Raw genomic sequence first — 225,899 nt, forward strand, 5'->3', positions numbered from 1 at the left:
AGTCAGTCGATCCAATCGCTCGAAGACGCGCTCGAGCTGAAGCTGTTCGACCGCTCGAGCAAGCTGCCGCGGCTGACGGAGTCCGGCGAGGCGATCGTGCAAGACGCGCGCCGCATCATCAGCAGCACCGACGCGCTGCGTGCGCGGGCGAAGAACATGGCGACCGTGGCCGAGCCGGAGATCAGTCTCTCCATCGAGCAGGTGTTTCCGAGTACGGTACTGATCGAAAGCCTGCGCGCGTTTCGCGAACGCTTTCCTCTCGTCTCGGTGAACCTGCTAGCCGAAGGGCTTGGCGCGCCCGAGCAATCGCTTTTTGAAGGCAACGCGCGGCTGGCGATCTATTCGACCGCGCTCGACGGAATGCCGGGATTCCAGATGGAGTTTCTCGGCGACGTTCCGATCTCCCTTGTTGCATCCGCCCGACATCCGTTGGCGAAAATCGAGGGGCTGATCCCGCAATCCGCGCTGGAAGAGCATGTTCAGTTGACAATGGTCGACCGTACCAAGCGCTACCGCGGCGTCGTGATGGGAACGCGCACCTGGAGTTTCATCGACCAGTTCAGCCGTCTGGACTTCGTGCGTAACGGGTTCGGCTGGTGCGCCATGCCGACCCATCTTGCCAAGGAGTATCTCGCCTCCGGCGAGCTCGCGGAGCTGAAGCTCGCCGCGCACAATGGCGAGCCGCTCCGCTTCCCGCTCTACGCCGTCCACAAGATCGAGCAGCCGCCCGGACCGGCTGCGCAATGGCTCTTGAGTGAAATTCGGCGCCGCTTCTCAGAATGGATCGACGCGACGATTGATCATCGGTCGTTGCGACGGGGTATCCAGATCCGGGTGACCACGGTTTGAATCGGCATGCATAGGGAGCGGAGTTGGTAATGGGTTGCACGGCTGAAGGGAGCTCGTCCATGAGATCGCCCATCGAGAGCGGAAGCCCTCGCGTTGAGACGGACGGCTTTCGTCGCAGCCTTGCCGAATTCGCGACCGGGGTCACCGTCATCACCACTTCGGTTGATGGCGAACGCTTCGGCCTCACGTCGAACTCCTTCGCCTCGGTCTCGCTCGACCCTCCGCTGGTGTTGTGGTCGATCCGCCGCGAGAGCAAGAGTTTCGCGGCGTTCACGGCCTGCTCCCATTTCGCCGTGAACATCCTAGCCGAAGACCAGATCGAGCTGTCACAGCGCTTTGCGCGCTCCGGTCCGGATAAGTTCAGGGAGCTCGATTGTCTCGCAGGAGAGGGCGATGCACCGCTGTTTGCAACTGCGGCCGCTTCGTTCGAGTGTGTCTGTCGCCAGACCTATGATGGCGGTGATCATCTCATTCTCATCGGCGAGGTCCTGCGCTACTCCCGCTACGAACGACGGCCGTTGCTGTTCGTGAAGGGCGGCTATGCCGTCTCCGCCGAGCATCCCGATATGCGCACCTTCGTTGCGGGTAGGAACGCGGAATGCTCGGATAATGGCGAGGAGCGCGTCCTGTCCAACCTGATGATCCGCGCCTACAGCGCCATTGCCTCGCGGCTGGAGCGCGGGCGGCAGATGGAGGGGCTCGGGCTCACACTGATGCAGGCGCGGCTCCTGCGCGCTGCCGCGACATCGCCCGACCGCACGCTCGACGATCTGATGCCGGAGCTGTTCCTCGACTTCAACGCCAGCCGTAATCTCTTGGAATCGCTCATGTCGTTGGGGCTCGTCGCTGTCGATGATCGGGGTCAGGTGCGGCTCACGGCTGAGGGCGAAGGACGTCTTCAGGCAATCGTGGCGCATGCGCGCGCCAACGAGGACATCTTGTTCAAGGGCATTCCCGATACCGATCTCGCGACGGTTCGGCGCGTCCTCAACATGATGGTCTCAAAGCAGCTCGGCGCGCCGGCGTCGGCCCTCCAATAATCCGGAAAGGACATCACAGTGCAATCCGTCGTCTACAAGCGAATTCCCCGTCTCGATCCGGTCCTCATTGAGCGCGCGCGAGGCATCAACGTCGCTGACCTGCATGAAGGCTTGGGCCCGGTCATAGGACGGCAATGCCTGATGCAGCCGCAAATGTGTGCGCTGTTCCCGACTGCGCGGGTCTGCGGCCAAGCCGTCACATCCTTCAATTTTCCAGGCGATAATCTCATGCTCCATGCGGCCTTCCGGGTCGCAGAGCCGGGGGATATTCTCGTTCTGACCAATGGCGGCTCTCCGCAGGGCGCGCTGTGGGGAGAAATCGCGAGCTACTACAGCCGGATCAGGAAGCTCGGCGGCGCCGTGATCGACGGTGCGACCCGCGATACGGTGCAGATCACCGAGATGGGCTTTCCGGTGTTCGCCTCCCATGTCTCGGTGTCCTATCCCGGCAAGCGCGGACCCGGCGCGGTCAATGTCCCCGTGGTCATGGCGGGGGTGACCGTCAATCCTGGCGATCTCATTGTCGGGGACGCCGACGGCGTCATGGCGATCCCGCCCTCGCATGTCGAGGCGGCAGTCCGCAATGCCGAGGCGCGAATGGCCAAGGAAGCGGAGATCAAGCGGCGGCTCGACGGGGGAGAGACGTTGTACGACGTTGGTGGCATGAAGGGGCTGTTCGAGGCCGCCGGCATCGTGGAGATCGATGCTGCCTGGACCGATCGGCCCTGATGCTCGCTAGATGTGGACGCAGCCCATTTGAACCTTGGTCCAATGGGGGCGGGCTGCTTACGCTCTGGTGATGTGTTGGACGATCTGTGCTGCCGAGGGATGAGGTTTCCTCAAACCGCAGGATTTGTGATCGGTATTGCGCTCTCTTGGCTTGTCCCGCGATCCGTTCCCACCAATTCCGATGCCGATAGCGGTGCCACGCCGATGGCTGCGAACGACACGAAGTGCAGTACGGAAACTGGTGGCGGGCCCCCAGCCAGCAACAATGCCGGCCGTACGTCCTCGACCCATAGGGAGCACTCGCACAGCCGTCCTACAGTGGAAGTGATTTCACGTCGACGCAGAGCGGCTTTGCGGGGTCTATCCGGGATCCAGATTTTCCTTCGGGCTCGACGCAGCTTATCCCAATCCGGAAGCACTCTCGCCGACACGCCCAGAGCGTTCGGCGGCGTCTACCATCCGCTCTGTGGTCTGTCCATGAACAAATAACAGGCCGCTTGCCAACGCAACCAAGTCCAGTGCCGCCTCGCGCGTTTGAGCTTCAAGATAGGATCGAACTGTTCGGCCGACAATCGCCATTGAAATGAAACCCCGAAAGTTGCTGCGCCTCGCCCCCGGATGCCCGCCTTTCTAATGTCCGGCGCTCTGTCCGCCGTCGACATGCAGGATCTCGCCGGTCGTGAAGTTGGCACCCTCGAGATACAGCACCGCATCGACAACATTGCGTACCTCTCCCATCCGTCCGATCGGATGCAGTTTGGCCAGGAAGTCGTACGATTCGGGTGCATGCATCGGCGTCTTGACAGCGCCGGGAGCCACAGCGTTCACGCGGATACCCTTGCTCGCATATTCGATCGCGAGCGACTTCGTAGCTGCATTCAAGCCGCCCTTCGTGAGAGCCGCCAGAACCGATGGCACGCGGCTGACCGCATGTTCGTCGAGGCTGGTCGTGATCTGAACGATGTGCCCGGATCCTCGCTTCAGCATGTGATTGGCTGCGCGCCGAGTAATATGGAAGAAGCCGTCGAGATTGATCCCAAGCAGATTGGCATAGTCTTCGTCCGTATATTCGGTGAATGGCTTGGCGACGAAAATGCCGGCGTTGTTGACGAGTGTGTCGATGCGGCCGAAGCGATGCATCGCCTGCGATACGATGCGTTCCGCGGTGTTCGGATCGGCGATGTCCCCGGCTACTGCCAGGATATCCGGATCAGACGGCTGTCTGATCGAGCGGGAATTGGCGACGACGCAAAAATTGCGATCTCGATAGGCCCTTACCAGGGCCTCTCCAATACCCTGCGATGCCCCGGTGACGATAGCGACTTTCTGTTCTTTATCCATGATAGACTCCACATTCCGGTTTGAAGGGGGGGCTGGCCGTTTGGCTACTGTGCAGTCCAGCCGCCATCGACGGAGATCGTTGTGCCCGTGATTTGGTCAGCCGCGGCCGAGCACAGGAAGGCCACGGTGCCTCCAAGCTGCTCCGGTGAGACGAATTCCGAGGACGGCTGCTTCTCGCCTAAGAGCGCCTTGGCAGCGTCTTGTTGGCTGACGTTCTTTTGCGCGGCCATGTCGCTGATTTGCTTTTCGACCAGGGGTGTCCGCACCCAGCCAGGGCAGACTGCATTGCAGGTCACGCCGCTGCCGGCTGTCTCCAGGCCAACCACCTTGGTCAGGCCAACGAGCCCGTGCTTGGCTGCAACATAAGCTGCCTTGTGTGCGGAGGCGACGAGACCGTGCGTCGATGCAATGTTGACGATCCGGCCCCAGCGCTGCTTCTTCATCTGGGGGATCGCGGCGGCGATGCCGTGGAATGCGGCGGACAGATTGATGTCCAGGATTGCGTGCCATTTGGCAGACGGAAATTCATCTACCGGTGCGGTGAACTGGATGCCGGCATTGTTCACGAGAATGTCGAGACGCCCGAAAGTCTCGATCGTGGCCGCTATAAGTCGGCGCACGGAATCGCCCTTCGACATATCGGCGTCGTCGTACACGACACGCACGTCGTGCTCGCGCTCGAGCCCGCTGCGGATAGCTTCGATCTCGACGAGGTCGCCGAATCCGTTCAACACGACGTTGGCGCGGAGCCTGGCCAATTCCCTGGCGATGCCGAGCCCAATGCCGCTGGTGGAGCCGGTGACGATAGCTACTTTATTCTTCAACATGGGAGCTCCTTTTGTGCTTCGTGGTGGTTTCGTTGACGGCGAATGAAGTTAATGCCCGCCCCCGGCTTCGATACGTTCTGGCCTCGTGAGCATCAGCGCCGCGAGGAGCGCAACGATCTGCGAGACGCCAAGCAGATAGAAAGTGTCGCTGAAACCGAGGATGAAGGCCTGCTTCTGGATGATCTTGCCGATCGCGACATAGGCATGGTGGGTGGCATCCATGCGGTCGATCACGCCATGGCTCATGAAATATTGCGTGAGTTGGTCGAGGCGAGTACGGGTGGCTTGCTCGAACATCGAGACCGATTGCGTCAGGACGTTGGAATGATATTGCTCGCGTTTGGTCAGCAACGTCTGAAGGGCGGCAATGCCGATCGCGCCGCCGAGGTTACGCATCATGTTGAACAAGGCGGACGCGGACCCGGCATTCTCGGGCTCGATTCCAGCGGTGGCCACCGCCGAGAGCGGCGCAAAGACGAGGGCCTGACCAAACGCGCGGACGACATTCGGCCAGAAAAGCTGATCAGCCGCGTAGTCGTTGGTCATGTAGATGTTCAGGAAGTTGGAGCCGCCGAAGAGCACAAAGCCGACTCCGATCACGAGGCGCGGATCGAGCCGCTGCATTAGGCGAGGTACCAGCGGGATAAGCACGAGCTGCGGCAGGCCGGTCCATGCCAGCACCATGCCAATCTGCTCGGAGTTGTAGCCCTGGATGCGCGACAGGTAGACCGGCAGGACATAGACGGAGCCATACAGCGATACGCCCAGTAGAAAATTCGCCAGGACGCCGAAGCCGAAATTGCGCCGGAACAGGATGCGCAGGTTCAGCAGTGGCTTATTCACGGTCAGCTCGATCGCGAGGAATAGCGCCAGCGCAACCGCCGCGACTATCGCGAGCCGAACGATGAAAGGCGAGCCGAACCAGTCGTCCTTGTTGCCTTCTTCCAGCACCGTCTGAAGCGCCGCGAGCCCGATCGCCATCGTGGCGATGCCGGCCCAATCGCCTTCACGCAGCAGGCGCAGCCGCATGGGTGTCGCTTCGAGCGAGGCGTAGAGCATGGTGATCATGATCGCGCCCGGGACGACGTTGACGTAGAAGACGTACTCCCAGCCGAAGTTTTCAGTGAGATAGCCCCCGATGGTCGGCCCAATGGCCGGAGCGAAGGTCGCGGAAATCGCGAACATCGCCAGGCCGATCGGCTGCTTCGCCTTCGGCAGCAGCGTAATGATGAGGGTAAACGCCATGGGAATGAGCACGCCGCCGGTAAAGCCCTGTACGGCGCGGAGCACGATCATCTGCGGCAGGTTCTGGGCGAGCGCGCAGGCTGCCGAGAACGCCAGGAAGAGGAAAGCGTTGGTGAGGAGGTAGGTGCGGACCGAGAACACCTGGGCAAGCCACCCGCTCAGGGGGATCACGACGATCTCGGCGATCAGATAGGAGGTCGAGATCCACCCCCCATCATCGATGCCTGCGCCGATCCCGCCCTGAATGTTGGCAAGGGATGCATTGACGATCTGGATGTTGAGCACCGCCATGAAAGCGCCCAGCGTCGCTCCGCTCACCGCGAGCCAGGTTCTCGCCGAGACGGTGGGAGCCGCGGCTGGCGGCCCCGCTTCGCCAGCGGGGACGGCGTTGATGGTCGTTTGCAGTGTCGTCATGGCTGTCTGCCTACATTTCGTCAGCTGCGGGGCTTGCCCCCGCGTGACGCGAGCCGTTTCTCGGCCTCGCGCTCGGCGAGAACGGCCGACTTGGTGTTGACGGTCGGCTCCGCCGACATTCCGGGGCGCAGGAGGCCGTTCAGGCTCTGGTCGTCGAGCGCGATCTTCACCGGTACGCGCTGCACGATCTTGGTGAAGTTGCCGGTCGCGTTGTCAGGAGGCAGCAGGGCGAACTCCAGGCCGCTCGCTGGCGATAGGCTGTCGACATGGCCCTTCAGCTTCGTCGCATGGAAACTGTCGACGCGCAGCTCGACCGGCTGCCCATTGCGCACGTGCGTGAGTTGGGTCTCCTTGAAATTTGCGACCACATAGACCGCATTGAGCGGAACCACTGCCATGAGCTGCGTGCCCGCCTGGACATATTGGCCGACCCGCAATGTGCGCGCGCCGACGGTGCCGTCGACCGGCGCCGTGATCCGCGTATAGGATACATTGAGGGTCGCCTGCTGCTCCAGCGCGCGAGCATGATCGAGCTGTGCGAGAGCCTGGGCGCGTTGAGTCGAGAGCACCTCAATCCTCTTGTTGGCGGCGATCAATCCCGCCTTGCCTTGCTGCAATTGTGCGATCAGCGAGCGCAACGCTGCGTCGGTCTGTTGGGCCCGTTGAATGGTGCCCGCACCCGATTTCATGAGATCGTCATAGCGGGCGCGCTCTTGCTGGGCGAATTTCAGGTTGGCCTCGGTCGCGTCGACCTCGGCTGCCTGCTGTTGAATGAGCGGCTCCTGCAATTCGATCTGTGCGTTCAGATTTTTGACCGCGGCCTCGGATGCTGAGACATCCGCCTTGGCTTGCTTCAACGCGGTCTTGAAATCGCGGTCGTCGATCCGCGCCAACACCTGGCCGGACTGCACCGGCTCGTTGTCCGCGACGAGAACCTCCGCGATGTAGCCGGAGACTTTGGGCGCGATGATCGTGGAGTCCGCCTTCACATAGGCGTCGTCGGTCGTCTCCAGATAGCGGCCGGCCGTGACATAATAGTGGCCGTAGACCGTAGCCCCGGCTACGCCGAGCGCGGCGGCGAGCGCGAGCGCGGCGCGCCGGATCGCCTGACGAGAAGGAGAATATTGGGCTTTGGTCTTTGGTTCGGAGGCGTAAGAAAGGGTCGACATGGCTCTCTCCGGAAGCTGCGGGCGGCGCTGAGTCTCAATCACGACGATGGACGTCGTGGGTCACGATGCCGAGATCGGGAGATGGCGGGTCCAGGCGGCGTGGATCGGCCAGCGTGCGGCGAATGTCGTCGAGCCCGCTCTGCCAATGCGCGCGCATCGCGCTCAGCCCAAACTCGTAATCCCTCGAATGTCCCTCATGGATCTTGGTCTGATAGATCAGGTGAACGATATTGTAGGCGCGCTCGCGCGCCATCTCGGCGATGTCGCGGATCTCCGGATCTCGTTTCTCGGCTTCCGGCAGCTTCTCGATCGTCCGCTGCAGGGCCCGACGCATCTTCTGCATCCGCAGGACCTGATCGGTCACGTTGCGGGTTCGGCTGGAATACTGGATGTCCTTTTGGCGGCTCGAAACCTCCATCATGTCGTAGGGAACGCGGCCCCTGGCCGACCAGAGATCGATCTGGAACGTCAGCGTGTCACGAGGCTCGCCAGACAGGACGCGGGAAAGAGGCGTGTTCGACACCACACCGCCGTCCCAATAGTGCTCTCCTTCGATTTCGACGGCGGGGAATCCGGGCGGCAGCGCGCCGGACGCCATGAAATGCTTCGGCCCCAGCCGACGTTCGTCGGTGTCGAAATAGATCAAATTGCCGGTGCGGACGTTGACTGCGCCGACGCTGACGCGCATCTCGCCCGAGTTCAGCCGGTCGAAGTCGACGAACCGTTCCAGCGTCTGTTGCAGTGGTGCCGTATCGTAAAAGCTGGTCGCGGCGTTACCCGAGAAGGGCGACCAGAGCGGCGAGGGGAAACGCGGCTTGAAGAAGCCGGGCTGGCCCTGGACCAACGCCCTCGCTGCCGCCAGCGCGTTGCGGATCGAGGTGATGTCGAACGCAAAAGGTAAGGCGTTGGCCAGTCCTTCGCCTGCGGGCCATTCGATCGAAAACGCGCAGATGGTCTCCCAGAACTCTCGCAGCCGCCGCACGCGCTCGCCTTCAGGCGAGCCTGCGATGATGGCGGTGTTTAGGGCTCCGATCGAAATTCCGGCCAACCAGTTTGGCCGGATGCCGGCCTCGTGCAAGCCTTCGTAGACCCCGGCCTGATAGGCGCCGAGAGCTCCGCCGCCTTGTAGGACCAGGGCAACCACGTCATAGGGCAGCGGCCTCGATTGTTGCGACACAGGCATGTTTGGCTCGCGCGTGACCTTAAGCATTTCGAATCTCCCGACGTTGCGGCTGATCTGATCAGCCGGCGTTTGCCTCAATGAGGATTTCGGATCTGGATCTGGGTTGCCGTGCGGTCGCCTCGGGCGACAGGTAGTCGTGGACCACGGTGCCGAGACCGAGCGTCAGGTCGGCCACGAGGTGTTTGGCCGACAGCACCTGCAGAACCGGAAGTTCGGCGACGGGCGCCAGGGCATGCGAATGCAGGTCCAGCGCCGCCGGCCCGGTCCAGGCGCCTTTCACGGTGATGTCTTCGAGGTGGTAACGGACCAGTTCGCAGATGCGCGCTGAGCCATCGACATGCGGCAGGATCTTGAGCAGGAAATTGGGCGCAGTGAGCCTCCTGGCCTCGGCGTCGATGTCGAGGGCGCGGTGTTTGTAACCCATGGTGCCGGTTGCGATGCGCACCGAGCCGTAGTTCAAGGTGCCGACCAGCGTATCGATCTCGACCGCAAGCTTTGGCTGCGCCAGCTTCTTTGGAAATCCCCACAGCTCCCGCCCGCCGGCGATGGGCGGATGATCATTGAGGAACATCTGATGGGTAAAGCTGCCAACCTGCCCCTGATAAGACACCGGGATGACCTGGCCGCTTTCGGTGTAGTCGCCGAACCCTGTTGAGTCAGGCATGCGGATGAATTCGTAGTTCACCACCGGCTCGGTCACCTCGAGCGGCGCCGGTACGATCCGACGCAACGCCTCGGGATCCGTCCGGTACTGGATGATGAAGTATTCGCGGTTGACGAAGCGGTAGGGACCCGGCGGAAAAGCTGGATTGGTCAGCGGCATGGCGAACGCCGTCGTGCGCACGGTCTCGGGTTTCATCGGGGGTGGCTCCAGTTTGGTCGATGGCGAGGGAGCCGCGCTTCCAGGTCGGAAGCGCGGCCGTATCTCTCGACGGTCTCAGACCTCGGTGACGTGCTCGGGATCGGCAGACGCGAGTGCGGCGGCACGCTCGGCCCGCGGCGGGTAGATCCACACAGTGTTGATCTCGTGCTTGGTCTTCTTGGCGACGTCGCCGATCATCTCGACCTTCCGTTCCCAGCCGCGCGTGAAGACCGCGCCAGCCTCGCCAAGGTCGAGGCATGTGACGTAGGCTTTCTGGTGGTACGGCTTGGTCGGGACGCCAAGGAGCTCGGCAGCGGCATTGTTGCCGGCGAAGGCGCCCATTCGGGTGGCGTGTTGGCAGGACATCAAGGCAAAGTTGCCGGCGTCGTCGCACGCAGCCTTCGCGGCATCGCCGGTTGCAAAGACGCCGGGCACCGATGTCACACGCAGATCCTGATCGACCAGGAGTCGGCCAGAATTGTCGCGCTCGGCCGGGATCTGCTGGGTCAACGGCGCTGCGCGAATGCCCGCCGCCCAGACCACGGTCTCCGCTTCGATGCGCTCACCGTTCGAAAGCGTGACGCCGGTTTCATTGAGCGAACTGACGCCGGCGCCGACCCGGGTCTCCACGCCGAGCTTGCGGAGGGCGTCCTCGATGACGGGACGGGGGCCTGCGCCCATGTCGGGAGCGATCGCGCCGTTGCGCTCGACGATGATCACCCGCGGCCTCGTTTCCTTGCCGAGGATGGCACGAAGTCGCCCGGGCATCTCGGTGGCGGCTTCGATGCCGGTGAAGCCGCCGCCGGCAACGACGATGGTGTCGCGTCCGTTTCTGGCCGGCCTGTCGGCCAGGCTGTGCAGATGCCTGTCGAGGGCGATCGCATCATCGAGCGAGTCGACACTGAAACCATGCTCGGCAAGGCCTGGAATATTCGGGCGGAAAAGCCGGCTGCCGGTGGCGACGACCAGTCGGTCATAGGAGAGCGTCTTTCGGGTGCCCGCTGCGGTCGAAACCTGCACCATGCGGGACTTGGTATCGATCGTTTCCGCGCTGCCTTGCACGTAGACGACGTCGATGGACTTGAGTACGTCCAGCAAGGGCGCGGTCAGCGTTTCCGGCTTCGCTTCGTAGAGCCGCGGGCGAACCACCAGTGTGGGTTCCGGTGCGATCAGGGCGATCTCGAGTTCGTCGGGCGAGGCGCCCTGGATGTCGCGCAGGCGGGCAGCTGAAAGTGCGGCGTACATGCCGGCGAAGCCGGCTCCGATGATGACTAGTCGCATGTGGTCTTCTCCTCTGGTTGATCTTCGCGCATAGGCGCGTCGCCGCCGCCGCTGTGCTTGCGGTTTGGTGTGGTCGTCGACGCGAAGACGTGAAACGAAATCGTTAGGTTTTAAGGGGAGGGGCAACTCGACATCGATGTGGCCCATCGCCGGCGAAAGAAGAGCGGCTCGGTAGCATTTGGGCCGCCCCAGTTGGCATAGGGAAGGCGTGTGTCATCGGTGGTCATGACGGACAGCACTGGGGTCGTCGTTTGCAGGGACCGCGGTGGGATTTCCACTTCCTCGCCGGTTGCAGAAGTGAAGCGAACCGCCAAGGAGAGTCCATACATGATTGTCGTTGCAGCGAGCCTCCGCCGCGGAGGGATTACGAGGAGGCTGACGAAGGTCTTCGAGGTCATCGCTTGTCTCCGTCTGTTGGGAGCGTTAGGGACCTTGACTGTCTAGCGGATCGAATCTGCTGCTGCGCCAGCGCGATTGCGGTGCCTGTAGAGCAATTGCTGCTACCGCATGCGCCGTCGCCAATCACTTGGCGTTTCGCCGGTCAATTTCTTGAACGCCGCAGCGAACGCAGTCTGCGAAGCGTAGCCAAGCTGTCCGGCGATCGCCGCGATCGATGCGTCCGTATCGCGCAGCATGTTCATGGCTTGGTCGAGCCGTTGTTGGCGCAGCCAGGCATGAGGCGAAAGCCCGGTACTTTCCTTAAACGCACGACAGAAGTGGAATCGCGAGAGCCCTGCATCCGATGCCAGCACCGCGAGAGACACGTCAGTGTCGCTGTCCGAGCGCAGACGTTCGATCGCCCGTCGCAGAGCATGTGGCGACAGCCCGCCCATGACCAGCTTGAACGTGGATGGCTCGCCGGTGTGCTCAGCAAGGATGCGTGTGGCCAGAACATCCGTCAGTTGCTGCCTGAACAGGTGATCCAAGGCCGCGTTGCCCTCCAGCACGTCCGCCGCACTCATCAGCAACCCCGATACGACCGGGTCTGGATGCCCCGTTCGTTCGAGAAGATCGCCAGGAGTAGGCGTGTTGGCCTCGTGAGCAATGCGTGCGAGCGCGGCCTGCGGAAGATAGAGTTGGATCACATCGACAAAGCCAGGAATATCCCATCTGGCGCTTGAACCGGCCGGTATGATCGTCACAACTCCGGACCGCGCCGTCCCAATCGCGACCGATTTCCCATTGCGCCTCTCGAGCCGTTGAACGCCTGTCGGGTAAGTCATGATCACGTGGTCGGTCATGGGCTCGACCACGTCATGCAGAGCCCCATGCTTCCAGTGCGCGATGGCGCCGTTGGAAGGGTCCGAAGCCATTTGAAGCGGTGCGGTCTTGAGGACGCGCGCCATCTCCACGTCGGCGCGGCGCCGCTCGACGCTCGAAGAGGCATCGTGGCCCGCGCCGGGAGCGACGAGCAAAGCCTCCAAAGGATCCTGCGGGATTGGTCTGGTCATGGAGCTGTCTCGCCTTCCGAGGCAGGTCATCAACAGCGGGAGGGGTTTCGCTAACGCACGCGTCGTCGCCAATCGCTCGGCGTCTCCCCGGTCAGTCGCCTGAACGCCGCCGCGAAGGCCGTCTGGGACGCGTAGCCAAGCTCCATCGCCACCGATACGACGGATGCATCCGTGTCGCGCAACAGGTTCATGGACTGCTCGAGCCGGTGTTGCCGCAACCAGGCAAGTGGCGAAAGTCCGGTGCTTTCCTTGAACGCGCGGCAGAAGTGAAAGCGCGACAGCCCGGCGTCGGAAGCTAGGGCATCGAGGGAGACGTCCGCCTCGCTGTCAGAGCGCAAACGCTCGATGGCACGGAACAGGACTTTCGGCGAGAGCCCACCTATGGTCGGCTGGAGTGTCGTTGGTGAGCTGGTGTGCGCGGCCAGGAGGCGCGTCGCCAGGAGGTCAGTCAATTGATGCCTGAACAATGCGTCCAGTGTCCGATTGCCTTCCAGCACGCTGGCCGCGCTCAGGAGCAATCGGGATGTAATGGGGTCGGGATGCGCCGTTCGCTCTAGGAGGTCGGTGGATGTGCCAGCCGCGGCTTCGTCGGCAACGCGCTTCAGCGTTGCGTGGGGAAGATAGAGCTGGACGACGTCGACAGGTTTCGGGATATCCCAGCGGGAACTCGATCCCTCTGGAATGATGATCAGCACCCCGGGGCGAAATGTCCCGTTCGCGACCGATCTTCCGGTCCGCCGCTCCATGTGCTGGGTCACGCCGTTGTATGCCATGATGACGTGGTGGCTCATGGGTTCGACGACGTCGTGTAAGGGTTCATGCTTCCAGTGGGCGATCCCGGCGCCGCTGGCATCCAAAGCCATTCGAAACGGTGCGGTCCCGAGAACGCGTGCCATCTCCACATCGGCGTGACGTCGGTCAGAGGCCGGCACGTCAGCGCCGGATGTCGTGGGTACGATTGGAAGGGTCTCGTGGGGATCGACGCTCGGATGGCTCATGAATTGTGCTCGTACTGGAAGGTCTTGCGCTCACCTCTCACCGGCCGTTTAGCGGGCCGATGGGCGGAGCGGTCGCCTCAGCCTTGTTCGCGATGGTGATGGAAAGCAGCGGACTGCGGTATCGTTCGGTGGGTCTGATTTCGCAGGTTTCGCGGCTAGATTTACCTGTACCTTGGGATAGGCTCGACCGGAGCTTGGGTGATGGGCCACAATGAAGCGAAAGATCACCGAACGGTGAGATAAGCAGGGCTATGACGTTGCTCGCCCTGGATCGGAGCCGCTAAGTGCCGGCACAGGAACCGTGAAGTGGAAATGCGCGCCGCCTTTAGGACGGTTAGAGCCCGCGATCCGACCGCCATGCGCGGTGATGATCGACTGGCAGATGGTGAGGCCGATTCCGAGCCCCGCATCCTTGGTGCTGAAGAAGCTGTCGAAGACGCGCGACAAGTCCGCGACAGGTACGCCCGGCCCGTTGTCGATCACGGAGAGGGCGACCGAGCCTTCGTCCTCGATCGACGTCTTGATATCGATCCGTCGTACTGGTTGGCCCGACTGCACAATCGCCTGGATGCTGTTGACCAACAGATTGATGGTCACCTGCTGCAACTGAATCCGGTCACCCAGGACCTTGGGAAGATCGGCGCCGAAGCTCGCAGACAGGATGATCGACTTTGAGTCGATGTCGTGGCGGATGAACAAGAGCGCCTCTTCGACCACCTCGTTCAAATCGATGAGGCGCTTCTCCGGCTCGTGCTTCGCGGCCATACCGCGTATGCGATGAATGATGTCACTGGCGCGACGCGCGTTCGATACGATTCGCGAGGTGAGCTGCGTGACCTTTTCCGTGTTTTGATCGGCGCGCGCGAGCCATCTCAGGCTGGTCTCGCCGTTGGTCACAATGGCCGCGAGCGGCTGGTTGATCTCATGTGCGATCGACGTCGCGAGCTCTCCGAGTGTCGCGATCCGCCCGGCATGCGATAAGTCGGCTTGCAGTTTCCGCAGCTGCTGTTCGGCGTTCAAGCGCTCGCTGATGTCCTGCATGGTGATGAAGGTGTTGTCGAGCTGCTCGGGAGGCACCGGATAGGTCACCGTGAACAGGACGTCGATGATCGAGCCATCGAAGGCACGAATCCGGGTCTCCTCGATAAGGTTCCGCCGGCCTTCGAAATGCGCGACCATGACCCGTTCGGCCAGTCCGGGGGCGGCGGCGAAAATATACCTGACTGGCTTGATGAGATCCGCAGGGTTGTGGGCGCGGAACAGCGATACGGCGTCCCGATTGACGTCGGTGACGCGAACGACGTCTTTGGCGTGTTCGACGAGGTCCGGGTTTCGCTCGAGGTGACCTGCGATGTCGCGCACACCATCCGCCTTCAATTGGTCGAAGGCCTCGCCGGCGCGACGGGAATCGACCTGCCACAGTGCGGTCGGCAGGTATTGAACGAGCTGACGGTATCTCTCCTCGCTGGCCTGCAGTTCCCAGGTCGTCCGGTCGTTATTCGACACGCCATTGATGGTCACGAACACGGTACCGGCAGGCTTTGGTTCTGCGGAATGCCAGGCCTTGACGGCGGGATTGCGCAAGCTTCCGCTTAAGACCATTTTGCTCGTCGCAAGGCGCGTGCGATCACTCGCGACGTTCTCGAGCAGTGAAGCCAGCAGTGAGCGGCTCTCGGCCGGCCAGAAGTCGCCGATGGGTTTGCCGATCATCTGCTCGTAGCCGGCATGGGCGCCGAACATGCGGACCGCGCGATCGTTGACGGCTAGGATGCGGGTTGCGGTCAGCATCGTGTCGACCCAATTGGGATGCAGGTCGAAGTCGATTGTGACGCCGCTGCTCCGGTGTTCGGCGATCGCATCGAGCAGCGGGCGCGCGAGCGACGTATCGAGTTCCCAGGAAGCGGCGAGGGAGGATTGCAGCTCGGCATCCATACGCAGGTACGCCGCCTCAGTAAGGGAGCCTGCGTTTCGGCCAAATTCGACAATATCGAGAAGCGCGCCGGTCGTGTCCCGACGGACGATTTGCTTCACCGCAGCCACAATTTCCATTCCGGTCAGACCACGACGGCGGACTACTCCCTCCCATCGCCCTTCGCGCAGCAATGCGCCGAAATGGTCGGTGCCGCTGTGTGTCAGGGAGCCGATCGACTGGATATGTTGTCCCACCATCGCCATGGCGGGCCATCCGTAGAGGTCCTCGGAGGCAGCATTCCAGTAGCGGATGACGCCATGTGCGTCACTGACGATGATGCTTTCGGATGCAAGATCTGCCAGCTCCATAGCGTGAGGGTAAGTGCGACCTGCAGCCGTAGCCCGTTGGAATAGGTTAGTCATCTGACGGCGTGTCCCGTCGGTCGTCGTCGCGTGGGCCGTCCGCGCGATTCAGCGCGGACTGTAGATAGTGAAAGAGGACGTCATCGTTGACCGGCTTGGTCAAACAGGCGAGGGCGCCCCCACTGAGCGCACGTGCTCGCGTGGCTGTGCTTGCATCTGCGGTGATGACGATGACCGGCATTGACGAGCCCAATTCCCGCAATCCTTCCTGGAGTTCGAGGCCACTCCGGCCTGGCATGCTCACATCGGTAATCAGGCAGTCGAAACGATCCGGAACGTATTCGGCCATGAAAGCTTCCGCTCGATCGAATGTCTGGCATGCGAGTTCCAGCACCAGGAGGAGATCGGAAAGCGCCTCTCGCACGGCTTCGTCGTCGTCTACGACCGCAACGATGGGCATCTCTGGCGAACGGAGCATTTTCGCTGGCATGGCCCGACGACCATCCGCCCATTGCCGGCCGGGGTGTACCTATCCTTTGGTGTAGGCCGATTGCTGTCCTCGAAGTGCGGCGGGCAGTGATTCCCATATCCGGATCAATTGGCCGACAGATCCGGCCTGTAGTTTCCGCATCGCGTTACCGCGGTGCAGCTTGACCGTGATCTCGGTGATACCCAGATCGAATGCGATCTGCTTGTTGAGGCGGCCCTTGACCACTTCGCGCAGCACTTCACTCTCGCGAGGCGTCAATCTCGCGTAGCGTTCGGCGTATTGCCTGACCTGACGGGCGGCCGCCCGTTGCGCGACGTCCTTCTCGATGGCAGCAGTGACCGCGTCGAGCAGCGCCTGATCCCTGACAGGCTTGGTCAGGAAGTCGATAGCTCCCGCTTTCATGGCCTGCACGGTCATTGCAATGTCGCCATGACCTGTCAGGAAAATGATCGGCCGCGTGTTGCCGTTCGCGACAAGACGCTGCTGGAGATCGAGGCCGCTCGTTCCGGGCATACGAACGTCGAGGACCAGGCAGCCCGGCCGCTCCGGGAGATCGGCGTGCAACAACTCCTGCGTTGAACCGAAGCAGCACGTGTCCAGTCCAACCGACAGGAGCAGTTCGCGAAGCGCAAAGCGGATCTCTTCGTCGTCGTCCACGATCAGGACAAGCGGACGGTTTGTGGAATCGGTTTCCACGTTCATGGGATAGCGGGATAAAACATGAGCACCGGCGGTCGTTTCAAGCATGAGTGGCCTCCTGATCGCTTCCAGCTCCGCGTTTTTACGGGTCTTACTGGTGTACCGTCTGGCCGTCTTTCCCAAAGCGAGCGTGTTTTGTCTAATTCTGCGCGGCACCACGCAGGCCCACGCTGATGTGACTAATCTGACAACGAACGGCCGCGCCTGGCGACCGGCCTATTCCCCCTAGACCAGCAGACTAGGAACACGAGCCCTGCGTACGGTAGTCCACCTGGTGTTACACGGCCCATCTTAATCGTCGTTTCGTCAAAAGACGGAGAGGGCGATGTCCATGACTGAGGGGCGGCAACAAGCGGGCACTGCAAAGTCGCATCGATCTCGGTCGAGGACATCCTCATCGGGCGGCGCACGGACCCGACCGGCTGTCAACCCTCCCAACGTCAGCAGTAGGCCGAAGCCGCTGCATGGCCCCTCCAGCATATTGGGCGACGACGCGCTGGCTTTTGCCGTCCGCCTGACGGCGGAGTCAGGATCGGTTCTCCCACGCGCCTCGCGCGAGCGGAAAACGGATCATCGCTTTGCGCAGGAAGATGTCAGCGACGAGATGCTGCTCAAGAACGTTGCGGAAGGCGACAAGGCCGCTATGCACATCATTTTTGCCCGTCACCGCAAAAGGGTGTTCCGATTTATCCAGCGTCTGGTTCGCAATCCGGCGGTTGTCGATGATCTCGTCAATCAAGTCTTTCTCGATGTGTGGCGCTCTGCAAACAGGTTCGAAAACCGCGCACGGGTGGCCACATGGCTGTTTTCGATCGCCCGATTCAAGGCCATCAGCTCGTGGCGGGAGCGAACGCACGAAGATATCGATCAAGACGATGCGCTCCGAGTTGTCGACACTCTGGATACGCCTGATGTAGCTCTGGACCACAAGCAAACGCAGGGCATCCTGCGCGGGTGCATCGATAAGCTCTCGCCGGCGCACCGGGAAATCATCGACAAGTTCTATTATCACGAAAATTCCGTCGCTGAAGTCAGCGGAATGATCGGCATTCCTGAAGCCACCGTGAAGAGCAGGATCTTTTACGCGCGCAAGCGGCTTGCCAGATTGCTCGTGGATGCGGGCTTCGATGCAGCTGCTGCCCGAACGAGTCTTGGACTTTCGCTCGCTCACGCAACAGACGAACCGCCAGCGGCAAGGTGAGACCTTCGCGATGTCGATTTGAGCGCGTTCGCGGTGACCCGCTTGATTCGTCTCAGGGGCGCCTTGGCGGCAGAAGTTTCGGCGCGCGCCGGCAAGACGGCAATCGGATTTTCACAAACGCACGATGGAACCGAGCCTGGGTTTGTTCCCGCGCATGACCTCAGGGCCCAATCACCTTGGAATTGCTCCGAAAAATCTCTGATTGAGACTTATCGGGAGCAACCCGGTGCAACGTCCTATGCCGGCGCAGGTCTGGACGGTTGTTTGCCGATTTCCGATAATGCGGTCACGGGCGGATGACCGCCCCGTTCAACTTCAGGGATAGGTCGACTGATATGTCACGCGCGGGCGCCTTCGGAGAGAGGGTCAGGCAGCAGCTGCGCTTGAAGGATGCGCCGCCCTCGCTGGTCACGCGTTCATTGCGCGGCATCGACCTTTCGGTCACCGAAACCCAGGATGACAATCCCGCGGAAGGTCGTTCAGGCTCGATGGCCGATGAGGCCTATCTCGTCAGCCTGAAACTTCACAACTACCCGGATTGCGAGCTTTGGGACCACGGCAAGTGCGTCATGAAGGCGGATGTCAGAGCCGGTACAACGTATCTGTACGACCTCAGGAGCGACCCGGGCTTCATTATCGACAAGCCATTCCATTCCATGCAGTTTTACCTGCCGCGGTCAGCCCTTGACGGCATCGTCAGGGAATCTCGTTTACCCCCTGTTGGGGACCTCGCCTGTCAGTTTGGTTTCGGTCATGACGACAAGGTCATGCGCCATATCGGCGCATGTCTGTTGGAGGCGCTCACCCGTCCAGGCGAGGCCAATCAGCTTTTCATCGATCACATGATGCTCGCCTTCGCTGCGCACATCGCCCAGACTTATGGTGGGCTACAAAGCGCTGCCGCATCGGTTCGCGGCGGTCTCGCCCCTTGGCAGGTAAAACGAGCCTGCGAAAGGCTCGACGCGAATCTCGGCGGGACTCTTGCGTTGCAACAGATCGCGGCGGAATTTGATCTCTCTGTTAGCCATTTCTCGCGCGCGTTTCGCGTTTCCACTGGCCTGCCGCCGCACCAATGGCTGCTGCGTCAGCGCGTCAAGGTGGCCCAGCAGTTGATGACTGTACGCGACTTGCCGCTGTCCGAAATCGCGATCTCGGTCGGGTTCGCCAACCAAAGCCACTTTACGAAGGTGTTTTCAGCGCAAGTCGGCGTCAGTCCGGCTACATGGCGTCGGGGATCACTGAGCATTTCCGAAGGCGATATGTAATCCTGCGCGCTTGCCTTGGAGGGCCGCTTCAAGAGTCCCAGTGATCACAACCGTTGGTCGATGAAGAACGCTCAATCCGTCCAATACCACACGAGGGGCGGCGAACATGAAGTCGATGGGTTTCTACGGTCGGACTGTCAGGCGGTTCTTGCACCTCGAGCGCGAACCGGTCTCGTTGATCACGCGTTCACTACGCAACGCCGAAATCGCTGTTACCGAGACCCGGGATGATGATCCAATACCACGCTCCTCCGGCGAGATGGGCCTTCAGGATGCCTATGTTGTCAGTCTGAAACTCAACGACTACCCGAATTGCGAGATCTGGGAGCGCGGCCATGCCATCAAGACCGATATCCGGGCTGGTGCAACATACTTGTATGACATGAAGAAAGATCCGCGCTTCTTTATCAACAAGCCGTTCCACTCTCTCCATTTCTATCTTCCGCGGTCGGCGCTCGATGGCATCGCTGATCAGTCGGCCGCGCCGCGCGTTGGCGAACTCCCCTCTCAGCTCGGCGTCGGCCATGACGACCCGGTCATTCGTCATATCGGCGGAGCTCTCCTGCAAGCGCTGCGTCGGCCCACCGAGACCAACCAGCTCTTCATCGACCACATGATGCTCGCATTTACGACGCACGCCGCACAGACCTATGGCAAGCTGAGGTGGGGCGTCAAAGTGCCCAGGAGTGGTCTCGCTCCATGGCAATTGAAGCGAGCTTACGAGAAACTTGACGCCGATCTTGGTGGGACACTTTCGTTGCCGCAGTTGGCGGCCGAGTTCGGTCTCTCGGTCAGTTATTTTTCGCGCGCGTTTCGGATCTCGGCCGGCTTGCCGCCGCATCAATGGCTGCTGCGCCAGCGAGTGAAGGCGGCCATGCAGTTGATGACCGTGGGGGACCTGCCGCTGTCCGAAATCGCGATCGCCGTAGGATTTGCCAACCAAAGCCACTTTACGAAGGTGTTTTCGGCGCAAGTCGGCGTTAGTCCGGCTACATGGCGCCGCGAATCGCTGGGGGTCAGCGAAAGAGAAGACTGATCAGAGGATGCCGGACGCATCCCCGGTCAGCGACGTTTCGCCAGCGAGATGGCATAGGCTGCGCTGCGAGCCGCGAAGATCTCGTCCGGCGGATGGGCAACGCCGTCGGCGAGATTTGCCGGATCGAAGACCGAGACGTCGCACGTTTCGTCCGACTCAAGGCCGGTGATCACGATCGTTCCCAGCCGAACCTCCTCGCGATTGTCCTCATTGGGCCATCTGATGGTCACGTCCGTGGTGGGATCGCCGGGACGATCGAGCAGCGCCATCACGCTGAAGCGGACGTCGCCGCTAGTGACCCGGTGTTCGAGATCGTCGTACAGGACGTTGGCGAAGTTTGCCGTAACGTCGCTTTTCGTTGGCGCGATCTCCGTGCCGACGGGGGCGATCTTGAATTTGATGAACCGTGTTTCGCCGGCCGAATTCGTGGCCGGATAAGAATGCACGCCCCAATAGGTGGTGCCGGCTAAATTCCGGGGTAGTGGATGCGTGGCGATGTAGTTGGCCTGATGCAGCGTTTCGGGATTGGCAGCGGAGAACGCCCTGATATTCTCGAGATCCGGACTGCCGTCCGGTCCTGGACTGCGCGCTTGGAGGAAGGCGAGCATTTGGTCGAGCGTCTTCGCAAAATGCACCGGAGCGCTTTGCGCGAGAATGTCGGAGCGGTGGTGAATGTCCCCAAGTCGGAAGCCAAAGCCGCGCAGCTCGAGCTTGTCGGCATCCATGCCATTGGGATCGTTGCTGCCGACCGAGAAGCGCGCCAGCACGCGCGATGGCCTTGTGAAGCTCCGGGATCTCGTAACTTCCTCGGCCCGATCCGATGGGACGTAGGTTCCGCGGACGCATCTGCCCTTGGCAAAGCTCGCGCGTACCTTCGACGAATCGCCGGCTACCGCTTTCAGCGCATCGACGATCGCCGCAATCGTGGCGGCGGGAAATTGGGGCGTTGGGAGCTCTGGGATTGACACCGCAATGATCTAGCGGATCTGCCACCTCGCGACTCCAGAGCGATTGCTACGATTGTAGTGCGATTGCTGGCAACGCGGATTCTGCGATCGGTCGCCGTCGCCGCCGGCGGCTCAGGGTACGTAACGAGTCGTTTGCGCTCCTAGCCAAGAAGCGGCCACAATCAAGTTTGCAGTCATTCGGTCTCCCCCGAGCGCTACGTCGAAGCGAACCTGTCCGGCTCCGCTTCCGCATCGGCTTTGCGAGACGGCATCGCCAAGCCTGTCGTCTACGCCACAAAGAGGCTTGCGCCGCGATCTGCAGAGCTGACGCGCTCGCGGAAGACGCCGAAGAGTTCGCGGCCGATCCCGACGTGCGCCGCGGACAGATCGGCTTGCGCGCAGGTTCGCGCGGCCCACTCGCTCGGCGCGACGAGCACATCAAGCCGACCGGTTTCGGCGTCGAGCCGGATGACGTCACCGTCGCGAATCCGGGCAATCTCACCGCCGTCAGCCGCTTCGGGCGTGACGTGAATGGCTGCGGGAACCTTACCGGAGGCGCCTGAAAGCCGTCCATCCGTGACGAGCGCAACTCTCAGCCCGCGATCTTGAAGGACGCCAAGGAGCGGCATCAGCTTGTGCAGCTCCGGCATTCCGTTTGCCTTCGGCCCCTGGAAGCGCACCACCGCAACCACATCACCCGTGAGCTCGCCCGCCGCGAAGCTCCGTTGAAGATCCTCCTGGGAATGGAAGACGCGAGCCGGCGCTTCGATCACATGGCGCTGCGGCGCGACCGCAGATGTCTTGACGACGGCGCGCCCGAGATTGCCGTCCAGAACCCGAAGGCCGCCCGTTGCCTGGAACGGGTCAGCGATCCGCCGAAGCACGGTCGAATCGCCACTCGCGGCCGGCCCATCGTGCCACGTCAGCGTTCCCTCGGCATCGAGCCGCGGCTCTTGCAGGTACGCATCGAGTCCGGCGCCGCGAACGGTGAGGACGTCGCGGTGCAATAATCCGGCAGCGAGCAATTCCCGGATCAGGAAGCTCATCCCGCCAGCAGCATGAAAATGGTTCACATCTGCGGAGCCGTTGGGATAGATGCGCGCGATCAGCGGCGTCACCTGCGCGAGGTCGGTAAAATCGTTCCAGGTCAGGGTGAGGCCGGCCGCCGCAGCCATGGCAACCAGATGCAGCGTCAGATTGGTCGAGCCGCCGGTGGCGTGCAGCCCCACGATGCCGTTGACAAAGGCGCGCTCGTCGAGCACGCGTCCGATCGGACTGTATTGATTGCCGGCCGATGTGATGTCCAATGCGCGTTCGGTCGCGGCACAGGTGAGCGCATCGCGCAAGGGCGTGTTCGGGTTCACGAAGGATGCGCCCGGCAGTTGCAGGCCCATGATCTCCATCAGCATCTGGTTGGTATTGGCGGTCCCGTAAAACGTGCACGTCCCCGCGCCGTGATAGGCCTGCGCCTCGGCTTCCAGCAAAGCGTCGCGACCGAGCTTTCCTTCCGCGTAAGCCTGCCGGATTTTCGCTTTTTCATCGTTGGCCAGGCCTGAGGTCATCGGGCCGGACGGAATGAAGACCGCGGGCAAATGCCCGAACGACAGCGCGCCGATCACGAGACCGGGCACGATCTTGTCGCAAATGCCGAGAAACACGGCGGCGTCGAAAGTCTGATGTGACAGCGCGACCGCGGTGGACAAGGCGATAACCTCGCGCGAGAACAGCGAGAGTTCCATTCCCGCCTCGCCCTGGGTGATGCCGTCGCACATCGCCGGCACGCCGCCAGCGACCTGGGCAACACCACCTGCTGCGCGTGCGCTCCGTCGGATGAGTTCAGGGAAACGTTCGTAGGGCTGATGCGCCGACAACATATCGTTGTATGCCGTGACAATTCCGAGACTGGGGACGCGGCCGTCCTGCATCAGAGTTTTGTCGTGCGCGCCGCAAGCCGCGAAGGCGTGGGCCTGGTTGGCGCATCCCAGTCTCCGGCGCACTGGTGCGCTCGCCGCGTTCGCAATGCGGTCAAGATAGCGTGCTCGGCTGTCGTGACTGCGCCGAGCGATGCGATCCGTTACTTCGACGACCCGCGCATTGACCTTTGCTTCGATCGTCATAGTGGGCTCCTGTTTGCGGCTGTGGCATCAGCGATGCGCTGCTCCGTGGTCATGGACCGTCCTCCATCCATGTTCGACCGTCGCGTTCAATCAGTGCGACGGCGGCGGAGGGGCCCCAGCTGCCGGCAACATAAGGGCGCGGAATTTCATTCGTCCGGCTCCACGCCTGACGGATCGGGTCGATCCAGCGCCATGCCGCCTCGACTTCGTCCCGGCGCATGAACAAGGTCGCGTCTCCGCGGACCACGTCCATCAACAGCCGTTCGTAAGCGTCCGGTACCGAGACGTTGAACGCTTCCGCAAAGCTCATGTCGAGGGGGACATATTGCAACCGCATGCCGCCTGGTCCGGGCTCCTTGATCATGAGCCAGAGCTTGATTCCCTCGTCGGGCTGCAGGCGGATCACGAGCCGCGTCTGCACAGCCTTTCCAGAATCCGAATTGAAGATCGAATGCGGAACTTTCCTGAAGGTCACGACGATCTCGGAGCTGCGTTGCTGCAGTCGCTTTCCGGTGCGCAGATAGAAGGGAACGCCGGTCCAGCGCCAACTCGCAACGGCCGCCTTTAGCGCAACGAAAGTCTCGGTCGAGCTTGGGCGATCGGCAATCTCTTCCGCATAGCCCGGAACCGCGACGCCGTTGCATGCGCCGGCGCGGTATTGACCCGGCACGGTCAGGAATGCCGCGTTTGTTTCGTCGATCCGCTCGAGCGATTTCAGGATCTTGAGCTTCTCATCGCGTACCGCATCGGCCTCGAGCGAATGTGGCGGCTCCATCGCCACCAGACACAGCAGTTGCAGAAGATGGTTCTGAACCATGTCGCGCAGGGCGCCGGACTTGTCGTAATAGGGGCCGCGTTCCTCCACGCCGATGGACTCGGCGACCGTGATCTGCACATGGTCGATGTGAGCGGCATTCCACAGCGGTTCGAACAATGCGTTGGCGAACCGTAGTGCCATTAGATTTTGAACCGTCTCCTTGCCGAGATAGTGATCAATCCGGTAGACGCGTTCCTCCGGAAAGATCATGCCGACGGTTTGATTGAGGCGGATTGCGGACTCAAGATCCCTGCCGATCGGCTTCTCGATAACGATGCGGGAATCGCCTGTAGAAAGACCGTAGTGACCTAGCCTTTCGCAGATCGGTCCGAACAGATGCGGTGCCGTAGCCAGATAGTGGACCTGAATACGTTCGGCGTAGGCCGATAGGGCGGCAGCAAGTTCGGTCCACCCATTTTCACCTTCTGCATCGGCAGCCATGTAGGAGATGCGGGCCAGGAAGCGATCGAGTTCGGGTCCCGTGGTTTCCGATTCCGGCACATGTTTCATGACCGCCGCGCGTACCATGGCGAGGAAATCATCCCGCGACATCGCGCCGCGCGCGACGCCGATAATAGTCGCTTCATCTGGTAACTGGCCGGCAAAATCGCGACGAAACAGCGCCGGCAACAGCTTGCGGCACGCCAGATCGCCCGTCGCTCCGAATACGGTCAGGACGAAGGGAGCCACGGGAATCACGCGGCTTGTCATACGCGAGCCTTTCTCAACTCGTTCCCTGCTGGTGTGCCGTGTTGCATCCGTCACTCTGTCAAGCATGGCATGACTCCGTACTCGCATCGATCTCGGTGGTAGTCGGCAGGTCGGCACCATCGCGTGAAACCGTGATGGCGGCGGCGGCCGTTGCGTAAGCGAGCAACTCGCGGATTGCAGACAGGTCGAGCGCCGCGATGGCCTCGGGATGGAGCCTGCCGGTCTTCGCCAGCTGCGCAAGCAGCGCGGCGTGGAATGTGTCACCGGCGCCCACAGTGTCGCGCACGACCACGGAACGACCGGGCACCGAGACGCTGCCGGCGGCGGAAAAGGCGGTTGCCCCCTTCGCTCCCTCGGTCACCACCACGAGGCCTGCGCCACACTTGAGCCAGTAGGCGGCGGCGTCGGCAATTGAGAGGCGACCGCCCCACGCAACGCGAACGTCCTCGTCACTCGCCTTGATCATTGTCGCCGTCCGGTAAAAGCGTTCCGCGGCGACAGCCCAGCCTTGCATATCGCTGACAACGGTTGGACGGACGTTCGCATCGACGCTAATCACGCAGCGTCCATGCATGCGCCGGGCGAGCGCGGCAAATGTGGTACCGACCGGCTCGACAGCCATGGAATAGGAGCCGAAGGTCAAAGCCTGAATATCGTCCGGGAGCGTGTTGGGCAGGTGGGCCAGCTGGAGCGAGCGGTCTGCCGCACCGTCGCCATGGAACGCATAGTTCGGTTCACCGTTGTCGGTCGTGGCCACGATCGAAATCGTTGATGGTCGGTCGGTCCGTACGAGAAACCCGTCACCCACGCCTTCGCAAGCGAGCCTGTCCGCGAGGAATGCGCCGAAGTGATCGCGCGAGATGCCGCTCAGGAAGGCCGTTCGAACGCCGAGCCGGGCGAGACCAATAGCGACATTAAAGGGAGAGCCACCGGCAACGGCACGGGTCGACATTTCCGATCGGCCGCGCCTCGTCACAAATAGATCGATCACGGCCTCGCCACAGACGAGAATCATGGTGCGTCACCCCTGTTCATCGCGACAAGCTTCGAGGCTGTCAGGCACTTGCGGGAAAAGGGACTCGCGCCAGGCACGATAAGACGCTCGGAGCGGAGAGCCATGTCGTCGACCATGCTCAATCCTTGAACAGCACGTCGTGATCGCGAGCGAAGGCCGCGAGCAACGGTAAGGCCGCGCCACCGATCGCGCGTGCATCACGTCCGATCGAGCCTTCCACCACCACGGCGTCGGTGAGGCCCTGCCGGTCCATGCGGGCCCAATGTTCGTTTGTGCGCTCGACGAGGCGACGGCGCACATCGAGCGGAAAGGCTCCGTCGATGATGACGGCTTCAAAGTCGATCACGGCCAGCAACGCGGCGACGGCCTGTGCGAGGGCCTCGGCTGCTTCCGTAACCCACGCGTCGAGCGGGTCCTCGAAGCTCGACCAGTCGTCGGGCGAGAGCCAGATATCAGTGCCACGTCGACCAGCGGCGATCAGTCGGCGCTCCAACTGATAGATGGACGCGGTGCGGATCAATTGCTGAAGGCTTGTCTCTCCGTTGTCCTCCCGTCGCATGATCGGCATGGAGCCGAGAGCGCCGGCATTGCCGCTGCGGCCCGGGAAGAGGCTGCCGTTCAGAACAATGCCGCCGCCGATGAACGCGCCAATGTAGAAATACGCGAAATCCCGGTACGCCGCCCCGGCACCGAAGGTGAGTTCAGCCGCGCATGCTGCAGTCGCGTCGTTGCAGACGCGGACCGGCCAAGGGGCGAAGCGGCGCGACAGTTCAGCGGCAACGTTGAAGTCTCGCCACTTGCCGAGCGCGCCGGGCGGCGTCTGCAGATCAGCTTCCCAGTTCCACAACTCAAACGGCATCGCGACGCCAATGCCGCTGATCCTGCGGTGCTGGGCCTCGGGCAATTCGGTGAGAAGACCCGACATCTCGCGTTCCGCAAATGCCATGATCTCCTCGGGTGCCGGGAAGGAATAGATCATACGTCGTCTGGCGCGGATGCCGGCGGTGAAGTCCATTAACACCAGATCCGAGCTGCGCCGACCGATCATTAGACCGAGACCGAAAGCGCCAGCCGGGTTGAGCGAATAGGGGACGGAAGGTTGGCCGATGCGGCCTCGCTGCGGTTCGCCTGCGAGCACCAAGCCATCAGCTTCCAACCGATTGATGATCACCGTCGTCGTTTGGGTTGAAAGACCAGTCAGGCGCGCGATCTCGACCTTGGCGAGACTGCGGTGGCGCCGGATAAGGGAGAGGACCAGGCGCTCGTTATACAGTCTCATGCCTGTCTGGGTGCTGCCGCGACTCTCGGCCGGCAGGGCCACCGACGGGCTATTTGCTTCGGCGGGTGCTGTTTCTTCCATCCTCGGCTCCGCAAGCACCTTGGGCTATTTGCTTAGCAAGTTGAGTTCCCAAGGCGGGTCGGTCACTACAATGAACGCAGTCGAAGGCGGGTGTCAATTAATAAGTCGGGATGATTTATTTATTGACAGATCCGTTTCAGTCCTCTTAGGATCATCCAACACGCGGCCGGACCGCGCAGGCAAAAATGCTCCAGGAGGGAATACATGCGTCAGTCATTCGGACTATTCGCAGCACTCGCGCTTACTTTGGGCGCCAACAGCGCTTTCGCTGCCGACAAGCCGATCGTTGGCCTCATCACCAAGACCAACACCAATCCGTTCTTCGTGAAGATGAAGGCTGGCGCCGACGAGGCGGCCAAGGCCAATGATGTCGAGCTTCGATCCTTCGCCGGAAAGGTCGACGGTGACAATGAGAGTCAGGTAGCGGCCATTGAAAACCTGATCGCCGCCGGTGCGAAAGGCATTCTGATCACGCCGAACGACTCTCGCGCCATCGTTCCGGCCGTAGAGAAGGCACGCGCCGCGGGCATGTTGGTCATTGCCCTCGACACCCCGCTCGATCCGGCGAATGCGGCGGATGCGACATTTGCCACCGACAATTTCCTTGCGGGTCAATTGATCGGACAGTGGGCCGCCAAGACGCTGGGTGCCAAGGCGGCCTCAGCGAAGATCGCGCTACTGGATCTGAACGTGAACCAGATCTCGGTCGACGTCGCCCGCGATCAGGGTTTCCTGAAAGGGTTTGGCATTGATCTCGGCAACCCCGCCAAAATCGGCGACGAGAAAGATGCGCGCATCGTCGGTCACGATGTGACGCTCGGCAGCGAGGAGGGCGGCCGCAAGGCGATGGAGAACTTGCTGCAGAAGGATCCCGGCATCTCGCTCGTCTATACCATCAACGAGCCTGCGGCCGCGGGAGCCTACGAGGCATTGCGCTCGGTCGGCCGCGACAAGGACGTGCTGATCGTTTCGGTCGACGGCGGTTGCCCAGGCGTGCGCAACGTGAAGGACGGCGTCATCGGAGCCACTTCCATGCAGTTCCCGCTGCTGATGGCGGCGAAAGGCGTCGAGGCCGTGAAGGCGTTCGCTTCTGGCGGCGGCAAGCCGAAGGCGTCGCCGGGCCTGGACTTCGTCAACACCGGCGTCGAACTCGTCACCGACAAGCCGGCCGGCGAGATGCCAGCGATCGACAGTGCCGCCGCTTTGAAGAAGTGCTGGGGCTGATCGCCCCCTGACTTGTAGCCGCTGGCAAGGACTGGCGCCCGCGACCCGGGCGCCAGAAATGGCCGGGAACGCCTGCCCGAGATTGGATGGGCAGGTCTCCGCATGCAACGAGGAAAACGGCAATGACCGATATCGGCGGTAGTCCCCCCGCTGCCCAGGCCTTCGAGCTTGTGCTCGACAAGCGCGAGAGCCGCGTGGCCGAATTCGACGTTCGTGCGAGATCGCCGCTGCAGAAGCTTCAGCACTTCCTGCACGCCAATCCGACGGCGGTGCCGGCAATTGTGCTCCTGCTCAGCGTTGCCGTGTTCGGCATCACCGTCGGCCCGCGCTTTCTCTCGATGTTCAACCTGTCGCTGATCATTCAGCAGGTCACGATCATCGGCGTGATCGGGGCGGCGCAGACGTTGATCGTGATCGCAGCTGGAATTGATTTGTCGGTTGGGGCCATCATGGTGCTGTGCTCCGTCATCATGGGCAAGCTTGCGGTCACCATGGGACTTCCAGCTCCCATCGCGCTCGTTGTCGGCGTTGCCGCAGGTGCCGGCGGCGGCGTACTCAACGGTACGCTCGTGACCCGACTCAAGCTGCCTCCTTTCATCGTGACCCTTGGGACGTGGTCGATCTTTTTCGCGCTCAATCTTTGGTATTCGGCGTCCGAGACCATCCGTTCGCAGGAGGTCGCGAAAATCGCCCCGCTGCTGCAGGCGTTGGGGACGCCGGTGAACATCCTTGGCGCACGTTTCACTTACGGCTCATTCTTCATGCTCGGACTCGTGGCATTTATCTGGTTCGTGCTGAATCGTACGGCCTTCGGGCGCCATCTCTATGCGGTGGGCGACGATCCGGACGCAGCGAGGCTTGCCGGCATCCGAACCGACCGCATCCTCTTCAGCGTCTATGTCATCGCCGGCGTAATTTGCTCGCTCGGTGCGTGGGCCTTGATCGGGCGCATCGGGTCGATTAGTCCGCAGGCCGGCCAGACGGCCAATTTGGACAGCATCACGGCGGTGGTCGTCGGTGGTGCCAGCCTGTTCGGCGGACGTGGTTCGATTATCGGCACGCTAATCGGCGCCCTCATCGTTGGCGTATTCCGCAACGGGCTTGCCTTGTCCGATGTCGACGTCCTCTGGCAGGAATTCGCCGTCGGCTGGCTGATCATCACCGCAGTGGCACTCGATCAATGGATTCGCAAGGTGTCAGCATGAGCGCAGGACCGAACGTTCCCGGGGCAACACCGCTGCTGCAGGCACGCGGCTTGAGCAAGCGCTATGGCCGCGTGACGGCCCTCGACCAGGCCGACTTCGATCTCTATCCGGGCGAAATCCTGGCTGTGATCGGAGACAATGGTGCTGGAAAGTCATCGCTGATCCGCGCACTCTCGGGCGCACTCGTTCCGGACGCCGGCGAGATCAGCCTCGCTGGCAAGCCAGTTGCATTCCGTTCACCACTCGACGCTCAGGCCGCCGGCATTGAGACGGTTTATCAAACGCTTGCACTGTCGCCGAGCCTGTCGATCGCCGACAACATGTTCCTCGGCCGCGAATTGCGCCGGGCGGGTCCGCTCGGCACGATTTGCCGCATGCTCGATCGCAACGCCATGCAGCGCATCGCTCGCGAGAAGCTCACCGAGCTCGGTCTCATGACCGTGCAGAGCATCAACCAGCGCGTAGAGACATTGTCAGGCGGTCAGCGCCAGGGCGTCGCGGTGGCAAGGGCTGCGGCTTTCGGCTCGCGCGTCGTGATCATGGACGAGCCGACTGCGGCACTCGGGGTCAAGGAATCGCGTCGTGTGCTGGAACTGATCCTCGATGTGCGACGGCGAGGTGTTTCGGTCGTCCTCATCAGCCACAACATGCCGCATGTGTTCGAGATTGCGGATCGCATTCACATCCATCGGCTCGGTCGTCGGCTCACAGTGATCGATCCCAAGGCCTACACGATGTCGGATGCCGTTGCCTTCATGACCGGCGCAAGGGCACCGATAGAAGTTGCCGCGTGACAAGGGCTCGAAAGCTTCGTCTTCCTTGGGGACTTAGGCGCGTCGATGCTCTCTTGGTTCTCGGAAACCTTCGCCGGCGCGGGGCAGCAGGGTCGTGGACGAACCTTCCTCTGATTGGCTCCAATCGGACAACGATTGCTGGACCTGGGTCGAACTTGTTCATGATGGACTGGAATGAGAGTTCAAGGTTCAATCGGTTGGAAGGCGGCGTGTGCACCGGGAGATCAAGAAAAATCTCATCAGAGCCGGTGTAAGCAGACTTTGCGAGGTGGGATTTGGCCGCCTCGGGTCGGCGGAAGAGCATGACCATCGTGCTCGCAATCAGAAAACGCGTCACCCCTTCGTTGTGCTTCGCGGAGCCCTCGCTGGCCGGACTCGAGAACGAACAGCTATTTCAGTGTGGGTTGGTAGCGCTCCGCCGAATTGAACGTCCGAATCGGCGCACCAAATGCAAGGTGGAATAAAAGAACGGAACTCCGATCACCGGTACGAGAGATGTGAGGCAGCACACATCCGGAACTCGGGTGACGCGCTAATCAGGGCTCGGGCATGCGCAACGGAGATTCCAATGAAGCGTCTGACAATTTGCGGATTGATCGCCGTTGCGTCGCTCGCCGCCGCGACGACCATGCTGCGATCGCACCCATGGCCGATTGCCGGGACCACCGGCGCGGCCCGCCCAGCCGCCGTGCAGGAGTCGAAAACCGGATCGCAGGCGGATAAACTTCCGGTCCAGGATTTCGACGATCGATCGTTGGTGTTTCCGCGTGAGAGATGAGGCGGCTCCGGCAGAGCAATCCGCCGGCCCTCGGATGCGCGGTTCGTAAGGGACGCGGCCCACGAACTTTTCCGAAACCGCCTGCACTGGCGTCGATGGCTTGAATCGACAGCATCTTTGAACCGTCAAGGACCTATCAGATTGGTGAAATTGGAGAGCGTGCCGGTTGGTTCGCCCAGCAGTCCCAGCGTCCGGAGCGCTGCACTCTGCTGGTCCACTTCCAGGATCGCCAGCAGCACGGCCAGCACGACCGCGACGAAGATGAGCAGGGGCGACGCTTCCTGGCTGGTCGGATTGGGATGATGTGAAAGCCAAACGTGAAGACGTCGCAATCGCAACAATACCTGCAAATACGCTTTCGGTCGTATGTGCACGTTCCGCCTCAGTTCCGAGGTCTTGCGGAGCAGCCTAGAGCCCGGTGCTTCACCGCTCAAGGCGCTGCTTGTCGCACCCTGGAACCGAGGATGCGAGGCCATCGGTTTGGCTACGCCGCCAAACCGTGCAAAATGGCGTGGTCGATCTCATCTCGCGATCGCCCGGACGGCGAATGAAACTAGGCCTGCGTCTCTCCGTTGTGCTGCTCGCAGCCGCGCCGCTCGCTGGGCTGCGGCCCGCGTCCGCGCAATTGATTGGGCATGGTGGCCCAGTACGGGCGATCGCCGTCTCAGTGGACGGCAAGACGGTGCTGTCAGGAAGCTTCGACACGGCAGCGATCCGATGGTCCCTTGCAACCGAATCCGCCGAGCAGGTGTTGCGCTTGCATGCGGATGCGGTGAACGCGGTCGCCTTTCTGGGCGAGGCGAGAATGGCGACGGCCGGCGCGGACGGACGCATCGCGATCTGGACCGCAGGCCGGCAGCAACCCGACAAGGTCTTCGAAGGTCATACGGGGCCTATCGTCGCGCTTGCTGTCTCGCCGGATGTGTCGACACTCGCATCGGCCTCGTGGGACCGCACCGTGCGGCTGTGGTCGCTTTTGGACGGCACGTCGCGCGTGCTGGAGGGGCATTCGCAGAACGTCAACGGGGTCGCGTTCACGCCGGACGGACAGTCGCTCGTGAGCGTGGGTTACGACCAGACGATGCGGGTCTGGCATTTGACGGATGGCACGTCCGAGATTGCCAAATTGCCTGCGCCATTGAACGCCGTAGCGATTGCGCCGGATGGCGAGATCGTCACGGGCGCGGCGGACGGAAGGTTGCGCATGATGACCGCCGACGGCAAGGAGAGCGGCAGCGTCGTGGTCGACGCCACGCCGATCGTGGCCTTGGTCATCTCGCATGACGGTGCGTTGATCGCCGTGGCCGGCATTAGCGGCTCGGTTGTGATCGTCGATCGCAGGGCGCGCAGCGTGCTGCGCACGCTTGTCGGGGCCGGCATGCCGGTCTGGTCGGTTGCGTTCCAGCCTGATGGCGCGACGCTTTTGACTGGCGGCGCGGACGGCAAGATCAGGCGCTGGAATGCGCTGACCGGCGATACTCTCGGCTCGAACCTGTTGGGCACGCCGACCGATCCGCTCGCCGGCTATGCCGGCGATCGCGGCGCCGAAATTTTCAGGGCCTGCGTCGCCTGTCACACCCTTTCGGACAAGGAGGTGCAGCGTGCCGGCCCGACGCTTGCCGGGCTCTACGGCCGGAAGATCGCCTCGCTGCCGGGCTACCGCTTCTCCGACGCGCTCAAGAGGATGGGCATCGTCTGGACGCCAGAGACCGTCGCCAAATTGTTCGAGGTCGGTCCGAACGCCTATACGCCCGGCACCAAGATGCCGGAGCAGCGTATCGGCTCGGCGGAAGATCGCCGGGCACTCACGGAGTTTCTGGCGCGCGCGACCGCGAAGTAGCCCTTGCGCGAACAACACTCTAATTCTTGTTGTCTCGGTGGCGCGAGTAGTCGTCGGCCGTGCGCGGCGGGGCCCGCTCGGGGACGCCAGCGAACGGATCGAATTGCTGCTCGGTCATGACGATGGCGCGGCAGTCCGCGCACATCCGCAAGATCTCGAGCCGCTTGTCCTCAGCAGGGTACATCCAATGCTGGCCCTCGAGCTTTGCCGCGACCCGATCGATCGTGCTCTTCACGCCGAACGGTGTACCGCAGCGGACGCACAGCGCGGGCTCTTCCTCCTTGATCGCGACTGCGCTCGCACGGGCCGCGCGAAAATCGATCTGCGGCCTGAGCGTGATGACCTTTTCGGGGCATGTGCTCTGGCACAAGCCGCATTGCACGCAGGCGTCTTCGACGAATTTGAGCACGGGCCGCTCGGGATCGTCGCGAAGCGCGCCGGTTGGGCAGACCGAGACGCAGGACAGGCACAACGTGCATCCATCGGTATTGACGCTGATGGTGCCGAGGGGCGCGCCTTGCGGCAGGGCGACCACGTCGACCGGCATTGGCGCGAGGCGGTGCAATTCGCTCAGGGCAAATCGTAGCAGGTCGCATCGCTTGCCGACTGTCCTGAAGGTGGCGGGTGTCTGGACCGCCGCAAGCGTCTCGATTGCGCCCAGTTGCGCCCCCAGCGCGTCGGGATCGTCTGTTTCGATCGTGGCCACACGGCATCCGTCAAATCCGAGCCCGGTCAGAATGGCATCGGCCATGGCGATCGTTTGCGATAGTCCGGTCACTTCATGCCGTGGTTTTGCGCGCAGCAGGAACCGCACGGCGGACGCGCCGTAGGCGAATGCGCCGACAACCGCTTCCAGCCCCACCTGCGTCAGCTCGTTGACACCGAAGGGAAGCGCGTTGGCCGGCAGCCCGTCGCCATGACGTGCGAGCGCGTCGATCAGCGGCGTGCCGTGCGGGCTGTCATGCAGCAGCAGCATCGGATGCGTGCCGCCGGCTGCGTGATAGGCGAGCAGCATGGCGCGAAGGGTCTGCAGTTGGGTGTCCGCGGGCGGCAGTGCGTAGGATGCTGCTCCCGTGGGGCACGCGGCCGCGCATTGTCCGCAGCCGGCGCAGACGTCTGCGTTGATTGCAACATGATCGCCAGCGGGGGTGATCGCCCCAGTCGGGCACAGGTCAAGGCAGCGATGACATCCGGTCAGCTTCGAGCGCGAATGGGCGCAGAGACCAGGCGTGAAGTCGACATATTTCGGCTTGTCGAAACTGCCGACGAGGTCGCGCGCGGAAAGCACCGCGCGCAGCACGGCGGCGGGTTCCCTGGGATCCGCACGCAGATAGCCGTCGCGCAGGTCGTGCGCAGGAAATAGCGGCATCCCGCCGGAGAGGTCGAGTACGAGATTGCACCGCGAGGTCGTCCCGTTGCGCGGAGATTCGAACACGAAGCGATCGCGCGACGACGGGCGGGGCTTCGCATAGTCGTCGATCGTGAGCTCGAAGGCGCCGAAATGTCCCCGGGCGCTTCGGATCGTGCCCTTCACGATCGGGAAGACTGTTGCCGCAGGCGGCGTGATGTCCGTCGGCTGGTTGAGCATGACCGTGACATCGAGGTGGTCCGCTAACATCCGGCCGGCTTCGATCGCCGTTTCGTCGCGCCCATAGATCAGGACGATGCCGTCGCTTGTCAGCGTGACCAGCGGATAGTCCGGCGCGGGAACCGCAGCGGCCGCGAGCAGCGCGGCCATCTTCGCACCCGCATTCGCGCCGTCGCGCGACCAGCCTGCGGTCTCGCGGAGGTTGACGAAGCCGATCCCATCAGGGCGTTCGGCGGCCTCGTCGGTAAACTGCGCCGCCTGCTGCGTGCAGGCGACCGTCAGCGCGCCGCCCGCCTTTGCGGCACTGCGAAAATGTTCGAGTTCCGCGCCGCAGAGATGACGAAAGGTTTTGATCTCACAGCTGGGGCATCCACGCCGGATCGCCGCCGCGTCGAGGCGCATCGTGTCTTCACACGAGCAGATCAGGACGGTCTTTGCTGGTTGCTCCAGGTTAAGCCCTCCGTCAGTGCGGCGCTGAGGACGGACTCGCGCCGATCAGTTGTCTCGTATAAATATTCCCTATCGGGAAGAAAAGGAAAGTGGAGGACGGCCTGCGGTCGACCCCAACCAGCCATATTTCCCTGGCGGAGCCAATTCATCTGCCGCCGCCGTTCGCACTCGTCCGGCTGCGTGAGGGCGGAGATGCCTTCGCCCACGCTTGCCGCATTGCACCCGAAAGTGGCGCCGGAACGCTGGTCTATGTCGGACGGTTCGATCTTGCCGAATTTGCAGTGGTGCTCGAGCCGAGCGAGCCCTTGGGCGCAGCGCGACGCGCCTTCTACGCCAGCATGGTCGCGCTCACGGATTCTCTCCGCGCCTATGCGCCACCGAACAAGGTCATTGCGATCGACTGGCCCGACGCGGTCAGGATTGACGGCGGGCTGGTCGGCGGCGGTCGGATGGGATGGCCGCCGTCCGCGCGCGAGGACGAGCCGCCGGCGTGGCTAGTGTTCGGCGCCATGATCCGGACCGTCGCTATGACTGATCCGGGACCCGGCGTTCATCCACTGGCGTCAGCGCTGGACGAGGAGGGGTTTGGCGATGTGGGGGCCGTGCAGGTGACCGAGAGCTTTGCGCGCCACCTGATGCGGGCAATCGACGGTTGGCAGGTCGATGGCTTTGACGGCATCGCGCGCGACTATCTCAGTCGCGTACCGCGCGAGAGGCAAACGCTTCTGCGGATTGACGGTCAGGGCGATCTCCTCACGCGGCGGCTCGGCACCGACACGACTGAGCGGGGTGGGCTCGTGGAGGCACTCGCCACGCCATCCTGGTTCGATCCGAAGCTCGGAGGGCCGCGGCTATGAAACTGCTGCGCACCATCGCGCTAGATCCGTCCGACACCATTATGTTCGACGTGCCGGCCGTATCAGGCGAATGGGCCATCTCCGGCGCCTTTCGCTTCTGCGATCGGGATCCGGCGAAACTGAGCGGCAAGGGGCGCGCCGCCTTCCGCAGCGGCTTCCTTGGCGTGCAATCCTGGGGCTGGTCGACGCTGGCGCAGATCGTTCCGGCGACCGAGGATGATTGCCGGGCGCTGGTCGAACTGCTTGCCAGGCAACTCGTCGATCGCTTCGGCGCGCCGGATCTGGCAACGGCGCGGCCTGCCGCAATAGACGAAGTCGCCTTTGTGCAATCGCTCTGTACCCATCCGATCAGCTCGCTCATTGCGGTGCACCGCGCGGCCAATGACGGCGAGGTCCGCGAGACCTTCCGCAGGTTGCAGTTGCGGAAAGGGCAGGGCCATGGCAGGGCGTTCTCGTTCATGGAGGTGGAGGAGGACAGCGATCTCAACCTTGCGGACATCGCTGGGGAGCTGCAACACCGATGAAGGATTTCTGGATCGCGTGCGGCCATCACTTGCTCGATCGTGATGCGAGCGGCGGGCTCCATGCGACCGATGAATTCCTGAAAGCCTACTTTGCCCGCCCCGAGCTGATGCCGCCGGACAATGCATGCGTGATCGAACGAAGGCTGCACCGCGAGCTGTTCGCCGATCCGCACAAGTTCGTCAACGCGGGCGAGGTCGCTGCGATTGCTGATGCGGACGCCCGCGAAAATTGGCGGTTCGTGCTCGCCTTTCGCGATCTCCTCGCGCGACATGCGACGCTCGAGGCGGCCTACCTCGCAACCGTCCGGTCGCGTACCAACGATCTGCCACCGCTGTTCGTCAATCAACTCGTGCAGGTGATCCTGCGCAACGCGCTCGATGGCTGCGACGACGCGTACGTGCTGCGCGCTGCGGAACTGTTCTTCCGTCCCCAGCGCATCCTGCCGCATGAGCGGGCCTTGTTGCTCGGCGATGAGGAGGTTGTCAGCGGACTCAGCCTGACTCCCGTGCTCTCGCTGATGTCGATGCTGGGAGCTGCGACCGACGCCCAGCTGGACGTATTGAGCGACGGAAATGCCGAGGAGTATTGGCAGCGCAGCGACCATTTCGACATGGCGCTCGACCTTACCTCAGGCGGCCGCGGACCGGCTGCGCTTGCGCAGGCGATGGCACGCTGGATCTCCCATCTGCTCGCGATCGATGTCGCGGTCGAACCGCTGCGCGAGCTGCATGATGCGCGGCTCAGCTGGTATGTCGGTCTCGACGCCGACGCCACCGATCTCGGCGACCGTCTCTGGCATGGCGAGCAGCTCGACGAACGCAGCGCCGGCCGCGTGATCGCAATGTTCCGGTTGACCTTTGCGGTCGGTAGCCAGGCGATAGACGAGGTACGGGGGGAGCCGGTCTATCTTATCCTCGCGATGACGCCTGACCTGAAACTGCGGATGAAACCGCAGAATCTGCTGACGGGGCTGCCGATCAAACCTCTGGAGATGGTGATGTGAGCTCTGCCGCGCTGCCGCTTGTACGCATCCCCGTCGGCATCGTGGTCGAGCGGTGCAAGGCGGGCTCGCGATGGGCCGACTTCGTCTGGCGTGCCGTCGCAGTCCTGCCGGACGAGCCGAGGACGAAGCCGTGGACCGTGCTTCGCGAGGAGCACGGTGCGACCCTGTTCTATGCGGGCAGCGCCACAGTCGATCTCTATCCGTCCGAAACGGCGCGCTATCGCGACAATCTCGCCTCGGGTAATCCTAGCATCTGGACGGTGTTGTCGCCTGCGGAAGGTGCCTGGCCCTATTCGGTGACGGCCGCTACTGCCGATCCCGCGGAAGGCGAGGCCTTCACAGAGGCCGGCGGCAATCTCGTCGAGCCGGTGGCCATTCCGGAGATGCTGCGGGGGGCGATTGCAAGCTTTGTCGCTGAGCACCATGTCGAACGTGAGTTCTTCAAGCGCACGCGCCGGTAAGCCGATCCGGAGGCGCTGGCGCGCCGCCAGCATGAAGGCGGATATAAATGAGTGAGGACAAGTTCCTGAAACGGTGGTCTCGCCGCAAGCAGGAGGCAAGGGCGAATGCTACGCCGCCGGAGACGGCAATGCACGACGACGTGCAATCTCCGCCGCCGCCCGCCGTCAAAGACGAGGAGCCCGAATTCGATCTGTCGAGCCTGCCGTCGCTCGACTCGATTACGTCCGAGACCGACATCACGTCATTTCTGCGCAAAGGGATTCCACAGGAGTTGAAGCGTGCGGCTCTTCGTCGCGCCTGGTGCGCCGATCCTGCCATTTGCGGCTTCGTCGGGCTCGCGGAGAACGCCTGGGACTTCAACGATCCGACCGCAATGCCTGGCTTCGGCCCGCTGGATTGCTCCGAGGCAGAATTGGCCGCGCTGGTTGACCGGATCGTCGTTGGCTTGGGCAAGGCGGCCCAATCCCCGCCGGATCTGTCCGTCGAACCCGAGGATTCTTCACGAGAATTGCATCAGGAGGATGAACCTGGAGCGGCCAGGGACGCGGCTGACGGACCTACCGCGGCCGAGCTCGCGTCCGCTCCTGTTGCGGCGCAACCGGCGGTGGCTGAAGACACCAAAGATGAAACCGATCCTGTGCGGCGAAGCCGGACGCATGGTGGCGCGCTTCCATCCTAGATGCTCGACCAAAGGCCTATAGCCTCTGGCTATGGGCAAGCGTTGACCACCCGCGGAGCGAGGACTACGCTTCGCTATTGCTTTGTTACAAAAGCAAAAATCAAGCACCTGGGACTTGGATTGGAGGTCCGCGTGCGTGATGATGGCCTTGATCGCGCTATTGACGCTGCTGGCGGCGTTGCCCAGCTTGCGCGAAAAATCGGCATCAGCCAGCCCTCCGTTTCGAGCTGGAGCAAGGTGCCCGCACAGCGGGTGATTGCAGTCGAAGCCGCGACTGGCATTTCTCGCGGCGAATTGCGGCCTGATCTTTTCAGCAAGCAGCCCCTGCCTGCGAGACCGGGTGATCCCGTCGACGCGGCGCGCGCGCAGGAATATTTGCTGCTGGCTACGCTACTGTCCGCTGCGCCGTCAGGAAAGCTGCTTGATCAACTGGCTGCATTGACCGGTGATGCGACGACGCTCGGGCGAGCGCACATTGCACTGGCTGCGGCCGCTGCCGACACGGTCGCAGCGAAGGTCGAGCGCGAACATTTCGATCTGTTCGTCGGCCTCGGCCGCGGCGAGCTGTTGCCCTACGCCTCCTACTATCTGACCGGCTTTCTCAATGAGCGGCCGCTTTCGCGCCTGCGCGCCGACCTCGCCGCGTTCGGGATCGAGCGTGTTGCGAACAGCTCGGAGCCGGAAGATCACGCGGCCATCCTCTGCGAGGTCATGGCAGGTCTTGCGGGTGGCCGCTTCGAGGCTTCCTGCGAAGCGCAGCGCTCCTTTTTCGAGAAACACGTCGCCCCCTGGATGGGTCGTCTGTTCGGCGACATCGAGGGCGCAGAGAACGCCACTTTCTATCGTGCTGTCGGCGCGCTCGGCCGCGCCTTTATCGAGATCGAGATGAAAGCATTCACGTTCGCCAACTGACCTGCACACGTAGGTCCAGGAGAGATGCGATGAGTGAAGGGAAGGTAACCACAGTCGGACGCCGCGACTTCCTACGCAAGGTTGGTGCCGGCACGGTGGGCGCCGGCGCTACGCTCGCGACACCGCTGGTCGGGTCCGCGCAGGCCGACAGCGAGACCAACGATGAGAAGCGCAAGGCCCGCTACAAGGAATCCGATCACGTGAAGGCCTTTTACCGAGTCAACCGTTATCCGGCTAAGGGAGGCTGACCGTGCTGATCAAGCGAACAAACCAGCGTTCCCTGCGCCACGGCTCCGTCTCGGAGTCCCTTGCGGGTCAGGGCGGCGGTCTCGACCGCCGCAGTTTCCTGCGCAAATCCGGGCTTGCAGGCGGCGCACTCGCCGCACTTGGCACTCTACCGCTCGGCGGCGTGCGCAAGGCAGAGGCGGCGATGGCCGGCCCGCTCACCGTGGGCGCGACCGTCCGCAAGAGCATCTGCACGCATTGTTCGGTCGGCTGCACGGTAACGGCGGAGGTCTTGAACGGGGTCTGGATCGGCCAGGAGCCGAGTTGGGATTCCCCGATCAACCGCGGCTCGCATTGTGCCAAGGGCGCCTCCGTGCGCGAGCTCGTGCATAGCGAACGACGCCTGCGCTATCCGATGAAGCTCGTCGGCGGGCAGTGGACGCGCGTCTCCTGGGACGCCGCGATCAACGAGATCGGCGACAAGCTTCTGGCCGTGCGTGAAAAGTCGGGCCCCGATTCCGTCTATTGGCTCGGCTCGGCCAAGATGACCAACGAAGGCGCCTATCTGTTCCGCAAGCTAGGGGCGTTCTGGGGAACCAACAACACTGATCACCAGGCCCGCATCTGCCATTCAACGACCGTCACCGGCGTCGCCAACACCTGGGGCTACGGCGCGATGACCAACAGCTACAATGACATCCGCAATGCGAAGACGCAGATGATCCTGGGCGGCAATCCGGCAGAGGCGCATCCGGTCTCGCTGCAGCATCTGCTCGAGGGAAAGGAGCTGAAAAAGGCCAACTTCATCGTCATCGACCCGCGCCTGACGCGCACGGCCGCGCATGCGACGGAATATGTTCGGATGCGGCCAGGCACTGACATTCCCGTGCTTTACGGCATGATGTGGCACATTCTCCAGAACGGCTGGGAGGACAAGGAGTTCATCCGGCAGCGGGTCTACGGGTTCGACGATCTCCGCAAGGAAGTGGAAAAGTGGAATCCGGAAGAGGTCGAGCGTGTCACTGGCATTCCCGGCGAGCAGCTCAAGCGCGTCGCCAAGATGTTCGCCACTGAAAAGCCGGCGACGTTGATCTGGGCGATGGGGCAGACCCAGAAGACCGTCGGCACCGCCAACGTGCGCGCCAGCTGCATCCTGTTGCTGATGACCGGCAATGTCGGCGGAGAAGGTAAGGGAGCCAATATCTTCCGCGGCCACGACAACGTACAGGGCGCGACTGACGTCGGGCTCGATATCGTCACGCTGCCGTTCTACTACGGCCTCGCCGAGGGTGCCTGGAAGCACTGGTCGCGGGTTTGGGAGGTCGACTACGACTTCCTGAAGTCGCGCTTCGATTCCAAGCAGATCATGGAAACCCCGGGCATCCCGCTGACCCGCTGGTTCGATGCGGTGACGCTGCCGAAGGATCAGGTGGCGCAAAAGGACAACGTGCGGGCGGTGTTCGTGCAGGGGCACGCTTCCAACAGCATCACCCGTATTCCTGAATCCCTGAACGGCCTGAAGGCGCTCGAGCTGCTCGTCATCGCCGACCCGCATCCGACGACTTGGGCCTCGCTCTCGGTCGAGGCAGGACGTAAGGACGGTGTCTACATTCTCCCGGTCGCCACGCAGTTCGAGTGCAAAGGGTCGCGCGTCGCGTCAAACCGCTCGCTGCAATGGGGCGAGCAGATCGTGAAGCCGATTTTCGAATCGAAGGACGATCTCGAGGTCATCTATCTGATGGCGAAGAAGCTCGGCTTCGCCGACCAGATGTTCAAGAAGATCAAGATCGAGAACAATCTGCCGGAAGCAGAAGATGTGCTGCGCGAGATGAATCGCGGCAGCTGGTCGACCGGCTATTGCGGGCAATCGCCGGAGCGCCTCAAGGCGCACATGAAGAACCAGGCGAAGTTCGACATGCTGACGATGCGGGCGCCCAAGGAAGATCCCGAGGTCGGGGGCGATTATTACGGTCTGCCTTGGCCGTGCTGGGGATCACCGGAGGTCAAGCATCCCGGCACGCCGCTGCTCTATAACACCAATCTGCATGTGATGGATGGTGGCGGCACGTTCCGGCCGCGCTTCGGCGTTGAGCGCGAGGAGAAGCTGCCGGACGGGACCACGCGCAAGCTCAGCCTGCTGGCGGACAAGTCCGCCTCGAAGGATTCGGAGATCCAGGATGGCTATCCCGAATTCACACTCGCGAGCCTGAAGAAGCTCGGCTGGGACAAGGATCTCACCGAGGCCGAAATGGCCGTGATCAACAAGGTCAATCCCGCCACTCCCGATGCGGTGTCGTGGTCGCTCGATCTCTCCGGAGGCATCCAGCGGGTCGCGCTCAAGCACGGCTGTGTGCCCTACGGCAACGGCAAGGCGCGCATGAATGCGTTCGGCCTGCCGGATCCGATTCCGGTGCATCGCGAGCCGATCTACACGCCACGTGTCGACCTCGTCGCGAAATACCCGACGTTGCCCGATGCCAAGCAGTTCCGCATGCCCAATATCGGTTTCTCGGTGCAGAAAGCTGCGGTGGAGAAGGGAATTGCAAAACAGTTTCCGCTCATCCTCTCCTCGGGCCGTCTGGTTGAATATGAGGGCGGCGGGGAGGAGACCCGCACCAATCCGTGGCTTGCCGAGCTGCAGCAGGACATGTTCATCGAGATCAATCCTGCCGATGCCTCCGATCGCGGCATCAAGGACGGCGGCTGGGTTTGGGTCACCGGCGCGGAGAACAATTCCAGGGCGAGAATGAAGGCTCTCGTCACCGAGCGCGTCGGCAAGGGCGTCGCCTGGATGCCGTTCCATTTCGGCGGTTGGCTCGCAGGCAAGGATCTTCGCGGCAACTATCCGAAAGGTACCGACCCGATCGTGCTTGGCGAAAGCGCCAACACGATCACCACGTATGGATACGATCCGGCGACGGGGATGCAGGAGCCCAAGGTCACCCTCTGCCAAATTGCGGCGGCATAAGGAGCAACGACGATGGCCCGTATGAAATTCCTCTGCGACGCCGACCGTTGCATCGAGTGCAACGCCTGCGTCACCGCGTGCAAGAATGAGCACGAGGTTCCCTGGGGCATCAACCGGCGCCGTGTCGTGACCATCAACGACGGCAAGCCCGGCGAGCGTTCGGTCTCGATGGCCTGCATGCACTGCACCGATGCCCCCTGCGCCGCCGTGTGTCCGGTGAACTGCTTCTACACCACGGCCGATGGCGTCGTGCTGCATTCCAAGGATCTCTGCATCGGCTGCGGCTATTGCTTCTATGCGTGTCCGTTCGGCGCGCCGCAATATCCGAAAGTCGGCAATTTCGGCTCGCGCGGCAAGATGGACAAATGCACCTATTGCGCCGGTGGTCCCGAGACCGACGGCAGCAAGGAGGAATATGAGAAATATGGCGCGAATCGACTTGCCGAAGGCAAGCTGCCGCTGTGTGCCGAGATGTGCTCGACGAAATCGCTGCTCGCTGGCGACGGCGAGATCATCGCGCAGATTTACAAGGAGCGCGTGATGAAGCGCGGCTACGGCTCGGGGGCATGGGGCTGGAAGACGGCTTATCGCGAGACGATCGAGTCCTGACGCAAGCGGTGCGCGCAAGACCGGGAGGAGCTCATGGCGTCATTTGGAAGGTTCATTCGATTGGGCGTCGGGGCGTGGGCGTTGCTTCTGCTGGTCATCGTGGCGCCGGCGTCGTCGGGTGCCCAGCAGGTCAATCCAACCGCGAGTTCGGTCAAGGAGCAGCAGTTGCTGCAGGAATTGAACCGGATCCAGGGGCGGGTCAGTATCCCGGATCAGCGGTCAGGTGTTCTCGAGCAGCCGCAGGGGCGCGAATGGCGTGAATTCCGCAATGTCACGCTACGGTGGATTGGTGGCGTGGCGATCGTCGGTATGCTGGCGGTGCTCGTGATCTTTTATCTTACGCGCGGCATGGTCCGCCTCGAAAGCGGCCGATCGGGACGCACCATCGTGCGCTTCAATATGTTTGAGCGGTTCGTGCACTGGATGTCCGCGACCTGCTTTATCATTCTGGCGATCTCCGGCCTGAATATCACCTTCGGCCGGCCGCTGCTGCTGCCGCTGATCGGATTCGAGGCGTTTTCGGAATGGTCGCAATGGGCGAAGTATGCCCACAATTATTTGAGCTTCCCGTTCACCATTGGAGTCGTGCTGATCTTTCTGGTGTGGCTTGGCAACAATATCCCGAGCAAGCTGGATGTCGAGTGGATCAAGCGGGGAGGCGGTTTGATCGGGCATGATCACCCGCCGGCCCGTCGCTTCAACGCGGGCCAAAAGGGGATCTACTGGATCGTCGTGATCGGCGGCGGTCTCGTCGCTGCGACCGGATATGTCCTCATGTTCCCATTCTACACCACAGGGATTGAAGGCATGCAGATGGCCCAGATCGTTCACTCGATCGTTGCGGTGTTGTTCGTCGCGGCGATGCTCGCGCATATCTACATCGGCACGATCGGTATGGAAGGCGCGTTCGAGGCGATGGGGTCAGGCGAAGTTGACGTCAATTGGGCGCGCGAGCATCACAGCCTGTGGTTGGACGAGGAAACGTCGCGCACAGGGCAGCCGCGCCGCGCGGCCTCTGCGGCGGAGTAGCGGTTCCTGGCTGCTCCCTAGAGACGCACGCCGGTGGTCGCAAAGGCCTGTGCGACGGGCTCCTGGATGCCGCTAAGCATCGCAGCCGAGGCTACGGCGATCACGACAGCCGCCACGCAGGCGAGCAAGAAAGCTTTCATCCGAATCCTCCACAAATTCTGCATGGCGCACGCGACCCTTAACACGTCGCACGCGGAACTCGCGCACGACAGCAGATGTGACAGTCTGCGGGCGGTCGCAGCAGCCAACCGCCGGCCGAACAGTGGACGGCAGGCGTGAGTTATACTCGCATTGCGAGATGAGTATAACCGCGGCGCCTCATGATCCGAAAGCTCAAAGACGTTCTGAGTGCTCCGGGTCCTGCCTGTGCACTCCTGCTCTCGTGCGCGCGACGTGTGCACCGAGAATCCGAAACGGTAATTTCGGCTTCCAATTCATGCATATGCCGTCCTCGAAGAGCCAAACAGCGGAGGCTTGGTCCAACCAAATTTCTCAATCGGTCCAGTCACAGATTGGATCGGCATTTCGCTCAGGGATCATGACTGACCAAGCGGATTTCGTTGTCGTTGGTCTTGGCGCGATGGGCAGTGCCATCCTTTATCAGTTGGCCAAGCGCGGCGTGCATGCGATCGGAATCGATCGTTTCGTGCCCCCACACCGTGTGGGGTCGAGCCACGGAGAAACCCGTATCACGCGGCAGGCGGTCGGTGAGGGTGGCGTCTACGCTCCACTCGTCCTCAACTCCCACCGGATCTGGCGCGAGCTCGAAGCGGATACCGGTGAGAAGCTGCTGAATGATTGTGGCGTTCTGGTCATCGGGCCCGGCGCGGGACCGACCTCGCACTATGGCAAACCGGACTTCGTTGCGCGCTCGGTCGAGGTCTCCCGCGATTTCGGCATCGAGCACGAAATGCTCGACGGTACGGAAGTTGCCCGCAGGTTCCCTCAATTCCTGGGCCTCGCAGGAAACGAGAAGGCTTACTATGAGCCTGGCGGCGGCTATGTGTTTCCCGAGCGCTGCATCTCGGCGCAACTGAGCCGCGCCTCGCAGCTTGGCGCGCAAATCCGCACCGACGTAGAGGTTCTTTCAGTCGACCAGCACGGCATGGTCCGTGTCGAGACCTCGAGTGGAACGATCGAGGCGCAGCAGGCCGTGGTTACGGCCGGTGGCTGGACAGCGCCCCTGCTGAGAGCGCCGTTCGATCGCCTGCTGACCGTCAATCGCCAGGTTCTTCACTGGTACGAACTGGACGATGCCGCCGCTTACGGGCCTGACGCGCCGGCGTTCATCTGGATGCATGGCGCGACCGACGTCGACTATCTCTATGGCTTTGCACCGCTGCCGGGCGATCGCCGCATCAAAGTCGCGACCGAACAGTATGAGACGCGAACGACCGCTGATACCATCAACCGCGAGGTCGATCCGGCAGAGTCCGCCGAGATGTACCGCAGGCCCGTCCAGGGACGGTTGGCAGGTGCGACGCCGCGCGTGGCTCAAGCGGCCGCCTGTCTCTATACCGTCACTCCCGGTCCATCATCGATCACCATCCGTGCCATGACCGCATTTTCGTGGTCTCGGCGTGTTCCGGCCACGGTTTCAAGCACTCCGCCGGAATCGGTGATGTGGTTGCCGACCGATTGACCGGCGGGCGCAATCATGTCGATCTGACTTCGTTTGCGATTGCTCGTTTTGAGTAGTTCCAGCCGCTCTCCCATAGATTGACCAGCGCTTCGGCGGAATGCGCTCGATCAGCAAAAGGCCGTCAGGAGGGCTACGACGATCCAGCGGAAAAGCGGTGGGAGCGGCCGGCCGATCTCGCAGGACGCATAGCGCGCGTCTCGGAGATGATATGAGCCGATAGCTCACGGCCTATTGAGCTGCCGGATCATTCTCGCCGATGCTGGCTGTCCAAGGTTCTTCCCGGCGCCTTGAGGCGTGAGCTTGCTCTCCCTGTCAAGAAGCGAAATTCTTTCTGTTGAAAGTGGTGCATGCTTGGGCAATGAATGTACCGCAATGACCTGAGCGGGATGGCTCGGAAGCGGTACCGCGGGCTGCGCGAGCTGAAAATCAAGATCAAGCTGTTGAATTTACAAAGATTAAAGTTCTCCGTGGCTCCGATGATGGATTGGACCGACCGGCATTGCCGGGTGTTCCACCGCCATTTGTCGAAACGGGCGCTGCTCTATACCGAGATGCTGACGACGGGTGCCATTATTCATGGCGATCGAGAGCGGCTGCTTGGTTTCGACACTGTCGAGCATCCCGTGGCGCTCCAGCTTGGAGGCTCGGATCCAGGCGATCTCGCGAAGGCTGCGCGGATCGGTGAAGAGGTCGGCTATGACGAGATCAACCTCAATGTCGGCTGCCCGTCCGATCGTGTGAAGGACGGCCGCTTCGGTGCCTGCCTGATGGCAGAGCCGGAACTCGTAGCAAGGTGCGTCGACGCGATGAAGCGCGCAGTGTCCGTTCCCGTTACGGTGAAATGCCGCATCGGGATCGATGACCAGGATCCGGAAGTTGCGCTTGATGCGCTCGCGCGGGCCGTCGTCGCTGCGGGCAGCGACGCGCTGATCGTGCATGCCCGCAAGGCTTGGCTCAACGGCCTGTCGCCGAAGGAGAACCGCGACATCCCCCCGCTCGACTATGATCGCGTCTATCGGCTCAAGCGTGCGATGCCTGATGTGCCCGTCATCATCAATGGCGGTGTTCTGAGTATCGAGGAGGCGAAGGCGCATCTTGCGCATGTCGATGGCGTGATGCTTGGCCGCGCCGCATACCAAGAGCCGTGGCGGCTGCTCTCGGTCGATTCCGACATCTTCGGTGAGGCGTCGCCCCATGCGACGATGCAGGACGCATTCGAAGCGATGATGCCCTACATCGAGGCGCAGCTCGCGCGTGGCACGCGGATGCACGCCATCACGCGGCATTTCGTCGGCGCTTTCCATGCCGTGCCTGGTGCGCGCGCATTCCGCCGCCATCTCGCCGAGCAGGGTGTGAAGCCGGGGGCCGGCATCGATGTCCTGCGCGATGCGATCGCATGCGTCTGTGCCCACGCACCGGCAGAGGCGGCTGCCTGACCACCGTCATGCGAAGAGCCGGATCGAAAAAACCGGCTCTTCGTCGATCGGTCTCAGCGGAACAGGTCGAAATGATAGTTTACGCCGACGCGGAAGCTGTGGAATTTCGCAGCGTTCCAGTCCGGCAGATTGTCATGCTTGAACTCGGTGTAGAGATATTCGGCTTTGGCCGACCATTTCGGTGCGAACGCCCATTCGACGCCACCGCCCGCCGTCCAGCCCATCTTCATCTTGTTGATCGGGCCGTCCTTCAATTCGCCGGTGGCAAGACCTGCGGTCCCGAAGAACAGCAGTCGTGAGTCCATCGTCGCGATGCCGGCGCGGGCGCGGCCGGTCATGTACCAGGGCAGGCTGATCGCAGCACTGTTCAGCGCGTCGTGGTTCTTGATGTCTCCACCTTCGAAATCGTTCTCGATGCCGACCACGAACATCGGCGAGAGCTGGTAGTTGTAACCGATCTGCACGCCGCCGATCGCGCCCTTGACCTTGCCGCCGCTTATCCCGACGAGATTGTTGAAAGCATTGTCGCCACTCTCGGCGTAGCCGGCGTTGAGACCGGCATAGAGACCGGTCCAGGAGTAGACTGGCTGCGGCGCCGTGTAGGCCGGCACGGCGTATCGCTGCGACAGATCGGCTGCGCTGGCATTGCCCGCGGCGAACGCCACGGCAAAGGGCAGAGCGCACGTCGCACGGCGTAAGGCGGCTCTCACAGTCATCACTTTCAATCTCCCACTTGGCCGGCTCCATCACGCAGGAGCGGCACTCGTCCAACCCGATCCGGGAATAGATCGTTTATAAACCGACTAGGCGGTTTGTAAATGGCGAAAACGCCACAGTGCAGTTGAATTGACTTGAGCGGGGAGGGCGCCGCAGCCCGTTCTCAATCGACCGCTGTGCGCGAGCGGCGATGGCTGCTTTGTAGTTCCGGGTAGCCGGTGAGCATCAGCGTGTCGGACCGCACGCCCCAGCTTTCCAGGCGATCGAGGAAGCTCATGCCGAGCAGATTGATCTTCATCTGTCCGCGCTGGACGACGAGCGCCGGCACCGATTTTTCGACGAGGTGGCCGACGGCGAGGCGGTCGATCGTGAGCCGCGCCGCCTTGGTGTGGCCGCCTGCGGTCTCGAGGTCGACGTCGTATTCGAGCATCTCGAGCGGCAGCCCGATCGCTTTCGCGGTTTCCCAGGTCAAAACCACCGAGGTCGCGCCGGTATCGATCACCATCGGCGCGGCAACGCCGTTGATCTTGGCGCGCAGTGCGAATTCGCCGCCTTGGCCGCGCTGGATCTGCACGGCGGGCGCTGGCGTGAGCGACGCAGCCGGTCCGCGGAACATGTGCGAGACCCTGTGGCTGGCGCGCGCGATCTGGTCGGGATCGCCATAGGCGACGACAGCACCAGCGGTACCGGCCAGCATAACGAAAACGAGCAGGAAGCGGATCATCGCGCGCCTCCGATGACACGCGGGCCAGTCAGGTGCGCTTCGGCGATTCCGCGATCGGCACAAGGCCAACATCCGCCATGCGTGCCGGCAGCAGCGCCATCACGGCGAGCCGTTCCGCGCTTTCCATGGCGTGCCAGCGCGCGATCTCCGGCAAAGTCCGGCCACAGCCGAAGCACAGCCTGGTTTTGGGATCGATCATGCAGACGGCGACGCACGGCGTTTCTTTGCTCATAGGGGTATAGTGATGGATCGTCGGGCATGTCTGCAAGCATCTCGTTACGAGCCCGTGCCTGCGCTCATGATCGGCTTGTGGCGCGGCCTGCGCTTCTCGTCAGGAACCATGGCACTCTCCGGCTGAAGCGGCGGCGCGTCCTCCGACAGCGGCGCCAGCGCGCTCATGACCCGCTCCGGCGGGAAGGTGACGATGACCTCGGTGCCGATGCGCAGCTTCGACTTCAGCGTGAAAGAGCCGCCATGCAGGTCGATCAAGTTCTTTGCGATGGGCAGGCCGAGCCCCGCGCCCTGTTCGGCCGATTTGATCGAATTGGAGCCCTGCCCGAACGAGGCGAGCACGACCGGGATTTCGTCCTCGGGGATGCCTGAGCCGGTATCCTTCACCGACAGATACTGTCCACCCGAAGCGGTCCAACCGGCCTTCAGCCAGATCTCGCCGCCTTGTGGAGTGAACTTGATCGAGTTGGAGATCAGATTGAGCACGACCTGGCGGATGGCGCGCTCGTCGGCCCAGAGCCGCGGCATGGCCTGCTCGAACACCTCGTGGATGGTGATGCCGCGGCTCGAGGCGCGCAGCTTCATCAAATGATGGCAGTCGGCGACGATGCCGACGAGCGAGACGGCTTCTTCGTTCAGTTCATAGCGGCCGGCCTCTATCCGCGACAGATCGAGGATCTCGTTGATGAGGTTGAGCAGGTGCACGCCGGAATTATGGATGTCGGCTGAATATTCCTTGTAGACCGGCACTGCATGCGCGCCAAAAATCTCGCTCTTCATCACCTCGGAGAAGCCGAGTATGGCGTTGAGCGGCGTGCGCAGCTCATGGCTCATCTGCGCGAGGAAGCGCGATTTGGCGACGTTGGCGGATTCGGCGCGGTGCCGTGCTTCATCCGAGATTGCCTTGGCCTGTTCGAGTTCGCCGATCAGGGCGTCCTTCTCGGCGCGCGCCTCCAATGTGGCGAAAGTCGAGGAGTGCAGGCGGTGCGCCAGCAGAACGAAATAGCCTTCGGCGGCGAGTGCGAGCGCACCGAGAACGTAATTGTCCAGCGAACCGGTCATCACGAAGCTCAGCGCCATGGCGACCGCAACCGGCGCTGTGGCGGCAAGGGCTGCGATCGGCAGATTGGCGGCGAGCATGCTCGATACTGCGATCACCAGCAGCATCAGGAACATCATCAGCGTTTCCGTGACCATATCGAGCACGGGATGGATCAGGATCGCCATCCAGCACAGGCCGTAGAGCAGGTCGAGCACGACAAAACGGGTCCGCCAGGCGCGTGTCGCGGTGGGCGAAGCAGGCTCAGCCAGGAAACGGCGACAGCTGCGGATCATCGCGCCATGGATGCAGAGCATGCCGGTGGTCCAGAGCGCGGCCGGGATTGGCTGCATCCACAACCCGAACAACACGCCGGTGGCGACGACCAGCAGCATCACGACATAGGAGGCCGACAGTCGCGTCTGTGCATATTGGCGCAACAGCTCGGCGTCGAAGGCCGGCCGGGTTCCGCTGGTGGACGTTAACTTATCGCGCGCCTCGCGCACCCGCTGCGCCGCAGCCCTTCGGCTGCTCGCTGATGGAGCGCTGACCGGCTCGGCCGGAAGCTGCACTACCTCAGGCTTTTCAGCGGGGTTACTCATCAAGCAACAACGATTCCTGCCCACGTCGGACGCGGGCCTTCTGCATTGTCTATCTCTGGCAAGAAATCCTTAAGAGGTGACTTAAGGAGCTAAAGAATTACGTTAACCAGTCGTTAATCTGGATCCGGCCGTCGCTGCTCAATTCAGCCACGCATGCTGGGCGACGTAGACAACGGCGCCGGCCAGGTAGCCCGCGAGCGCAGGCACCGCGATGCGGCGGGCGTACCAGAGGAACTCGATCCGCTCGAGCCCCATGGCGGCGACGCCCGCGGCCGAGCCGATGATCAGGATCGAGCCGCCGGTGCCGGCGCAATAGGCGATGAACTCCCAGAGGAAGCTGTCCGGCGGGTAGTGGCCAAGGTCGTACATGCCCATGGTCGCGGCGACCAGCGGCACGTTGTCGATGACGGCGCTGAGCAGGCCGAGCACGACGACGATGACGTCCTGGCGGCCGATCGTGGTGTCCAGCCATTTCGCCAGCATCGACAGCAGGCCCGCATGTTCGAGGCAGGCGACCGCGAGCAGGATGCCGACGAAGAACACGATCGAGCCCATGTCGATCTGCGTCAGTGCGTGCGCAAGCGACAGGGGGCGGCGCACGTGCTCTTCCTTGTCTCGATGGACGATGTCGCCGATCAGCCAGACAAGGCCGAGCCCGAACAGCACGCCCATGAATGGCGGGAGATGCGTGATCGCCTTGAACGCGGGCACCGCGATCAGTACGCCGAGCCCAAGAAAGAACATCAGATTGCGCTCGACCTGGCCGACGCCGAGTAGATCGCCGTCCTTCGGCGGCGGCGCGATGGTCTTCCCCTTCAATGCAAGACTGATCGCTACCAGCGGCACGAGCAGGTTGAGCAGCGAAGGCAGGAACACTGCACTCATGATGTTGAGCGGCGAGATCTGCCCGCCGATCCACAGCATGGTGGTCGTGACGTCGCCGATCACGGTCCATGCGCCGCCGGCATTGGCGGCGATGACGATCAGAGAGGCGAACAGCAGGCGGTCCTCGCGCCGCGCGATCAGCCGCTGGATGAGCGAGATCATGACGATCGTGGTCGTCAGATTATCCAGGATGGAGCTGAGAAAGAAAGCCACGAAGGCGACCAGCCATAGCAGCTTGACCTGGCTGGTCGTGTTGATGCGGGAGGTGATGACCTCGAAACCGTCATGCGCGTCGATCACCTCGACGATCGTCATCGCGCCGATCAGGAAGAACACGATCTGCGCGGTTGAGGCGACGGAATCGTCGAGCTGACGGCCGACCAGAGCGTGGTCGCCCGTCGTGATCCCATAGATCATCCAGAGCACACCCGCGCCGAGCAGCGCGGATGCGCTCTTGTTGATCCCGATCGGATGTTCGAGCGCGATCGCCGCGTAGGCGACAATGAAAAGTGCGGTGATCGCGATCAACAACGCGAGGTCAACTCATCGATTTTCAGCGCGACAGGCGTGCGAGCAGGCTCGACGTATCCCAGCGCTTGCCGCCCATCTTCTCGACTTCGGAGTAGAACTGGTCGACCAGCGCGGTCACCGGCAGGTTGGCGCCGTTGCGGCGGGCTTCGGCCAGCGAGATCGAGAGGTCTTTGCGCATCCATTCGACGGCGAATCCGAAATCGTACTTGCCGTCGTTCATGGTCTTGTAGCGGTTCTCCATCTGCCACGACTGCGCCGCGCCCTTGGAGATGGTTTCAATCACGGCGGCGACGTCGAGGCCCGACTTCTGGGCGAAGTGGATACCCTCGGAGAGGCCCTGCACGAGGCCGGCGATGCAGATCTGGTTGACCATCTTGGTCAGCTGGCCGCTTCCGGCGGGCCCGAGCAGTTTGCACATCCGCGCGTAGGCGCCCGTGATGATCGGCTCGGCGCCGGCATAGGCGTCCTGCGCGCCGCCGCACATGACCGTCAGCACGCCGTTCTCGGCGCCGGCCTGGCCGCCGGAGACGGGGGCGTCGATGAACTTGAAGCCGGCCTTGGTCGCGGCCGCATCGAGCTCGCGCGCGACCTCGGCGGAAGCGGTGGTGTGGTCGACGAAGGTCGAGCCCTTCTTCATGCCGGCGAAGGCGCCGTCGGGGCCGATTGCAACTGCGCGCAAATCGTTGTCGTTGCCGACGCAGCACATCACGAAATCCTGGCCCTCGGCAGCGGCTTTCGGGGTCGCTGCGGTCTTGCCGCCGAACTTGTCCGCCCACTCCTTCGCCTTGGCGGCGGTGCGGTTGTAGACGGTGACCTCATGGCCCCCTTTTTTCACGAGGTGTCCGGCCATGGGGAAGCCCATCACGCCGAGACCGAGGAAAGCGACTTTAGCCATATGTGTGTCCGCATCTTGAGTTTTACGGTTGCAGCCGGGCGAGGGGGCGCCAGCCGGGGTCCTGAAGTTCCGCCTGAGAGCGGACCGGGCGCACCATAAACCCTTGAGGGCAGAGGGCAACGGCTTCGTTTGGCGGCCTCCTGTGCTAGGATGGCGGACCTCAAGGACTTCAAAACAAGGGAGCGAAGCATGGCATCGGGTTTGGGCGGCGTGAGCGTTGGCGTGCTCGATCATTTCAACATCCGGACCCGGAATCTGGCCGAGACGGTCCGCTTCTACGAGGACGTGCTGGGCCTGGAGAAAGGCCCCCGGCCGGATTTCGCCTTCCCTGGCGCCTGGATGTACAGCGAGGGCAAGCCGGTGGTGCACCTCGTCGATATTTCCCCGACTTCCGAGCCGCAAAAGCCGGATTCCGGCGTTGTCCATCATGTCGCTTTCGTCAGCCGCGGCTTCGACGGAATGAAGCAGCGGCTGGCCTCAAAGGGCATGAAATTCGACTCCCGCCAGGTGCCTGGCGGCGACCTCTGGCAGATCTTCGTTCACGACCCCAACGGGGTCATGATCGAGCTGAATTACGAGGCGGCGAAGGAGCAGGGGACGGCGCCCGCCGAGATGGCTGACGATATCGGCAGGCAGTAGCCTTTTGGCCGTTTCCGCTCTAATGGGGCGTCCTGATGTCTTGAGCATGATCTGGTCGGATAACCGCTTCACACTTTTCCGAATCATGCTCTCTCTGGGAGATGCGCTTTGAGCGTGACGCAGCAACAGGTCCTCGACCGCCTCGCCAAAATCAAGTCGCCCCGCGGGGTTGCGCTTACCAATGCCAATGTGCTGAGCGCGATCAGCGCCTCCGACGGCAAGGTTTTCTTCTCGATCAACGTCGATGCCGCCGAGGCGCGAGCTTGGGAAACTGTTCGTGCTGAGGCCGAGGCCGCCGTCCGCGCCATTCCCGGCGTCACCACGGCGATGGTCGCACTGACGGCCGAGCGCAAGGCGGGATCCGCACCGCCGCCGCCCCCGCAGCCGAGCCGCGGCACGCCCGGCGTGCCGCCGGTCCACGCCCACAAGCCGCCGCCGCAGGGCGGCGCCCAATCGCCGATGGCGCGGCAATCCGAAATTCCGGGCATTGCCGCCGTGATCGCGGTGGCTTCGGGCAAAGGCGGCGTCGGCAAATCGACCACCGCGCTTAATCTCGCGCTGGGCCTGCGCGACCTCGGCCTCAAGGTCGGCCTGCTCGATGCCGATATCTACGGCCCCTCGGTGCCGCGGCTGACGGGCCTGCACGAGAAGCCGGAATTGGATGGCGAGCGAAAGATGATTCCGCTCCGCCGCTTTGGCCTTGCCATCATGTCGATCGGCTTCCTGGTCGAGGAAGAGACCGCGATGATCTGGCGCGGACCGATGGTGATGTCGGCGGTGACGCAGATGCTGCGCGATGTTGCATGGGGCACGCTCGACGTGCTCGTCGTCGACATGCCGCCGGGCACGGGCGATGCCCAGCTGACGCTGGCGCAGAACGTGCCGCTGAAGGGCGCCGTCATCGTCTCGACCCCGCAGGATCTGTCCCTGATCGACGCCCGCCGGGGGCTTGCCATGTTCAAGAAAGTCAACGTGCCCGTGCTCGGTATTGTCGAGAACATGAGCTATTTCCAGTGCCCGCATTGCGGCACGAAATCGGACATCTTCGGCCATGGCGGGGCGCGCCATGAGGCCGAGAAGCTCGGCGTCCCGTTCCTGGGCGAAATCCCGCTGCACATGGCGATTCGCGCCACCTCGGATGCCGGCAATCCGGTCGTGGACAGCGAGCCCGATGGACCCCATGCGGCGATCTATCGCGCCATCGCGGGGCAGGTCCGGGACCAGCTCAAGGGCGTCATCGCAGCCGCGCGAAGCTGATCTTTTGGGGACATGCGACTTTCGTCGCCCCCCGTCATGCCATTGTCGCGTTCCGCGAGGGTGGCTTCCGTGTTAAAGGCCCACGGCAGCGAAGCCCCACCGGTTTGACGCGGCCAGACCCGTGTCGCCGGAATGAGCGGCCATAACGAAGAAGTTCGGGGAAACGCCCCAGCAAGGAGAGACCTGAAGATGAAGCGTCGTGATTTCCTGAAAGTGTCGGCAGCAGGCGCGGCGGCGACCGCCGCGGTGGCCTCGCCGGCGATTGCGCAGTCCTCGCCCGAGATCAAGTGGCGCATGACGTCGAGCTTCCCGAAGTCGCTCGATACCATCTATGGCGGCGGCGAGCAGGTGGCGAAGTACGTCGCCGAGATGACCGACAACAAATTCCAGATCCAGGTGTTTGCTGCCGGCGAAATCGTCCCCGGCCTCCAGGCGCTCGACGCGACCTCGAACGGCACGGTCGAGATGTGCCACACCGTCTCCTACTACTATGTCGGCAAGGACCCGACCTGGGCGATCTACGCCTCGGTGCCGTTCGGCCTCAATGCGCGCCAGCAGAACTCGTGGTGGTACCAGGGCGGCGGCGAGCAGCTCGGCAACGAGTTTTTCAAGAAGTCGAACGTGATCGGCTTCGCCTGCGGCAACACCGGCACCCAGATGGGCGGCTGGTTCCGCAAGGAGATCAAGACCGTTGCGGATCTTTCGGGCCTGAAATTCCGCATCGGCGGCATCGCCGGTCAGGTGCTCCAGAAGGTTGGCGTCGTGCCGCAGCAGCTCGCCGGCGGCGACATCTATCCGGCGCTGGAAAAGGGCACCATCGACGCGGCCGAGTGGGTCGGCCCCTACGATGACGAAAAGCTCGGCTTCGCCAAGGTTGCGAAGTACTACTATTATCCGGGCTTCTGGGAAGGCGGTCCGATGGTCCACGCCTTCGCCAATCTGGAAAAGTGGAATTCGCTGCCGAAGAACTACCAGGCGATCCTCACCAACGCCACGGCCAACGCCAACAGCTGGATGGCCGCGCGCTACGACATGCAGAACCCGTCGGCGTTGAAGCGTCTGGTCGCCGGCGGCACCCAGCTCCGTCCCTTCACCAACGAAGTGCTCGAGGCCTGCCTCAAGGCGACCAACGAGCTGTGGGGTGAGATCTCGGGCAAGAACGCCGACTTCAAGAAGTCGATCGACGCCATGCAGGCCTACCGCTCCGACGAATACCTGTGGTGGCAGGTCGCCGAATATACCTACGACAGCTTCATGATCCGCTCGCGCACCCGCGGCTGATCCTCAAGCTCGAGCTGTCGGACTGAATGGCCCGGCCTCGCTCGCGAGGCCGGGCTTTTCGTTGGCGAAGCGGGAGGGCGCACTCGGAATCCGCAAAACAACCCCATGCACAGTAGACGTGGGTGAGGGCGGGACTCCGGATTGCTTCGCGGCGCTCGCAATGACAGGCGGACGGAGTTGGGCCGGCGCTTCCGCTTTGCATCCGCGGGTGTCGACGAAAGCGTTTGACGCGTCGGGCAAAACAGTGCGATAAATCAATAATCGAATAATCCGAAATTGGCGGTGTGGCGACGATTGCTTGCCCTCGCGATGTTGCGCCCTGCAGAGCGGATCGGCTCGCCCACCCGCTGCTGATCTAGCGCTTTAGTCGTAGGACCAAACGGTCTGGTCTCGCTGGTGAGGCCGGGCTTTTTCTTTGCCGCAGTGCGATCACGTTTGAAATCGCGAGAGCCTTGAGCCATGCTGATTTCCAAGCCTCGGCAAGAAGGCTCACAATCAGATCCATCAGGGCAGGACATCATGAAAAGAAGAGACTTCATCAAAGTCACAGGACTTGGTGCGGCCGGCGCCGCCACGCTCGCGGCTCCAGCGATCGCGCAGTCGATGCCGGAAATCAAATGGCGCATGCCGACGAGCTGGCCGAAATCGCTCGATACGCTCTATGGCGGCGCCGAGATGATGAGCAAGCTGGTTGCGGAAGCGACCGACAACAAATTCCAGATCCAGACCTTTGCCGCCGGCGAGATCGTGCCGGGCCTGCAAGTGCTGGACGCCGTGCAGAACGCGACCTGCGAGATCGGCCATACCGCGTCGTACTACTATTTCGGCAAGGACCCGACCTTCACCTTCGGCTCGTCGGTGCCGTTCGGTCCGAACATGCGCATCAACCAGGCCTGGTACATGCAGGGCGGCGGGCGCGAGGTCCTCAACGAGTTCTACAAGAGCTACAACGTCATCTCGCTGCTGGCGGGCAACACCGGCTGCCAGATGGGCGGCTGGTTCAGGAAAGAGGTCAACACGCCCGGCGATCTCAGCGGCTTGAAATTCCGCATCGGCGGGTTCGCCGGCCGCGTGCTGCAGAAGCTCGGCGTGGTGCCGCAGCAGCTCGCCGGCGGCGACATCTATCCAGCGCTGGAGAAGGGCACCATCGACGGCGCCGAATGGGTCGGCCCCTATGACGACGAGAAGCTCGGCTTCTACAAGATCGCGCCGCACTACTACTATCCCGGCTGGTGGGAAGGCGGGCCGATGCTGCTCGCCTTCGTCAACCTCGACAAATGGAACGCGCTGCCGAAATATTACCAGAGCGTGCTGGAGCAGGCCGGCCACACCGCCAACAATTACATGATGGCGCGCTACGACACGGCCAATCCGCTGGCGCTGAAGAAGCTGCTCGCAAGCGGCGCCAAGCTGCATGCATTCTCGCCGGCGATCATGGATGCCTGTTACAAGGCGGCCAAGGAGCTGCACGCCGAAGTAGGCGCGACAAACGCCAACTTCAAGAAGGTTCACGACTCCCTCGCAAAGTTCTCCAGCGACGGCTACGCCTGGTTCCAGGTCGCCGAGGTCGGGTTCGACGTCTTCATGGCGCGGCACGCGCAGGGCTGAGCGCGGCGTCTTGCGAATGCAGGCCCCGGAGCGCAAGCGCCGGGGCCTTTGCGCGCGGGGGCCCCACGAGATAGCAAGTGACGATGAGCTTCGATCCCCATGCGGTTCAAACCGCGCTGTTCAAGGCTTGGTCGTCGTCGACGGCGAGCCAATGGACGGCGGACAATCCCGCAGCAGGGCAATGCAACGTCACGGCGCTGCTCATTCACGAACTCTTCGGTGGCGACCTGCTGAAGACACCGCTGCCGGCCGGCGATCATTTTTACAATCAGATCGGAGGCCGGCGGTACGACTTCACGGCGAGCCAGTTCGATCAGCCGATCGCTTACGTGGACTTGCCGGCAAACCGGGCCGAGGCGGAGCAGGGGGCAACGAGTGGGCAGCTGGCCGAGCTGAGGGAAGCCTTTCAGAGGCAACGTATCAAATGAGTTGGACCGTAGGGCGGCTCGCGCGCAGCGAAATTCATCATCTCGTGCCGGGTGACCACATGCTGGTCATGATTGCCACGTCGTGCGATGGGTCTCGCATCGGGCCGAAGGCGTCAGGTCGATCGCGCCATGGAGCCCCGGATCGTAAGACCCAGAAAATGTCCATTGGTCTCTCGCGCGACTAATCTCCGACAGCTGTTTGTTGCAAGGTCGAAATTCAGCGGAATCTTGTCAATGATCCCAAAGCCCCTTAAGGCCGTCGTTTTCGATATGGACGGATTGCTGCTCGACACCGAGGCGCTTTACCGTGCGGCTATTTTCGCCGCTTGTTCGGCACAAGGGCGCCAAATGGTCGACCATGTGCATCTCAGCTTGATTGGTGCGCCGAAGGATCTAGGTGACGAAAAGCTTATTGGCTATTTTGGACGGACGTTTGATCTTGACCGTTACCATTTAGCCTGCACGGAACATTTCGACGGTCTGTGCGCAACTGCAATTCCACTTCGTCCCGGTATTACCGACCTTCTCAAAGTTCTGCGCGACGCGGCCATCCCCATGGCCGTCGCAACGTCAACCGCACGATCAAAAGCTGAAGCGCAGTTAAAGAAGGCGGGAATCTTCGACAAATTTGACGTGCTCGTCACGCGGAGCGACGTTGAAATAGGCAAGCCCCATCCCGAGACTTTTCTAAAGGCGGCCACACTCCTCAGCGTCGATCCACCAAGTTGCCTAGCACTCGAAGACTCGCACAATGGAGTTCGTGCGGCAGCGGCGGCGGGAATGTCTACGATCATGGTCCCCGATCTGCTCCAACCGACCCCGGAGATCGCAGGTCTATGCGTCGGCGTGTTGCGGAGCCTGGATGACGTTCGGATCAGGATTGCTCAGCAGCTATAGCGGCCGTGCACCTTCTTGGATGTCTCTTTTGGGCGGGCCGAAGGGCGAAGGCGGAAGTGAACCAATCCAACGAAGCTGGTCAGTCCTTCAGATGCTCCCGGAAGAACGCCAGCGTGGCTGCGTTGAGCTGCGCGTGAAACGCGGCTCGATCAAATCCGGGCCTGTCGGTGCAGATGTTGGGGCGCTTCTTCGCCAGCTCCGGCGTGCAGGGCGGAAGAAAGGCGTAGTGACCGGCATTTTGCACCAGGTGGAAGTCCGGCTTGACCGGCAGGTCGCGCATGATCGTTGACACAAAATCCAGCGTGACTTCGCCGCCGGTCTGGTCATCTCCGCTCAAGGCCGAAGCCCAGAGCTGAATCGGGATTTTCACGTCCTTCAGGCCATCGGGGCCGAACAAGGGACCGAAAGCCGGGTCGGCAATGACAAGGGCTTTGACGCGCGCGTCATGCACGAATGTCGGTGTTGGGGTCTCGTTCTTTCGCAGCTCCGCGCAGCCGGGGTTTGGAGAACTCTCCGGGCACAGGGCGATCATCTTGCGCAGATCGGGATTGCCGCCCGCAACGACCAGGCCGGTGTAGCCGCCGCGTGAGAAGCCAAAGAAGCCGATGCGCCCGGGGTCGAGCTTTGCGTGATCAGGCCATGCAGTAAGCATGTCGTCGATCACGCGCTTGATGTCTGCCGGACGCTCCGTCAACACCGCGAGCGTGTCCGCGCGGCTCATGCCGCTGGAGCCCGCATCGACCGGATGATCGAGCGCGACAACGACGAAGCCGCCATCAGCGAGCACCTCGGCCGTGTCGTGGTGACCGGTGAAGCCACCGCCATAGCCGTGCGAGATCACGATCAATGGCAGCTTGTCTCCAGATACGGGGCAGTTCTGCGTCGCACGCAATGTCATGGTGCGAAGCCCGACCTCGCTGGGCGGCTCGCTGCAGGGCGACCACACGGCGGCCCTGAGCTCAGGAAGGCCGGCCTCGGCCGGCACGGTGACGAGACGAAAGCCGGCCGCCTGGGCCAGCGTCGTGATCAAGCAGATGGCTGATGCGAGCGCGAATTTGAGGACGTGCATGCGTTACTCTAGCTGGCGGTCTGGTTGTGAAGCGGATGCAGGATGGGGTGAGCGAAGCGAAACCCGTCATCTCTCCCGCGGTGACGAAGCGATGGGTTTCGCTGAGGCTCAACCCATCCTACAAGTTGGCTGCCTCGTAACGGGCCGCCGTATCGATGGACGGTGCTGCCGTTCTTCGAAACGAGAACTTCATTGCTGATCGTCGCCGTCTTCACCGCCGGTCTGACGATGGTGATCGAACACGTGCTCTGAAGTTGCTAAGCCCTGTTCGAACCGTTGAGCCTGGTCTACCCCCTGACGTCATACTGCTTGCTGAGGTGATCGCCGATCTGGACCAGCATGGCGACGCATTCGGGGTAGCCGGGGCGATCGGAGGTGGCCTGATCTGCGTCGGCTCGAAACTCCCAGGAACCGCCGTCGCGAACGATCGAGATCGTCATTCCATCGGGACAGTCGGCGTGCACCTTCAATTCGGCCCTCGCCATCGCGATCAGTTCGCTTTCGGATTTGACCAGTCTGCTCATGAAGCCCCTCTCTCTGGATTGCGGCCGAATATTGCTTGCATCGGCCAGATTATCAGACAGCATCTGATCTGCTTACACCAAGCTGACAAGAGGTCGCCGGCCAGCCGTGCTCTTTTTCGCTGGCCCGACCGTCCGGAATGCTGGAAAAGAGCACAGATGCGGCGCAAGCCGTATGATGACACCGGAACATCCGGCCGGGAATGCGATGCGCCTTTTGATCGTCGAAGACAATGCCGAACTGTCGCGGCTCGTAGCCAGCGGGCTGGCGGGAGCGGGCTACGAGAGCGATATCGTTGCCAGCGCCGAGGAGGCGCGCGAGGCGGTGCACAATGTCAGCTATGCCGCGATGATCCTCGACCTCGGCCTGCCCGACGGCGACGGCCTGTCCGTGCTACGCGAGCTGCGGCGGCAGATGGAACCGCTGCCGGTGCTGGTGCTGACAGCGCGCGGCGGGCTGCAGGACCGCGTCAACGGTCTGCGCAGCGGCGCCGACGATTACCTCGCAAAGCCGTTCGCGATGGAGGAGCTGGTGGCGCGGCTGGAGGCGATCCTGCGCCGTCCCGGCCAGCTGCTCGGCCGTTCGCTGCGGCTTGCCAATCTCGTTTACGACACCGAGAGCCGGCAGATCTTCGTCGACGACAAGCCGCGGATCATCTCGTCGCGCGAAACCTCGGTGCTGGAGATCCTGCTGCGCCGGCAGGGGCGGGTGGTGCCGAAGAAGAACGTCGAGGATCACATCTTCGGGCTCGAGGGCGAGGTCGCCTCGAATGCAGTCGAGGTGTATGTCTCACGGTTGCGCAAGCAGCTTGCCGAGCACGGCGCCAAGGTCGTGATCCACACCATCCGCGGCGTCGGCTACATGATGGCCGAGGAGAAATAGCGTGGCCCAGGCTGGATCCCAAACCGGATCCAAGGTCCGGTCGTCGACATTCAAATCGCTGATCTCCCGCATCGTGTTCTTGCACATCATCGCGGTTGCGGTGGTTGCGATCTTCCTGCCGCTGGTCCTGCTGTGGCTCTTGAACTCCGAGATCGATCAGCTGCATCGGGCTGCGATGCGGGCCCAGGCCGAGGCGCTGGCCGAGCGTATCGCGGTCCAGCCCGACGGCAAGGTGACGTTCAATCTGCCCGACAGCCTCCGCGGCCTCTATTCGGAAGCCTATGGCCGCTACCAGTACGACATCCGCGATGCCGAGGGGCGCCTGCTGTTCTCGTCGCACAGGAAGACCGGCGGTCTTGAGTCAGAGTCGATTTCCGGTGCCGGCGTCACCCAGACGATCGGCGACACCACGGTTCGCATTCAAGTGGCCGAAGACCTGTCCCATCGCGACGTCATCACCGACGACATCGTATCCAACTTCTTCCGCCGGGTCGGGTGGATCACCATCCCCATTCTTCTGGTGCTGCTCGCCACCGATATCTTCATCTTCCGCCGCGCGCTCGCGCCGCTCTGGATGGCCTCCGAGGAGGCCAGCAATATCGGCCCGTCGCGCACCGACGTCCGCCTGCCGACCGAGCAGATTCCGCGCGAGATCATGCCGCTCGTCACAGCCGTCAACCGGGCACTGGATCGCCTCGAGGACGGCTTTCGCGTGCAACGTCAGTTCACCGCCGATGCCGCGCATCAATTGCGCACGCCGCTCGCGATCCTGCGGACGCGGATCGAGACGCTCGGCGACGGTGCGGCAAGGCAGGTGCTGCATGACGACATCGAGGGCATGAGCCGCATCGTCGCGCAGTTGCTGGAGATCGCCGAGCTCGACACGCTGGTGCTCGATCCCGGCGAGACCGCTGATCTGCGGGCCGTCTGTGCCGAGGTGGTCGGCGCGATCGCACCGTTGGCGATCGCGCAGCACAAGGACATCGCGCTCCGGGGCGCCGATGCGCCGGTGATGATCCACGGCAATTCCGAGATGCTGCAGCGCGCGGTCTTCAACCTCGCCGAAAACGCCATCAAGTTCACCGCGAAGAACACCTCGGTCGACGTCGAGGTCGGCGACGATGGTTCGGTGCGCGTGCGCGATTGCGGTCCGGGCGTAACCGAGGCCGAACGCGAGCTGATCTTCCAGCGCTTCTGGCGCAGGGATCGTCAGCGCAGCGACGGTGCGGGTCTCGGTCTTTCGATCGTGCGCGGCGTCGCCGACGATCACGCCGCAACGGTTGCGGTGGACAATCTTCCCGGCGGTGGCGCCGAGTTCACGCTGCGCTTCAGGCTGGCGGAGGTGGGCAGGGAGCCTTATCGCGACGCGCTCGCCGCCGGCTCCAACACCGGTTCCGTCGAGGACTCGCGCACGACGAGTTCGCACTGAAAAAGACTGGGCTTCCCGGCCTTCGGCAGCTCGCGCAGACCGAGCAGCGAGGAGACCGCCGCGTTCGCAATCTGCGCCATCGGCTGGACGATCGTCGTGAGGCGCGGTGTGATGAGGTTCGACAGCGGGATGCCGTCAAAGCCCACGACAGACAGGCCCGCCGGGATCGGAATGCCGAGGTCGTTGGCGGCCCGCAGGCAGCCGATGGCCTGCTGGTCGGAGCTGGCAAAGATTGCGGTCGGACGCTCGGCTCTCGGCCTCGCGAGCAAAAATGTGCCGGCGGTACGGCCGCTCTCATAGTCGAAGGCCGCGTTGACGAAGAGCGGTTCGATCTTCACGCCCTTGGGCGCAGGAAGAGTGCGCATGACGTCGAGATATCCCTGGAGGCGATCGTCGGCGGGGCGCGAGCCGGACGGGCCGGCGATGCAGGCAATGCGACGATGCCCGAGCTTGGCGAGGTAGTCCACCGCGACGCGCGCGCCGCCGCGGTGGTCCGCTGCGACGCCAGGATGATGGGGGAGGACGCGGTCCACCGTGATCAGGGGCAGCCCTTTGGGCGCCTTGATGGCGTGAGGGCTGTTGCAGGGAACGATGATGATGCCGTCGACCTTGCGCCCGGCGAGCTGCGCCAGCCGATCCGCCTCCTTGGCGGCATCGTCGAACGAGGTCATGAAGATGACGTTGTGGCCGCGATCGGCCGCGGCGCGCTCGGCGCATTGCACGAGCTCAGCGAAGAACGGATTGGTCAGGTCCGGAATGACGATGCCGATCAACCGGCTGACCTTGCTGCGCATGCTGCGGGCGAAGGGGTCGGGCCGGTAGCCGAGCTCGTGGATCACGGCCTTGACGCGCGCGCGCACCTCTGGCGTCACCGATGGATGCTCATTGAGCACGCGCGAGACGGTGCCCACGGCGACGCCGGCGCGCTCGGCAACGTCCTTGATTCCACGCTTTGCCATCAGGCCTCAGTGATTAGCGCGCAGGACAGACGACCAGCAACTGGCGCTTTGACGAACGCACCGGTTTGAAAGCCTTCAAAGCGCCGAGCCAACAGTTGGTCAGTCTTCCTGTCCATTTGGAAACGGTTCATCACTATATCGATGAACTGCTTTGGAGGCAAAGGCTGGGAGGAGACGTTGGACTCGATCCGATTGCTCGATTTGTTCGCCGAATAAAGCGCAATATGGCTGCGGCGCGAGTGCGCGAGCGCTGGTGGCTTGAAACCCGCTTCCAGTTCTGATACCCAAAATTTGGAAACGTTTCATCGTGCCGCCGCAATGGCCGGCACAAGAAAGCGTTCAACAGGGAGGTGGAAATGGCGAATTCGACGCGCAAATCCGGAATCAGCCGCCGTCAGATCGTTCTGGCCGGCGCAGCAGGTACGATCACCATCATGTCCGGCGTCCGCCCGACATTTGCCGATGGCAAGCCGAAGGTCGGCCTGGTCATGAAGTCGCTCTCCAACGAGTTCTTCAAGCAGATGCAGGCCGGCGCGGACAAGTTCGCCGCCGAGAACAAGGACAAGTTCGACTTCAAGGCCGTCGGCATGAAGGACGAGCGTGACTTCGCCGCCCAGGTCGACGCGGTCGAGAACTTCGTCACCCAGAAGTACGACATCATCGTCGTTGCGCCTGCCGACTCCAAGGCCATGGCTACGCCGCTTGCCAAGGCCGTCAAGGCCGGTATCACCGTCGTCAATATCGACGTGCCGCTCGATGCCGGCGCCAAGAAAGCCGCGGGCATCGATCTCGCCTTCTTCGGTCCCGACAACCAGGCCGGCGCCAAGCTGGCCGGCGATGCGCTCGCCAAGGCTCTCGGCGCGGGCGGCAAGGTCGTTATCCTCGAGGGTAACCCCGAGGCCGACAATGGCAAGCAGCGCAAGCAGGGCTTCATGGAGTCGATCGCCGAGGGCAAGCTCCAGCTTCTCGACAGCAAGACGGCGCATTGGGAGACCGAGGAAGCCAATACGCTGATGACGAACTTCCTGACCAAATATCAGGACATCCAGGGTGTGATGGCCGCCAACGACTCCATGGCGCTCGGCGTCGTCAAGGCGCTGGATGCAACCGGCAAGAGCGGCAAGATCAAGGTCGTCGGCTTCGACAACATTCCGCCGGTGCAGCCGTTGATCAAGAGCGGCAAGATGCTTGCGACGGTCGAGCAGTTCGGCGCCCAGATGGCCGTCAACGGCATCAAGTACGGCCTGCGCCAGCTCGCCGGCGAGAAGTTCACCGGCTGGATCAAGACCGACGTCAAGCTGGTCGAGGCCAAGGATCTTTCATAAAGGAGGATCTTTCATAAGCAGGATCTTTCATAAGAAGGATCTCGCCCAGATCTCTCGCTCGCATCTGCGATCATAACCTGTCGGGACGCCTGCATCTTGCCGGCGTCCCGATTTTGGCGAAGATCATCTTCGCATATCCATCCTTGTTCGCGACGGGGAGCGCACCCTCTCATGCATGGCGATGAGCCGAGTCGTCCTCGCGCCGAGACGATTGCGAACGCCGAAAGCCCGATCCTCAAGCTGCAATCGGTCGGCAAGCGCTTTCCCGGTGTCGTCGCGCTGCGCGACGTCTCCTTCGAGGTCGCGCGCGGCTCGGGACACGTGCTGCTCGGCGAGAATGGCGCCGGCAAGTCGACCCTCATCAACCTGCTCGGTGGTGTACTACAACCGGATGACGGATCGATCTGGTTTGACGGCGCGCCTTATCGCCCGACTTCGCCGCTCGAGGCCATCAGGGCCGGGATTCGCGTCGTCCACCAGGAGCTGCATCTTCTGTCCAACCTTTCGGTGGCGGAGAATCTGCTGTTCGAGCAGCTGCCAAGCCGGCGGGGCCTCGTCAGTTTCCGCGACATGAACAGGCGCGCGGCCGAGTTGCTTGCGGAAGTCGGCCTCGACGTTTCGCCGACCATGGAGGTCGGCCGTCTCGGCGTCGCGCAGATGCAATTGGTCGAGATCGCGAAAGCGCTTTGCCACGAGAGCAAGCTGCTCGTTCTCGACGAGCCCACGGCGACGCTCACTGTCCGCGAGGTCGATCGTCTCTTCGAGATCCTGCATCGTCTGAAAGCCAAGGGCGTGACCACGCTGTACATTTCGCATCGGCTCGAGGAGATCTATGAGGTCGGAGATCAGGTGACGGTGCTGCGCGACGGGGCCCACGTGACCACGCGCGCGCTTGCGGGGCTCGATATCCCCGACATCGTGAAGCTCATGGTCGGACGAACCATCACCGGCCAGGCGCCTATCGATATGGATGCACCGATCGGCGATGAAGCGCTTGACGTGACCGACCTGAAGCTGACCGACGAGAGCCCTGCCATTTCGTTCTCGCTTCGCAAAGGCGAGATCGTCGGCATCGCCGGGCTCGTGGGATCCGGTCGCACGGAAATGGTTCGCGCGCTGTTCGGGGCCGATCCGAAGGCCGCCGGCACGATCCGGATCGACGGCCAGGAGGTCGACATCGCCTCGCCCAAAGATGCGGTGGCGCACGGCCTGTGCCTTGCGACCGAGGACCGCAAGGGGCAGGGGTTGCTGCTCGAGATGAGCTGTGCCGAGAACATGACCATCACCGACCTCCTGCGGGTGTCGTGGCGCGGACTGCTCCAGCGCAAGCAGGAGAATGACAACGCGCAGCGGTTGGTGAGGGAGTTGCGGGTCAAGACGCCGTCGATCCATCAGGCGGTCCGGACGTTCTCGGGTGGCAACCAGCAGAAGGTTGTGATCGCGAAGTGGCTGTTCCGCGGGCCCAAGACACTGATCTTCGACGAGCCGACGCGCGGAATCGATGTCGGCGCCAAGGCCGAGATCTACGAGCTGCTCGGAAAGCTCGCGCTGGAGGGCAAGAGCATCCTGGTGGTCTCGTCCGATCTGCCCGAGCTGATGGCGATCTGCCACCGGATCCTGGTGTTCTCGAACGGACGGATCACCGGCGAGGTGCCGCGCGCCGAGTTCGACGAGCACCGCATTCTTTCTCTCGCCTATCAGGAGTACAGCCGTGTCCGAGCAAGTTGAGCGCGCCACCGAGCGGAAGGCGCGCGTCAAATGGGACAATCTTCTGCGCATCTCGATGCGCGAGGCGGGCGTCACGGTCGCGCTCGTGCTGATCGTCCTGTTTTTCTGCGTGACTGCGCCTTACTTCGCGACCAGCGGAAACTTCCTCAAGATCTTCGTTCAGATCGCGATCAATACCGTGCTCGCCGCCGGCATGACCTTCGTCATCCTGACCGGCGGCATCGACTTGTCGGTCGGCTCGGTGCTGGCGCTGTGCACGGTCGTTGGCGCGACGATCATGACGGACGAGCGCCTTGCGCCGGGCACCTCGATCGCGCTGGCTTTTGCTGCGTGTCTCGGAACGGGCGCCATTTGCGGCGCCATCAATGGCTGGGTGTGCGAACGATGGAAGCTGCCATCCTTCATCGTCACGCTCGGCATGCTCAATATCGCCAGCGGCCTTGCTCGCGTCGTCTCGAACAATTCCACCATCACGGGATTGCCGCAGCCCTTTGTCGATTTCGGCAACATGATCTTCTTCGGCGTGTTCCCGTCGATCTTCGTGATCGCGCTAGGCGTCGTGCTGATCGGCTGGTTCATCCTGCGCTTCACGGTGTTCGGCCGTTTCATCTTCGCCATCGGTACCAATGAGGAGGCGGTGCGTCTCTCTGGCCACAATCCGAGCGCGATCAAGATCGCCGCCTTCACGATCTCGGGTCTCACCGCCGGCACGGCTGCGATGGTCTATCTGCTCCGGCTCAACGTCGGCAGCCCGATTGCCGGCATCGGCTACGAGCTGAACGCGATCGCGGCCGTCATCATCGGCGGTACGAGTCTCTCAGGCGGCAAGGGCTCGATCATCGGCACGCTGGTCGGAGCCTGCATTCTCCAGGTGCTGTCGACAGGTCTTCAGCTCCTCGGCGCCGAAGACAACGTCAAGCCCATCGTGATTGGCGCCGTCATCGTGCTTGCCGTGATCCTCGACACCTATCGCAACAAATTCCTGCGCGCGATGGAGAGCCGCAGGTCGGACGGATAGGGAGGAGTTCCGTCTAGAGGCCGCGAGCAGCGCTATTTCAGCTTTCCGGTCGACAAATCCATGATCATGCGCGTGGTCAAATAGAGCCGCGGCACGATGCTGTCGATCTTCACATATTCGGCATCGTTGGAGTGCGCGCCGAAGCCCGACAGGCCCATGCCTTCGACCACGGCGCCCTTGGTCTTGAGCGCGGCAAACGCGGCGTCGGTGCCGCCGCCGGTCGCCTTCTCGTCGACCTTGAGCGGCATTCCGAGCTCCTGATAGATCGTCTTGCCGTAGGCCGCGATGCGCCGCGAGGCGTCGTTGGCCTCGAGCGGCGGGCGGCGCACCTCGAATTTCAGCGAGACCTTGGAGTCCGGCAGCAGCCTGTTCTTGATCTTGTCCTGCAGCGCCTTCTCCAGCTCGTCGAAATCCGACACCTTGAGCGCGCGCGCATCGGCCTGGGCGGTGGCCTCGGCGGGGATCACGTTGCGGTTGGTGCCGGCCTTGGACACCGTCCAGTTCAGCTTCAGGCCCTGCTCGGGCTTCGACAGGTCCTTCATCTGCAGCACCTGGTGCGAGAGCTCATAGAGCGCATTGATGCCGCCCTCGGGCCTTGCGCCCGCATGTGACGACTTGCCGATCACCGTGAGATAGGCCGAGCCGATGCCACTGGTGGCGAGCCGCAGCGTGCCGTCGGTGCCGCCGCCCTCGAACGAGAACACCACGTCCTGATCGGCGGCGAATTTGGTGATGGTGCTGCGCCAGCCGGGCGAGGAGATCTCCTCGTCGCCATTGGTGAGCACCGTGAGCGTGCCGTAGTCCTTGAAGTTCAACTTCTGCAGCATCGCCACGGCGTGGAGAATGAGCGCGACGCCCTGCTTGTCGTCAGCGATGCCGAGGCCGTAGGCCTTGTCGCCGTCGATGTGGAACGGTTGGTCCTTCAGCATGCCCTTCAGATACACGGTGTCCATATGGGCGATCAGCATGATCTTTGCGCTGCCGGTGCCCTTGAAGGTGGCGTGCACGGCCGGGCCGATCTTCTCGGGCGTGTCGTCGAGGCGATAGACGTCGGTGGGCTGCAGGATCTCCACCGTGCCGCCGAGCTGCTTGAGTTGGTCGGCGACGCGGCCGGCGATCACGTTCAGGCCCTCGACGTCCTTGCTGCCGGATTCGATGCTGACGAGGTCGCGCAGCGTATCGAGCAGCGGCTGCTGCTCCTTCTGCGCCAGGGCCTGAACCTCGGCCACGGGTTCGGCATGCGCGATGGTCGCGGCACAGGCGAGCCAGAGCGAGGCGATCAATGAACCAGCGAACGATGGGGCAGGAAGCGATCGGAACATGCGTGGCGGACCATATGTTGGGAGGATGGTCCGGTATGCCCGTGTTTCCCGCGCTTGTCACGCGACACCGACGCTGCAAGGCCCCGGCGTCGACCGGGGCCATCTGTTGCCGCGTAGGGAGCACATGCCGGGGTTATTGGCAGGGGTATATCCGGCCGTCGTCGAGCTTGGTTGTTGTGCCGGGCTCGCAGACCATGCCGTTTCGCCTCCGCCAGTCCTCCGGAGAGTAGCCGTATGCCGCGTAAGGTCCGCTATCACTGGAGTAGCCTGCACCGCTGTAATAGGGGCTTCCCCATCCCCTGTAAGGTGATGTCGCCGCGACCGCTGCCGCCGTGCCAACCGCCACGGCGCCTGCCGCGACTGCGCCCGCTCCATACACGCCCCGTCGCGCCTGTCGACGCGCAACGCCGGCGACGCTGACGGGCGTCAGAGGACGACCGACCCGCGCCTGGGCGCTCTCGACCGATAGCGAGATACCGCTTTGCTCGGACCAGGCAAAGGAGAGCAGCGCCGCAGACGAGAAGACGCAAGCAGCTAGGGCAATCTTTCTTACATGCTTCATGAGCTTTCTCCGTTGCAGAAGAGACAACGCGCGCACGTTTGTCGTCCGCTGTTGCAGCAACGGTTGATCCATATCAACGAGTGCAACGCGCAATCCGAGATGCCGATAAAGTCTTCGTTATCGCAAGGCGTCATCCATCGTTGCGCTGTCCACATCGAGTCGCGCGAGGACGCGCGCTTCGTGCGCATCATTTGCGAACTCATATCCATCAAGGAGCTGTTCGCGTTCGTGCTCACGGCGGCAGGAGCGCCGCTGCCTGCTCGAGCTGGTCAGCCGGCACAGTTTCCTTCGGCCGCTCGAATACGACGCGAGAGGTCACTGATATTGCGGCGCCGGCACGGCCATCCTGGCCGATGAGAACGAGTCCGGCTCCGCCATTGGCCACATTCAGAATGGCCTCCTCGCCGCTCCAGGTCTTGATCGGGTCCATTCCAATGACGAGAAATTCGCCCGCGGGCTGGTCGAGATATTGAAGCCTCAGTTGAGGGCCGACCTCTGCTGCGGCGATCCGCAAACCCAGCTGCTTGGCGCGCTCGTAGATTGCGGTCAAGGTCACAGTGTTCGTCTCAAAGCCGAGTGCGGCCGCCGACACAGAGACGAGCTCTACTTCCTTTCTTGTCGTACTGACGATGAAAGCCGGCCGTGCGAGGATTTCCGCAGCCAATCCTCCGACGTGGCAGCCGATTGCATCCAGGGCGTTGCGGAGGGTGAGCGAATTCGAATAACTGCCGAGAGTAATCCTCTTCCACACCGGCAGATCGGCAATCGATCTGACCGGTGTGATCGGAGCTTGACTTGACGAAGCCGTCTTCAGCTTCAACTGGTTCTGCAACACATCTCGTGCGCTGCATTGCGCACCGGCTTCAGTCGCGAGCTGGAACATGCACATGGCGCAGAACATCGTGGTCAAGAGACGACGGCTACGATGATGTGCTGCTGTCGAACAATGTTGTCGTGCTCGGCAGCCAATTTCCTGATGAAAGCCTTGGTCCATGACAACCTCGCTTGCGTGAGGCGCGGACAAAATGAATCAGGATGTGTTTTTCAATTTTTGGTCAGTCGGTCCGCGTCGTAACGGATCCCTGAAAGTGGTCGTAAGCTTAAATCCGATCACGGAGCGTGAACATCGGAAATTTCTAGAAACCCGGGACCGTATCGGGGCAAGCAGGCTGACGGGCTCGCACAATGCCGGTGCGCCGGCACCGTTCAATCGAGAAACGCACGCCCTTTGATGGTGCTCGCGAGCGGTTCAATCTCAGCGCGATGGCCGATGCAAAACATCGGCGTTGGTCGAGACCGGCGGCCCAAGGTCGCCGATGCACCTTTTCTCACATCCGCCTTCGTCGAGGCTTCGGCGGACATGAAGGGAGAAGGAAGAAAGCGCGCCGCTACTTCTGCGGCGGCCCGAAATCGAGCGGCGGCAGCTCGATCTGCGGCACCTCGATCTTGACCTTGTTGAGGTCGACATTGACCGGCTTGTCCAGCAGGCCCGTCACCGTGACCGGGAACGCGATCACGATCAGCACCATGATCATCTGGAGGCCGATCCAGGGCATTGCGCCCCAATAGATGTCCGAGCTCTTCACTTCCTTCGGCGCCACGCCGCGCAGGTAGAACAGCGCGAAGCCGAACGGCGGGTGCAGGAACGAGGTCTGCATGTTGACGCAGAGCATGACGCCGAACCAGATCAGCGCCGGGCCGTCGCCGACGACGGGCCCCAGGATCTTCTGCGCGATCGGCGCGATCATCGGCAGGATGATGAAGGCGATCTCGAAGAAGTCGAGGAAGAACGCCAGGAAGAAGATGAAGAGGTTGATGAAGATCAGGAAGCCCCAGACGCCGCCGGGCAGCGAAGTCAGGAGGTGCTCCAGCCAGACCCCGCCGGAGACGCCGAGGAACACCACCGAGAAGCAGGTCGAGCCGATCAGGATGAAGGTGACCATGCAGGTGAGGCGCATGGTGGATTCGTAGCCCTGCTTGATGAGGTCGCGCAGCTCGGGGATGCGTGCGGCCGAGATGCAGATCCAGGCCACCGCCAGATAGGTCAGGGCGAACGCGATCTTGAAGATCAGGTTCTCGGTGAACAGCATCGCGATGATGGTGCCGACGCCGGCGGCGATCACGCCGACGATCAGAATCCTGCGGTCCGTCGAGGAGAAGTCCTTGTGGTGAATCGCTGCGAGCACGATGGCGCCGACTGCGCCCATGGCGCCTGCCTCCGTCGGCGTCGCAAGGCCCATCATCATGGTGCCGAGCACGACGAAGATCAGCACGGCCGAGGGGATGATGCCCATCAGGCACTTCTTCCACAGCGCCCAGCCGGTCAGCGTGCGCGCTTCCTTCGGCACCGGCGGCACGTGGTCGGGCTTGATCAGGCCGAGGATGAAGGTGTAGCCGGCGAACAGCAGGATCTGGAACACCGAGGGGCCCCAGGCGCCGAGATACATGTCACCAACCGACTTGCCGAGCTGGTCGGCGAGCACGATCAGCACCAGCGAGGGTGGCACCAGCTGCGTGATCGTGCCGGAGGCCGCGAGCACGCCGGTGATGTAACGCATGTTGTAGCCGTAGCGGATCATCACCGGCATCGAGATCAGCGCCATGGCGATGACCTGCGCCGCCACGGTGCCGGTGATGGCGCCGAGGATGAAGCCGACGATGATGACGGAATAGCCGAGACCGCCGCGGATCGGGCCGAACAGCTGGCCCATCGAATCCAGCATGTCCTCGGCTAGTCCGCATCTCTCCAATATCGCGCCCATGAAAGTGAAGAACGGGATCGCGAGCAACAGCTCGTTGGAGAGCACGCTGCCGAACACGCGGCCGGGGATCGCCTGCAGGAAGTTGAGATCGAAGAAACCGAGATGGATGGCGAGAAAGCCGAAGGAGAGGCCGACTGCCGCGAGCGTGAACGCGACGGGAAAGCCGATCAGCATCGCCAGAACCAGGCCGCCGAACATCAACGGCGGCATCATCTCCAGCGTAATCATTGGGTCGGCCTCTCGTACTTGGCGTCGATCGTCACATAGCCCTGGAGAGCCGCGATACGCTTGATGACTTCGGAAATGCCCTGGAGCGCCAGCATCACGAAGCCGGCGGGGATCACGAACTTGATGGGCCAGCGGACCAGGCCGCCGGCGTTACCCGACATCTCGCCGACGTCGTAGGCCTGCATGAAGAACGGCCAGGACAGATAGGCGAGCAGCAGGCACGAGGGGATCAGGAAGAACAGCGTGCCGATCAGGTCGAGCCAGAGCTGGCCGCGCTCGGACAGGGTGAGATAGAAGATCTCGACCCGCACATGCTCGTTGCGCTTGAAGGTGTAGGACGATCCGAACATCACCAGGATCGCGAACATGTACCATTGCAGCTCCAGCCACCCGTTCGACGAGTAGCTGAAGGCGTAGCGGATCATGGCGTTGGCCGCGCTGACGAGGCATGCGAGAAGCACGAGCAGGTTACAGACGTACCCAATCTTTTCATTGAGGGCGTCGATGGCGTTACTCACCGCCAGCAATGGACGCATCTTACTTTCTCTCCGTCGCGGCCCAACACTCTGCGGGAGGCTTCAGCACGCAACGCTCGGCCCGCGTGCGAGAAGCACGCGACCGCACGGATGGTCGTCCGGAGCGATTGCGGCGTCAGTCCTCCCCTCGTGCCTTGCCGTCTTGACCGCGACCGCCAACGGGGCGGGCCGGCTTATTGCTGCCGGGCAAGCAAAGGCGAGGGCACCAAACCAGCGGGCTTGTGCGCCGTCAATCGGAAAATGGGCAAATTGACGGCGGGTCAAAAGCTTAGGTCGCAAAAGCTTAAGGCCGTCGCGCGGGGGACGCGAATCGCTCAGCCGCCGGTCACGCTCATATGCCTGGAGACGCTGGGGCGGTCGTGGCGGCGGTCGATGATGAAATCGTGGCCCTTGGGCTTCAGCCCGATGGCACGGTCGATCGCAGCCGCCAGCAGCATGTCGTCGCTGGACGCACGCAGGGGTTTGCGCAAATCGGAGGCATCCTCATGGCCGAGGCAGGTGTGCAGCGTTCCCGTGCAGGTGATGCGCACCCGGTTGCAGGATTCGCAGAAATTATGGGTCATCGGCGTGATGAAGCCGAGCTTGCCGCCGGTTTCGGCGACGCTGACATAGCGCGCCGGCCCGCCGGTGCTCTCGGCGAGGTCCGTCAGCGTGAATTGCTGGGCGAGCCGCGCGCGCACCAGCGATAGCGGCAGGTATTGGTCGATGCGGCCCGAGCCGATCTCGCCCATCGGCATCACCTCGATCAGGGTGAGGCCCATGTTCTTGCCGTGGGCCCAGCGCATCAAATCGGGGAGCTCGTCCTCGTTGAGGTTCTTCAGCGCCACTGCGTTGATCTTCACGGCGAGCCCTGCAGCGCGTGCGGCCTCGATGCCTTCCAGCACCTTGTCGATCTCGCCCCAGCGGGTGATCTCGCGAAACTTCTTGGGATCGAGCGTGTCGAGCGAGACGTTGATGCGGCGGACGCCGCAATCGGCGAGCTCGCTTGCATGCTTTGCGAGTTGCGTGCCGTTGGTGGTCAGCGTCAGCTCGTTCAGCGCACCGCTTGCGAGATGGCGCGACAGCGAGCGCACCAGCGTCATCACGTTGCGGCGGACCAACGGCTCGCCGCCGGTGAGCCGCAGCTTCTTCACGCCCTTGGCGATGAAGGCCGAGCAGAGTCGGTCGAGTTCCTCGAGCGTCAGCAGGTCGGCCTTGGGCAGGAACGTCATGTCTTCCGACATGCAATAGAAGCAGCGCAGATCGCAGCGATCGGTGACGGAGACGCGCAAATAGGAGATGGTCCGCCCGAACGGATCGGTCATGGCACTCGACAACGCGGCGAGGGGACTCGCAGTCAATCCGTTCATACCAAATGCCTTGTCACTTACGGCGACGGGCGCACCATTGCTTCGGCGGTGCTGTCGAAGCAATCTAAGCATCGGACGCGGCTCAGACAATCGGGTGGTATACGTAGATTAGCGTTTGGATCAACGCTTGCCGGCGTTCGGATCGGGGAACGGCGTACCGGCCGCGGGCGCTGCAGCATCGGCCGGCGCCGCGGCGGGCGCAGCGGCTGCGGCTGGTTTCGGCTTCCTCGGCCGGTGCGGCTTCTTCTTCACGGGCTTGGGCGGCACCGCCGGCTGCAACTCCGCGAACACCGGGTTCGGATCGGTGGTCACCGAGGCGGGGGTGGTGAAATCGCCGGGATTCTTGATCACGTTCACCGGTACGCTGGTCGGCTGGTACTTGGGCAGCGCGAAAGCGACCGTAAACGGTGCGTCGGGGGCGGGAACCGAGACGGAGCAGGGGGTCTTGCAGCCCCCACCCAGCGAGGTCGTCGCGTCAGCTCCCGGCGGATTGGATTCGAGCCGGACCTGGAGGGGCGGCGGCGCCGATTTGAACATGTCCCAAGACATCGAGGAGCAGCCACCAAGGCTCGCTCCCGCTAACGCAATCGCGATGACACGACGCATGACCATCCACTTCTACTGCGACGAACCGCCACATAACCCCGCGCGGACCTTAGGAGCGTCGCTCCGCGCAAGCAACCGGCGGACCACGCATAGTTAATAGATGGTTAACGCGGGGTTCTCTGGAATAGGTAAGCTATATCAGGGCTTTGCCTGGGGTTTAGGCGGTCATCAGGCTGTGGGCGGCGGCCGGCAGGTCGCGCATGTGATGGATCAGCCGGTCCGGCTTCAGATCGGCGATCGGTACGTCGGTGTAGCCGAAGCTGACCCCGATCACAGGTACCCCGGCGCGCCGGGCCACGCCGACATCGGTTCCGGCGTCGCCGACCATGATGCTGGCTTTCACCGCGCCGCCGGCCCGCGCCACGGTCTCGCGGAAAATGGTCGGATCGGGTTTCTGAACCCCGAACGTATCAGCGCCGCAGATCGCCTCGAACCGCCGGCTCAGGTCGAGCTGGTCCAGAAGCCGCTTCGACAGCCATTCCAGCTTGTTGGTGCAAACCGCCAGCCGATGGCCCTGCGCCGCAAACAGATCGAGCGCGTCGAGCAGCCCCTCGAAGGGACGGGATTCGACGGCGATATTGTCGGCGTAATAGGCGATGAAATCCGCCGTCATCCGGTCCATGTCGGCCGGCGTGACCGCGCGGCCCTCGGCCTCCAGCCCCCGCTCGATCAGCTTACGGGCACCGGCGCCGATCATGTTGCGGGCCGAGGCCATCGGCACCGGCGGCAAGCCTTCGCGGTCGAGCACGTAATTCAGCGCGGTGATCAGGTCGGGCGCCGTATCCACAAGCGTGCCGTCGAGATCGAAGACGAGGGTGTAGGGGGAGGTCATGCCAAAGCGCTATCGGTCCGGCCCGGCCGGCGCAAGGGGCGGGCCCATAAGATCACCTTATAGTCGTGTCCTCGGGCCCTGTTCGCCGGGGGAAAACGGGGCTACATAGGCCGCCGCTAGCGGCACGACCGGCGGCATTCCTGAACTTTGAGGCGGGCGCAAACGTGGACATGGACCAGTTGAAGCGGCAAGCGGCGGCGCGCGCACTGGACGAGGTGCGTGACGGCATGCAGCTTGGCCTCGGCACCGGCTCGACCGCCAAGCATTTCGTCGAGCTCCTGGGCGAACGCGTGCGCGCCGGCCTCAAGGTGATCGGAGTTCCGACCTCCGAGGCGACCCGCACGGACGCGCTGCGGTGTGGTGTGCCGCTGACGACGCTCGACGAGATCGACCATCTCGACATCACCGTCGACGGTGCCGACGAAATCGATCCCGAGTTCAACCTGATCAAGGGTGGTGGCGGCGCCTTGCTGCGCGAGAAGATCGTGGCGGCCGCCTCGGATCGCATGATCGTGATTGCCGACGACACCAAATGGGTGCCAACGCTGGGCCGCTTTCCGCTGCCGGTCGAGGTCATCCCGTTTGGGCTTGGCGCGACACGGCGGGCGATCGAAAAGGCATTTGCGGAATGCGGCGTTTCCGGGCAAATGGCGGTCCGCAAGGCCAGGGATGGCCACGTTTTCGTCACCGATGGCGGCCACTGGATCCTCGATGCCCGGCTTGAGCGGATTGTGAATCCGCCCAGCCTCGCCAAGGCTTTGAGCATGATCCCCGGCGTGGTCGAGCATGGGTTATTTATCGGCTTGGCCAGCTCGGCTGTTTTGGCGGGTGGCGAGGGAATCCGCGTGATTGAACGGCGATAAGCCGCCAAAAGGAGACCAGGAATGAAGAACGTTTTGAAGATCGTGCCCGCTGCATGCCTCGCCATCGCGTTGGCGCTGGGGGCATCGCCTGCGACCGCGCAGCAGCCGGCGGCACCCACTCCCGGGGCGATTGCCGCCGCGAAGGAGATTTTGACGCTGAAGAATGCCAGCGCGATGTACGCCGGCGCCGTGCCCGGCATGGTGGAGAAGGTCAAGGCCACGCTGATCGGGCAGAACCTCAACTACCAGAAGGACCTCAACGAGCTCGCCCCTGTCATCGCCAAGCAACTGGCCGGCCGCGAGTCCGAGATCGGCGACGGCATGGTCGGCGTCTACGCCGGCGAGTTCACCGAGCAGGAGCTGAAGGATCTCGTGACGTTCTACAAGTCGCCGCTCGGCCAGAAGCTGCTTGCCAATGAGCCCAAGGCCATCAGCCTCAGCATGCAGGTGATGAACGCCTGGGCGCAGAACTTCTCCGAGGTCGTCGCGAGCGCCTTCCGCGCCGAGATGAAGAAGCGTGGCAAGGAAATCTGACAGTACTTATCTGTCTGGGTAATCCTTGAACGAGGTCGGAGTGGACAATGGCTGAATTCGACGTCGACCTCTTTGTCATCGGTGGCGGTTCGGGCGGCGTGCGTGCCGCCCGCATCGCGGCCGGTTACGGCGCCCGCGTGATGATCGCGGAAGAGTACCGCATGGGCGGCACCTGCGTGATCCGCGGCTGCGTGCCGAAGAAGCTGTTCGTGATCGGCTCGCATGTCCGTCACGAGCTCGAGGATGCCGCGGGTTTCGGCTGGACCGTTCCGCCCGCGACCTTCGACTGGCCGACGCTGATCGCCAACAAGGACAAGGAGATCGCGCGGCTGGAGGCGGCCTACACGACCAATGTCGAGAAGTCCGGCGCGCAGATCGTCAAAAGCCGCGCGATGATCGAGGACAAGCACACCGTCCGCCTGCTCGCGGACGACAAGAAGATCACTGCGAAATACATTCTCATCGCCACCGGTGGCGCGCCCAATCATGGCGCCGCGATTCCCGGCATCGAGCATGTGATCTCGTCCAACGAGGCGTTTCATCTCAAGAAGCTGCCGAAGCGGATCGTGATCCAGGGTGGGGGTTACATCGCGCTGGAGTTCGCAGGCATCTTTGCCGGCTTCGGCTCCGACGTCACCCTTATCTATCGCGGCGACAACATCTTGCGCGGCTTCGACGAGGATGTTCGCGCCCACGTCCGAGCTGAGATGGAGAAGCAGGGCATCACCATTCTCACAGGCTGCACGGTGAACAAGGTCGATCGCCATGTCGATCGCAATGGCGAGGAATTCACCACCCATCTGTCGAACGGATCGAGCATCGCCTCCGACCAGGTGATGTTCGCGATCGGCCGTCATCCGGCCGTTGCCAATCTCGGGCTGGAAAAGGCCGGCGTCGCCATCAATCCGAAGAACGGCGGCATCGCGGTCGATCATTTCTCCAAAAGCTCGGTCGACAGCATCTATGCGATCGGCGACGTCACCCATCGCTTCAACCTGACGCCGGTCGCGATCCGCGAGGGCCATGCCTTCGCCGACACCGTGTTCGGCAAGCGCGAGGTGCAGGTCGATCATTCCTCGATTCCGACGGCGGTGTTCTCGCAGCCGGAGGTCGGCACCGTCGGTCTGACGGAAACCGAAGCGCGCGCGCAGTTCAGCCACGTCGACATCTACAAGACGACGTTCCGTCCCATCAAGGCGACGATGTCCGGTCGCGACACTCGTGTGCTGATGAAGCTCGTGGTCGACGGCTCGACCGATCGCGTGCTTGGCTGCCACATCGTCGGCGATTGCGCCGCCGAGGTCACGCAAGTGGTCGCGATCGCCGTGAAGATGAAGGCGACGAAAGCCGATTTCGACGCAACCATCGCGCTGCATCCGACGGCGGCCGAAGAGCTGGTGACGATGCGCACGCCGACCGCGCGCCACGTGCGCCAGGCGGCGGAGTAGGGCGTCAAACGGCGGGAATCCCTGAGACCAAGGTCCGCGCCGCTCGGGGCGAGGCATGATGCCGCGCGTCTACGCCACCCAGCGCAACAGCACCAGCACGCCGGTGACCGTGATCGCGCCGCCGATGCGTGTCGCGATCTGAGCGAACGGCATCAGTTCCATGCGGTCGGCCGCCGTCAAGATTGCGACGTCGCCGGTGCCGCCCTGGCCCGAGTGACAGGCGTTCACGATCGCGGTCTCGATCGGGTACATGTTCAGCAGGCGGCCGATAATTGCGCCCGTGGCCATTAAAGTGAAGACGGTGGCGACGATGGTCACGAGATTGGCGACCGTGAAGGCGGACATCAGCTTGTCCCAGGGCGTCAGCGACACGCCGATGGCGAACAACAACGGATAGGTCATACCGATGCGGACAAATCGGTATACAATCAACCCGCCCGATTGCAGCCGCGGCGACACCGCGCTGGACAGCTTGGCGAGAACGGCGAGGAACAGCATCGCGACGGGCGCCGGCAAGCCGATCAGATGAAACAGCATGACGCCCAGCAAATAGAGCACGATCGCGGTGAGGCCGGCGGCGGCAATCGCCGTGATGTCGAAAGGCGATGACGTCTCCTCCTGCTGCTCCGAGGCGGCGAGATCGAGGGCGTCATCGCCGGCTGGCTGGAGACGCCCGTTGCCGGTGAACTTCGGGTACTTCTTGCCGGCATAGTTGAGCATGCCGGAAAACAGGATCGCCGTGAGACTGCCGAGCATCACCGGCGGCAGCACCTGGGCGAAGAAATCGCCCTGAGGTTGGCCAAGGATCGCAGCGTACCCTATCGAGAGCGGAATGGCGCCTTCGCCGACGCCGCCCGCCATGATCGGCACGACGATGAAGAAGAATGTCTTGTAGGCGCCGAGACCGAGCGCCATGCCGACGAGCGTCCCGACCGCCGCAGCCGCGATCGAGCCGACGCTGAGCGGCACGAAGATCTTGAGAAAACCTTTTACGAGGATATTGCGGTCCATCCCGAGGATGCTGCCAACGATGATGGCCGCGATATAGACATAAAGGAAGTTGGTGGACTTGGTGAAGTCGATGATCGACTTCTCGATCGGCGCGGGTATGAGCTTGTAATAGACGAGCGCCGACGGAATGAAGGTCGCGAAGATCGCTGCCGCTCCGATATTGCGCAGGACCGGCAGGCGCCTGCCGACTTCCGCGCAAGTGAAGCCGCCGAGAACCAGCACCGCAATCATGGTCGGCGCGTCCGGCTTGATCTGGCCCTGCTGCGTCAGGATCGCGAGCAACCCGACGAGAATGACGTAGATCGGTAGCGAGATGATGCCGATCTTGTAGTCCATCAGACGCCACCAGCCGGTCGGCCAGAACGATGCAGAACGAGACGTCATCGCGGGCTCGCGATAAGTCCCGGCGTTGGCCTCAACGGTGTCTGACATGGTGTTCTCCTGTCCATCAACTCGATTTTTTGTTGTGTTCGGCGACCCGTGCCGCGAGCCGATAGCGCAATCGCCAGGCTCGAGAGGGCCAAGTGAGGGGCATCTCACTGGCTCCTTCTGTGGCACGGTGCTCGTGTGAATCCGCAAACCCGATTAGATCGTGTTCCGCGGACGGTCGAAGGCTTCGACCGTCCGCTGTTTGCAGGCAGTGCCGCTTACCACTTGTAACGGACGCCAGTGACGAGCTCGTCAGCGCTGTCGTGGAGGTGTGCCTGACTTGCGCTGTAGCCACCCGTCGTCTTGAGGTGATCGCCGGCGACATAGACGTCGACATTCGGAATCGGATGGTACATGAACGAAGCGTAGGTCGTCATGCGGGTGCCCGTGCCGGTCGCCACCGCGCCCGTGGCATCCTTGAACGGCACCAGTGTGTAGCCGGCAGCATTGATGGCCGCGTTGTGGGCGAAGAAGTCCTGCCAGCCGACCTCGAAGTCGTAGAACTTCGAAGGCGTAACCTTGGCCGACACCGTGACGACATCGTCGTTGCGGATGCCGAGGATAGTGCCCTGATCGGCGTTGTAGTGAATGTAGCCGGTGTTCAGGCGAAGCAGGCCGCCGTCCCAGTTGCCACCGATGCCCCAGGACTGATGGATATGACCGACATTGGTCGTCCCGATGGTCGGAGTCTCCAACACGTTCGAGCGGGTGTAGAACGCCGACACGTGGAACTCGCCCGCGTTGTAACCGGCAGCCACGGCCTGCGAGCTACCCTTGTCGAGGCCCGCACCCGGGATTGGTCCGCTGCCGTTCGGTCCGCCCGGACCGTTGCCGTCGCTGAAATTGTAGGCCGCGCCGAGATAGAGTCCATTGTCGAATATCTTCTTCCAGACGAGCCCCTGATCGTAGCGGGTGTCGCCCTGTCCATTCGCGCCGTTACCGCCGCTGGTGTAGAAGATGAGCTGCTTGAAGTTGTTGACGTTTGTGAAGCCACCCTCGCCGGTGCTGAGCGCGGAGGCACCGTAGGGATCGCCCCAGATGTTGGCGACATCGCGCGGCAACGTATTCTGGCGGCCCACGCTGAACTTGCCGAGCGTCGGACTCTCGAAGCCGACCCAGGCGTCGCGATTGAAGAGTACGCCGGGCGTGTCCATGTTGCCGCTGGGGAGCTCGAACTCGCTTTCCATGCGCGCCAATAGGTTGAAATTGTATTCGGGGAAAACCTTCTGGGTAACGAAGATTCCCCAGCGGTTGCCGCTGAACCACGAGGTGTTCAAGCCGATAGTCGATCGTCCGGCCGTATCGACATTGCTCATATAGCCGAACGACGGTTCGATAAGGCCATACAGCAGCACATCCGTGTTCTCGGTCTCGAAGATATGCACGGGCTTGCCGGTCTTGAGAGCCTCCCAGGCGCCGACCTTGGTCGGCATTGGCGGGGGCGGCGGCATCTGAGCGTGCGCCTCTTCCTTCTTCTCGACCTGCTTCAGGCGATCATTCATCGCCTTCACTTTGGTCTTCTGGTCCTCCATGTCGGAGAGACGTTTGTTCAATGCCCTGATCTCGGCCTTGAGCTCGGCAATGTCGTCTGCCTCGGCTGGGGTCATCGCTGCAAGGCCGGCAGAGATGGCCGCGCCGATAAACGCATAGCGTGCAACCGCCCCGAGCGTTGCATTACGCCGATCGATCCTTGCCGTACCGGTCAGCCAGAGATGCCGAAGTCGCGTCGTCAATTTCATGTCGCCCCCCAAAAGAGTTTTGTTAGCGAGACAAAACTGGCGGCGAGTGCTGTCAAAACCCTGTCATGCCGTGCAGTCCAACGAGTGCAGCGTCGATCGGCGCTGAGCGTTGCAGGTTCAACACAGGGTGAGAACGTTTCGCATATGCACAATGCGTGCACGGCGACGCAATGAAACACCGTGGGCTTACGGGCTTTCTGAGGGCCACTTGACCACGTCGTTCATCCTGTTAGTTGTTGAGCGATAACGACGAGCGCCAAGGACAATGGCGCCCCCGGGCCAATGACAAGCTCGGCGCCCAAGCCGACCGAATTTGGAATCAGAGGTAGACGAGCGGTCGCCATCGACGCATTGCCGAGGGTGTCGCAACGCGGACGCGCGTTTCGGCTTGGGGAACAGTTTATGCGTGCACTCCTGATTGAGGACACCGTTGATCTCGGTGCGGCGATCGCCGCTAGGCTCAGGGATCAAGGTCATGCGGTAGAGTGGCTGACCGACGGCGGCCTCGCCTCGCAGCGAGTTCAGGAGGATCCCTTCGATCTGATCATTCTCGACCTGACCTTGCCAGGCATGAATGGCGTCGATGTCTTGAAGCTCGTGCGCGGCCGGCGGATCAATACGCCGGTGCTCGTCATCACCGCGCGCGGCGAGATCGGCGACAAGATCGATCTCCTCGACATCGGAGCCGACGACTATCTGGTCAAACCGTTCGACTTGCGTGAGTTAGAGGCCCGGATGCGCGCCGTGGTGCGCCGGCACAGTGGCACGCCGACCAGCCGGATCGAAATCGGAAACGTCACTGTGGACATTGCAGCTCAGTCGATCATCGCAGCTGGCCACAGGGTAGAGCTGACACGGCGTGAGTTTCGCCTGCTGGAGCTGCTGATACTGAACTTCGGTCAGGTGGTCGCGCGCGAGCGTCTGATGGATCAGCTTTTTGGCTATGAGAATGCCGTCAACCCAAATGCGTTGGAACTCTATGTCTCGCGCATCCGGCGACGCCTGAAATCCTCCTCACTGCGCATTGAAACCGTTTGGGGCACAGGGTACGTCGCGAAGATCGATCATGACCGGCCGCCAGAAGTCAATTAAGCGCGACATTCTGCTTGGCGCCATCGTGTTGCTCGCCCTTCTCGGGCTTGGGTTGTTTGCCTACATTCGCGCCTATTCACTCGATGCCGCCGACACGGCCTTCGATCGCGTGCTCGCCGCGGCCGCGCTCTCGATCGCCGATAATGTCAGGGTCGAGGATGGGCATCTCACGGTCGAGTTGCCGATCGCATCGCTCGAGATATTGGGGGCGTCGCGCGAGACACGGGCATTCTACGCGGTGCGCGCGCCCGATCATTCGCTCATCACAGGCTATCCCGATTTGCCGGACGCCACGCCGGCGCAGGATCGCAAGCCGCGCTTTTTCGATGCAACCTATTCCAACGATGCCGTGAGGATAGGCAGCGTCCAGCGCTACATCGATTTCGGTGAGAAGTCTGGCTGGATCAGCGTCACGGTCGCGGAGACGCGGGAAGCACGAACCCAGCTCGCTTCGGTCATCCTCAGAAACTCACTTACCCCGATGGCAGTGGCGGGATTGATCATGTGCTTCTTGATATCGACCGGTCTGAATCGCGCCTGGGCACCGCTGGTTGCTCTGGAAAACGAACTCGTCCACCGAGCGCCGACCAACCTCAATCCGATCCAGACATCGGTGCCCAAGGAGGTCAATTCCCTGGTTTCCAGCCTCAACCTCTTCATGCAGCGGTTCGAGGGCGCGCTCAGCTCGCTTCGTCGGATTTCCGTGGACACCACGCATGAGATGCGCACGCCGCTCGCCTCCATCCGGGCGCTTACCGAAGTCGCGGCGTCCGAGTCTGATCCCGGAGTGCTCCGCGGCTATCTGCAGCGGATTCATGCAAACGCCGTCGTAGCGACGCGCATCGTCAACCAGCTTCTCGCCGAAGCGGCAGTGGCCCATCATATCGAGACCACCGCCAATCCGAATTGCGATCTTCTCGAACTTTATCTCCAGGCGGTCGAGAGATTGCCCACGAGCCGAATGCAGCGTTGCAGGCTCGCGCATTTGTCGGCTGCGGATGACCTTCTTGTCAGGGGATCTCCTCTCGTGTTCCGCGAACTGATCGATAATCTGCTCGACAATGCGCTGAACTATGCGCCGGAAGGATTCATCGATGTCGGTCTGCGAATTGCCGACGGGACAATGATCGAACTCGACGTGGCGGACCGCGGTCCGGGCATTCCCGACAGCGAAAAAGGTCGCGTGCTCGAGCGCTTCCGGCGAGGGGCCGCGAGCGAAAACGTCGCCGGCACGGGCCTTGGACTCAACATCGTCAGGAATGCAGCTAATGCGGCGGGAGGTCATCTCGCATTGCTGGATCGGCCCGGCGGCGGCTTGATCGCACGAGTCATTTTGCCGAGGGCGACGTCATGAAGCACTCCCTGGAACGGATGGCTGGCGGTCATGTCGTCTTGGCGGCGCTTCTGCTCGTTCTGGGCGCGTGGTCCTCGCAAGGTCGTGCCGAACAATCCAAGTCGACGCACGAGCTCAAGATCTTCAAGACTCCAGCCGCACCGGCGGCGAAGCTGTTGATCAATGGTACCGCCGATATCGCCAGCATGGGACCGGTCATCGAGGGCTTTCAAAAGCATCATCCCGACGTCGAGGTCGACTACCGGCTTTACGAAACTGTACCGCTTTACGAGAACGGGACTAGCCAGGAGCCGAGCGCCGATCTCCTCATCAGCTCGGCAATGGATCTCCAGGTTAAGCTTGCCAATGACGGACATGTGCAGCCGGCCTCGATCATTGCCGCGCGTGGGCTTCCGGATTGGGCGGCCTGGCGGGACCGCGTGTTCGGTTTCACGCTGGAGCCTGCTGTGATCGCCTACAATGCGGACGCGGTGCCGCCCAATGATGTTCCGCGGTCTCACCGCGATCTGATCCGTCTGCTGGAGCAGGCGCCGGAAAAATTCCGCGGCAAGATTGCGACCTACGATATCGGCGTCAGCGGTGTCGGTTACCTGTTCGCAACCACCGAGTCGATGCTATCGGCAAATTTCTGGCGGCTGACGCATGCACTCGGGACAGTCAAGACGCAACTGTTCTGCTGCACTCAGGACATGATCGATTCCGTTATCCGTGGCGACAGCGTGATTGCGTATGACGTGCTTGGCTCCTACGCGCTGCGGCGCATGGAGGAGCATCCGAATCTGAAGGTGGTCGTGCCTGAGGACTACGTGATCGTCGTGGCGCGCACAATCGTCATTCCGAGCAGGGCGCAGCATCCCGATCTCGCCCAGACTTTCATCGAATACGCTCTCTCGGAGGCTGGCCAGGCCATCGTTGCGGACTCGTTCGGGCTTTCGGTCGGAGGCCTCGGGATAGATCGCGACCAGATGAAGGCGCGCTACGTCACCGAAAAACCGGGCCTGATCAATGCCCCACCGCTCGGCCTGTCCGTCCTCACATATCTCGATTCGATCAAGCGCGAACAGTTCGTGCGGACCTGGCGGCAAATCGTGTCACCTTAGCCGCACAGGAACAGGGGAGCCTGAGCTCCCCTGTCATCATCGGACCCGAATTTCAGAAGTCGAACGTCATGCCGGTCGTGACGGCTTCTGCCTTGTTGCCTGCGACCACATTGTTGTTGGCGTCGCGTCCGCAGACGCCGTAGCCGTGTCCGCTGACGCCGAGACAGTAATGTGCGCCCGGTCCATTGCGCAGATAGCTGCCCACCATGTACCAGCTCACGAACGGACTGAAGTGGTACTTCACGCCGATTGCATACTGGTCGGCACTGGAGTCGACGGTGTTGAGCGCAAAGTCTGCCGCACCTGCGGGCGCCGAAGCCGCAACCCCGGCCGTGGGATAGGCATTGAGGACGCCCGTGCCGGGCGAACCCGGCGAGGCGTTGGCGTGAGCCCAGGATGCGCTCACGTCCCACTTGTCGACAGTCTGGGTCGCGCTCAGGAAGTAGCCGTCGCGCGAACGCTCGTTGAAGTCGGCAACCGTATTCTGGCGTCGCATGATCTCGTAGATGCCGTAGAGCTGAAGGGTGCCGATCATGTCGTTGAACTTGTAGCCCGCGCCGACCTTCGCGGCCCATTCGTTGGCGATGCCGACCGCGCCCGCCGGAACGGTGAGAACGCCGCCATTGCTCAGCGCTGTCACGGCCTCGTCGCCGGTTCGGTTGGTGCCCTCATGCAGCTCGTAAGCGGCGACGCCCGTGAAACCGCCTTGGTTGTAGGTCAGCGATGCGCTGTAGAGATTGCCGTAAGAGCCGTCGGTGCAGCCTTCCGGCGCGGATGTCAGCGGGAAACCCGAGCCGCTGCCGCGCGACGATGTAGCCGGGCAGTTGAAATCGCCGAGCGCATAGTCGCTGTTGTCCTTTGCGGTGTTCTGTCCCGGCGAGACCATGAGGGTGGCCTGGAAGCCGTTCCACACCGGCGATTCATACCAGATCGCATGCGCGGCGCGCCAATCGAACTCGGCGCGGAGATCGCCGCCGGTGTTGCCCATGATCGAGTTGTAATCGCCAAGCGTTGCCGAGAACGGATCAAACTTCGCCGTCGCTTTCTTGTAGGGCGTGTCCGCCTTGCCGGCCTTGATCGTGCCCCAGGGGCTTTCCATGCCGAGGAAGCTGTCGCGCGTGCCGAACGCTGCGCGCTCGGTTGGAACGGCTGCGACCTCGACGAGCGACTCGAATTGCGCGACGGCCGCCCAGCCGGGATAGCCATAAGGATCGAGATTGTGCCGCGCGCGAACGCCGAAATAGGTGAGGTTGCTCGAGACGCCGAACTTCGTGCCCTGGTCGTAAACCCCGGGATTGAAGATGTCGCCGGAGACATCGACATGGCCGTAGAGCGTCACCGTGGTGTTGTCGATGAACGGGTTGGTTCCGGGCGCCTTGCTGTAGAGCGGAGCGCCGCCGAGGCTGACGACGGTGTGCTCGGGCGCGGGTGCCGGCGACGGCGCGACCGCCGCGTGAAGAACGGGATTGCCCTTGGGCGAGGCCGGCGCGACGGCGGTCACCGCAGTCTTCGGCTCGCCCATGTGATTGACGCGTTCGCGAAGCTGCGCGTTCTCCTTCGCAAGCTTGGCATTGCTGCGCTCGAGCGCATCGAGGCGGGCCACCACATCATCTATGGTTGCAGCATGTAGTGATTGACTCATTGTGGTTGCACAAAGGGCCGCAAAGCCTGTGCCGAGCAGAAAGGCCTTCCTCATCTGGTTTCCCCTTTATCGCCGCGAGCTCTCAGTGGGCCCGGGATAAAGCGGAACGTATTGTATGCCAGATGCCAAATACAATCGGATTGGTGTGATCTTACTCACTTTCAGTCTGGCTGTGTCTATTTCGCAACTATTCCTGACAAAGTGTGTCGCGCGGCGATCTGCCGCATTGCGGCCCACCGGCCGGTTCGTTGCCAAAAAGGCGAATGGCTTCAGAAGCTTGCTTATTTGCCCCACGGCGTTTCGCCGCGTCCGAGACGGCCGGCGATGTCGGTCTGGAACACCGGTGGTCCGAACGCGAACCACTCATCGCCGATCTGGTAGACGAGCAGCCGCTTGTTCTCGGCGCAAAATCGCATCAGCCAATCCAGCGCCTTCGTCTTTGGCTGCTCGCCAACGGGCACCACGACGTCGACCGGCAGGCCGCGCCAGAAAAAATTGGCGGCCAGCACGATCATGTCGGATTGATCCGGTCGCATCCAATCCGGCAGCGGGCTCGATGCGACCAGCCAGCCGCAGATGAATTCACGGCAGGGATGTTGGGGGCGTTCGGGATAGATGGAACAGCGGTGGGCGACGCTGAAAGGGCACGGTTGCCCTCTGCGCACCTTGTGTCCGCGCACCTCGATCTGCAGCCAGCCGTCGCAGCAGGCGGTGCAGCTTCCGCAGGTTCTGGTGACGTCGCGGCTCACGGGCGAAGCGGTTGCTCCAGGCGCATCTCGATCGCCTATGAACTACCAGCATCATTCCTGCGCGAGCAAGAGCTGCAGCTGTGTTCTCGCTCGCGCCTACGCGTAGAGATATCCGACCGGCCTGCCTTCGGTGCGCAGGGGACGAATGTCCTTCTGTGTGACGATCTGGCCGGCGAGGCCGTCGATCTCGTCGCGCTGCGTGGGTGTCCAACTGCGAAGTTCATTGATGCCTTTCAGGAGACCGAGACGAAGCACCTGCGTGTTCTCGCCGACGCCGGTGAGGCTGACCGAGTCCTTGCCCGCCGTCACCACATCGCCGGCGGAAAGTTCAAAGCTCTCGCCGGCCTTCTTCTTGAATTCCGCCGAGCCGCGAATGACTCGATAGATCACGACCTCGCCCTTGGCGAAGCGGTCGGCGTCCACGGCGATCGACGCGCTCTTCGGCAGGAGCGAGCGGCCGCGCGGATCGGTCGCGATGATGTGGCCGGTGACGAGATGGCCGCTTGGAAGCTCGATGCCGATATCGCGCACGTAGACCGGCAATGCAGATTTGACCAAACCGTCGGTGAGCGGCTTGAACAGCGCATCCAGCGCCAGGGGATCCTGAAGCCAGAAGCTGGCATCGGCGGGACGATCATGCAGCGGATGGCTCCACGCCACGCGCGGGGTCTCGGCTTCGTCGATCTGATCGGGTCCGACGATGGTCGGATTCGGAAAGGTGGTGGGATCGGTGATGAAGGCTTCGAGGAATTTGCCGGAGTAGCCCATGGAGATCGGATCAGGCACGACCGTCTGCGGCGTCTTCAGATTATCTTCGGTCGACAGGCCCGACCATGTGTAGAACAGCTGGCGGTGGACGATCGCGCTTTGCAGCATCACTGCGCCGGGGCCGACATTGTAGAAGCGCCCATCATAGTCGAAGGTGAATGCGCCCGACGTGACCAGCACGAGCTGAAAGCCGCCCGGCGGAAGATGCAGATGGAAATCGGTCGGGCCGGTGTCGGGGCGATAGATCGGCAAGTTCGTTGCGACTTCGTGCAGGAGGAAGGTTTCATTGTTGGCGTGGAAGCCTTCGTTGGCGCGGTTGTAGAGCGCTTGCGGACGGTACGTCGCCTCGAACTTCGCGCTCTTGTCGCGATCGATCGCGACGAAGTCCTGGGTGTTGAGGCGGAGCGGCGCGCCGTTCGGGTGGGTGAGGCCAGTCGTCTTGAGATCGCCCGCAGCATGTACGTTCATGACGTTCTCCGCTCTGCGCCATTGCCAGCTTGCAAGATCGTTGCGAATCTTGGGCCAGTTGGTTTGCGAAGCAGCAAAGGCGTCTGGCGCGTCAATGCGGTGAGGAAAAATCCGGAGGCTGCACCGGAGGTTAGCTCGCCCGCTCGCTCTGATCGTCCGACGCCGCGCGCAGGCGCGCCATTGCGAGGCGGCGGCGGTCTTTGTCTATTTTGTCAGCAAAGCCTCGCCGTTGTGCGTGCAGGTGGCGATTGACAATATGTTCTTGTTTTGTTCTTATACCGCGACCGAGAGGGAGGCAGCCATGGACAACCGCATCAACGACATCCGCAGGACCATCAGGGCGCTTCGCGTCAGCATGCGCGAGGCCGAGGCGATCATGCATGAGCAGATCAACCGCGATGAGGACTGCAGCTTCGTGGCGCAGGAAGTCATGAAGATGCGCTCGGTCATGAGCCTGCTTGTGAAGGAGCGAACCGCGCTCGGCGATTTCGAGCCGATCGTCGTGAGCAGCTTCTTCATCCCGCGGCGGCGGTCAGCACGTAAGCTTGCTGCGCCGGCCCCGACCGTCGAGTCCGTGTTCCGTCCACGCCTGGTGGCGGGGGCTTGAGGCGGAGGGCGACTCAATCAAAGGCGTGAGGCACGGCCCGATCCGGCTTGCCGGCCGGGCTGTCCGCCCACTTGGCCATCTCCATGGTCCGCGCATCGACGCCCTCGCACCAGAAGCAGCTCGGCCGTGCGCGGCCGTTCTCGGACAAGATCGGAACCAGGCTGTGTCCGCAACCGGCGCACCAGGTGATGTCAGTCATGAAGTCCTCTTCGGCGTAGTAAATTGAGATGACGTTCTCGTTGGCGAAGCTTGCGCGAGCGCTATGACGGCGCTGGGGCACTGCGCCCGGTGGGCGCGCTCGTTCCTGAGATCGTCGATGTCGCGATCCATCGTGACACGGAGGCGATGTCGTCGCTGTTTTCGCGATAGGCGCGAAGCTGGAATTCGGCTGAGCTGCCGCGATCCACGATGGTGCGGCAGTGCGCGATCTCGGCGGCGCAGGCGAGTGCCGCCGAGTCCTCGGCGGTGTCGTCGATGATTCCGGAGAGCATCTCCGAGATCGTGACCGGTCCGTCCCTGGAGGCGAAGATGCAATCGGTGCCGTAGCGCTGGGCGCGCCATTTATTCTCGACCGCAATTGCGCGCTCGACCACCGTGACCGCCTTCGACAAATGAGGCCGCAGATAGAGGTGGCGCGTCAGGCAGCGATAGAGCGAGGCGATCGCGACGGCATCCTCGATCAGGGTGCAGGTATCGGGCGCGCGCAGCTCCAGCGTCGGGTGCTTCATGGACGGGCGCATCGCCCACCAGATGTGACTTTCGTCGGGAATCACGCCGGAGCGCTGGAGAGCGCCGACATATTCATCGTAATCCTGCCTGATTTCGAACAGCTCCGGCAGGCCGGTGCGCGGCAGCTCGGAATAGGCCGCCAAGCGATAGCCTTTCAGTCCGGTCTTGTGCGAATTCCAGAACGGCGAGGATGCCGACAGCGCGATGAACAGCGGCAGATGCGGCAGCATCGCCCGCATCACCGCCATCCGCTTCTCCGGATCGGGAAGCTGCACATGCACATGCATGCCGCACATCATGTTGCGGTGGCCGATGCTGCGGAGATCCTCGATCATCTCCTCGTAGCGCGGCTTCGGGCTCGGCTGCGACATGCGCCAGGCCGCGGTCGGATGCGTGCCGCAGGCCATGATCGCAAAGCCATATTGTGCGGCGACGTTGGCGACCTCGCGGCGCAGGAACCGCAGCTCCTCCCGCGCGTCATTGACATCGACGTGGATGTTGGTGGCGACCTCGAGCTGGGATTGCAGCATCTCGCGCATGGCCTGGCCGCCGGTCGACCAGTTCGCCGATTCGAACAGCTCGTTCGGAGTCTGGATCGCCACGTCCAGGGTGCGGCGATCGGCGAGGAAATATTCCTCCTCGATGCCGAAGGAATAGTCGGCCGCCTTGCCGCGCCCGCCAGCGGAGCGGATGACGACGTGCTGCTTGCTGTCGGAAGGATCCAGTCGCAGCAGTTTCAAAACGTCCGAAGCAAATGTCATTCGCCACCCCGCATTACCTGCGGGCAATAATCCGTCTGACGGGAACGGGTTCCGCCGCGGACCCGGCCGAAATTGCAAGGTCGAACGGAACAATTTTCGTAGCTTCGGATGCGCGCGCGATCAGCGCGTGGTTCGGCGGCACCTCTGTCCAGTCCGTTTCCTTGTCGAACGGCTCGGACACCACGATGACCTGGCCGCCGGCCTCGCGGAAATAGAGCGTGTTGGCGGCGTCGTTGACGGCAACGCGGAATGCGTAGAGGTCGCGTCCGTTTGCGATCGCGCTGGTGAAGCGCATTCGCTCACGAAGCTGGCCCTCGTTGACGAGGCCGACCAGCGATTGCAGCACGGCGCGCGTTGCGCCCAGCGGATCGGCGTCGAGGCCGGCGCCCATCATGCCGAGGAACACCGCTTCCGAGTCGGTCGTTCCCAGGCGCGAGGGATAATAAGCGTCGGGTATCAGCGCCTCGACCTTTCGCCGCAGCCGGTTCCAGCTGCCGACGAAGCCGTTATGCATGAACATCCATTGCCCGCAGGCAAACGGATGGCAGTTCTGCCGCGTCACCGCAGTGCCGGTGGCGGCGCGCACATGGGCAAAGAACAGGTGTGAGCGCAGATGGCGGCAGAGGTAACGCAGATTTTCATCCGACCAGGCCGGCCGCGTCTCGCGATAGAGGCCGGGCTCCGGATGTTCGCCATACCAGCCGAGACCAAAGCCATCGCCATTCGATCCCGCCGTCGACTGCAGCGACCGAATGCTCTGCGCGACCAGCGAATGTTCGGGCTCGGTGACATAAGGCTCGAACGAGGTGGTCTCGCCCCGGTATGCGATCCAGCGGCACATGCGGCCTTCCTCTCAGGCGGTGAGTGCATCGTGAGCTGAACCAACGAGGGGCCTGCTTCGGGGTTCCCACTGTTCCGAGCGCGACGGCCCGAAGCGGGTTGCGTTCATCGCGTCGCCGTGTAGAACAGCCGCGGGTGCTCGCTGCATGTGGCAGCGACAGGTCAAGCGATGGTCGGGCCGCCACGCAGAATGCGTGTGCACCCATGAACGATCAGCTGCCCGGCCGGCACCAGCCGAAATCCCCGTTTGTCGTTGCGCGAGCGCTCACCGCGCTCCAGCAGTTTCTGCATGTCGAGGCCGTCAGCGGCGTCGTGCTGCTGGTGGCTGCGGCCGCAGCACTGCTCTGGGCCAACTCACCCTTCGCCCATTCGTATCATGACGTCTGGAACTTGCCGATTTCACTTCATCTCGGCGGATTCGTCTTCGTCAGATCGCTGCATTTCTGGATCAACGATGCGTTGATGACGATCTTCTTTCTGGTCGTCGGCATGGAGATCCGCCGCGAGCTCCACGAAGGCGCGCTGAGCAGGTTCGACCAGGCCATTCTTCCGGTGCTGGCCGCTGCCGGCGGTGTGGTTGTCCCCGCGCTGATCTATTTGAGCTTCAACACGGTCACGGGACGCAGCCAAGGCTGGGCGATCCCGACCGCGACGGATATCGCCTTTGCAGTCGGCGTGCTCGCACTGCTGGGACGATCGATCCCCGCCAATGTCAGGGTGTTTCTGCTGGCCCTGGCCATCATCGACGACATCATCGCGGTTCTCATCATCGCTCTGTTCTACAGCGGCGGACTCAATCTCTACGGCTTCGTCGCCACCGCACTCGGCGTGCTGTTGGCGCTCGGATTTCAGCGGCTCGGCTTCAGCTCCGCGTTTGCCTATGTCCTGCCTGGCTTCGTGGTCTGGGCCGGCTTCCTCATGGCCGGCGTCCATCCGACGCTTGCGGGCGTCGTGCTCGGCTTGATCACGCCGGTCCGCTCGGCGCAGCCCGAGATCGCGGCGCCCGTCATTCGCGTCGAGACGGCACTGCATCCCTGGGTCGCTTACGCCATCATGCCGCTGTTCGCGCTGGCTAATGCCGGCGTTGATCTCCGCAGCACCGAATTCGCCCGCGGCGCCCAATTCGTCACACTGGGCATCGGGCTTGCGCTTTGCGCGGGAAAGCCGATCGGTGTGATCGGCGCGACCTGGCTTGCGGTGCGCATAGGTGGATGCCGACTGGCGCCAGGCGTGACATGGGCCGCCGTCGGCCTGATCGGACTCCTTGCCGGCATCGGCTTCACCATGTCGATCTTCATCGCGATGCTCGCGTTCACCGATGAAGGATTGCTGGACGCCGCGAAGTTCGGCGTGCTGCTCGGCTCCCTCATCTCGGTGACGCTCGGTCTCGGATGGGGCGCCGAATATGCCCACCGGCAGCGCGCGCACGGCGATCACTGACGCGGCCGCGCTGGAGCCTACCCAACCCGGCCAACACGGAACCCGATGCGGCTGCTGGTCGCAGTCCTGTCGGCTTGATTCCGGCTCACCCGGCTTTATCTCTGAGGAGAACAAGAATCCGGGCCCCTCTGGCGAGGACGCCGACACATGTCGGCCAAACCTCGCGATGTCGGATGACCTGTCCCGCGCGAATGCGATGGATCGGCCGATTGTCGGGCCTTCTTCAGTTCCCTCCGACCAAATCGTCCCCATCGCAGCTCCGCGCGGCCATTTCGCAAGATTGAGGAGCGACGATGTCTGACGTCAAATATTCCAATCCAATCGAGATCACCGAGCCGACCAGCCTGAACGAGCAGGCTGCGGTGGCGCTGGTCATTGCCGGCGCGCTCGTCGCGGTGGCGGATCGCCGCGTCTCGCCGGTCGAGCGCGATGAAGTGGTCCGCTTCATCAGGGATCGCGCATTGGCGCCGCATATCAGCGATCAGCGGCTGTTTGCGATGTTCGACGAGCTGGCGGAACGATTGGAGGAGCCGGACTTTGCCAATGTGGTGATCGACACGCTGCGGCCGGTCTCGAACATGCCGCTCTCGTCGCATCTGATGGAGCTGTCGGAACGCGTCGCGGCCGCGGACGAGGACGTGCATCCCCATGAAGTGCAGGCGATCAAGCTGCTGCGGCTGCTGACACTGGTGTTGCCGCGGGCCAAGCAGGTCGGGCCAAGTCAAGTCGGGTCTGGCGGGGCGAGCACCGCCCCAAAGGAGTGAGCATGAGCGCAGCATCGGACGAGCGGGCCTCTGGCACCGAGGGCACCACCGGCCAGATGGCCGGCGGCGACCCGCGCCTCGACAAGCTCGTTCATCGGCTGCCGCCGCGCTTAGGTGATACCGTCTCCTATCTGCTCAAGCCGTCCAGTCGCTGGATGAGGATTCCTTCGGGGGCGCTGCTCGTCGTCGGCGGCGTGTTCTCGTTCCTGCCGGTGCTCGGCGTCTGGATGCTGCCGCTCGGTCTTGCGCTGCTCGCCGAGGACGTGCCCGCGCTGCGCTCGTGCCGCTCAAAGGTGTTCGACTGGATCGAGCGCCGCAAGCCGCAATGGCTCGATCCGTCCGTCCCGAAACCTGATCAATCATGACCGAATTCATCACGACCGATGCGCTGACCGCGCTGTTCCAGGTCGTTCTGATCGACCTCGTGCTCGCCGGCGACAACGCCGTCGTCATCGGCCTCGCCGCGGCGGGCCTGCCGGCCGGGCAGCGCCGTCGTGCCATCGTCGTCGGTATCGTTGCGGCCACGGCCCTGCGCATCGCCTTTGCCGGCGTTGCGACCCAGCTTCTGCAGGTGATCGGCTTGCTGCTTGCCGGCGGCGTGCTGCTGTTGTGGGTGTGCTGGAAGATGTGGCGCGAGCTGCGGGAGCAAGCCACACATTCCAGCGAGCTTGCGTTCAGCCATGGCGGCAGTGGGAGCACTGCACCGATGCCGCGCAAGACGTTCAAGCAAGCCGCGTTGCAGATCGTGGCGGCCGACGTCTCCATGTCGCTCGACAACGTGCTCGCGGTTGCCGGCGCGGCGCGCGAGCATCCCTACATCCTGGCGTTCGGCCTCCTGCTGTCGGTCGGACTGATGGGTGTTGCCGCCGACCTGCTCGGCCGCGTGCTCCAGAAGCAGCGCTGGATCGCCTATGTCGGCCTCGCCATCATCGTCTACGTCGCGTTCGAGATGATCTATCGCGGCTCGCTCGAGCTGGCGCCGGTCATCGCAAGTCTCTGAGCGCTGCCTTCATTTTCTGCCTTCGTCTTCCCGGAGTGATCGATGTCGTCTGAACCCAAAGCACCTTTGGCGAGCCCGCCGGTCGGCCTGTTTCCGCGGCTGATCTTCGGCTCACGCTGGCTGCAATTGCCGCTCTATGTCGGCCTCATCGTCGCGCAGGGGGTCTACGTACTGCTGTTTCTGAAGGAGCTCTGGCACCTGGTCGCGCATTCGTTCGAGGCCAGCGAGCAGCAGATCATGCTGGTCGTGCTCGGGCTGATCGACGTCGTCATGATCTCGAACCTGCTCGTGATGGTGATCGTCGGCGGCTACGAGACCTTCGTTTCGCGCCTGAATCTGCGCGGCCATCCGGACGAGCCGGAATGGCTGAGCCACGTCAATGCCAGCGTGCTCAAGATCAAGCTCGCGATGGCGATCGTCGGCATCTCCTCGATCTCGCTGCTCAGAACCTTCATCGAGGCCGGCAATCTCGGCACGACGCGCAGCAATTTCACCGAGACCGGCGTGATGTGGCAGGTGCTGATCCACCTGACCTTCATCATCTCGGCGATCGGCATCGCCTGGGTCGACCGCCTCAGCGACAATGGGTCTCGCAAGGAGTCGGAGCACGGCTGAGCGCAGCTCTATCCGGCGAGAACTCCTGCGCAGACCTGGAACTCGCTGCGTCATTAACAGAGTATGGAGGCGCGAATGTCGAAGCGGAGCAAATGCCCGTATTTAACCGGGCTCTTTCAGGGACGCGCGGTCGTGCCCGCAGAATGGCGGCCTCGTGCCAGCGTCTCGGACGGCGTTTCGCCGAAGGCGCGCCTGTAGCTCATTGCGAAGTCGCCGAGATGCCAGAAACCGTTGCCGATCGCGGCGGCCTTTACGGTCAATCCGCTGCCTCCGGTCATGAGCTGGACGCGAACGGCCCACATCCGCTTGAGACGCAGATAGTGATGCAGGCTGACGCCGTGCACGGCTTGCGTTGCAATCTGGAGCGTGCGCGCAGAGACGCCGAGCGCGGTGGCAAGGTCGTCGCTATAAAGCGGCTTGCTGCCGAACAGCTCGACGATCTCGTCGAGCTGCGCAATCAGCTTGCGATGCTTGTCGAATGAACGGGGACGGGCGGTGCGTGCGCCGGTCGGCAGCAGAATCGCGTCGAGGGCGGCGAGCAGTGTTTCCTGGATCGGGCGGTTGAGCGCCTCGAACCGCCGGGGATCGTCGCATGCAGACGCCAGCGCGAGCATTTCCACAAAAATGGCGCGCAGGCGCGCCATCGGATCGTCCTGAGTGTGAATATAGGCGAGGCCGGTATCGAAGTCCGCCCATCCGCGATGCCGCATGTCCGAGTTGAAGCGCAGCATGAGATAGGTGTTGGGTTGATGCTCGATCGACAAGACGGGCGCTTTGCCGCGCACGACGGCGATCGTCGAGCTGTCGACCTCGCGGCCATTGGCGATCGAGTGAAAGGCAAACGGGACAACGAGGCCGATGCCGCTGTCCGTCCCCATCTCGGCTTCGTACCGCCGCGCAAAGGCCCGCTGCAGCACGAATAGCCCGTTCTGGAGCGGCAGGATGGCGCGTGATAGCGAGAATTCGCGCGGACGAAGCGGCGTGCTGGTTCCGAGGCCGAGCACCTCGTTGGCGCGAAACTCGCTGAAGTCCGAGAAGCGCTCGATGTTCAGGACACGCGATGGCTTCAGCCGATCGACCGGCATGTCGGGATCCCTGGAGGTGAGGGGCAACTGGCGGAAACCCGAAGAGATATCAACGCCGGAGCATCAGCCATATTCCGGGAAACTACTGCCAATTCAGGCGCGATTCATGATGCGTGCGATTGCGCGGGGCGCGCGGGGACCAGGCGGTGTGCGAAAATGCCGCATCTTCCGTCGCTCGCGCCCGCCGCGAAATCGCGCAGGGTTGCGTCGGGGTCGTGATGCGGCGCATAGACGAGGGCGCCGAGATCGCATTGCGCATCGAACATGGTCGCCTCCGCTTTTAAGAATAGATCGGGGCCGCGGCCGGTTCCGCCGCGACCCCCTATGTTGGATCACGCGGCCGGCGGGCCGTTGATGATCTGGAGCTGGGTGAACTCGGCGAGACCTTCCTCGGCGAATTCAGTCCCGATGCCCGATTGTTTGGCGCCGCCGAACGGGATGTGCGGGGCCATGTCGAGATGCTTGTTGATCCACACCGTGCCGGACTCCAGGCGCGTGGCGACCTCATGCGCGCGGTCGATGTCGGACGACCAGACCGAGGCGCCGAGGCCGTAGGTCGTGGCGTTGGCGCGGCGGATCACGTCATCCTTGTCCGAATATTTGATCAGCGGCAGCACCGGGCCGAACTGCTCCTCGTCGACCAGTTTCGAGCCTTCCTTGATGTCGCGCACGATGGTCGGCTCGATGAAATAGCCGGGACGGTCCATCGCGGCGCCGCCGGCGACCACCTTGCCGTTCTTGTGCGCGTCCTCGAGGAACGCCTTCACTTTCTCGTACTGCATCTTGTTCTGCAGCGGCCCGAGCTTGGTGCCCTGCTTGGAGCCGTCGTCGACCACGGTGCTCTTGGCGATCGCGACCAGCTCGTCGCAGAGCTCGTCGTAGACGGATTCGTGCACATAAAGCCGCTTGATGGCGAGGCAGACCTGGCCGGAGTTCTGGAACGCGCCTTCGAAGATGCCGGGCGCGACCTTCTTCGGATCGACGTCGTCGAGCACGATGCCGGCGTCGTTGCCGCCGAGCTCGAGCGTAATGCGCTTCAGCGTCTGTGCAGCGCTCGCCATGACCTTCTGGCCCGTCGCGGTCGAGCCGGTGAAGGAGATCTTGCGGATATCGGGGTGCTTGGTCATCTCGCCGCCGAGGTCGTTGGCGTCGGTGATGAAATTGAGCACGCCCTTCGGCACGACGTCCTTGATCAACTCGGCGAAGCGCAAGGAGGCGAGTGGCGTGGTCGGCGCAGGCTTCACGATCAGGGTGTTGCCGGCGATCAGTGCGGAGGGCAGCTTGAAGCTGAGGATCAGGAGCGGATAGTTCCAGGGGATGATCGCGCCGACGACGCCCAGCGGGCGGCGATAGGCCTCGACCTTGCGATCGCCGGAGTTCTCGATGACCTTCATCGGCAGGTCGAGCGAGCCGAGATAGCGGAAGAAGGCGGCCATGCCGAGCACCTCGCCGGTGGCGTCCGCCAGCGGCTTGCCCTGTTCGGAGGTCAGCAGGCGCGCGAGCTCGCCCGAATTGGCCTCGATCACGTCCGCCATTTTCATCACGACCTTGCGGCGGTCCTCCATCGACGTCGCGGCCCAGGCCGGGAAGGCGGCCTTCGCGGCGGCAACGGCCGTATCCAGCTGCGACTTCGAGGCGCGGGGGCACTGTGCCACCACCTCTTCGGTCGCGGGATTGAGAACCGGCATGGTCATGTCGCCGGGCACCATTTTGCCGTCGATGAGAAGATTGAAGTCACTCATAGGCTTTGCGCTCCCTTTAAAGAACGGGCCGTTCGGGCCTCGTTATATCTACTCATAATTCACGCTTCTCGATGGCCGACCATGACGGCAGGCTCGATCAATTCCAGAAAAAGCGGCTAGACGCAGCCCGACTTATCGATATATCGTAGTGGATATAGCGAACTGTGTTCCGGAACTGGCAATGGAAATCAAGGTGAGGCAGCTCACGACCTGCGAGGTGTCGGCCGACGGCGGTGCGATCTCGCTGGGCTTCGAGGACGTTACGGGGAGCACCGCAGCCGTCAACGTCTCGCTCAACCAGGTCGGCGCTCTCATCATGACGCTGCCTGGGCTGCTGGAGGCGGCGCTGAAGGCCCGCTATGGTGACCAGAGCCTTCGCTATGCCTATCCGCTTGCGTCCTGGGCGATCGAGCAGTCGACCGACACGACGCAGCGTATCATCACGCTCCAGACCGAGGACGGCTTCAAGGTCCGCTTCTCGATCCCGAAGGCAGAGCAGGGGCTGCTGGGCGAAGCGCTGACGCAGCCGATGTCGGAAGCGACGGTACGGCCGAACTGATGCCTAAGAGGATTTGCGCGAACGGGCTATGTCGCTCTTGAGCGCTTCCAGATCCTTGTGCACCGCGCGTGCGGCGTCGCGCTCGATCTTGCGGTAGCGCGCGACGAGCTTTTCGCCGAACGGTGTGAGCATTGCGCCGCCGCCGTTCTTGCCGCCGGCCTGCGGTTCGACCGCAGGATGGCCGCAGATGCGGTTGATTTCGTCGACGAGATCCCAGGCGCGCTTGTAGGACATGTCCATGGCGCGTCCGGCCCCGGAGATCGAGCCTTGCGCGCGGATCTGCTCGAGAAGCTCGATCTTGCCGGGTCCGATCCGGTCCTCGCTGTCGAGGTCGATCCGAAGGCTCAGTTGGGGGAGCGATTTGGCGCTCGCGCGCGACATGACAGGCTCTCTTGAATGGCTCTAAACGGAGATTGCCATTCTTGCCCGTCGCGGACAAGGAGGAGCGCGGCCTGCACCGTCATCGCACGGCGTGCATCTCCAGAAACGCCTTCACGCCGGTCACGGTGCCGGTGTCCGACGGCACATAGCCGGGAAGGGTGGCGACGGCGGCGCGAAAATCGGCGCTGCGGATGATCTCAAGGATGCGCTTCATGGGTGCGGTATCCAGAAAAGCGCGCTTGCACACGAAGAAATAGTCCTCGGTGAGGATGCGAATGAAATCGAGGCCGAAATGCCGCGCGGCCGCCTCGACGCCAAAGCTCGCATCGGCCATGCCGCTCGCGACATAGGCCGCGACGGCAGCGTGGGTGAACTCGATCTGCTGCGCGCCGTTGATCTTGCCTTCGTCGATGTTGTGAGCCGCGAGCAACTGGTCGAACAAGAGGCGGGTGCCGGAATCGTGGTCGCGGTTGACGAAGCGGACGTTCGGCTTGGTGAGATCATCGAGCGAAGCAATGCGCAGGGGATTGCCACGTGCAACCATCAGCCCCATCTCGCGCGTCACGAAACTGATGATGCGGTCCTCGCGCGGATCGAGCCATTCGCGCGCGGCCTTGATGCCCTGGGCGCGCAACGCGCCGTGCGGCAGATGCAGGCCGGACAGGTCGCAGGCGCCCTGCGCCAGCGAGACCAGCGAGTGCTGGTTGCTGACATAGCGCAGATCGACGCCGATGCCGGGCTCGCGGTCGAGGAATTCGCGCAGCTTGGCCACAGCAAAGCCGTGGCTGGCATGGACGCGGATCACGGAAGGGCGCTGCTCGAGGAACGGCTTGATCTCGCTCGCAAGCTCCTGCGCCAGATTCTCCAGCTGCGGCCCGAGCCGCGCCTGCATGCGCTCGCCGGCCCACACCAGCCGCTCGCCGAACGGCGTGAGCTTCGAGCCCTTGCCGCGCTGGGTCTCGACCAGCGGAGTTCCGAAGAACTCCGACCATTGCTCGATCAGATTCCAGACATGCCGGTAGGACAGGTGCGCATCGCTGGCCGCGCTTGTGATCTTTCCGGTCTTCCGGATTTCATTGAGGATCCCGAGCATGACCACCGCGGTGCGCGGGCTGCCTTCGTGGCGAAACCGCCAGACGGCCTCGATCTCGATCTGAAGCATCTGACAACCTTATGAACTTAGCTTCATATATGGTGCGTCCATTTGCAAACCATATCATATTTACTCCAGACAATAGCTGCCTAGTCTGGCATACCAGATCAGGAGGAAATATGATGTCTGTTGCATATGACTTTGCGCATTCGCCGGCCACCGAATTCATGGCGCGGCCGCAGCATCTGCTCATCGACGGCCGCCGTGTGCCCGCGAGTTCCGGCCGCACCTTCAAATCCCTCAATCCTGCCACCGGGCAGGTCATCGCTGTCGTTGCCGAAGGCGGCGAGGCTGACGTCGAGCATGCGGTTGCCGCCGCCCGCTGCGCCTTCGAGGGCCCGTGGCGCACGATGCGCGCCTCCGAGCGCGGCCAGATCCTGCTGCGCTGGGCGGATCTGCTCAAGCGTCATGCCGACGAGATCATCGAGCTGGAGTCGATCGATGCCGGCAAACCGATCTCCGCGACGATGCGCCAGGACTTTCCCGCCGCCGTCGACACGCTGACTTATTACGCCGGCTGGGCCGACAAGATCAGCGGCGACGTCGTGCCGGTGCGTGACGATGCATTGACCTACACCGTGCGCGAGCCCGTCGGCGTGGTCGCGGCGATCGTGCCGTGGAATTTCCCGCTGATGATCGGCATGTGGAAGCTCGCGCCGGCGCTGGCCTGCGGCTGCACCATCGTGATGAAGCCGGCCGAGCTGACCTCGCTATCGGCGCTGCGCATCGCCGAGCTTGCGCTCGAAGCCGGCCTGCCGGCAGGTGTCTTCAATGTCGTCACCGGACCTGGCCGCGTCGTCGGAGATGCCCTGGTCAATCACCCCGACGTGGACAAGGTGACCTTCACCGGCTCGCCGGGTGTGGGGCGCGGAATCATGAAGGGCGCGGCGAGCAACTTCAAGCGCGTCTCGCTCGAGCTGGGCGGCAAGTCGGCCAATGTGATTTTCGACGACGCCGATCTCGAAGCAGCCAGCAAGGCTGCGGCCTCCGGCATCTTCTTCAACGCCGGGCAGGTCTGCTCCGCCGGCTCGCGCGTGCTGGTGCAGGAGAGGGCCTATGACGAGGTCGTTGAGCGTCTCGCCGCGCGTGCGAAGTCGATCAGAATCGGCGACCCACTCGACCGCAAGACCGCGCTCGGTCCCGTCATCTCCGAGAAGCAGATGAAGTCGATCCTCGACTATGTCGATATCGGGCAGAAGGAGGGGGCAAGGCTCGTCACCGGCGGCGAGCGTGTCGGCGAGCGCGGCTATTTCATCGGCCCGACCGTGTTCGCCGATGTCGCGCACGAGATGCGGATCTCGCAGGACGAGATTTTTGGTCCCGTCGTCAGCGTCATCAAGTTCAAGGATGAGGCCGATGCGCTGCGGATCGCCAATGGCACCGCCTACAGCTTGGCCGCCGGCGTCTGGAGCCGCGACATCGGCAAGCTGCAGCGCTTCGCCAGACGGGCGCGCGCCGGCACCGTCTGGATGAACACCTATGGCTACACCGACGTGCGGCTGCCCTGGGGCGGCGAGCGTGACTCCGGCCTCGGCCGCGAGCACGGCACCGCCGCGCTCGACAATTTCACCGAGCCCAAGGCTGTGTGGATGAATCTGGCCGTCTGATAACCTCCCGATCGGCCAATCCTGGAGCCCGCTTGATCCCGTCAGGCGGGCTCTCTTTTCAGAAAAGATAAAATTGTCCGCAATCCGCTCAGCAGCGACAAACCCTGCAGATAAGAACCGTGCCGTCTTAAACCTCGGCTTTGGAACCGGCGTGCATCCTCACGGCAAAAGGGTGGGGCAACAACATGTCAGTTCTCAAGGAGGTCGTCGCGGCGGTCGCGGGAGTCTACGCACTCCTGTTCGTCTGCGACGCATTGTTCGGCGTCGGTGAGACGCGTTTCGACGATTCCTATTACAGCGCCAGCTTCTACGCGCCACGACCGAAGGAGTTCCGGTTTGCAGACGGGACCACGCCGGCTGCGCGCGTCAGCGATGCTTTCGCACAGTTCTCTGCGGTCGAAGCCAAGCCGAACAAGCGCTACTCGTCGCTGACGACGATCATCCGCTAAGCGCGCTCGGCTGCGTGGTCGTTGCTTGGGTGCTGTCCCGCGCGCTGCGGGATCAGCAGCAGGCAGACCACCATGAATGCTGCGATCACGAGCGAGGCCAGCGGCCGGCTGAGGGCAAGTCCGCCGTGGTCGAGCGGCTTGTCGAGGAAGTCGCCGACGGTCGCTCCCAATGGTCGCGTGAGGATGAACGCGGCCCAGAACAGGGTCACGCGCGAGACGCGGGTCCAAAAATAGAGTGCGGCGACAATGGCAAGCCCAGCTGCGAAGATCAGCGCGCCGCCACCATAGCCCATGTCGCAGGTATCGGCGATCCAGTCGCCGAGCGCGGTGCCAAGCGTTTGCGAGAAGGTGATCGTGCCCCAATAAAAGGCCTCGACGCGGGGCGTGCTGACGCTGTTGACCGAGATGGTTCCTTCAGCGCGATACCAGAGGCCAAGCACCAGCACGAGGCAGGCGAGGAGCAGCGTCGAGCCGCCGGTATAGCCGATGCCGAGCGAGCGGTCGGCGAGGTCCGCCATCGTCGTACCGAAGGTGGTTGAGGCCACGATGGTCGCCCAATACAGCGCCGGGTGGAGTTTTGTCGCGCGGATTTGTGCGGCGACCAGGACGATCATCGCCGCCAGGAACAGGAACGTGCCTGCGAGGTAGCCCCAATTCAGCGTCATCGTCACGGTGTCGCCGCCGGTCTCGCCCAGCGTCGTGGCGGCGATCTTGATGATCCAGAACCCGAGCGTGACTTCGGGGACCTTGCTCTCGCTGACGAGGCTTTGGCTTCTGGCGCGATTTTCCATTGTCCTCGTCGCGTTCGGCGTAGCCGGAACAAGATCAGTCGCGTTGTCGACTCTGTGTCAGGTGGCCAACGACGATGGCGGAAATCAGTTTCGGCTTGAGCGACCACGAGAAAGTGACGAGCGGCGATGCGGCTGCCTGAGCCTCACTCCCCCTGGATCCATTCCGCGACGCCGCGCCACAGCGTGTCGCGGTGCTCGGGGCGGAAGAAGCCGAAATGGCCGATCGCCTTGGCGCCGACGTCGGACGGTTGCACGGTGAGCACCTCCGGCTCGATCGCGGTGAATCCGCCAGTCAGCAACTCGACCGCCGGTCGTGTCGCCCAGGGATCGTCGGTGAAGCAGAGCGCGCGCAGCTCGCCCTTGAACTTGGCAAAATTCTCCAGCGCCGGCAGCTTTGAATCGAAGAGATAGCGCGGGCTCGAGACCCAATCCGCCCATTGCAGAAAGACGCCCTTCGGCAGATCCTCGCCGATGCCGGCCCAGCCCGGCGCGTAGCCGAGTGCGTGAGCCAGCGGCACGCCGACGAAATTCATGAAGGCGTAGACGCGGTATCTCTCCGGTGACGTCATCAGCCGCCAGGTCGCGGCCTGCGAGGCGACGAACGCGGCTCGCGAAATCTCGCTGTTGTTTTCGATCAGCCCGAGCGCCTGGCCGCCGTAGGAGTGGCCGACATAGGCCAGCGGCAGGGTGTTATAGCGCTCGCGCATCCAGCGGACCGCGGCGGTGACGTCTTGCGCGGCCCAGTCCGACATCGAAGCCTTGAAGCCGACCAGCGATTTCGGCCGGTTGTAACCGACCATTGCCGGCAGCCGGGAGTCGCCGATGCCGCGATAGTCGTAAGTGAGCACCGCGCAGCCGCGATGGGCGAGGTAGGAGGCAAAGCCGCGATAGATTTTTCGCGGGACGGCGGTCGCCGAATTGATCAGGACGGCATGGCGCTTGACTCCGCGCGGCAGGAACAGGGTGCCGGTCAGCGCATACCCGTCGGTCGCCGGGAAGCTGATCTCGTCGATGAAAACGTCGTCCAGTGCCGCGTCCATGGGGAAAGCTGTCTTGCCGGTTTCCGCTGCCATCCCCAGCAAATGCGAATTCGGCTTTGCTCGCAAGGGTTTGCATCGCGAAACGGATTTACAACTGGCGGTGTCGCGCCAGCCTGTGTATAAGGCGGCCCTCGCAACCCACAGATCAGGTTGCACTTTTTGCTTCACGGAGAGATTGCGATGTCCGAGCGGTGGACGCCCGAGTCCTGGCGCAGCAAGCCGGTGCTACAGGTGCCCGATTATCCCGACGCCAAGGCTTTGGCCGACGTCGAGGCGCAGCTTGCAACCTTTCCCCCGCTGGTGTTCGCGGGCGAGGCGCGCAATCTGAAGAAGGCGCTGGCCCGCGTTGCGGCCGGCGAGGCCTTCCTGCTCCAGGGCGGCGATTGCGCCGAGAGCTTTGCCGAGCATGGCGCCAACAACATCCGCGACTTCTTCCGCGTGCTGCTGCAGATGGCGGTGGTGCTGACCTATGCCGGCGCGGTGCCGGTGGTGAAGGTCGGCCGCATCGCCGGCCAGTTCGCCAAGCCGCGCTCCTCGCCGACCGAGAAGGTCAATGGCGTCGAGCTGCCGAGCTATCGCGGCGACATCGTCAACGACATCGCCTTCACCAAGGAAGCGCGCGTGCCGGATCCGCAGCGGCAGCTGATGGCCTATCGGCAGTCGGCCGCGACGCTGAACCTCTTGCGCGCGTTCGCCACCGGCGGCTATGCCAATCTCGGCAGCGTGCATGAGTGGATGCTCGGCTTCCTCAAGGATTCGCCGCAGTCCCGCCGTTACAAGGAGCTGGCCGACCGCATCTCGGACGCGCTCAACTTCATGCGCGCCTGCGGCCTCGATCTCGAGAGCCATCCCGAGCTGCGCGCCACCGATTTCTACACCAGCCACGAGGCGCTGCTGCTCGGCTACGAGCAGGCCATGACCCGCGTCGATTCCACCACGGGCGACTGGTACGCGACCTCGGGCCACATGATCTGGATCGGCGATCGCACCCGGCAGCTCGATCACGGCCATGTCGAATATTTCCGCGGCATCAAGAACCCGATCGGCCTGAAGTGCGGCCCGTCGCTCAAGCCCGACGAGCTGTTGAAGCTGATCGACGTGCTCAACCCCGACAACGAGCCGGGCCGGCTGACCCTGATCAACCGCTTCGGCTCCGACAAGGTCGCCGATCACCTGCCGGGCCTGATCCGCGCGGTGAAGCGCGAAGGCAGGGTGGTGGTCTGGTCGTGCGATCCCATGCACGGCAACACCATCACCTCCACGACGGGCTACAAGACGCGGCCGTTCGACCGCGTGCTGTCCGAGGTGAAGTCGTTCTTCACGATCCATGCGGCGGAAGGCACCCATGCCGGCGGCGTGCATCTCGAGATGACCGGCCAGGACGTCACCGAATGCATCGGCGGCGCCCGCGCCATCACGGACGAGGATCTCAACGACCGCTACCACACGGTTTGCGATCCCCGCCTCAATGCCGAGCAATCCATCGACATGGCTTTCCTGGTCGCGGAGCTGCTGAAGCAGGAACGCGCCGGCAAGGTCAGGCCGATGCCGACTGCAGCGGGGCTCTAGCACCTTGCTGCGGATCTGGAAGGCCACGATCAATTCCCGCAACGGTCTGGCCTTTGCGTTCCGCTCGGAACAGGCCGTCCGCGAGGAGATCTTTGCGCTGATCCTGTCGCTGCCGGTGGCGTGGCTCGTCGCGGCGACCGCGACACGCGCGGTCGAGCTGGTTTGCTCGGTCGCCTTCGTGCTGGTGGTCGAGCTGCTCAACACCGCGATCGAGAAGCTCGCCGACCGCCTGACGATGGATCACGACAAGCAGATCGGGCGGGTCAAGGACATGGGCTCGGCCGCAGTCGGCGTTGCACTGTTGATGGCCGGCGCGTTCTGGATCATCGCCATCATCGAGCGATTGGGGTTCCTCTAGCTCGCGGAGAGTATCGATTGGGCGTCGGCACCCGAGGCTCCTTTACCTCTCCCCAACGGGGAGAGGTCGATTTGCGTCTCGCGATGCGCAGCATCGTCGAGCACAAATCGGGTGAGGGGGCTCAGGCCCTGCGAGAGACTGTAACCCCTCACCCGGATTGCATCTTCGATGCAATCCGACCTCTCCCTTTGGGAGCGGTGAAAGCGAGCGCTCTATGACCGAACGTCTCAACGCATTCGCGGTCACGCTCGCCCAGCTCAATCCGACCATGGGCGACGTCGCGGGCAATGCCGCCAAGGTTCGCTCGGCACGCGCGCGAGCGATCGCCGATGGCGCCGATCTCGTGCTGTTTCCGGAATTGTTCATCGCCGGCTATCCGCCGGAGGATCTGGTGCAGAAGCCGGCCTTCCAGGCCGCCTGCCGCGCGGCCATCGAAGCGCTGGCGCGCGAGACCGCCGATGGTGGGCCGGCGTTGCTGGTCGGCACGCCCTGGGTCGAGGACGGCAAGCTCTACAATGCCTGCGCGCTGCTCGACGGCGGGCGCATCGCCGGCTTGCGGTTCAAATGCAATCTGCCGAACTACGGCGTGTTCGACGAGAAGCGGTTGTTTGCGCGCGGGCCAGCATCGGGCCCCGTCACCGTGCGCGGCGTGCGGATCGGCGTGCCGATATGCGAGGACATCTGGCTGGAAGAGTCCGAGGATTACGAGAACGTGGTCGAGACGCTGGCCGAGACCGGCGCCGAGATCATTCTGGTGCCGAACGGCTCGCCGTATGCCCGCGACAAGAACGATGTGCGTCTGTCGGTCGCGGTCGCGCGGGTTACCGAGAGCGGCTTGCCGCTGGTCTATCTCAATCAGGTCTGCGGCCAGGACGAGCTCGTGTTCGACGGCGCCTCGTTCGCGCTCAATGGTGATCTCTCGCTCGCCGCCCAATTGCCGGCGTTCGCTGAGAGCATCACCACGCTGCGCTTCGCCCGGACCGGCGGCGATTGGCGCTGCACCGGTCCGATTGCCGAGCAGCCCGAAGGAGACCGCGCCGATTACGCGGCCTGCGTGCTGGGCCTGCGCGACTATGTCAGCAAGAACGGCTTTCCCGGTGTGCTGCTCGGCATTTCCGGCGGCATCGATTCCGCGCTGTGCGCCGCGATCGCGGTCGACGCGCTCGGCGCCGATCAGGTGCACGGCGTCATGCTGCCTTATCGCTACACGGCGGCACACTCGATTGCCGATGCCGGCGAGCTCGCCGGCCATCTCGGCATCCGCTACGAAGTGCTGCCGATCGCGGAAGCGGTGGGTGGGTTCGAGACCATCCTGGCCGGCATCTTCAAGAACCTTCCGCCAGATATCACCGAGGAAAACCTTCAGGCCCGCACTCGCGGGACGCTCCTGATGGCGATCTCCAACAAGATCGGGCTGATGGTGGTGACCACGGGCAACAAGTCGGAAATGTCGGTCGGCTATGCCACGCTCTATGGCGACATGAACGGCGGCTTCAATCCGATCAAGGACATCTACAAGACGCAGGTGTTCCGGCTGGCGGCCCTGCGCAACACCTGGAAGCCCGACGGTGCGCTCGGACCGGCCGGCGAGGTGATCCCGCCCGACATCATCACGCGTCCGCCGACGGCGGAGCTGCGCGAGAACCAGACCGATCAGGATTCATTGCCGCCCTACGACGTACTCGATGCGATCCTCGAGCGCCTGGTCGAACGCGAGGAGCCGCTCGACCAGATCATCGCGGCGGGCTTTGACCGCGAGACGGTGACCCGCATCGACCATCTCCTCAACGTCGCCGAATACAAGCGCCGCCAGGCCGCGCCCGGCGTGAAGGTGACGCGGAAAAATTTCGGCCGCGACCGGCGTTATCCCATCACCAACCGCTTCCGCGATCGCGGCGAGAAATTGCCCGCGCCCGATGAGACGCTGGTGTCGCGCGGCAGCAAGGCGTCGATCGACGCGTTCGAGGGGTGAGTTTCGCCGACGCGTGCGAGGCAGGTGGTCTCGCCGCCCGTTCCGCCGTCATCATCCGCGAAGGCGGATGATCCAGTACGCCGCGGCGGATATCGTGAAAACCAGCTGCCGCCGCGGCGTACTGCATGCCCCGCCTTCGCCGGGCATCCAGTTGAGTTTGGAGCCGCCTACTTCTGCTGCTGCGGCAGGAAGGTCGGGCCGACCGAGCGGATCGGCTTGTTCTCCGACGAGGTGGTGGGGGCTGTATCCGCAGGCGGTGGGCCCCCCGCCGGTGCTGTTGCCGTCGTCGGCGCGGGAGCTGCGCCCTTCTTGCCGTTCGCAGGCGTGCCCTTGTTGAGCCGCTGCTGCTGCATCTTTCTGGCGCTCTCCTCGGTGACGATGATGTCACCCTGCTGCTCCACGGCCGCCTTGTCGTCGGCCGATTTCAGCGCGTCGGCCCAGCTCTGCCCCGCCGCCTTGCACGAGCAGGACGGGTTGAACTCGCTGCGGAATTTGAAGGCGGTCGGCAGCGACGTGTAGGGCTGGCCGCTGATCGAGACCGCGGAGTTCATGTCCTCGCCGGGATTGCGGTGGGCGTAGAGCACGGCTTCGGCCGCCGGGCAGAGCGCCTTGCAGGTCTTCTCGTCGTCGGGGAAGCGCGCCGGCACGGTCGCAAACGAGATCGGGAAATAGGCGCCGTCGCAGGTGCGCACGCAGACGGTGCGATAGGTGCCGGATTGCGGGCCGAGATCGGGGGGCGGCGCACTTGGCGGATTGTTGGGGTTGTTGCCGCCGCCGAACAGATTGCTCAGGAAGTTGCCGCCCTGTGACTGCGCGGCGTTGGCGTATTGCGGACCGCAATTGTTCTGCGCGAGCGCAATCAGCACCGAGCGGCGCTGGCTGTCGCGTTCGGGGCTGCCGCCGGCGCCGCCACCGCGCAGGCGTTCGAGATTACCGGTGATCTGGTCCAGATTGGCGCGCATCTGCTGGATCTGGGTATTGACCGGGCCGCATTGCGCCGACTGGCCGTTGAACAGCGAGAAGAAGCCGGAGGAATCGCAGCCCATGCGCTTGGCCTGCATGGTGACGCGGTCGAGCTCGGCCTGCTGGCGGGTCTGGGAATCCTGGTAGCGGCGGATCTGGTCGTCGCGCGCGGGATCGCCGCTCGCCCCGCGGTCGAGCGCGGCGAGCTGTCCTTCCAGCCGCACGCACATCGGGTTCGGTCCGAGCCCGCCTTGGGCCGGCGGAGGCGGCGCGCCGGGCGGGCCGGCCTGCGCAAAGGCGTCAGTGGCGAGCACGACGCTGAGAAGCACGGTGCAGGCAAGGAGGAAGCGGGGACGGGACAGAGACAAAAATTCAGGCATATCCGCCATTCTAGCGAAGTCACGGCCCCAAGTGACTTTCCAATGTGATTTGGGGGGCCGAAGCGCGCCCTCCAATAGCCGCTTCCTGCGGCATCGTCACGTCGTTTCAGGGGCCGCAAATGGGTCCTAAGGTCCGCCAGTTCCGAGCGAATTCAGCGCTGACAGGTGATTGCGACATATTCGTCGCAATGGCCATGAGAGCAGTTTGCGCCGGATTTGGGGACAGAGCCGGTAATTTCGTCGGGATCGACCCGGCGGTAGGCCGATGCCTGCGCAAAGTCCCGTGACTGGCAGTAGGTGCGGGCAACATGCGCGCCGCATTTCTCGCCCTTGGCCAGGCACTGGTCGACGCCATAGCCGTCGGCCTGGTTGGGAATGATGAAGACGCGCGTCTCGGCGAAAGCGCTGGATGCCGCGAGGAGGGAGGCACAGGAGACGAGCGCGAGCAGGGATCGCATGGGTGCACCGGGGCTGGGGGGACCACCGGGTTCCGAATTAGGCTCAAAAGGTTAAGGATGACGAACCATCAAGGCAGGCCGGCAGGCAATCGCGGACACAAAACGGCATTTTCGCGGCTCTCTTGACGAAAGGCGCCTTCGTGGCCCATATGACCGGCATGAACGGTCTCCTCGCCATCTGCATTATTTGCCGCGAGATTACGAGCTAGCGATTCGCTGGCTGGAGCCGTCTTTTCTCAACCACATTGAGAGCACTGGACGCCCGGCCAACAGCCGACGGGTGTCCATATGGAATTGCGCCTTTACGATACGCTGAGCCGGGAAAAGCGCACCTTCGCGCCGCTCGATGCGAAGAACGTCCGCATGTATGTCTGCGGACCGACCGTCTATGACTTCGCCCATATCGGCAATGCGCGGCCGGTGATCGTGTTCGACGTGCTGTTTCGGCTGCTGCGCCATGTTTATGGCGAGGCGCACGTCAAATATGTCCGCAACATCACCGACGTCGACGACAAGATCAACGCGCGGGCGTTGCGCGATTATCCCGGTCTGTTGCTGAACGACGCCATTCGCAAGGTGACGGAGGCGACCGCAAGTCAGTTTCAGGCCGACGTAAAGGCGCTTGGTTGCTTGGATCCGACCCATCAACCCCGCGCAACGGACTTTGTGTTGCCGCGTGGCGATGGCCGGGCAGACATGAAAAGTCTAATCCAAGACCTTCTCGACCGGAACCACGCCTATCTTGCGCTCGGCGATGAAGGAAAAGAGATTCTGTTCGACGTGAGTTCGATGCCGGACTATGGCGCTCTTTCAAAGCGTAAGTTGGACGAGCAGATTCCTGGAGCTCGCATTGCGGTAGATTCCCACAAAAGGAATGCGGAGGACTTTGTTCTCTGGAAGGAATCTGGAGTGAGAGAGCCCGGTTGGAAGGGCGAATTTAGACCCAACCCAAAGAGTGGCTATGATGCAGAGTTCACGATTTCTCGTGAGAACGCGTCCCGACTTCAACTGAACTCGCAAGTGGTAGCCATTCACGGGAGGCCGGGCTGGCATATCGAGTGCTCGGCCATGTCGGCCGCCTACCTCGGTAATGTTTTCGATATCCATGGTGGCGGAATCGATCTGATCTTTCCGCATCATGAGAACGAAATCGCACAATCGCGTTGCGCGCATGGCACTAGCGCAATGGCAAATTTCTGGATGCACAACGGCTTCGTTGAAGTCGAAGGCAAGAAGATGTCGAAGTCCGACGGCAACTTCGTGACCATCCACGAGCTGCTTCAGGACTGGCCGGGCGAGGTGCTGCGCTTGAACATGCTCAAGACGCATTACCGCTCGCCGATCGACTGGACCATCGCAAGCCTCGAGGAAAGCAAGCGCGAACTCCAAACATGGGCCAACGCGCTTGAGAACACCGAAGGTATGTTGTTTTCTATCGGGCAAAGAGAAATGGGAAAGCCCCCCGTTCCGGCTGAGAAAATTGTGAGCGCGCTCGCTGACGACCTGAATACATCTCAAGCAATCACCGAACTTCGCGCAATCTTCTCACAGTTCCGAAGTGGAAACAGCCAGGCAAGCATCCAGTTGATGCAGTCGCTAGAGTTTCTCGGACTGGCTCGGTCGGACCGGCTGGGGCTGCTCAATCCGTATCACGTAGGTACGGGCGGTCGGCTCGCTTCTCCGGCTATGAAGCGAAATCTTGATTTACTGCAAATTGCCGCAGCCAACGACGACTCTGCCCGACAGGCGGCTATCGTCGAGACCCTTCTGACGAATGGCGTCCGGGCTTCAGTACACACAAACGGTTCGATCGAATACGAGGTCTTTGGCGACGGCGTAAATGTTGACGAACTGATACGTGCTCGATCGGAGGCCCGCGCGCGGAAGGATTTTAAAGAATCCGACAGGATTCGGGATCTACTCGCTCGAATGGGCGTCACACTAAGGGATTTCAAAGATCCAGTTACGGGCGAGATAAAGACGGAGGTCGCGCGATGACCCGGCCCGACACGCCGTTTCCGCGGCACTGGCTCTATTACATCGCCTTGAAGATCCTGCTGCTCGGCGCCGCCGTAGCGATCGTGCTGAAACTCTATGGGTTGTGGTGAATACGATGGGAAAGACCTTGCCCAAGCCCGGCCTGAGGCCATTCCTGCCGACCGACGTTCCGATGCTGGCCGCGATCTTCGTTGCCAGCATCCAGGAGCTGACCGGCGACGACTACAGCGAGGCACAGCAGGAAGCCTGGATGGCGGCGGCCGAGACTGAGGAGTTTGGCAAGCGGCTGGCGTCCGACCTGACGCTGATCGCCACCCTCGACGGCTCGCCCGTGGGGTTCGCGTCGTTGCGCGGCACCGATCATGTCCACATGCTCTACGTTCATCCGGCCGTTGGCCGGCAGGGCATCGCGACCATGCTGGTCGACGCGCTGGAGAAGCTGGCGGGCGGCCGCGGCGCTGCGGCCCTCACGGTCGATGCCAGCGACACCGCGCAAAGCTTCTTCGCCAAGCGCGGCTATACGGCCCAACAGCGCAACAGCGTCACCATGAATGACGAGTGGCTCGCCAACACCACCATGAAGAAGACGCTCGGAGCACCGCAATGAGCAAGGAGCGCCTTTATCTGTTCGACACCACGCTGCGCGACGGCGCGCAGACCAACGGCGTCGACTTCACGCTGACCGACAAGCAGGTCATCGCGGGGATGCTCGACGATCTCGGCATCGACTATGTCGAGGGCGGCTATCCCGGTGCCAATCCGCTCGACACCGAGTTTTTCGGCAGCAAGCCGAAGCTCAACCACGCGCGCTTCACCGCCTTCGGCATGACGCGGCGGGCCGGACGCTCGGTCTCCAACGATCCCGGTGTCGCCGGGCTCTTGGAAGCGAAGGCGGACGCGATCTGCTTCGTGGCGAAGTCCTCGGCCTATCAGGTGCGCGTCGCACTGGAGACGACGAAAGAGGAAAACCTCGCCTCGATCCGCGACAGCGTCGCGGCCGCGAAGGCTGCCGGCCGCGAGGTCATGCTCGACTGCGAGCACTTTTTCGACGGCTACAAGGAAGATGCGAGCTTTGCGCTCGCTTGCGCCAAGGCGGCCTATGAGGCCGGCGCGCGCTGGGTGGTCTTGTGCGACACCAACGGCGGCACCATGCCGAACGAGGTCGAGGCCATCGTCACCGAGGTGACAAAACACATCCCCGGCGATCACGTCGGCATCCACGCCCATAATGACACCGAGCAGGCGGTGGCGAATTCGCTCGCTGCGGTGCGTGCCGGCGCGCGGCAGATCCAGGGCACGCTGAACGGTCTCGGCGAGCGCTGCGGCAACGCCAATCTCTGTTCGTTGATCCCGACGCTGAAATTGAAGAGGGAATTCGCCGACGCCTTCGAGATCGGTGTCACCGCAGAGAAGATGGCGACGCTCGTCAGAGTCTCGCGGACGCTCGACGACATGCTCAACCGCGTGCCGAACCGGCATGCAGCTTACGTCGGCGAGAGCGCGTTCGTCACCAAGACCGGCATTCACGCCTCGGCCGTGATGAAGGACCCGCAGACCTACGAGCACGTCTTGCCAGGGCTGGTCGGCAATCACCGCAAGGTGCTGGTGTCCGACCAGGCCGGCCGCTCCAACGTGATCGCCGAGCTCGATCGTGCCGGCATTCCTTACGAGAAGAGCGATCCGAAGCTGACGCGGTTGGTCGAGGAACTGAAGCAGCGCGAGGCGGCCGGTTACGCCTATGAGTCCGCCAATGCCTCGTTCGATCTGCTGGCGCGCCGCACGCTCGGCAAGGTGCCGCATTATTTCGAGGTCGAGCAGTTCGACGTCAACGTCGAGCAGCGCTACAACGCACTCGGCGAGCGCGTCACCGTGGCGCTGGCCGTGGTCAAGGTCGACGTCGCCGGCGAGCATCTGATTTCGGCTGCTGAAGGCAACGGCCCCGTCAACGCGCTCGACGTCGCGCTGCGCAAGGACCTCGGCAAGTACCAGAAGTACATCGAGGGCCTGACGCTGATCGACTATCGCGTGCGTATCCTCAATGGCGGCACCGGCGCGGTGACGCGCGTCCTGATCGAGAGCGAGGACGAGAACGGCGATCGCTGGACCACGGTCGGCGTGTCTCCCAACATCATCGATGCCTCGTTCCAGGCGCTGATGGATTCGGTGATCTACAAGCTCGTGAAATCGGGCGCGCCGGCGTAAGGCGTAGCTTTAGTCATTCCGGGGCGCCTCGAAGAGGCGAACCCGGAATCTCGAGATTCCGGGCTCGATGCTTTGCATCGCCCCGGAATGACTGGGGAGACAGGAGAACGCGACCAATGATCGACCACATCTCCGTCGGCGTCGGCGAGCTCGAACGCTCCGCAAAGTTCTACGAAGCCACGCTCGCCGCCCTCGGGCTCGTGCGTCTCGTGACGCGGCCGCGCACGATCGGCTTCGGCAAGTCCTATCCGGAATTCTGGATTAACTTACGCGAGGCGATGCTACCTGTGCCGCCGGAGAGCGGCGTGCACATCTGCCTGCGGGCGAAGACGACGAGCGAGGTCGATGCATTTCACGCAGCCGCGCTTGCGACCGGCGGCGCCTCCGATGGCGCGCCGGGCTTCCGCCCACACGACCGCGTGCGCTACTACGCGGCCTTCGTCGTCGACCCCGATGGTAACCGGATCGAGGCGGTGACGTTTCCGAGCGAGTAGGGCGTCAGAGCTTGCGCGCCACGTCCGGGGCCATCTGCTTTTCCGCCTCGGCGATTTGCGCCGCAGCCGCCTTCAGCTTCGGCAAGATCTCCTCGACGCGGTCGGCCTTGAGGATATCGACCGAAAGGCCGGCGCGGATGAACTCGGTCTGGCGCATGTGCGACAAGAGCGAGAACAGCGGCTCCCAGAAATTGTCGAAATTGGCGAGCAGCACGGGCTTGGCGTGACGGCCGAGCTGCTTCCAGGTCAGCTGCTCGACCAGCTCCTCCAGCGTGCCGACGCCGCCCGGCAGCGCCACGAAGGCGTCGGAGCGCTCGAACATCAGCCGCTTGCGCTCGTGCATGTCGGGGGTGACGATCATCTCCTGCACGCGGGTCAGCGCGTTCTCGCGCTTGCGCAGGAATTCAGGAATGATGCCGGTGACGGTGCCGCCGTGATCGAGCACGGAAGTCGCGACCGAGCCCATCAGGCCGAGCGAGCCACCGCCATAGACCAAGCGGATATCGTTCTCGGCGAGCGCCTTGCCGAACGCCTTGGCGCCTTCGGTGAAGTGGGGATTGGTTCCGGGGCCGGAGCCGCAATAGACACAGACGGTTTTGATCGTGCTCATTGGTGCCATGATGCATTGCAGCGAAGGGGCGTCAAGCCCAATCGGTGATTCGGGTCACCCGGAAATCTACCGGTAAATGGCGATAAACAATCGAAGATTCGCCATCTGGCGGGGTGCGCTTCGGCCCGGAAGCTTCTATATGACGAGCGAAAATCGCAAATCGCACCGCGCCCGCATCCGGCGGGCCTTTCAGGCGTCCTGATGGTCCCTCCTCATTCGTCCCATGGCCCCGACGTGCCCGAGCCCGCGGCCGCACCGCTGGAGCGGGCCACCCTGATGGGCACGCTGGCGCATCTGTGGCCCTATATCTGGCCGGGTGACCGCTTCGACCTGAAGATGCGGGTGGTGTGGTCGATGGTGCTGCTGCTCGCCGCCAAGCTGATCACGCTGACGGTGCCGTTCAGCTTCAAATGGGCGACCGATGCTCTCACGGGCGCCAACACGGCGCCGGTGCAGGCCAGCAACTGGCACCTCTGGGTGGTCGCTTCGCCGTTGCTCCTGACCGCGAGCTACGGCGTCATGCGCATCGTGATGGCGGTGCTGACGCAGTGGCGTGACGGCATCTTTGCCCGCGTCGCCATGCATGCGGTTCGCAAGCTCGCCACCATCACCTTCGTCCACATGCACGAGCTCTCGCTACGCTTTCACCTCGAACGCAAGACCGGTGGTCTGACGCGCGTGCTCGAGCGCGGCCGCGAAGGTATCGAGGTCATCGTGCGCATGGTGATCCTGCAGCTGATCCCAACCATCGTCGAGGTCACGCTGCTGATGGCGGTGCTGCTCTGGCAGTTCGACTGGCGCTACGTGGTCGCGACCCTGATCACGGTCACGCTCTACATGTACTACACCTACATCGCGACCGAGTGGCGGATCGGCATCCGCCGCAAGATGAACGATTCCGACACCGAGGCGAACACCAAGGCGATCGACTCGCTGCTCAACTACGAGACCGTCAAATATTTCAGCGCCGAGGCCCGCGAAGCGCAACGTTATGACAAGTCGGTGGCGCGCTACGAGGAAGCGAGCATCCACACCTACACCTCGCTCGCCGTGCTCAACACCGGTCAGGCCGTGATCTTCACGCTCGGGCTGACCGCGACCATGCTGATGTGCGCGATCGGCGTGCGCAACGGCACCAACACGGTCGGCGATTTCGTGCTGGTCAACGCCATGATGATCCAGCTCTACCAGCCGCTGAATTTCATGGGCATGGTCTATCGCGAGATCAAGCAGGCGATCATCGACATCGAGAAGATGTTTGGCGTGATCGGCCGCGAGGCCGAGATCAAGGATGAGCCCAATGCGCTGCCGCTGGCCGTCTCGGCCGGCACGGTGCGCTTCGAGGACGTGCGCTTTGCCTATGAGCCGACGCGGCCGATCCTCAAAGGCATCAGCTTCGAGGTGCCGGCCGGCAAGACAGTTGCGATCGTCGGCCCCTCCGGCGCCGGCAAGTCGACCATCTCGCGGCTGCTGTTCCGTCTCTATGACGTCTCGGGCGGCAAGATCCTGATCGATGGTCAGGACATCCGCGAGGTCACGCAGGCGAGCCTGCGCGCCTCCATCGGCATGGTGCCGCAAGACACGGTGCTGTTCAACGACACCATCCGCTACAACATCCGCTACGGGCGCTGGGACGCTCGCGATGACGAGGTCGAGGAGGCGGCACGGTTGGCGCAGATCGACCATTTCATCCGCATGGCGCCGATGGGTTACGAGACCCAGGTCGGCGAACGCGGCCTGAAACTGTCGGGCGGCGAGAAGCAGCGCGTCGCGATTGCGCGCACGGTGCTGAAGGCGCCGCCGATCCTCGTTTTGGACGAGGCGACCTCGGCTCTCGACACCCACACCGAGCACGAGATCCAGGGCGCGCTCGACCGTGTCGCGAAAAACCGTACCTCGCTCGTGATCGCGCACCGGCTCTCGACCATCGTCGGCGCCGACGAGATCATCGTGCTCGACCAGGGCCGCATCGCCGAGCGCGGCACCCATGCAAGCCTGCTCGCACAGGAGGGGCTTTACGCCAGCATGTGGAACAGGCAGCGCGAAGCCGAGGCTGCGCGCGAGAAATTGGCCCGGATGGCCGATTCGAGCGATGCGCCGAATCGGGAGCCGCCGCCGGTCGATGACGCCCTCACGGCGCAGGCGGCCGCGGAGTGAGCTTGTCTCCGGTCCCAACTCTGGCCTAAACAACCCCGGTGCGCGAGACGACCCGCGCCGTCAACCCCTGAGCGGCAGATAGCGATGTCCATTCTCGATTCGATCCAACGTCAGATCCCGCCGATCCACAAGGAGGGCTACCCCTTCATCGGGATCTTCGCGGCGGTGAGCATCTTGCTGATGTGGCTGTGGTCGCCGCTGGGCTGGATCGGTACCATTCTCACGGTGTGGTGCGCGCTGTTCTTCCGCGATCCCGTGCGCGTCACGCCGCTGCGCGACGGGCTGGTGGTGTCGCCGGCCGACGGGCGGGTGTCGATGATCAGCATGGCGCTGCCGCCGGCCGAGCTTGGCCTCGGTGACCAGCCGCTGCCGCGCATCTCGGTGTTCATGAGCGTGTTCAACTGCCATGTGAACCGGGCTCCCGTAGCGGGCAGGGTGGATCGCATCGCCTACCGGCCGGGACTGTTCATCAACGCCGAGCTCGACAAGGCGAGCGAGGACAATGAGCGCAATTCGCTGGTGATCTCGACGCCGCAGGGGCGCATCGGCGTAATCCAGATCGCGGGCCTCGTGGCCAAGCGCATCGTCTGCTTCGTCAAGGAAGGGCAGGCGGTCGGGGCCGGTGAGCGGTTCGGCCTGATCCGCTTCGGCTCGCGGCTCGACGTCTATCTGCCCGCTGGCACCAAGGCGCTGGTCTCGGAAGGGCAGACTGCGATTGCCGGCGAGACGATCCTGGCCGACCTTACCGGGGATGACCCCAGCCGCGCCTATCGCGCCAGTTAACCAATAAGTCGAGGTTCCGCCGCAATGGCGGAGGGCAAAACGGCTTGCTATATCTTGCCTTAAGGTGAGGACGAGCCAATGACGCCCTATGACTTCAAGAATCCTGACGTCCGCCGCCGGCGGTTCCGCCCGATTCCGGTGCGGATGCTGGTGCCCAACGTCATCACGCTGCTGGCGATCTGCGCCGGGTTGACGGCGATCCGGCTCTCGATCGAGGGGCGGATGACGCTCGCCGTCTACGCCATCGTGTTCGCGGCAGCGCTCGACGGCATCGACGGCCGCATTGCGCGGCTGATCAAGGGCCAATCCAAATTCGGCGCCGAGCTCGACAGCCTCGCCGACTTCGTCAATTTCGGCGTGGCGCCCGGCTTGATGCTGTATTTCTGGCAGTTGCACGAGCTCGGTAACGCCGGCTGGATCGCGGCCATGGTGTTTGCGATCTCCATGTGCCTGCGTCTCGCGCGCTTCAACGCCACGCTGGACGATCCCAACAAGCCGGCCTTCGCCGCCAATTTTTTCACCGGCGTGCCGGCGCCGGCCGGTGCCATCACCGTGATGTTGCCGATCTATGCGGCGTTCCTCGACCTCGGGCGCTGGCCCGCGGCCCTGACGGCCGGCTACACGCTGCTGATTGCCTTTCTGATGGTGTCGCGCCTGCCGGTGTTCTCCGGCAAGAGCATGCGCATGCGGGTGCCTCCCGAGCTGGTGCTGCCGGCATTCGTCGCGGTGATCTTCTTTATCGCGCTTCTGATCAGCTATCCCTGGTACGTGCTCTCGATCGGGACCGTGCTTTATCTGCTCGGCCTGCCGCTCGGCTACAAATCCTACCGCGATCAGGCGCGCGCGGCCGAAGCGACAGCGCCTGCGGGCGGCGAGGTGCCGTCGCCGCCGTCTGCGCCGACGCTGGCGAACTTGTCGGAGCCGCCGCACGACGACCGGCGGCTGCACTGAGCGATCGCATGCGGATATCTGCCATGAGAGCACCTGAGTTGGGTTGAGACCCGATCTCGGCTATATCGCCCAGTGTCGGCGGCACCGCGCCAACAGCGGCCGCCAATCTGGGAGAGAACGCCGTGACCAATTCCGCGACCGGGCCGCTGCCCGCTTCCGTCCTCGAAGCGCTGGGCCGCTACGACACGCCGACGATCTGCAACGCCATGGAGATCGTGGCGCCCGAGCGCCGCCTGATCGGCTACACCACCAAGCAGCTGGTCTGCCCGTTCCCCGACCTGCCGCCGATCGTCGGCTATGCCCGCACCGTTGCAATCCGCTCGGTGTTGAAATCATCGCTGCCCGCCGAAGAGCAGTCGAAGCGCCGCATCGAATATTACGAATATGTCGGCACCGGTCATGGTCCGCGCATCTCCGTGATCCAGGACATCGACGGTCCCGATGTCGGCTACGGCGCGTTCTGGGGCGAGGTGCAGAGCAACGTGCACAAGGCGCTCGGCTGCCTCGGCGTCATCACCGACGGCTCGATCCGCGACATCCCGCAATGGGCCCCGGGCTTCCAGGCGCTCGCCGGCTCGATCGGCCCGTCGCACGCCTGGGTGCATGCGGAGAGCTTTGGCGGCGAGGTGCGCGTCGCCGGCATGACCGTGAAGTCGGACGATCTGATCCACGCCGATCAGCACGGCGCCATCGTGATCCCGCTCGACGTTGCGGCGAAACTGCCTGAGGCCGCCGAGCTCTGTGGTCGCCGTGAAACGCCGATCCTCGAGATCGCGCGCAGCCCGGACTTCTCGCTGGAGAAGCTCAAGGCCGCGCTGAAGCGCTCGGCGGAGATTCACTAAAGCGCGATAGTCATCGCGCTTTAGGTTGTTCTCTTGAGCATGATCTCGTCGGAAAACCGCTTCACACTATTCCGGATCATGCTCTAGCCTGGAGTGACGCAATGGACATGGCCGGCAAGACGGTGCTGATCACGGGTTCGACCGATGGCGTCGGGCGCTATGTCGCGAACCGCCTTGCCGCCGAAGGCGCGAAGGTCCTGATCCATGGTCGTGACGCGGCGCGGGCGAAAGCGCTGATCGATGAGAGCGTGAAGGCCGGCCATGCTGCGCCGACCTTCTATCAGGCCGATCTGTCGTCGATGGCGGACACGCGCGATCTCGCCGCGGCCGTGACGCGGGATCATCAACGTCTCGATGTCTTCGTCAGCAATGCCGGCATCGGTTCGCAGAACGACGGGTCCCAACGGCAGGAGAGCCGCGACGGTCACGAGCTGCGCTTTGCGGTGAACTATCTCTCGGGCTTCCTGCTCGCCCATCTGCTGTTGCCTCTGTTGAAGGCGGCCGCGCCTTCGCGCATCATCAACGTCGCTTCCCTCGGCCAGCATCCGGTCGACTTCGACGACGTCATGATCACGAAGGGCTATAGCGGCTCGCGCGCCTATGCGCAGAGCAAGCTGTCGCAGATCATGCTCACGATCGATCTCGCGGAGGAACTGAAGGGCGCAGGCGTCACCGTGAACGCGCTGCATCCGGCGACCTATATGAACACCACGATGGTCCGCGCCGGCGGTATCACACCGATGTCGACCGTCGAGCAGGGCGGCGCAGCGATCCTGCATCTGGTCGAAGGCGACGACGTCGCTGGCCGAAGCGGGCTGTTCTTCAACGGCATGAACGAGGCGCGCGCCAATCCGCAGGCCTATGATGCGGATGCACGCAGGCGCCTGCGCGCGCTGAGCCTGGAGCTGACAGGACTATCATCCTGACGCGCCCCATTTATGGTTAGCAAAGCGTTGAGATTCATGTCGTGGAACGGCAAAGCCGCCGTCGTTTCGGCGCGCCAGCGCCGCTCCGTCGCGCCGCCTGAACTTAACCTTTACGCGGCTTTAAGGGCAGCGCTCTAGGGTTTCCAATGCGGTTCGGGGTTGGGCCGCGCCAGCGGCCAGGACGGCCGTTGTTGCGTTCGCGTTGGAGTCTCCCATGGATATCATGACGGGCGTCGGTCTCACGGCGGGCATCATCGTCATCGTGACGATGGTCCTCATGGGCGGCGACCTGCACATGTTCATCTCCGAACATGCGATGATCATCATCTTCGGCGGCTCGATCTCGGCCACCATGATCCGCTTTCCCCTGAGCGCGCTCCTGCACGGCCTGCCGCTCGGTGCCAAATTCGCATTCACCATGAGCCGCTTGTCGGCCCACGACCTCGTCGACGAACTCGCCCGCATTGCCGAGATCGCCCGCAAGCAGGGCCCCGTGGGTCTCGAAAAGGTCGAGACCGACGAGCCGTTCCTCGCCAAGGGCATCCGCTACGTCGCCGACGGCTACGACCTCGATTTCATCCGCGACAATCTCGAGCGCGACCGCGACAACTTCCTGATGCACCTCGACGAGGGCAGCAAGATCTATCGCGCCATCGGCGACTGCGCCCCGGCCTTCGGCATGATCGGCACTCTGATCGGCATGGTGCAGATGTTCGCCAACATGACCGACCCCTCCAAGCTCGGCCCGTTCATGGCGACCGCGCTGCTCGCCACGCTTTACGGCGCACTCGTCGCGAACCTGTTCTGTCTGCCGATCGCCGACAAGCTGCACGGCAAGCTGCTCGATGAAGAGACCAACCGCACGCTGATCATCGACGGCATCCTGATGATCCGCGACTCCAAGAGCCCGACGCTCGTGCGTGAAATGCTGCTGGCTTACCTGCCGGAGAAGCATCGCCACGCCGAAGGCGAGCCGGTTCCGGCTTGAGGCCGGACGCCGGAGTCTAGGTCATGGCCAAGAAGAAGCGTGGCGATGCACATGGAGGTGGTCACGGCTGGTTCGTGACCTTCGCCGACCTGATGGGATTGATGATGAGCTTCTTCGTGATGCTCGTCGCGTTCTCGACACAGGACGCCAACAAGCTGAAGGTCGTCGCAGGCTCCATGCGCGACGCCTTCGGTGTCCAGAGCGAAGCGCGCTATGCCGGCATCGTCGAGTCGGACGGCCTGCCGACCCGCCCGCGGCTGAAGAACGTCGACCACATCGAGCCCGAGGACGCCTCCAACACCCCGACGCCGGATCAGGAAGATCGCGACCGCACCTCCGGCGCGAAGATGAAGATCGATCGTAACTTTGCGCTTGCTGCGGCCTCGCTGCGCCAGGCGTTGCAGGACATGCCGGAGCTGACCGAAATGTCCAAGCACGTCATGTTCGAGGAGACCAAGCAGGGCCTCAACCTCGAGATCGTCGACCAGGACGGCCGCTCGATGTTCGCGGATGGTTCCAAGGTGCCCTACGACCGCACCCGCCGCCTGATCGAGAAGCTCGCAATCCCGCTCAAGGCGACCCCCTTGCGCGTCTCCATCGCCGGCCACACTGCGGCGGGCTTCGTGCCGACCCGTAGCGATTACGGCGCCTTCGACCTCTCGGCCGACCGCGCCAACGCGGTGCGCCAGATCCTCGAGCGCGAGGGCCTGCCGCCGTCGCACATCTTTGCGGTTTCCGGCAAGGCGGACACCCAGCCGCTGTTCCCCGACGATCCGTCGCTCGCCGCGAACCGGCGCGTCACCATCACGCTGATGCGTGAAGATCCGCCGCTGCCGCCGAACTTGAAGCCCTAAATCCGTTGCGCTACCATTTTACCTGAGACGTATCGTCGCGACGGCGACGAACGTGGCCGAGCCGTCACAGCATCCACGGCTGCGCCTGCTATGGTGGCGAGCCGATTGACAGTCGCGGCGGAAGCGTCAAAAGGCGCCGGATCAATTCCAGGGACGAAGCGTTTTCCACCCTCATGACGGCGAGCATCACATCGACCGAGACCCAGGACGGGCCGGTCACTTCGGGCTTTTGGTCCCTTACGCTCGGGAGCATCGGTGTCGTCTTCGGCGACATCGGCACCTCGCCGCTATACGCTTTCCACGAGGCGGTCAGAGGCGCGGCCCATGGCGAGCCGGTCACGCGGATCATGGTGCTCGGCGTGCTGTCGCTGATCCTGTGGGCGCTGCTGATCGTCGTCACCGCCAAATACGTGCTGCTGCTGCTGCGCGCCGACAACAACGGGGAGGGCGGCACGCTCTCGCTGATGGCGCTCGGCCAGCGCGCGCTGGGGCGACGGAGCTGGTTCCTGCTCGCGCTCGGCGTGGTCGGCGCCTCCATGTTCATCGGCGATTCCATGATCACGCCGGCGATCTCGGTGCTGTCGGCCGTCGACGGCCTCAAGCTCGCGACGCCGGCGTTCGAGCATTATGTCGTGCCGCTCACAGTGCTGATCCTGGTGATGCTGTTCGCAGTTCAGAGCAAGGGCACCGCGCTGGTGGCTTCGGCCTTCGGGCCGGTGATGCTGATCTGGTTCACCTGTCTGGCGGTGCTGGGCGTCATCCACATCGCCGACGACCCGTCGGTGTTGGCGGCGATCAATCCCTATTATGCGCTGCAATTCCTGCTTTCGCACGGCACGATCGGCCTGGTGACGCTCGGCGCCGTCTTCCTCGCCGTGACCGGCGGCGAGGCGCTCTACGCCGATCTCGGCCATTTCGGCCGCAAGCCGATCCAATCGGCCTGGATGTTCTTCGTGCTGCCATCGCTGCTGATCAATTATTTCGGGCAGGGCGCGCTGGTGCTGTCCGATCCGAGCGCGATCGAGCACTCGTTCTATCGGATGGTGCCCGAGCATCTGGTGTTGCCGCTGGTCGGGCTCGCCACCGCGGCCACTGTGATCGCGAGTCAGGCGGTGATCACCGGTGCTTATTCTCTGGTCTATCAGGCGGTGCAGCTCGGCCTGCTGCCACGCTTCGAGGTGCGCTACACCTCCGAGACCCATGCCGGACAGATCTATCTGCCGCGCGTCAACCGGCTGCTGCTGATCGGCGTGATGCTGCTGGTGCTGTTGTTCCACACACCGAGCAATCTGGCATCGGCCTATGGCATCGCGGTCTCCACCACCATGGTCGCCGACGGCATCATGGGCTTCGTGGTGATCTGGAAATTGTGGAACTGGAAGGCCGCGACCGCGGCGATCGTGATCCTGCCCTTCGTCATGGTCGACATGACCTTCTTCAGCGCCAATTTGTTGAAGCTGCTCGAAGGCGCCTGGGTGCCATTGCTATTTGGCGCGGCCATGGCGGGAACGATCTGGACCTGGCGGCGCGGCTCGGGAATCCTGATCCAGAAGACGCGCCGGATCGAGGTGCCGCTCGACGATCTGATCCGCAGCCTGGAGAAGCGTCCGCCCCACATCGTCAAGGGCACGGCGGTGTTCTTGACCAGCGATCCCGCCTTCGTGCCGACGGCGCTCCTGCACAATCTCAAACACAACAAGGTGCTGCACGAGCACAACGTGATCCTGACCATCGAAACCGCGCACACGCCGCGGGTCGATTTGTCCGAGCGTTTCCGGATGGAGAAGATCAGCGAGAAGTTTTCCAAGGTGCGCCTGCGCTTCGGCTTCATGGAGCAGCCGAATGTGCCCAAGGCGCTCGCGATTGCACGCAAGCAGGGCTGGCAGTTCGACATCATGTCGACGTCGTTCTTCGTGTCGCGGCGCGCGTTGAAGGCGTCGGCGCAGTCGGGGATGCCGCTTTGGCAAGACCATCTGTTCATCGCGCTGAGCCGCTCGGCCAACGATGCTACCGACTATTTCCAGATTCCGACCGGACGGGTGGTTGAAGTTGGCACACAAGTCACCATTTAAACGCACTTGGCGGACCTATGCGAAATTTGCATGGTGAGGGCCCAGAATCGGGCTAGGCTATGCCGGCAGCGCAGGACTATAAGCCCGCGCTCTTCCGCCGTTGTGCAGTGAAGCATTTTTTTAGAGGCCACTGGGCTCTCCCATGACAAGCGACGTAGCAGTTCCCGCCCCGGAAACGGCGGCGGCCAACGGGCATGGCGACGCCCACACCACAGCCGGCTTCGGGGCGCTGACGCTCGGCAGCATCGGCGTGGTCTATGGCGATATCGGCACCAGCCCGCTCTACGCGTTCCGCGAGGCGGTGACTGCGGCTTCAGGTGCCGAGGGGACGCCGACGACGGCGGCGATCCTTGGCGTGGTCTCCCTGATCTTGTGGGCGCTCATCGTCGTGGTGACGCTCAAATACGTCGTGATCCTGCTGCGTGCCGACAACAACGGCGAGGGTGGCACGCTGGCCCTGATGGCGCTGGCCCAGCGCGCGGTCGGCGCCGGTGGGGCGACCATCGTCCTGCTCGGCATCATCTCAGGCGCCCTGTTCTACGGCGACGCCGTGATTACGCCGGCGCTTTCGGTACTGTCGGCGATCGAGGGCATGAAGGACGTCACTTTGACGTTCGAGCCTTACATCGTTCCGTTGACCGTGGTGATCCTGGTCTGCCTGTTCGCCGTGCAGTCGCGCGGCACCGCCCGCGTCGCCGCGTTCTTCGGTCCCGTGATGTGCGTCTGGTTTGCGGTGATCGCAGTGGCGGCGGTCCACCCGATCATCCGACAGCCGCAGGTGCTGTTGGCCCTGAATCCCCTCTACGCCGTATCCTTCATGATCCATCACGGCATCATCGGTTTCGTGACGCTGGGTGCGGTGTTCCTGGCCGTGACCGGCGCTGAGGCGCTCTATGCCGACCTTGGCCATTTCGGAAAGCGGCCGATCCAGACTGCCTGGCTGTTCATCGTGCTGCCATCGCTGGCGCTGAACTATCTCGGGCAGGGCGCGCTCGTGCTCGCCGATCCCGCCGCGATCGAAAGCCCGTTCTTTCAGCTGTTTCCGCAGGGCTGGATCCGCGGCGGCATGGTCGTGCTAGCCACTGCCGCCACCGTGATCGCGAGCCAGGCCGTGATCACCGGCGCCTATTCGCTGACGCGGCAGGCAATTCAGCTCGGCCTGCTGCCGCGCTTTGAAATTCGCCATACCTCGGAAACCCATTCCGGCCAGATCTTCATCCCGCGCATCAACCAGCTGCTGCTGGTCGCGGTGGTGCTGCTGGTGCTGTTGTTCCGCTCGTCCAGCGCGCTCGCCTCCGCCTACGGCATCTCCGTCACCGGCACGATGGTGGTCACGGCAATGATGGGCTTTGTGGTGATCTGGAAGGTCTGGCGGTGGTCGCCCTTCGCGGCGGCGGCCCTGATCGCGCCGTTCCTGTTCCTTGACCTGACCTTCCTGGCCGCCAACCTGCTCAAGGTATTCGAGGGCGGCTGGGTGCCGCTCGCGCTCGGCTCCCTCATGATCATCATGATGTACACGTGGCGGCGCGGCAGCCGGCTCCTGTTCGAGAAGTCGCGCAAGCTCGAATTCCCGCTCGCCGACCTCGTGGCGATGCTGGAGAAGCGGCCGCCGCAGCGGGTGCCTGGCACGGCCGTGTTCCTGACCAGCGATCCCCTGAGCGCACCGACCGCGCTGATGCATAGTCTGAAACACTACAAAGTGCTTCACGAGAAGAATGTCATTCTCACCATCGAGACCGCGCAGACCCCGCGGATCGATCCGGCCGAGCGCGTCAAGCTGGAACAGGTCAGCCCCACCTTCTCCAAGGTGACGCTGAAGTTCGGCTTCATGGAATCGCCCAACGTGCCGAAGGCGCTCGCCATCGCCCGCAAGCTCGGTTGGCAGTTCGACATCATGTCGACCTCGTTCTTCCTGTCGCGGAGGGCGCTGAAGCCCGCCGCCCATTCCGGCATGCCGCGCTGGCAGGACCGGCTGTTCATCTCGCTCAGCCGCTCCGCCAACGACGCCACCGACTATTTCCAGATCCCCTCTGGCCGCGTGGTCGAGGTCGGCACGCAGGTGACGATCTAGGCAGGCGAGCCAAGGCCGCACTTCAAGTCGCTGCGATTTAGCTTTAACTTGCGCAAGGCAGCTCAAGCCTTTGTAGCGCTTGATTTTCGTATGCCGAGAGGCGAGGTTGCCGGCCGCCGGGATTGCCCGGAACGCGCCCCGCGACGTTGGAGGATGATGTGGCAAATCAAGTACAGGATCTGACCCCGGACGAGGTCTCCAAGGGTGTCGCGGAAGGGCGCTATCTGCTCGTCGACGTCCGTGAGCCGAACGAGGTCGCGGCCGAGGCTTACCCTTACGGCGTCGTCGTGCCGCTCTCGACGTTCGATCCAAAGGCCATCCCGGATCCTGCCGGCAAGGAGGTCGTGTTCGCCTGCCGCTCGGGCAAGCGCTCGGTGACCGCCTCGCTCGCCGCCCAGGCTGCGGGTCTGCCTTACGACAAGCATCTGGCCGGCGGCATGCTCGGCTGGAAGGCGGCGGGTCTTCCCAGCAAGGTCGGCGGTTAGCCCGGCGATGACGACCAAGAGCTCCTCGCTGAACAAGGTCTTCGCCGACCTTCCCGTCACCATCTTCGAGGCGATGTCGCAGGCCGCGCGCGACAACAACGCCATCAATCTCGGTCAGGGTTTTCCAGACGATCCAGGCCCGGAGGACATCCGCCGCGCCGCGGCCGAGGCCTCGCTGAACGGCTACAACCAGTATCCGTCGATGATGGGCATCCCGGAGCTGCGCCAGGCGATCGCGGCGCATTACGGTCATTGGCACGGGCTCAAGCTCGATCCGATGAGCGAGGTGATGGTCACCTCCGGTGGCACCGAGGCTTTGACCTCGGCGATCCTCGCGGTGGTGCAGCCCGGTGACGAGGTGGTCTGCTTCCAGCCGGTCTACGATTCCTACCTGCCGATCATCCGCCAGGCCGGCGGCATTCCGCGCCTGGTACGGCTCGAGCCGCCGGGCTGGCGGCTGAACGAGGAGATGCTGAAAAGCGTCTTCAATTCAAAGACCAAGGCAGTCCTGTTCAACAATCCCTTGAATCCGTCCGCAGTGGTTTATCCGCGCGAGGACCTCGAGCTGCTCGCGCGCTACTGTCAGGAGTTCGACGTCATCGCGATCTGCGACGAGGTCTGGGAGCACGTCACGTTCGACGAGCACAAGCACATCCCGCTGATTACCATCCCCGGCATGCGGGACCGCACCATCAAGGTCGGTTCGGCCGGCAAGATCTTCTCGCTGACCGGCTGGAAGATCGGCTTCGTCTGCGCTGCGCCGCCGCTGCTGCGTGTCGCCGCCAAGGTGCACCAGTTCCTGACCTTCACCACCGCGCCGAACCTCCAGGCCGCCGTCGCCTACGGCCTCGGCAAGCCCGACGAGTACTTCCTGTCGATGCGCAAGGATCTGACGCGGAGCCGGGATCGTCTGACCAAGGGGCTGGAGAGCCTTGGCTTCCCCGTGCTGAAGTCGCAGGGAACCTACTTCCTCACCGTCGACCTGTCGCCGCTCGGGCTCAACGAGAGCGATGCCGAATTCTGCTGGCGGATCGTGAAGGACTACAAGGTCGCCGCGATCCCTGTCTCGGCGTTCTACGAGCAGGACCCCGTGACCTCGGTGGTGCGCTTCTGCTTTGCCAAAAAGGACCAGACGCTGGACACCGCCCTGGAGCGGCTGTCCGACGCGATACGCGGACGCAAGAGGTAGACCTGAGATGACGAATGTCAGCGGCTTGAGGCTTTGCCTCGGTTTTGCAATCGCCGCAGCGCTGACGTTGTTCTCCGTCCCGGCAAGGGCCGAGGAGCGGGTCGTCAACTTCTACAATTGGTCGAACTACATGGCGCCCGATGTCCTCGAGGCCTTCAGCAAGGAGACCGGCATCAAGGTGGTCTACGACACCTTCGATGCCAACGAGACGCTGGAGACGCGCCTGATGGCCGGCAAGTCCGGCTATGACGTCGTGGTGCCCACGGCCTATTTCCTGCAGCGCCAGATCAAGGCCAACATCTTCCAGAAGCTCGACAAGTCGAAGCTGCCGAACCTTAGCCATGCCTGGCCGATGGTGACGAAGAATCTCGCGACCTACGATCCAGGCAACAATTTCGCCGCGAACTACATGTGGGGCACGACGGGCATCGGCTACAACGTCGCCAAGGTGAAGCAGATTCTCGGGCCCGACGCGAAGATCGACAGCTGGGACGTCGTCTTCAAGCCGGAGAACCTCGCCAAGTTCAGGGATTGCGGCGTGCACATGCTGGACTCCGCCGACGACATCTTTCCGGCGGCGCTGAACTATCTCGGGCTCGATCCGAACTCGACCAAGCAGGCCGACCTCGAGAAGGCTGCCGACGTCGTCGCAAAAGTACGGCCCTTCGTGCGCAAGTTCCACTCCTCCGAATACCTAAGCGCACTCGCGACCGGCGAGATCTGCTTCGTGGTCGGGTGGTCCGGCGACATCATGCAGGCCCGTGCCCGTGCGGCCGAGGCCAAGAGCGGCATCGAGATCGGCTATGCCATTCCGAAGGAAGGCGCGCAGATGTTCTTCGACAATCTCGCGATCCCCGCGGATGCCAAGAACGTCAAGGAAGCCTACGAGCTGATCAACTATCTCTACCGCCCGGACGTTGCCGCCAAGAACTCGGACTTCCTGTCCTACGCCAACGGCAACCTCGCCAGCCAGAAGCTGGTCGATCCGAAGATACTGAACGACAAGAACATCTATCCGGACGAGGCGACGCTGGCAAAGCTGTTCGTCATCACGGCGCGCGATCCCGCGACCCAGCGGATCATCAACCGGCTCTGGACCAAGGTGAAGACGGGGAGGTGAGGGCGGCGGCTCAGCTGGTTACCGCCACCGCCGGTGCAGCCAGAGCCACTGCTCCGGATATTCACGCACCCAGCCTTCGATCACATTGGTGACCGCCTGCGTCGTGCCCTGGATGTCGATCTTGCCCTCGGCATCGCGCACCGGCGGAATTTCTTCGGTCAGCTCGGCGCGGAAGCGGAAGCCGGGCAGGCGGACGATGCGCACGCCGTGGATCGGGCATTCGACCTGGCGCAGCAGGCGCGCCAGCATCGGGTTGGCGCGGGTCTTGCGGCCGAAGAAGGTGACCTCGACGCCGCCGGTGAGATACTGGTCGACCAGCATGGCGACGTGCTTGCCATCCTTGAGCGCCTGTCCGAGCCGCAGCGGCGCATCGCGGCCCGCGGGGATCAGCGTGCCCATGTTGACCTGGCGCATTTCCTGGATGATGCGGTCGGCCGAGGCGATGTTCGGACGGCGGTAGAGGATCGCAGCATCGAGCCCGTGCGCGGGGGCAGCGAGCGCGGGCAATTCCCAATTGGCCAGATGCGAGGCGAAGATCAGGGCCGGTTTGCCGTCGTCCCTGATCCGGTCGTACAGCTCGATGGTGCGCTTCGGCAGCTCGATCCGGCTGCGTTCCGGATGCGCGCGGTCGTAGTCCCAGACATGGTCGATATGGGCGAACTCGGCGCCGATGCGGCCGAGATTGTCCCACACGCCCATCAGGATCTGTTCGATCTCATCGGGCGATTTCTCAGGGAATGCCGCGGTGAGATTGGCGCGGCCGATGCGGTGCTCGCGCAGGCGCGGGCCGATCGTCTTGGTGACGCGCGCGAAAAAGTCCGACGTCTTGACCGGATCGAAATAGCGGGTCGTGCGCAGCATGCCGACCGTGGCCGCGCCGATCAGGCCGCCGCCGATCGATTTGGCTGCATTCCGCGCGCGAATCTTCGTGCTGATAGGAATCAGCGCCATGCGTCCGGTCAGGCCGGTTCGCGGGTCAGGATCAGCGAGGCGTTCTGGCCGCCGAAGCCGAACGAGTTCGACATGACGGCGGTGACGCGGGCGTCGCGCGCCTTGTTGCCGACGACGTCGAACAGGATCGTGGGATCGGGATTGTCGTAGTTGATGGTCGGCGGGATGCGCTGATGCTCCAGCGTCAGCAGCGAGAAGATCGCCTCGACCGCACCCGCGGCCGAGATGGTGTGACCGACCATCGATTTGTTGGAGGTGACGGGAATCTTCTGCAGGAGGTCGCCGAACACGGCCGATGTCGTGTTGTACTCCATCTTGTCGTTTTCGGGCGTGGCGGTGCCATGCGCGTTGATGTGGTCGATCTGGTCCGGCGTCATGCCGGCATCGGCCAGCGTCTTGTTCATGCAGCCGATGATCGGCTTGCCATCGGGCGACGAACGGGTGCGGTGGAAGGAATCGGTGAGCTCGCCGCAGCCGGCGATCACGCCGAGAATCTTCGCGCCGCGTGCGGTCGCGGCCTCATAGCTTTCCAGCACGAGGGCGCCGGCGCCTTCGGCCATGACGAAGCCGTCGCGATTCTTGGAGAAGGGGCGGGAGGCCGCCTGCGGCGGATCGTTCTGGGTCGACAGCGCCGAGAGCAGCGAGAAGCGCACCAGCGCTTCAGGATTCACGGTGCCGTCGGTCGCGACGCACAGCGCCGCATCGGTCTCGCCGCGGCGGATCGCCTCGACGCCGAGTTGGATCGAGGTCGCGCCCGAGGCGCAGGCCGTGGACAGCGAGATCGGCGAGCCCTTGGTGCCGAAGGTCTCGGCGAGGTGGGCGGCAACCGAGCCGAACATGAAGCGGTGATGATAGGCGCTGTACTTGCCGCCGCCGGAAATGCGCAAGAGATCGTCGTAGGTGAAGTCGGGCTTGCCAACGGCGCGGCCGAGCTCGCGGCGCTGCGGCCATTCGACTTCGACCGGCGCAACCGCAAGGAAGAGCGGGCCCGGGAAATCGCCCTTGGCGCCGATGCCGGCTTGCTCGAGAGCTTCCTGGGTGACGAGTTCAGCCATCCGCTCGGAGAGGCCGGTGGAGGAGAACGGATCGACGCTGACGAAATCGACCGTGCCGGCCATCGTGGTCTTCAGCCCATCGATCGGAAAGCGCGTGATGGTGCGGATGCCGGATTCGCCCGCAACGAGCTTGGACCAATTATCAGCCTTGCCAGCGCCGAGCGAGGTCGTGATGCCCATGCCGGTAACGACGACAACGGGACGCCCGAGTTTGTCGCGTGGTGCAGTCATGTCGATCCCCCGCTAGAGCATGATTCGGAAAGGCGTGATGCGGTCTTCCGAAAAGATCATGCTCGAACAATAACCTACTAGGGCGCGACGCGCGCTAGTCAACAGCCTCGACCAGCGCCATGCCTTCGCCGCGCCAGTGTCCGGCTCCCACCACGACAATCTGGGTGGGTGCCCCCTGCATTTCAATCTCGGTCCCCGTGGAATCGTTCGGCGGGAACAGCGCGCCGCGCGAGATTGCCAAGGCGGCCAGCGCAATCCCGAGCGGGAATTGCGTTTCCATGGTGTGCCCGAACATCGTACCGGTCGCGCGCACCGGGAAGTCGGTATGCTTCTTCAGGAAGTCGCGCTCCTCCGAGGTCGCCGGCTCAGCGCCTGACGCCCCCGAGATGATCGCACCCTTGCCCTCGCGCTTCGGCAGCTTGTCCCACAGCTTGTCGAGCGTCGCTTCCATGTCGCCCGACTGCTTGCGACGGGCGAGATCGGTCACCACGCTGGACAGCTTTGCGAACGGCTTTGCGCCGCGCGCTTCCGCATGCGCCTTCGACTCCAGCACCAGGAACGCGCCGGCCGAGCCAAGCGCGAAGCCGGCGTGGTCCTTGCGCTGCCACACGGGGGCGAACTTGTCCTTCAGGTTGAAGTCGCCGAATTCGTAGAGGACCATCAGGTCCTTGCGCTCGCCATTATGCGAGCCGCCCACCAGCGCAATGTCGCTCTCGCCCGAGGCGATCCGCGACAGCGCGATGCGCGCGGCATCGGCGCCCGCAACCTCTTCGCCCATGAAGGTGCGCGAGGTGCCGCCGAGACCGTTGACGATGGCGATGTTGCCGGCGAGCAGATTGGAAAGTTGCGCCAGGAACAGCGTCGGCCGGAGATCGCTCATCAGCCGCTCGTTGAGGAAGCCCGGCGCATTGGCGCCCTTGGCCTCGGCGGTGAGCACGCCGGTGTCGACATTGAGATCGCGCTCGCCGCCGCCGGCAGCCACCACCATGTCGATCTTCGACAGGATGTCCTTGTTGCCCTTGATGCCGGCCGAGTCGAGCGCAAGGCCCGCGGCATAGACGCCGATGCGCTGCCAGGCTTCCATCTGGCGCTGGTCGCCCTTCTTCGGGATCTGGCTGTCGAAGCTGACAGGCAGCAGCGGGTGCACGATGAAAGGCGCAAAGCCCTTCTCGTCGACGTTGACGCGCTTCTCCTGAAGCGCGGTCCAGTTGGCGTCGAGACCTTCGCCGAGCGAGGTGGCAAGACCAATGCCGGTGATCCAGACTTCCGTCTGGCCGGGCTTCGAAGCAGTGTCAGTCATGGCGATATGGCCTGTTGCGGAAAGCCGACGCGCTTGGCGACCGCGTCCATGTATCCGCGCATATCCGAATTGGGGAAGGGGATCAGCGTGAAGGTGAGCGTCGAATTCGCGCGCAGCTTGCCGCCGACCCGGATATTCGCCTCGGTCATGGCATAGCCCGAGCCTTCATGGGCCACGCTCGCCTCGAGGGTCATGAGGTCGCCCGGAAACACCGAGCCGCGGACCTTACCTTCCTTCACGGCGGCGAGAATCGGCATGCGCTCGAATTTCAAGACGCCAAGCAGGAGAAAGCCCGAAGCCTGCGCCATCGATTCGATCAGCAGCACGCCGGGCATCAGAGGATAGCCCGGGAAGTGCCCCTCGAAGATGGTGCTCTCCTTAGGGACCTGGGCCTCGACAACGATCTTCTTCTCGTCGACGTTGAGGTCGACGATGCGATCGATCATGTGGAAGTATTCGAGTTGCATGACCGCCCGATTAGGCGCTCGCGCCCTTGGCGGCAACCAGCTCGTCGATGCGCGCGCACAGATTCTTCAGCACGAAATACTGCTCGGTGGTCGCCTTGCCATCGTTGACTTCCTGGGTCCACTTTTCCAGCGGCAGCTTGATGCCGAACTGCTTGTCGATCGCGAACGCGATGTCCAGAAAATCGAGGCTGTCGATGCCGAGGTCATCGATGGCATGGCTATCCGGCGTGATCGTGTCGCGCGGGATGTCGCAGGTTTCAGCGATGATCGTAGCGACCTGATCGAATGTGGAGGACATCACTAAGCCTTTGATATATTGCAGGTATTTGTCAGATATCCCAGAGTGGCACGGTGGGTGGGCGTCGCGCCCCGAATGACGCCCTCTAACCCCCCTCTGGACGGGTCGAAAGCCCGTATATCGGAGCGCCGCCCTGAGTTCAATGGAGCCGGACAGGGCCCAGGGACAGGGCTGGGGATGCCGTCCTGGAGGGCCTCCAGGCGGGGTTGGCCCCCGTGGGGAGTCCGTCAGTGGCGGGCCGGGCCTAGATGTGCGGCGTCGTGATCTTGACGCAGTCCCGCCGGCCCATCAGCACGCAATCCTGCGTCCGGCGCAGATCGGCGATGCTGACCGCAAGCCAGATCCCGATGGCAGTCAGTGCGATGGTGAAGGCGAGCGCCGCGATATTGGCGAGCATGCGATGGCGGAAGTCGTCCGGCTCATCGCGGGGTTGTTCATAGCGCGACAAATCGAGCGGTTCGGGCGCTGCCGCACGGAGCGGCTGTACGATACCACCGCCCCGGTGGATCACAGGGGAGGGCGTCGTTCGCGGCCTGAACTGGAGCACTCGGTGCTCGTCGTCCGAGGTTATGGGCCGCTGGGACTTCATGGGGTAGGGATTACTCCGAAGCAGCGATTTTTAGATAGCACAGGCGATACGGGGGTTGCAGAAAATCTTCTCGTTGCGCGGTCGTGCCGGGACGTCGCGACTGCTTTTCGGAGCGGGTTGTCATCCGAACGCCAAGGACGTGCGAGTTGCGCTGCAACACCAACCGGGACGACGGACTCAGAGCCGCGAACCCATGTTGCCGCCGCGCGGCCCATGGCATAATCGGGAACCCGGACCACAATTTGCCACCAGATGAGAGGCCGTTCGATCATGACCACCAACGCGCGCGAGCCGAGAGTGCATCCGGTGTCGATCCTGTCGCTCCGGCCGACGCAGATGACGGTCGGCATGCGCGAGGTCAAGGAGAAGCGCAAGCGCTGGCGCGAGCATGGCAAGAAAAAGCAGTCCGACCTCCTCGGCACCCACATGATCCCCGTCGTGGCCGGACCTGACGGACGCTACTACGTGATCGACCACCACCATCTCGGCCGCGCATTGCATGACGAGGGCATCAAGCAGGTATTGGTCACCGTGGTCGGCGATCTCCGCATGGTCGAACGCGAAGCTTTCTGGGGCGTGATGGACAACAAGCGCTGGGTCTATCCTTACGACAGCAAGGGCGAGCGTCGCCCGTTCCGCGATCTGCCGAAATCGGTCGCCGACCTCAAGGATGATCCATTTCGCAGCCTCGCCGGCGAGCTCCGCCGCATGGGCGGCTTCGCCAAGGACACCACGCCGTTCTCCGAGTTCCTGTGGGCCGATTTCCTGCGCCGCAAGCTGACGCGCAAGGCGGTGGACGCCAATTTCGACAAGGCGCTGGAAAAGGCGCTGGCCGCGGCCAAGAGCAAGGATGCGGTCTATCTGCCCGGCTGGTGCGGACCGGCGTCGGACGATTGAGGCGCTGACGCGCGCATCAGTCGCGCTGGAAGATCTTGGCGCCGGGGTAAGCACGCCGGGCGTACGTCACGACCAGCGCGCGGTCCTGGGTCTCCAGGAAGGGCGTACGGATGCGGCACGATCCGACGATGAGGTGCCAGAGACCATTGAGCCTTTGGATGACGATCTTCATTTGAGTATTCCTCGAAGGCACTGCATGCAAGCAAATGCTGCTTGTCACGGTAGCCCTGCGATTCCCGATCGTGATCGCGGGTTTGAAATTCCCGCTACCGCCCGGCTCGTCGCAAGACGACGGCCATACTTATGAGTTGGTGGCTGCACGCGGTTCGGCGAACCGGATCTGATCACAGCCGCTTGAACGCAATCATTTTCCGCGCCGACGAAACCGTCCTGAAACAGAGCCGCCTCAACGTTGGGTCTCGAGCTCACACAGGAGGCTCACATGCGCCGTCTGGTTTTCGCAATTGCCTTGCTCGCGGTCGCTTCAGCAGGAATCTCGGCCTCGTTTGCCGCGGTCCATCAGGCCAGAACACTGACATTTGCCGAGCGCTTTGCTCCCGCGCTTCCGCTGATGGTGAATCACTAGATCATTTCGGATTTGGCAGGCCGGGTGAGGACAGCAATCGCTCCATCTCAGCTGCGGCCTCGCCATCGCGCACCTTTTGCAGCAGCGTGTGACGCTCGGTGCCGGCCGGCAGACTTTTGGCGGCGGCGCGGGCGTCCTGCGTGAACTTGGTCAGGCGTTCCTGGAGGGACAGGGCCGGTCGCGTACGATTGCGCTTCTTTGTCATGGTTGGGCCTTTCGCGCACCAAGCCAACCATGTGCGGGCAAGCCGCGTCCTTAACTTTTGTTGGAACCGGGAAAGGCGATTGCGGGTTTTATTGCGACGGCGCAGCTGCGCCGCGGATTGCAATAGAGTTCCACTTCACGCGACCGGAGCTAGCCCCAGGTGCCCAGCGACACGATCCGCGCGGCGCTCATCAGACGCCTGCGCGTCTCGTCCGCGATCACGGACGAGGACATCAAGGAGATCGAAGCTCTCCCGATCTCGGTGCGGCAGTATCCCGCCGAGATGGCGGTGGTGCGCGATGGCGAGCGTGCGACTGACTGCTGCCTGATCGTGGACGGCTTCTGTGCGCGCTCCAAGACGATCGCGAGCGGCAAGCGGCAGATCCTTTCACTCCACATCCCCGGCGAAATTCCTGATCTGATGAGCCTGTTCCTGCACGTGATGGACCATGACCTCTCGACGCTGACGCCGGCAACGCTGGGCTTCATTAGCCACGACAATTTGCAGAAGCTGCATCGCCGCAGCCCCGAGGTTGCCGAGATGTTTTGGCGCGATACGCTGACCGATGCTGCGATGTTCCGCGAATGGATCGTCAATGTCGGCCAGCGTCCTGCGCCGGCGCGGCTCGCCCACGTCATGATCGAGTTGCGCGAACGCCTCAGGCTCATCGGTCGTTTGGACGGCGACAGCTTCGAGATGCCGCTGACGCAGGAGCAGATCGGCGAGGCCTTGGGGATCACCGCCGTGCACGCCAATCGGGTGATCAAGCAGGTGCGGCAGGACGGTATCGTCGAGTTCAATCGCGGACGCGTCACCGTGCTCGACGAGCGGAAATTTCAGGAACTAGCGGATTTCGACGGCCGTTACCTGCATCAGTCGCCAACCCTTTGAGGCGCCCGATGCCCCGATTCCACTTCGACATCCACGAGGACAGCCGCCTCATTCCGGATGAGGACGGACAGAACTTTGCCAATGTGGAGGTTGCGCGCAAGGAAGCGATGTTGACCGGCGCATCCATTGCCCGCGAGGCGTTCCTGGCCGGCAGTGCCGATCATGTCGTCGTGGACGTGCGCGAGGACGAACATACGCCATGCCTAAAGATCTCGATCACGCTCGAAGTCGAAGAGCTGGCGGACGACTAATCCAGAACGATTTCATCGCGCAAGACGCGGACGGCGCGCGATTGTTCCTATCGATCGCGAAGTTATTTCGACATGCAGGGGTAACCTACGTTAGCGACATCTGCGCCATCGAAGCGCAGCTTGGCTGCAAGGACGGAGGCTGCCCATGATCAAGAAGCGCAATCGCCGGAAGCAGGCCGTATCCCTGAACGACCGATTGCAGCAGGCGACAGTGGCGGCGCGCAAGGCTGCGGGGAGACTTCCGCAGGGCATGGCGCGGGACTGCATGTTGCAGAAGGCGCGCCAGGCGGAGACCGCGCGGTGCATCAATGCATGGTTGGCCTCGTCCGGCCAGCCGATGCCGAAGTGAACGGCGACGTGGACCGCCGAGAAAATAGTATGGACCGCAAAGCGGCGTGCCTGCTGCAAGCCGCTGCCTGCCGCGAGCGGGCCGCGGCCGATCCCCTCAATCACGATTATTGGGTCGATGAAGCGATCAAATGGCTGGAGCTCGCGCATGCGCCCGCGACTCCCGTGGTCGTGACGATCGAGTTGCGTCCGAATGACCGATGCGTCGATATCATTTCGAACCAGTCGAGGTCGACCGCGTCACCGATACGCATGGAACACGAGGGAAAACACAATGAGTGATCGGCGGCCCCGGGCGGCTTGCGATCGCGTAAACTCGCTGGCGGGTAGGAACGAAATTAACATGGGTTACTTTATCCGTCAGGGGTCCCGGGACGGGGAATGATGATGCCCAGGTTCTACTTCAACGTTCGTAACGGCAATCGTTTGGACGACCGCGACGATCTTGGCCAGGAGCTTCCGGATCGACGCACGGCGTGGGAAATCGCGACGCGCTATGCCGCCGACAGCTTGCGAGACCTCGATGGTGACTTGCTGCCGGACGATGACTGGCAGCTGGAGGTGCGGACGGAAGACGGCGCGCGCATTTTCCAGATCTTGATACATGCGAGCCAGGACTGAGACAATTGCCCGGATTTGGAACGCGCGTATCCGAGGGCGATTTCGACGGACATACAACCTAAGCGCCGACTGAGGCTGAAGTCGACGATCGCCTACGACTGCCGCTGGCTCCAGTAATCGTCGAGTGTCGGCGTCTCCATGTCGAAACGATCGCGAATGGTCGCGCAGGTGCTGCCGCCGAGTCTTGCGATGGCATCGAGCCGGGCCGGATCAATGCGCAGGCGCTCGGCATCGACGACGTCGGCGTGATAATGCGCGAACAAGATCTCGCCCATGATGATCTGGCGCGACTTGCCGAGCTCCAGCGTGATATGGCGGCGGCATTCGAACGCCGCCGGCGCCTCCTTGATCCAGGGCGACGCTACGGTCTTGCCTGGCATCGCGGTCAGGCCTGCGGCTTTCAACTCATCGTGCTCCGGTGCGAACGGCACGGCGCAGACATGCATCGCCTCGGCAATCGCGTGCGAGACGATGTTGACGGTGAAGACCTCGGTCAAGCGGATGTTGAGACCGGTGTCCTTGAACCGCATGTCCGGATGGTTCTCGACCCCGAGCGCGAGGATCGGGGGATCGGCCGACAGACAATTGAAGAAGCTGAACGGCGCTGCGTTGATCCTCCCTTGCGGATCGACGGTCGTCACCAGCGCGATCGGCCGCGGCACGACCGTGCCGATCAGCAGCTTGTATTTGTCGCGGGCGGACAGTTCGCGGAAGTCGAACGTCACGTCCCCGGGGTCGTGAGCACTGGTGTCCATCGTTCCTCTCAGGCCGGAACGGCGGTCGAACCGGCGACCACCGCGCATTTGTCGGGGCAATTATCAGCGCTTCAAACCAATATGCGAGCGGAAGATTTGAGCAAAGACCGCCACGTTTACCGGTGGTCTTCGTGCGGCTCCTCCGTGCCGCCGAGCGCCCGGTGCACGTGGCGCTCGATGCGGCGGCCGATCGTGAGCAATATGAAAGCCAGCGCCAGCGCGACCGCGACGGTCTTCCATTGCCCGGCGCCGCAGACGATTCCGAGGCAGGCGGCCAGGAAGGTGCATGCCGCGCTGGTCAGCCCACGGACTCGAAACCGGTCGCTTTCGTGGACGATGACGCCGGCCCCGAGGAAGCCGATGCCGGTGAGGATACCCTGAATGACCCGGCTCGTGGCATCGACGACCTTGCCGGGCTCGGCGAGTTGCAGCGCAAGCAGCACGACGGTTGCCGTGGAGAGGCCGACGATGCCGAGCGTCTTGAGCCCGATCGGCTTGCCGTTCAGATCGCGATTGAGCCCGATCGCGCTGCCGGCAAGCGTCGCAACGCCGAGGCGCAGCAGGATTTCGGGCCAGTCGAGCTCGGTCATCGCTTCCGGTCACTGCTTGGGCAGGCGTCCCATCAGATAGAATTCGTCATTCGGCCGCATGCCGGTGAAATTTGCCAGCCGGTTCGACAATCCGAAGAAGGCCGAGATCGCGGCGATGTCCCAGATGTCGTCGTCACTGAAGCCATGGGGGCTGAGGGCTGCGAAATCCTCCTCCGAGCTCCGTTGCGCGTCCGCGGAGATCTTCATCGCGAAATCGAGCATCGCTCTCTCGCGCGGCGTGATGTCGGCCTTGCGATAGTTGGTCGCGATCTGGTCGGCAATCAGCGGGTTCTTGGCGCGGATGCGCAGGATCGCGCCATGGGCGATCACGCAATACTGGCACTGGTTGGCGGCCGAAGTTGCCACCACGATCATCTCGCGCTCAGCCTTGGTGAGGCCGCCATCCTTCTCCATCAGCGCGTCGTGATAGGCGAAGAACGCGCGGAACTCGTCGGGCCGGTAGGCCAACGTCAGGAACACGTTGGGCACGAAGCCGCTCTTCTCCTGCACGGCGAGGAGACGTGTGCGGATATCGTCTGGGAGCGTGTCGATCGCTGGGGCGGGGAAGCGTTGTGCGGCGGGCTTTGTCATGGGCATGATTCCGGCTTGGGGCCTGGAAACATAATCCATGCGGACGAGCGCCTCAACGTGCCTGCTGCAATGCCGGTTGGAGAAGTGGCGCTGTCACTCATACTCCGTCGTTGCGAGCGGAGCGAAGCAATCCAGAGTCTTTCCTCGGTGGGATTCTGGATTGCTTCGCTGCGCTCGCAATGACGGGTTGGTGAACCAGCGAGGCCTCACCGCAGCGGCTTCTTCAGCAGCGAGAAGCGGTCTGGATCGAGCCCCATCGAGGGCTGCAGCATTGGCGTTTCCGCCGGCGCGAGCGTCTTGGTGGGCGGCGCCTGGAACACCGGATCGTTCGGCGCGGAGTCGCGGTTCGAGGTCGCACCGCGCCAGCGTTCCAGCACCGCGCCGACGAAATGCATGTCATGGCCCGACGTGACGGACGGCACGCTCGAGATGGTGGCCTCGCCGCGCGGCAGCTGGTGCGGCGGCACCTCCTTGAAGCGCAGACGCGTCGGCAGGGCGACGCCTTCGCCGAACGCCAGGACTTCGCGGGTGCCGAGCGACGGCACGAAGGACAAGAGATTGGCGGCCGCGTCCGACACCGCGGCGCGCAGCAGCGCCTGGTCGCGGTCGTTGGCAAGACGCATCGTGAACAGCGTGTTGCACTGGGAGATGATGGTGGCGTCGAGCTCGGCCGGGCGCTGGGTAATCAGGCCGAGATAGACGCCGTATTTGCGGCCTTCCTTGGCGATGCGCGAGACCGCCTTGCGGGTCGGGCCGAAGCCGACATTGCGGTCGGCGGAGGCGTAGCGGTGCGCCTCTTCGCAGACGAACAGCAGCGGCGAGACGCCGTCGCTCCACAGACCGAAATCGAAGGCCATGCGGCAGAGCACCGAGACGACGGAATCGATGACTTCGGCCGGGAAGCCGGCGAGCTGCATCACCGTCATCGGCTTGCCGTTGGCGGGCAGGCGGAACAGATGGCTGATCACCTCGGCCATGGTGTCGCCGCCGACATTGGCGTTGTCGAACATGAAGGCGTAACGCGGATCGTTGCGCACGGCTTCGATGCGCGAGATCAGCTTGTGATAGATGATGCGCGAGGAGCGGTTTTCCAGCTTGCCCATGCGCTCGTCGATCAGCGACATCAGGTCGACCAGCCGGTACGGCACCGGCGTGTCGACGGTGTAGCCGACCTGCTTGGGGTCGATGCGCTTCAGACCGATGCGGTCGGCGTTCTGGTACTGGGTATAGACGCCCTTGGCGAGCGGGATGACTTCCGCAAGGATGTCGAGCTCGTCGGGTACGCCGGCGCGGCCGCCGAACAGGACGTCGACGATTTCCTCGAAATTGAACAGCCAGAACGGCAGCTTCAGGTTTCGCGGGTTGAGCACCAGCGCGCGATCGCCGAAGCAGCGGCCATATTCGTTGTGTACGTCGAGCAGGAAGATGCGCAGGTTCGGGCGCGCCTTCAAGATCTCGTTGAGCAGCAGCGACACGCCGGTGGATTTGCCGACACCGGTCGATCCCAGCACCGCAAAGTGTTTCGAGAGCATTTCCTCGACGTCGACATAGGCGACGACCGAACGGTCCTGCTGGAGGAAGCCGACATTGATCTGGTCAGAGCCGGTCGGCGCGTAGATCGTGCGCAGCTCCTGGCTCGTGATCAGGTCGACGGCATCGCCGATGGTCGGGTAGTTGGTGACGCCGCGCTGGAATTTGGCCTTGTCGGCCGCATTGAGGATCTCGCCGAGCAGATCGACCGAGGCGATCGCGATGTAGTTGTCGTTGCTCGACAAATTCTCGCAGGACACCTCGGTGATCATGGCGACGATGACCGAGCTGGCGCAGCGGATGCTGACGAAACGGCCGACGGTCGCCCGAACCTCCGAGATCGGCATCTGGCTTTGCGCCAGAAGCCCCACCCGGGCGAGCGATCCGCGTACCGAAATCACGCGTCCAAAAGATGTCACGATGGATAAACCTGAGACGACAGAATTGTTTGCCCGACTATGCGCGGCGGTCGCTGGACAAACGGTTAAACGACAGGCGCGGGCGCTTTGTTAAATCCGTGACAATTCGGCTGCGAGCTTTGTTCCTAATTCCTGTTCGTGGGTGCAAACGGCTTGAAAATGCTGCCTTTTCTCTCACGCCTCCGGTTCCATTTCGCTTTAAGGAAGATTTTACCATTCGGGCAGTCCGTCGATCGTTCGGGGGACGGCTGGTCACGTCGGGAGCGCGCCTTCGCCGCGGACCGGCACGTGTTGATTTGTTGACGAGACCTAATCATTTGTACATTAGTACAAATGAGCCCGCGGCCCCCGAGTGCCGCCCGGGCGCGCCCGTGAACGTTTGCGCCCCGCGTACGATCCCGTGAACAGGATCGCCGTGCCTCTGGAGGACACCATGCAGCCTGAACCGATCCTTGATCTCGCCCATCTCGGCCATATGGAGCTGTTGACGCCGAAGCCCGACGAGAGCCTCAAATTCTTCGTCGACGTCATGGGCATGACGGTGAGCGGGCAGAAGGGCGAGTCGGTCTATCTGCGCGGCTGGGACGATTACGAGCGCTACTCCCTCAAGCTGACGGCCTCGAACACCTCGGGCATGGAGCACATGGCGCTACGCGCGCGCAGCCAGCAGGCACTGGAGCGCCGCGTCGCCGCGCTGAAGGGCTCGGGCTTCGACATCGGCTGGATCGACGGCGACATGGGGCAGGGGCCGACGTTCCGCTGCAGGGACCCCGATGGTCACATCGTCGAGCTCTATTACGAGACCGAATGGTATCAGGCGCCGCCGGAGCTCAAGCCCGCACTGAAGAACCAGGCACAGCGCTTTCCCGCGCGTGGCGTCAACGTTCGCCGTCTCGATCATCTCAACTGTCTCGCCGTCGACATCAAGGCCAACCGCGAGTTCTTCGAGAATTACCTCGGCTGCCGCCTCACCGAGCAGATCGTGCTCAACGACGGCCGGGAAGCGGCGATGTGGCTGACCATGTCGAACAAGAGCTACGATTTCGCCTATTCGCTCGATCATTCCGGGACGCCCGGCCGCTTCCATCACGTCACCTACGCGCTCGACAGCCGCGAGGAGATTCTTCGCGCTGCCGACATCTTCCTGGAGAACGGGGTGCACATCGAGACCGGCCCGCACAAGCACGCGATCCAGCAGACTTTCTTCCTCTATGTCTACGAGCCCGGCGGCAACCGCGTCGAAGTCGCCAATGCCGGTGCGCGGCTGATCCTCGCACCGGACTGGAAGCCGATCGTGTGGACCGAAGAAGAGCGCAAGAAGGGCCAGGCGTGGGGCCTGAAGACGATCGAGTCCTTCCACACCCACGGCACGCCGCCGGTGGAGATGAAGAAGCACGGCTGAGTTGGATCTCATTCAGTGTCATTCCGGGGCGACGCGAAGCGGCGAGCCCGGAATCCATGACCCCGGCTGGTGATTATGGATTCCGGGCTCCCTCGCTACGCTCGGGCCCCGGAACGACGGAGTGAATCGTCTAGTGCACCGACGCCCGTACTCGCGCGATTGTCTCGCGGACGCCGGTCCAGGCTGGCTTGTCGGGTGCGAACTGCCTGCGCAGGAAGCTGACGAGCTCCTCGACCTGCGCGTCGCTCATGCTATTCCCAAACGCGGGCATGTAGCCGAGATCGCTGGAGGCGGGATCAGTGATGCCGTGCAGGATTACCTGCACGAGATTGTCCGCTGTTACGCTGTGCAGATTGCTGTTGAGCGCGAGCGAGGGCCGGCTGCCGAACAGCGGCAGGCCGCCGACCTCGTGGCAGACCGCGCACGCGCCCAGATAAAGCCGCGCGCCGGCGGATGAGGCAACGGTGACTTGCGTTGCGCTCTCAAGCCTTGCGGCAATTGCGGGCGCATCCGTCGCGGTGTCATTGAACGAGCCGAGATAGACGGCCATCGCACGGATGTCGGGGTCGGGCAGGGCCTTGAGGTCCCTGACAACAGGCGCCATCGGGCCGGCGGCGACGCCGTGATGGCGCGAATGGCCGGTACGCAAATAGGCGAACAGTTCGTCCTCGCTCCATGGGATCGGTGTATGCGAGAGCGAAGTGAGCGGTGGTGCCTCCCAGCCTTCGGCAAGGCCGCCGGCGAGATAAGCCTGGCGCTGCTCGGCGCCAAATGCATTGCGCGGCGAATGGCAGGCGCTGCAATGGCCAAGGCTCTCGACCAGATAGGCGCCGCGATTCCAGGCCTCGGACTTCGCGGGATCGGGCTTGAACTCCTTGGTGTCGTGAAACAACGCATTCCAGCCTGCGAGCAGCGGGCGTAGGTTGAATGGGAAAGTAAGCGCATTCGGTGGTGCCGTCGCGCGCACTGCAGGCTGTGCGATCAGGTAAGCGTAGAGCGCCTGCATGTCGGCATCGCTGGTCTTGGCGAAATGCGTGTAGGGGAAGGCTGGGTAGAGCTGCCGTCCGTCGCGATGCAAGCCGTCGCGCATCGCACGCTCGAAGGCCGGATAGGACCAGGCGCCGATGCCGGTCTCGACGTCGGGCGTGATGTTGGTCGAATAGATTGTGCCGAATGGGGTCTCCAGCGCACGGCCGCCGGCGTTGAGCACGCCATTGAGGCTGGTGTGGCACTCCGCGCAATTGCCGAGCGCGGCAAGCTGCTGACCGCGCGCAATCGTCGCGGCGGAATAGACCGATGCATCAGGGCGTGCGATCGGCGCGATGGCGCGGCCGGGCAGGAGCGCCGCGCCGACGCCGATCGCGGCGGTGCAGACGGCCGCGATCGTCGCGACAATGCCGGCGCGTCTTGCGAGCGGATTTTCCCAGATACGAGACGGTCTTGGCGCAGCCGGTGCGGGCAAGGCTTGAGGTGCGGGCGATGTCTCACCGCGCAGGCCCCTCAGGATGCGCTCCGGCGTGAACGGCGGTTCGCGGAAGCGCACGCCGGTTGCATCGAAGATCGCATTGGCAATCGCCGCCGCGCTCGGCACCGAGGCGGACTCGCCGACGCCGAGCGGTGGCTGATCCTGCCGCGGCAGCATCAACACGTCGATCTTGGGCACATCGGGGAAGGGGATGATGGGATAGGCGCCCCATTCGCGCGCTGCCACCGCGCCACGCTCGAACGAGACCTCCTCCATCAGCGCCCGGCTGGTGGACTGGATGACGTTGCCGTGGATCTGGTGGCGCACGCCGTCCGGATTGATCATCAGGCCGGAATCCTGCCCGGCGACGACGCGCGTGACGCTGACGTCGCCGGTGGTCTTGTTCACGGCAACGTCGGCGACCCACGCGGACCAGGCCGCGCCATAGCCCGGGAATTTGCTGTGGACATAGAGCGCGTAGGCAAAGCCGCGTCCATGCAGGACCTCGCCATATTTCTCCTCGCGGACCGGCCGCGGCGTCCAGCCGGCGCGCTCGGCCACCGCATTGACGAGATCGACGGCGCGCTGGTCTTTCAGATATCGCAAGCGATATTCGATGGGATCGACGCCGGCCTCGGTCGCGACCTCGTCGATATAGGATTCATGCGCGAAGGTGTTCGGCAGCGCCGAGACGCCGCGGAACCAGGAGGCGCGCACGATCGGCGCCATGTCATGCGCGACGACGCGCATATGGTCGTAGTCATAAGGCGGGATCGCGGTACGGTCGCCCATCTGCAGCACTATGGGCTCGGACGGAATGCGTCCGGTGAGCAGGAGGGCAAGCGTCGGTGCCGCGTTCGACGGATAGCGTGTGGCGAGGTCGTACCCCGCGATGCCGCCATTGGCGTCGAGCCCGCCGTTGACGTCGATCAGCTGCGCGGTGCCCTTCGGCTCCCAGGCGTGCTCCTGCTCGCGCGTCAGTTGCACCCGCACCGGGCGGCCGACCGCGCGTGACAGCAGCAACGCATCCGCAGTGACGTCGTCGGCACAATTGCGGCCGTAGCAGCCAGCGGCCTCGAGACGGAAGACGTCGACCTCGCTCTCCGACCGCTCGACGAGCAGAGCGAGATCGCTGCGCAGCACATGCGGGTTCTGCGTGCCGGACCAGACACGGATATTGCCGTCCTGAAAGTCGGCGACCGCGCAGGACGGGCCGATCGAGGCGTGCATCTGGTACGGCCAGACGTAGGTGCGCTGCATCGGCCTGGCCGCGCCTGAGATCGCCGCATCGACGTCGCCCTTGTCGATCAGCGTGCGCGGCGTCGACGGATTGGCGCGCAGCGCGGTCTCGACATCGGCGAGATCAGTCAGCGCGGGTGTCGGCTTCCAGCTCACCGCGAGCTGCTCGGCAGCCCGGATCGCATTCTCCTCGCGCTCGGCGACGACGCCGACGAAATCGCCGATGCGTACGACGGCGACGAGGCCGGGGACGTCGCGCACGGAGGATTCGTCCACCGCGATCAGGCTGGTGCCGACGAACGGGCCGGCATCGACGCCGGAGTACGGTGGACGCACCACGCGGCCGTGCAGCATGCCGGGTACGCGGACGTCATGCACGAAGGTCGGCTCGCCCGTCGCCTTGGCAGGAAGGTCGACGCGCGGCATCGACTGGCCGACGATGGCGTAATCGCCGACGGCCTTGACGGTGACGTCATCGGCAAGTTCGAGGCGAATGGTCTCGCCGCCGATCAACTCTCCATAGCTGACGCTGCGATTGTGGCCACGCACGAGGCCGTCTTCGATCTTCAGCTCGTCTGCCGGCAGCTCCAGCCGCTCGGCCGCGCGCGCGATCAAAAAGTGCCGCGCCTGGGCTGCCGCCTTGCGCAGAGGCACGGCGGTGATCTGGATGGTCTCGCTCGCGATCGTCGCGCCCTGGTTCGGTACAACGGCGGTGTCGCCGAGCACGACCACAACACGGGCAAAGGATACGTCCAGCTCTTCGGCGACGATCTGGCCGAGTGCCGTGCGGATGCCGGTGCCGAGATCGACATGGCCGTTATAGGCGGTGACCGAACCGTCGGCGGTGATCCGCACGAAGGTCTCGGACGTGACCTCGTCCACGGTGCGGACGACGACGAGCGAGCCCCGCTCTGTTTCGTTCGAGAGAAGGGATGCCATCAATCACCGGCCCCGGCGAGCTGGCCAGAGGCGCGCATCACGGCGCGCAGGATTTCGACATGCGTGCCACAGCGGCAGAGATTATAGCGCAGCGCGGCGAGCGCCTCCTGTTCGGTCGGCTGCGGGTTGATCGCAAGCAGCGCCTTGGTGGTCATGATCATGCCGTTGAGGCAGTAGCCGCATTGCGCGGCCTGCTCGTCGATGAAGGCCTGCTGCACGACATCAGGTTTGTCGATTGTGCCGAGTCCTTCGAGCGTCACGATGTCGCGGTCAGCGCAACCACCGACCGGAATCACGCAGGAGCGGGCTGCGACGCCGTCAACCAGGACAGTGCAGGTGCCGCACTCACCCAAGCCGCAACCGTATTTCGGGCCGTTGAGCCCGAGATCATTGCGCAGCACATAGAGCAGCGGCGTCTGGCGCTCTGCCGCGACGTCGTGGATCCTGCCATTCACGGTAAGGCGGATCGGTGGCTGCGTCATCCTCGTTCCCAAACCCTGCGGTCACAAAAATCGTGCGTCGCGACGATACCGTTTGTACACAAACGTGCAAGCGGCCATGCCGCAGTGCAGCGCGACTGCCCGCTTTGTGGACAAAGCCGGCAGGCAAATGAGGTTTTATTCGGCAGGCGTATCTTTTGGCGCTCGGCGCCGCTTGACAGCTATCAGGACCGCGCGCAACATCGTTCGTATACGAATGATAACCGCAGTGTCTGCCGGCTCTCACATGGTGATGGAAACAACAAGCGCTGCCACCGACAAGATCCGCTGCGATGCCTGTCCGGTAATGTGCTACATCAAGCCGGGCGCGGCGGGCGCCTGCGATCGCTACGCCAACCACGACGGCAAGCTCGTCCGCGTCGATCCCCATGTGATCCTGCAGCGCACCGTCGAGCATGGCGGCAAGCTGGTGCCGTTCAGCCGCACCGAAGAGTGGGACGGCAAGATCGTCCACGAGCCCTCGACCTTCGTCACCGCGATCGGCGCGGGCACGACCTATCCGGACTACAAGCCGGCGCCTTTCATCGTCTCCTCCGAGGTTGATGGGGTCGACATGGTGACCGTCGTCACCGAGGGCATCTTCTCCTATTGCGGCATCAAGGTGAAGATCGACACCGACCGCTATCTCGGGCCCGAAACCGCCACCGTCCGTGCGCAGGGCGAGGCGGTCGGCCATGTCACCACCAGCGAATACGGATCGCAGATGCTGTCGCTCGGCGGCGTGCATCATCTCACCGGCGGCTCCAAGAAAGAGGGCCGCGTCACCTGCGACACGCTGATGGACCTCGCCAATTGCAAGGCGGTGGAGCTCACTATCGACGGCGGTGCGAGCGTGGTGGTGCAGGCCGGCCGGCCGCCGATCGTCAACGGCGTGAAAGAAGTACGCATGCGCGTCGGCTGCGGCTCGGCGACGATCGGTATGTTCGCCAAGCAATGGCACGGCAAGGTCGATGAGGTCGTCGTGGTCGACGACCACATCACCGGCGTGCTCTCAGAGCACCAGGCCGGCAAGCTGCTCGATATTGCCGACACCGGCATCAAGATGAAGGGCCGACGCTCGACGCCCGGCCGCTATTTCCAGGTTGCGGATCCCGGCACGGGCTGGGGCGGCACCAATATCTCCGATCCGCTGGCGATCCTCGGTCCGTTCGACGCCAAGGAGGCCAAGCCTGGCCTTTCCATGCTGATGGTCTCCACGACCGGCGAGCATTCGTCCTACTATGTGCTCGACGAGGCCTTGAAGCCGGTCGAGACTGAGATGCCGGCCGACCTGAAATTCTCGGTCGAGCGCATTCAGGAGAATTGCGAGCCGGCGCTGTGTACGGTGCTGTTCATGGCGGGCGCCGGCGGTTCCCTACGTGCCGGCGTCACCGACAATCCGGTGCGGCTGACGCGCTCGGTGAAGGATGCCCTGACCCGCGTCACCAGCGGCGGCGCGGCAGTTTATGTCTGGCCAGGCGGCGGCATCACTTACATGGTCGATGTGACGCAAATGCCGGCGGGCGCATTCGGCTACGTGCCGACGCCGGCGCTGGTCGCACCGATCGAATTCACGATGAGGCTGACCGACTATGCCGCGCTGGGCGGGCACATGGATTACGTGAAACCGCTTGCGGACGTGCAAGGCGGCGACGACGTCCGTCAGCTGCCCTGGCAGAACCCGATTCCGGGACCGCGGCCATGACGAGGCTCCCGCAAATCGCTTTGCTGTCTGATGGCCGGCGGCTGCATTTGCAGGATGGACCGATTGATCTGATCATTGAGGCGAGGGGACACGCGGACGAGGTGCATGCGGCTTATGAGGCTGCGGCACGCCGGTTCAGCGGGCTTCTCGACGAGCTCTGTGCGGAACTGCCGGAACTGAGGAGCGCGGCTGCGAAGCAGACTTCCCTGAAGGGCGTGGTGGCACGGCGGATGCACGCCGCTGTCGCTCCCTATACAGCTAACTGCTTCATTACACCGATGGCCGCGGTTGCTGGCAGCGTGGCTGAGGAGATTCTCGGCGCGATGCTGAACGCTGCATCGGTCGACCGGGTCTACGTCAACAATGGGGGCGACATCGCGCTGCATCTCGGACGGGGCCAGCATTTTTCGGTAGGGTTCCTGGATCGGCCTGACAGCGATGGCGTCATGCGCACCATGAAGATCGATGCGAATGATCCGGTTCGCGGCGTCGCCACCAGCGGCCGCCACGGCCGCAGCTTTTCGCTCGGCATTGCCGATGCAGTGACGGTGCTTGCGGCGACCGCGTCGCAGGCCGATGCGGCGGCGACGGTCATTGCCAATGCCGTCGATCTGCCCGGGCATCCCGCCGTCACAAGGCAACCCGCCAACGAGCTTCAGCCCGACAGCGATCTCGGCGCGCGTCTCGTCACCCGCGGTGTCGGCGAATTGTCGCCGAGTGAGATTGCCTCCGCCCTTGAATCTGGCGCGGAATGTGCACGGCAATTGTTCGATCGTGGATTGATCGAGGGTGCCGTGCTGCGGCTTTGTGGTGATATGATTGTCATCGGAACCAAGGATATGGAAGAGCAACGAACGCGCCCGCTGGTGCTGCAGAACGCGCTCGATGCCTGAACAGGGAAGCGAAGCATGAGCGCGGTCATCCGCAAGATCGTCACCGTCGTCGAAGAGACGCAGATGGAGATGGGGCGGCAAGTCTCGCCGCCGACCCGGCGCGCGGCCGCGATCGCCGTCATCGAAAATCCCTTTGCCGGAAAATACGTCGAGGATCTCTCGCCGCTGATTGCGATCGGCGAGGAGCTTGGTGAGCTCCTGTCGAAGCGCGCGGTGGCAGCGCTCGGTATCGACGGCGCGAAGGCGCAGAGCTATGGCAAGGCCGCGGCCGTCGGCGAGAACGGCGAGCTGGAGCACGCCGCCGCCATCCTTCACCCGAAGATGGGCGCGCCGGTGCGGAAAGTGCTGAGCAAGGGGGCGGCGCTGATCCCGTCGTCGAAGAAGCGCAGCGGTCCCGGTACGACGCTGGATATTCCGCTCGGCCACAAGGACGCGGCTTTCGTGCGCAGCCATTTCGACGGCATGGAAGTGCAGATCAACGACGCGCCGCGCGCCAACGAGATCATGGTCGCGGTTGCCGTCACCGACAGCGGCCGTCCGCTGCCGCGCGTCGGCGGGCTGACGGTCGCGGAGATCAAGGGCGAAGACGGTTTGAGATAAAGCAGGATCCGGAGACGCGGGCACAGCGTCTCCGGCAAGATCGTGGTCGAGACACAAGGTTCAAAACTGGAGGTTGGGATGCGAGCAAGAAATTATTTCGTCGGCGCGGCCTTTGCGCTTCTGGCAGCCGGCATGGGCCATTCGGCCCTGGCGCAAGACATCAAGATCGGCGAGATCAACAGCTATTCACTGCTGCCGTCCTTCACCGAGCCCTATCGCAAGGGCTGGCAGCTCGCGGTCGAAGAAATCAACGCGGCCGGCGGCATCAACGGCAAGAAGCTCGTCGTCGTCTCCAAGGACGACGGCGGCAAGCCGGCGGATGCGCAGACCGCGGCCAACGAGCTCGTCTCCAGCGAAGGCGTCGCAATGCTGACGGGGACCTTCCTGTCCAACATCGGCCTCGCGGTCTCTGACTTCGCCAACCAGAAGAAGGTGTTCTTCCTCGCGGCCGAGCCGCTGACGGACGCCGTGACGTGGTCGAAAGGCAACAAATACACTTTCCGCCTGCGTCCCTCCAACTACATGCAGGCCGCGATGCTGGTCGAAGCCGCCAGCAAGCTGCCGGCCAAGCGCTGGGCGACGATCGCGCCGAATTATGAATATGGCCAGTCGGCCGTCGCGGTGTTCAAGAAGCTGATGTCGGAGAAGCGCCCCGATATCCAGTGGGTCGATGAGCAGTGGCCGCCGCAGGGCAAGATCGACGCGGGTCCGGTGGTGCAGGCAGTGGCGCAGGCCAATCCTGAAGCGATCCTCAACGTCACCTTCGGTCCGGATCTCGTCAAGCTCGTGCGCGAAGGCAACACCCGCGGCCTGTTCAAGGGACGCGAGGTCGTGTCGTTCCTGACCGGCGAGCCCGAATATCTCGATCCGCTGAAGGACGAAACGCCGGAGGGTTGGATCGTGACCGGTTATCCCTGGTACTCGATCAAGACGCCCGAGCATGACGCGTTCCTGAAGGCGTATCAGGCCAAGTACAACGACTATCCGCGCCTCGGCTCGATCGTCGGCTACCAGACCATCAAGGCGGCCGCCGCCATCCTGGCGAAAGCGGGCTCGACCGATACCGACAAGATGATCGCGGCGGCTGAAGGCATCTCGATGCCGTCACCGTTCGGCGAGATCACCTTCCGCAAGATCGACCATCAATCGACGCTCGGCGCCTTCGTCGGCAAGACCGCGCAGAAGGACGGCAAGGGCGTGATGGTGGATGCATCCTACAAGAAGGGGGCGGACTATCTGCCCAGCGATGCCGAAGTCGAAAAGCTGCGGCCGAAGGATTAGTCCCCGTTGCCGTAGGGTGGGTTAGCCGAAGGCGTAACCCACCACGTTCTGCACCCGCAGAACCAGAAGAGGTGGGTTACGCCCAGCGAACTGCGCTTCGCGCAGTCGCAAGGCTAACTCACCCTACGAAGCTCACTCTCCCCGCAAGAGCGGGGAGAGTGAAGTTCAGACCTAACCCGGACCGCCGATGGCCTTTTACGTCGTACAGTTTCTCACAGGTCTTGCCAGCGCAGCGTCGCTGTTTCTGGTGGCCTCGGGCCTGTCGATCATCTTTGGCGTGACGCGGATCGTGAATTTCGCGCATGGCGCCTTCTACATGATCGGCGCCTATATCGCCTTCACGCTGACCGAACGCTTTTCCGGTGCGTTCGGCTTCTGGGGCGGGGTGGTCGTTGCGGCGCTGGCCGTGGCGCTGATCGGCGTTCTCGTGGAGATGGTGCTGCTCCGGCGCATCTATCACGCGCCCGAGCTGTTCCAGCTGCTCGGCACCTTCGGCCTAACCCTGATGGTCGAGGATCTCGTGGTATTGATCTGGGGACCCGATGATCTCGTCGGCCGCCGCGCGCCGGGATTCAAGGGGGCCGTTGATTTCTTCGGCCAGAACATTCCGAGCTACGATCTGTTCCTGATCGCGCTCGGGCCCGTCGTGCTCGGCATTCTCTGGCTGCTGTTCCAGCGCACGCGTTGGGGCGTCTTGGTGCGCGCCGCCACGCAGGATCGCGACATGGTGGCAGCGCTCGGCGTGAACCAGAAATGGCTGTTCACATCCGTGTTCGCGGTTGGTGTCTTCCTCGCAGCCCTCGGCGGTGCGCTCCAGATCCCGCGCGATGCCGTGCATCATGCCATGGATCTGCGCATCATCGTCGAGGTCTTCGTCGTGGTCGTAATCGGCGGCCTCGGCAGCATCGTCGGCGCGTTCGTCGCAGCCGTGCTGGTGTCCGAGCTCAACGCCTTCGGCATCCTCATATTTCCGAAGATCTCGATCATCCTGGTCTTCCTGGTGATGGCGGTGGTGCTGATCGTCCGTCCCTGGGGCCTGTTCGGCAAGCCCGAGGCGGCCGCGCGCAAGACGCCTGGCCTCACCGTCAATCCCTGGCGCCCGTTGACCTCGAACGAACGGCTGGCGTCGCTCGCGGCACTGGTGATCGCGGCGACGCTGCCGCTGTTCGTCGGCAATTACGCGCTGACCGTCGGCTCGGAGATCGCGATCTTCGTGATCTTCGCCGTCAGTCTGCACTTCCTGATGTCGGTCGGCGGGCTCGCATCCTTTGGCCATGCCGCCTATTTCGGGCTCGGTGCCTATGGCGTTGCCTTCCTTGCCAAGATGGCGGGACTGCCGATGATCGTGTGCCTCTTGCTCGGGCCGCTGCTGGGCTGCATGGGCGCCGCAATATTCGGCTTCTTCGCGGTGCAGCTCTCCGGCGTCTATTTTGCCATGCTGACGCTCGCCTTCGCGCAGATCGTGTGGTCGATCGCGTTCCAGTGGGTGAGCGTCACCGGCGGTGATAACGGCATCCTGGGCGTCTGGCCTGCGAGCTGGGCAGCGAGCCCGTCACACTTCTACTGGCTGGCGCTCGGCGTGGCCGCACTCGTCACCATTGCGCTGCGGATCGCAGTGTTCTCGCCGTTCGGCTATGCGCTCCGTGCCACGCGAGACTCGGTGCTGCGCAGCGAGGCGGTCGGCATCAACGCCAAGCGTATCCAGTGGACGGCCTTCGTGATCGCGGGCACCACGGCCGGCATCGGCGGCGCGCTGTTCGCCTATCTCAAGGGTAGCGTCTTCCCCGACAATCTCGGCATCTCGCTCTCGGTCGATGCGCTGGTCATGGTGCTGCTCGGCGGCGTCGAGACGGTGTCGGGCGGGGTGATCGGCGCCATTGTCTACAAGGCTCTGAACATCTGGCTGGTGAGCCAGACCGATCTGTCGAAACTCGTGCTCGGCGGTTTCATCGTGCTGATCGTCGTCGTCTTCCCCAAGGGCATCGTTGGTATGCTGGAAATGCTGGCGCAGCGCCGCAGGAAGTCCTCGCCGCCTGGATCCTCCCTGCTTGCCAAGCCGATCGAGTCCGCCGAATGAGCGTTGCGCCCCCACTTCTCGCGGTCGAAGGCCTGACCAAATCCTACGGTGGCATCCACGCCGTGCGCGGTGTCTCGTTCTCGCTGCGTGCTGGCGAGATCCTGGCGCTGATCGGGCCCAATGGCGCGGGGAAGAGCACCTGCTTCGACATGCTCAACGGGCAGAACCGGCCTGATACCGGCCAAGTGCGCCTGCTCGGCGAGGAGACCACCGGCAAGAAACCCCGTGACATCTGGCGGATGGGCGTGGGACGCACCTTCCAGATCACCGCGACCTTCGCCACCATGACGGTGCGGGAGAATGTGCAGGTCGCGCTGATCTCACATGGCAGGCAGCTGTTCAATCTCTTCGGCTCGGCGCCGAACTTCGATCGCGGCGAGGCTGGGCGGTTGCTCGAGTTGGTCGGCATGGGCGGTTATGCCGACCGTCCCTGCGGCGAGCTCGCCTATGGCGATCTAAAGCGGCTCGAGCTTGCGGTCGCGCTCGCCAATCAGCCGAAGCTCTTGCTGATGGACGAGCCGACCGCCGGCATGGCACCGCGCGAGCGGGTCGATCTGATGCGGCTGACGGCCCAGATCGCGCGCGAGAAATCGATCGGCGTGCTCTTCACCGAGCACGACATGGATGTGGTGTTCGAGCACGCCGACCGCATTATCGTGCTCAATCGAGGGACGCTGATCGCCGAGGGCTCGCCGGCCGAGGTGCGCGGCAATCCGCAGGTGCAGGCGGTCTATCTCGGCGAGGGCCTTGTCTACGATGCCCGCCACCGCGAGGGAGCCTCGTCATGAAGCTGACCGTCGAGGGGCTCAACAGCCATTACGGCCCGGCGCACATCCTGTTCGACATCGGTTTCGAGGTCGGCGAGGGCGAGGTGGTCGCGCTGCTCGGGCGCAATGGCGCCGGCAAGTCGACCACGTTCCGCTCGATCGTCGGCCTCGTCGCGCAGCGAACCGGCCGCATCACGTTCGAGGGCAAGGACGTCTCGGCGCGGCCGACGCATGAGATCGTGCGCGAAGGTCTCGGCTATGTACCCGAAGAGCGGCGCATCTTCACGGATCTGACGGTGGACGAAAATCTCGAAGTCGGCCGCCAGCCGAAGCGTCCCAACGCGCCTTACTGGACCCGCGAGAAGCTGTTCACGCTGTTTCCCAATCTCGGTGAGATGAAGGGTCGGCCCGGCGGCCGCATGAGCGGCGGCGAGCAGCAGATGCTGACGATCGCGCGCACGCTGATGGGCAATCCGTCGCTGGTGCTGCTGGACGAGCCCTCGGAAGGCCTGTCGCCGAAAATCGTGGAGCAGATGGTCGATGCCATCCTGACCATGAAGAAGGAGGGCGTCAGCATTGTCGTCTCCGAGCAGAATCTGCATTTCGCGCGGTTGATTTCCGATCGCGCCTACATCATCGAGCGCGGCCGCATCTGTTTCGGCGGCACCATGGCCGAGCTCGACGCGCGTCCGGATATCCGCGACGCGCATCTGTCGTTATGAGGGGCGGGGAGCGGATGGCGAGAAGCGTTGCGGCAAAGAAGAGCGTCAAACCGGCAAAACCGTCCTACGTGCTCGACGAACAGGTCGGCTTCATCCTGCGCCAGGTCTGGCAGCGGCACAGCTCGATCTTCTCGCGCGACATCGGTACCAATCTGACGCCGACGCAATGGGCGGCACTGTCCAAGCTCGCCGAGACCGGGCCGTGCTCGCAGAACCAGCTGGGGCGGCTGACGGCGATGGACGTCGCGACCATCAAGGGCGTGATCGACCGCCTCACGGCGCGCGGCCTGACCGAAACGAGCCAGGATCCCGAGGACGGCCGGCGCCTGTTGGTGAGCCTGACGCGCGCCGGTCAGCAGCTTGCGGAAAAGCTCGCGCCGAATGCGATTGCGATCACGCGCGAAACGCTGGCTCCGCTCGATGTCAAGGAGCGCGAGCTGCTGATGGCACTGTTGAACAAGCTAAGGTGATTTGCCCGTCATTTCCGGGGCACGCGCATCGCGCGTGAACCCGGAATCTCGCGCCAAATGTCTGAATTCCGGGTTCGCGCTGACGCGCGCCCCGGAATGACGACAAATGCCGTCACTTCGCCACCACCTCCGGCACCCTTCCGGCCGGCGGCGTATTGCGGCTGCGCTGCGTGCGCACGATGCCGTCGATGATGGTCATGCCGATGCCGGGGAGGTCGCCGAGCTGGACGCTCTCCAGAATGGTCTTGCCGGGCGAGTGCTGCGCCTTGTCCATGATGACGAAATCGGCGGAACGGCCGACCTCGATCAGGCCGCAATCGAGCTGCCGCATCCGCGCGGTGTTGCCGGTGGCGAGGCAGAACGCGATCTCGGCCGGCAGCTCGCCGATCGAGGACAGCATCGAGACCATCCGCAGGATGCCGAGCGGCTGCACGCCGGAGCCGGCCGGCCCGTCGGTGCCGAGGATGACGCGATGCAGCTCGTTCATTTCGCGTGCGATACGCAGTGTGTAGAGCGCCGAGCGCTCATTGCCGTTGTGAACGATCTCGAGTCCGCGCTTGCAGCCCTCGCAGATGCAGCGGATCTGGTCGTCGGGCAGGGCGGTGTGGCCGCCATTGATGTGACCGACGACGTCGGTGTCGGCCTCCAACACCACGTCCTTGTCGATCAGGCCTGAGCCGGGGATCGAGGGACCGCCGGTGTGGATCGTGCTCTGGATGCCGTATTTGCGTGCCCAGCCGACCATCTTGCGCGCAGTCGGGCCGTCCTTGACGCCGCCGAGGCCGACTTCGCCGAGCAGCTTGACGCCGGCGGCGGCCATTTCCTTGAAGTCCTCCTCGACCATCTCGCATTCGATGACGGGCGCACCGGCGTGAACCTTCACGCCGCCCGGCCGCAAGGTCCAGAATGCGCGCTGGGCGAAGATCGCCATGGCCTTGAGGCCGACGACGTCGCGGGGACGGCCGGGCATATGCACTTCGCCCGCCGAGATCATGGTGGTGATGCCGCCATGGAGAGAGCTGTCGATCCAGTTGATCTGGTTCTGGCGGGGTGTCCAGTCGCCAGCGACCGGGTGGACGTGGCTGTCGATCAGGCCGGGAGCAACCGTCGTGCCGTTGGCATCGACGATGGTGGTGGCACCCTCCGTGTCGAGATCCTTGTAGCGTCCGATCGCGGTGATCTTGCCGTTCTCCGCGACGATGGTGTCGCCGTCCAGGATCGGCTTTTCCAGGGCGCCGGACAGGATCAGGCCGATATTGCGGATCACGAGCTTCGAGGGCCCGGTGGCCTGGGGTGCGTCATGCGCCATGGAAGGGGCTCCTTATTCCCAACTGCAACGCTTTCGATCTTGGGCAGCCTTGACCGCGGGATCAAGCAGGATTATTCATTAGTATACAAATGATCGTGTACAAACGACGCATAGCTGCCCGCCTCGAGAACCGCATTGGAGCGACAGGGAAGGTGAGATGAGCAATTTCAATCAGGAAAGCGTTTTGAGCGTCCACCACTGGACCGACACGCTGTTCTCCTTCAAGACCACCCGCAGCCCGACCTTCCGTTTCCGCAATGGCGAATTCACCATGATCGGGCTCAAGGTCGGCGAGAAGCCGCTGCTGCGCGCCTACAGCGTCGCCAGCGCCAACTACGAGGACACCCTCGAATTCTTCTCGATCAAGGTGCCGGATGGACCGCTGACTTCGCGGCTCCAGCATCTGAAGCAAGGCGACGAGATCATCGTCAGCCGCAAAGCCACGGGCACGCTTGTCATCGACAATCTGGAAGAGGGGCGTAACCTCTATCTGATCGGTACCGGCACGGGCCTTGCTCCGTTTCTGAGCGTGATCAAGGACCCCGAGACGTATGAGCGGTTCGAGAAGGTCGTGCTGCTGCATGGCTGCCGGCACGTGAAGGAGCTCGCCTATGGCGAGATGATCACCGAGCACCTGCCGAAGGACGAGCTGATCGGCGAGTACATCCGCGAGCAGCTGATCTACTACCCGACCGTGACGCGCGATCCCTTCCGCAACCGCGGCCGCATCACCGACCTCATCACTTCAGGCAAGCTGTTTGCCGATATCGGCCTGCCGGCGCTGGAAGCGGCCCACGACCGAGTCATGATCTGCGGCAGCCCGGCGCTGGTGGCGGATACCCGGCTGCTCCTGGGCGAGCGCGGTTTCGTGGAAGGTAACCACGGCGAGCCCGCCCAGTTCGTGGTCGAAAAGGCCTTTGCCGAGCGCTAAGCGGGCTCTTTTTTTGGGCATGATCTATTCGGAAAACCGCTTCACACTTTTCCAGATCATGCCCATCTCGCAATAAGACCGCATTTTCGCCGCGGTGGGGGCGTTGCCGGGCCGATTCGGCGCTTGATACACTGTGGGAACGAATCAGCGGAGTTCCCACATGGTTGCGGACAGCGACAGCAACATCGCCTGGCACCGGGTTCAGTTGAAGAAGAATCGCGCCGAGTTGAAGGCGCTCGAGACCGCGCGCTTCACGATGGGCGAGATCGCGTCCTCGAAACGCGACGGCCAGACCCAGAAGACGATCGCGGAGCTCAAGCGCAAGATTGCGCAGTCCGAGCGCGCCATTGCCGACCACGACAAGCGCACGCGCCGTCCGCTCGGCACCGACCTGCAGAGCCTCAGCAATGGCAGCTGGAGCCATTGGGACGCCTATACCAACCAGCAGCAGCGCAAGGCCGGGCCGCGCACGCCTGGACGAGGTTAGTTCCGCTGCGCGCGAAGGCTGGTTCCAGCCCTTGCGCCGGTGGCCTCGCTCACCATCTCGTTGAGGCGCCACCAACCACTCCGGTGATCACATGGCACCGCGCCTCGATTTCACGAGCGAGGCCTTCTTTCGCGATCCACCCAAGGCCATCGCGGCTCTGCGAGCGTCCGGCCCCGTGGTCGCGACGCGATTTCCGCTCGTCGGCGACGTCTGGATCACCACGACCCACGACGCCACCGCGCAGGTGCTGAAGGACAGCACGATCTTCACGCTGCGCAAGGAAGACGGCGACGTTGCCGGGCTGCGCTGGTGGATGCCGAGGCTGATCAGGACCATCGCCAACAACATGCTGACGATGGACGAGCCGGATCACACCAGGCTGCGCAGCATCGTGGACGAGGCCTTTCGCCGCCGGGCCATCGTTGCGATGGAGCCGCGCATCCGTGCCATCGCGGACGGTCTGGCCGATGAGCTGTTTGCAAAGGGCAGCCCGGCCGATCTCGTTCAGAGCTATGCGCGTATCCTGCCGCTGTCGGTGATCTCGGAGCTACTCGGTCTGCCCGTGGCCGATCGCCCGCGCTTCATCGCCTGGGCCAATGCGATGTCGTCCCTGACGGACGTCGTCAGCTTCTTTCGTCTGCTGTTCGCATTCCGCAAAATGCGAAGCTATCTCCAAGAGCAGTTGCAAGTCGCGCGCGAACGGGGCGGTGAGGGTCTGATTGCAGAGCTGGTCCAGGTCGAACGCGAGGGCGGCGAGATCACGCCGGACGAAATGGTCTCGATGGTGTTCCTGCTGCTCGCGGCGGGCTCGGAGACCACGACCCATCTCATCAGCGGCTCGGTTTACGAGCTGCTCAGGAATCCGGACTTGCGTGACTGGCTGGAAGAGGACTGGAGCCGCACCTCGCTCGCCGTCGAGGAATTCTTGCGTTTCGTCTCGCCGGTACAGTTTTCAAAACCGCGTTATGTGCGGCGGGATGTCGAGCTCGATGGCGTGCGGCTGAAGAAAGGCGACCGCGTCATGGTCATGCTCGCCGCTGCAAATATGGATCCTGCGGTGCACGACCAACCCGAGCGGCTCGATCTCGAACGAAAGCCCAATCGTCATATGTCCTTCGGCACGGGAATCCATTTCTGCCTCGGACATCAGCTCGCGCGCATTGAGGCGATGTGCGCGCTCCGGGCTCTGTTCACGCGATGGCCGCGGCTCGGCCTTGCCGTCGAGTCCTCGCAGATTCATTGGCGCAAGCGGCCGGGGATCCGCATGATTGCGAAACTGCCAGTGATTGCCGATGCCGGTGAGGGGCGTCAGCCAAGTGCGGCGGATGTGCCGCAGCGGATGGCAAGCTGAGGGAACAACGATCATCGTTCTCGCGTGCAACCGCGAAACAAACCCGGTGGCACGCGCGTTGGCAAATTGCTGACAACGATGATGGAGCAATTCATGCCCCACGGAGGCAAGACGCATATCGGTTCAGGCGCGCACGGCAAGGGCGCGGGCAACGGAGCGCTGACGGACATTCCCAAGGGCAAGATCGGCGACAATATGATCCTGTCGAACCGCGACAAGGCGCAGCACTCCGACATTCGCGGTATGGACAGCAAATTCATCCAGACCGAACAATATCAGGATCATTCGGCCAATCGGTTCATCGACGACGAGGAGGAGGCCGAAGATTAGGCGCGCTCAGGAGCCAGTCGCTTTCTTTGTCGCAACGAGATCGCGCTCCCAGCCGAACACGGAGCGGCCATCGAGGTCCGGTGATGCGGCGCGCTCGCCTGCAATGAACGATTCCAACGATGGCCCGCTTGCGGTTCGTTCCAGCCGCCGTGCCTGATCGTCAAGGCGTTTGATCGCCTGCATCTCTTCCTCGCGACCGAGCTTTGCATTCTGGATTGCGCCCTTCAGGACGCGGATGGTCTCGTCATAGACCTTGATCGGAACGGGATAGGGATGCCGGTCCTTGCCGCCATGGGCGAGCGAGAAGCGCGCGGGGTCCTTGAAGCGATAGGGCGCGCCGTGCACGACCTCGGCCACCATCGCCAGCGAGCGCACGGTGCGCGCGCCGACGCCGGGCGTCAGCAGCAGCTCCGGAAAATCGACCGGGCCGCGCTCGGCTGCGGCGGCGAGGGTGCCGTGCAAGCGGCGTGCGAACACGTCCTTCGGCCGGACATCATGATGCGCGGGCATGATCAGGTGCGGCAGCATCGCCTGTGCAGGCTCGGTCGTTGTGCCGGTGAGCCGTTCGAATTCTGTGAGGATGCGATCGGGGCCGAGGTCAGAGAGAAGCTCAAGCTGCGCGCTGCGGGAGATCTCGGCGCGATGGTCGGTGAGGTTGACGATCTCGCCTTGCTGCGGTCCGTCGATCGCGCTGTGGGGCGCCTCGATAAAACTCTTAAGCGCTTCCGAATGCCAGTGATAGCGGCGGGCCTGCCGCTTGTCGCCGTTCATTCCCTGCTGCACCACCGTCCACTTGCCGTCTGCGGTGACGAAGAAACCGTGCAGATAGAGGTCGAAGCCGTCCTGGACTGCGGCGCTGTCGACCTTCGCCACCAGGCGGCTGGCGCGGGTAAGCTTCGCGCCGTCGAAGCCGACGCGGTCACCGAGTTGCAGCAGCTCGTCCGGCGTCTTGCGCGAATGCTGGCCGCGACCGCCGCAGACATAGATGCCGAGCTCATCCTGGAGCGGCCCGAGCCCGCGCTTCAGCGCGCCGATCACGGACGTGGTGATCCCCGAGGAGTGCCAGTCCATCCCCATGACGGCGCCGAACGACTGGAACCAGAATGGATGCGACAGCCGCTGCAGGAATGCATCGCGCCCGTAATGATGCACCACCGCCTGCGTCACGATTGCGCCCAGCGAAGCCATGCGGCTCGCCAGCCACGCCGGAACCCGTCCGGTGTGAAGTGGAAGATCGGCGCTGCTGGTTCGTCTGGTCATCGTACGCCAAATTAGCGCAATTCGGCACGGTTGCACCAGGGGAATGCTGCGTTGCACTGCGCGGGAGGAGCGAAGCGCGCTGGAACGCGTTGGCGCAGCAGCGAATGCAATTCCGGGGACGTGAATGAATTGGCAGGTCGTCATGGCCGACATCGACAAGATGTTCGGGTGGATCCCATCTTGGTTCATCGGTCTCGGCCTCGTTGCCGGGGCGATGCTGCTTGCGCTGTCATTCTACCGGCTCGCCGTCTGGCTATTGACCCGCACCTTCGGAACCCGTCTTCCGCTCCTGAGCGTGTTCATCGAGCGCACGTCCGGACCGGCCCAGTTGGCGCTATGTCTTGCCGCCGTCGCGCTGGTGTTGCCGCTCGCGCCGCTGAATGATGCCTTTCGCACGCCGCTCACGAGCCTGTTCGTCGTCGCCTTCATCGCGCTGATCGGCTGGATCTCGATCCGGATCGTCGACATGAGTGCGGCGCGCTATTTGCAGAACTTTCGCGATGTCACCGAGAATTTTGTCGCGCGCAAGCACGTCACCCAGGTCCGCGTTTTCAAACGCGTGACTGACATCATCATCGTCATCATCACGGTGTCGACCGCGCTGATGACGTTCGATTCGGTCAGGCAATACGGCGTCAGCCTGTTCGCTTCCGCTGGTGCCGCCGGTATCATCGTCGGTCTGGCCGCGCGACCGCTGCTCAGCAATCTGATCGCCGGCCTGCAGATCGCAATCACGCAGCCGATCCGGATCGAGGATGCGGTCATCATCGAAAACGAGTGGGGTTGGGTGGAGGATATCGCCGCGACCTATGTCGTCATCCGGCTGTGGGACTGGCGCCGCATGGTCGTGCCGCTGTCCTACTTCATCGAAAAGCCGTTCCAGAACTGGACCCGTGACACCGCGTCCCTGATCGGTGTGATCGCGCTCCATGTCGACTACCGCGCCGACGTGCCTCGCATCCGGCGCTGGCTCGAAGGCGCGGTGAAGGAGTCGAAGCTCTGGGACGGCGCGGTGGTCAATCTCCAGGTGATCGACGCGGATTCACGCACCATCGAATTGCGCGCGCTGGTCAGCGCGCGCAATGCGCCGCAATCCTGGGATCTGCGCTGCGAAATGCGGGAGAGGCTGATCGCCTTCATCCGCGACGAGATGCCGGAGGCCCTGCCGCGCGAGCGCGCGATCCTGATTCCATCAGGAGGAGACGACCACATCGAATTCACGCAACGCTCCGCCGCGCCGGAGCGGATGCGAGCGAGCGCGCACAATTGACTGCCGATGCGATCAGGCTGCGCGCGCGATGGAGGTGTCGGCCCGCCGGTCAGCGCGCGATCGTGGCTTACGCAGCTTGCGCCGTGCCCAGATCAGGAGGCCGGTCGACAGCAACGTCATGAGCGCGATCGAAATCAAGACATTGAGGGACGAGGCGATCGTTGCCGACCAGTTTCCCTCATGGATCAGCCGCGGCCAGTTGCGCGGCAATGGCGTGACGCCGGATGCGTTGACCGCGTAGGCGCGCAACTCTCCATCCTCGTAGAGCCGCGCCACGATGCGGCCGCCGCGCGTGCCGATCGAGATCACGTGCGAGAGGTCGTGGGAAGACGCGACCAAGCGAATCGCGTCGGGCAGCGGGAGCGGCCGGCCGTCGCCTGCGGGGGCAGAAGCACTTTGAAATGTCAGGCCAAAGGCCATGCAAAGGCCGGTGAGCGGGCTCAGGAGGATCAGTGGCAGCGTGAACCACGCGGTCCCCTTGTGCCATCCGGACAGCGAGTTGCGTAGTCGTGGCAGTCCCATGAAGATGCCAAGCACCATGAGAACGATCATGGTGATGGTGGAACTCGTCACGAGCCAAGCCTGGCCGAGCAGCCGCTCGTGCGTCATGCGCGCCCAGAGGAAGAGATCGGAGAGGCCAGCCCCGGTGGCAACGGTTTCGCCGGTGGCGAGGTCGATCACCGGGGCGCCAGAATCTTGCAACGCGACGCGCTGCGCACTTGCATTGATCGCCAGGCCGCGCGCCTTGCCTTCCGGATCATACCGCTTCACCAACTCGGCGACGCGCGCGGCGTCGATCGGTGGTCCGCCGAGACCGCTGACCTGTGCCATCGGCTCGAATGAAAGGATGAAACCGGTTGCGATGATCGCGAGCAAGGGAAGTGCAAAGATCAGCGTGATCCAGCGGTGGAGGGTCAACAATTGCGGCTTGCTCATGCTCTGTCTCCGGCTTTGTGCCGCGTTGGTCGCTCAGCGCGGCGCCGAAAGCAAATGACGCTTTGTCCATGATGGTCGCGTTGATCTGTAGCAAATGCAGTCAGGATCGGTAGCGACGAATGCTAATCGTTTGCAGGTTCAAGTGTCGTCTGCATTCGTGCAGCAGCCGCGTTTGCGCGCTCGATGGCAGCTTCCGAGCGGCCGCCCGAAACCGTCTGCCGGAGCAGGCCACGTATTCCGAGCTACTCCCGTGTCGCCTTGCTCGCGCCGCGGAGGCCCGCCTGCTGCTGGATGGTGTCCAGCGCACCGGAGGATTGCTCCTCCGCCACGAAGCGGTTGAGCAAGGGAAGCGCGGCTTCGCGTCCCTTTGGGATTGCGATGGCCATGTGCTCCGTGCCCCAATTGCCGTCGAGGATCTTCGCGCCCGGCATCTGGTCGGACATCTCGAACAGCGTCGGCTTGTTGGTGGCGTAGAGATCAATCTCGCCGCGGCTGAACATGGCGATGGCGATCTTGACGTTTTCGGCAGGAACGATAGCCGCGTTCTTGAACTTTGCCGGCAGCGTCCGCTCGGAGGTCGAGCCCTTGGTGACGCCAATCCTCACGCCGGGTTTGTCGATATCTTCGACCTTGCCGATTGGTGAATTCGCCGGGACGAGATAGCCGAGCTCGATCGCCAGCACGGGCTGGCTGAAGCTGACCTCGTTGGCGCGGGCCGGGGTCGCATTGGTTACGGTGAAGTCGACCTTGTCGTCGTGAATCGCAGTGACGATGTCGGCGACGCGCTGAAACCTGACATAGTCGATGCCGACGCCAAGCCGCTTTGCCAGCTCGTCGCCGAGATCGTAGGCGAGGCCGTGCGGCTTGCCGGCCGCATCCGCCACCATCGAGGTCGGGCTGCCCGGATAGATGCCGACGCGCAAGGTGCCGCTCGGCGCGAGCAGCTTTGCTTCGCCATCGGCGCGCGCGGATCGGCCGACGGGGCCGATGATCGCAAAGGCGAGCAGGGCGGTGTACGCGAGACGTCCCGAAGAGGTCCTCATGTAAAAGATCTCACTGCGCGCGAATGTCGGCAGCCTTCAGCACGGGCTCCCATTTGGTAGCCTCGGCGTGCATGAAGGCGTCAAAATCCTTGGCGGAGGAACCGACGGGCGCTGCGCCGATCTTGCTGAGCGTCGAGAGCACGTTTGAATCCTGCAGTGCAGCTTTCAGATCGGTTTCGAGTTTTGCTACGATGTCGGGCGGCATCTTTGCCGGGCCGAGCACGCCCCACCAGACCGAGACGTCGTAGCCGGGGACACCAGACTCGGCGACGGTCGGTATATTCGGCAACGCCTTGGAGCGCTCCGCCGAGGTCACCGCAAGCGCGCGCACCGGGCCGCCTTCGAGCTGGCCAATGGCTTCCGCAAGCGGATTGATGCTGAGCGGGATTTCGCCGGCGATCACGGCGGTCAGTGCCGGGGCGCCCCCCTTGTAGGGGATTGCGACGATCTTGGTGCCGGACATGTACTTCAGGAGCTCGCCGGCAAGGTGCGCCGAGGTGCCGTTGCCGGACATGCCGTAAGAGAGCTTATCCGGTTCCTTTTTCGCCGCGGCCAGGAGATCGCCGAGCGTCTTGTAGGGACTGTCCTTGGCGACGACGATCGCGAGCGGCGAGGAGGCGACTTCGGTGATCGCGGTAAAATCCTTGAACGTGTCGTAGGGCACGCTCGGATAGATGAACTGGTTCAGTGGGTGGCCGCTGGCGACCAGGATCAGCGTGTAGCCATCGGGTGCGGCCTGCGTCAGCGCCTGCGAGGCGACGATGCCGCCGGCACCAGGGCGATTGTCGATCACGGGCTGCTGGCCCCAGGTCTTGGCCAGCGCCTGGCCGAGCGTACGTGCGAGCACGTCGACTGCGCCGCCGGCCGCATAGGGTACGAGGATGTGGACCGGCTTGCTCGGATATGGGTCAGCGGCCTGCACGGCGCTGCCCGCGAGCAGGAGCCCGGCGCCTAGCATCAAAGCGCCGATCTTCGTGTTTAGACGCAGCATTATTCAGCACTCCCTGGGGGCATTCGCGTCCGTGCGGAGGTCTTCCGAACCGCTTCGGGACATTGCCCGTGGTTTTTGTTGACGAGACCTGATCTTTTGTACGATAGTACAAATCACATGGTACGCAAGCCCACCAGCAAGGAAACGGCCCGCAAGCCGAACATGCGCGAGGCGATCCTCGCCGCGGCCGAGGAGCTGTTCGCCACCAACGGCTTCAATGCCGTCTCGGTGCGCGACATCGCACATGCCGCCGGAGCCAATCCCGGCAGCGTGACCTATCATTTCAAGACCAAGGACGGCCTGCTGCTGGAGATCTATCGGCGGCATTGCGGGCCGATGAATTTGCGGCGCTCGGAGTTGCTCGCGGCCGCCAAGCGCGTGCGCGATCTCCAGGACCGGCTCGAAGCCGTCGTGCGCGCCTATGTCGTGCCGGCCTTCACTTCGGGCAGCGATCTTGCCGGCGGCGGCGCGCGTTTCACGCGGCTCCGTGCGGTGATGTCGGCCGAAGGCAACGAGGTCGCGCGAAAAATCATCGCGCAGACGTTTGACGATACCAGTCACGCCTTTATCGACGCGATCCACGAGAGCCTGCCACATATTCCGCGCACCGACATCGTGTGGCGCAGCCACTTCCTGCTCGGCGCGCTCTACTACTCGCTGGTCACGCCGGATCGCGTTTCGCGCCTGTCGCGCGGTGAGGCCGATGGCGGCGATGCCGCCAATGCCATCGAGCAATTGGTGCAGGCCACCGTCGCCGCGTTCCAGGCGCCCGCCCTGGATCAGGCCGCGCCGGCCCGGCGACGAACTCCTGCAAGCAGCAAGACTTGAAAGAAATCGCCCGAGGGGAGGCGCGCAACAGCGCTCCCGCTCGCAAGCGGACATGTGATGGGGTGACGAGGAAATGAACAGGCGAGACTGCTTGCATCTCTTGACCGGATTGACCGGTGCCGTGCTCGCGGGCGAAGCGCGCGGGCAGGCGGCCGAACCGAAGGTCATCCCGACGATCGAGCCGCCGGACCCCAATCCCAAGACGCCGTCGTTCAAGCTGCCGCCAAAATCCTGCGACAGCCACACCCACATTTTCGGACCGGCGTCCCGCTATCCCTTCTCGGAAAAGCGCCCGTACAATACGGCTGACGCGCCGCTGGAGACGTTCCGCAGCGTTCACGAGAAGATCGGCGTCGAGCGCTGTGTGATCGTGAATGCGACCGTGCACGGTACCGACAATCGCGTGGTGACTGACGCGATTAGGCAGAGCGAGGGCGCCTATAAGGGCATCGCCAATGTCAGCGACGAGATGAGCGAGAAGGAGCTGGCGGCACTCGACAAGAGCGGCATCTGCGGCTGCCGCTTCGCTTTCTTGAAGCGCCTCGGCGGTGTCGGCGACATGAACAAGTTCCAGCGTATCGTACACCGCGTCGCCGAGTTCGGCTGGCACATCGACGTCTATTTCGAGCCGGGCACCATCGCCGAATTCGCGCCGATCCTCACCGCGCTGCCGACGCCTTACGTGATCGATCACATGGGAACCGTGCAAGCCACGAAAGGGCTCGACGATCCCGGCTTCACGGCACTACTCGACCTCCAGAAGAAGGATGAGAAGTGCTGGGTCAAGATCACCGGCCTCGAACGGGCCTCGGCGGCCGGCAAGCCGTTCCACGATGCCGTGCCGTTCGCCAAGGCGCTGATCGACAATGCGCCCGACCGCGTCATCTGGGGCACCGACTGGCCGCATCCCAACGTCAAGATCATGCCGAATGACGGCGAGATCGTTGATCTAGTTCCCTTCTATGCGCCCGACAAGGCGATTCAGCACAAGCTGCTGGTCGACAATCCCGCGCGCCTGTTCAAGTTCAGCTGATGAATATGACGTACACACCGACCATTCCGCCGCCCGATCCGAACACGCGCACGCCGAAGTTCAAGCTGCCAGAGCTGTCCTGCGACGCGCATTGCCACATCTTCGGGCCCGGCGCGAAATATCCTTATGCCCCCGAACGCTCCTACACGCCGCCGGATGCGCCGCTCGAGGACTTCAAGGTCTTGCATGCCAAGCTCGGCGTGGAGCGCGCCGTCATCGTCAATGCCAGCGTGCATGGCACCGACAATACGGTGGCGCTCGATGCCATTGCGCAGAGCAATGGCGCCTATCGGGCGGTCGCCAATATCGACGACACCATCACCGAGCGCGACCTACACGTGCTGCACGAAGGCGGCTTCCGCGGCTGCCGCTTCAATTTCGTTCGCCACCTCGGCGGCGTCCCCGACAAGAGCGTGTTCAACCGCGTCATAGCCATGGTCGCGCCGCTCGGCTGGCACGTCGACTTGCATTTCGATGCGATCGATCTGCCTGAATATGCCGACATGCTGGCCAGACTGCCTTTGAGCTACACCATCGACCATATGGGCCGGGTGAAGGCGTCCGAGGGGCTCGACCAGCTTCCGTTCAAGATATTGATCGAGCTGATGCAACGCGACCAGAAGTGCTGGGTCAAGATCTGCGGCTCGGAGCGCGTCTCCTCGGCGGGGCCGCCCTTTACTGATGCTGTGCCGTTTGCACGAAAAATCGTCGAGACTGCGCCTGACCGCGTCATCTGGGGCACGGATTGGCCGCATCCCAACGTCAAGGTGATGCCGAACGACGGCGACCTCGTCGATTTGATTCCGCTGTTTGCGCCAGAGCCGGAGTTCCAGCAAAAAATCCTGGTCAACAATCCCGCGCGCCTGTTCGAGTTCGACCGATGACGGCGATGGCGATCGACAAGCCGCGCGGCCGCGCCTGGTGGAAGGAGCTCTGGATCCAGGTGCTCATCGCCATGGCTGCCGGCATCGCGCTTGGGATCGTCAGCCCCGAGGCGGGGTCCAAGATGCAGCCGCTCGGGGACGCCTTCATCAAGGCGATCCGGATGCTGATCGCACCGATCATCTTCTGCACGGTCGTCCATGGCATCGCCCATATGGCCGACATGGCGCGGGTCGGGCGCGTTGCGGTCAAGGCGATCATCTATTTTGAGATCATGACCACGATCGCGCTGATCATCGGTCTCATTGCGGTGAACCTGCTCAAGCCCGGCGCCGGCATGAATATCGACCCCGCCAGCATCAATGCCAGCGCAGTCGAGCCCTATGTCAAGCAGACTGCAGTCATCGGCTTCGTGCCGTTTCTGATGAACGTCGTGCCTGCGACTTTCATCGGTGCCTTCGCCGAGGGCAACATTCTCCAGGTCCTGTTCATTTCTGTACTTTGCGGCTTTGCGCTGGTGCAGCTCGGCGAGCGCGCCGCGCCGCTGGTCAGCCTGATCGACATCGCCGCCAAGATGGTGTTCGCCGTCGTCGGCTTCGTGATGTGGGCCGCGCCGATCGGTGCGTTCGGTGCCATCGCGTTTACAGTCGGAAAGTTCGGCGTGGGCTCGCTGGCCTCGCTCGGCAAGCTGCTGGGCGGATTCTATCTGACTTGCGTGGTCTTCATCGTCGTGGCCCTCGGCCCCGTCGCGCGGCTCTGCGGCTTCTCGCTGCTGAAGCTGATCCGCTACATCTGGGAAGAGTTGCTGATCTGCGTCGCTACGACATCGTCCGAGACCGTGCTGCCGCGGATGTTGACGAAACTCGAGAAGGCCGGTTGCGAGAAGAGCGTGGTCGGGCTGGTGATCCCAACCGGCTATTCCTTCAATCTAGATGGAACCTGCCTGTATCTGGCTGCGGCCTCGGTCTTCCTGGCGCAGGCGACCAACACGCCGTTCGGGCTCGCCGAGCAGATCGAGTTGCTGCTGATCCTGCTCGTGACCTCCAAGGGCGCGGCAGGCATCGCGGGCGCGGCCTTTGTCGTGCTGGCGGCGACGCTGTCGGCGACAGGTACGATTCCGGTGACGAGTGTCGCGCTGGTGCTCGGCATTCATCGCCTGATGTCGCAGGGGTTGACGCCGACCAATCTGATCGGGAACGCGGTCGCGACCATTGCGATTGCAAAATGGGAAGGCGCGCTCGACGGCGAACGCCTGAAGCGCGTGCTGGACGGTAAGGAACCTGCGGTCACTGCTGCCTGACGAATTGCTGCCGGCATGATGCAGGCAGCCTATGATGTTGACGAACGAAAGAGGGGAGTAGTCCCATGAAAACGGGTCTCGTGATCACCGCCCATCCCGGCGATTTCGTCTGGCGCGCCGGCGGTGCCATCGCGCTGCATGCGAAGAAGGGCTATCGCATGAAGATCGTGTGCATGTCATTCGGCGAGCGCGGCGAGAGCCAGTTCGCGTGGAAGGAAAAGGACGCGACGTTGGAATCGGTCAAGGCCGGCCGCAAGGACGAAGCGGAGCGGGCGGCAAAGCTGCTGGGGGCCGAGATCGAGTTCTTCGATTGCGGCGACTATCCGCTGAAGCTCACCGAGGCGCATTTCGACCGCATGGTCGACATCTACCGCGAGCTCAATCCGAGCTTTGTGCTCACCCACGCGCTGGAAGATCCCTATAATTTCGATCACCCGAACGCCGCGCATTTCGCGCAGGAGACCCGTGTCGTCGCGCAGGCGATGGGGCACAAGCCCGGCGCGCAGTACAAATACTCAGCGCCGCCGGTGTTCCTGTTCGAGCCGCACCAGCCCGAGCAGTGCAATTACAAGCCGGACCTGCTTCTGAAGATCGACGAGGTCTGGAAAGAGAAGTACGAGGCGTTTCAGATCCTCGCCGCGCAAAAGCATCTCTGGGGCTACTACGAGCGCGTTGCGCTCAATCGCGGCATCCAAGGCAGCCGCAACACCGGCGTGCCCATGACTTACTGCGAGGCCTATCAGCGCCTGTTCCCGACGGTCGCGGAGGAGTTGGCATGAAGCCGGTCGTCGTTCGCAACATCGAGCGAGCCGACCCTGCCGGCATGGCGGAATACGGCGTCTCGACCGTGCACGAGGCCTATGGTCGTCTCGGCCTGATGAAGCCTTACTTGCGGCCGGTCTGGGCGGGCGCATCGATCGCCGGCCCGGCCGTCACTGTGCTGGCGCAACCCGGCGACAACTGGATGATCCATGTCGCGGTCGAACAGTGCAGGAAGGGTGACGTCCTCGTCGTCGGCTGCACCACCGACAATACCGACGGCATGTTCGGCGAGCTGCTGGCGACCTCGCTGCAGGCCCGCGGCGTGCAGGGGCTGATCATCGATGCCGGCTGCCGCGACGTCAAAGCGCTGCACGAGATGAACTTTCCGGTGTGGTCGCGCGCGGTCTCGGCCAAGGGCACGGTCAAGGCCACGCTCGGCTCGGTCAACGTCCCCGTCGTTTGCGCCGGCGTCAATGTCGATCCCGGCGACATCATCGTCGCCGATGACGACGGCGTCGTCGTGGTGCCGAAGCGCCATGCGGCCGAGGTCGCCGAGAAGGCGAAGAAGCGTAACGCCGACGAGGGCGGCAAGCGCAAGCGCCTCGCCTCGGGTGAGCTCGGGCTCGACATGTACAACATGCGCGAGGCGCTGGCGAAGGCCGGGCTCGTCTACGTCGACGATCCCGGCGACGTCTAGGCGAAGAAGCGAAGCGGAGTTCGCAGATGGATCGTCTCAAGCTGAAGGCCGTGCTCGGCAGTCACCCCCATGTCCAGGCGGTGAAGAGTGGCGCGTTGCGCTCCGACCTCTTCGATCTCGACTTCATCGAGTACACGCCGACCAACACGGCCTTCAAGCCGATGGTGCGGGAGCAGGCCTTCGACGTCTGCGAGATGGCGATCGTCACCTATCTGATGGCGAAGGCGCACGGCAAGCCGCTGGTGCTGCTGCCGGCGACCATGATGGGCCGTTTCCAGCATTCCTACGCGCTCTACAATCCCAAAAAGGGAAAGCTCGGTCCGTCCGATCTCGAAGGCAAGCGCGTCGGGATACGCTCGTTCACGACGACGACGGGCGCCTGGATCAGGGGCATCCTCGCCAACGACTACGGCGTCAATCTCGACAAGATCAAATGGGTGACGTTCGAGGATCCGCATGTCGCCGAATATGTCGACACCACCGAGCGCGCACCGAAGGACAAGAAGGTTTTGCAGATGCTGCTCGACGGCGAACTCGACGCCGTCCTCGGCGAGACCTCTGATGACCCAAAGCTGAAGTCGCTGTTTCCCGATCCCGCGGCGGAGGCGGCGAAGTGGTATGCCGGTCGTGGCATCGTGCCGGTCAACCATCTCGTGGTCGTGACCGAGGGCCTCGCGAAATCGCGCCCGGATGTGGTCGCTGGCGTCTATGATCTGCTCAAGCGGAACAAGGCGCAGGCCGGCCCTCTGGGAAATCCGGACTTCGTTCCGTTCGGGATCGAGGCGAACCGAAAGCCGTTGGAGCTGATCGTCGATTACGCATTCCAGCAGGGACTGATCCCGTGCCGCTATGCGGTCGAGGAGCTGTTTGACGCGACGACACGAGGACTGAGCTGATGGCGGATCCGAAGCGGTGGCAGATCGGGCTCGTTGGCTATGGTGAGGTCGGCCGGATCCTGGCCGAGGATTTGCGCCAGCAGCACATCAAAGTATCAGCCTATGACATCAAGCTCGGCGGCGAACAGGGGGCTTCGCTGAGCAATCATGCGGCCAAGTTTGGCGTGATGCTCGCAGCGTCTCACGCCGAGCTGACCAGGAAGTCCGATTTCATCATCTCTGCGGTCACGGCGAGCCAGGCAGTGCCGGTCGCAAAGGCCTGTGCGGCCGCGATCAACCAGGGCACCTGGTTTCTCGACTTCAATTCGGCCTCGCCCGGTGCCAAGCAGCGCGCGGCGGCGCTGATCGACGGTGCTGCCGGACGCTATGTCGAGGGTGCCGTGATGACCTCGGTGCCGCCATATCGCATCAAGGTGCCGCTGTTGCTTGGTGGTCCCGGTGCGAGGGAACTCGAACCGCTTTTGAATGCGATCGGCTTTGCGGCGCAGGTTGCCAGCGACAAGCTCGGCGTGTCCTCGGCGGTGAAGATGTGCCGCAGCATCATGATCAAGGGCCTCGAGGCCATGGTCATCGAGAGTTTTACGACCGCACGCGCCTATGGCGTCGAGGACGCGGTGCTGGCGTCGCTCACGGAAACCTTTCCCGCGATCAATTGGGAGAAGCAGGGCGCCTATTTCTTCCAGCGCGTGATCGAGCACGGCCGCCGCCGCGCCGAGGAAGTGCGCGAGGTCGCGGAGACTGTGCGCGAGGCGGGGCTGACGCCGTGGTCGGCGCAGGGCACCGCCGAGCGCCAGGCCTGGGTGGCCGATCTCGCCGATGAAGGGCTGTTCGGCACGAAGGGGACGAAGGAGTTTGCCCGCAGCGCCGATTGGCGCATCGAGGCGGACCGCATTCTGGCGAAGATCAAACGTTAGAGCCGAACGCCCCGTTCAGCTCAACACCATGCCGCCGTCGCGATAGCCCGAAACTTCGTCGCGGGCGGCCTCGATCAAACCGATCAGGCTGTTGGCCTCGCGCACAACGTCCTTGGTGCGCTCGGTCCTGAACTCGGTCAGGATCATGCGAATGCACTTGTCCGCAGTATCGAGCGTCCACAGCGCGCGGGCCATGTCGCTCTGCGAGTGAATCGCCGAGATATCGAGGCGCGACAACACTTCGCCGATGCCATTCAAGCGCTTGACGGCAGTCTCGGCGGGCGTGCTGGCCCGGATGGACTGATAGTCAATGCTGCTGAATGCGCTGAACATATCCATAACTTCCCCAGAGAACGCAGATGGTCAGTGCGCATCTCCTAGTAAGATCAGATGGGGCAGCCTCGCAACGCGTGGGGCTACGGTCCGGGATTTTACCGGACTCGGATTTGAGGAAGATTTGATGGCAAATCGGGCCGTAAAGGTCCGACGATCAGCGCTTCTTCCCGACCATCATACCGTTGAGCGCAACGAGCATACCTGCCTTGTAGACCGCGCGGCCCTGGGGCGCCGCGACGACGGCCTCGGGAACGTGTTCTGCGCGCAGCGTCACGAAATCGGCCTTGGCGCCGACGCGCAGGCCGTAGCCCTCGAGCCGCAGCGCTTTTGCGCCTGATACCGTGATGACGTCGAATGCGACACGCAATTCCTCGTCGGTATTGAAGCCAGAACGATAGCCGAGCGTTGTCGCCCGGCGGAGCATGTCGCCGTCGCCATAGGGCCACCAGGAATCGCGGATGTTGTCGTTGCCGCTGAAGACGGTGACGCCGGCGTTGCGCAGGACAAGGATCGGCGGGAAGGGCCGGGCACCCGGCGCATTCGTCATGATTGCGACGCCGGAGCGGGCAAGGATGTCGGCGATCGTCTTGAGATGATCTATCGAGATGTCGCCGAGCCCGTAAGCGTGGCTGATGGCGACATGGCCCTCCATGCCAAGCGCGCGCGTGCGTGCGGCAATCTGTTCGATCTCGAAGGCGCCCAGCGTGCCCATGTCATGCAGATGGATGTCGACATCGACGCCGTGCTTGCTGGCGACGCCGAATACGGCGTCGAGGTGTTTCTCGACATCGCGATCGAAACTCGCGGGATCGAGCCCGCCGACGAGGTTCGCGCCGAGGCTGATGGCCTGATCGAGCAGCTGCGGTGTGCCCGGGCTCGCCAAAATGCCACTCTGGGGAAAGGCGACGAGCTGGATGTCGATCAGGTCGCGATATTCCTCGCGCACGCGCAAGATCGTCTCCAGCGATTTCAGGCCGACCGAACCGTCGACCATGACATGGCTGCGCATCTGGGTGGCGCCGTGTCCTATGCAGAGATCGAGCTGGTTGCGCGCCCGCACCTCCATCGGCGCCGCTTCGGCCATATTCTGGGCCTGGAAGGCCACGCGTTCGTGCACATTGAATCCGTCAGTGCACGGCTTGTGCGGACGCCAGGCGTCACCATAGAAGCTGGTGTCGAGATGGATATGGCCTTCGACGAATCCGGGAACGACGAGGGCATTGTCGAGATCAATCGTCTTGGCACCGGTTGCCGCCGCGTCGGCCGGCATGAGGGCCGCGATGCGGCCGTCTTTGACCGCGATGTGATGGCACGCTCCGCTATCGAAGCGCGCGTTCAGGAAGATCGTGTCGAAGGCCATCCGGTTGCTCCGTTGGTCGATTTGTCGTTGCGCGAGCGGTCTAGTTTCGAGGCTTGAGCAGCGTCGCCGCCTTCCGTTCAAAGGTCTGCCGGCCGTTCTTGAACCCCATCAAGATATCCGGCAGCTCCGCGATGGCGAAGCGGCTGTCTTGTGTGTCGAGCACGACGAGATCGGCGGGCTTGCCGACCGCGATGCCATAATCTTTGAGATTCATCAGCCGCGCCGGCAGCTCGGTGACGAGATCGAGACAGATGTCGAAGTCGCCGACGGCGGCGTGGGCGACATTGGCATAAAAATTGGCCATCCGCAGCAGCGAGGCATCGCCGAACGGCGTGAAGGGGTTGAGCACGTTGTTTGTCGCGACCGAGCAGACGACGCCGTGGCCCGCAAGCTTGTGCGCGAGCGTCAGCCCGCGCGGCGCATTGTGGCTGGCCGCGCGCCCCATCAGATAGAGATCGGTCGCTGGCAGCACGGTGACGGCCACACCGACTTTTGCCAGTTGGGCAGTGGCGGCCTTCAACCGCTCGGGCGGCAAGGCCGAGAGTTTTGTGGCATGGCCGATTGCGACGCGCCCTCCGTATTTGCGTTGCTCGGTCTGCCGGCAGACCTCGTCGAGATGCGACCAGGAAGTGTCGAGATCGAAGTCGAGGTGAAGATCGACGTCGAGATCGAATCCTTGGGCGAGATCGAAGATGCGTGCGAGATGTGCGTTCGGGTCGGTGTCGGTATAGGGGCAGCCGCCGATCGCATCGGCGCCGTCGCGCAAGGCCTGGACCAGCAATTCCTCGGCTCCGGGATCGTTGGTCAGGCCTTCCTGCGGGAAGACACATAGCGAGAGATCGATCGCCCAGGCGTAGTCGTGCTTCAGCGCCTTGACCGCCTCGAAGCTGCGCAGGCCAATCCGCGGGTCGATCTCGACATGGGTACGCATGCGCGTCGTGCCGTGCACGATGGCGCGCTCGAGCACCTTGGCGCCGCGTGCATAGACATCCTCGACGCCAAAATCCCGCTTCATCGCCGAGACCGCACGGATCGCGTCGCCGAGTGTGCCGCGGATGTGCCCGCAGCGCTCGAGCAGGCAAGCCTTGTCGAGATGGATGTGGGTGTCGACGAAGCCGGGCAGGGCCAGCCGTCCGCCGACATCGACTTCGACGGCCTCGCAGGCCAGCCAGGGTTCGATCGCAGCGATACGCCCGTCCTTCACGCCGATGTCGACCGGCGCGGGGAATGATCGCGGCTTGGCGTTGCGGAAGATCAGGTCGAAGGCGGTCTGGACGGTCATGGCGGGCAATCTTGATGGAGAAACTTATATCAGTCGGCGAGGCTGCGGGCGTACGGCAATCTAGCGGGGATATGATCAAAATATATGCGCTCCCCCAGCCGTCCGGCACATATCGAAAGCCGTGATAGCTGATAGACGCAGGCTGGTCTGGCGGCTGGCCGGCGCCTGGGCTATCACCCGATCGATTGCGCTCGGCATGTGGCGCAGCACCCTCTTGAGGAGCCCCCGATGCGTCTTCCTGTCGTTCTTCTGGCCGTCACGTGTCTTGCGGGTGCAGCCTCCGCCGAAGACCTCTCCGGCACGCTCCAGAAGGTCAAGGAGACCAAGAAGATCACGCTCGGCTATCAGGAAGCCTCCGTGCCCTTCAGCTATCTCGACGGCAACCAGAAGCCGATCGGCTTTGCCATGGATATCTGCCTTAAGATCGTCGACACCGTGAAGAAGCAGCTCGCCATGCCCGACATTGCCGTGGATTATGTCGCGGTGACATCGTCGAACCGGATCCCGCTGATGGTGAACGGCACGCTCGATTTGCACTGTTCGGCGACCACCAACAACGCCGACCGCCAGAAGCAGGTGGCCTTCACCAACACGCACTTCCTCAGCGCGACGCGATTTGCCGCGAAGAAGGCCGCCAAGATCAACACCATCGACGATCTCAAGGGCAAGGCGGTCACGGCGGTGGCGGGCTCTGTCAACCTGACCCAGCTCGCCAAGGTCAACACCGAGCGCAATCTCGGCATCAATGTGATGCCGGCGAAGGACCAGGCCGAAGCCTTCCTGCTGCTCGAAACCGACCGCGCGCAGGCTTATGCACTCGACGACGTGCAGCTTGCGGTCGCCATTGCGCGTTCGAAGGAGCCGGCGCAGTTCATGATCAGCGAGGAGACGTTCTCGAAGCCCGAACCCTACGGGATCATGCTGCGCCGGGACGACGTGCCGTTCAAGGTGCTGGCCGACCGCGCAACGGCTGAACTCTATGAGAGCCCGGAAATCGAGGCGCTCTACAGGAAGTGGCTGGAATCTCCGACGCCGCCGAACGGCCTCAACTACAATGTTCCAATGTCGGCCGCCTTGCGCAACGCCTTCAAGAATCCGAGCTCGAGCGCCGATCCGGATGTGTACCTGGTGAAGTGAGGCGCGCCTACCTACGCGTTCGAATATTTCTTCAGCTCGAACCGCGCGATCTGGTTCCTGTGCACCTCGTCCGGTCCGTCGGCGAGGCGCAGCAGACGTGCGGTGGCATAGGCCTGGGTCAGGCCAAAATCGTTCGAGGTGCCGCCGCCGCCATGAGCCTGGATGGCCCAGTCGATGATCTGGCAGGCCATATTGGGCACAGCGACCTTGATCATCGCGATCTCGGCTTTCGCGACCTTGTTGCCGACGGTATCCATCGCGTAAGCCGCGTTCAGGGTCAGCAGCCGGGCCTGCTCGATCATGATGCGCGCCTCTGCGATGCGCTCCTGCGTCACCGTCTGCTCGGCGACCGGCTTGCCGAAGGCGACGCGGCTGCGCACGCGGCGGCACATCTTTTCCAGCGTGCGCTCGGCTAAGCCAACCAGCCGCATGCAATGGTGGATGCGGCCGGGGCCGAGACGGCCCTGCGCGATCTCGAAGCCGCGGCCTTCGCCGAGCAGCATGTTCTCCTTCGGCACGCGGACATTGGTGAAGATGACTTCCGAGGCACGGTCGGGCACGCCGTAGAAGCCGAACACGGGCAGGGGCCGTTTCACCTCGATGCCTGGCGTGTCCATCGGCACCAGGATCATGGATTGCTGCTTGTGGCGGTCGGCATTGTCAGGATCGGTCTTGCCCATGAAGATGCAGACCTTGCAGCGCGGGTCGGTCGCGTTGGTCGTGTACCACTTGCGCCCGTTGATGATGTAATGATCGCCGTCGCGCACGATCGAGCTTTCGATATTGGTCGCGTCGGACGAGGCGACCGCTGGCTCGGTCATGGCGAAGCAGGAGCGGATCTCGCCTGCGAGCAGCGGTTTCAGCCAGCGCTCCTTGTCCTTCTCAGAGCCATATCGCTCCAGCACCTCCATGTTGCCGGTGTCGGGCGCCGAGCAGTTGAACACCTCCGGGGCCAGATGCGAGCGGCCCATGACTTCGCAGAGCGGGGCATATTCGAGATTGGTGAGGCCGGCGCCGTGGCTGGACTCCGGCAGGAACAGATTCCAGAGGCCCTCGGCGCGCGCGAGCGGCTTCAGCTCTTCCACGACGGGATAGACCTCCCACGGCCCGAGCTCTTCCGCCTCGCGGTAGAACCGCTCCTCGTTCGGATAGATGTGCCGGTCCATGAAGCTTTCGAGGTTGCGCTTGAGCTCGACGACTTTTGGCGACATCGGGTAGAGCATCTGAGGTCTCCTTGAACGATCGGCTAGCCGATTTCGAGATAGTCCGGCCCCGGCAATTGCGGAAACGGGGCCGTCGGCAGCGTCTGATACCAGAATGCGACCGAGGCAATGTCGTCCTGCAGCGGAAGATACTTTGCGTCCTTGACGCCCTGCAGCCACCCCAACGCCTGAATGGTTGCGCGAAGGTCGCTCTGAAAGCGGATCGGGTCGGGGATGTGCCAGCGATACATGCCGAAGCGTTGCTGCGATTTATAGACGCCGTCGGGACGGATCACCTGCGGCAGGCCGGCATAGGGCGTGGTGAATTCCACATAGCGTGATTGTAGCTGGCCGGCATGCGCAACATAGGGGTCGAAATTGTACGCACCGCAGAAATAGTCCTCGGTGCCGGTGCCGCAGACGGTCGGAAATTCGCCGTCGCCGTCGATGAAGAACTTGATCTCGCCTTCGCCCCACCAGCCATTGTTGTTGACGCCCCAGGCCATGTAGGTGCCGACATATTGGCCGTGCCCGCTGACGCCGTCGAGGATGGTGTAGACGTCCTTGTAAGGCAGCGGGTTGGCGCGGCGGAATTGCGCATGGAAATAGGCGCAATCCTCGGCCACCTCGGTCAGCGTGTAGTTGATCTGGTAATAGACCGTCAGCTCTTCCTCGCTGCGATTCTCCAGCGTGAAGCGCGCGTGCTTGCGGAATGGCATTTCCCAGTAGCAGTTGAAGGCCCGCCCCGGATTGACGCAGACCGCGAGCGAGGACACCTGTGCAAATTCTTCCCATCCGCAGGCGAAGAAATCGCCGACCGGGCATTCGACACTTGGCAGCGTCTGGTCATCCCAATAGACCCGCAGGATCGAATGGCGCAGGCGTCCGCGCGCCAGCGTCATCCAGATCTGCTGGATGGCGCCCTGATCCTCGATGTCGGCGAGCGTGAAGGTTGCGCCTGGGGCGATCACGACATAGGGCGAAACCTTCCAGCCTTGTCCGAGATCGCGGGCCTGGCGTGCCGCGGGCCCGTCGACGGACATGCCGCCCTTGCCCTTTTCGCCGGTGAAGTTCTCGGGGCTGATCGAACGCGTCTGCGCGTTCGACAGGCGCGATAGATTGCCGAGATGCAGGCCCAATCCGGAAAACGCCATGATGTCCTCGATCAGCGGTTAGCGATGTCTCGGATATATCGTCGGCGAATCTACCAAAAGATGAAGATGACGGCATATCGAGGGGCTGGATTACCCGACGCGATACCCCCTGAATTTCTCGCGCAGCGCCGATTTGAGCACCTTGCCTGTGCCGGTCATCGGAAATTCGTCGAGGAATTCGACCGCATCCGGCAACCACCAGCTCGCGATCTTTGGACGCATGTGGTCGAGCAGGGTCTTGCCGTCGACTGTCGCGCCCTTCTTGCGGACGACGAGGAGCAGGGGGCGTTCCTGCCATTTCTCATGCGCGATGGCGACGACGGCTGCCTGCAGCACGTCGGGATGCGACAGCGCGATGTCCTCGAGCTGGATCGAGGAGATCCATTCGCCGCCTGACTTGATCACATCCTTGGACCGGTCGGTGAGCGTGACGTGACCGTGCTGGTCGATTACGGCCATGTCGCCGGTGATCAGCCAGCCGTCGTTGTCGAGCCCTTCGTCGAGCTTCATGTAGCCGGAGGCGACCCAGGGGCCGCGGGCACGCAAGTGTCCGACGGTCTTGCCGTCGCGCGGCAACTCAACGCCGTTGTCGTCGACGATGCGCAAGGTGGTGCCGAAGCAGGCGCGACCCGAGACCTGGCGTCGGTCGAACTTTTCGGTTTCGCTAAGATGCTCCGAGCCAGGTCTTAAGCCCGGCATTGAGCAGCCCAACGCCTCCGTCATGCCCCAGGCCTGGATATAGTCAACATTGTAGTCGCGCTTGAGCTTCTCGACCATCGCACGCGGCGGTGCCGAGCCCGACGACAGCGTGGCGCGCAGCGTCGAGAATTTCTTGCCGGTGCGGCCAAGCCAGTCGAGCAGGATCAGCCAGAAGCTCGGCACGCCCGCGGACAGCGTCACCCTCTCGCCTTCAAGCAGCTCATAGAGCTTGTCGGGCTCGTAATTGCGGCCGGGCAGCACCAGCTTCGAGCCGGTGTAGGGCGCGGTGAACGGCATGTTCCAGCCATTGCCGTGGAACAGTGGTGCCATCGGCATCATCACCTCGCGCACCCCTTCGAGATGCCCGGGAATGAAATCGAAGTTGCAGCAGGTCATGGTCTGGAGGATCGCAGCGCGGTGCGAATAGATCACGCCTTTGGGATTCCCGGTCGTGCCCGATGTATAACAGATGGTGGAAGCGGATTTTTCGTCGAACTCCGGCCACGCGAAGCCAGCGTCACTCTCCTTGTCCAGAAGCTCCTCGTAGCAATGCACGTTCGCGAGGGTCGTCTCCGGCATACGTTCGCGCGAGGACATGATCACGTAAGCTTCGACTGTCTTCAACTGCGGCGCGATCGCGTCGACGATCGGCAGCGTCGCACGGTCGACGAACAGAATGCGGTCCTCGGCGTGATTGATGATGTAGACGAGTTGTTCGGGAAACAGCCTCGGGTTGACGGTGTGCAGCACGTAGCCCATGCCCGGCGCTGCATAGAACATCTCGAAGTGACGATGCGTATTCCAGGCGAGCGTGCCGACGCGGTCCCCTGGTTTCATGCCGAGCCGCTTGAGCGCCAGCGCCATGCGCTTGATGCGCGGATGGGCCTCGGCATAGGTGTAGCGATGGATGTCGCCCTCGATCTCGCGCGCGACGATCTCCGCCTCGCCGTGATAATCGGCGGCATATTGGATCAGGCCACTGATCAGCAGCGGCATGTCCATCATCAGTCCCTGCATTGTCCCCTCCGAAAAGGCGTGTCGTTGCGCGACGCATGTGCGATTGCATTCAAGGTAGCGGAACGTCACGCGACGTCCACGCAAAAAGCGGCTGATGCGATTGCACGCGTCACTTTTTCAGGGCTAACTGGCGTAAACTGCAGGCCGACGCCGCGGCCGCCGTGGAGGAGATCGATGTCAGCGGAAAGACACAAGACCGGTGCAGCCGGCGCGCCTAACATCGACATCCAGGCCTTGCGCGCGCGCTATCGCGACGAGCGCGACCTGCGCCTGCGCTCCGAGGGCAAGGCGCAGTATGTCGAGGCAGTCGGCGGCTTTGCCCACTATCTCGACGATCCCTGGGCCGACGCCAAATTTGCGCGCGCGGCCGTCAGCGAAGAGACCGAGGTCGTCATCGTCGGCGGCGGTTTCGGCGGCTTGCTCTGTGGCGCGCGCCTGCGCGAAGCCGGCATGTCCGATTTCCGCATCGTGGAAAAGGCCGCCGATTTCGGCGGCACCTGGTACTGGAATCGCTATCCAGGTGCTGCCTGCGATACCGAGAGCTACATCTATCTGCCGCTGCTGGAGGAGACCGGCTATATGCCGGTGCGCAAATATGCACGCGCGCCGGAGATCTACGAGCACTCGCGCCGCATCGGCCGTCACTTCGACCTCTACGAGCGAGCGCTGTTTCAGACCGTCATCTCGCGCATGATCTGGCAGCAGCAGGAAGGACGCTGGCTGGTTGAGACCGACCGCGGCGATCGTATCCGCACGCGCTTCGTGATCCTCGCCGGAGGTCCGTTGAGCCGGCCGAAGCTGCCGGGCATTCCCGGCATCGAGAACTTCAAAGGCCACAGCTTTCATACCAGCAGGTGGGACTATGCCTACACTGGCGGCGGCGCGGAGGGCGGCCTCGACGGCCTTGCCGACAAGCGTGTCGGGATCATCGGCACCGGCGCCACCGCCGTGCAGTGCGTGCCGCATCTCGGTCGTTCGGCGAAAGAGCTCTACGTGTTCCAGCGTACGCCGTCCGCGATCGGCGTCCGCGACGACCGATTGACGGATCCAACCTGGGCGGAGAGCCTGAAGCCCGGCTGGCAGCGTGAGCGCATGGACAATTTCACCGCGGTGATCTCGGGCGAGCCGTTCGAGCGTGATCTGGTGCAGGATGGCTGGACCGGCCTGCTCGGCGAGATCCTGCTGGCGCCGCGCCGCCAGCCGCAGCCGGTGACCTCGATGGAAGAGGCGCTGAAGGTGATCGAGCAGGCCGACTATCGCAAGATGGAGGAGATCCGCGCCCGGGTCGACGCCGTTGTCAACGACGAGGCGACCGCTGCGGCGCTCAAACCCTGGTACAAGGCGTTCTGCAAGCGGCCGTGCTTTCATGACGACTACCTCGACACGTTCAATCGTCCCAACGTGCATCTCGTCGACACCAAGGGCAGGGGCGTCGAGCGCATCACGGAGAAAGCCGTCGTCGTCGACGGCAAGGCCTACGAGCTCGACTGTCTGATCTATGCCAGCGGTTTCGAGGTCGGCACCGACTATGCGCGCCGCATGGGCTTTGAGGTCTACGGCCGCGACGGCGTGAGCCTGTCGGACCGCTGGCGCGATGGCGTCAAGACGATGCATGGCTTCTACAGCCGCGGCTTTCCGAACTGCTTCCTCATCGTGACGGTGCAAGCCGGCCAGAGCGCCAACTTTCCGCATATCATCGAAGAGCAGTCGCAGCACATCGCCTATGTCATCGCAGAGGCGCGCAAGCGTGGCGCAAGGACATTGGAGCCGACGCTTGCGGCCGAGAATGCCTGGGTCGACGAGGTCGTCAAGGCCGCGGTCGGCCGTCAGACCTATCTCGCCGAATGCACGCCCGGCTACTACAACAATGAAGGTGTGTTCGATCCGGTGGCCGCGCGGAACAGCCAGTATTGGCGCGGGCCGGTGGCCTTTCTCCGGCTGCTCACCAAATGGCGGAAGGAAGGCAATCTGGAGGGATTGGAATTGATCTATGACGCTAACGCGAAGAGCGGCAACGCTTCGGCTCCGGCATGAACGGCATGATCCCGGCTCCTACCGGCGCGACGCGACTCTACGTCATCGTCGGCGATCCCATTGCGCAGGTGCGCTCACCCGCAGGGGTATCGGCGGAGTTCGCAGCCCGCGGCCATGATGGCATCCTCGTTCCGGTTCAGGTCGCGACCGCCGATCTGCCAAACTTCCTGTCGGTGGCGAACCGGCTGAAGAACCTCGACGGCATTGTCGTGACCATCCCGCACAAATTCGCCTGCTATCAGGCCTGTGCCAGCGCGACCGATCGCGCGCACTTCCTGCGTACTGTCAACCTGATGCGCCGCCGTGCGGATGGCGCGTGGCACGGCGACATGGTGGACGGTCTCGGCTTCCTCGGCGCGGCGCGGGTGAAGGGGATTGACCCGCGCGGTATGCGGGCGCTTCTCGTCGGTGCGGGTGGTGCCGGCTCGGCTATCGCGCTAGCCTTGGTCGAGGGCGGCGTCAGGGAGCTCGCTATTCACGACAGCGCGGCCGAACGCCGCGACGCGCTGATCGGCCGTCTCAACGATCTCGGCAAGGCGCCCGTGCGGCCAGGCGCTATCGATCCCGCAGGCTTCGATTTCATCGCCAATGCCACGCCCGCCGGAATGAAGGATGGCGACCCGTTCCCGGTCGACGTTACGCGACTGGCGCCGTCGGCCTATTGCGGCTGCGTGATCACCAAGCCGGAAATCTCGCCCTTCATCGTGGAAGCACGCAAGCTCGGCTGCGTCACCGCAACCGGGACCGACATGTACCAGCAGCACCAGAGCATCATGGTGGATTTCTTGCTGGGGGCGGATCGCTCACGCTAAGCGCTTGAGTCATGTCAAGGATAATGCTTGCATTGATTGCATCGGTCGGGGCTTGAGCGCGCCCGGCTGACGTAGGATCATGCGCCGTGCGCGAGCCGGTCGCGCAAAGTCGTGAGAAGGGAACGCTGGAATGACTGAGAGTAGGACCGTTGCGACGGCGGTGATCGGCGCGGCCGCGCTACTGTTGTCCCTGATCCCTGCCGCCCATGCCGCACAATGCGGCAACGGGCCCGGCGGTTTTGAAACCTGGAAGCGGGAGTTCAGCGCGGAGGCGCAGGGCAAGGGCATCGGTCAGACCGCGATCTCGGCGCTGATGCAGACCAATTACGCCAGCGCCACCATCAATGCGGATCGCAGCCAGCACAGTTTTTCATTGTCCCTGGATCAGTTCCTGGCCAAGCGTGGCGCCACTACCATCGTCGCGCGCGGGCGGTCGCTGAAGCAGTCGCAGGCGGCGATGTTTGCCTCGATCGAGCAACGCTACGGCGTGCCGCCGGGCCCCTTGATCGCGATCTGGGGCATGGAGACCGGATTCGGAAGCCAGCGCGGCAACCAGAACATGCTCTCGTCGATTGCGACGCTGGCCTATGACTGCCGTCGCCCTGAGTTCTTCACCGAGCAGCTCTATGCGGCGCTGAAGCTGGTCGACCGCGGCGTACTGTCGGGGGCGACCCGCGGCTCCATGCATGGCGAGGTCGGCCAGACCCAGTTCATGCCCAAGAACATCCTGGCCTACGGCACCGGCAATCTGGAGGTCGCCGCCAACGCGCTGAGTTCGACCGCGAACTTCCTCAAGGCCAATGGCTGGCGCGCGGGAGCCGGTTACCAGCCGGGCGAGCCGAATTTCGCCGCCATCCAGGCGTGGAATGCAGCCGGCGTCTACCAGAAGGCCATCGCGCTGATGGGCCGGCAGATCGATGGGGGTGGCGGAGCGGCGGCAGCGCGCTAACTAGCTCCGCAAGGCGTGACTGCGCGCATCAGAGAAAGTTGTTGCATTCAGGAACCGACGGCACGAGGTTTGCTTTGATCAAGTTCAGGGCTGGGCATGAGGAGACTCAACATGGCTACCCAGATCGTGATGGACCAGACCGGCGATACGCGCCACGAGTTTGATCCAGAAAATGCCGAAGCGTTGGCGCGGGCCGAACAACGCTTTCGGGAGCTGACCGGCGCGGGCTTTACCGCCGCGTACCGGACCGGACCGGGCGAAGTCACGCGTATCAAATCGTTCGACCCGACCGCGCAGGAAACGCTGTTCTATCCCCGCCTGGTCGGCGGTTGATCTGAACGGCTCATGATCGCGGTCTTCAGGCTTCGCGCGCCCGCGCGAGCGCGTCTGCACGCGCTCCGCGAGCTCTACCGGCGCTTCTTCGGCGAGAACACGCCCGAGGCGCGCGGCCGGCGGCTTTTGTCTGAATGGCTGACTGTAGAGCAGCACGCGCAATTCGAGCAGCACCGGCATTTCGACGTCATCGGCTGCGACACCGGCAAGCGCTACCGCATTCACTACGGCACCGCTGCCAACGTCCACGAGATCGACGAGGCGGGGCTTGCAACGATGGGATGGTGCTTCGTCCCGTCAGGCTTCCTGGTGCCGGGCGACGTGATGCTGGCGCAGAAGATCGCGCTCGAGACGGACGAGAAGGGGGCGCTGGCGCTCGCCAACCGATTTCCGCCGGCAACGCATTCGGAGCATTTTTACCGGCGGCCGTTCTAGCGCTTCGGATCGGCGGGTAGGCCGTTCAGGAGTGCGTGGTGCGATAGGCATCCAGCGCATGCGCTGCAAAGATGCCGATGCTGCAAAGCACGAGGAGGGCTGAGATCAGTTCGATCATAGCTCGTCCTCCCCAAGCGGCTTGGCGACGAGGTATTGGCAGCAGGCATATTCGCCGATCAGGTCGAGGATGAATTGCATGACGCACGTCCCTGTATGATTTTGACAACCAGATAACCGGCTATCTGTTTCAGGCGTGTTTCGTCGAATTGGGAAAGGGGTTTCGCGGGGAACCGGGAGCTGGCCTGCGAGCGGCTAAACCGCTACATCCCCGGGGCCAGCTATCCCTTGTATCCCTTGGCCGTGCGTGACACGCGGGCGGTGCGTCCTATTTCGAGGCAAAATCATGGCACAGGTCGCCTGGTTCGACGATCTCATCGTCGGCATGCGTTTCAAATCCCCCGAGGTCGAGGTCACCGAGGCCGACATCAAGCGCTTTGCCGCCGAGTTCGACCCGCAGCCGATGCATCTGGACGACGAGGCCGCCAAGCAAACCTTGTTCAACGGCCTGGCTGCCTCGGGTTGGCACACCGCGGCGATCGCGATGAACCTCGCAATCCAGACCCGCCCTTTCGGTCCGCACCCGTTGATCGGTGCCGGCGTCGACGGGCTGCGCTGGACCATCCCAGTACGCCCGAATGACCGCCTGCATCTGGTCGGCGAGGTCATGAGCCTGACGCCGTCGAAGTCGAAGCCGCAGGGTATCGCGCTGGTGAAGTGGACCATGTTCAACCAGAACGGCGAGGAAGTTTACACCTTCACCCCGATCGCAATCGTGCCGCGGCGCACCTAGGGCGGTTCGCGCTGTCCGCCATCGGCCGGAGCGTGCCGGTTGAGGCCCTTGCGGCCTGCCGGGAGTGGTGGTCAGCTTGCGCAGGGGAAACGCTGGAGGCTGAGATGAAACGACTCCTTCTTGCGGCCGCGCTGCTCTCCGGCGCCTGGGGTGCCGGCCCTGTGATCGCGCAGCAGTCCAAGGTCGGCGACTGGACTATCGAGAAGCGCACCCAAGATGCCCACTGCAACGCCAGCCGGGGCTACAAGGACAAGGATGACGAGAACCGCGACTACGTCATCGTGATCACCTATTCGGACAAAGCCATCGTGATCGTGATGATCTACGACGGCTGGGAGTGGGACAAGATCGGCGAGATCCTGAGGGCCGACGTCGGCACTGACGACGCCGACATCATGTCGAAGGCGAAGTGGGAGGTCATGGACAAGACCACGGTGCGCGGCATCTTCGAGTACGATCAGTCCATCATGGACCGCCTGTCGAAAGCCAAGCGTCTTACGCTCGATTTCGACGATGACGATGACGACAGCATCGAGATGCAGATCCCGCGCGCCGGCGAGGCACTCGCCGCGCTGAAATTTTGCGAGGAGAACAGGAAATAAATTGCCGATGCTGCGGATATTGGCAGACAGGACTTGAGCAAGAGGCGATCGCAATAGCGAGAGGACGCGTGATGCACGGCACACAGTCCGCTCGCTGTTCGCATTTATCCTAGTCTTTGGCGAAAACGTCCAAGCCGCACCCTGCGGTTGACGTTACGCAAGGACGATGTTCGATATTCCAGCATTTTTATCTGACGTTTGCTCCTCGTTGACGACGGCCGGCCGGTCCGCCTTCGTCGTCAGCCTCCCGACCGCTTTGCCCGCGCGATGACGACCCTCGAGGCGAACAGGCTCTCCTCGCTGGTCGGCGAGATCTACGATGCGGCAGTCAATCCGGCGCAGCGAAACACCGCTCTCGAGCAGGTTGCAGGTTTCGTCGGCGGCTCGGCCGTGACCATTCTCTCGCGGGATGCAGCCAGGCTCTCGATCGAAATCCACCAGCATTATGGGACGGACCTCCGCTTTCGCGAGCTCTACCGAGACCGGTATGTCGAGCTCGATCCGTTGCTCGATCGCCACCTCAGGCTTGCCGTCGAACAGACCATCGGCGTTGCCGATGTGATGCCCTATTCGGACTTCGTGACCACCAGCTTCTATCGGGAATGGGTGGAACCGCAGGGCGCGGTCGACCTCGCAAGCGTTACGCTCGAGCGCTCGAGCGCACGCACGACCATTCTCCAGGTGATGCGCGGCCGATCACGCGGTGCCGTCGATGATTCGATGCGCGAGCGCATGCGGTTGATTGCGCCGCACATCCAACGCTCCCGTGTCATGGGTCGGCAGATCAGGGCGCGATCGCACACCGTGGCTGACCTCGCAGAAGTTCTTGACCGTCTGAGCACGGCAATCTGCCTTTTCGACGGAGAGGGGCGGGTTGTCCATGCCAACGCGGCCTGCCGGCAAATGCTCGCTGACGGCGGTCTGATCGCGATCGTGGGTGATCGCATCGTGGCCCGTAACACCCAGGCCGACAAAATATTCCGCAGCTTGTTCGATGTCGTTGCCGACGACGGAACCCATTCGACCGACCGCCGCAAGATCGAGCTGATGACGTCGGCCGACGGTCAGCACTATCTGGCTCATGTCTTTCCGCTCACGCACGAACGCGCGCTGCAGCGCGATGGCGCAGCCACGGCGCTGTTCCTGCAAAAGGCCTCGATGGTGCCGCAACTCGCAACGGCGGCCATCGCTGCCGCGTTCAGGCTGACGCCGTCTGAGCTGCGTGTTCTGATGGCCATCGTCGAGCTCGGTGGCGTTCCCGACATCGCGGAAAAGCTCGGAATTGCCGAGACTACGGTGAAAACCCATCTGGGCCGCTTGTTCGAGAAGACCGGCGCCGGCCGGCAGGCCGATCTTGTGAAGATCGCCGCAGGCTTTGCTGCTCCGTTCGCGCTGCCGGCCGGTTCAGACGACGCCGTGTGATCCAATTCACATCGCGCGCGGCACGATTGCGCGATCTCAATGCATTGTGAAGACCAGGCTGCATTCGTCCTCCGAACGTATGACGCTTGTCATTTGACACTTTCGTATAGGCGGTTTCTGAAATGAGAAAGGCAATGCGCGCCACAACGACAATGCGCGGCACCGGATACGAGTGCGGGGAACAACAGCGCGTGGCCGAGCCTGCTCGTCGATTGGAGGGATTACAATGAGCAGCAATGATGATGTTTCCATCCTCAGAGTTTCGTCGAACGACATTCCGGAAAGCGAGCGCGTCACCACGCTGCGCGATTTCTACTGCCGCGGCCTGGTGAAGGCCGAGCTCGAAATTCGTGATGGCGAGCCCATCATCGCAAACCTGACCGCGCATTCACTGCCCGATGTCCAATTGCTCCTTGGCACGCTGTTCGGGGCCAAGCTCGTTCGTTCCCGGCAACTCGCTGTCGACGGCGACGACAGTCTTGCCCTGGTGGTCAATCGGTCTGGAACCGTCGGGGTCACGGGGCGCGGACGCGACCTGTTGCTAGGTCCCGGAGACGCCGTGCTGGCAAGCGCCGAGGACGCCATGACCCTCGAACGGTTCGTGGCAGGAGACTGCTTCTCGCTGTTCGTGCCGCGGCGGGTGCTCGCGCCGATCATCATGGACGTCGATGATGCCGTGATGCGCGTTATCGGGGATCGGCAGGCGGAAATCAGGGTGCTTGTCGACTACGCCACATCGCTGTTGCGGGAGCACGCATTGGCGACGTCCGCATTGCGCGAGCTCGGCGCCGGGCATTTGCACGATCTCCTGGCGCTGGTACTCGGTCCGACCGACGAGATCAGGGAAAGCGCCGGCCGGCGCGGCGCGAAGGCAGCCCGCTTGCGCAAGGCCAAATTCCTGATCGTCAACAATTGCTGGCGGCAGGACCTTTCAGTCGGAGGTGTTGCGCAGGAGCTCGGCGTCACGCCGCGCTACCTCCAGCGGCTGTTCGAGGTCGACGGCAAGACGTTCTCCTCCTTCCTGATCGAGCAACGTCTGAAGCGTGCCCATCGCATGTTGCGGGAACCGGAATTTGCCGAGCGTCCGGTGTCCTCGATCGCCTACGACGTCGGCTTCGGCGATCTCTCTTATTTCAACCGCTGCTTCCGGCGAGCCTATGCGGCCACGCCGAGCGACGTCAGGAGCGGCACGGCAGGTTGAATGCCTCCCGGCGAATTTGACCGAGCCGCCGATTTCAATGCGGGCTTGGGAATTCTTCTTGGGAATATTTGACATGATCCTTGATCGTGAAGGCATGGCTATTGCGCGATTGCTGAGCAGAGGTGTCGCTGTTGCGGGTGTGCTCTATGGAGCGTCGGCCTGGGCGAGGACGCCGGACGAGATCAGGGTTCCCGGAGAGATTCCTGGCACAGTCCTGCATGCCGAGGGGGTGCAGATCTACGAATGCCGGCCCGACGCCGCGCATCAACTGGTCTGGCAGGCCCGCGAGCCGGCGGCGACGCTGATGGACGGTGACAATTCCGTCGGCCGCCACTATGCCGCGCTCCAGTGGAAAGCTGTCGATGCCAGCACGCTGACGTGGGAGCACAGGGACGGCAGCTCCGTGAAAGCGAAGATCGTCGCCCAGGTGGCGGGCCGGAATTCCGACGATCTGCCCTGGCTCAAATTCGGCGTGATCGCGCAGAGCGGCGATGGCCTGTTCTACGGCGTCAGCCATGTCCAACGGATCAACACGAGAGGCGGCATGGCCCACGGGACATGCGAGCAGGCGTGGACCTATCGCAGCGTGCCGTACTCGGCCGACTACGTATTCTGGCGCGTTGAATAGGGAATGACGCAGCGTTGCGTGCGGCGCCGCCGATTGGAGTATTGAATGCGCCGTTTCTTCTTCGATCTCCTGGTCGGCAATGTCGTCAAGATCGATCCTGGCGGCATGGTTTTCGAGCATGCCCAGGCGACCTTCGTGGTTGCGGATGAGATGGCAAGACACCTGTTCGTCTGGCGCGACGATCTACGCGATCGCGATGCCTGGATCCGCGTCAGGGACGCTGGCGGGCGCGAGATCTACCGCGCTGCGGTCTGGGCCGAGAGCGCCGAGAAGGCGGGTTGGGACCAGGCGTAATGCCTGAGGCGACGGTGTCGCAACTCTGCATCAGTGCCTGGCGAAACGGCGTCAGTTCGTTTTAAGCCCAGGTCCGGTCGCTTTCGTCCAAGTCGAATGCGACGGCCATTCCTACTCTAGCGGTCGGCGAATCCAGTTCGCCGTGGCGGGCCTCCTCCATTCGGATGAGGTCGGCCGCAATAGGCCTTCGCGCCCTTTTGGCGAAGGGCATCGACCGGGGAATGGATATGAAACGAAGGCTTCTTGGGACCGTCAGCCGTCGCTTGCTGCGGATTCCGGCGTCCGCGCTGCTGCTGGCGCCTTGGATCATGGCTGAGTCCGCGGAAGCTGCTTGCACGCCGCCGTCGCCGGTCAATAACGCGGTCGTCACCTGTTCCGGAACGATAACCAATGCGAACGGAACGATCGGCTATGGATCGGCAACCGACACCGGCAACACCATCAATGTGGTGGCCGGCACATTCCTGAACGGCACGACCTCCGGCATCACGCTCAATCAGGGCTCGATCAACAATGCCGGCGCCGTCCTGGGCGGCAGCGCGGCGTCGAGCGGCGCGACCGGAATTGCGGCCGGCGGGGATCTCGAATTGAAGAACACGGGAGATCGCGTTCAGGCCCTTGGGACCAACGCGATCGCCATCAGCAGCCCCGGTACCGTGAATATCGAGAATGCAGCAGGCATCTACGCGATTGCCACAGGTGGAATCGCGATCCAGGCAAATGTCGTCAACCTGACCACGAACTCCGGCCAAGTCGATGGACTCCGGTTTGGAATCCTCGCAACCACAGCTGTGACGGTCAACAACACCAGCTCCGGCTCGGTCGTTACAAACGGATTGAACGCCGCTGCGATCATGACGTCCGGTAGCGCCCTCATCAACAATGACGGCACATTTTTCGCTACATCGAGCGGCAGCGTTGCGATTAGCGCCGGAACCGTGACTGTCGCGAGCAACACCGGCACAATTGCGGGAGGCGCGGCCGGCATCTCCTCCGCCGGCGCGGCCACGATCAACAATGGCGCAACTGGTGACATTCAAGCTGCCCTTATGAACGGCGTCGCCATATCGGGCGGGAGCATTGTGACGGTTGCCAACGCCGGCGAGATTGAGGGGCGTACGGTGGGAAGCCGGGCCATTGCGGCCACGACGGTTGTGGTGTCCTCGAATTCCGGCATCATCGAGGCCGGTGCGCAGGGCATTGTCGCCAATATCGCAGCCGTCACGAACGGCAGCTCCGGAGCTATATCGGCCGACGACGCCAATGGATCCGCCATCAATGCGGGGCTCGCGAATGTCGCCAATGCCGGACAGATCTTTGCATCGAATGCGGGCGGCATCGGTATCCTGGCCACAACGGTCAATGTGACGGCCAACACCGGCACGATCTCGGGCGAGTTCAATGCGATTCGATCGCCGTCGGGTTCCGTGACGGTCAACAACAATGGCGGCACGATCCAAAGTACGAACTTCAATTCCACCGCGGTGTTCGCCAAAACGGACGCGACCATCGTCAATGCCGGCACGATCAAGGGGGGCGCAGGCGGCGGAATCGGAATACGAGCGGATGGCACGGCGACGGTCGCCAACGCCGCCGGCGGGCTCATCTCCGGCGGCCAATTCGGGATCAGCGCCGTCAACGTCAAGCTCAACAATGCGGGTATCGTGGAGTCGAGTTTCTTGGCCGCCGGCGTCGATGCCCGGACGGCCGAGATCATAAACTCCGGCACGATTCGAGCGAACGACGGCGCCGCCATTCAAGCGTTCGATGTGCTGACATTGAGCAACTCCGGCACGATCACCGGCGCGCCGGACGCCGAGGCCATCTCCGTTGGGGGAGCCGCCACCATCAACAACGCCGGCATCATCTCGACAGGCGTGCGCGGCGTGTCGGTCGACGGCGCCGCAACCATCATCAACTCGGGCTTGATCTCCGGTCAGACCGGCGTGCTGGTGAAGGGCGGAGCGGATATCACGAACTCCGGCACGATCACCGGCACCGGCGGCACGGCGATCAAGCTCTCCGCCAACGCGGACACGCTGACGCTGCTGCCGGGCTCGAAGATCGACGGCGTGGTCGATTTCGGTTTCGGCAACGACGTCGTCAACGTCGACTTCGGAGTGCGTAGCAGGGTATCGTCGCTGACAACGATCGACCTGCCGACCTTCATCAATTTCAACGGCACGATCAACACCATCACGTCGGGCTTCAATGGTCCGTCAGTCGTCTTCGGCACGACGCTCGCAACGTTGGATCCGACGGCGCTGGCGCAAACCGACCGCACGCTGATGGATTTCACCGGCGGCGTGTCGTCGCTGGTGCAGGGTCGTTTGAACGGCGGCGGGACGACCGGTGGCAACATGATGGCGATGGCTTATGCGCCAGAGAGCGCGCAGGCAGGTCCCTTCACCAAGGCGCCGAAGAGCATGTGGACAGATCCGGCGCCGATCACGGTCTGGGTCAACAGCTTTGGCGGCCAGCGCGTTCAGGACGAAACCGCCGCGACGTTGCGCGCGACCTCGACGGCCTGGGGCGGTGCGATCGGCATCGACCGCAAGGTGCAGCCGAACTGGCTGGTCGGCGCCTTCCTCGGCGGTGGGCAGGGCGGCCTCACGGTCGATCTCAACTCGCAATCGGTCGACACCAATTACGTGTTCGCCGGCGCCTACAGCCGCTTCGAATGGGCCTCGCAGTTTTTCGATTTCACGCTCCAGGGCGGCAACGCGGACAACAAATCGCGCCGGTTGGTGCTGAACAGCGCCCCAATCGGTGGCATGGAGACGGCGAGGGCGACCTACAGCGGCTGGTACGTCAGCCCGGAAGTCGCGTACGGCTACAAGCTCAGGATCGGCAACGGCTATCTGCTCACCCCGACGGCGCGGCTGCGCTACGTCGCCGGCCGGTTCGACGGCTACAGCGAGACCGGTTCGGCGCAGGGACTGTCGGTCGGCGGCCGCACGCTCGGAGATTTCGAAGAGCGCGGCGAGATCGATCTCTCGCGTGTCACGGGCCTCGCAGGCGGCGAGCTCAAAACCAATATTCATGGCGGCGTGATCGCGCTGCAGCGGGCCGGCGACACCACCATCAACACGGTGCTGCTAGGGCAGAACCTCTCGTTCGTCACGCCCGGCAGCCGCAGCGTCGTCGGTGCGGTGGCTGGCCTCGGTTTCGACTATCGCACCAGCCGCAACGTGTCCGTGTTCGGCGCGGTCGAGGGCATGATGATGTCCGACCAGAGCCGCACCGGCACAGCCAAGGGCGGCCTTCGCGTCGCGTTCTGAGCCGGCAGTCGTGACGTAGATTTGCAACAGCGCTGAACCGAATGCGTCGGTTCGTTTGGAGCATGAATAGCGTCGTTCTCGTCCAAGCTGCAAGTCGACCTTCTCTCTAATTTTGATCTGCGCGAATCGGAAGCGTCCTTCGCCGTCAAATGACGGCGTCGTCGCGTGCAGACCAACGCCGAGCCGTCGGCCGCCATCTTGCGCCGATGGGGCAGTGGGGAAATGGAAATGAACGTGACGGCTCTGAACGGGATTGAACGGCGGCGTTTGGTACGGCGATCGATATGCCTGCTTGCTCCCTCGCTGCTGGCCGTGCCGCTGATCACGCTAGATCGCGCCGAAGCCGCCTGCACGCCGACGTCTCCGGTCAATGGTGTGGTCGTGACCTGTACCGGAACGACAACCGATGCGAACGGTACCAGCGGATATGGGACGGCAACCGACGCCGGCAACACGATCAACCTGACGTCCGGTTCACAGGTGATCGGCACGAAATCAGGCATCACACTGGACCGGGGCGGCATCAACAATGCCGGCACCATCGTGGGAGGCTCCGCGGCAGTCAGCGGCGCGACCGGCATCGATGCCGGCAGAGACCTAGACCTGACGAACAACGGTAGCTCTGGTCTCGTTTCAGTAGCTGGTATCAACGCTATCGCCGTCAGGAGCCTCGGCACATTGAATGTGAGCAATCAGGGATCGATCTTTGCGAGCAGCGCCGGTGGGGTCGGGCTCCGGGGAAATATCGTCAACCTGACCGCCAACAGCGGCACTATCTTTGGTGCCACGACTGGGATATTCGCGGAGGCCGACGCCACAATCACCAACGGCGTCAACGGGGGCATTTCAGCTGGCCCCACCGGCATCGGAGTCACGGCGCAAGGCAAGGCGCTCATCGACAACGCAGGCGCTATTGCCGGATTGTACGCAATCAGCGCCGACTCTGTGACCGTTGCCAGCAATACCAAGAGTATCTTTGGTGGCGACAGGGGGATCTCCGCTCAGACCGCAGCTGATATCACCAACAATGTCGGCGGTACGATCGTCGCGAACAATGCAAATGGCACCGCCATTCTCAGCCAGGGCACGGCAACGGTCGCCAACGCCGGCATGATCCAAGGGCTGGCGAACGGAAGCAAAGCGATTGCCGCGGTAACAGTCGTGGTATCCTCGAATTCGGGCACGATCTCCGCGGGCGCCATGGCCGTGGCCGCCAATACCGCAACCGTCACGAACAGCAGCGGCGGCACGATCTCGGTGTTCGAAAACGACGGATCTGCCATCAATGCGGTGACGGCCAACGTCTCCAATGCCGGACAGATTCTCGCGTCGGGTCCGGGCGGCATGGCGATCCTTGCCGGCACGGTGAACGTGACGGCCAACACGGGCATCATCTCGGGCGATTTCAATGCCATCCGGTCGCCGTCGGGTGCAGTCACCGTCAGCAACAACCGCGGTACGATCCAGTCCACCAGCGACAATTCCCAGGCCATTTTTGCCGGAGCCGGAGCGACCATCGCCAACGCCGGCACGATCAAAGGGGGGCCGGTCAACGGAGCCGCGGTGTTTTCACAGACGACGGCAACCGTCACGAACGCCTCGGGAGGGCTGATTTCCGCCGGGAAGTTCGCGATCATCGCCGACCAGGTCAAGCTCAGCAATTCCGGCACGGTGGAGTCCACCAATACCGTCAATCCCGGCAATGCCAATGCCGTCAATGCCCGCATCGCTGATATCACCAACTCAGGCACGCTTCGTTCGGCAGGAGAGGCGGCAATCGAGACGTTCAGTGCGCTGACGTTGAATAATTCGGGAACGATCACGGGGGCGTTGAGTGGCATCGACACCAGCGGGCAAGCCGATATCGTCAACACCGGCGTCATCTCCGGACGAAACGCAGTCCTGGCCGGTGGCGGCCTCAATCTCACGAACGCGGCAGGCGGCATCATTTCCGGCACCGTCGATGGCATTTTTGTGCTGGGCGTCGGTGCAATCAGCAACGCCGGCAGCATCTCGGGGGGCGTTGCCGGCATTGCGACCAACACAGCCGCAACGATCGTCAACACGGGCTCCATCTCCGGCAAGATCGGTCTGAAGGTCGGGGAAGCGGCGAACATCACGAACTCCGGCACAATCACCGGCACCGGCGGCACGGCCATCCTGCTCTCCGAGAAGGCCGATACGCTGACACTGCTGCCGGGCTCGAAGATCAATGGTGTGGTCGATTTCGGCTTCGGCAACGACGTCGTGAACGTCAACCTCACGCCGATCAACAGCAAGGTATCGTCGCTGACCAGCGTCGCGCTGCCGACGTTCACCAATTTCAACGGCACCATCAACACCAATATTTCCGGAGGAAATTTCCACGGCCCGTCGGTCGCCTCCGGTCTGGCGCTCGCGACTCTCGATCCCACCGCGCTCGCCCAGACTGATCGCACGCTGATGGACTTCACCGGCGGCGTGTCCTCGCTCGTCCAGGGCCGCCTGAGCGGTGGTGCGGGCGGAGCCGGCAGCAACATGATGGCGATGGCCTATGCACCGGAGACCGCGCAGGTAGGTGCCGTCACCAAGGCGCCGCACAGCCTCTGGACGGATCCGGCGCCGATCACGGTGTGGGCCAACAGCTTTGGCGGTCAGCGCATCCAGGACGAGACTGCTGCGACCCTACGCGCGACCTCGACGGCCTGGGGCGGTGCTATCGGCATCGACCGCAAGATGCAGCCGGACTGGCTGGTCGGAGCCTTCCTCGGCGGTGGGCAGGGCGGTCTCTCGGTTGCGCTGAATTCGCAGTCGGTCGACACCAATTACGTCTTCGCCGGCGCCTACAGCCGCTTCGAATGGGCCTCACAGTTCTTCGACTTCACCATCCAGGGCGGCAATGCCGACAACAAATCGCGGCGGTTGGTCCTCAACAACACCGCCGTCGGCGGGATGGAGACGGCGACGGCCAACTACAGCGGCTGGTATGTTAGCCCGGAAATCGCCTACGGCTACAAGCTGGACGTCGGTAACGGCTATCTGCTGACCCCGACCGCGCGGCTGCGCTACGTCGCCGGCCGGTTCGACGGCTACAGCGAGGCCGGCTCCGCACAGGGCTTGTCGGTCGGCAGTCGCACGCTGCAGGATTTCGAAGAGCGCGGCGAGGTCGATCTCTCCCGGGTGACGCGCTTCGACAGCGGCGAGCTCAAGGCCAATATCCATGGCGGCGTGATCGCGCTTCAGCGCGTGGGCGACACCGGCATCAACACGATGCTCCTCGGCCAGAGCCTGTCCTTCGTCACGCCCGGCAGCCGCGGCACCGTGGGTGGAGTCGTAGGCTTCGGCCTCGACTATCGCACCAGTCGAAATCTGTCCGTGTTCGGTGCCGTGGAGGGCATGGTGATGTCCGACCAGAGCCGCACCGGAACTGCGAAAGGGGGCCTCCGCGTCGCGTTCTGAGCCGGCATCAGCCCTGGCGGCCAGAACGCGGTGCCTGCCGGCCGGGCTCCATCCGCCCGGCCGGCACCCATCCTCCGATCGGAGGATGAGGGCATGCTCTGGTTGTGGTATGACACCAGGCATTGTTCATCCAAAGCTATTCAACGCCATGCACAGACCGCGGAAGCTGCCCGATCTGGTCGAACAGATCTACGATGCCGGTCTCGATCCTTCGCTGTGGAACGATGTCGTCGTCGGCATCCGCGATTTCGTCGGTGGCCAGGCTTGCGGCCTGTTTTCCAAGGATTCGATCAGCAAGTTCGGCGTCACGCATTATTATTGCGGGGCGGATCCGCACTACATCCAGCTCTATTCGGAGACCCATTCCAAGTTCGATCCGCTGACGATCCTGCCGCCGCACGGCCAGATTGTAAGCATTCCCGACCTCGTCAATTTCGACGAATATCGCCGCGGGCGATTCTATCAGGAGTGGATGCAGCCGCAGGGCAGCCGCGATGCCGCCAATGTCGTGCTCGATAAGTCGAATGCGAGTTGCCCCGTGATGATGACGGTGCTGTCGGGCCGGCGCATGGTCGACGCCAGGATGAAGCATCGCATGTCGCTGATCGTGCCGCACGCCAGCCGGGCGCTGCTCATCAACCGTGCCATCAGCTCGAAGCTGACTTTGGCCACGGCGCTGGCAGACGTTCTGGATAGTTTGTCATCCGGCATCTTCCTGCTCGATTCCTGCTGCCATGTGGTGCATGCCAATGCGAGTGGCCACGCGATGATCGAGGCCGACGACGTGGTGCGTCTCATTGCCGGCCAGCTCGTGGCCAGCGGTACGGAAGCCAATCAGATCCTGCGCGACGCCTTCGCGGCCCGCAGCGATGCGGCTTCGCTCGCGGCAGGAGGACAAGCGATCCCGTTGCTTTCACCCAAGGGCGAACGCTACGTCGCGCATATATTGCCGCTGTCGTCAGTGCTGCGTAACGGCAGCGAGCATTCATCCGACGCCGTCGGCGCGCTGCTTCTGCGCCAGGTCACGCTCGGTGGGCAGTCCTACGGTGAACTGATTGGGCGGACCTTCGACCTCACGCCGACAGAACTGCGGGTGTTCCAGTCGATTGTCGAGGTCGGCGGCGTGCCGGAGACGTCCATCGCGCTGGGAATCGCGGAGACGACGGTGAAGACGCATCTGCACCGGGTGTTCGCCAAGACGGGCACGTCCCGTCAGGCGGATCTGGTCAAGCTGGCGGCGGGATTCTCCAATCCGCTTGTGAATTAATCGGTCGATCGGCGTCGGCGACGTTGAACCTATTGGTCTCTCGGCCGACTCCATAGAAAAGCCGCCGGCATCAACCTCTCAAATCCTCGCGCCCGACTATTGGCTCTTCCAATGCAGCTGACTGCAAAGCACTCCGAATTGATCGAGAGTATCTATGACGCCGGACTCAATCCAAAGTTGTGGTCTGGCGTCGTCGTCATGCTTAACGGATTCTTCGGCAGCCGGGCCTGCGGTCTGATTTCGAAAGACAAGGTGAGCAAGTCCGGATCGACGCATTATTATTGCGGTGTCGATCCGCATTTCATCCAGCTCTATGCCGACGAATACGCGCAGCACGACCCACTCGCCAGGCTGCCCCGGTACGGCGAGGTGCGTAACATCCCCGATCTCGTGAATTTCGACGAATATCGCCGCGGCCGCTTCTATCAGGAATGGCTGCGTCCCCAGGGATGTGCCGACGTCGCGAATGTGGTGCTGGAACAGGCAAATTCGTCATGTCCGATGCTGATGACGGTGATCCCGGGGCGGGAGATGCTGGACGCGAAGATGCGCGCGCGCATGCAATTCCTGGCTCCGCACGCGAGCCGCGCTTTGATGATCAACCGGACAATCGAGCAGAAGCAACAGAAGTCGATGGCGCTGGCCGATGTCGTGGATCGCCTCAATGCCGGCGTGTTCCTGCTCGATGCCGCCTGTAACGTTGTTCACAGCAACCCGGCCGCCGATGCAATTCTGGACACCGACGATGTCCTACGATCCGTCCATGGCCGGCTGCTGGCAAAGTCGCCGGAGGCGAATGCGACCTTGCGCAACGTCTTCCGTGGCGAAGTGGAGGTGGCTGCCGCGGCGGCGGTCGGCTGCAAAATTCAACTGACCTCGAGCGACGGATCCCATCACATTGCCCATGTGATCGCGCTGCCGTCGCTCTTGCGGGAGGGAAGCGCAGGGCGCGCCTGTGGCGCCATCGGAGCCCTGTTCGTCTGGAAGGCGAAACTCGATACCCGTTCCTGTGCCGGTCTGATCGACCGAACGTTCGAACTGACGCCTGCGGAACTCAGGGTTCTGCAATCCATCGTCGAAGTCGGCGGTGTGCCGGAGACGGCCGCTGCGCTCGGAATCGCGGAGACGACCGTGAAGACGCACCTGCATCGCGTGTTCGCGAAGACCGGCGTGAGCCGCCAGGCGGATCTCGTCAAGCTCGTGGCAGGGTTTTCCAACCCGCTCGTTCACTGACGCATCGTCAGCGCTGAAGCAGGTATCAGCGCCGCGTCGGCAATTTCTTCATCAGAATGTTATCGCGCGTCATTCGTTTGGGTGACGCGACTTGCTGCGTTCTCTCCTACGAGGGCAGACACGGTTTCTTGTTCGTCGCGTTCGATTCTTGTGTGAAGCAACTCACAGCGAGTGGAAGTGAAGTCCATCAATCTCGCTTGCAGGTTGAGAGGAGATCGCCATGCCAAATACGTCACGGAGCCTGGCCGGGAAGTTCCATGGCGTTGTCGACCGCATGGTCGCAGCGCTGCATCAGCAGCGTGCGATCGAGGCGCGGCGCGTCGTTCAGCAGTACCGCCATCTGCTGGACGCGCAGCCCGAAGCATCGCCTTTGAACGAATTCATTTCCGTCTGCAATGAAGAGGAATTTTCAGCAAATGCCCACCAATCTGATACGCGCGAGCGTTCGGCCAATCGCCCCAGCCTCGAGCGCGCGTAACATCAATTATGTCGCAATAGCGCTCACCGCAGCTCTCGTCACCCTTCAACTCGTTGGTCTTGTCATGCTGGAGCGATCGCACGCGCATGCGATGGAAGTGTCATTTCCGCGCGAGGCGGCGACCTGCGCCGAAAATGCCGCTGCGCCGGTATCACCAATTCCCTATGACTGAGCGGAGGGCGGACTATGCCTGATATCACGACTCTGCTGCTTCTCAGCGTTGCCGTGTTCGCCGGAGCCTTCGTCTCCGGGCTCTCGGGTTTCGCATTCTCGGCCGTGGCGGGCGCGGTCCTGCTGCGCGTGTTCCAGCCGTTGGAAGCCGTGCCGCTGATGATGGCGTGCAGCATCGGCGTGCAGGCGACCAATCTGTGGGCACTCCGGCGCAACATCCGCTGGGAAGGAAGCCTGCTCCTGATCATCGGTGGATTGATCGGCGTGCCCATCGCGGTTTCGCTGCTGCAGAGCATGGACACGCATTTGCTCCGGCGCGGATTTGGTGTCGTCGTTGCGCTCTATGCCGCCTATATGCTGCTGCGGCCGACGCTGGTGACGGCCGGCGAGGCCGTCGGCCGGCACTGGGTTGCCCTGATCGGATTCGGAGGAGGGCTCGTCGGTGGGCTCACCGCGATGCCTGGTGCGATCCCGACGATCTGGTGCGACATGCGTGGCATGCCCAAGAGCGAGCAGCGCGGTCTCGTGCAACCCTTCATCGCGGCGATGCAGGTGTTTGCGATCGCACTGCTGGTCGGGCATCAGGACCTGTCGTCGAAGGTCTTCGTCGACCTCGCGATCAGCCTGCCGGCGCTGTTCGCGGGATCGGCGCTCGGCGTGATCGCCTTTCACCGGGTCAACGAGACGGTCTTTCGCAAGACCGTGCTCGTTCTGCTGTTGGTGTCGGGCTTATCGCTGATCTAATGCCCGGCGCCTTGAACCGGTGCCGCGCTGATGTCGCTGCCGTGATGCACCAGCGGCTTCATGCCGGTGATCGTCCTGAGCAGCACGTAGAACACCGGCGTCAGGAATAGGCCGAACACGGTTACGCCGATCATGCCGGAGAACACCGCAACGCCCATCGCCCGCCGCATCTCCGAGCCGGCGCCGGTCGAGAGCACCAGCGGCAGCACGCCCATGATGAACGCCATCGACGTCATCAGGATCGGGCGCAGTCGCAGCCGGCTCGCCTCGATCGCGGCCCGGATCGGCGTGCGGCCTGCGAATTCGAGCTCGCGCGCGAATTCGACGATCAGGATGGCGTTCTTGGCGGAGAGGCCAACCAGCACGATCAGGCCGATCTGGGTGAAGACGTTGTTGTCGCCCTTCGAGATCCAGACGCCGAACATGGCAGCCAGCAGTCCCATCGGCACGATCAAGATGATCGAGAGCGGCAGCGTCAGGCTCTCGTAGAGCGCAGCCAGCACCAGGAACACCAGCAGGATCGCCAGCGGGAACACCCAAAGGCCGGAATTGCCGGCGATGAACTCCTGATAGGTCAGGTCGGTCCATTCGAAGGCAAAGCCGGGCGGCAGCACTTCCGCTGCGATCCGGGTTGCGGCCTCCTGCGCCTGGCCGGAGGAGAAGCCCGGCGCCGCCGCCGCATTGATGTCGGACGACAGGAAGCCGTTGTAGCGGATCGCACGCTCGGGCCCCGCACTCTGGCGGATCTTGAGCAGCGCCGACAGCGGCACCATGTCGCCGGAGGACGAGCGCACCTTCAACTGCCTGACGTCGTCGGCACGCGCGCGGAACGGTGCATCGGCCTGGACATAGACGGAGTAGGTGCGGCCAAACTTGTTGAAGTCGTTGACGTAGTAGGAGCCGAGGTAGATCTGCAGCGTGTTGAACACCTCTGTCACGGGTACGCCGAGCTGCAGCGCCTTGGTGCGGTCGATGTCGGCGAACAACTGGGGCACGTTGACCTGGAAGCTCGAGAACACGCCGGCGATCTCCGGCGCCTTCTGCATCGCAGCCATGAACGCCTTGGTCGCCTCGTTCAGCGCCTCATAGCCGAGACCGGCACGGTCCTCGATCTGCAGCTTGAAGCCGCCGATGGTGCCGAGGCCATTGACCGGCGGCGGCGGAAACATGGCGATGAAGGCTTCCTGGATGCCGGCATATTTCTTGTTGAGATCGGCAGCGATGGCATTGCCGCTCAGGGCCGCGCCCTTGCGCTCGTCGAACGGTTTCAGTGTCGAGAACACGATGCCGGCGTTGGACGAGTTGGTGAAGCCGGAGATCGACAGGCCGGGGAAGGCGACAGAGCTCTCGACGCCGGGCTGGGTCAGCGCGATGTCGCTCATCCTGCGGATCACCTCCTCGGTGCGGTCGAGCGTCGCACCATCCGGCAGGCGGGCGAAGCCGACCAGATATTGCTTGTCCTGGCCCGGCACGAAGCCGCTGGGCACTTGCTGAAACAGGAAGGCGGTGAGGCCGACCAGCACCACATAGAGACCCATCACGGCGGCCTTGCCTGAGATCACCTTGGTGACGGTGCCGCTGTAGTTCTCCGAGGAGCGGGTAAAGGCCTTGTTGAAGCCGCGGAAGAACCAGCCAAGGCCCTTTTCCATGATCAGCGTCAGCCGGTCCTTCGGTTCGTTGTGGCCCTTGAGCAGCAAGGCCGACAGCGCTGGCGACAACGTCAGCGAGTTGACAGCGGAGATCACGGTCGAGATCGCGATCGTCAGCGCGAACTGCTTGTAGAATTGCCCGGTGAGGCCGGAGATGAAGGCGAGCGGCACGAACACCGCGATCAGCACCATGGCGATGGCGATGATCGGGCCGGACACCTCGCGCATCGCCTGATAGGTGGCGTCGCGCGGCGACAGTCCGCCCTCGATGTTGCGCTCGACGTTCTCGACCACGACGATGGCGTCGTCGACGACGATGCCGATCGCGAGCACGAGGCCAAACAGGCTGAGCGCGTTGATGGAGAAGCCGAACACATGCATCACCGCGAACGTGCCCACGATCGACACTGGCACGGCCAGCAGCGGGATGATCGAGGCGCGCCAGGTCTGCAGGAACAGGATCACCACCAGCACCACCAGCGCGATCGCCTCCAGCAGAGTATGGATCACGGCCTCGATCGAGGAGCGCACGAACTGGGTGGGATCGTAGACGATCTGGTAGGACACGCCTTCCGGCATGTTCTTCTTGATCTCCGCCATGGTGGCGCGGACGTGGTCGGAAATCTCCAGCGCGTTGGAGCCGGGCGCCTGGAAGATCGGGATCGCCACCGCCTGCTTGTTGTCGAGCAGAGAGCGCAGGCCGTATTCGGACGCGCCAAGCTCGATGCGCGCGACGTCGCGCAGGCGCACGACTTCGCCGCGCGGGCCGGTCTTGACCACGATGTCGCCGAACTGCTCTTCGTTGGCCAGACGGCCCTCGGCATTGACGGAGAGCTGCAAGTCGATGCCCTTGACGTTCGGGGAGGAGCCGACCACGCCGGCGGCCGCTTCGACGTTCTGCGCCTGGATCGCCTTGACGATGTCGCTGGCGGTCAGGCCATGCTCGGCCGCCTTCTGCGGATCGACCCAGACCCGCATCGAATAGTCGCCGGCGCCGTAGAGCTGAACGTCGCCGACGCCGTCGATCCGCGCCAGCCGGTCCTTGACGTTGAGCACGGCGTAGTTGCGCAAATACGTCATGTCGTAGCGGTTGTTCGGCGACAACAAATGCACGACCATGGTGAGATCGGGCGACGATTTCTTGGTGATGATGCCGAGCTGGCGCACCACGGCCGGAAGGCGCGGTTCGGCCTGCTGCACGCGGTTCTGCACCAGCTGCGTCGCCTTGTCGGGATCGGTGCCGAGGCGGAACGTTACCGTCAGCGTCATCGCGCCGTCGGTTGTGGCCTGGCTCGACATGTAGAGCATGCCTTCGACGCCATTGATCTGCTCCTCGATAGGAGTAGCGACGGTCTCCGCGATCACCTTGGGATTGGCGCCCGGATAGGTCGCGCGCACGACGACCGAGGGCGGCACGACATCGGGATATTCCGAGATCGGCATCGCGAACAGCGAGATCAGGCCTGCGAGAAAGATCAGGACCGACAGCACGCCGGCGAAAATCGGACGATCAATGAAAAATTTCGAAAGATTCATGGACTTTCCCCTGCGCGAGAGACACCTCTCCCGTCATTCCGGGGTGCGGGCAGAGCCCGCGAACCCGGAATCCCGAGGTGATGTCTTTAGTTCTGCGACTTCGAGATTCCGGGTTCGCGCTATGCGCGCCCCTGAATGACGGACCTAACGTTGCACCACGTCCTGGTTGCTGCGGTTGGAGGCCTGCTGCCCGCGTGCCCCCATGGCCGCGATCTCCGTCTTGAGGAGAGCGCCGGGGCGCACGCGCTGCAGACCGTTGACGACGATGCGGTCGCCAGGCTTCAGGCCCGCAGTGACGATCCGCAAGCCATCGACCGCACCGCCGAGCGTGATCGGCTGGTAGACCGCGCGGCTGTCGTCGCTAACAGCCATGACAAACTTCTTGTCCTGGTCGGTGCCGATCGCGCGCTCGTCGATCATCACCAGTGTCTGCTGCTTCGGCTGGCCCATGCGGACGCGGGCGAACTGGCCGGGGATCAGACGCCCGTCCTCGTTTGGGAATACCGCGCGCACGCGAATGGTGCCGCTCTGGCCGTTGACCTGGTTGTCGATGAGCTGGATGTGGCCCTTGGCCGAGAGACCGCCTGACGTCGCCATCTCCACCGGGATCTGGTCGAGCTTGCCTCGCTTGCCGGAGGCGTCCGCGATCGAGTTCAGTGCTCGCAACACGACCTCTTCGTCCGCATCGAACGAGGCGTAGATCGGATTGACCGAGACCAGCGAGCTCAGCACCGGGGAGGCGGTGCCGGCGGCGACGAGATTGCCGACGGTGATCTCGAACTTGCCGACGCGGCCGTCCACGGGAGCGCGCACCTCGGTGTAGTCGAGATTGAGCTTTGCGGTCTGCAGCGTCGCTTCGGCCGCCTTCACATTGGCGATCGCTTCGCGGTTGGCATTATCGCGCTGGTCATAGTCGCGCCGCGTGACCACGGCATTGCCGACCAGCTGCGCGCCGCGTTCGAGTTCGCTCTGGGTGAACACCACGCGTGCCTTCGCAGCCTCGAGCTGGGCGGCAGCCTTGTCGACCTCGGCCGCATAAGGCGCCGGATCGATCTTGAACAAGAGATCGCCGGCCTTCACCAGCGCGCCCTCGGTGAAATTGGTCGCCAGGATTGCCCCGCCGACACGAGGGCGAAGCTCGACGCGCTGGATGGCCTCGAGCCGGCCGGAGAAATCATCCCACAGCACGGTCTGCTTTGGTTCGATCGTTGCAACCGTCACCGAAACGGCTTGCTCAGCCGCGGCCGCCGTTGCGGTCGCCTGAGCCGAATGGAAATAATGGCCGGTCGCGATCGAGCCTGCTACCGCGAGGGCGCCCACGACAGCGACGCCGCCGAGAAGGCGGCGAATACGGCCGGTGCGGAGGGTATTTTGGGAGGGGTGCATTTGCGCGCTCCATATATGTAGTGTTCACTACAAATGTGGAGCTGGATGTCGCAGTGCAAGATACTTATGTATCATTCACAAAGAAAATTGTAGCCGCATACCGCAAGAATTGAAAGACGGCAGGAAAATAAAGCTAGAACAAATAGATAGGATTTGGCGTTTGCCTCCAGCAAACGCGAATTCCGAGGAGAACAGGCACATGGGCATGGGACGCCCCCGCGAATTCGACGCCGATGTCGCGTTGGATCAGGCGATGGAAGTGTTTTGGCGCCATGGCTATGAGGGCGCCACGATTGCCCAGCTCACGGAGGCCATGGGCATCAACCCGCCGAGCCTCTACGCCTGCTTCGGCAACAAGGAGGGCCTGCTCAAGGCCGCGCTCGACCGCTACACCAAGCTGCGCGGCGCCTGGATGGACGAGGTGGTGGCCGCGCCCACCGCCCGCGACGTCGCCGAGCGGATGCTGATGGGCATTGCCGAAAAGCAGACCGACCCCGCCAACCCGCCCGGCTGCCTGCTCGTACAAGGCGGCATCGCCTGCGGCACCGGCTCCGAAAACGTACCCTTCGAACTCGCCGCCCGCCGCGCCCAAAACGAGGACCAGCTTCGCGACCGTTTTGTCCGCGCCAAGGCGGAAGGCGATCTCACGACGAGCTCCGATCCCGCCGCGCTCGCGCGCTACGTCTCGGCGGTGTCGGTCGGCATGGGTGTGATGGCGTCTTCAGGCTCGGATCGCGAAGCGCTGCGGCAAGTGGCGAGCGTGGCTGTGCAGGCAGTCGAGGCGCAGTCGGAGCGCAGGTAAGGTTCCCAAAGAGGATCCCCCTGACCTCGCATAAGAGTACGCAATGTTCGCCCTCACATTTCTAGGCACCTCGGCCAGCGTTCCATCCGCGGAGCGCAATCATCCGGCGCTTCTCCTGGAGGCCGCGGGCCATCGCATGCTTATCGATTGCGGCGAGGGCACGCAGCGCCAGCTGTTGCGAAGTGGCGCCGGCTTTCGGCGGCTTGATCGCATCCTCCTGACGCATGGTCATCTCGATCACGTGCTCGGCATCCCCGGACTGTTCTCGACATTGGGATTGCGGCAGACCACCGACGCGATGACCATCCATGGCGGACCAGGCACGCTCGACATCGTCATGCGCATGCTCGCAGGCCTGTGGGGCGCGGGCCGGGCGCCGATTGCGATAGAGTTCGCGCCGCTCTCTGAAAGGCAGGTCGTCGATGCCGGCGACTTCACCATCGACTGTTTTCCGGTCCGTCACCGCGACACCGACAGTTTTGGCTTCGTTTTCCAAAGCCCGGCGCGCCGCCACCTGTTGTCTGATCGCCTGTCCGCGCTCGGTGTGCCGGATGGTCCGATCCGCGGCGAGCTGGCCGCGGGGCGGCCAGTCACGATCGAGGGCCGACGGACGATTGATCCGGAGGATGTTCTGGGTCCGCCGAGTGGCGGCAGGAAGCTGGTCGTGATCGGCGACACCGAGGCTACGGAGGGGTTGTCAAAACACGTCGCCGATGCGGACCTGCTGGTGATCGAGGCGACATTCCTGAATCGGGATGCGCCGACGGCGCGAGACTACGGCCATCTCACCGCGGCAGAGGCGGCCACCTTCGCGGCCGCGAGCAACGTCCGGCAGCTCGTGCTGACTCATCTCTCGGGCCGCTATGAGGACGACGAGATTTTGGCCGAGGCGGCAGGCATCTTCCCGAGCGTCCGGATCGCCGCAGACTTCGATCGTATCGCTGTTTAGGAAATGCGCGCACGGCCATTAATCTTACCTGTCAAGGTTTATGCGACTTCGTTCCCGCAGCCGTGCCTTGGCGCGATATTTTCCGTAGATCAGAAATCGGCTTTGTATTGAGAGTACTATGTCTCTTTCCGTTGAATTGATCGTCGAAGGTTATGTGAAACTGAAGGATCGCGATGCGCTGGAGGATATTTTGGCACATCGGCAGGACTTGCTGCGGCAGCTGGTGGCGGTCACCGGCGTCGACCCGAAGCAGGCCATCGCGCAGGTCAACGAGGAAATCACCATTATAGAAGCCGGACTTGCGACGCTCGTTCCGGAATAACCGCCGGGCATCGGCGGACGGCACGCTCAGCCCGACAGGCCAGACTTGATCGCGAGCTCCTGCACCGTGTTCGTCAGTTGCATCAGCCTTGGCATCGCCTGGTCGCGAAAGGTCGGCATGTCCATGCGCATCGCATCTACAGTGATGCTCAGCCCAGCGATCACGGACCCGTGCGCGTCAAGGATCGGCGTCGCCAGCGTGCGCAGGCCGTAAGCGTTTTCGCCGTCGGAGACGGCATGGCCCTTCTTCTTCACCTGGTCGAGCCGGGTGAGCAGGGCGTCGAGATCGGTCAGCGTTCGTTCCGACAGCTTGACGCGGGGCCGCGACTCCAGTCGTTGGATCTGCTCGTCGCGCGCCAGATGCGCCAGCATGGCATGGCCAAGTGCGGCGCTGTAGGCGGGGATGCGCGTGCCCGGCCGACGATCCATCTTGTGGCGGTCGAGGCCGGCGCCGACGCGCGCGAGGTAAATCACGTCGCCGCCATCGAGGATACCGAGCGAGGCTGCATCGCCGACCTCAGGCACGAGGTCGCGCAACAGGGGTTCGACAATGGTGCGCAATGACCCATGCGACAGCACCGTGTAGCCGAGGTCGAGGCAGGCAACACCGAGGCGGAACCGGCGGCTCTGCGGCACCGCCTGGAGATAGCCGAGTTCGATCAGGGTCTGGATCAGCCGGAACGCCGTCCCGCGATCGAGATCGGCGCGTGCGGCAACTTCGCTCAGTGTCAGTTCGAACGCCTCGCTGGTGAAACTCTTGAGCACGGCAAAGGCCTTGCCGACCGAGGCGACATAATTCTTCGGATTTTTATCCCTGGGGTTTTTCGGGGTAGCTTCCGATAGGCGCTTTGCGGCCTTCTTTTCGACCTTGGCCATGCTGAATGTCCTGCCCTGGCAGCCGCAGCCCTTGACGCGGCGACAGCCTGCTTTTACCAACGGAGCAGATTATAACAAATGTTCGCATTCCGAACAACATCGATCTGACGATCGGAGGAAGCTTTGTCGACATCATCGCTGCACCCCCAGTCCTTGCACCCACATGGCGTGTTCTGCGCCGCGTTGACGCCGCTCGACACCGAGCTCGCGCCCGATCACGCGCGCTTCATCGCGCATTGCAGCTATCTGCTGGACGAAGGCTGCGACGCCATCGCGATGCTGGGCACGACGGGGGAGGCGAACTCCTTCTCGGTCGCCGAGCGCACGGCGTTGCTGGAGGCCGTGGTCGCCGGCGGCATCAAGCCGAACCAGCTGCTGCCCGGTACGGGTGTCGTTGCGTTCACCGAGACGATCGCGTTGACGCGCCACGCGCTGTCGGTCGGTGTCGAGACCGTGGTGATGCTGCCGCCGTTCTACTACAAGAATGTCAGCGATGACGGCATCTATGCTGCCTATAGCGAGATCATCCAGCGCATCGGCGATGCCAAGCTCAAGATCGTGCTCTATCACATCCCGCAGATGTCGATGCAGCCGATCTCGCATGCGCTGATCGAGCGGCTGCGCAAGGCCTATCCATCGACCATTGTCGGCATCAAGGACTCTTCCGGCGACTTCGCCAACATGACCGCGATGGTCGAGCGGTTCCCGGGCTTCTCCGTGCTGACCGGCGCCGATCCGCTGCTGCTGCCGCTGCTGCGCAAGGGCGGTGGCGGCTGCATCACCGCGACCTCGAACCTCGTCGCGCGCGATCTCGCCTATGTCTTCAAGCATTTCCGCGACAGCGACGACGACGCAAAGCTCGCGGCTGCGCAGGCGCGCATTGTGAAGGCGCGTGAGCTGGTCTCGCGCTTCGCGCAGATGCCGTCGTTGAAGGCCTTGGTCGCCGAGCGCACAGGTCACGCCGGTTGGGAGCGGCTGCGTCCGCCGCTGGAGACTTTGCCAGCCGCTCAACGGAAAGAGCTGCTGGCGACTGCCGCGGCAGTTGCGACGGCCGCTTAAGACCGAGGCAGACGACGAGGCGTCCGATGTCCGACACTTTCCGGGATGCATTGACCGGGCTCGCCGCCATCGTCGGCGACAAGCACGTCATTGCGCCCGGATCTGATCAGGAGCCCTATGTGGTGGACTGGCGCGGACGCTATCACGGCCGCGCCGTTGCGGTAGTGAAGCCCGGCTCGACCGCGGAGGTTTCGTCCGTCGTCAGATATTGCGCCGAGAAGCGGTTCGCGATCGTGCCGCAGGGCGGCAACACCGGCATGTGCGGGGCCGCGACGCCGGATGATCGCGCCGGCAATGTCGTGATCCGGCTGGACCGTATGCGCGCCGTACGCGACATCAGTCCGCTCGCCAACACCGTCACGGTGGAAGCTGGCTGCATCCTCGCCGACGTCCAGAGTGCGGCCCGCGATGTCGATCGCTATTTTCCCCTGAGCCTCGGCGCCGAGGGCTCTTGCCAGATCGGCGGAAACATCTCGACCAATGCTGGCGGCACTGCCGTGCTGCGCTACGGGCCGACGCGGGATCTCGTGCTTGGGCTGGAGGTCGTGTTGCCGGACGGGCGGGTGTTCAACGGCCTGCGCGCGCTGCGCAAGGACAATACGGGTTATGCACTCAAACAACTCTTCATCGGCGCGGAAGGTACGCTCGGCATCGTCACCGCCGCGGTGCTGAAACTGTTTGCGCCACCGCGCAGTTCTGCGCTGGCGCTTCTGAAATTGCAGGGTGTCGAGCAGGCGCTCGAGATCATGGCACGCCTGCGCGGCGCTGTCGGCGACCGGCTTGGCAGCCTCGAGATCATGTCCCGGTCCCAGATCGAGGCAATTGCCGCGACCGTGCCGCACGTCGCCATTCCCTTCGCGCTGACGACACCATGGTATCTGATCGTCGAGCTGACCGACGCGCTCGCGGGCGTCGACCTCAACGAGCCGCTGGCGGCGGTGCTTGCGGACGCCATGGAAGCCGGACTCGCTGAAGACGCGATCCTGGCCTCGAACCTCGCGCAGGCAAAGGCGATCTGGGCCGTCAGGCATAGCGTATCCGAGGGCAACAAGCGCAGCGGCTATGTAGTCTCGCATGACAGCGTGGTGCCGCTGGAGCGCCAGGCGGCGTTCGTCACCAATGTCGAGGCCCGGATCAAGGCGGCCGTGCCGCATGCGACCGTCGTGATGCATGGTCATATCGGCGACGGCAACATCCACGTCATCGCGCTGATCGATCGTGCGCGTTGCCAGGATCCGACCGCGACGGCCGCGCTGGTGGCGCAAATTAACGAGATCGTCGATGACGAGACCGCGGCGCAGGGCGGGGCGATCAGCGCCGAGCATGGCATCGGCATCACCAATCGTGGCCGGCTTGCCCGCGTCGCCGATCCGCTCGACATCGAGCTGATGCGCAGCATCAAGCAATTGCTCGATCCGTACGGCCTGATGAATCCCGGCAAGATCTTTGGCGCGGGAGAGGCATGACGATGACACGCGTCCGCCTGCTTGCCGACGATCTCACCGGCGCGCTCGACACCGCGGCGGAGTTCGTCGGCCTGTGCGGACCGTTCGACGTCATCTGGGCGGATGCACCCGCAGCTTCAGTCTCGTCGAGCCTTGCGATCGACAGCGGCACGAGGGAGCGTTCGAAGGCGGACAGCGTAGATATAGTCGGGCGGCTGGCGCCGCTGCTTCGTGACGGCACGATCGCTTACAAGAAGGTCGACAGCCTGCTCCGCGGCGCCTGGGCGGCCGAGCTCGGCGCCTGCCTGGCTTCTGGCCACTGGGCGTCATGCGTGGTCGCGCCTGCGTTCGACTATCAGGGGCGCCGCACCGTGGATGCCCAGCAATATGCACGCACCGTGCAAGGCGACTGGCATCGCGTCGGCGACAATCTGCTGGATCAGTTGAGACAAGAAGACATCGGCGCACAGCGGGGCAGCGCCGACACCTTGCTGCAAGGCGGTGTTCAGGTCTTCGATGCCGAGAGTGACCTCGATCTCGACCGGGTCGTCGAAATGGCCCGGCGGATGCCCGGGCCCGTGCTCTGGTGCGGCAGTGGTGGTTTGGCCGGCGCGCTTGCCCGCAATCATGGTTCCACGACGCCTTTGACGCTGAAGCGACCAGTGCTGGGCTTGTTCGGCTCCGATCAGGCGACGACCGCTTCCCAACTCGCGGCATGTGGCGAAGCCACCATCGCATTGGCCGAGGGGCAGGGCAGCGCGGTCGTTCAGCGCAAGCTGATCGACGCCGGCGTGGCCATGGTGAAATTCGCGCTTCCCGAGGGCCTTTCGCGTTCAGAGGCGGCACAGCGCATCGCGCACGAATTGACAACGCTGATCGCGGCGCTTGATCCGCCCGGAACCCTGATCGTTGCTGGCGGCGAGACGCTGAAGGCCGTATGCCTTGCCGTCGGCGCGCATGCGCTCCAGGTGACAGGGCGCATCGTTCCGGGGCTGCCGCGCTCGGTGCTGCAAGGCGGGCGGTGGACCGGCGTCGATGTCATCTCGAAATCCGGAGCGTTCGGTGCGCGCGAATTGTGGCGCGATCTGCTGCGGGACAATCATCTGCTCAACATGGAGAGTCCAACATGACCTCTCGTCACCTTGCCGTTACCATGGGTGATCCCGCCGGGATCGGTCCGGAGATCATCGTCAAGGCCTGCGTTGGCCTGAAGGACCGGATCGCAAGCGGCGATCTGCGCCTGCTGATCATTGGCAGTGGTGCGGCGCTGGACGGCGCAAAGACCGCGCTCGGCGCGCGCGTCGCGATTCCGCAAGTCACGGCCGACGATCGCGACTGGCCTAACCTCTGTTACCTGCAGGCCGACGCCGAAGGCGATCCGATCAAGCCCGGCGTGCTCAGCGCCGATGGCGGCCGCTTTGCCTACAAAGCGATCGAGCAGGGCGTCCGGCTGACCCAGGCCGGCCGAACCGGAGCCATCGTCACGGCGCCGCTCAACAAGGAAGCCCTCAACAAGGCCGGCTATCATTTCCCGGGTCACACCGAGATGCTCGCGCATCTCACCGGCGTGCGCGGCTCCGTGATGCTGCTGGCCCACGGCAACATGCGCGTCAGCCATGTCTCCACCCACGTGGCGCTGGAAGACGTGCCGAAGCGTCTGACACCGGAGCGGCTGCGCATGGTGATCAATCTCACCAACGACGCGCTGCACCGGCTCGGAATCGCGAAGCCCAAGATCGCGATCGCTGCGCTGAACCCGCATGCCGGCGAGGGCGGTCTGTTCGGCCGGCAGGATATCGACGTCTCCGCGCCGACGATTGCCAAGGCCGTCGCCGACGGCCTCGACGTCGTCGGTCCCGTGCCCGGCGACACCATCTTCGTCAAGCTGCGCGCCGGCCAGTTCGATGCGGCGGTTGCGATGTATCACGACCAAGGGCACATCCCGGTCAAGCTGCTCGGCTTCCAGGTCGATCCCGCCACGGGCCGCTGGCAGGAGCTCTCCGGCGTCAACATCACGCTGGGCCTGCCGATCATCCGCACCTCAGTCGATCACGGCACCGCCTTCGATATCGCTGGCAAAGGCATCGCCAACGAGCACAGCCTGATCGAGGCCATCGACTATGCCGAGCGGCTGGCCGCAGGCAGCACCGCTTCCAAGTCTTGAGATCGAGCCCACGATGACCAACGCCTTCACGCCCATCGAAATCCTCCGCCCCACCATCCTGGAATTTGGCAACGGTACAATCGGTGCCGCCGCGCGTTTCGCCGAGCGGATCGATGCCAAGCGGCCGCTGGTGATTTCCGATCCCTTCAATGCGCGCCGCGTTGACACGCTGGCGCTGCCGGGTGCGGTGAAGGTGTTCGGCGAAGTGAAGCCGGAGCCGGACCTGCCCAATCTCGAGCAAGCGGTGGCGATGGCGAAAGATGCCAAGCCCGATCTCGTGGTCGGTTTCGGCGGCGGCAGCGCGATGGATCTTGCCAAGCTGGTTGCGGTGATGTGTACGGGTGACGTCGCCTTCGCCGACATCGTCGGGCCGGAAAAGGTCGCCGGCCGCAGTGTCGCGCTGATGCAGATCCCGACCACCTCGGGCACCGGTAGCGAGGCCGGCACCCGCGCATTGGTCACCGATCCCGTCAGCCAGAACAAGCAGGCGGTGCAGAGCCGATTCATGCTGGCCGATATCGCCATCGTCGATCCTGATCTGACGATGACCGTGCCGAAGGAAATTACGGCCGCCACCGGCGTCGATGCGCTAGCGCATTGCGTCGAGGCCTACACCAGCCGCAAGGCGCATCCGACCATCGATCTCTATGCTCTCGAGGGCGCGCGGCTGGTCGGGCGCTACCTCAAGCGCGCGGTCGCCGATGGCGGTGATCGCGAGGCCCGCGCCGGTCTTTCACTCGCCTCGCTCTATGGCGGCTACTGTCTGGGGCCGGTGAACACCACCGCCGGTCACGCCGTGGCGTATCCGCTCGGCACGCGTCACCATATTGCCCACGGTCTCGCCTGCGCGATGATCTTCCCGCACACGCTGGCGTTCAACATGCCGGCGGTCGAAGCGAAGACGGTCGCGGTGCTGGCGGCGCTCGGATTGCCGGAGCAGACCGATCCGAAACATGCATTCGATGCGACCTACGCATTCTGCAAGAATCTCGGCGTCGAGATGCGGCTCTCGGCCCTTGGCGTGCCCAAGACTGATCTCGGCGTGATGGCGGACGAGGCGCACGCTATTCGCCGCCTGCTCGACAACAATCCGCGCGATTTGAGCCGGGATGCGATCCTGAGCATGTACGAGGTCGCGTTCTAATAATCTCTGCCGCGCGCTCGCGGCATCTCAACAACGACGCTGAAAATAGAGGAAACTTCGATGAGATCGATGTGGCTTGGCCTTGCCTCGGCAATTCTGCTGGCGATGTCGCCGGCGCAGGCGCAGGACGGCTATCCGTCCAAGCAGGTGACGGTGATTGTGCCGTTCGCCGCTGGCGGCACCGCGGACATCTTTGCGCGCATGGTCTCCAACCATTTGCAGATGAAGCTCGGCAAGCCGTTCGTGGTCGAGAATGTCGGCGGCGCCGGCTCGATCCTCGGCGTGACGCGGCTCGCAAAGTCGGCACCCGATGGCATCACGCTTGGACTGGCCAGTACATCGGCGCTTGCGATCAATCCGTCGCTGTACGGGCCGAAGCTCAGCTACCAGCCGGATAGGGATCTGGTGCCGGTTGCCCAGATCAGCGTCGTGCCGAACGTGCTCGTCGTCAATCCCAACAAGATCAAGGCGCGGACCGTGCCGGAGCTGATCGCCTATCTGAAGGCGAATCCGGACAAGGTTTCGTTCGGTTCGGCTGGCGTCGGCACCTCGCAGCATCTCGCCGGCGAGCTGTTTCAGCAGATGACCGGCACCAAGATGGTGCACGTGCCCTACAAGGGCTCGAGCCAGATGCTGACCGATCTGCTCAGCGGCCAGATTGATCTGGCCTTCGACAACGTGCCGCTCTTGCTGCCGCAGGTGAAGACCGGCCAGCTCGCGATGCTTGCAACCGCAACGCCGAAGCGCGCTGCATTCGATCCGGAAGTGCCGGCTGTCGCCGAATTCCTGCCCGGCTTCGAGGCGGTGGCGTGGCACGGCTTCTTCGTGCCCGCGGGCACGCCGAAGCCGATCGTCGAAAAGCTCTCCGCCGAGATCCGCGCCTTCATGCAACAGCCGGAGACAGTGCAGAAGATGGCCGAGCTCGGCGCCACCGCAGTCGCGGTCGATTCCGAGCCGTTCGCAGCCTACATCGCCTCCGAGACCGAGCGGTGGAAGAAGGTGATCGAGGCCGCGAATATCAAGTTGGAGTAGAGAGCGTGTACCTGAGGGCTGGGCTGGTCAGCTTCATTTCGGCGGCCAGCCGAATTTACATCGCGAACCGATAGTTCATTCCAAGCTTCAAAGTCTGCAGCGTTGGAGTGACGATGACCGTGTTGGGAGAGCTCACGACGAACTTCTGCTGAGATAGCGTGATGTAGTTGTATTCGGCCTTTGCCGTCCACTGCGTTCCCGGAAACGCAAACTCTACGCCGCCGCCATACAGTCCGCCGCCGTTGGTGTTGGAAACGAAAGTGGTCGTGGTATCCAGCGCCAGCGGCGAGTTGATGGCGAGCGTCTGAGTGACCCAACCGTAGCCCACTTTGCCGTAAAACAGCGTCGTGTTGGCTGCATAACCAAAGCGCAGTCCGACACTTGATGCCCAATTGAACTGTCCGGTTGTTTTGGTCAGACCGGGCGGTCCCGGAGTAGAGGGACTCGATGAGGAGGGGCTTGCGCTCATCCAGTCGCCGTCGATCTCAGCACCGAGCACGATGGAGTTGATCTGATAATTGAAGCCCGCCTGAAGTCCACCGATAAAGCCGATGTTTGTCGTGTTCCAGGGGCTGCTGAAGGTGGTGACTGTCTTCTGGGAATTCCATGCGGCTCCCAGATTGTAGCCTAGGTAGAACCCTGTCCAGGTAAACGCTGGAGCTACTCCGAACGTTGGATATGGTCTCTTGGGTGCCGGAACGGGGTCGATGGGAGGGTCTGCCGCGAGGGCAGGCGCGACAAGGAACGATATCATTCCCGTAAGAACCGTCGCGCGAAACAATCGTGCTGGTCGAATCATCCCAATGCCCCGCCGTAACCTCCCATACGCATTCGGGCAATTATGGTTAATCCTCGGTTAATTTGACGGCAAAACCGTTTGAGCCGCACCTGGGCTGTCGGCTCCCACCGTGTCGGAAAGCCACTTAACTGGATCGAAAGCCGATTGCCTTTGATTGCTACCTTTCAAGGCATTGGGGTTTTGGATTATGGCGAGTGTTGTGTCTGTCGCCGCGACGGGCAATCAAGATATTGATGGCCTGTTGGGAGGTACGGCTTGGTCCGGTCTCGTCACCTACAGCTTTCCGGATTCCCCATCAGATTTTCCTGCCGATTACGGTTATGGTGAAACCACGGATCCCTATTTCTCGGCGATCCCAGCCGCATTGCAAACTGCGGTAAGCTACGCTGTAGCCCTGGTGATGAGCTACACGAATCTGGTCGTGCAGTTCGCCGGAACTGATGGCGCGGACATTATGGTCGCGCAGACGTCGGTGGTGAATCCGACCTCGTGGGCCTACCTGCCGGACCCCGTATACGCCGAGGGCGGAGATGCTTGGTTCGGCACCGCGTATGATTTTTCGCAGGCTGCACCGGGAAATTACTATTTTGCCGACGCTTTTCACGAACTCGGTCACTCCTTTGGCTTGAAACACAGTCAGGACGCCGGCGGCGTTGCAGACGTAACGGTGCCGACGAACCACGATAGTCTCGAATATACTGTCATGAGCTATCGCAGTTACCCAGGCGGTGCCGTCACGGGCAGCTATAGCAACGAAGACTACGGATATCCTCAGACCTATATGGCCAACGATATCCTCGCGCTGCAGACGATGTATGGCGCGAACTACAACACGCAGAGCGGCAACACCGTCTACACCTGGAGTCCGACGACCGGGCAGGAGTTCATCAACGGCGTCGGACAGCTTGCGCCGGGTGACGGTACCGGCGGCTCGGCCAACCGTATCTTTGAGGCCATCTGGGACGGTAACGGCGTCGATACCTACGACCTGTCGAATTACACGACTGACCTGACCATCAATCTCAATCCCGGTGCGTCGTCGGTGTTCTCGACCGCGCAGCTGGCCTATCTTGGCGACGGCCATTACGCGTCGGGCAATGTCTACAACGCCTATCTTTATAACGGCGACGTGCGTTCCTACATCGACAATGCGATCGGCGGCTCCGGCAACGACACGATCATCGGAAACGCCATCGCCAATGTCCTGAATGGCGGCGCCGGGAACGACACGCTCTCCGGCGGCGGCGGCAATGACACCCTTGTCGGCGGCACCGGTGTCGACGTCATGACGGGTGGCGACGGAGCCGACACCTTCGTCTTTGCGGCCGGCGATAGCTCGCCAGCGGTCGGCCAGCATGATCAGATCACTGACTTTGCTCCCGGCGTTGATCTTATCGACCTGTCGTCCATGGACGCCATCCCCGGCACGGCGGCAAGCGACTCCTTTCACTTCATTGGCGTCTCGGCCTTTGACGGCAGGGCCGGCGAGCTCAACTTTTATTATGATGGCACGCGGGGCGTCACGGTCCTCCAGGGCGACACCAACGGCGACGGCGTCGCGGATTTTGCCATCGACCTCATCGGCAAGCTGACGATCACGGCAGCCGACCTCGTTGGTGTTACGCCCAACCACGCGCCGGTGCTGACGATTCCGTCCACGAACGTCACCGCCACCGCCGGGCAGGTGATTGCCATGTCGAGCCTGCTCAGTGCGAGCGATGCCGACAACGATACCCTGACCTACTATCTCTACGACAACTCGCCGGCCGCCAGCAGCGGCTACTTCGTGGTCAACGGCAAGGTGGTCCCGTCAGGCACCGGCTATGCCGTCACTGCGGCACAGCTCGCCCAGACGACGTTCGTTGCCGGCGCCGGCGGAAGCGTTGACGATCTCTATGTGAAGGTCTTTGACGGCCAGGATTATTCCGGCGGCGGCTTCTACAGCAGTTTCCACGTCAGCGTGGCGCCCAACCACGCACCGGTGCTGACGATCCCGTCCACGAACGTCGCCGCAACTGCAGGGCAGGTGATCGCCGCGTCGAGCCTGTTCAGTGCGACTGACGCGGACAATGACACGCTGACCTACTACCTCTATGATAACTCACCGGCTGCCAGCAGCGGCCACTTCGTGGTCAACGGCACGGTGGTGCCATCCGGTGCCGGCTATGCCGTCACCGCGGCGCAGCTCTCCCAGACCACCTTCGTTGCCGGTGCCGGTGGAAGCGTCGACGATCTCTATGTGAAGGTCTACGACGGCCAGGACTATTCCGGCGGCGGGTTCTACAGCAATTTTCACATCAGCGTCGCCAACCACGCGCCGGTGCTGACGATCCCGTCCACGAATGTCGCCGCGACCGCGGGGCAGGTGATCGCCGTGTCGAGCCTGTTCAGCGCGAGCGATGCCGACAACGACACGCTGACCTACTACCTCTATGATAACTCACCGGCTGCCAGCAGCGGCCACTTCGTGGTCAACGGCACCGCGGTGCCGTCCGGCACCGGCTACGCCGTCACTGCGGCGCAGCTCGCCCAGACCACCTTCGTCGCCGGCGCGGGCGGAAGCGTCGATGATCTCTACGTGAAGGTCTATGACGGCCATGACTATTCCGGTGGCGGATTCTACAGCAATTTTCACGTCAGCGTCGCGCCGAACCATGCGCCGGTGCTGACCATCCCGTCAGCCAACGTTGCCGCCACCGCAGGGCAGGTGATCGCTACGTCGAGCCTGTTCAGCGCGACCGACGCCGACAACGATACGCTGACCTACTACCTCTACGACAACTCACCGGCCGCCAGCAGCGGCCATTTCGTGGTCAACGGCACGGTGGTCCCGTCGGGCACTGGCTACGCCGTTACAGCCGCACAGCTCGCCCAGACGACGTTCGTCGCCGGCGCGGGCGGGAGCTCGGATGATCTCTATGTGAAGGTCTATGACGGCCAGGACTATTCCGGTGGCGGGTTCTACAGCAATTTCCATATCAGCGTCGCCAACCACGCGCCGGTGCTGGCGATCCCGTCTGCGAACGTCACCGCAACTGCAGGGCAGGTGATCGCCGCATCGAGCCTGTTCAGCGCGACTGACGCCGACAACGACACGCTCACCTACTATCTCTATGACAACTCACCGGCTGCCAGCAGTGGCCACTTCGTGGTCAACGGCACCGTGGTGCCATCAGGCACCGGCTACGCCATCACCGCGGCGCAGCTCGCCCAGACGACGTTCGTCGCCGGCGCCGGCGGAAGCGTCGATGATCTCTATGTGAAGGTCTACGACGGCCACGACTATTCCGGCGGCGGTTTTTACAGCAATTTCCACGTTAACGTCGCGCCGAACCATGCGCCGGTGCTGGCGATCCCGTCAGCGAACGTTGCCGCCACCGCAGGGCAGGTGATCGCCGTGTCGAGCTTGTTCAGCGCGACCGACGCGGACAATGACACGCTGACCTACTACCTCTACGACAACTCACCGGCCGCCAGCAGCGGTCACTTCGTGGTCAACGGCACGGTGGTCCCGTCGGGCACCGGCTATGCCGTCACCGCGGCGCAGCTCGCGCAGACGACGTTCGTTGCCGGCGCCGGCGGCAGCTCGGATGATCTCTATGTGAAGGTCTATGACGGCCAGGACTATTCCGGCGGCGGCTTCTACAGCAATTTCCACGTCAATGTGGCGCCCAACCATGCGCCGGTGCTGACCATCCCGTCAGCCAACGTTGCTGCCACCGCAGGGCAGGTGATCGCTGCGTCGAGCCTGTTCAGCGCGACCGACGCGGACAATGACACGTTGACCTATTATCTCTACGATAACTCGCCGGCCGCCAGCAGCGGCCACTTCGTGGTCAACGGCACAGTGGTGCCATCCGGTACCGGCTATGCCGTGACCGCAGCGCAGCTCGCCCAGACGACGTTCGTCGCTGGCGGCGGCGGAAGCGTCGACGATCTCTATGTGAAGGTCTATGACGGCCAGGACTATTCCGGCGGCGGGTTCTACAGCAATTTCCATATCAGCGTCGCCAACCACGCGCCGATGCTGACGATCCCGTCTGCGAACGTCACCGCAACCGCTGGGCAGACGTTTGCGGCGTCGAGCCTGTTCAGTGCGAGCGATGCCGACAACGATACGCTGACCTACTACCTCTACGACAACTCGCCGGCCGCCAGCAGCGGCCATTTCGTGGTCAATGGCACGGTGGTGCCATCAGGCACTGGCTACGCCATCACCGCGGCGCAACTCGCCCAGACGACGTTCGTCGCTGGCAGCGGTGGGAGCTCGGATGATCTCTATGTGAAGGTCTTTGACGGCCAGGACTATTCCGGCGGAGGCTTCTACAGCAATTTTCATGTCAACACCGTAGCGAGCGCGGCGCCGCTTGCCGCGCAGCAAACTGTTTCGACAAGCGTAGATCAAGACACAAGCAACGCCTTGGCTGTCGGTATCGGGCACGACTTCCATTGGTTGTTGTAAGGGAGTGGACGAAGGTCGCGGGCAGGACGGCCGCGCTCCGCGACGGCTTCGACAGAGCCTACCGACACGGAGCAGGCTGGTTTCAGCCAGTTGGCGGAGCCAGAGGAGCATGGCTGGAGTTCTTGGATACTTATCGAACGATCTGCGTCGTCCCGGATAATCCTAAGGTTAAGGACGTTTTAAACAGATTCGCGCTTGACCGGTTGCTGTGGGCATACGGGCAGGGCGTTCTTGGCTATGCTGACGCGCTCCAGAATCATTGTTGGGAGACCATTGATGGCTCAAGAAAGTTCGAGGCCGCGCATCGGCGAGGGGCGCATCGGCAGTTCTCTCTGCGCCGCGATCGGCGTGCTCAGCGTCGCTGCGGTGCTATGCCTGCGCTACCCCGCCTTTCTCACGACGCCTGAACTGCGCGTCCATTACGACGTCGAGCTGCTCCGCCTCACTCTCGCGATCGCCATGGTCGTCGGTGCCTGGCTCGGCGTCATCGGGATCGTGCTTGGCGGCCCGCGGGTGAGCGCTACGATCGGCCTCAGCGCGCTTTTCCTCGCCACGCTGCTTGGCGGGCCCTACGTGCCGACACCGGACTTTCTCCAGCCGCGCGTCTATCTCGGCCTCGACTGGCTGGTGCTCGATCTATTCTTCACCGGCGCGGCCTTCGTGCTGCTCGAGTGGATCTTCCCACGGGTGCGGCCGGAGCAAGGGCCGCTCAGCCCCGGCTGGAGGCTCGATCTCGCCTATTTCGGCGTCAACCATCTGCTGATCGGCATCTTCCTGGTGGTGTCGACGCATTTTGCCCATGACTATTTCGCCTGGGCGATCAGCCCGTCACTGCAAGCGCATGTCGTGGCCCTGCCGGCGATCATCCGCTTCGTGCTGGTGATCCTGGCGGCCGATGCAGTCGAATACATCTCCCACCGCGCCTATCACGAGGTGCCGTGGTTGTGGCGAATCCATGCGGTGCATCATTCGCCCGAACACATGGACTGGCTCTCGGGATCGCGCCTCCATTTCTTCGAGCCATTGGCAACGCGCGCCCTGGTGCTGGTGCCTATCGTCCTGCTCGGCTTCCCGCAGGACACGATCTTCGCCTATCTCATTTTCATCTCTGTGCAATCGGTGCTGATCCATTCAAACATCAAGATGGATGTCGGCTGGCTGCGCTACGTGATCGTCACGCCACAATTCCATCACTGGCACCACGCGTCAGACGCCGAGGCCATCGACAAGAACTACGCGGCACACACGCCGCTGTTCGATATGCTGGGCAGAACCTGGCACCTGCCCAAAGACCGCTGGCCGGTCAAATACGGCACCGTGAAGCCGATCCCGGGCGGCATGCTCGGCCAGTTCCTGCACCCCTTTGTCGGGCCGGTGAAGGAATTCCTCGAACATCGGGACCCGTGAAGAGGCGCGTTCCGCTGTTGCCAGCATGAGAATGGCAGCGCGTCCACTCACCGAGAAACATCGGGTGAGGCGGAACGACGCCGGTGACGCGCGCTCACCGGCAATTCCGGTGTAGAAGTGTCCGCCGAGCAATTTCGGGAAGATGCGGACCGCGGGCTCGCGCTGGTCGGTCTGAGTAGCTGAGAATACGACCGGATTGGGCTGGCTGGGGAACCTGGATTCGAACCAAGACAAACAGAGTCAGAGTCTGTTGTGCTACCGTTACACCATTCCCCACCGGAATAGTCGAACAAATTCAATATCTTACTGATTTGTCCGACTGCGGCCGGCAGCGCTTCTTGCGCAAATCACGGCTCAGGCGTGGAGGGTTTCTACCCGCTCGGCTGGGGGCTGGCAAGCGCTGCGGTGCACCTGCCTTTTGCGATCCACATGAGGTGCCTCGGCCGTGGGATCGCCGGTTCCTGCTGTTCGCCCCGCCACCGCTCGCGACGGTTTGCCTCAGCCGGATATCGTCAAGGGCCCCGTGGATCGTCCTTGGACACACAACCCGAGGAGATCCGTGATGCCCTATATCGATGGTTTCGTGCTTGCCGTGGCGAAGGACAAGATCGAGCCTTACAAGGCGCTGGCGCGAACGGCTTGCGTGGTGTGGATGGAGCATGGCGCGCTCGACTATGTCGAATGCATCGGCGACGACGTTCCTCATGGCGTACTCACCTCGTTTCCGCGTGCGGTGATGGCCAACGAGGATGAGGTCGTGGTGTTCTCCTGGATCGTCTACCGCGATCGGGCGAGCCGCGATGCCGTCAACGCCAAGGTGATGGCCGATCCGAGGCTCAAGAGCTCCGACATGCCGTTCGACGGCAAGCGCATGATCTACGGCGGCTTCACGATGCTGCTGCGGGCGAGCGAGGTGGACTGACCAATCTCCGCCTGGAGCAACAGTGACAGGCAGAAGGCAAGCCTCGTCTCCATCTCTTTCGACCGAAGCGACAGCGGGCCGGGATCGTTGAGGATCGCGTTCACCAGCGTGCCGAGCACGACTTGCAAGCCGAATGCGATGGCGCGGGTCTTGGCGGCTGTGCGCCCCTTGCCCATCGCGGGCAGCAGGAGAGGGGTGGCGTGCATCGTGGTCGCCTTGGCCAGAGCCTTGAACGGCGTCCATTTGTCCGGACGAGTGTCATCATGCTGCAGCGCTGCGCGCAGTACGCCCTCGTGGTGGCGCATCCAGGCGATGATGCCGCTGACGAGGATGTGGCAGAACTGGTCAAGATTTGTCTCGGGTGAGGGGCGCCTGATCTCGCCCAGCCGTTGCTCGCCATCGCGCGCGGCCAGCGCCATCAGCGCGTTGAAATAGGCCTCCTTGCTCTCGAAGCGGCTGTAGAAGGCGCCGACGGTGACGCTCACTTCAGCGCAGAGCGTCTCGATCGAAAGCTCGGCGAGGCTGCGGGTGCGCAGCATGTCGGCGCCGGCGCGCAGCAGCGCCAGCGTCGTTTCGCGGCTGCGCTTTTGGCGAGACGGTGCGACGCCAGGCAGGTCGAAATCGCGAGAGCCGGGCTCCTCGGAAGATGGCCGCGTTCGTGCTTGCATCCGTCCTAAATCATAATCATAATTCGGATTATAATCTAAGACGGGACGAGCCGCGGGTCAACCGCACCGGCCGGGACAGGGAGCAATACATGAGCGCAGGCAGCGGCACGCCGTTCCGCGGCACCGTCGGCAGGACGGTTGCGGAGTCAAAACCCTGGTGGCCGGCGGCCGTGAAGCCGCCCGCGGGCGCGCCGAACATCCTCGTCGTGCTGTTCGACGACGTCGGCTTCTCCGATTTCGGCTGCTATGGCTCTGCGATCAGGACGCCGACGATCGACCGGCTCGCCGCGGAGGGCCTGCGCTATTCCGGTTTCCACACCACCGCGATGTGCTCGACCACGCGCGCGGCGCTGCTGACCGGGCGCAACCATCATTCGGTCGGCGTCGGGTGTCTCGCCAATTTCGATTCCGGTTATCCCGGTTATCGCGGCAAGATCGCGCGTGAAGCGGGCACACTCGCGGAAATGCTGCGC

211 protein-coding genes, 1 tRNA gene and 3 pseudogenes (2 of these 215 running past the window's edge) are annotated in these 225,899 nt (G+C 63.2%); 128 read left to right on the forward strand and 87 right to left on the reverse strand.

All coding sequences use genetic code 11. The features are described 5' to 3' along the window. Positions 1-849 carry the 3' portion of a LysR family transcriptional regulator gene (locus tag JQ587_RS13780; protein ID WP_249154329.1) on the forward strand. 189 nt of this gene lie to the left of the window's left edge, so the window shows 849 of its 1,038 coding nt (coding positions 190-1,038); the start codon falls outside the window, past its left edge; its stop codon occupies positions 847-849. Positions 850-908: 59 nt separating this feature from the next. After that, entirely contained in the window at positions 909-1,889 is a 981-nt protein-coding gene (locus JQ587_RS13785) for a flavin reductase (protein ID WP_212425639.1), read from the forward strand. Here JQ587_RS13785 and JQ587_RS36685 read toward each other — a convergent pair. After that, positions 1,851-2,126 (reverse strand): hypothetical protein, encoded by a 276-nt coding sequence (locus JQ587_RS36685; protein WP_249154343.1) that lies wholly within the window; start codon positions 2,124-2,126, stop codon positions 1,851-1,853. The two genes, JQ587_RS13785 and JQ587_RS36685, sit on opposite strands and share 39 nt — an antisense overlap. Here JQ587_RS36685 and JQ587_RS13790 point away from each other — a divergent pair. Beyond that, entirely contained in the window at positions 2,043-2,618 is a 576-nt protein-coding gene (locus JQ587_RS13790) for an RraA family protein (protein WP_249148839.1), read from the forward strand. The two genes, JQ587_RS36685 and JQ587_RS13790, sit on opposite strands and share 84 nt — an antisense overlap. Positions 2,619-3,248: 630 nt before the next feature. On the opposite strand, the gene JQ587_RS13795 is transcribed toward JQ587_RS13790, so the two are convergent. From JQ587_RS13795 to JQ587_RS13850, 12 genes are all read right to left on the reverse strand, one after another. Beyond that, entirely contained in the window at positions 3,249-3,959 is a 711-nt protein-coding gene (locus JQ587_RS13795) for an SDR family NAD(P)-dependent oxidoreductase (RefSeq protein WP_212425641.1), read from the reverse strand. A 44-nt stretch (positions 3,960-4,003) separates the two neighbouring features. Then, positions 4,004-4,786, reverse strand: coding sequence for a 3-hydroxybutyrate dehydrogenase (locus JQ587_RS13800; protein WP_212425642.1), 783 nt, complete (start codon positions 4,784-4,786; stop codon positions 4,004-4,006). A gap of 48 nt (positions 4,787-4,834) precedes the next feature. Next, complete coding sequence (locus JQ587_RS13805) at positions 4,835-6,445, reverse strand: MDR family MFS transporter (protein WP_212302457.1); 1,611 nt, start codon at positions 6,443-6,445, stop codon at positions 4,835-4,837. Between the two features lie 20 nt (positions 6,446-6,465). Further along, positions 6,466-7,614, reverse strand: a complete 1,149-nt coding sequence (locus tag JQ587_RS13810) for an HlyD family secretion protein (RefSeq protein WP_212425643.1) — start codon at positions 7,612-7,614, stop codon at positions 6,466-6,468. A 34-nt stretch (positions 7,615-7,648) separates the two neighbouring features. Further along, positions 7,649-8,824, reverse strand: a complete 1,176-nt coding sequence (locus JQ587_RS13815; protein WP_212425644.1) for a DUF3734 domain-containing protein — start codon at positions 8,822-8,824, stop codon at positions 7,649-7,651. 31 nt (positions 8,825-8,855) lie between these two features. Then, positions 8,856-9,656, reverse strand: coding sequence for an acetoacetate decarboxylase (locus JQ587_RS13820; protein ID WP_212425645.1), 801 nt, complete (start codon positions 9,654-9,656; stop codon positions 8,856-8,858). A gap of 78 nt (positions 9,657-9,734) precedes the next feature. Further along, on the reverse strand, positions 9,735-10,940 hold the full coding sequence (locus JQ587_RS13825) for an NAD(P)/FAD-dependent oxidoreductase (RefSeq protein ID WP_212425802.1): 1,206 nt from the start codon (positions 10,938-10,940) through the stop codon (positions 9,735-9,737). 500 nt (positions 10,941-11,440) lie between these two features. Beyond that, complete coding sequence (locus tag JQ587_RS13830; RefSeq protein WP_212425646.1) at positions 11,441-12,391, reverse strand: helix-turn-helix domain-containing protein; 951 nt, start codon at positions 12,389-12,391, stop codon at positions 11,441-11,443. 50 nt (positions 12,392-12,441) lie between these two features. After that, positions 12,442-13,389, reverse strand: a complete 948-nt coding sequence (locus tag JQ587_RS13835) for a helix-turn-helix transcriptional regulator (protein ID WP_212425647.1) — start codon at positions 13,387-13,389, stop codon at positions 12,442-12,444. Positions 13,390-13,638: 249 nt separating this feature from the next. Then, positions 13,639-15,669: a PAS domain-containing sensor histidine kinase gene (locus JQ587_RS13840; RefSeq protein WP_212425648.1), complete on the reverse strand. Its 2,031-nt coding sequence runs from the start codon at positions 15,667-15,669 to the stop codon at positions 13,639-13,641. A 46-nt stretch (positions 15,670-15,715) separates the two neighbouring features. Beyond that, a complete protein-coding gene (locus JQ587_RS13845; protein WP_212425649.1) occupies positions 15,716-16,153 on the reverse strand; it encodes a response regulator in 438 nt (145 codons plus the stop codon). Between the two features lie 39 nt (positions 16,154-16,192). Further along, positions 16,193-16,855: a response regulator transcription factor gene (locus tag JQ587_RS13850; RefSeq protein WP_212302631.1), complete on the reverse strand. Its 663-nt coding sequence runs from the start codon at positions 16,853-16,855 to the stop codon at positions 16,193-16,195. Between the two features lie 511 nt (positions 16,856-17,366). Between JQ587_RS13850 and JQ587_RS13855 the strand changes: the two are divergent. The 3 genes and pseudogenes from JQ587_RS13855 to JQ587_RS13865 all read left to right on the forward strand — a co-directional run. Beyond that, positions 17,367-17,993 (forward strand): annotated as a pseudogene (locus JQ587_RS13855) (sigma-70 family RNA polymerase sigma factor); the annotation flags it as partial. A 395-nt stretch (positions 17,994-18,388) separates the two neighbouring features. Beyond that, on the forward strand, positions 18,389-19,318 hold the full coding sequence (locus tag JQ587_RS13860) for an AraC family transcriptional regulator (RefSeq protein WP_212302633.1): 930 nt from the start codon (positions 18,389-18,391) through the stop codon (positions 19,316-19,318). Positions 19,319-19,424: 106 nt separating this feature from the next. Continuing rightward, the gene (locus JQ587_RS13865) at positions 19,425-20,354 is read left to right on the forward strand and encodes a helix-turn-helix domain-containing protein (RefSeq protein ID WP_212425650.1); all 930 of its coding nucleotides are present in this window, start codon (positions 19,425-19,427) and stop codon (positions 20,352-20,354) included. 26 nt (positions 20,355-20,380) lie between these two features. Here the strand turns inward: JQ587_RS13865 and JQ587_RS13870 are convergent, their stop codons facing one another. From JQ587_RS13870 to JQ587_RS13890, 5 genes are all read right to left on the reverse strand, one after another. Next, on the reverse strand, positions 20,381-21,316 hold the full coding sequence (locus JQ587_RS13870; protein WP_212425803.1) for a catalase: 936 nt from the start codon (positions 21,314-21,316) through the stop codon (positions 20,381-20,383). Between the two features lie 272 nt (positions 21,317-21,588). Continuing rightward, positions 21,589-23,418 (reverse strand): phosphogluconate dehydratase, encoded by a 1,830-nt coding sequence (edd, locus tag JQ587_RS13875; protein ID WP_212425651.1) that lies wholly within the window; start codon positions 23,416-23,418, stop codon positions 21,589-21,591. A 49-nt stretch (positions 23,419-23,467) separates the two neighbouring features. Then, a complete protein-coding gene (gene zwf / locus JQ587_RS13880; RefSeq protein ID WP_212302635.1) occupies positions 23,468-24,946 on the reverse strand; it encodes a glucose-6-phosphate dehydrogenase in 1,479 nt (492 codons plus the stop codon). A gap of 58 nt (positions 24,947-25,004) precedes the next feature. Next, the gene (locus JQ587_RS13885; RefSeq protein WP_212425652.1) at positions 25,005-25,961 is read right to left on the reverse strand and encodes a carbohydrate kinase family protein; all 957 of its coding nucleotides are present in this window, start codon (positions 25,959-25,961) and stop codon (positions 25,005-25,007) included. 118 nt (positions 25,962-26,079) lie between these two features. Further along, positions 26,080-27,321, reverse strand: coding sequence for an ROK family transcriptional regulator (locus JQ587_RS13890; RefSeq protein WP_212425653.1), 1,242 nt, complete (start codon positions 27,319-27,321; stop codon positions 26,080-26,082). Positions 27,322-27,525: 204 nt separating this feature from the next. On the opposite strand from JQ587_RS13890, the gene JQ587_RS13895 reads away from it, so the two are divergent. The 3 genes from JQ587_RS13895 (at position 27,526) to JQ587_RS13905 (ending at position 30,544) form a co-directional block, all read left to right on the forward strand. Next, positions 27,526-28,545 (forward strand): sugar ABC transporter substrate-binding protein, encoded by a 1,020-nt coding sequence (locus JQ587_RS13895; protein WP_212425654.1) that lies wholly within the window; start codon positions 27,526-27,528, stop codon positions 28,543-28,545. Positions 28,546-28,667: 122 nt separating this feature from the next. After that, complete coding sequence (locus tag JQ587_RS13900) at positions 28,668-29,750, forward strand: ABC transporter permease (RefSeq protein WP_212425655.1); 1,083 nt, start codon at positions 28,668-28,670, stop codon at positions 29,748-29,750. Next, positions 29,747-30,544, forward strand: coding sequence for an ATP-binding cassette domain-containing protein (locus tag JQ587_RS13905; RefSeq protein ID WP_212425656.1), 798 nt, complete (start codon positions 29,747-29,749; stop codon positions 30,542-30,544). Before JQ587_RS13900 ends, JQ587_RS13905 begins: the two co-directional genes overlap by 4 nt. Before the next feature lie 903 nt (positions 30,545-31,447). On the opposite strand, the gene JQ587_RS13910 is transcribed toward JQ587_RS13905, so the two are convergent. Then, positions 31,448-31,654, reverse strand: coding sequence for a hypothetical protein (locus JQ587_RS13910; RefSeq protein ID WP_249148765.1), 207 nt, complete (start codon positions 31,652-31,654; stop codon positions 31,448-31,450). Positions 31,655-31,869: 215 nt separating this feature from the next. Here JQ587_RS13910 and JQ587_RS13915 point away from each other — a divergent pair, with 215 nt between their 5' ends. Then, entirely contained in the window at positions 31,870-33,162 is a 1,293-nt protein-coding gene (locus tag JQ587_RS13915; RefSeq protein WP_212425657.1) for a c-type cytochrome, read from the forward strand. Positions 33,163-33,181: 19 nt separating this feature from the next. On the opposite strand, the gene JQ587_RS13920 is transcribed toward JQ587_RS13915, so the two are convergent. Next, positions 33,182-35,152: a 4Fe-4S binding protein gene (locus JQ587_RS13920; protein WP_212425658.1), complete on the reverse strand. Its 1,971-nt coding sequence runs from the start codon at positions 35,150-35,152 to the stop codon at positions 33,182-33,184. 137 nt (positions 35,153-35,289) lie between these two features. Between JQ587_RS13920 and JQ587_RS13925 the strand changes: the two genes are divergently transcribed. The 10 genes from JQ587_RS13925 to JQ587_RS13970 all read left to right on the forward strand — a co-directional run bounded on the left by JQ587_RS13925 (position 35,290) and on the right by JQ587_RS13970 (position 44,469). Next, positions 35,290-36,057, forward strand: coding sequence for a biotin/lipoate--protein ligase family protein (locus JQ587_RS13925; protein ID WP_212425659.1), 768 nt, complete (start codon positions 35,290-35,292; stop codon positions 36,055-36,057). After that, on the forward strand, positions 36,054-36,581 hold the full coding sequence (locus JQ587_RS13930; RefSeq protein WP_212425660.1) for a DUF6505 family protein: 528 nt from the start codon (positions 36,054-36,056) through the stop codon (positions 36,579-36,581). Before JQ587_RS13925 ends, JQ587_RS13930 begins: the two co-directional genes overlap by 4 nt. Next, positions 36,578-37,585: a DUF6352 family protein gene (locus JQ587_RS13935; RefSeq protein ID WP_212425661.1), complete on the forward strand. Its 1,008-nt coding sequence runs from the start codon at positions 36,578-36,580 to the stop codon at positions 37,583-37,585. The genes JQ587_RS13930 and JQ587_RS13935 overlap by 4 nt, the downstream gene beginning before the upstream one ends. Further along, positions 37,582-38,046: a DUF3305 domain-containing protein gene (locus JQ587_RS13940; protein ID WP_212302477.1), complete on the forward strand. Its 465-nt coding sequence runs from the start codon at positions 37,582-37,584 to the stop codon at positions 38,044-38,046. The genes JQ587_RS13935 and JQ587_RS13940 overlap by 4 nt, the downstream gene beginning before the upstream one ends. Positions 38,047-38,093: 47 nt before the next feature. Continuing rightward, positions 38,094-38,726 (forward strand): DUF3306 domain-containing protein, encoded by a 633-nt coding sequence (locus JQ587_RS13945; protein ID WP_212425662.1) that lies wholly within the window; start codon positions 38,094-38,096, stop codon positions 38,724-38,726. Between the two features lie 132 nt (positions 38,727-38,858). Further along, entirely contained in the window at positions 38,859-39,638 is a 780-nt protein-coding gene (locus JQ587_RS13950) for a Cro/CI family transcriptional regulator (protein WP_212302637.1), read from the forward strand. A 29-nt stretch (positions 39,639-39,667) separates the two neighbouring features. Next, complete coding sequence (locus JQ587_RS13955; protein WP_212302479.1) at positions 39,668-39,886, forward strand: twin-arginine translocation signal domain-containing protein; 219 nt, start codon at positions 39,668-39,670, stop codon at positions 39,884-39,886. A 2-nt stretch (positions 39,887-39,888) separates the two neighbouring features. Further along, positions 39,889-42,831 carry a formate dehydrogenase subunit alpha gene (locus JQ587_RS13960; protein WP_212425663.1) on the forward strand — a complete coding sequence of 981 codons (2,943 nt, stop codon included), beginning with the start codon at positions 39,889-39,891 and terminating at the stop codon, positions 42,829-42,831. A gap of 12 nt (positions 42,832-42,843) precedes the next feature. Continuing rightward, positions 42,844-43,440, forward strand: coding sequence for a formate dehydrogenase FDH3 subunit beta (fdh3B, locus tag JQ587_RS13965; protein ID WP_212302481.1), 597 nt, complete (start codon positions 42,844-42,846; stop codon positions 43,438-43,440). Between the two features lie 33 nt (positions 43,441-43,473). Next, complete coding sequence (locus JQ587_RS13970) at positions 43,474-44,469, forward strand: formate dehydrogenase subunit gamma (protein WP_212425664.1); 996 nt, start codon at positions 43,474-43,476, stop codon at positions 44,467-44,469. Between the two features lie 17 nt (positions 44,470-44,486). Here JQ587_RS13970 and JQ587_RS36895 read toward each other — a convergent pair whose 3' ends face one another. Further along, positions 44,487-44,609 (reverse strand): hypothetical protein, encoded by a 123-nt coding sequence (locus tag JQ587_RS36895; RefSeq protein ID WP_283815627.1) that lies wholly within the window; start codon positions 44,607-44,609, stop codon positions 44,487-44,489. A gap of 398 nt (positions 44,610-45,007) precedes the next feature. Here JQ587_RS36895 and solA point away from each other — a divergent pair. After that, positions 45,008-46,167, forward strand: a pseudogene (gene solA, locus JQ587_RS13975) (N-methyl-L-tryptophan oxidase). A 330-nt stretch (positions 46,168-46,497) separates the two neighbouring features. Continuing rightward, the gene (gene dusA / locus JQ587_RS13980; protein WP_283815628.1) at positions 46,498-47,547 is read left to right on the forward strand and encodes a tRNA dihydrouridine(20/20a) synthase DusA; all 1,050 of its coding nucleotides are present in this window, start codon (positions 46,498-46,500) and stop codon (positions 47,545-47,547) included. Positions 47,548-47,600: 53 nt separating this feature from the next. Here the strand turns inward: dusA and JQ587_RS13985 are convergent, their stop codons facing one another. The 6 genes from JQ587_RS13985 to JQ587_RS14010 form a co-directional block, all read right to left on the reverse strand. Then, a complete protein-coding gene (locus JQ587_RS13985; protein ID WP_212425665.1) occupies positions 47,601-48,263 on the reverse strand; it encodes an outer membrane protein in 663 nt (220 codons plus the stop codon). Positions 48,264-48,427: 164 nt separating this feature from the next. Continuing rightward, entirely contained in the window at positions 48,428-48,988 is a 561-nt protein-coding gene (locus JQ587_RS13990; RefSeq protein ID WP_212425666.1) for a TIGR02281 family clan AA aspartic protease, read from the reverse strand. 28 nt (positions 48,989-49,016) lie between these two features. After that, positions 49,017-49,220, reverse strand: coding sequence for a DUF1289 domain-containing protein (locus JQ587_RS13995; RefSeq protein WP_212302486.1), 204 nt, complete (start codon positions 49,218-49,220; stop codon positions 49,017-49,019). Between the two features lie 44 nt (positions 49,221-49,264). After that, the gene (locus JQ587_RS14000) at positions 49,265-50,860 is read right to left on the reverse strand and encodes a sensor histidine kinase (protein WP_212425667.1); all 1,596 of its coding nucleotides are present in this window, start codon (positions 50,858-50,860) and stop codon (positions 49,265-49,267) included. A gap of 138 nt (positions 50,861-50,998) precedes the next feature. Continuing rightward, entirely contained in the window at positions 50,999-52,276 is a 1,278-nt protein-coding gene (nhaD, locus tag JQ587_RS14005) for a sodium:proton antiporter NhaD (protein WP_212302488.1), read from the reverse strand. A 22-nt stretch (positions 52,277-52,298) separates the two neighbouring features. Next, positions 52,299-53,171 (reverse strand): NAD(P)-dependent oxidoreductase, encoded by an 873-nt coding sequence (locus tag JQ587_RS14010; RefSeq protein ID WP_212302489.1) that lies wholly within the window; start codon positions 53,169-53,171, stop codon positions 52,299-52,301. Between the two features lie 189 nt (positions 53,172-53,360). Here JQ587_RS14010 and JQ587_RS14015 point away from each other — a divergent pair, with 189 nt between their 5' ends. From JQ587_RS14015 to JQ587_RS14025, 3 genes are all read left to right on the forward strand, one after another. Further along, the gene (locus JQ587_RS14015) at positions 53,361-53,810 is read left to right on the forward strand and encodes a VOC family protein (RefSeq protein ID WP_249154316.1); all 450 of its coding nucleotides are present in this window, start codon (positions 53,361-53,363) and stop codon (positions 53,808-53,810) included. A gap of 108 nt (positions 53,811-53,918) precedes the next feature. After that, positions 53,919-55,067: an Mrp/NBP35 family ATP-binding protein gene (locus JQ587_RS14020; RefSeq protein WP_212425668.1), complete on the forward strand. Its 1,149-nt coding sequence runs from the start codon at positions 53,919-53,921 to the stop codon at positions 55,065-55,067. A 189-nt stretch (positions 55,068-55,256) separates the two neighbouring features. After that, positions 55,257-56,348: a TRAP transporter substrate-binding protein gene (locus JQ587_RS14025; protein ID WP_212302491.1), complete on the forward strand. Its 1,092-nt coding sequence runs from the start codon at positions 55,257-55,259 to the stop codon at positions 56,346-56,348. 254 nt (positions 56,349-56,602) lie between these two features. Here the strand turns inward: JQ587_RS14025 and JQ587_RS14030 are convergent, their stop codons facing one another. Then, positions 56,603-56,809, reverse strand: coding sequence for a hypothetical protein (locus JQ587_RS14030; RefSeq protein ID WP_212425669.1), 207 nt, complete (start codon positions 56,807-56,809; stop codon positions 56,603-56,605). A 58-nt stretch (positions 56,810-56,867) separates the two neighbouring features. Between JQ587_RS14030 and JQ587_RS14035 the strand changes: the two genes are divergently transcribed. The 3 genes from JQ587_RS14035 (at position 56,868) to JQ587_RS14045 (ending at position 59,281) form a co-directional block, all read left to right on the forward strand. Then, positions 56,868-57,956, forward strand: a complete 1,089-nt coding sequence (locus tag JQ587_RS14035) for a TRAP transporter substrate-binding protein (RefSeq protein ID WP_212302492.1) — start codon at positions 56,868-56,870, stop codon at positions 57,954-57,956. Positions 57,957-58,039: 83 nt separating this feature from the next. Then, entirely contained in the window at positions 58,040-58,384 is a 345-nt protein-coding gene (locus tag JQ587_RS14040; RefSeq protein ID WP_212425805.1) for a YunG family protein, read from the forward strand. A 234-nt stretch (positions 58,385-58,618) separates the two neighbouring features. After that, complete coding sequence (locus tag JQ587_RS14045) at positions 58,619-59,281, forward strand: HAD family hydrolase (RefSeq protein WP_212425670.1); 663 nt, start codon at positions 58,619-58,621, stop codon at positions 59,279-59,281. Between the two features lie 79 nt (positions 59,282-59,360). Here JQ587_RS14045 and JQ587_RS14050 read toward each other — a convergent pair whose 3' ends face one another. Both JQ587_RS14050 and JQ587_RS14055 read right to left on the reverse strand, forming a co-directional pair. Next, complete coding sequence (locus tag JQ587_RS14050) at positions 59,361-60,350, reverse strand: alpha/beta hydrolase family protein (RefSeq protein WP_212425671.1); 990 nt, start codon at positions 60,348-60,350, stop codon at positions 59,361-59,363. Positions 60,351-60,637: 287 nt separating this feature from the next. After that, positions 60,638-60,874 carry a hypothetical protein gene (locus tag JQ587_RS14055; protein WP_212425672.1) on the reverse strand — a complete coding sequence of 79 codons (237 nt, stop codon included), beginning with the start codon at positions 60,872-60,874 and terminating at the stop codon, positions 60,638-60,640. A gap of 205 nt (positions 60,875-61,079) precedes the next feature. Between JQ587_RS14055 and JQ587_RS14060 the strand changes: the two genes are divergently transcribed. Together JQ587_RS14060 and JQ587_RS14065 are read left to right on the forward strand one after the other, a co-directional pair. Continuing rightward, positions 61,080-61,754: a response regulator transcription factor gene (locus tag JQ587_RS14060; RefSeq protein ID WP_212302497.1), complete on the forward strand. Its 675-nt coding sequence runs from the start codon at positions 61,080-61,082 to the stop codon at positions 61,752-61,754. Position 61,755: 1 nt separating this feature from the next. After that, positions 61,756-63,183 (forward strand): sensor histidine kinase, encoded by a 1,428-nt coding sequence (locus JQ587_RS14065; RefSeq protein ID WP_212425673.1) that lies wholly within the window; start codon positions 61,756-61,758, stop codon positions 63,181-63,183. Here the strand turns inward: JQ587_RS14065 and JQ587_RS14070 are convergent. After that, the gene (locus tag JQ587_RS14070) at positions 63,111-64,142 is read right to left on the reverse strand and encodes a LacI family DNA-binding transcriptional regulator (protein ID WP_212425674.1); all 1,032 of its coding nucleotides are present in this window, start codon (positions 64,140-64,142) and stop codon (positions 63,111-63,113) included. The genes JQ587_RS14065 and JQ587_RS14070 overlap by 73 nt on opposite strands. Positions 64,143-64,207: 65 nt before the next feature. On the opposite strand from JQ587_RS14070, the gene JQ587_RS14075 reads away from it, so the two are divergent. From JQ587_RS14075 to JQ587_RS14090, 4 genes are all read left to right on the forward strand, one after another. Further along, a complete protein-coding gene (locus tag JQ587_RS14075) occupies positions 64,208-64,423 on the forward strand; it encodes a hypothetical protein (protein ID WP_212425675.1) in 216 nt (71 codons plus the stop codon). Between the two features lie 75 nt (positions 64,424-64,498). Next, positions 64,499-65,467: a sugar ABC transporter substrate-binding protein gene (locus JQ587_RS14080; RefSeq protein ID WP_212302501.1), complete on the forward strand. Its 969-nt coding sequence runs from the start codon at positions 64,499-64,501 to the stop codon at positions 65,465-65,467. 171 nt (positions 65,468-65,638) lie between these two features. Next, complete coding sequence (locus JQ587_RS14085; RefSeq protein WP_212425676.1) at positions 65,639-67,195, forward strand: sugar ABC transporter ATP-binding protein; 1,557 nt, start codon at positions 65,639-65,641, stop codon at positions 67,193-67,195. Positions 67,196-67,250: 55 nt separating this feature from the next. Beyond that, positions 67,251-68,213: an ABC transporter permease gene (locus JQ587_RS14090; protein WP_249148831.1), complete on the forward strand. Its 963-nt coding sequence runs from the start codon at positions 67,251-67,253 to the stop codon at positions 68,211-68,213. A gap of 32 nt (positions 68,214-68,245) precedes the next feature. Here JQ587_RS14090 and JQ587_RS14095 read toward each other — a convergent pair whose 3' ends face one another. From JQ587_RS14095 to JQ587_RS14125, 7 genes are all read right to left on the reverse strand, one after another. Further along, positions 68,246-69,535 (reverse strand): M20/M25/M40 family metallo-hydrolase, encoded by a 1,290-nt coding sequence (locus JQ587_RS14095; protein WP_212425678.1) that lies wholly within the window; start codon positions 69,533-69,535, stop codon positions 68,246-68,248. A 794-nt stretch (positions 69,536-70,329) separates the two neighbouring features. Then, positions 70,330-71,091, reverse strand: coding sequence for a hypothetical protein (locus tag JQ587_RS14100; protein WP_212302505.1), 762 nt, complete (start codon positions 71,089-71,091; stop codon positions 70,330-70,332). 394 nt (positions 71,092-71,485) lie between these two features. Further along, positions 71,486-73,087 carry a TRAP transporter large permease gene (locus JQ587_RS14105; protein WP_212302506.1) on the reverse strand — a complete coding sequence of 534 codons (1,602 nt, stop codon included), beginning with the start codon at positions 73,085-73,087 and terminating at the stop codon, positions 71,486-71,488. Continuing rightward, positions 73,084-73,623: a TRAP transporter small permease subunit gene (locus tag JQ587_RS14110; RefSeq protein ID WP_212302507.1), complete on the reverse strand. Its 540-nt coding sequence runs from the start codon at positions 73,621-73,623 to the stop codon at positions 73,084-73,086. Before JQ587_RS14110 ends, JQ587_RS14105 begins: the two co-directional genes overlap by 4 nt. 314 nt (positions 73,624-73,937) lie before the next feature. Then, positions 73,938-74,972, reverse strand: a complete 1,035-nt coding sequence (gene moaA / locus JQ587_RS14115; RefSeq protein WP_212302508.1) for a GTP 3',8-cyclase MoaA — start codon at positions 74,970-74,972, stop codon at positions 73,938-73,940. A 120-nt stretch (positions 74,973-75,092) separates the two neighbouring features. Further along, positions 75,093-75,578: a hypothetical protein gene (locus JQ587_RS14120; RefSeq protein ID WP_212302509.1), complete on the reverse strand. Its 486-nt coding sequence runs from the start codon at positions 75,576-75,578 to the stop codon at positions 75,093-75,095. Between the two features lie 157 nt (positions 75,579-75,735). After that, positions 75,736-76,410 (reverse strand): HAD-IA family hydrolase, encoded by a 675-nt coding sequence (locus tag JQ587_RS14125; RefSeq protein ID WP_212302510.1) that lies wholly within the window; start codon positions 76,408-76,410, stop codon positions 75,736-75,738. A gap of 164 nt (positions 76,411-76,574) precedes the next feature. Here JQ587_RS14125 and rpiA point away from each other — a divergent pair, with 164 nt between their 5' ends. From rpiA to gor, 3 genes are read left to right on the forward strand one after another with little or no spacing between them, the layout of a single operon-like run. Then, positions 76,575-77,273: a ribose-5-phosphate isomerase RpiA gene (gene rpiA, locus JQ587_RS14130; RefSeq protein ID WP_212425806.1), complete on the forward strand. Its 699-nt coding sequence runs from the start codon at positions 76,575-76,577 to the stop codon at positions 77,271-77,273. A gap of 21 nt (positions 77,274-77,294) precedes the next feature. Continuing rightward, positions 77,295-77,807 (forward strand): DUF2059 domain-containing protein, encoded by a 513-nt coding sequence (locus JQ587_RS14135; RefSeq protein WP_212425679.1) that lies wholly within the window; start codon positions 77,295-77,297, stop codon positions 77,805-77,807. Positions 77,808-77,854: 47 nt separating this feature from the next. Continuing rightward, positions 77,855-79,255 (forward strand): glutathione-disulfide reductase, encoded by a 1,401-nt coding sequence (gor, locus tag JQ587_RS14140; RefSeq protein WP_212425680.1) that lies wholly within the window; start codon positions 77,855-77,857, stop codon positions 79,253-79,255. A 69-nt stretch (positions 79,256-79,324) separates the two neighbouring features. Here gor and JQ587_RS14145 read toward each other — a convergent pair whose 3' ends face one another. Next, complete coding sequence (locus tag JQ587_RS14145; RefSeq protein WP_249154318.1) at positions 79,325-80,698, reverse strand: 2-hydroxycarboxylate transporter family protein; 1,374 nt, start codon at positions 80,696-80,698, stop codon at positions 79,325-79,327. 215 nt (positions 80,699-80,913) lie between these two features. After that, the gene (locus JQ587_RS14150) at positions 80,914-82,434 is read right to left on the reverse strand and encodes a porin (protein ID WP_212425681.1); all 1,521 of its coding nucleotides are present in this window, start codon (positions 82,432-82,434) and stop codon (positions 80,914-80,916) included. 402 nt (positions 82,435-82,836) lie between these two features. Here JQ587_RS14150 and JQ587_RS14155 point away from each other — a divergent pair, with 402 nt between their 5' ends. From JQ587_RS14155 to JQ587_RS14165, 3 genes are read left to right on the forward strand one after another with little or no spacing between them, the layout of a single operon-like run. Continuing rightward, positions 82,837-83,526 carry a response regulator transcription factor gene (locus tag JQ587_RS14155; protein ID WP_212302515.1) on the forward strand — a complete coding sequence of 230 codons (690 nt, stop codon included), beginning with the start codon at positions 82,837-82,839 and terminating at the stop codon, positions 83,524-83,526. Next, on the forward strand, positions 83,501-84,880 hold the full coding sequence (locus JQ587_RS14160) for a sensor histidine kinase (protein WP_212302516.1): 1,380 nt from the start codon (positions 83,501-83,503) through the stop codon (positions 84,878-84,880). The genes JQ587_RS14155 and JQ587_RS14160 overlap by 26 nt, the downstream gene beginning before the upstream one ends. Beyond that, a complete protein-coding gene (locus JQ587_RS14165; RefSeq protein WP_212302517.1) occupies positions 84,877-85,980 on the forward strand; it encodes an ABC transporter substrate-binding protein in 1,104 nt (367 codons plus the stop codon). Before JQ587_RS14160 ends, JQ587_RS14165 begins: the two co-directional genes overlap by 4 nt. A gap of 52 nt (positions 85,981-86,032) precedes the next feature. On the opposite strand, the gene JQ587_RS14170 is transcribed toward JQ587_RS14165, so the two are convergent. The 3 genes from JQ587_RS14170 to JQ587_RS14180 form a co-directional block, all read right to left on the reverse strand. Next, positions 86,033-87,583 carry a porin gene (locus JQ587_RS14170; RefSeq protein ID WP_212425682.1) on the reverse strand — a complete coding sequence of 517 codons (1,551 nt, stop codon included), beginning with the start codon at positions 87,581-87,583 and terminating at the stop codon, positions 86,033-86,035. Between the two features lie 320 nt (positions 87,584-87,903). Beyond that, positions 87,904-88,371, reverse strand: coding sequence for a hypothetical protein (locus JQ587_RS14175; RefSeq protein WP_212425683.1), 468 nt, complete (start codon positions 88,369-88,371; stop codon positions 87,904-87,906). A gap of 96 nt (positions 88,372-88,467) precedes the next feature. After that, entirely contained in the window at positions 88,468-89,607 is a 1,140-nt protein-coding gene (locus JQ587_RS14180; protein WP_212425684.1) for a hypothetical protein, read from the reverse strand. 301 nt (positions 89,608-89,908) lie between these two features. On the opposite strand from JQ587_RS14180, the gene JQ587_RS14185 reads away from it, so the two are divergent. Further along, the gene (locus JQ587_RS14185) at positions 89,909-90,214 is read left to right on the forward strand and encodes a hypothetical protein (protein WP_249154319.1); all 306 of its coding nucleotides are present in this window, start codon (positions 89,909-89,911) and stop codon (positions 90,212-90,214) included. Between the two features lie 13 nt (positions 90,215-90,227). On the opposite strand, the gene JQ587_RS14190 is transcribed toward JQ587_RS14185, so the two are convergent. From JQ587_RS14190 to JQ587_RS14200, 3 genes are all read right to left on the reverse strand, one after another. Then, complete coding sequence (locus JQ587_RS14190) at positions 90,228-90,413, reverse strand: hypothetical protein (protein WP_212302521.1); 186 nt, start codon at positions 90,411-90,413, stop codon at positions 90,228-90,230. A 61-nt stretch (positions 90,414-90,474) separates the two neighbouring features. Continuing rightward, a complete protein-coding gene (locus tag JQ587_RS14195) occupies positions 90,475-91,704 on the reverse strand; it encodes a carboxylate-amine ligase (protein ID WP_212425685.1) in 1,230 nt (409 codons plus the stop codon). A gap of 13 nt (positions 91,705-91,717) precedes the next feature. Continuing rightward, positions 91,718-92,545 carry a class II glutamine amidotransferase gene (locus JQ587_RS14200; RefSeq protein WP_212425686.1) on the reverse strand — a complete coding sequence of 276 codons (828 nt, stop codon included), beginning with the start codon at positions 92,543-92,545 and terminating at the stop codon, positions 91,718-91,720. A 203-nt stretch (positions 92,546-92,748) separates the two neighbouring features. Between JQ587_RS14200 and nhaA the strand changes: the two genes are divergently transcribed. From nhaA to JQ587_RS14225, 5 genes are all read left to right on the forward strand, one after another. Further along, positions 92,749-93,984: a Na+/H+ antiporter NhaA gene (gene nhaA, locus JQ587_RS14205; RefSeq protein ID WP_212425687.1), complete on the forward strand. Its 1,236-nt coding sequence runs from the start codon at positions 92,749-92,751 to the stop codon at positions 93,982-93,984. A 293-nt stretch (positions 93,985-94,277) separates the two neighbouring features. Beyond that, positions 94,278-94,748 carry a tellurite resistance TerB family protein gene (locus JQ587_RS14210; RefSeq protein ID WP_212302525.1) on the forward strand — a complete coding sequence of 157 codons (471 nt, stop codon included), beginning with the start codon at positions 94,278-94,280 and terminating at the stop codon, positions 94,746-94,748. 2 nt (positions 94,749-94,750) lie between these two features. After that, positions 94,751-95,113: a hypothetical protein gene (locus JQ587_RS14215; protein WP_212425688.1), complete on the forward strand. Its 363-nt coding sequence runs from the start codon at positions 94,751-94,753 to the stop codon at positions 95,111-95,113. Then, entirely contained in the window at positions 95,110-95,748 is a 639-nt protein-coding gene (locus JQ587_RS14220; protein ID WP_212425689.1) for a TerC family protein, read from the forward strand. The genes JQ587_RS14215 and JQ587_RS14220 overlap by 4 nt, the downstream gene beginning before the upstream one ends. Positions 95,749-95,790: 42 nt before the next feature. Beyond that, positions 95,791-96,363 (forward strand): TIGR00645 family protein, encoded by a 573-nt coding sequence (locus JQ587_RS14225; protein WP_212302528.1) that lies wholly within the window; start codon positions 95,791-95,793, stop codon positions 96,361-96,363. A gap of 116 nt (positions 96,364-96,479) precedes the next feature. Here JQ587_RS14225 and JQ587_RS14230 read toward each other — a convergent pair whose 3' ends face one another. The 3 genes from JQ587_RS14230 to JQ587_RS14240 all read right to left on the reverse strand — a co-directional run bounded on the left by JQ587_RS14230 (position 96,480) and on the right by JQ587_RS14240 (position 99,190). Next, positions 96,480-97,448 carry a helix-turn-helix domain-containing protein gene (locus JQ587_RS14230; RefSeq protein WP_212302529.1) on the reverse strand — a complete coding sequence of 323 codons (969 nt, stop codon included), beginning with the start codon at positions 97,446-97,448 and terminating at the stop codon, positions 96,480-96,482. Positions 97,449-97,552: 104 nt separating this feature from the next. Beyond that, complete coding sequence (locus tag JQ587_RS14235) at positions 97,553-97,714, reverse strand: hypothetical protein (protein ID WP_212425690.1); 162 nt, start codon at positions 97,712-97,714, stop codon at positions 97,553-97,555. Positions 97,715-97,780: 66 nt separating this feature from the next. Further along, the gene (locus JQ587_RS14240) at positions 97,781-99,190 is read right to left on the reverse strand and encodes an aldehyde dehydrogenase family protein (RefSeq protein ID WP_212425691.1); all 1,410 of its coding nucleotides are present in this window, start codon (positions 99,188-99,190) and stop codon (positions 97,781-97,783) included. A 181-nt stretch (positions 99,191-99,371) separates the two neighbouring features. Here JQ587_RS14240 and JQ587_RS14245 point away from each other — a divergent pair, with 181 nt between their 5' ends. Further along, positions 99,372-99,749, forward strand: a complete 378-nt coding sequence (locus JQ587_RS14245; RefSeq protein ID WP_212425692.1) for a hypothetical protein — start codon at positions 99,372-99,374, stop codon at positions 99,747-99,749. 3 nt (positions 99,750-99,752) lie between these two features. Here the strand turns inward: JQ587_RS14245 and JQ587_RS14250 are convergent, their stop codons facing one another. Together JQ587_RS14250 and JQ587_RS14255 are read right to left on the reverse strand one after the other, a co-directional pair. Continuing rightward, a complete protein-coding gene (locus JQ587_RS14250) occupies positions 99,753-100,130 on the reverse strand; it encodes a winged helix-turn-helix domain-containing protein (protein ID WP_212425693.1) in 378 nt (125 codons plus the stop codon). A 79-nt stretch (positions 100,131-100,209) separates the two neighbouring features. Then, positions 100,210-101,292 (reverse strand): substrate-binding domain-containing protein, encoded by a 1,083-nt coding sequence (locus JQ587_RS14255; RefSeq protein WP_212425694.1) that lies wholly within the window; start codon positions 101,290-101,292, stop codon positions 100,210-100,212. 113 nt (positions 101,293-101,405) lie between these two features. On the opposite strand from JQ587_RS14255, the gene JQ587_RS14260 reads away from it, so the two are divergent. Further along, a complete protein-coding gene (locus tag JQ587_RS14260; protein ID WP_212425807.1) occupies positions 101,406-102,890 on the forward strand; it encodes an aldehyde dehydrogenase family protein in 1,485 nt (494 codons plus the stop codon). Between the two features lie 185 nt (positions 102,891-103,075). Next, a complete protein-coding gene (locus JQ587_RS14265) occupies positions 103,076-103,339 on the forward strand; it encodes a hypothetical protein (RefSeq protein WP_212302537.1) in 264 nt (87 codons plus the stop codon). Here JQ587_RS14265 and JQ587_RS14270 read toward each other — a convergent pair. Together JQ587_RS14270 and JQ587_RS14275 are read right to left on the reverse strand one after the other, a co-directional pair. Further along, on the reverse strand, positions 103,336-104,130 hold the full coding sequence (locus tag JQ587_RS14270; RefSeq protein ID WP_212425695.1) for a COG4705 family protein: 795 nt from the start codon (positions 104,128-104,130) through the stop codon (positions 103,336-103,338). The genes JQ587_RS14265 and JQ587_RS14270 overlap by 4 nt on opposite strands. Before the next feature lie 143 nt (positions 104,131-104,273). Next, positions 104,274-105,170: an alpha/beta hydrolase family protein gene (locus JQ587_RS14275; RefSeq protein WP_212425696.1), complete on the reverse strand. Its 897-nt coding sequence runs from the start codon at positions 105,168-105,170 to the stop codon at positions 104,274-104,276. 180 nt (positions 105,171-105,350) lie between these two features. On the opposite strand from JQ587_RS14275, the gene JQ587_RS14280 reads away from it, so the two are divergent. From JQ587_RS14280 to JQ587_RS14290, 3 genes are all read left to right on the forward strand, one after another. Further along, entirely contained in the window at positions 105,351-106,739 is a 1,389-nt protein-coding gene (locus tag JQ587_RS14280) for a class II 3-deoxy-7-phosphoheptulonate synthase (protein WP_212425697.1), read from the forward strand. Between the two features lie 4 nt (positions 106,740-106,743). Further along, a complete protein-coding gene (locus tag JQ587_RS14285) occupies positions 106,744-107,097 on the forward strand; it encodes a diacylglycerol kinase (RefSeq protein WP_212302541.1) in 354 nt (117 codons plus the stop codon). A gap of 214 nt (positions 107,098-107,311) precedes the next feature. Continuing rightward, the gene (locus JQ587_RS14290; RefSeq protein WP_212425698.1) at positions 107,312-109,069 is read left to right on the forward strand and encodes an NAD+ synthase; all 1,758 of its coding nucleotides are present in this window, start codon (positions 107,312-107,314) and stop codon (positions 109,067-109,069) included. 167 nt (positions 109,070-109,236) lie between these two features. Here JQ587_RS14290 and JQ587_RS14295 read toward each other — a convergent pair whose 3' ends face one another. Both JQ587_RS14295 and JQ587_RS14300 read right to left on the reverse strand, forming a co-directional pair. After that, positions 109,237-110,421: a DUF2865 domain-containing protein gene (locus JQ587_RS14295; protein ID WP_212425699.1), complete on the reverse strand. Its 1,185-nt coding sequence runs from the start codon at positions 110,419-110,421 to the stop codon at positions 109,237-109,239. A gap of 143 nt (positions 110,422-110,564) precedes the next feature. Continuing rightward, complete coding sequence (locus JQ587_RS14300; protein WP_212425700.1) at positions 110,565-110,870, reverse strand: hypothetical protein; 306 nt, start codon at positions 110,868-110,870, stop codon at positions 110,565-110,567. A 288-nt stretch (positions 110,871-111,158) separates the two neighbouring features. Here JQ587_RS14300 and JQ587_RS14305 point away from each other — a divergent pair, with 288 nt between their 5' ends. From JQ587_RS14305 to JQ587_RS14320, 4 genes are all read left to right on the forward strand, one after another. After that, a complete protein-coding gene (locus tag JQ587_RS14305; RefSeq protein WP_212425701.1) occupies positions 111,159-112,868 on the forward strand; it encodes a cysteine--tRNA ligase in 1,710 nt (569 codons plus the stop codon). 115 nt (positions 112,869-112,983) lie between these two features. Beyond that, positions 112,984-113,475, forward strand: coding sequence for a GNAT family N-acetyltransferase (locus JQ587_RS14310; RefSeq protein ID WP_212425702.1), 492 nt, complete (start codon positions 112,984-112,986; stop codon positions 113,473-113,475). Next, the gene (cimA, locus tag JQ587_RS14315; protein ID WP_212425703.1) at positions 113,472-115,070 is read left to right on the forward strand and encodes a citramalate synthase; all 1,599 of its coding nucleotides are present in this window, start codon (positions 113,472-113,474) and stop codon (positions 115,068-115,070) included. Before JQ587_RS14310 ends, cimA begins: the two co-directional genes overlap by 4 nt. 116 nt (positions 115,071-115,186) lie before the next feature. Next, on the forward strand, positions 115,187-115,564 hold the full coding sequence (locus JQ587_RS14320) for a VOC family protein (protein ID WP_212425704.1): 378 nt from the start codon (positions 115,187-115,189) through the stop codon (positions 115,562-115,564). 4 nt (positions 115,565-115,568) lie between these two features. Here the strand turns inward: JQ587_RS14320 and JQ587_RS14325 are convergent, their stop codons facing one another. Beyond that, the gene (locus tag JQ587_RS14325) at positions 115,569-116,174 is read right to left on the reverse strand and encodes an LOG family protein (RefSeq protein WP_212302549.1); all 606 of its coding nucleotides are present in this window, start codon (positions 116,172-116,174) and stop codon (positions 115,569-115,571) included. A gap of 201 nt (positions 116,175-116,375) precedes the next feature. On the opposite strand from JQ587_RS14325, the gene JQ587_RS14330 reads away from it, so the two are divergent. The 12 genes and pseudogenes from JQ587_RS14330 to JQ587_RS14385 all read left to right on the forward strand — a co-directional run bounded on the left by JQ587_RS14330 (position 116,376) and on the right by JQ587_RS14385 (position 130,612). Continuing rightward, entirely contained in the window at positions 116,376-118,331 is a 1,956-nt protein-coding gene (locus JQ587_RS14330; RefSeq protein ID WP_212425705.1) for an ABCB family ABC transporter ATP-binding protein/permease, read from the forward strand. Positions 118,332-118,388: 57 nt separating this feature from the next. Beyond that, positions 118,389-119,114 (forward strand): annotated as a pseudogene (locus JQ587_RS14335) (phosphatidylserine decarboxylase); the annotation flags it as partial. A 78-nt stretch (positions 119,115-119,192) separates the two neighbouring features. Continuing rightward, a complete protein-coding gene (locus tag JQ587_RS14340) occupies positions 119,193-120,065 on the forward strand; it encodes a CDP-alcohol phosphatidyltransferase family protein (RefSeq protein ID WP_212302552.1) in 873 nt (290 codons plus the stop codon). 122 nt (positions 120,066-120,187) lie between these two features. Next, complete coding sequence (locus JQ587_RS14345) at positions 120,188-120,907, forward strand: RraA family protein (RefSeq protein WP_128934471.1); 720 nt, start codon at positions 120,188-120,190, stop codon at positions 120,905-120,907. A gap of 101 nt (positions 120,908-121,008) precedes the next feature. After that, entirely contained in the window at positions 121,009-121,833 is an 825-nt protein-coding gene (locus JQ587_RS14350) for an SDR family NAD(P)-dependent oxidoreductase (RefSeq protein ID WP_212425707.1), read from the forward strand. 214 nt (positions 121,834-122,047) lie between these two features. Continuing rightward, positions 122,048-122,821, forward strand: coding sequence for a motility protein A (locus tag JQ587_RS14355; protein ID WP_212302554.1), 774 nt, complete (start codon positions 122,048-122,050; stop codon positions 122,819-122,821). A 23-nt stretch (positions 122,822-122,844) separates the two neighbouring features. Further along, positions 122,845-123,675 carry an OmpA/MotB family protein gene (locus JQ587_RS14360; protein WP_212302555.1) on the forward strand — a complete coding sequence of 277 codons (831 nt, stop codon included), beginning with the start codon at positions 122,845-122,847 and terminating at the stop codon, positions 123,673-123,675. Between the two features lie 173 nt (positions 123,676-123,848). Further along, a complete protein-coding gene (locus JQ587_RS14365) occupies positions 123,849-125,747 on the forward strand; it encodes a potassium transporter Kup (protein ID WP_212302556.1) in 1,899 nt (632 codons plus the stop codon). Positions 125,748-125,889: 142 nt separating this feature from the next. After that, a complete protein-coding gene (locus JQ587_RS14370) occupies positions 125,890-127,818 on the forward strand; it encodes a potassium transporter Kup (protein ID WP_212425708.1) in 1,929 nt (642 codons plus the stop codon). Between the two features lie 158 nt (positions 127,819-127,976). Beyond that, the gene (locus JQ587_RS14375) at positions 127,977-128,303 is read left to right on the forward strand and encodes a rhodanese-like domain-containing protein (RefSeq protein WP_212425709.1); all 327 of its coding nucleotides are present in this window, start codon (positions 127,977-127,979) and stop codon (positions 128,301-128,303) included. Positions 128,304-128,310: 7 nt separating this feature from the next. Continuing rightward, positions 128,311-129,492 (forward strand): aminotransferase, encoded by a 1,182-nt coding sequence (locus tag JQ587_RS14380; protein WP_212425710.1) that lies wholly within the window; start codon positions 128,311-128,313, stop codon positions 129,490-129,492. Between the two features lie 7 nt (positions 129,493-129,499). Then, entirely contained in the window at positions 129,500-130,612 is a 1,113-nt protein-coding gene (locus JQ587_RS14385; RefSeq protein ID WP_212425711.1) for a polyamine ABC transporter substrate-binding protein, read from the forward strand. Between the two features lie 18 nt (positions 130,613-130,630). Here JQ587_RS14385 and JQ587_RS14390 read toward each other — a convergent pair whose 3' ends face one another. The 6 genes from JQ587_RS14390 to JQ587_RS14415 form a co-directional block, all read right to left on the reverse strand. Beyond that, positions 130,631-131,563, reverse strand: a complete 933-nt coding sequence (locus JQ587_RS14390) for a lipid A biosynthesis lauroyl acyltransferase (protein WP_212302561.1) — start codon at positions 131,561-131,563, stop codon at positions 130,631-130,633. An 8-nt stretch (positions 131,564-131,571) separates the two neighbouring features. After that, positions 131,572-132,849, reverse strand: coding sequence for a beta-ketoacyl-ACP synthase (locus tag JQ587_RS14395; protein ID WP_212302562.1), 1,278 nt, complete (start codon positions 132,847-132,849; stop codon positions 131,572-131,574). Between the two features lie 94 nt (positions 132,850-132,943). Further along, positions 132,944-134,149: a beta-ketoacyl-ACP synthase gene (locus tag JQ587_RS14400; RefSeq protein ID WP_212425712.1), complete on the reverse strand. Its 1,206-nt coding sequence runs from the start codon at positions 134,147-134,149 to the stop codon at positions 132,944-132,946. Continuing rightward, positions 134,146-134,616 carry a 3-hydroxyacyl-ACP dehydratase FabZ family protein gene (locus tag JQ587_RS14405; protein WP_212425713.1) on the reverse strand — a complete coding sequence of 157 codons (471 nt, stop codon included), beginning with the start codon at positions 134,614-134,616 and terminating at the stop codon, positions 134,146-134,148. Before JQ587_RS14405 ends, JQ587_RS14400 begins: the two co-directional genes overlap by 4 nt. A gap of 10 nt (positions 134,617-134,626) precedes the next feature. Next, on the reverse strand, positions 134,627-134,914 hold the full coding sequence (locus JQ587_RS14410; protein ID WP_007592476.1) for an acyl carrier protein: 288 nt from the start codon (positions 134,912-134,914) through the stop codon (positions 134,627-134,629). A gap of 244 nt (positions 134,915-135,158) precedes the next feature. Further along, positions 135,159-135,503 (reverse strand): hypothetical protein, encoded by a 345-nt coding sequence (locus JQ587_RS14415; RefSeq protein WP_212302565.1) that lies wholly within the window; start codon positions 135,501-135,503, stop codon positions 135,159-135,161. A 270-nt stretch (positions 135,504-135,773) separates the two neighbouring features. On the opposite strand from JQ587_RS14415, the gene JQ587_RS14420 reads away from it, so the two are divergent. After that, entirely contained in the window at positions 135,774-136,400 is a 627-nt protein-coding gene (locus JQ587_RS14420; protein WP_212302566.1) for a ParB-like protein, read from the forward strand. A 16-nt stretch (positions 136,401-136,416) separates the two neighbouring features. On the opposite strand, the gene JQ587_RS14425 is transcribed toward JQ587_RS14420, so the two are convergent. Then, a complete protein-coding gene (locus tag JQ587_RS14425; protein ID WP_194476480.1) occupies positions 136,417-136,572 on the reverse strand; it encodes a hypothetical protein in 156 nt (51 codons plus the stop codon). 270 nt (positions 136,573-136,842) lie between these two features. Between JQ587_RS14425 and JQ587_RS14430 the strand changes: the two genes are divergently transcribed. Then, positions 136,843-136,986 carry a hypothetical protein gene (locus tag JQ587_RS14430; protein WP_212425714.1) on the forward strand — a complete coding sequence of 48 codons (144 nt, stop codon included), beginning with the start codon at positions 136,843-136,845 and terminating at the stop codon, positions 136,984-136,986. A 1-nt stretch (position 136,987) separates the two neighbouring features. Here JQ587_RS14430 and JQ587_RS14435 read toward each other — a convergent pair whose 3' ends face one another. Then, complete coding sequence (locus tag JQ587_RS14435; RefSeq protein WP_212302568.1) at positions 136,988-137,191, reverse strand: hypothetical protein; 204 nt, start codon at positions 137,189-137,191, stop codon at positions 136,988-136,990. A 159-nt stretch (positions 137,192-137,350) separates the two neighbouring features. Between JQ587_RS14435 and JQ587_RS14440 the strand changes: the two genes are divergently transcribed. From JQ587_RS14440 to JQ587_RS14460, 5 genes are all read left to right on the forward strand, one after another. Next, positions 137,351-138,082: a Crp/Fnr family transcriptional regulator gene (locus JQ587_RS14440; RefSeq protein ID WP_212302569.1), complete on the forward strand. Its 732-nt coding sequence runs from the start codon at positions 137,351-137,353 to the stop codon at positions 138,080-138,082. An 8-nt stretch (positions 138,083-138,090) separates the two neighbouring features. After that, positions 138,091-138,333, forward strand: a complete 243-nt coding sequence (locus JQ587_RS14445) for a DUF6894 family protein (RefSeq protein ID WP_212302570.1) — start codon at positions 138,091-138,093, stop codon at positions 138,331-138,333. A gap of 145 nt (positions 138,334-138,478) precedes the next feature. Further along, positions 138,479-138,682: a hypothetical protein gene (locus JQ587_RS14450; RefSeq protein ID WP_212302571.1), complete on the forward strand. Its 204-nt coding sequence runs from the start codon at positions 138,479-138,481 to the stop codon at positions 138,680-138,682. Beyond that, the gene (locus JQ587_RS14455) at positions 138,646-138,963 is read left to right on the forward strand and encodes a hypothetical protein (RefSeq protein WP_212425715.1); all 318 of its coding nucleotides are present in this window, start codon (positions 138,646-138,648) and stop codon (positions 138,961-138,963) included. Before JQ587_RS14450 ends, JQ587_RS14455 begins: the two co-directional genes overlap by 37 nt. A 99-nt stretch (positions 138,964-139,062) precedes the next feature. Further along, on the forward strand, positions 139,063-139,302 hold the full coding sequence (locus JQ587_RS14460; RefSeq protein WP_212302573.1) for a DUF6894 family protein: 240 nt from the start codon (positions 139,063-139,065) through the stop codon (positions 139,300-139,302). A 92-nt stretch (positions 139,303-139,394) separates the two neighbouring features. Here the strand turns inward: JQ587_RS14460 and JQ587_RS14465 are convergent, their stop codons facing one another. From JQ587_RS14465 to JQ587_RS14480, 4 genes are all read right to left on the reverse strand, one after another. Then, positions 139,395-140,057: a flavin reductase family protein gene (locus JQ587_RS14465; RefSeq protein ID WP_212302574.1), complete on the reverse strand. Its 663-nt coding sequence runs from the start codon at positions 140,055-140,057 to the stop codon at positions 139,395-139,397. 116 nt (positions 140,058-140,173) lie between these two features. Next, complete coding sequence (locus JQ587_RS14470; RefSeq protein WP_212302575.1) at positions 140,174-140,647, reverse strand: MgtC/SapB family protein; 474 nt, start codon at positions 140,645-140,647, stop codon at positions 140,174-140,176. A gap of 9 nt (positions 140,648-140,656) precedes the next feature. Continuing rightward, positions 140,657-141,238, reverse strand: coding sequence for a peroxidase-related enzyme (locus JQ587_RS14475; protein WP_212302576.1), 582 nt, complete (start codon positions 141,236-141,238; stop codon positions 140,657-140,659). A gap of 206 nt (positions 141,239-141,444) precedes the next feature. Continuing rightward, positions 141,445-143,187, reverse strand: coding sequence for an ATP-binding protein (locus JQ587_RS14480; protein ID WP_212302577.1), 1,743 nt, complete (start codon positions 143,185-143,187; stop codon positions 141,445-141,447). A gap of 433 nt (positions 143,188-143,620) precedes the next feature. Here JQ587_RS14480 and JQ587_RS14485 point away from each other — a divergent pair, with 433 nt between their 5' ends. Further along, a complete protein-coding gene (locus JQ587_RS14485) occupies positions 143,621-144,589 on the forward strand; it encodes a catechol 2,3-dioxygenase (protein WP_212302578.1) in 969 nt (322 codons plus the stop codon). Between the two features lie 130 nt (positions 144,590-144,719). Here the strand turns inward: JQ587_RS14485 and JQ587_RS14490 are convergent, their stop codons facing one another. Both JQ587_RS14490 and JQ587_RS14495 read right to left on the reverse strand, forming a co-directional pair. Next, positions 144,720-148,232: a molybdopterin cofactor-binding domain-containing protein gene (locus JQ587_RS14490; protein WP_212425716.1), complete on the reverse strand. Its 3,513-nt coding sequence runs from the start codon at positions 148,230-148,232 to the stop codon at positions 144,720-144,722. Further along, positions 148,232-148,714, reverse strand: a complete 483-nt coding sequence (locus JQ587_RS14495) for a (2Fe-2S)-binding protein (protein WP_212425717.1) — start codon at positions 148,712-148,714, stop codon at positions 148,232-148,234. The genes JQ587_RS14490 and JQ587_RS14495 overlap by 1 nt, the downstream gene beginning before the upstream one ends. Positions 148,715-148,958: 244 nt before the next feature. Between JQ587_RS14495 and JQ587_RS14500 the strand changes: the two genes are divergently transcribed. The 8 genes from JQ587_RS14500 (at position 148,959) to JQ587_RS14535 (ending at position 157,226) form a co-directional block, all read left to right on the forward strand. After that, positions 148,959-150,416 (forward strand): 6-hydroxynicotinate reductase, encoded by a 1,458-nt coding sequence (locus tag JQ587_RS14500; RefSeq protein ID WP_212425808.1) that lies wholly within the window; start codon positions 148,959-148,961, stop codon positions 150,414-150,416. Next, on the forward strand, positions 150,413-151,309 hold the full coding sequence (locus JQ587_RS14505; RefSeq protein WP_212425718.1) for a UPF0280 family protein: 897 nt from the start codon (positions 150,413-150,415) through the stop codon (positions 151,307-151,309). The genes JQ587_RS14500 and JQ587_RS14505 overlap by 4 nt, the downstream gene beginning before the upstream one ends. A gap of 15 nt (positions 151,310-151,324) precedes the next feature. Further along, complete coding sequence (locus tag JQ587_RS14510; protein WP_212302582.1) at positions 151,325-151,909, forward strand: amino acid synthesis family protein; 585 nt, start codon at positions 151,325-151,327, stop codon at positions 151,907-151,909. A 78-nt stretch (positions 151,910-151,987) separates the two neighbouring features. After that, a complete protein-coding gene (locus JQ587_RS14515) occupies positions 151,988-153,190 on the forward strand; it encodes an ABC transporter substrate-binding protein (RefSeq protein ID WP_212302583.1) in 1,203 nt (400 codons plus the stop codon). Between the two features lie 187 nt (positions 153,191-153,377). Beyond that, positions 153,378-155,267, forward strand: coding sequence for an ABC transporter permease (locus JQ587_RS14520; protein ID WP_212425719.1), 1,890 nt, complete (start codon positions 153,378-153,380; stop codon positions 155,265-155,267). Further along, positions 155,264-156,055, forward strand: coding sequence for an ABC transporter ATP-binding protein (locus tag JQ587_RS14525; RefSeq protein WP_212302585.1), 792 nt, complete (start codon positions 155,264-155,266; stop codon positions 156,053-156,055). The genes JQ587_RS14520 and JQ587_RS14525 overlap by 4 nt, the downstream gene beginning before the upstream one ends. Continuing rightward, positions 156,052-156,756: an ABC transporter ATP-binding protein gene (locus tag JQ587_RS14530; protein ID WP_212302586.1), complete on the forward strand. Its 705-nt coding sequence runs from the start codon at positions 156,052-156,054 to the stop codon at positions 156,754-156,756. The genes JQ587_RS14525 and JQ587_RS14530 overlap by 4 nt, the downstream gene beginning before the upstream one ends. 14 nt (positions 156,757-156,770) lie before the next feature. Next, complete coding sequence (locus tag JQ587_RS14535) at positions 156,771-157,226, forward strand: MarR family winged helix-turn-helix transcriptional regulator (RefSeq protein WP_212302587.1); 456 nt, start codon at positions 156,771-156,773, stop codon at positions 157,224-157,226. 112 nt (positions 157,227-157,338) lie between these two features. Here JQ587_RS14535 and JQ587_RS14540 read toward each other — a convergent pair whose 3' ends face one another. After that, positions 157,339-158,535, reverse strand: coding sequence for an amidohydrolase family protein (locus JQ587_RS14540; RefSeq protein ID WP_212302588.1), 1,197 nt, complete (start codon positions 158,533-158,535; stop codon positions 157,339-157,341). A 157-nt stretch (positions 158,536-158,692) separates the two neighbouring features. On the opposite strand from JQ587_RS14540, the gene JQ587_RS14545 reads away from it, so the two are divergent. The 4 genes from JQ587_RS14545 to JQ587_RS14560 all read left to right on the forward strand — a co-directional run bounded on the left by JQ587_RS14545 (position 158,693) and on the right by JQ587_RS14560 (position 161,634). After that, a complete protein-coding gene (locus JQ587_RS14545; RefSeq protein ID WP_212302589.1) occupies positions 158,693-159,466 on the forward strand; it encodes a ferredoxin--NADP reductase in 774 nt (257 codons plus the stop codon). Between the two features lie 160 nt (positions 159,467-159,626). Beyond that, complete coding sequence (locus JQ587_RS14550; RefSeq protein WP_212302590.1) at positions 159,627-159,953, forward strand: hypothetical protein; 327 nt, start codon at positions 159,627-159,629, stop codon at positions 159,951-159,953. Positions 159,954-160,044: 91 nt separating this feature from the next. Further along, a complete protein-coding gene (locus tag JQ587_RS14555; protein WP_212425720.1) occupies positions 160,045-161,304 on the forward strand; it encodes a cytochrome P450 family protein in 1,260 nt (419 codons plus the stop codon). Positions 161,305-161,397: 93 nt separating this feature from the next. Then, positions 161,398-161,634 carry a hypothetical protein gene (locus JQ587_RS14560; RefSeq protein ID WP_212425721.1) on the forward strand — a complete coding sequence of 79 codons (237 nt, stop codon included), beginning with the start codon at positions 161,398-161,400 and terminating at the stop codon, positions 161,632-161,634. A 6-nt stretch (positions 161,635-161,640) separates the two neighbouring features. Here JQ587_RS14560 and JQ587_RS14565 read toward each other — a convergent pair whose 3' ends face one another. After that, positions 161,641-162,894, reverse strand: a complete 1,254-nt coding sequence (locus tag JQ587_RS14565) for a DUF763 domain-containing protein (RefSeq protein ID WP_212425722.1) — start codon at positions 162,892-162,894, stop codon at positions 161,641-161,643. Between the two features lie 124 nt (positions 162,895-163,018). On the opposite strand from JQ587_RS14565, the gene JQ587_RS14570 reads away from it, so the two are divergent. Beyond that, complete coding sequence (locus JQ587_RS14570; protein WP_212425723.1) at positions 163,019-164,164, forward strand: mechanosensitive ion channel family protein; 1,146 nt, start codon at positions 163,019-163,021, stop codon at positions 164,162-164,164. 12 nt (positions 164,165-164,176) lie between these two features. On the opposite strand, the gene JQ587_RS14575 is transcribed toward JQ587_RS14570, so the two are convergent. The 3 genes from JQ587_RS14575 to JQ587_RS14585 form a co-directional block, all read right to left on the reverse strand. Next, on the reverse strand, positions 164,177-165,100 hold the full coding sequence (locus JQ587_RS14575) for a PepSY-associated TM helix domain-containing protein (RefSeq protein ID WP_212425724.1): 924 nt from the start codon (positions 165,098-165,100) through the stop codon (positions 164,177-164,179). A 242-nt stretch (positions 165,101-165,342) separates the two neighbouring features. Continuing rightward, the gene (locus JQ587_RS14580; protein WP_212302596.1) at positions 165,343-166,143 is read right to left on the reverse strand and encodes an ABC transporter substrate-binding protein; all 801 of its coding nucleotides are present in this window, start codon (positions 166,141-166,143) and stop codon (positions 165,343-165,345) included. 10 nt (positions 166,144-166,153) lie between these two features. Then, on the reverse strand, positions 166,154-167,134 hold the full coding sequence (locus tag JQ587_RS14585; RefSeq protein WP_212425725.1) for a tripartite tricarboxylate transporter substrate binding protein: 981 nt from the start codon (positions 167,132-167,134) through the stop codon (positions 166,154-166,156). 117 nt (positions 167,135-167,251) lie between these two features. Between JQ587_RS14585 and JQ587_RS14590 the strand changes: the two genes are divergently transcribed. The 8 genes from JQ587_RS14590 (at position 167,252) to JQ587_RS14625 (ending at position 174,446) form a co-directional block, all read left to right on the forward strand. Next, positions 167,252-167,962: a TetR/AcrR family transcriptional regulator gene (locus tag JQ587_RS14590; RefSeq protein ID WP_212302598.1), complete on the forward strand. Its 711-nt coding sequence runs from the start codon at positions 167,252-167,254 to the stop codon at positions 167,960-167,962. Between the two features lie 73 nt (positions 167,963-168,035). After that, positions 168,036-168,995 carry an amidohydrolase family protein gene (locus JQ587_RS14595; RefSeq protein ID WP_212425726.1) on the forward strand — a complete coding sequence of 320 codons (960 nt, stop codon included), beginning with the start codon at positions 168,036-168,038 and terminating at the stop codon, positions 168,993-168,995. Beyond that, entirely contained in the window at positions 168,995-169,879 is an 885-nt protein-coding gene (locus JQ587_RS14600; protein WP_212302600.1) for an amidohydrolase family protein, read from the forward strand. Before JQ587_RS14595 ends, JQ587_RS14600 begins: the two co-directional genes overlap by 1 nt. Continuing rightward, the gene (dctA, locus tag JQ587_RS14605; RefSeq protein ID WP_212425727.1) at positions 169,876-171,177 is read left to right on the forward strand and encodes a C4-dicarboxylate transporter DctA; all 1,302 of its coding nucleotides are present in this window, start codon (positions 169,876-169,878) and stop codon (positions 171,175-171,177) included. Before JQ587_RS14600 ends, dctA begins: the two co-directional genes overlap by 4 nt. Positions 171,178-171,242: 65 nt before the next feature. Then, the gene (locus JQ587_RS14610; protein WP_212425728.1) at positions 171,243-171,956 is read left to right on the forward strand and encodes a PIG-L deacetylase family protein; all 714 of its coding nucleotides are present in this window, start codon (positions 171,243-171,245) and stop codon (positions 171,954-171,956) included. Then, positions 171,953-172,636 (forward strand): 4-carboxy-4-hydroxy-2-oxoadipate aldolase/oxaloacetate decarboxylase, encoded by a 684-nt coding sequence (locus JQ587_RS14615; protein ID WP_212425729.1) that lies wholly within the window; start codon positions 171,953-171,955, stop codon positions 172,634-172,636. Before JQ587_RS14610 ends, JQ587_RS14615 begins: the two co-directional genes overlap by 4 nt. A gap of 26 nt (positions 172,637-172,662) precedes the next feature. Continuing rightward, positions 172,663-173,532 carry a substrate-binding domain-containing protein gene (locus tag JQ587_RS14620; protein ID WP_212425730.1) on the forward strand — a complete coding sequence of 290 codons (870 nt, stop codon included), beginning with the start codon at positions 172,663-172,665 and terminating at the stop codon, positions 173,530-173,532. Then, positions 173,532-174,446, forward strand: coding sequence for a DUF1932 domain-containing protein (locus JQ587_RS14625; protein WP_433995273.1), 915 nt, complete (start codon positions 173,532-173,534; stop codon positions 174,444-174,446). Before JQ587_RS14620 ends, JQ587_RS14625 begins: the two co-directional genes overlap by 1 nt. 15 nt (positions 174,447-174,461) lie before the next feature. Here the strand turns inward: JQ587_RS14625 and JQ587_RS14630 are convergent, their stop codons facing one another. From JQ587_RS14630 to JQ587_RS14640, 3 genes are all read right to left on the reverse strand, one after another. Then, positions 174,462-174,779 carry a hypothetical protein gene (locus JQ587_RS14630; protein WP_212302604.1) on the reverse strand — a complete coding sequence of 106 codons (318 nt, stop codon included), beginning with the start codon at positions 174,777-174,779 and terminating at the stop codon, positions 174,462-174,464. 157 nt (positions 174,780-174,936) lie between these two features. Continuing rightward, on the reverse strand, positions 174,937-176,142 hold the full coding sequence (locus tag JQ587_RS14635) for an amidohydrolase family protein (RefSeq protein WP_212425731.1): 1,206 nt from the start codon (positions 176,140-176,142) through the stop codon (positions 174,937-174,939). 40 nt (positions 176,143-176,182) lie between these two features. Further along, a complete protein-coding gene (locus JQ587_RS14640; protein WP_212425732.1) occupies positions 176,183-177,424 on the reverse strand; it encodes an amidohydrolase family protein in 1,242 nt (413 codons plus the stop codon). A 228-nt stretch (positions 177,425-177,652) separates the two neighbouring features. Between JQ587_RS14640 and JQ587_RS14645 the strand changes: the two genes are divergently transcribed. Next, positions 177,653-178,561, forward strand: a complete 909-nt coding sequence (locus JQ587_RS14645) for an amino acid ABC transporter substrate-binding protein (protein WP_212425733.1) — start codon at positions 177,653-177,655, stop codon at positions 178,559-178,561. 11 nt (positions 178,562-178,572) lie between these two features. Here JQ587_RS14645 and JQ587_RS14650 read toward each other — a convergent pair whose 3' ends face one another. From JQ587_RS14650 to JQ587_RS14660, 3 genes are all read right to left on the reverse strand, one after another. Then, positions 178,573-179,784, reverse strand: coding sequence for an acyl-CoA dehydrogenase family protein (locus JQ587_RS14650; protein ID WP_212425734.1), 1,212 nt, complete (start codon positions 179,782-179,784; stop codon positions 178,573-178,575). A 23-nt stretch (positions 179,785-179,807) separates the two neighbouring features. Beyond that, on the reverse strand, positions 179,808-180,917 hold the full coding sequence (locus JQ587_RS14655) for a glycoside hydrolase family 172 protein (protein WP_212425735.1): 1,110 nt from the start codon (positions 180,915-180,917) through the stop codon (positions 179,808-179,810). Between the two features lie 90 nt (positions 180,918-181,007). Continuing rightward, a complete protein-coding gene (locus tag JQ587_RS14660; protein WP_212425736.1) occupies positions 181,008-182,633 on the reverse strand; it encodes a long-chain fatty acid--CoA ligase in 1,626 nt (541 codons plus the stop codon). Positions 182,634-182,807: 174 nt separating this feature from the next. Here JQ587_RS14660 and JQ587_RS14665 point away from each other — a divergent pair, with 174 nt between their 5' ends. The 17 genes from JQ587_RS14665 to JQ587_RS14745 all read left to right on the forward strand — a co-directional run bounded on the left by JQ587_RS14665 (position 182,808) and on the right by JQ587_RS14745 (position 202,805). After that, on the forward strand, positions 182,808-184,667 hold the full coding sequence (locus JQ587_RS14665; protein WP_212425737.1) for a flavin-containing monooxygenase: 1,860 nt from the start codon (positions 182,808-182,810) through the stop codon (positions 184,665-184,667). Between the two features lie 5 nt (positions 184,668-184,672). Beyond that, positions 184,673-185,479, forward strand: coding sequence for a shikimate dehydrogenase family protein (locus tag JQ587_RS14670; protein ID WP_212425738.1), 807 nt, complete (start codon positions 184,673-184,675; stop codon positions 185,477-185,479). Between the two features lie 130 nt (positions 185,480-185,609). After that, entirely contained in the window at positions 185,610-186,428 is an 819-nt protein-coding gene (locus JQ587_RS14675) for a lytic murein transglycosylase (protein WP_212302613.1), read from the forward strand. 111 nt (positions 186,429-186,539) lie between these two features. Then, complete coding sequence (locus tag JQ587_RS14680; protein ID WP_092230347.1) at positions 186,540-186,761, forward strand: hypothetical protein; 222 nt, start codon at positions 186,540-186,542, stop codon at positions 186,759-186,761. 12 nt (positions 186,762-186,773) lie between these two features. Continuing rightward, entirely contained in the window at positions 186,774-187,196 is a 423-nt protein-coding gene (locus tag JQ587_RS14685; protein ID WP_212425739.1) for a hypothetical protein, read from the forward strand. 403 nt (positions 187,197-187,599) lie between these two features. Then, positions 187,600-188,046, forward strand: a complete 447-nt coding sequence (locus JQ587_RS14690; protein ID WP_212302616.1) for a MaoC family dehydratase — start codon at positions 187,600-187,602, stop codon at positions 188,044-188,046. 104 nt (positions 188,047-188,150) lie between these two features. Continuing rightward, positions 188,151-188,648, forward strand: coding sequence for a hypothetical protein (locus tag JQ587_RS14695; RefSeq protein ID WP_212302617.1), 498 nt, complete (start codon positions 188,151-188,153; stop codon positions 188,646-188,648). A gap of 267 nt (positions 188,649-188,915) precedes the next feature. Then, the gene (locus JQ587_RS14700; RefSeq protein WP_212302618.1) at positions 188,916-190,070 is read left to right on the forward strand and encodes a helix-turn-helix transcriptional regulator; all 1,155 of its coding nucleotides are present in this window, start codon (positions 188,916-188,918) and stop codon (positions 190,068-190,070) included. A gap of 226 nt (positions 190,071-190,296) precedes the next feature. Beyond that, positions 190,297-191,271 (forward strand): AraC family transcriptional regulator, encoded by a 975-nt coding sequence (locus JQ587_RS14705; RefSeq protein ID WP_212302619.1) that lies wholly within the window; start codon positions 190,297-190,299, stop codon positions 191,269-191,271. A 73-nt stretch (positions 191,272-191,344) separates the two neighbouring features. Continuing rightward, a complete protein-coding gene (locus tag JQ587_RS14710) occupies positions 191,345-191,899 on the forward strand; it encodes a DUF3455 domain-containing protein (RefSeq protein ID WP_212425740.1) in 555 nt (184 codons plus the stop codon). Positions 191,900-191,944: 45 nt separating this feature from the next. Further along, positions 191,945-192,193 (forward strand): DUF6894 family protein, encoded by a 249-nt coding sequence (locus JQ587_RS14715; protein ID WP_212425741.1) that lies wholly within the window; start codon positions 191,945-191,947, stop codon positions 192,191-192,193. A gap of 227 nt (positions 192,194-192,420) precedes the next feature. After that, positions 192,421-195,474, forward strand: coding sequence for an autotransporter outer membrane beta-barrel domain-containing protein (locus tag JQ587_RS14720; RefSeq protein WP_212425742.1), 3,054 nt, complete (start codon positions 192,421-192,423; stop codon positions 195,472-195,474). 228 nt (positions 195,475-195,702) lie between these two features. Continuing rightward, a complete protein-coding gene (locus tag JQ587_RS14725; protein WP_212425743.1) occupies positions 195,703-198,912 on the forward strand; it encodes an autotransporter outer membrane beta-barrel domain-containing protein in 3,210 nt (1,069 codons plus the stop codon). A 148-nt stretch (positions 198,913-199,060) separates the two neighbouring features. Then, positions 199,061-200,179: a helix-turn-helix transcriptional regulator gene (locus JQ587_RS14730; RefSeq protein WP_212425744.1), complete on the forward strand. Its 1,119-nt coding sequence runs from the start codon at positions 199,061-199,063 to the stop codon at positions 200,177-200,179. A gap of 111 nt (positions 200,180-200,290) precedes the next feature. Beyond that, on the forward strand, positions 200,291-201,412 hold the full coding sequence (locus JQ587_RS14735) for a helix-turn-helix transcriptional regulator (RefSeq protein ID WP_212425745.1): 1,122 nt from the start codon (positions 200,291-200,293) through the stop codon (positions 201,410-201,412). A gap of 274 nt (positions 201,413-201,686) precedes the next feature. Further along, positions 201,687-201,890, forward strand: coding sequence for a hypothetical protein (locus JQ587_RS14740; protein WP_212425746.1), 204 nt, complete (start codon positions 201,687-201,689; stop codon positions 201,888-201,890). 186 nt (positions 201,891-202,076) lie between these two features. Next, a complete protein-coding gene (locus tag JQ587_RS14745) occupies positions 202,077-202,805 on the forward strand; it encodes a sulfite exporter TauE/SafE family protein (RefSeq protein ID WP_212299212.1) in 729 nt (242 codons plus the stop codon). On the opposite strand, the gene JQ587_RS14750 is transcribed toward JQ587_RS14745, so the two are convergent. Together JQ587_RS14750 and JQ587_RS14755 are read right to left on the reverse strand one after the other, a co-directional pair. After that, on the reverse strand, positions 202,802-205,990 hold the full coding sequence (locus JQ587_RS14750; protein ID WP_212425747.1) for an efflux RND transporter permease subunit: 3,189 nt from the start codon (positions 205,988-205,990) through the stop codon (positions 202,802-202,804). The two genes, JQ587_RS14745 and JQ587_RS14750, sit on opposite strands and share 4 nt — an antisense overlap. A gap of 144 nt (positions 205,991-206,134) precedes the next feature. After that, positions 206,135-207,376, reverse strand: a complete 1,242-nt coding sequence (locus JQ587_RS14755) for an efflux RND transporter periplasmic adaptor subunit (protein WP_212299214.1) — start codon at positions 207,374-207,376, stop codon at positions 206,135-206,137. Positions 207,377-207,575: 199 nt separating this feature from the next. Here JQ587_RS14755 and JQ587_RS14760 point away from each other — a divergent pair, with 199 nt between their 5' ends. The 3 genes from JQ587_RS14760 to JQ587_RS14770 all read left to right on the forward strand — a co-directional run bounded on the left by JQ587_RS14760 (position 207,576) and on the right by JQ587_RS14770 (position 209,449). Next, a complete protein-coding gene (locus JQ587_RS14760) occupies positions 207,576-208,178 on the forward strand; it encodes a TetR/AcrR family transcriptional regulator (protein ID WP_212299215.1) in 603 nt (200 codons plus the stop codon). Between the two features lie 43 nt (positions 208,179-208,221). Then, entirely contained in the window at positions 208,222-209,127 is a 906-nt protein-coding gene (rnz, locus tag JQ587_RS14765) for a ribonuclease Z (RefSeq protein ID WP_212425748.1), read from the forward strand. Positions 209,128-209,245: 118 nt separating this feature from the next. After that, entirely contained in the window at positions 209,246-209,449 is a 204-nt protein-coding gene (locus tag JQ587_RS14770) for a hypothetical protein (RefSeq protein WP_212299217.1), read from the forward strand. A gap of 26 nt (positions 209,450-209,475) precedes the next feature. On the opposite strand, the gene JQ587_RS14775 is transcribed toward JQ587_RS14770, so the two are convergent. Beyond that, entirely contained in the window at positions 209,476-210,324 is an 849-nt protein-coding gene (locus tag JQ587_RS14775) for an IclR family transcriptional regulator (protein ID WP_212299218.1), read from the reverse strand. A gap of 138 nt (positions 210,325-210,462) precedes the next feature. Between JQ587_RS14775 and JQ587_RS14780 the strand changes: the two genes are divergently transcribed. From JQ587_RS14780 to JQ587_RS14805, 6 genes are read left to right on the forward strand one after another with little or no spacing between them, the layout of a single operon-like run. Beyond that, the gene (locus JQ587_RS14780) at positions 210,463-211,383 is read left to right on the forward strand and encodes a dihydrodipicolinate synthase family protein (protein WP_249154341.1); all 921 of its coding nucleotides are present in this window, start codon (positions 210,463-210,465) and stop codon (positions 211,381-211,383) included. Positions 211,384-211,409: 26 nt separating this feature from the next. Next, positions 211,410-212,849 (forward strand): FAD-binding oxidoreductase, encoded by a 1,440-nt coding sequence (locus JQ587_RS14785; RefSeq protein ID WP_212299219.1) that lies wholly within the window; start codon positions 211,410-211,412, stop codon positions 212,847-212,849. 2 nt (positions 212,850-212,851) lie between these two features. After that, positions 212,852-213,958: a four-carbon acid sugar kinase family protein gene (locus JQ587_RS14790; protein ID WP_212299809.1), complete on the forward strand. Its 1,107-nt coding sequence runs from the start codon at positions 212,852-212,854 to the stop codon at positions 213,956-213,958. Continuing rightward, on the forward strand, positions 213,955-214,992 hold the full coding sequence (pdxA, locus tag JQ587_RS14795; protein ID WP_212425749.1) for a 4-hydroxythreonine-4-phosphate dehydrogenase PdxA: 1,038 nt from the start codon (positions 213,955-213,957) through the stop codon (positions 214,990-214,992). The genes JQ587_RS14790 and pdxA overlap by 4 nt, the downstream gene beginning before the upstream one ends. A 13-nt stretch (positions 214,993-215,005) precedes the next feature. Continuing rightward, positions 215,006-216,136 (forward strand): iron-containing alcohol dehydrogenase, encoded by a 1,131-nt coding sequence (locus JQ587_RS14800; RefSeq protein ID WP_249154320.1) that lies wholly within the window; start codon positions 215,006-215,008, stop codon positions 216,134-216,136. A 60-nt stretch (positions 216,137-216,196) separates the two neighbouring features. Then, a complete protein-coding gene (locus tag JQ587_RS14805; protein WP_212299222.1) occupies positions 216,197-217,168 on the forward strand; it encodes a Bug family tripartite tricarboxylate transporter substrate binding protein in 972 nt (323 codons plus the stop codon). A 55-nt stretch (positions 217,169-217,223) separates the two neighbouring features. Here the strand turns inward: JQ587_RS14805 and JQ587_RS14810 are convergent, their stop codons facing one another. Next, positions 217,224-217,967 (reverse strand): outer membrane protein, encoded by a 744-nt coding sequence (locus JQ587_RS14810; RefSeq protein WP_212425751.1) that lies wholly within the window; start codon positions 217,965-217,967, stop codon positions 217,224-217,226. A gap of 241 nt (positions 217,968-218,208) precedes the next feature. Between JQ587_RS14810 and JQ587_RS14815 the strand changes: the two genes are divergently transcribed. Beyond that, entirely contained in the window at positions 218,209-222,429 is a 4,221-nt protein-coding gene (locus tag JQ587_RS14815) for a M10 family metallopeptidase (RefSeq protein WP_249154321.1), read from the forward strand. Positions 222,430-222,705: 276 nt separating this feature from the next. Beyond that, positions 222,706-223,836, forward strand: a complete 1,131-nt coding sequence (locus JQ587_RS14820) for a sterol desaturase family protein (protein WP_212425753.1) — start codon at positions 222,706-222,708, stop codon at positions 223,834-223,836. Positions 223,837-224,038: 202 nt separating this feature from the next. On the opposite strand, the gene JQ587_RS14825 is transcribed toward JQ587_RS14820, so the two are convergent. After that, positions 224,039-224,112: transfer RNA gene (locus JQ587_RS14825), tRNA-Gln, on the reverse strand. Positions 224,113-224,398: 286 nt separating this feature from the next. Here JQ587_RS14825 and JQ587_RS14830 point away from each other — a divergent pair. Continuing rightward, positions 224,399-224,758 (forward strand): DUF1428 domain-containing protein, encoded by a 360-nt coding sequence (locus JQ587_RS14830; RefSeq protein WP_212299226.1) that lies wholly within the window; start codon positions 224,399-224,401, stop codon positions 224,756-224,758. On the opposite strand, the gene JQ587_RS14835 is transcribed toward JQ587_RS14830, so the two are convergent. Beyond that, complete coding sequence (locus JQ587_RS14835) at positions 224,713-225,426, reverse strand: TetR/AcrR family transcriptional regulator (protein ID WP_212425754.1); 714 nt, start codon at positions 225,424-225,426, stop codon at positions 224,713-224,715. The genes JQ587_RS14830 and JQ587_RS14835 overlap by 46 nt on opposite strands. An 89-nt stretch (positions 225,427-225,515) precedes the next feature. Between JQ587_RS14835 and JQ587_RS14840 the strand changes: the two genes are divergently transcribed. Next, positions 225,516-225,899, forward strand: the beginning of a protein-coding gene (locus JQ587_RS14840) for an arylsulfatase (RefSeq protein WP_212425755.1). 1,905 nt of this gene lie beyond the right edge of the window; the window shows 384 of its 2,289 coding nt (coding positions 1-384); its start codon is at positions 225,516-225,518; its stop codon lies off the right edge, out of view.

Origin of the sequence: Bradyrhizobium manausense (assembly GCF_018130615.1) — a bacterium.
GTDB lineage: Bacteria > Pseudomonadota > Alphaproteobacteria > Rhizobiales > Xanthobacteraceae > Bradyrhizobium > Bradyrhizobium manausense_A.

What these genes read in the sequence shown, in the direction of transcription:
- JQ587_RS13785 (WP_212425639.1), top strand. Translation starts at nt 909, where the DNA reads ATGAGATCGCCCATCGAGAGCGGAAGCCCTCGCGTTGAGACGGACGGC.
- JQ587_RS13790 (WP_249148839.1), top strand. Translation starts at nt 2,043, where the DNA reads ATGTGTGCGCTGTTCCCGACTGCGCGGGTCTGCGGCCAAGCCGTCACA.
- JQ587_RS36685 (WP_249154343.1), bottom strand. Translation starts at nt 2,126, where the DNA reads ATGGAGCATGAGATTATCGCCTGGAAAATTGAAGGATGTGACGGCTTG.
- JQ587_RS13795 (WP_212425641.1), bottom strand. Translation starts at nt 3,959, where the DNA reads ATGGATAAAGAACAGAAAGTCGCTATCGTCACCGGGGCATCGCAGGGT.
- JQ587_RS13800 (WP_212425642.1), bottom strand. Translation starts at nt 4,786, where the DNA reads ATGTTGAAGAATAAAGTAGCTATCGTCACCGGCTCCACCAGCGGCATT.
- JQ587_RS13805 (WP_212302457.1), bottom strand. Translation starts at nt 6,445, where the DNA reads ATGACGACACTGCAAACGACCATCAACGCCGTCCCCGCTGGCGAAGCG.
- JQ587_RS13810 (WP_212425643.1), bottom strand. Translation starts at nt 7,614, where the DNA reads ATGTCGACCCTTTCTTACGCCTCCGAACCAAAGACCAAAGCCCAATAT.
- JQ587_RS13815 (WP_212425644.1), bottom strand. Translation starts at nt 8,824, where the DNA reads ATGCTTAAGGTCACGCGCGAGCCAAACATGCCTGTGTCGCAACAATCG.
- JQ587_RS13820 (WP_212425645.1), bottom strand. Translation starts at nt 9,656, where the DNA reads ATGAAACCCGAGACCGTGCGCACGACGGCGTTCGCCATGCCGCTGACC.
- JQ587_RS13825 (WP_212425802.1), bottom strand. Translation starts at nt 10,940, where the DNA reads ATGCGACTAGTCATCATCGGAGCCGGCTTCGCCGGCATGTACGCCGCA.
- JQ587_RS13830 (WP_212425646.1), bottom strand. Translation starts at nt 12,391, where the DNA reads ATGACCAGACCAATCCCGCAGGATCCTTTGGAGGCTTTGCTCGTCGCT.
- JQ587_RS13835 (WP_212425647.1), bottom strand. Translation starts at nt 13,389, where the DNA reads ATGAGCCATCCGAGCGTCGATCCCCACGAGACCCTTCCAATCGTACCC.
- JQ587_RS13840 (WP_212425648.1), bottom strand. Translation starts at nt 15,669, where the DNA reads ATGGAGCTGGCAGATCTTGCATCCGAAAGCATCATCGTCAGTGACGCA.
- JQ587_RS13845 (WP_212425649.1), bottom strand. Translation starts at nt 16,153, where the DNA reads ATGCCAGCGAAAATGCTCCGTTCGCCAGAGATGCCCATCGTTGCGGTC.
- JQ587_RS13850 (WP_212302631.1), bottom strand. Translation starts at nt 16,855, where the DNA reads ATGAACGTGGAAACCGATTCCACAAACCGTCCGCTTGTCCTGATCGTG.
- JQ587_RS13860 (WP_212302633.1), top strand. Translation starts at nt 18,389, where the DNA reads ATGTCACGCGCGGGCGCCTTCGGAGAGAGGGTCAGGCAGCAGCTGCGC.
- JQ587_RS13865 (WP_212425650.1), top strand. Translation starts at nt 19,425, where the DNA reads ATGAAGTCGATGGGTTTCTACGGTCGGACTGTCAGGCGGTTCTTGCAC.
- edd (WP_212425651.1), bottom strand. Translation starts at nt 23,418, where the DNA reads ATGACGATCGAAGCAAAGGTCAATGCGCGGGTCGTCGAAGTAACGGAT.
- zwf (WP_212302635.1), bottom strand. Translation starts at nt 24,946, where the DNA reads ATGACAAGCCGCGTGATTCCCGTGGCTCCCTTCGTCCTGACCGTATTC.
- JQ587_RS13885 (WP_212425652.1), bottom strand. Translation starts at nt 25,961, where the DNA reads ATGATTCTCGTCTGTGGCGAGGCCGTGATCGATCTATTTGTGACGAGG.
- JQ587_RS13890 (WP_212425653.1), bottom strand. Translation starts at nt 27,321, where the DNA reads ATGGAAGAAACAGCACCCGCCGAAGCAAATAGCCCGTCGGTGGCCCTG.
- JQ587_RS13895 (WP_212425654.1), top strand. Translation starts at nt 27,526, where the DNA reads ATGCGTCAGTCATTCGGACTATTCGCAGCACTCGCGCTTACTTTGGGC.
- JQ587_RS13900 (WP_212425655.1), top strand. Translation starts at nt 28,668, where the DNA reads ATGACCGATATCGGCGGTAGTCCCCCCGCTGCCCAGGCCTTCGAGCTT.
- JQ587_RS13905 (WP_212425656.1), top strand. Translation starts at nt 29,747, where the DNA reads ATGAGCGCAGGACCGAACGTTCCCGGGGCAACACCGCTGCTGCAGGCA.
- JQ587_RS13915 (WP_212425657.1), top strand. Translation starts at nt 31,870, where the DNA reads ATGAAACTAGGCCTGCGTCTCTCCGTTGTGCTGCTCGCAGCCGCGCCG.
- JQ587_RS13920 (WP_212425658.1), bottom strand. Translation starts at nt 35,152, where the DNA reads ATGCGCCTCGACGCGGCGGCGATCCGGCGTGGATGCCCCAGCTGTGAG.
- JQ587_RS13930 (WP_212425660.1), top strand. Translation starts at nt 36,054, where the DNA reads ATGAAACTGCTGCGCACCATCGCGCTAGATCCGTCCGACACCATTATG.
- JQ587_RS13935 (WP_212425661.1), top strand. Translation starts at nt 36,578, where the DNA reads ATGAAGGATTTCTGGATCGCGTGCGGCCATCACTTGCTCGATCGTGAT.
- JQ587_RS13945 (WP_212425662.1), top strand. Translation starts at nt 38,094, where the DNA reads ATGAGTGAGGACAAGTTCCTGAAACGGTGGTCTCGCCGCAAGCAGGAG.
- JQ587_RS13955 (WP_212302479.1), top strand. Translation starts at nt 39,668, where the DNA reads ATGAGTGAAGGGAAGGTAACCACAGTCGGACGCCGCGACTTCCTACGC.
- fdh3B (WP_212302481.1), top strand. Translation starts at nt 42,844, where the DNA reads ATGGCCCGTATGAAATTCCTCTGCGACGCCGACCGTTGCATCGAGTGC.
- JQ587_RS13970 (WP_212425664.1), top strand. Translation starts at nt 43,474, where the DNA reads ATGGCGTCATTTGGAAGGTTCATTCGATTGGGCGTCGGGGCGTGGGCG.
- JQ587_RS36895 (WP_283815627.1), bottom strand. Translation starts at nt 44,609, where the DNA reads ATGAAAGCTTTCTTGCTCGCCTGCGTGGCGGCTGTCGTGATCGCCGTA.
- dusA (WP_283815628.1), top strand. Translation starts at nt 46,498, where the DNA reads ATGGCTCGGAAGCGGTACCGCGGGCTGCGCGAGCTGAAAATCAAGATC.
- JQ587_RS13985 (WP_212425665.1), bottom strand. Translation starts at nt 48,263, where the DNA reads ATGACTGTGAGAGCCGCCTTACGCCGTGCGACGTGCGCTCTGCCCTTT.
- JQ587_RS13990 (WP_212425666.1), bottom strand. Translation starts at nt 48,988, where the DNA reads ATGATCCGCTTCCTGCTCGTTTTCGTTATGCTGGCCGGTACCGCTGGT.
- JQ587_RS13995 (WP_212302486.1), bottom strand. Translation starts at nt 49,220, where the DNA reads ATGAGCAAAGAAACGCCGTGCGTCGCCGTCTGCATGATCGATCCCAAA.
- JQ587_RS14000 (WP_212425667.1), bottom strand. Translation starts at nt 50,860, where the DNA reads ATGAGTAACCCCGCTGAAAAGCCTGAGGTAGTGCAGCTTCCGGCCGAG.
- JQ587_RS14010 (WP_212302489.1), bottom strand. Translation starts at nt 53,171, where the DNA reads ATGGCTAAAGTCGCTTTCCTCGGTCTCGGCGTGATGGGCTTCCCCATG.
- JQ587_RS14015 (WP_249154316.1), top strand. Translation starts at nt 53,361, where the DNA reads ATGGCATCGGGTTTGGGCGGCGTGAGCGTTGGCGTGCTCGATCATTTC.
- JQ587_RS14025 (WP_212302491.1), top strand. Translation starts at nt 55,257, where the DNA reads ATGAAGCGTCGTGATTTCCTGAAAGTGTCGGCAGCAGGCGCGGCGGCG.
- JQ587_RS14030 (WP_212425669.1), bottom strand. Translation starts at nt 56,809, where the DNA reads ATGGCTCAAGGCTCTCGCGATTTCAAACGTGATCGCACTGCGGCAAAG.
- JQ587_RS14035 (WP_212302492.1), top strand. Translation starts at nt 56,868, where the DNA reads ATGAAAAGAAGAGACTTCATCAAAGTCACAGGACTTGGTGCGGCCGGC.
- JQ587_RS14040 (WP_212425805.1), top strand. Translation starts at nt 58,040, where the DNA reads ATGAGCTTCGATCCCCATGCGGTTCAAACCGCGCTGTTCAAGGCTTGG.
- JQ587_RS14045 (WP_212425670.1), top strand. Translation starts at nt 58,619, where the DNA reads ATGATCCCAAAGCCCCTTAAGGCCGTCGTTTTCGATATGGACGGATTG.
- JQ587_RS14050 (WP_212425671.1), bottom strand. Translation starts at nt 60,350, where the DNA reads ATGCACGTCCTCAAATTCGCGCTCGCATCAGCCATCTGCTTGATCACG.
- JQ587_RS14055 (WP_212425672.1), bottom strand. Translation starts at nt 60,874, where the DNA reads ATGAGCAGACTGGTCAAATCCGAAAGCGAACTGATCGCGATGGCGAGG.
- JQ587_RS14060 (WP_212302497.1), top strand. Translation starts at nt 61,080, where the DNA reads ATGCGCCTTTTGATCGTCGAAGACAATGCCGAACTGTCGCGGCTCGTA.
- JQ587_RS14070 (WP_212425674.1), bottom strand. Translation starts at nt 64,142, where the DNA reads ATGGCAAAGCGTGGAATCAAGGACGTTGCCGAGCGCGCCGGCGTCGCC.
- JQ587_RS14080 (WP_212302501.1), top strand. Translation starts at nt 64,499, where the DNA reads ATGGCGAATTCGACGCGCAAATCCGGAATCAGCCGCCGTCAGATCGTT.
- JQ587_RS14085 (WP_212425676.1), top strand. Translation starts at nt 65,639, where the DNA reads ATGCATGGCGATGAGCCGAGTCGTCCTCGCGCCGAGACGATTGCGAAC.
- JQ587_RS14090 (WP_249148831.1), top strand. Translation starts at nt 67,251, where the DNA reads ATGCGCGAGGCGGGCGTCACGGTCGCGCTCGTGCTGATCGTCCTGTTT.
- JQ587_RS14095 (WP_212425678.1), bottom strand. Translation starts at nt 69,535, where the DNA reads ATGTTCCGATCGCTTCCTGCCCCATCGTTCGCTGGTTCATTGATCGCC.
- JQ587_RS14100 (WP_212302505.1), bottom strand. Translation starts at nt 71,091, where the DNA reads ATGGACCAAGGCTTTCATCAGGAAATTGGCTGCCGAGCACGACAACAT.
- JQ587_RS14105 (WP_212302506.1), bottom strand. Translation starts at nt 73,087, where the DNA reads ATGATTACGCTGGAGATGATGCCGCCGTTGATGTTCGGCGGCCTGGTT.
- JQ587_RS14110 (WP_212302507.1), bottom strand. Translation starts at nt 73,623, where the DNA reads ATGCGTCCATTGCTGGCGGTGAGTAACGCCATCGACGCCCTCAATGAA.
- moaA (WP_212302508.1), bottom strand. Translation starts at nt 74,972, where the DNA reads ATGAACGGATTGACTGCGAGTCCCCTCGCCGCGTTGTCGAGTGCCATG.
- JQ587_RS14120 (WP_212302509.1), bottom strand. Translation starts at nt 75,578, where the DNA reads ATGCGTCGTGTCATCGCGATTGCGTTAGCGGGAGCGAGCCTTGGTGGC.
- JQ587_RS14125 (WP_212302510.1), bottom strand. Translation starts at nt 76,410, where the DNA reads ATGACCTCCCCCTACACCCTCGTCTTCGATCTCGACGGCACGCTTGTG.
- JQ587_RS14135 (WP_212425679.1), top strand. Translation starts at nt 77,295, where the DNA reads ATGAAGAACGTTTTGAAGATCGTGCCCGCTGCATGCCTCGCCATCGCG.
- gor (WP_212425680.1), top strand. Translation starts at nt 77,855, where the DNA reads ATGGCTGAATTCGACGTCGACCTCTTTGTCATCGGTGGCGGTTCGGGC.
- JQ587_RS14145 (WP_249154318.1), bottom strand. Translation starts at nt 80,698, where the DNA reads ATGTCAGACACCGTTGAGGCCAACGCCGGGACTTATCGCGAGCCCGCG.
- JQ587_RS14150 (WP_212425681.1), bottom strand. Translation starts at nt 82,434, where the DNA reads ATGAAATTGACGACGCGACTTCGGCATCTCTGGCTGACCGGTACGGCA.
- JQ587_RS14155 (WP_212302515.1), top strand. Translation starts at nt 82,837, where the DNA reads ATGCGTGCACTCCTGATTGAGGACACCGTTGATCTCGGTGCGGCGATC.
- JQ587_RS14160 (WP_212302516.1), top strand. Translation starts at nt 83,501, where the DNA reads ATGACCGGCCGCCAGAAGTCAATTAAGCGCGACATTCTGCTTGGCGCC.
- JQ587_RS14165 (WP_212302517.1), top strand. Translation starts at nt 84,877, where the DNA reads ATGAAGCACTCCCTGGAACGGATGGCTGGCGGTCATGTCGTCTTGGCG.
- JQ587_RS14180 (WP_212425684.1), bottom strand. Translation starts at nt 89,607, where the DNA reads ATGAACGTACATGCTGCGGGCGATCTCAAGACGACTGGCCTCACCCAC.
- JQ587_RS14185 (WP_249154319.1), top strand. Translation starts at nt 89,909, where the DNA reads ATGGACAACCGCATCAACGACATCCGCAGGACCATCAGGGCGCTTCGC.
- JQ587_RS14190 (WP_212302521.1), bottom strand. Translation starts at nt 90,413, where the DNA reads ATGACTGACATCACCTGGTGCGCCGGTTGCGGACACAGCCTGGTTCCG.
- JQ587_RS14195 (WP_212425685.1), bottom strand. Translation starts at nt 91,704, where the DNA reads ATGACATTTGCTTCGGACGTTTTGAAACTGCTGCGACTGGATCCTTCC.
- JQ587_RS14200 (WP_212425686.1), bottom strand. Translation starts at nt 92,545, where the DNA reads ATGTGCCGCTGGATCGCATACCGGGGCGAGACCACCTCGTTCGAGCCT.
- nhaA (WP_212425687.1), top strand. Translation starts at nt 92,749, where the DNA reads ATGAACGATCAGCTGCCCGGCCGGCACCAGCCGAAATCCCCGTTTGTC.
- JQ587_RS14210 (WP_212302525.1), top strand. Translation starts at nt 94,278, where the DNA reads ATGTCTGACGTCAAATATTCCAATCCAATCGAGATCACCGAGCCGACC.
- JQ587_RS14215 (WP_212425688.1), top strand. Translation starts at nt 94,751, where the DNA reads ATGAGCGCAGCATCGGACGAGCGGGCCTCTGGCACCGAGGGCACCACC.
- JQ587_RS14220 (WP_212425689.1), top strand. Translation starts at nt 95,110, where the DNA reads ATGACCGAATTCATCACGACCGATGCGCTGACCGCGCTGTTCCAGGTC.
- JQ587_RS14225 (WP_212302528.1), top strand. Translation starts at nt 95,791, where the DNA reads ATGTCGTCTGAACCCAAAGCACCTTTGGCGAGCCCGCCGGTCGGCCTG.
- JQ587_RS14230 (WP_212302529.1), bottom strand. Translation starts at nt 97,448, where the DNA reads ATGCCGGTCGATCGGCTGAAGCCATCGCGTGTCCTGAACATCGAGCGC.
- JQ587_RS14235 (WP_212425690.1), bottom strand. Translation starts at nt 97,714, where the DNA reads ATGTTCGATGCGCAATGCGATCTCGGCGCCCTCGTCTATGCGCCGCAT.
- JQ587_RS14240 (WP_212425691.1), bottom strand. Translation starts at nt 99,190, where the DNA reads ATGAGTGACTTCAATCTTCTCATCGACGGCAAAATGGTGCCCGGCGAC.
- JQ587_RS14245 (WP_212425692.1), top strand. Translation starts at nt 99,372, where the DNA reads ATGGAAATCAAGGTGAGGCAGCTCACGACCTGCGAGGTGTCGGCCGAC.
- JQ587_RS14250 (WP_212425693.1), bottom strand. Translation starts at nt 100,130, where the DNA reads ATGTCGCGCGCGAGCGCCAAATCGCTCCCCCAACTGAGCCTTCGGATC.
- JQ587_RS14255 (WP_212425694.1), bottom strand. Translation starts at nt 101,292, where the DNA reads ATGCTTCAGATCGAGATCGAGGCCGTCTGGCGGTTTCGCCACGAAGGC.
- JQ587_RS14260 (WP_212425807.1), top strand. Translation starts at nt 101,406, where the DNA reads ATGTCTGTTGCATATGACTTTGCGCATTCGCCGGCCACCGAATTCATG.
- JQ587_RS14265 (WP_212302537.1), top strand. Translation starts at nt 103,076, where the DNA reads ATGTCAGTTCTCAAGGAGGTCGTCGCGGCGGTCGCGGGAGTCTACGCA.
- JQ587_RS14270 (WP_212425695.1), bottom strand. Translation starts at nt 104,130, where the DNA reads ATGGAAAATCGCGCCAGAAGCCAAAGCCTCGTCAGCGAGAGCAAGGTC.
- JQ587_RS14275 (WP_212425696.1), bottom strand. Translation starts at nt 105,170, where the DNA reads ATGGACGCGGCACTGGACGACGTTTTCATCGACGAGATCAGCTTCCCG.
- JQ587_RS14280 (WP_212425697.1), top strand. Translation starts at nt 105,351, where the DNA reads ATGTCCGAGCGGTGGACGCCCGAGTCCTGGCGCAGCAAGCCGGTGCTA.
- JQ587_RS14290 (WP_212425698.1), top strand. Translation starts at nt 107,312, where the DNA reads ATGACCGAACGTCTCAACGCATTCGCGGTCACGCTCGCCCAGCTCAAT.
- JQ587_RS14295 (WP_212425699.1), bottom strand. Translation starts at nt 110,421, where the DNA reads ATGGCGGATATGCCTGAATTTTTGTCTCTGTCCCGTCCCCGCTTCCTC.
- JQ587_RS14300 (WP_212425700.1), bottom strand. Translation starts at nt 110,870, where the DNA reads ATGCGATCCCTGCTCGCGCTCGTCTCCTGTGCCTCCCTCCTCGCGGCA.
- JQ587_RS14305 (WP_212425701.1), top strand. Translation starts at nt 111,159, where the DNA reads ATGGAATTGCGCCTTTACGATACGCTGAGCCGGGAAAAGCGCACCTTC.
- JQ587_RS14310 (WP_212425702.1), top strand. Translation starts at nt 112,984, where the DNA reads ATGGGAAAGACCTTGCCCAAGCCCGGCCTGAGGCCATTCCTGCCGACC.
- cimA (WP_212425703.1), top strand. Translation starts at nt 113,472, where the DNA reads ATGAGCAAGGAGCGCCTTTATCTGTTCGACACCACGCTGCGCGACGGC.
- JQ587_RS14320 (WP_212425704.1), top strand. Translation starts at nt 115,187, where the DNA reads ATGATCGACCACATCTCCGTCGGCGTCGGCGAGCTCGAACGCTCCGCA.
- JQ587_RS14325 (WP_212302549.1), bottom strand. Translation starts at nt 116,174, where the DNA reads ATGAGCACGATCAAAACCGTCTGTGTCTATTGCGGCTCCGGCCCCGGA.
- JQ587_RS14330 (WP_212425705.1), top strand. Translation starts at nt 116,376, where the DNA reads ATGGTCCCTCCTCATTCGTCCCATGGCCCCGACGTGCCCGAGCCCGCG.
- JQ587_RS14340 (WP_212302552.1), top strand. Translation starts at nt 119,193, where the DNA reads ATGACGCCCTATGACTTCAAGAATCCTGACGTCCGCCGCCGGCGGTTC.
- JQ587_RS14350 (WP_212425707.1), top strand. Translation starts at nt 121,009, where the DNA reads ATGGACATGGCCGGCAAGACGGTGCTGATCACGGGTTCGACCGATGGC.
- JQ587_RS14355 (WP_212302554.1), top strand. Translation starts at nt 122,048, where the DNA reads ATGGATATCATGACGGGCGTCGGTCTCACGGCGGGCATCATCGTCATC.
- JQ587_RS14360 (WP_212302555.1), top strand. Translation starts at nt 122,845, where the DNA reads ATGGCCAAGAAGAAGCGTGGCGATGCACATGGAGGTGGTCACGGCTGG.
- JQ587_RS14365 (WP_212302556.1), top strand. Translation starts at nt 123,849, where the DNA reads ATGACGGCGAGCATCACATCGACCGAGACCCAGGACGGGCCGGTCACT.
- JQ587_RS14370 (WP_212425708.1), top strand. Translation starts at nt 125,890, where the DNA reads ATGACAAGCGACGTAGCAGTTCCCGCCCCGGAAACGGCGGCGGCCAAC.
- JQ587_RS14380 (WP_212425710.1), top strand. Translation starts at nt 128,311, where the DNA reads ATGACGACCAAGAGCTCCTCGCTGAACAAGGTCTTCGCCGACCTTCCC.
- JQ587_RS14385 (WP_212425711.1), top strand. Translation starts at nt 129,500, where the DNA reads ATGACGAATGTCAGCGGCTTGAGGCTTTGCCTCGGTTTTGCAATCGCC.
- JQ587_RS14390 (WP_212302561.1), bottom strand. Translation starts at nt 131,563, where the DNA reads ATGGCGCTGATTCCTATCAGCACGAAGATTCGCGCGCGGAATGCAGCC.
- JQ587_RS14395 (WP_212302562.1), bottom strand. Translation starts at nt 132,849, where the DNA reads ATGACTGCACCACGCGACAAACTCGGGCGTCCCGTTGTCGTCGTTACC.
- JQ587_RS14400 (WP_212425712.1), bottom strand. Translation starts at nt 134,149, where the DNA reads ATGACTGACACTGCTTCGAAGCCCGGCCAGACGGAAGTCTGGATCACC.
- JQ587_RS14405 (WP_212425713.1), bottom strand. Translation starts at nt 134,616, where the DNA reads ATGCAACTCGAATACTTCCACATGATCGATCGCATCGTCGACCTCAAC.
- JQ587_RS14410 (WP_007592476.1), bottom strand. Translation starts at nt 134,914, where the DNA reads ATGTCCTCCACATTCGATCAGGTCGCTACGATCATCGCTGAAACCTGC.
- JQ587_RS14415 (WP_212302565.1), bottom strand. Translation starts at nt 135,503, where the DNA reads ATGAAGTCCCAGCGGCCCATAACCTCGGACGACGAGCACCGAGTGCTC.
- JQ587_RS14420 (WP_212302566.1), top strand. Translation starts at nt 135,774, where the DNA reads ATGACCACCAACGCGCGCGAGCCGAGAGTGCATCCGGTGTCGATCCTG.
- JQ587_RS14425 (WP_194476480.1), bottom strand. Translation starts at nt 136,572, where the DNA reads ATGAAGATCGTCATCCAAAGGCTCAATGGTCTCTGGCACCTCATCGTC.
- JQ587_RS14430 (WP_212425714.1), top strand. Translation starts at nt 136,843, where the DNA reads ATGCGCCGTCTGGTTTTCGCAATTGCCTTGCTCGCGGTCGCTTCAGCA.
- JQ587_RS14435 (WP_212302568.1), bottom strand. Translation starts at nt 137,191, where the DNA reads ATGACAAAGAAGCGCAATCGTACGCGACCGGCCCTGTCCCTCCAGGAA.
- JQ587_RS14445 (WP_212302570.1), top strand. Translation starts at nt 138,091, where the DNA reads ATGCCCCGATTCCACTTCGACATCCACGAGGACAGCCGCCTCATTCCG.
- JQ587_RS14450 (WP_212302571.1), top strand. Translation starts at nt 138,479, where the DNA reads ATGATCAAGAAGCGCAATCGCCGGAAGCAGGCCGTATCCCTGAACGAC.
- JQ587_RS14455 (WP_212425715.1), top strand. Translation starts at nt 138,646, where the DNA reads ATGGTTGGCCTCGTCCGGCCAGCCGATGCCGAAGTGAACGGCGACGTG.
- JQ587_RS14460 (WP_212302573.1), top strand. Translation starts at nt 139,063, where the DNA reads ATGATGATGCCCAGGTTCTACTTCAACGTTCGTAACGGCAATCGTTTG.
- JQ587_RS14465 (WP_212302574.1), bottom strand. Translation starts at nt 140,057, where the DNA reads ATGGACACCAGTGCTCACGACCCCGGGGACGTGACGTTCGACTTCCGC.
- JQ587_RS14470 (WP_212302575.1), bottom strand. Translation starts at nt 140,647, where the DNA reads ATGACCGAGCTCGACTGGCCCGAAATCCTGCTGCGCCTCGGCGTTGCG.
- JQ587_RS14475 (WP_212302576.1), bottom strand. Translation starts at nt 141,238, where the DNA reads ATGACAAAGCCCGCCGCACAACGCTTCCCCGCCCCAGCGATCGACACG.
- JQ587_RS14485 (WP_212302578.1), top strand. Translation starts at nt 143,621, where the DNA reads ATGCAGCCTGAACCGATCCTTGATCTCGCCCATCTCGGCCATATGGAG.
- JQ587_RS14490 (WP_212425716.1), bottom strand. Translation starts at nt 148,232, where the DNA reads ATGGCATCCCTTCTCTCGAACGAAACAGAGCGGGGCTCGCTCGTCGTC.
- JQ587_RS14495 (WP_212425717.1), bottom strand. Translation starts at nt 148,714, where the DNA reads ATGACGCAGCCACCGATCCGCCTTACCGTGAATGGCAGGATCCACGAC.
- JQ587_RS14500 (WP_212425808.1), top strand. Translation starts at nt 148,959, where the DNA reads ATGGTGATGGAAACAACAAGCGCTGCCACCGACAAGATCCGCTGCGAT.
- JQ587_RS14505 (WP_212425718.1), top strand. Translation starts at nt 150,413, where the DNA reads ATGACGAGGCTCCCGCAAATCGCTTTGCTGTCTGATGGCCGGCGGCTG.
- JQ587_RS14510 (WP_212302582.1), top strand. Translation starts at nt 151,325, where the DNA reads ATGAGCGCGGTCATCCGCAAGATCGTCACCGTCGTCGAAGAGACGCAG.
- JQ587_RS14515 (WP_212302583.1), top strand. Translation starts at nt 151,988, where the DNA reads ATGCGAGCAAGAAATTATTTCGTCGGCGCGGCCTTTGCGCTTCTGGCA.
- JQ587_RS14520 (WP_212425719.1), top strand. Translation starts at nt 153,378, where the DNA reads ATGGCCTTTTACGTCGTACAGTTTCTCACAGGTCTTGCCAGCGCAGCG.
- JQ587_RS14525 (WP_212302585.1), top strand. Translation starts at nt 155,264, where the DNA reads ATGAGCGTTGCGCCCCCACTTCTCGCGGTCGAAGGCCTGACCAAATCC.
- JQ587_RS14530 (WP_212302586.1), top strand. Translation starts at nt 156,052, where the DNA reads ATGAAGCTGACCGTCGAGGGGCTCAACAGCCATTACGGCCCGGCGCAC.
- JQ587_RS14535 (WP_212302587.1), top strand. Translation starts at nt 156,771, where the DNA reads ATGGCGAGAAGCGTTGCGGCAAAGAAGAGCGTCAAACCGGCAAAACCG.
- JQ587_RS14540 (WP_212302588.1), bottom strand. Translation starts at nt 158,535, where the DNA reads ATGGCGCATGACGCACCCCAGGCCACCGGGCCCTCGAAGCTCGTGATC.
- JQ587_RS14545 (WP_212302589.1), top strand. Translation starts at nt 158,693, where the DNA reads ATGAGCAATTTCAATCAGGAAAGCGTTTTGAGCGTCCACCACTGGACC.
- JQ587_RS14550 (WP_212302590.1), top strand. Translation starts at nt 159,627, where the DNA reads ATGGTTGCGGACAGCGACAGCAACATCGCCTGGCACCGGGTTCAGTTG.
- JQ587_RS14555 (WP_212425720.1), top strand. Translation starts at nt 160,045, where the DNA reads ATGGCACCGCGCCTCGATTTCACGAGCGAGGCCTTCTTTCGCGATCCA.
- JQ587_RS14560 (WP_212425721.1), top strand. Translation starts at nt 161,398, where the DNA reads ATGCCCCACGGAGGCAAGACGCATATCGGTTCAGGCGCGCACGGCAAG.
- JQ587_RS14565 (WP_212425722.1), bottom strand. Translation starts at nt 162,894, where the DNA reads ATGACCAGACGAACCAGCAGCGCCGATCTTCCACTTCACACCGGACGG.
- JQ587_RS14570 (WP_212425723.1), top strand. Translation starts at nt 163,019, where the DNA reads ATGAATTGGCAGGTCGTCATGGCCGACATCGACAAGATGTTCGGGTGG.
- JQ587_RS14575 (WP_212425724.1), bottom strand. Translation starts at nt 165,100, where the DNA reads ATGAGCAAGCCGCAATTGTTGACCCTCCACCGCTGGATCACGCTGATC.
- JQ587_RS14580 (WP_212302596.1), bottom strand. Translation starts at nt 166,143, where the DNA reads ATGAGGACCTCTTCGGGACGTCTCGCGTACACCGCCCTGCTCGCCTTT.
- JQ587_RS14585 (WP_212425725.1), bottom strand. Translation starts at nt 167,134, where the DNA reads ATGCTGCGTCTAAACACGAAGATCGGCGCTTTGATGCTAGGCGCCGGG.
- JQ587_RS14590 (WP_212302598.1), top strand. Translation starts at nt 167,252, where the DNA reads ATGGTACGCAAGCCCACCAGCAAGGAAACGGCCCGCAAGCCGAACATG.
- JQ587_RS14595 (WP_212425726.1), top strand. Translation starts at nt 168,036, where the DNA reads ATGAACAGGCGAGACTGCTTGCATCTCTTGACCGGATTGACCGGTGCC.
- JQ587_RS14600 (WP_212302600.1), top strand. Translation starts at nt 168,995, where the DNA reads ATGAATATGACGTACACACCGACCATTCCGCCGCCCGATCCGAACACG.
- dctA (WP_212425727.1), top strand. Translation starts at nt 169,876, where the DNA reads ATGACGGCGATGGCGATCGACAAGCCGCGCGGCCGCGCCTGGTGGAAG.
- JQ587_RS14610 (WP_212425728.1), top strand. Translation starts at nt 171,243, where the DNA reads ATGAAAACGGGTCTCGTGATCACCGCCCATCCCGGCGATTTCGTCTGG.
- JQ587_RS14615 (WP_212425729.1), top strand. Translation starts at nt 171,953, where the DNA reads ATGAAGCCGGTCGTCGTTCGCAACATCGAGCGAGCCGACCCTGCCGGC.
- JQ587_RS14620 (WP_212425730.1), top strand. Translation starts at nt 172,663, where the DNA reads ATGGATCGTCTCAAGCTGAAGGCCGTGCTCGGCAGTCACCCCCATGTC.
- JQ587_RS14625 (WP_433995273.1), top strand. Translation starts at nt 173,532, where the DNA reads ATGGCGGATCCGAAGCGGTGGCAGATCGGGCTCGTTGGCTATGGTGAG.
- JQ587_RS14630 (WP_212302604.1), bottom strand. Translation starts at nt 174,779, where the DNA reads ATGTTCAGCGCATTCAGCAGCATTGACTATCAGTCCATCCGGGCCAGC.
- JQ587_RS14635 (WP_212425731.1), bottom strand. Translation starts at nt 176,142, where the DNA reads ATGGCCTTCGACACGATCTTCCTGAACGCGCGCTTCGATAGCGGAGCG.
- JQ587_RS14640 (WP_212425732.1), bottom strand. Translation starts at nt 177,424, where the DNA reads ATGACCGTCCAGACCGCCTTCGACCTGATCTTCCGCAACGCCAAGCCG.
- JQ587_RS14645 (WP_212425733.1), top strand. Translation starts at nt 177,653, where the DNA reads ATGCGTCTTCCTGTCGTTCTTCTGGCCGTCACGTGTCTTGCGGGTGCA.
- JQ587_RS14650 (WP_212425734.1), bottom strand. Translation starts at nt 179,784, where the DNA reads ATGCTCTACCCGATGTCGCCAAAAGTCGTCGAGCTCAAGCGCAACCTC.
- JQ587_RS14655 (WP_212425735.1), bottom strand. Translation starts at nt 180,917, where the DNA reads ATGGCGTTTTCCGGATTGGGCCTGCATCTCGGCAATCTATCGCGCCTG.
- JQ587_RS14660 (WP_212425736.1), bottom strand. Translation starts at nt 182,633, where the DNA reads ATGCAGGGACTGATGATGGACATGCCGCTGCTGATCAGTGGCCTGATC.
- JQ587_RS14665 (WP_212425737.1), top strand. Translation starts at nt 182,808, where the DNA reads ATGTCAGCGGAAAGACACAAGACCGGTGCAGCCGGCGCGCCTAACATC.
- JQ587_RS14670 (WP_212425738.1), top strand. Translation starts at nt 184,673, where the DNA reads ATGATCCCGGCTCCTACCGGCGCGACGCGACTCTACGTCATCGTCGGC.
- JQ587_RS14675 (WP_212302613.1), top strand. Translation starts at nt 185,610, where the DNA reads ATGACTGAGAGTAGGACCGTTGCGACGGCGGTGATCGGCGCGGCCGCG.
- JQ587_RS14680 (WP_092230347.1), top strand. Translation starts at nt 186,540, where the DNA reads ATGGCTACCCAGATCGTGATGGACCAGACCGGCGATACGCGCCACGAG.
- JQ587_RS14685 (WP_212425739.1), top strand. Translation starts at nt 186,774, where the DNA reads ATGATCGCGGTCTTCAGGCTTCGCGCGCCCGCGCGAGCGCGTCTGCAC.
- JQ587_RS14690 (WP_212302616.1), top strand. Translation starts at nt 187,600, where the DNA reads ATGGCACAGGTCGCCTGGTTCGACGATCTCATCGTCGGCATGCGTTTC.
- JQ587_RS14695 (WP_212302617.1), top strand. Translation starts at nt 188,151, where the DNA reads ATGAAACGACTCCTTCTTGCGGCCGCGCTGCTCTCCGGCGCCTGGGGT.
- JQ587_RS14700 (WP_212302618.1), top strand. Translation starts at nt 188,916, where the DNA reads ATGACGACCCTCGAGGCGAACAGGCTCTCCTCGCTGGTCGGCGAGATC.
- JQ587_RS14705 (WP_212302619.1), top strand. Translation starts at nt 190,297, where the DNA reads ATGAGCAGCAATGATGATGTTTCCATCCTCAGAGTTTCGTCGAACGAC.
- JQ587_RS14710 (WP_212425740.1), top strand. Translation starts at nt 191,345, where the DNA reads ATGATCCTTGATCGTGAAGGCATGGCTATTGCGCGATTGCTGAGCAGA.
- JQ587_RS14715 (WP_212425741.1), top strand. Translation starts at nt 191,945, where the DNA reads ATGCGCCGTTTCTTCTTCGATCTCCTGGTCGGCAATGTCGTCAAGATC.
- JQ587_RS14720 (WP_212425742.1), top strand. Translation starts at nt 192,421, where the DNA reads ATGAAACGAAGGCTTCTTGGGACCGTCAGCCGTCGCTTGCTGCGGATT.
- JQ587_RS14725 (WP_212425743.1), top strand. Translation starts at nt 195,703, where the DNA reads ATGAACGTGACGGCTCTGAACGGGATTGAACGGCGGCGTTTGGTACGG.
- JQ587_RS14730 (WP_212425744.1), top strand. Translation starts at nt 199,061, where the DNA reads ATGCACAGACCGCGGAAGCTGCCCGATCTGGTCGAACAGATCTACGAT.
- JQ587_RS14735 (WP_212425745.1), top strand. Translation starts at nt 200,291, where the DNA reads ATGCAGCTGACTGCAAAGCACTCCGAATTGATCGAGAGTATCTATGAC.
- JQ587_RS14740 (WP_212425746.1), top strand. Translation starts at nt 201,687, where the DNA reads ATGGTCGCAGCGCTGCATCAGCAGCGTGCGATCGAGGCGCGGCGCGTC.
- JQ587_RS14745 (WP_212299212.1), top strand. Translation starts at nt 202,077, where the DNA reads ATGCCTGATATCACGACTCTGCTGCTTCTCAGCGTTGCCGTGTTCGCC.
- JQ587_RS14750 (WP_212425747.1), bottom strand. Translation starts at nt 205,990, where the DNA reads ATGAATCTTTCGAAATTTTTCATTGATCGTCCGATTTTCGCCGGCGTG.
- JQ587_RS14755 (WP_212299214.1), bottom strand. Translation starts at nt 207,376, where the DNA reads ATGCACCCCTCCCAAAATACCCTCCGCACCGGCCGTATTCGCCGCCTT.
- JQ587_RS14760 (WP_212299215.1), top strand. Translation starts at nt 207,576, where the DNA reads ATGGGCATGGGACGCCCCCGCGAATTCGACGCCGATGTCGCGTTGGAT.
- rnz (WP_212425748.1), top strand. Translation starts at nt 208,222, where the DNA reads ATGTTCGCCCTCACATTTCTAGGCACCTCGGCCAGCGTTCCATCCGCG.
- JQ587_RS14770 (WP_212299217.1), top strand. Translation starts at nt 209,246, where the DNA reads ATGTCTCTTTCCGTTGAATTGATCGTCGAAGGTTATGTGAAACTGAAG.
- JQ587_RS14775 (WP_212299218.1), bottom strand. Translation starts at nt 210,324, where the DNA reads ATGGCCAAGGTCGAAAAGAAGGCCGCAAAGCGCCTATCGGAAGCTACC.
- JQ587_RS14785 (WP_212299219.1), top strand. Translation starts at nt 211,410, where the DNA reads ATGTCCGACACTTTCCGGGATGCATTGACCGGGCTCGCCGCCATCGTC.
- JQ587_RS14790 (WP_212299809.1), top strand. Translation starts at nt 212,852, where the DNA reads ATGACACGCGTCCGCCTGCTTGCCGACGATCTCACCGGCGCGCTCGAC.
- pdxA (WP_212425749.1), top strand. Translation starts at nt 213,955, where the DNA reads ATGACCTCTCGTCACCTTGCCGTTACCATGGGTGATCCCGCCGGGATC.
- JQ587_RS14800 (WP_249154320.1), top strand. Translation starts at nt 215,006, where the DNA reads ATGACCAACGCCTTCACGCCCATCGAAATCCTCCGCCCCACCATCCTG.
- JQ587_RS14805 (WP_212299222.1), top strand. Translation starts at nt 216,197, where the DNA reads ATGAGATCGATGTGGCTTGGCCTTGCCTCGGCAATTCTGCTGGCGATG.
- JQ587_RS14810 (WP_212425751.1), bottom strand. Translation starts at nt 217,967, where the DNA reads ATGATTCGACCAGCACGATTGTTTCGCGCGACGGTTCTTACGGGAATG.
- JQ587_RS14820 (WP_212425753.1), top strand. Translation starts at nt 222,706, where the DNA reads ATGGCTCAAGAAAGTTCGAGGCCGCGCATCGGCGAGGGGCGCATCGGC.
- JQ587_RS14830 (WP_212299226.1), top strand. Translation starts at nt 224,399, where the DNA reads ATGCCCTATATCGATGGTTTCGTGCTTGCCGTGGCGAAGGACAAGATC.
- JQ587_RS14835 (WP_212425754.1), bottom strand. Translation starts at nt 225,426, where the DNA reads ATGCAAGCACGAACGCGGCCATCTTCCGAGGAGCCCGGCTCTCGCGAT.